Origin of the sequence: Anabaena azotica FACHB-119 (genome assembly GCF_014697625.1) — a bacterium.
In the GTDB taxonomy this organism is placed as follows: domain Bacteria; phylum Cyanobacteriota; class Cyanobacteriia; order Cyanobacteriales; family Nostocaceae; genus Trichormus; species Trichormus azoticus_A.
This window is the reverse complement of sequence record NZ_JACJSG010000001.1, coordinates 1-230686: the sequence shown is the minus strand read 5'-3', so window position 1 is coordinate 230686 and position 230686 is coordinate 1. Positions and strand designations below refer to the sequence as shown.

Here is a 230686-nt window from a genome sequence, read left to right as displayed (position 1 = left end):
AATCTCTCCCAGCAGTTGTCTAGGATGTATAGTCAACAGCAGGAAGGAGAGACGATTGTCGAAGAACTAATCACTCGTCTACGTGGGGAACTAACTAAAGCCATCCAAGAAACATCACAAGCCGCCAAGTTATCCCCACCCACAGTACTGCAACCGTCAGAAATACAACCCCCAAGTCCGCCGAATGTGGTATTTTCACCACCTACGGTTTTGCAACTTGAGCAACAATCCCCAACACCTTTACAAACGCCTGCGCCTGTGGAGGAAGCCAGCGTTACCAAGCAAGCCATTATTATTACTCCTGAAAAATCTCCACCTCCACCAGTAGTTGCACCACCCCCTGTGGCTCCTCCAGAGCCGCAGTCTGTGATCCCCAGAGTCTTTCCTGAAAGCGAGACAAAATTACAACCATCTCCAGAGAAGCCTACGGAACCACTTTCTGTAATTAGTAGGGAATTATCTGCAACTGCGCCTAAATCTCCACCCATCACGGAAAAACCGCCAGAGTCAATTTCTACAGCTAAGACTCAATCTCCACCCACCACAGAAAAACCGCCAGAGTCAGTTTCCACAGCTAAGACTCAATCTCCACCCATCACAGAAAAACCGCCAGAGTCAGTTTCCACAGCCAAGACTCAATCTCCACCCATCACAGAAAAACCACCAGAGTCAATTTCTACAGCCAAGACTCAATCCCCACCCACCACAACAAAACCACCAGAACCAGTTTCCACAGCTAAAACTCAATCCCCACCCACCACAACAAAGCCGCCAGAACCAGTTTCCACAGCCAAGACTCAATCCCCACCCACCACAACAAAACCACCAGAACCAGTTTCCACAGCTAAGACTCAATCTCCACCCATCACAACAAAACCGCCAGAACCAGTTTCTGTAATCAATCGAGATTCATCCGGGGCTAAAACTCCATCTCCTCCACCCGCATCTGTAGTCAGACGGGGATCAACAAATTCCTCACCAAGATCACGTAGATCATCAAATTTATCTCCTGTGCAGGTGGGTTTTCTGTTGGTTGTGATGTCTACGGTGTTGTCATCGTTGTACAACGTAGTCCTGAAGGGAATGTTCTATAAAACTTCTCAACTGTCCTCAGCCTTGGAAGTAGCGGGTTTAATCTCGCCGACGTTGGGAAATATTTTGTACATTCTCACTTTGCGGTTGATGGTGACTGTACCACTGATGATACTGTTGGCTCCGATAATGTATCCGCAAGTGTGGCAAGATTTGCAAAATCTCAAGCAATCTTTAGGTAATAATCAGTCTGCGACTCTTCCTAAGCCACGAAGAGTTGTCCTGTTGATGTTTGCTAGTGGCGGCTTTTTGTTTTTATCGCAGGTGCTGATTTATTTTGCCCTTGGTCAAGTCCCTGCTGGTGTGGCGATCGCTCTTTTCTTCGCCTACCCACTCATTAACGGGCTGTTGTCTTGGTTACTATTTCGCGATCGCCCTGGTGTGTTTCGTGCAAGTGCGATCGGTGCTATTTTCTGCGGTGAATTACTAGTCCTTTCTGGCGTAACCAACACAGGTATTGTTAATAATCCCTTTGGGACAATCACCGCCATTCTTGCTGGTGCAGCTTTTGCTTGTTACCTGATCCTCAGTCGCATCTGTGCTACTAAAGTTCATCCCGTATCTTTGTCTTTGATTAACTTTGTCACTATGCTGGGTTTGAGTTTTATCTTTTTGATGTCACCCCTATCCGGAGATTTGGCAACTAATCTTAATCGATTAGAAATTGTTTTAAGTGCCTTTATTTTGGGTGTTTTAACCCTGTTGAGCTACGTATTCAGTCATATCGGAGTCGGCAAATTAGGGGGATTGCGATCGGCAATCATTAGTGCAGGTGTACCTATTTTGACGGTGATTTTTGCTGGTTTGGTACTTCAAGAAACTTTAAATATTGTGCAAGTATTTGGAGTTTTATTTGTAACTTTTGGTGCAGCAGCTTTCAGCGTCGGCAAAAACCTAAATCCCAATAACTCTTCCAGTACAGAAAGTTAGGGCATAAAACAGGGAACAGGGGAAAGTGAATATGTCAAAAAGCCTTTTGTGACAAGGTTTTATTATTTCATGTCATAAATCCTTGACTTTTCTATTGAAAAAGTCTTGACCATCCATAGATTGTGCAAATGTTTAAGAAAAAAAAGTTAAGAATAGATTAATTCATGGGATTTTACTAATATGACAGATAAATATAGAATATTATGTTATGAGCAAATAAAAGCTATCGCAAAATTGGAATAATCTGCCCAAAGTGCTAGAAAGCGATTTGTTAGTAGCCATTATGCGCCGTATACGCTAAGACAGATGAGAAAAGGAAGAGAAAGGGCTAAGGATCAGGAACTGAGCTTTCAGCACTTTTTCTAGTCATCTCGGTAGTTAAAAGCACTCTATTGCTGCGATAGGCGTGACTAAGGCTGGCGTAGCGGCTATGTGGTCATCTCAACAATCAGTACCTCCTATTTCTGAACAGATTTATCAGCATCTGGGCGAAATTATTCAGAAATAGTATAGTCACTACCAGGAGAGATTTTCCGCTCATGGTTTTCCATAGCTTTTTTTGCGCTGCTAGTTCCTAAATTCGGTCAGCAGCCAAGAGTGCTAAAAATAGCTTTGCTATTGAGGCAATGAAAGCGCAAAGAAGATCCGGATAATGGAGAAAGTCCTTGTAGGTTACTTATTAGAAGCCTAAATTTTGCCAGTAGTTGACTAAATTATAAAAGAGGAAATTCTGGCAGTTATTTTGTGATTTTTCGGTAAGATACAAGCACGTATATTAGCAGTACAGTTACTAATAATACGTTATAAATTACGGAGGAATGAGCATCTTGACTAATAATCAACACTTAGCCCAAACATCATAAACATTCTAGAGCGACAATATCACCCCCCTGTGGGTGTACATCAACTACTTTTTTAGACTAATTAAGTGTGCCATTCAACTATTTTGTAATATGAGCAACGACATCGATCTGATCAAGCGTCTTGGCCCCAGTGCAATGGATCAGATCATGCTATATCTGGCTTTTAGTGCCATGAGGACAAGTGGGCATAGGCATGGAGCATTTCTAGATGCAGCAGCAACGGCGGCTAAGTGTGCAATTTACATGACTTATCTAGAGCAGGGGCAAAATCTCCGGATGACTGGACATTTGCACCACCTAGAGCCAAAGCGGGTCAAAATTATAGTTGAGGAAGTCAGACAAGCCCTAATGGAGGGCAAACTGCTCAAGACTTTGGGTTCTCAAGAACCCCGATACTTGATTCAGTTTCCCTATGTCTGGTTAGAAAAGTACCCTTGGATGCCTGGGCGATCCCGTATTCCTGGTACAAGTCTAACAAGCGAAGAGAAGAAACAAATTGAGCAGAAGCTACCTAGTAATCTTCCCGATGCTCAGTTGGTGACATCCTTTGAGTTTTTAGAGTTAATTGAATTTCTCCATAAGCGATCGCAAGAAGAATTGCCACCAGAACACCGTATGGAGTTAAGTGAAGCCTTAGCAGAACACATCAAGCGTCGTCTGCTCTACTCTGGCACGGTGACAAGAATAGATTCGCCTTGGGGAATGCCCTTTTATGCCTTGACTCGTCCCTTCTATGCCCCAGCAGACGACCAAGAGCGCACTTATATCATGGTAGAAGATACCGCCCGGTATTTCCGCATGATGAAAGATTGGGCAGAAAAAAGACCAAATGCTATGCGTGCCTTGGAAGAATTAGATGTGCCGCCAGAACGTTGGGATGAAGCCATGCAGGAACTAGATGAAATCATTCGTGCTTGGGCTGATAAATATCACCAAGTAGGTGGTATCCCGATGATTTTGCAAATGGTGTTCGGCAGGAAAGAAGATTAATTACCCAGGTAATGAGGATTACTAGTGATTTTTCCCGCCAGAAATTTCTCTAGTGATGACCAACTACTCAGCTAGAAGCAAATATCTACAGAGCAGCTGACACAGCAGCGATGGGCCGTTTTTACTGTTCGCATTCAGGATTTAACACCTGATGTAGCAACGATTCAGCCAAAGCTACAGGCGTATTTTCCGGGAAGTTAAAAGCAGCCTATCGCGTGCAGATGTCTCCTGTCTAGTTTGTTTAATTGTTGAGTATAGTGAAGATTTTTAAATTTAATTTATCATAAAAGTTTTGTGTGATTAAAGAAATTAATCATAGATACTGATAATGGGTAGAGTCTGTTGATCAAACATGAGATGAGATAGGCAACAGGCTAAAAATGATTGCCAACAGATCAGTTTATACAATCTAGCAGCCGATCAATCCGGAAAGATTTCCATGAATTTGGCTAAATTTATAGCAGGGGACAGGGGACAGGTGACAGGTGACAGCTTCAAAAGCTGCTTAATATAAGGGTTTTATAATTTACGCCTGATGTGAATTAGAAAAACCTTTATTATCCAAACAATAGCCTATGCCGGGAGCTAATGAGACTCGGTAGGGGCGGGTTCACCGGGATCATCGTTAATTGTTGATGATATTTGATTAACGTGAGTTCGACAAGCGTTGTTTTGACCTCACCCCCAACCCCTCTCCTCGTAGGAGAGGGGTTGGGGGTGAGGTTTTTCGTTTCTTGAAATTTTTAGCTAATGCACAAGTTTAGCCTTACCACGCCACTAGAGAAAACTGCTAATTCGCTCAACGGCAGTTTCTAATATCCGTGGCTCATGTACTAGGGCAAAGCGGACATATCCTTCACCGGACTTGCCAAAGCCAGCACCAGGGGAAGCCGCTACACCTGTTTGTTTAACTAACTCTGTACAAAATTCTATGGAATTTTGACTCCAAGGCGATGGTAATTTTGCCCAAATATACATCGTGGCTTTGGGAGTGGGAACATACCAGCCGATGCGGTGTAGAGCATCAATAAAGGCATCACGACGTTGACGAAAGGTAGTAACAGCAGCTTTCACGCCTGCTTGGGGGCCAGAAAGAGCTGCGATCGCCCCATTTAAAATTCCCCGATACTGATTAAAATCGACTGCTGCTTTGATTTGGCGTAAAGCTTGAATTAACTGGGCATTACCAATCGCATAACCAATGCGAAAGCCACCCATATTATAAGACTTAGAAAGCGTGAAAAATTCGATAGAAATGCTCTTTTCTGGGTCAGCTTGGAGGATGGAAGGGACTGGGGATCGGGGGCTGGGGATCGGGGACTGGGGAAGATTTTGATCCCAGTTGCCAGGTTCTGCAAATACTAAATCTACGTAAGGGAAATCATGGACGAGAACAATGTTATGTTCTTGACAAAAGGCGACAGCTTCCTTAAAGAAAGATAGGGGTGCGATCGCTGCTGTAGGATTGTGAGGATAGCTTAACACCATCATCCGCGACTGAGCTAAGACAGCAGTCGGGATATCGGTAAACACAGGTAAAAAATCGTTTTCTGCCTTTAATGGCATCGGGTAGATTTGCCCACTAGCTAAGTAGACTCCCCCAGCGTGGGAAGGGTAGCCGGGATCAAGGAGTAGAGCAAAATCCCCAGGATTGAGCAAGGCTAAGGGTAAATGAGCCGTGCCTTCCTGGGAACCAATTAAAGGTAGGACTTCGGTTTCGGGATCGACTTTGATCCCAAATTTTTGTTCGTACCAGTTAGCCGCAGCTTGCCGAAAATCTCGCGTACCATTGAATAACAAATAGCCGTGAGTACTGGGATCATGTAAAGATTTAGCGATCGCTGCAATTACATGAGCCTCGGCTGGCAAATCAGATGATCCCAGTGATAAATCAATCAACTCTTTCCCTGCTGCTATAGCCAAGGCCTTAGCCTTGTCCATGTCCGCAAATACATTAGATTGCAGGGGTTTTAAACGTTGTGAGAATTGCATATTAGTCATTAGTCAACAGTCAACAGTCAACAGTCAACAGTCAACAGCCACAAATTTTTCGACTATGGACTATGGACTATGGACTACTGACTATAAACTAATTATTGTTCAAATGCGTATCTAGAAGATTAAGTAACTTGTCTTTGCTGATTACCCCTTCGGTAGATACTAATAACTCTTCCCCTTTGATTAGTCTCAGGGCTGGTACGCCTTCTACCTGATATTGTTTGACCGTAACGGGGTTGGGATCGACTTCTAGTTTAACGACTTTCAGGCGATCGCTGTAGGTATTAGCAGCTAAATTAATCAGTGGTGACATCAATTGGCAAGGCCCACACCAAGAAGCCCAGAAGTAAACTAACACAGGCTGCTCGGCTTTCAATACTTCGCTCTCAAACTCAGCATCAGTGATGGTGATTACACCGTTACTCATTGCAGTCTCCATTAGTTGGCATCGATACAAAGTTGGCACACAAATTACTGTATCTCAAACTGGTTGACAGTTGACAGTTGACAGTTGACAGTTGACAGTTGAATTAAAAATCCCACAACTAACAGCTGTGGGACTAGTTGAAATTGCGTAGCAAGATAGCGTCGGGTATTGCGAATTAGGAGTTGGGATTACAACTGATCCAATTGCTTGCGTAGGGATTCTAACTCGGAATCGACTGCTTCGTTAGATTTTTGAGATGTGGGTTGTTGTTCTTGTTCTGCGGGAAGTAGAGGTTGGTTGACTGGGGTTGCGGGAGCTAAGGAGGCTTTTAAGGCTGCTAATTCATCATCAACATCACTGCTTGATTCTAAGCGGGCAAATTGGCTTTCTAAATCTGCTCCGGCTAGTTCTGCGGCTGATTGGGCGCGGGCTTCCTGCATCAGGACTTTCTCTTCCATGCGCTCAAAGGCTGCCATTGCACTGTTGGTATTCATCCCACGTACCATCCCTTCGAGTTGCTCTTGGGCTTTGGCTGTGGTAATCCGTGCTTTGAGCATTTCTTTCTTGGTTTTGGCTTCAGAAATTTTGCTTTCTAGCTGGATTAAGTTACGTTTGATGGCTTCAACTTGAGTGCTTTGTTGGTCTAGACTAGCTTTTAGGGCTGTGCTGGTGTCGTTATAGGTTTTTTTACGCTCTAGAGCTTGTCTAGCTAGGTTCTCATCACCTTTTTGTAATGCTAATTGGGCATTGCGTTGCCACTTATTGATTTCATTTTGAGCATCAGTATATTGTTTCTCTGTACGTTTTTGAGCGGCGATCGCTTGTGCTACACCCTGACGTAACTGTACCAAGTCTTCCTGCATTTCCAGAATAGCTTGCTCTAGCATTTTTTCTGGATCTTCGGCTTTATTGACTAAATCGTTGAGGTTGGCACTAACTACTCGCTTAATCCGATCAAATAATCCCATAACTTTTTTTCCTTTTGGAGTTTACGCGCTTTGTTGATTAGTTGACTTTTTTACTATTTAGTAGCTTCCATTTTCAATGTAATCTTTCCGGTTGTATTCAGTGTGTCGTAATAACCGCTAATTGATAAGATATATCCTAGTGTTGATAATTGACTATTGTTTAAAAGTTATCACCTTGGGGTAGTTGTTGCGCTTGGGGATCTGTTGTATTTGGTAATGTTTGAGCTTTCATCGCCTCTAGCTGTTTATCAACATCACTACCAGCTTCTAAAGCGTCAAATTGTTTTTGTAAGTCATCGCTACCGAGTTGATTCATGAGTTCTGATTTTGCTTCTACTTGCAAAACTTTTTCTTCCATGCGTTCAAAAGCATTCAAGCTACTAGTAGCTGAACCACCCTTTAACATTTCTTGCAGTTTATAAGATGCTTCTGCTGAACGAGCGCGAGCGATGTACATATCTTTTTTCATCTTCGCCTCGGCAATTTTTAACTCCAGTGTCCGCATATCCTGTTTTAGTCTACTTATAACCTCAACTTGTTCGCCAATTTGGCTAGAAAAGGTTTCGGCTGCATTAACATAAGACTGTCGTTTTGTCAAGGCTTCTCTGGCTAGAGGTTCATTACCTTGTTGTAGTGCTAATTGGGCGCGACGATACCATTCTGCGGCGGTTGACTGGGCTGAGGCGGCTTGACGTTCAGTGCGTTTTTGGGTGGCGATCGCTTGTGCTATTCCCTGTCGCAATTGCAGTAAATGTTGCTGCATTTCCATCACAGTTTGTTCCAGAATCTTCTCTGGATCTTCCTTACTAGCCAGCGAACTGTTCAAGTTAGCCCTAATCACCCTTTGGATACGCTTAATCAATTCCATCTCAGCCCTCCATTCATTGTCTCGCCAGTCAACCCTTTAGGGAAAATTCAAAAAATTTATTTTGCAGAAAACGTTAGGTAAGGTTAATAGGTAACTTATCTGAAAAATCCGCTACATTTGGTTATTCTTTCTTCCCAATCCCCAATCCCCAATCCCCCTATTCCCTAATCCTATCGCAAATTTCTACTATCTATGGCTGCTGTACCGTTACCTTCAGCCCTTGGGCTTGTAGCTTTTTGAGCCTTTGTTGGGCTTGTTGTTTCGTCTTGACTGTAGCCAGATAGATTAATTTGCTGTTGCGTGACAGGTAAGCGTCTGGAACTACTCGCCTTGCTTCATTCAGGGTGTTAGAGTTTTGATTCTCTATAACGATACTGTACCGTCCATCTGCTGAGGGTTTGATTTCGGCGCTCGGTGGAGTTGGAGTTGCAGTTGCTGTGGGTATGGGTTGTAGACTGGGGCTGGGAGAAGGATTGAGGGTGGCTGTGGGTATGGGTTGTAGACTGGGGCTAGGAGAAGGATTGAGGGTTGGTAAAGGTTGTGTCTCTGGTAAGGTGTTGGTAACTGGAGGCACAACAGGGGTTTGAATAGCGATAGGATTGGCTGGGGTAGTGGGGGTTGGTTGCACCTTGGGTTGTAAGCCAACTACATCAATAGGATCTCTGACTTCTGAAAACTCTTTGGCTGCTAAATTGGGGTACTTGGGTATGGGGGTAAGTTCTGGTTGTAATTGGGTTTGGGGATTACTAGCAACTGGCTGGGGATTTTCGGTGCTGGGAGATGAGTTACCATTGAATAATCTACTGAAATTCAACTGAGGTAGGGTTTTAGGATTGAAGACTACATAACCCAAAGTCAGACTTGCTACTAATAAAAGCAACATGGAGCCGATACCCAAAGGGGATAGTAGACTATCGTTAGCATTTCTGGCTTGATTTTCTTCTGGCTGTTCGTCTGTGAGACTCCGCAACAGTGCTTCACTCGATTCTAAATAGTCATCTGGTTGGGGAGGAGTATCATCAGCTAAAAGTTTGTCGCTTTGATTAGGTTGAGCGATCGCCGGGACGATACTACCATTGTCCTTAGACTTGGCTGGCGGGAGAGGAATTTGTGTATTGGCTTCTGGTTGAGAGTTATCTGGTATTTTGGGGACTGGGGTCTGGGGTCTGGGGTCTGGGGTCTGGGGTCTGGGGTCTGGGGTCTGGGTACTAGGGACTGGGGGAGAAATATTTTCAATTTCTGGTTGTGGTTTTTTGTCTTGAGTAGATGACTTGATAGTGACTGGTGCTGGTTTTTCCTGGGGAGTTGGGGATAAAGGTAGAGGTTTGGAAAGGGGTTTAATTTCTAATAGCGATGGCTGAGTGTTTGCCATTGTGGCATTTTTATCTGCCGATTCTTGTGCATAATTATGAGCGTAACTATGCACACTAGATTGACTGGTAGCCCTTATTCCCATGCGCTTGCGTCGGTAACGGGCTAACTCTTGTTCTAACTGCACTTCTAAACTCGCTAACGCAGCCGCTAATGCTGGTTTCAGTCCATTACCATCCATCAGGGGTTTTTGACTCATCGCCTTTGTGCCTCAAACTTAGACTAGTTGTTTGCGAATGCTGTGAAAAATTGTTTATTACTATAGATCCGGGAACTAAGCTCAATTGTGGCTGTAATTTGGCAAGATGTCTTTTAAATCGGTTAATGATATTTTAGGTGTTATAGAAAAGCAGGCGAAATGGCAAGAACAACCGTTTCAGCAAGTGTGCCAATTTTGGGCAGAAGTTGTAGGTAGTGTTATTGCTGCCCAAACTCAACCTTTATCGATACAGCGTGATGTTTTACGTGTGGCTACTTCTAGTGCTGCTTGGGCGCAAAACTTGACCTTTAGCCGTCAAACCTTAGTTGTCAAGTTAAATCAAAAACTAACCAATCCTTTAGTAGATATACGTTTTTCTACTGCTGGTTGGCAACGTCATCCACAAAAGGAACAACCACAGACAACTATTTTACCTAGCGAACATCCAAGTTATTTGGGTGAAGTTGATGCAGTGCATCAGGTGAGAGTTGTGAGTGAAGACGTGAATCAGGTTTTTAGCAATTGGGCGAAGACAAAACAAGAGCGATCGCAACGTTTACCCCTTTGTCCTCAATGCGAATGTCCCACACCACCCGGTGAACTTCAGCGTTGGGGGGTTTGTGGGTTCTGTAGTGTTAAGCAGTTATAGCGGGGGACAGGCTCTTAAGCGCCTGTATCCTGCCACACCTAAAAATATTTGATATTTTATGTATAAATCAACAGTTTTTTGCCCGTTATCTTGGTTGTTAAATTTACATTTTTAATGATGTATCCGTTAAAAAAGCTCATTTAAACTCAAAAGATATAACTTAATTAAAAATTCATCATATATCAAAAGTATGACTTTTACCTTTGATCCCCAATAAGTTAAAGGCAATAATTTATATGTATCCACTATAAGTAACATTGAAAAATATAACATAAATCTAAAAACATAATAAAGTTAATTTTAGTGTAAAAACGGTTCTAACCTAGCTGTAATCACGGGTTACGGGATCGGTACGTATTTCTATCTAGAAGGAAAATATAAAGACGAAATCAGCCATAAACGGCATAAAAGATGAACCCAAATGAAATCTATTAATTCTTTGACATCTGCCTGTCGATATTGCCGCCACTACAAACCAGAGGGTCGTCGAGGCGGGATGTGCCAACAGTTGGGAGCGCCTGTACAAGCCTGTTGGAAAGCTTGCGCTTTAGCGCTACCACCTTTTGCCCCATCTTGGGAAACTTTAGAAGATGCGTGGAGTTTACCTGATGCTACACCAGTTTTAGTAGAATCGGAGCCTCTGGTGTCTAATGTAGAAAATGCTATTTTTGCTGTAAATCAGGAGAAAACTGCCTCTACTTCTGACCAAGCAAAAGCTGAGACAGTACTTATTTAACCATTTATATATTACCTGACTTTGAGCCACTCCACGAACCAGAAGTTCTGGATTCAGGCAAAGGTTACGCTAACTTTTCGTGACAGCTGACTTTTCACGTCATGTGGAAAAGCTAACGCCAGACCTAACCCCCCAGCCACCTTCCCTACTAGGGAAGGTGGAGAAAATCAAAGCCTCTCCCCTCGTGGGTGAGAGGAATGGAAGTGAGGTTTTTCAAATACCGTGAAAAGTCAGATTGACAGGACGGACAGCGCCATTCTCGCTTCTGAAGATATAGGCTTTCTAGAACTTGTCCAACCAATTACCAATCACCAATTAGCAATTACGAGGCGTGATGCGTAAAGCCCCTGGTTTCTAACCAGGGGATATAAGCGAAGAAGCCGAATTTATTCGGCTATAAAATGGTATAATAATGTGTATGAAAACACTGAGATTTAAGTTATATCAGCACAAGCGGAATAGACACCTTAAACGCATGATCAATGCGAGTGGGGTAATTTACAATCATTGTATTGCTCTGCACAAACGCTACTACCAAATGTGGGGCAAACATTTAAGCTGTGTCAAACTTCAATCTCATATTGCTAAACTGCGAAAACGTAATCCATTTTGGCAATCAGTAGGCTCTCAAGCAGTGCAAGACATCTGCCAACGTATTGAGAAAGCCTACCAATTATTCTTTAAACACAACAAGAAGGGGGTTAGACCACCAGGATTTAAAAAGGTTAAAAAATACAAATCATTTACCCTTAAACAAGCAGGTTATAAGTTTTTGGGTGGCAACAGAGTAAAAATTGGAAGTAAGATTTATCAATTCTGGAAGTCGAGAGAGATTGAGGGAACAATCAAAACCTTAACTATCAAACGTACACCATTAGGTGAGTTGTTTATGGTTGTAGTGGTTGATAGAGATGCGATTAATCGCGTCTGTACAGAAGTTGAAGTCAAGACGGGTAAAATCGCTGGCTTTGACTTCGGGTTAAAGACATTCCTCACTTGCTCAGACGGTACAACAATTGAGTCTCCTCAATTTTTCAAGCTGTCTCTAAACGCAATCAAAAAAGCCAGCATACGGCATTCTAAAAAGCTAAAAGGTTCATCTAATAGGGAACGAGCGAGGAAGAATCTAGTACGCAAGTATGAGGATATTTCCAATTGTCGGTGTGACTGGTTCTGGAAACTAGCCCATGAGTTAACCGACAAGTTTGATGTTCTCTGTTTTGAGACTTTAAACCTTAAAGGAATGCAGCGACTTTGGGGGAGAAAAATATCAGACGCTTGCTTTGGTGAGTTTATACAAATACTAGAATGGGTTGCTAAAAAGAAGAATAAACTGGTTGTCTATATTGACCCGTGGTATCCCAGTAGCAAGACTTGCTCAAGTTGTGGCCATATTTTGGAGAAATTGGATCTCTCGGTCAGAGAGTGGCGTTGTCCTTCATGTCAGTCAATTAATGGCAGAGACGACAACGCCGCACGTAATATTCAAACAGTCGGGGCATCGACTGTTGGGTTAGGTGATGTCAGACTGGCTCTGCCTGCAATCGCTGTTAGCAGCCCAGAATCCCCCGAATTGTATTCGGGGGAGTATGTCAACAATTAACTATATCCATCCCAAGCGTTAGGGAAGCTATAATCAGAGAAGAGGGGAAAATGTTGAGTGTTGACGCGGGTTTCGTCATCAAGAACTTTGACAACTTTGTTATAAATATCTTCTGCTTGTTGAGGTGAATCACCAATGCTAGTTAGCCCCAATTTACCGAACTGGGAAAGACAACCCATCAAATGAAAAACTGTTCCTGTTTCGGTGCAACTATCAAAATGTAATCGATGATGGGCGATGATATCCATTAAATCATTAGGCAATAGTCCCCGATAACGGTCTTTTTGTAAGTTGTCTGTAGCAATGTAGTATTTGGGACGACCTTGTTGACTGTAAAATAACCCGGTAGATAATTCATAACGACCGTTGGTTAATAATTTTAAGGTCATGAAGGGATGGGTTGTCCCACCTTTGCGGAGGTTGATTTCAATTGCTTGAATGTCCCATTCACCATTGCCTTTGTCAACGGTGATAAAGTCTACACCAAATCTTTCCAACGCGCCTTTTTCTGCCAACTTTCTCCCGACTTGTAAGCCTAATTGTTGTAATTGCAGGCGATAGCTTTCATCTGCGGGAAACCGACAACCTAAGTAAATTTGTCCGTCTGGGCCGCCCAGAATTTGGTCATGAGTTGAGAGAATTTCTACTTCGCCTGTGGGTATGATGTGTCCTTGGACACTAGGCGATCGCTTAATTTCTCCTTCGACAAATGCCTCGACAATCGCTCCTAATTCTGTAATTCTACCGGAAAAGTTCTGCCAATTTTCCTGCTTGGCTTGAAAACGCAGTGAAGAAAAGCGATCGCTAATTGCGGCTACCCTCTCGGCTGGAGTAGCTTTTGATGGTGCAACATCCATGATTGGTTGCAAATCTAACAGTGCGTTTCCTTCCCCAGAAATCCCTTCATTTAACTTCACTACCATCTTTTTCAGTGATGGTTGGCGTTCCCACAATTCACTAGCCGCCACTGCTAAGTCTTGGTAAGTCCAAACTAGTCCACTCCCATCGGGATGGGGTACGCCACTTTCTGCAAAGATTTGTCGGCTACCACTTTTTGTCCCCCAAATCTGCAATTCTGGTGCAGCAGCATACAAGGGGATATTTAATTTTACTGATAATTCTGCTTCTAATTCTGTTGAATTATAGCAAACTATAAATGATTTTTCTGCCCTTAAAGCTTGCTTAATTCTTTCCACTAACCGAGGACGTTCTAAGATTTTTTGACTTAGGGGTTTAGGAGAAGAATCATAGGTCGAAAGTAGTAGCAAGCGATTACGCGCATGAGAAAAGGGGATACCGGGTAGCAGTTGTAAATAATAATCAATAATGCTAGGATGTAAGGGAATTGATGTTACATAAATCAATCTAGTCCGGGGATTGCGTAAGCGCATCAAGGTGAACAGTAATCTTTCTTCATAATGTTCACAACCCTCAACTTTTTGAATTTCGCGCTGGTCGATACTTAAGGAAGGAATAACGACAATATCTGCTTCACCAGTGTCAAATTGCTCGATAGTTTTCCAGCGATCGCGCAAGGTACATTGCAGGCTGCGAAACTGATCGACTGATGCCAATTCTGTATGATTTAGAGTTACCATAGTCCCTTCCTCATTTGCTCCCCAATACTGGCTTATTACTCTTATATAACCCAAAGCACTTTATATATTGCTTTTATGCAATAGTTCTTGACTCTATTCACTTCTGTCATAGTATGTATTTTTGTATTTATTGGCTATTCCCCCAAAGTAGGAAAAATTTGTACTATGCGTTAATTTACATAGTTAAAATCTAAATGTCAGGATTGAGAATCCTGTGATGATATGAAGTTATAAATTTTGTTTAACTAAAAACCTTCTAATATCATGTCCGCTTAAATACTTATCATATATTGGGGGCTGGTAATAGGTAATCGGTAATCGGTAATGGCTCACAACAATTACCTATTAGCTATTACCAATTACCGACCAAAACAACCATATTATAAGTAATTAGCCGAACTTGATATAACTTTTGAATTATGAGTGTTGAAGTATGACCATAGGAATATCAACATCTTCTCAGTAATCATTGGTAGATGTTAAATGCTGGGCGTTTACTTTACATATATAGATAAACTCCCTAAATCCTACTGGAATACAGATGTCATTTTTTCACAAATCAAGTAGAGATTATTTCTAAATGTATAGAGATGTTGCACAAAATGTCTTCAATTAAATGACTTGATACAATCCCTTCTAAAATAAGAAAACATTCTCTGCAAAATTTATTACTCACGTTGCTAATATCCGGGAGGGGAGTATGATGAGCCGTCCAATAATTCTTGGTATAGTTGGTGATAGTGCTGCTGGTAAAACGACCTTGACTAAGGGGATTGCACAAATACTAGGGACGGATAACGTCACCCTCATCTGTACAGACGATTACCATCGGTATGACCGTCAGCAACGCGCAGAGATAGGAATCACAGCTCTCCACCCTGATTGTAACCATTTAGATATCATGCAGCAGCATCTATCGCTGCTACGTACAGGACAACCAATTCTCAAACCCGTATATAGTCACAAAACCGGAACTTTTGAACCGCCACAGTATATCAAACCAAATAAATTTGTGATTATCGAGGGATTGCTGGGTTATTCTACCCGTGCAGCCCGTGAATGCTACGATGTGAGGGTTTACCTCGCCCCACCAGAAGACCTGCGTGCTAAATGGAAAGTCAAACGCGACACTCAAAAACGCGGTTACACACCCGAACAAGTGTTAGCAGAATTAGAGAAACGTGAACCAGACTCGGAACAATTTATTCGTCCTCAGAGACAATGGTCTGATATTGTTGTGAGTTTTTATCCGCCTTGTGATGATCATGATGAAGCTAACGGACACCTGAATGTGCGTTTAGTATTGCGTCCCACCATTCCCCACCCAGATTTTACGCCAATTATTAAATTAACTAATGATGACTCTGGTTCAGCAATTCGCCTGGGATTAGATAGGGATATGGGTAAACCAGTGGATGTGTTAGAAGTTGATGGTCATGCGACTTTAGAACAGGTGAATAAATTAGAGCATATTCTTTGTTCTGATATGCCGTACTTGACCAATGTATGCGATCGCGAAAGTAACCCCGAACTAGGTAAGGTAGCAGGTACAACAGGGGAAACACTGCAAAGTTACCCCCTCGCCCTTACTCAGTTAATCATTACTTACCATATGTTGAAGGCGACGCAAATTTATCAGTAATATCAAGTCCGGCTAATTACTGACGATATGCTTGGTTTGGTCGGTAATAGGTAATTATTTTCTACCATTACCAATTACCAATTACCAATAGATGAAGAAAAAAGCAAAAATTAAAGATTTGCTCAAGCTTGGGTGAAACTGAGCGCAAACAAGGGATAACTGAAGATAACTGTATCTATGAGTTTTTCTTTAGTTGTTATATGACCTATTGCCTGAGAATTGCTGATATACCCACCAATGAACGCCCCCGTGAACGGTTAATGACTCACGGGCCGAAAGTTTTAGCCACAGCCGAGTTGATAGCAATTCTTTTAGGTACTGGTCAAGGGCCTGGGAAACTCTCAGCCGTCGGTTTAGGACAATATATATTACAGGAGTTGAGCAAACATCAGCGCGACCCACTCGACGTTTTGCGAGAAGTTACCCCGGCTGAGTTAATGCAAATTCCCGGTATTGGCCCAGCAAAAGCCACAACTATATTAGCAGCGATTGAATTGGGTAAACGCGCTTTTCAATCCCGTCCTTTAGACAGGACACCAATTGATAGTCCAGTGACGGCGGCGGCGGCGCTGAGTCAAGACTTGATGTGGCAAAATCAAGAACGTTTCGCGGTGTTATTACTAGATGTGAAAAATCGCCTACTGGGGACGCAAGTAATTACTATCGGTACAGCTACGGAAACTTTGGCTTCTCCACGGGAAATTTTTCGGGAAGTCATTCGCCAAGGTGCAACACGCACAATTGTTGCCCATAATCACCCTTCCGGTAACGTGGAACCCAGTCAAGAGGATATAGAATTAACACGCCAACTATTAGCAGGAGCGCAACTTTTAGGGATTCCCTTGTTAGATCATTTAATTTTAGGTAATGGGAATCACCAGAGTTTGCGTGAAATCACCACTTTGTGGAATGATTACCCGCAGGGTGATTAATGGGGGGAAAGGGGAAAGGGGAAAGGGAAATACTGCTTCCTCTGCTCATCTGCTTTTTCCCAGTCCCCAGTCCCTAGTCCCCATATTTACTTACCCCAAATGATAACTTTACCGTCATAGCCGCCACTGGCGAGTATTTGTCCATCTGGACTGAAAGCGATCGCACTCACCCAGTCGCTATGACCTACTAGTGTATTTAGTAACTCACCTGTAGATAAATCCCACAGCTTAATGCCATCTCTACCCGCACTAGCTAAAGTTTTACCATCGCGGTTAAGAGCGATCGCATTTACCCAATTATTATGTCCTGTGAGGGTGCGGGTGAGTTGTTCAGTTGGCAGATTCCAAACTTTAATGGTGCGATCGCTACTAGAACTAATTAAATTTTGTCCATCGGTTGTAAAAACTATATCTGTAACTGCACCAGAATGGGCGTTAAATGCGCGAATTAATTTACCTGTACTTAAATCCCACAGTTTAATCACACCTTTTATATCACCACTAGCTAGAGTTTGACCATCAGCACTCATCGCCACGGTGTCAATTCTATTATCAAAGCGTACTAGAGTACCTAATGGGCGTTGCTGGAGCAAATCCCAAACCCGTATTCCATCTAAAGCACCGCTAACGAGAACCTTACCATCAGAAGATATAGCTAAAGACGTAACGCTGGTACTATGTCCCACAAACGAGCGGGTAAATTGATTACTTTTCAGATTCCACAGATTAATCGTATTATCACCACCGGAACTGGCCAGGGTTCGTCCATCTGGGGAAATTACCAAAGACTCCACCGTTGTTTTTTGGGCTTTGTTGATGGTTCCTACTTTTTTACCAGTTGTCGGATTCCACAAACGAATTATACCATCGTTGTAAGCACCACCACTAGCGAGAACTTGACCATTTGGACTAAAAGTTAAAGATTTTACCCTCCCCGGATGAGCATTGAGGCTGTACAAGATGCGAGGGCTAGTAAATTCTCCTGTAGGTTGCGTATTAGGTAGCACTTGAACCTGATCCGCCGCACTTACCTTGAACCCTTGCCCAACATTTACAGACAAAGCCAGCGCCGCCATGAATAGCAATAGAAAATACGGGCGTACCATTAAGTACTCCTTTCCTGTTTCCTCACTCCTCACTGTTTTCCGTTCATAATTTACTAACGTTTGCGCTCCAAACCGAAATTTTCTTGCTTCATCTCGGAGAAGTCGGCTTCACCCGATCCACAAGCTAACACGGTCGAACTGACCGCCATAGACAAATTAATTGCGGCATTCAAATCTCTATTGCATTCAAATGAGCAATGTTCACATTTAAAAACACGCTCTTGAAGTGATAAAGACTTTTTCTTAGTTCCACAATTCGAGCAAGTTTTACTACTGGGGTAAAACCTATTTACAATCACCAATTCACTACCGTAGAGTTCAGTTTTGTACTCTAGCTGGCGACGAAATTCATAAAAGCCCATGTCAGCTATAGATGCGGCTAACTTTCTGTTCGCCAGCATCCCCGACACATTTAGATCCTCAATCACTATCACGCCGTGGTTCTTGGCCAGATAAGTCGTGAGTTTATGCAATGTGTCTTTACGGATGTTGGCTATAAGCTGGTGTAGCCTAGCAATTTTGATTTGCGCTTTCTTCCAATTAGCTGAACCAATTTGTTTATGTCGGTTTAGCCATTGGACTCTAGATAGTTTCGCCTCTAGTTTGCGGTAAGATTTAGCGCCCTCAAACACTTCTCCTGTTGAGAGTGTCGCCAGGGATTTAACGCCGAGGTCAACACCTACAACATCAACCATCTTGGTTGTATTGGTTGGCTCTACCTCAATCCGAAACGAGATATACCAACGGTCAGCAACACGGCTAATAGTGACTGATTTGGGCTGAACTTGCGGCAAGCTCTCATAGGTTTTGAGTAAGCCTAGTCGGGGAAGTTGAATCTTGCGAGTTCCGCAAATTTTGATAGTCCCGTCCAACTCAAATGAGTCAGACTTCCCTTTCTTTTTGAACTTGGGAACGCCTGACACTTTTTTAAAGCACCTATCCCAAGCTGTTCGCAGATTACGCAACGCATATTGCGGAGCGCATTTTGACACTTCAAAATACCAAGGATTCTCAGGCTTCACCAGTGCCACCAACCACTTATGTAAGTCAATTGCTGAGGGGAATTTAATTTTTTCCCCTGGATTGGCTTTATTGTGGCCGAGTATCTGTTTAGTTAAAGCTAATCCCCAGTTCCAAGCATGACGAGCAACACCACAATGTTTTAACAACTGAGTGCGCTGTTTATTGTTAAGTTTGAGTTCTGTCTTAAATGCTAGTAACATATATACATTGTACAGCATAACGCCAGACAATGAAAGCCGAGAGAAAGTTAACAATAAGGATTCCGCAGGAAGAGTTAGACTTGCTAGAGTCATACTGTGAACAGGTGTCAAGGACTAAGACAGATGTAATGCGTGAGTTTATTCGGGGATTGTCACGCGAAAGTCAGCAAAAGTGAGTAATTGTTAGCTTATTGAGTGCTACTGATTAACCCTCACCCAATTAAATAATTGCCTCAACCATCTCCAAAATTACCAGAAAGCTTATTCCTTTAGCTCTTTTAATTTTGCGGAAAGTTCTGTAAGCGGGTTTCCCGCGCCCTGGAAACTTTCCAAGACGAATGCGCGAATTGTTTAGTATGGTGGTTTTTTCTTCTGCACAGTCAACATCGGTAGAGTCGAGCTAGATGAGCGAGGGGGCAAGTAATGCTGTACTACAGGCTCCTCGACCACAGGGGGACGCTGCTGACTCATACGCCATAACTTAAAAGCCAGGCTTACGCCTGCTGTTCCTAAACCAACAGCAAACAGTGACCAGCTATCGTCCAACCCACCAATTAGTGCATCTACCACGCCCATCGTGATCAATACACTAACTACTGGCTCTCTTCTATAGGCTGACTTTAAAAAACGAGGTAATACAACATTCATCACAGCTTGGTTTTTTCCAGATAACCTTTTGTGTAAATTTAACAAAAATACCTCACTTACGAATTACCTATCTGAACAACAGGTATCTTTAAAAAAGATTATAATTTTTTCAGTAGGGTTTAAGTGTAGTAATTGACTCCCTTACATAAAGACTTTGCAAGTTGAGGATATTACTAACACTCTCTTGTGTGCTTTATCTTTATAGAAAGCAAGTTGTGTGAGGTAGTTCACTATATACGAATAAAGTCAAAACCAGCTAGATAATCCAGCTGGTTCCTACTCTGCTAATTACTAGCTTACAACTTTAACACTGGTTTCAGTCAGGCAGGAGCCAGGAGTCAGTGGTTTAACTGCCCTCACCAACCAAAGGCAGCAGGTAGAAGTTGATTTTTTGATTACCTAGCCCCTAGTCCTTTCTACTTCAGCCCAAGCCAAGATAAAACACCTTGATTGGTGGCATATTCGATAACTACCACCAACAGAAAACCAATCATGGCAGCTCGACCATTCAAGCGTTCTGCATATTCGTTAAAACCAAATTTTGGCTCTTCTAGTCTGGGTGTAACTGTTGGCTGTGTTTGGGACATAGTGATAAACCTCTTTTCGGCAAACGGAAGTTGATAATGAGTTTTGAGCTAATTGCAGGCGGACAGGCCAAATTTAAGTCGAAAAATCTAGTAGCTTCTCTATTAGAAGCCATACAAAGACTTTTTAACAAATTGTAATTAATCTTTATATATTTTAAGGGTAGTAGAGGAATAGTCAAGAGCAAGAGTAGGAATGAGCCTGAGATTTTACGATTGGGCAAACTAATGTTGTAGATAGCTATCCATAATACGGAAGTGTTGGTCTAAGACTGGCAGGCTAAATTAAACAAAAAATTTATGAGAGAGGCGTTACATGGAAATTGGTGTTCCTAAAGAAACTAAAGACCAAGAATTTCGAGTAGGCTTAAGTCCTGCTAGCGTGCGTGTACTACGGGAAAATGGTCATAGTATTTTTGTACAGACTCAAGCCGGGAGTGGTGCTGGGTTTACAGATGATGATTATCGCAGCGCCGGGGCGGAAATTGTGCCGACAGTGGAGGCGGCTTGGAACCGAGAGTTAGTAGTTAAAGTTAAAGAGCCACTGACAAGTGAGTATCAATTTTTACAGAAAGAGCAAATATTGTTTACTTATCTGCATTTAGCAGCCGATCGCCAGTTAACAGAACATTTAATTGATAGTGGCATTTGTGCGATCGCTTACGAAACCGTAGAAGTTCCAGGTGCTAACAGGCTACCACTACTCACCCCCATGAGTATTATTGCAGGTCGGTTAGCGGTACAATTTGGCGCACGTTACCTAGAACGTCAACAAGGTGGTAGAGGTGTACTTTTAGGCGGTGTCCCTGGAGTTAAACCTGGGAAAGTAGTAATTCTCGGTGGTGGTGTGGTTGGTACAGAAGCTGCTAGAATTGCCGTAGGTATGGGTGCAAGCGTACAAATTTTAGATGTCAATGTTGAACGTTTATCTTATTTAGAAACTCTGTTTGGTTCTAGAGTGGAGTTACTTTACAGCAGTTCAGCCCACATCGAAGCCGCCGTCAAAGAAGCAGATTTAGTTGTTGGTGCTGTTTTGGTACTGGGACGCAGAGCGCCAATTTTAGTATCTCGTGAATTGGTCAAACAAATGCACCCAGGTTCGGTAATAGTTGATGTGGCTGTTGACCAAGGTGGTTGTGTGGAAACCTTACACCCCACATCTCACACCAACCCAGTATATATTGAAGAGGGCGTAGTGCATTATGGCGTTCCGAATATGCCTGGTGCAGTACCTTGGACAGCAACCCAAGCACTCAACAATAGTACATTGCCTTATGTTGTGCAGTTGGCAAACAAAGGGCTTAAGGCGTTAGAAGTTAACCAAGCACTTGCTAAAGGTGTTAATGTGCAGAATCATCGGTTGGTACATCCGGCTGTGCAAGAGGTATTTCCTGATTTGGTAAGTTAGTTTTAATCAAGGTTTGTAGTAAGGACTTTAGTCCTCAACAAAAGGCTAAAGCCTTTACTACGAACTTTCGAGGCGGCGGCGTAACTGGCTGCTGAAGCCATCAATTACTGTGACAACTACCAATAGTACCAACATCATAGTTGTGGCTTTGTTGTATTCAAACCCATCAATGTAACTCTTCAACTGAAAGCCAATACCACCTGCACCCACCACACCCAACACGGAAGCAGCACGGATGTTATACTCAAACATCCATAAGGTATAACCCAAACTTAGGGGTAAAACTTGAGGCATAATTCCATACTGGGCAATTTGGAATCGAGATGCGCCTATAACTTGCAGAGATTCTAAAGACCGAGGCTCAACTGCTTCAATAGCTTGTTGATAAAATTTGGCAAGGTAGCCGATAGTATATATACTTAAAGCTAAAGTACCTGCGGGTGCGCCTAAGCCTGTGGCGGCGACAAAGATTAGCCCCAGGATAATAGAAGGAACGGAACGCACAGCATTTTGCAGCAAATTAGCCAGCCATTGCAACCAACTAGGCGCAACATTACTGGCGCTAGCAACGGCAATTGGCACTGACATAATAGCACCAATGGTTGTTCCCCACAAAGACATCTGTACAGTTTCAATTAGCGCCTTAATGGCGATATCAATAACTGTGAAATCGGGGGGAAATAAGCGTGAGATGAAATCAGTAATGTAAGGGGCGCTAGATGTCAGCAGGGCAAAATCAAGCTGAAGTCCTTGTAAAGCCCAAGTGTAAACTAGAACAGCAATTAATATGATGGCTAGGGTACTCACCCAAGAGTAGCGATGGAGGAATTTGGAAATCATAGATGAGGGAGTGGGGGGAGATGAGGGAGTGGGGGGAGAACTGTGGACTGTGGACTATGGACTATGGACTATGGACTAATGACTAATGACTAATGACTATTTCTTGCAAATTATCACAAGCGCCTTGGTAGACGATGCGTCCAGCATCTAGAACTATGGCACTCTGGGCATACTTAGCAGCAATTCCCAAGTCGTGCAGAACTGTGACAATTGTTATACCTTGTTGGCTGTGTAATTGGGCTAAGGTATCCATCACTTGTTGGGCGGCGATGACATCTAATCCCGTTGTGGGTTCATCAGCTAGAAGTATTTGCGGTGATTGAATTAAGGCACGAGCGATCGCTACTCTTTGTTGCTGTCCGCCACTGAGTCTGCTAGTCTTTTGATAGGCTAGTTCTCTTAAACCCAATTGTTCTAGTAATTCTAATGCCAATAGGCGATCGCGTTTGGGAAAGCCAAATATGGTCTGCCAAGTTGTTCTTGCGCCGAGTTTACCGCACAATACATTTTCTATTGCTGATAACTGGGGAATTAAACCACCGCCTTGAAACAACATTCCTACATCACGACGGGTTTGGGAGATTGTGCGGGTATTTGTAGCCACGCCATTGATGCGAACTTCTCCCCTAATTAATGGTACTAACCCAACAAGCGATCGCAATAATGTAGACTTACCAGCGCCATTCAATCCTAACAGAACAACAAATTCACCCTGTTTAATCTGACAGTTAATCTTGTTGAGGATAGGACGATTCAAAGAGGCAACATAAGCTGTCTCTAAGTTGTGACATTCGATTATATAATCACTCATCCTCTGCCTCGGTCAATTTCATCAATATTAAAGGTTGTTTGTTGACAGTCAACTGTCAACTGTCAACTGTCAACTGTCTTACATTACGGCTCGATACCTACACGTTGGAGAGCTTGACGCACTGGTGCGAGGTGACGATTGTGGTCAACTCTCACCAATTCGGTAGAGTTATATAAGTTACGTAGCAGTTGGTTATTTTGTGGTTGATTTAACTTAAGTAGAGAGTTAATCAGTTTTTCTCTAAAAGGTGCGGGAACATCATCATCTATAGCGATACCGTGAGCGGGTACGCCAGAGATTTTATACAGTACTCGCAACTGACTTTTTTCCTCTGGTGTAATATAAGGCGGGAGTAGTGCATATTCTGATACTGCTGCTACTTCTGCTTGACCGCGCAATACTGCTTGTAAGGCTTTGCTGTAGTTACCACCATAAGATACTTGACCAAAGAACCCATCCAGGCGATCGCGGTTGGGGACAAATCCCTGTTTGACTAACTCACTCACAGGGAAAATAAACCCTGAGCCTGATGTGGGCGAGGTAAAGGCGATTTTTTTGCCCCGTAGTTGTTCTAGAGTGGCTTTAGCACCATTTCTCGTTTTCAGGGGGCTATTGTTACGGACAACAAATATCGAGTTATATGTAAATCTACCAGAGTAGTTATCGCGTACTTCTGCTAGGTACAAACGAGCATTTGCCAATTGTTCAGCTTTCAACGCCGGACGACTGCTTAAAAAAGCCACATCCGCCCGGTTGGCTCTCAACGCTTCCACCGCAGCTGTATCATCACCTACCACTGCTTTGACAGGAATTCCCAAATCTTTGGACAAAAAAGCTGCTACAGCATCTGCTTTGGCTTGCAAATCTGTCGAATCAGCACGGCTAGGAAACACTACCGTTAAACTCTTTACATTTTGGGCAAGTAAGCGCGGCGCTTGTTGACTAAAAATTGAATTAGCATTTGTCGCCTGCATCCCGCTAACAGTAGTAACTGCTACACCCATCAACGCCATCAATGCCGCGCCAGCACCTAACAAGCCTTTTTGGCTTACACTCATTTGCTCCTCTCCATCAAGAACTATTCGCAGTATTTTTGCAAATTACTTTCAACTATTCCAATCAAATAATCTAGTGCTTTTAGGAACAAAAGTCAATATTGAGATGTATTATGGGGTAACAATTTTTAATCAAGTTATTGACATGGTAGATAAAACTATATCAGCTGGAGGTACAACAATTGCTAGATAGATTCACCCAGAAAACTAATAATAAAAGCCATAAATTAACGCTTTTGAGCCTTTTGTCTGCTATATATTTATTTAGCTACAATAGATGAGTTAGCTAGAAGTTAACTTGTGTATTAATTGTTCAATGACCTTAATAGTATTCTCTAAATGTATAATCAATAACAGGTTGGTAAATTTATTACACTTCTATTTTTGGAATCTCAAGATTAAATATTGCTGCTTTAAGTAGATAAAATACATATTGCGTTAATGTAATTATGACCATAGTCATATAAAAAAACCGTTACAGTTGTCTAAAATAAAGGTAGGTACATCTATGAGACATCTGTAACGGCAATCAGTGCAATTATGCTCTAGTTGTGGATGTTTGGAAGGGAAAAATATGAAACTAACTTTAAAACGCACATTTCTACCCAGCCTTGTGGCTGCAAGTTTAGTCGGTGTCTCCTTCGCTCCTTTACAGCCTGCTGCTGCTGATGACCGAGTGGTAGAAGATGCACTTGTTGGAGCTGGTGCTGGTGTAATTACGGGAGCCATAACCGGATGTCGTTCTGTATTAGGTAATGCCATTAACGGTGCGGTATCTGGTGCGGCTGTCAATGGTGCAAATGGCTTGAGAAGGAATCCCAGAAGACGGAGTATCGGTCAAGACTTGGGTGTAGGTACTGGTGCTGGGGTAGTGACTGGCGCAATTACTGGTAATTGCAGAAACAGAACCCTCAACAATGCTATCAATGGTGCTGGTGCTGGCGCAGCCGTCCATATCTGGCGGAATAATCGAAGAAGATAGAACACAGACCTTGATAGTTAGCAGTTTACTTGTCAAGTTTGATTGTGATTGAGTTAGAAAATTCTCTTGACTTGGCAAGATGATTTAACATTGACGTTAATTCTTGTCGGGACGCACAAATAGCTGTGCGTCCCTAAATTTTTTCATTCTATAGCAGGGGACAGGTGACAGGTGACAGGGCTGAAAGCCTTTGAAATTAAAGGGTTTAAAATTGTATGATGTCCTAACCTATGCTTCAACAGCTATACATACAAAATAAGCGATCGCGCCGGTGATCCCAATTTGAACAGGACTTACGCAAGTGTCACAATTGGTGGTAGGTGTGTGACGCTACAAGTCTCATGACTACGTTCAAATATTATCGCTCCTCACACACCCTACAGAAAAAATCTGCCAGTTGCGTAAGTCCTATTGAAAATAGAATGCGACAGATATATGGGTAGGGACTCACAGATGTGCGTCCCTACAGATCATCGATCTGTTGCAAATATTTTTTGAATTGGTATGAACTAGTAGGGTGCGTTTAAGTAGCAAGTAACCGCCAATTAATCTCTATCCCTTCAAAGCCCGGCGAAAATTCCGACGATAGGAAGGATTAGCAATAAACAAGGCTGGCCAAAGTAAAGATAATCTGATCCGGTTTGGTAAAGACTTGGTAAAATTGGTTCTTGAGAAACCATTCCAGAATTTCCATACACCACCTATATAAATCACAATTAAGCCGAAAATAATTAATTTACTCATTATCATCAACTCCGTTAATGCCTGACTAAATTCGGTATAAATTGGACAAAATGTGCAAAGGATTAATCATCGACATTAGTTTTCAGTATGACTTAAATTTTTGCATCTGTGTTGTGTGAGTTTATCTACCTTACCATTGGGAAAATTGTTGCATAACATGATACCTCTGGAAAAATTCCTCTTACAAAGAAATAGGCATTCAGTAATAGATAGTTTATGAGAGTAGGTATTACCCATTATCTATTCACCTACATTTTTATATTACTTTTTCCTTCTGCCTAGTTGCCTGTGTAGCCTTTGGTAGTTAGCATAAATAAACTGATTCAGTGCAGATCCCCCTAACTGATAAGCATTTTTTGAGTTTGCTGTTCTGGCGTTGGACTGCGCCCCGCCGTAGAAGAAAGCCAAAATAGCGTCATAAGTACTTTTACTTATTTGTCAGATGCTTCTTGCGGGGGTGTTTCCAGTATCGACATCCGTAGGAAACTAAATACAAACCTAATATACTCTTATGGGTTTAAAAGCAGAATCAGCTGCAAAAAGTTTAAGGAGGATATATGCGTGCAGTGCTAATGGCAGGTGGTTCGGGAACGCGACTTCGCCCTTTAACTTGCGATCTCCCCAAACCGATGGTTCCGATTCTTAATCGTCCAATTGCCGAACATATTATTAATCTTCTCAGAAGACATCAAATTACGGAAGTAATTGCGACTTTGCATTATCTACCTGATGTGTTGCGAGACTATTTTCAAGACGGTAGTGATTTTGGTGTGCAAATGACTTACGCCGTCGAAGAAGACCAGCCTCTGGGAACAGCAGGCTGTGTGAAAAATATTGCTGAACTTCTGGATGAAACTTTTTTAGTAATTAGCGGTGATAGCATTACAGATTTTGACCTGACAGAAGCGATCGCTTTTCATAAACAAAAACAATCAAAAGCAACTTTAATTTTAACGAGAGTTCCTAACCCGATAGAGTTTGGTGTCGTTATCACCGATGAAGCAGGGAAAATTAACCGCTTTTTAGAAAAACCTTCAACCAGCGAAATTTTTTCTGATACCGTCAATACCGGGACTTATATTTTAGAACCAGAAGTTTTAGAATATCTCCCACATAATACAGAATGCGACTTTTCTAAAGATTTATTTCCCCTACTCTTAGACAAAGATGAGCCAATGTATGGTTACATCGCTGACGGTTACTGGTGCGATGTGGGACATTTAGATGCTTATCGGGAAGCTCAGTATGATGCTTTAGAACGTAAAGTAAAACTAGACTTTGCTTATAAAGAAAATTCTCCTGGTTTGTGGGTAGGGCAAAATACTTATATTGACTCTTCTGCTAATATCGAACCTCCAGTTGTCATTGGTAACAATTGCCGCATCGGTGCAAGGGTACAAATAGAAGCGGGAACGGTGATTGGTGATAATGTGACTATTGGCGCAGATGCTAATCTCAAGCGTCCAATTGTCTGGAATGGGGCAATTATTGGGGAAGAAGCCCAGTTGAGTGCTTGTGTAATTTCGCGCGGAACCCGTGTTGACCGTCGCGCCCATGTATTAGAAGCTTCGGTTGTCGGTTCTTTGTCTACTGTAGGGGAAGAAGCACAAATTAGCCCAGGGGTCAGGGTTTGGCCGAGTAAGAAGATTGAATCAGGGGCAATTTTAAATATTAACCTGATTTGGGGTAACACCGCCCAGAGAAACTTATTTGGACAACGCGGTGTGCAAGGGTTAGCAAATATCGACATCAGCGCCGAGTTTGCGGTGAAGTTAGGCGCGGCTTATGGTTCAACATTGAAACCTGGGGCGAAAGTAGCGGTGTCCCGTGACCAAAGAAATGTTTCTCGCATGGTGACGCGATCGCTCATTGCTGGTTTAATGTCTGTAGGTGTAGATATTCAAAACCTCGACGCGACAGCCATCCCCATCGCCCGCACAGTTATCCCCACAATGGGCGTATCTGGGGGAATTCATGTGAGGGTACACCCCGACCGCGCCGACTACATCCTCATAGAGTTCATGGATAGTAAGGGGATTAATATTTCCAAAGCCCAGGAAAAGAAAATTGAAGGGGCTTATTACAAGGAAGATATGCGTCGCGCCTTAAGCCATGAAATTGGTGATGTGGCTTACCCCAGCCAAGTAATTGACCTTTACTGCACCGCCTTTGAGAAGCTGTTAAATGTTTCCACCCTGCACAACAGCCGGGCAAAAGTCGTTATTGATTATGTTTATGCTGTATCTGGGGCGGTGCTACCCCAAATGTTAGATAAATTTGGCGCTGATGCAGTGGTACTCAACGCCAGTTTGAATAAAAATGCTGTCACCACCACCGACCGGGAAGCATTGTTGACTCAACTGGGTCATGTGGTGGAAGCGTTGAAAGCTAACTTTGGTGTCCAGGTATCAGCTAACGGCGAACAGCTAATTTTAGTTGATGAGTCAGGCTACCCCATTCGCGGCGAACTGTTAACCGCCCTGATGGTAGATATGATTTTGACTTCCAACCCCAGAGGGACGGTAGTTGTCCCCGTTCATGCTTCTAGTGCAGTGGAACAAGTCGCCCGTCGCCACGATGGGAGAGTAATTCGTACCAAAGCCAATGCGACAGCTTTAATGGAAGCTTGTCAGAAAAATTCTAATGTAGTGCTAGGTGGTAGCGGCGAGACTGGCTTTATCTTCCCCCAACTGCATCCGGGGTTTGACTCCATGTTCTGCATTGCCAAAATCATCGAAATGCTGACCATACAGGAGCGATCGCTAGCTACTGTCAGATCAGAATTACCCCGTGTCATTCACCGCACCCACACCATACGTTGTCCTTGGTCGGCTAAAGGTGCGTTGATGCGCTACCTAGTGGAAACCCACCCCGCCCAAAACCTCGAACTCATCGATGGCGTAAAAATTCGTCAACCCTTTGATGACAGTTGGCTGTTAGTTTTACCAGATGCTAGTGAGCCGTTAGTACATTTGTATGCTAATAGCAACGATCGCGACTGGGTAGATGAGACGATGCGAGATTATCGTTCCCGCGTCCAGAAATTCGTGGAAAGACAGCAAGAGTACCACCCAGCAGAAGTGTAATTCTTTCTGAACGCAGAGGAACGCAAAGTATTCTCCGCGCTTCTGTGCGGTTCACGATTTTGGAGGAGCGATCGCTCTAACATAAGTAGGGGACAAAAAGCGGTGTGGACTTTCCTACCGCTTTATTGCTGTTGTGTGACGGCTGTGCAGGAATTTGGGGGTTTCAGATCATCATTATTACTTACTATGCAATGTATTTTTTTAAACTTTAAGCTGATTATAATGCAGCCGAAAATTTAAGCTTTATTTCATAAATCATTTCTAAGTATTGCAAAAAGTAATTTTTGGGGAATTTTAATAAAAAGAACATCAAAAGCAAAAGTTCTAGCAGCACAGCTTCTGATAGTTCAATTTCGATGTTTTCTTTTAATTCCGTCGCCAATTAATGACTATGTTTCCTGAATCTGAGTATCAACAGTTGCAAGCCTGTTTGCAACAGCGAAATCAGCTGATAGTTGATTTACAGAAGACACAACAAGCACTTCAAGAAATGCAGCATCAATGGCTGTTCTTGATGGAACGTAATCCTTTAGGAGTAATTCATTGGAATACAGCGTTCCAGGTGTCCGACTGGAATCCTGCGGCAGAAGGTATCTTTGGTTACAGGAAACAAGAAACAGTAAATCGTCATGCAGTGGAACTTATAGTACCTAGTAGTGCTAGGGAGGATGTCAAGCAATTAATGGCTGCATTACTCAAGCAAAAAGGCGTAACTCACTGCACCAATGAGAATTTAAGGAAAGATGGCAAAATTATTACTTGTGAATGGTATCACAGTCCTCTGATTGATGTTCAAGGAAATGTTATTGGGATTTTGTCATTTGTTGAAGACATTACAAATCGCCAAAATACCTGTAGTACTGAGAGCAAACAAGTAGAAATAACTCTGAGAAAATCTCTCAAAGAATTAGCAGATATCAAATTTGCGTTAGATCAGTCGTCTATTGTGGCTGTGACAAATCATCTAGGTATCATTGAATATGTTAACGATAAGTTTTGCCAAATATCACAGTATCAAGTAGAAGAACTAATTGGTCAAACTCATAGAATCGTTAATTCTCATTATCACTCCCCAGCATTTTTTCAAGATATGTGGCTGACTATTAAGCAAGGAAAAGTATGGAAAGGAGAAATTAAAAATCTGGCGAAAGATGGTACATATTATTGGGTAGACACAACTATTGTCCCTTTGTTAGATGCTGAAAATAAACCCCAACAATATGTAGCAATTCGTAATGATATTACTGCTCGTAAAAAAGCAGAAGCACAACTGAGTAAGCAAGCAAAAGAACTTGAAGAAGCTCTGCAAGAATTGCAAATTACCCAAATGCAGCTTGTTCAAAGCGAAAAAATGTCTTCTCTCGGTCAACTAGTAGCAGGAGTAGCCCACGAAATAAATAACCCAGTTAACTTTATTTTTGGTAATCTCAAACACGCCTACCAATATACTCAAGACTTGTTAAAAATAATTGAACTTTATCAAACCCATTATCCAGAACCAGCCGCAGAAATTCAAGCAGAAGCAGAAAATATTGACCTAGAATTTTTACTCAAAGACTTGCCAAAACTTTACTCTTCAATGACAGTTGGCGCAAACCGCATCAGCCAGATTGTTGCGTCTCTACGTACCTTTTCCCGTTTGGATGAATCTGATTTAAAAGCTGCTAATATACATGAGGGTATTGATAGCACTTTAATGATTGTAGAACATCGGCTGAAAACCCAAGTAAATCGACCCGAAATTTTAGTCATCAAAGAATATGGTAATTTGCCTTTAGTTGAATGCTATGCTGGGCAACTTAACCAAGTTATTATGAATATTTTGCTTAATGCTATTGATGCTTTGGAAGAGAAATTTTCCCAAAAAAATCATGAGCAGGTAAAGCCCACAATACATATAATTACAGAAGTGTCAACCCCTAAACAAGTAACCATCCGTATTAGAGATAATGGGGTGGGGATGTCAGATGAAGTGCGCCAAAAAATATTTGACCCCTTCTATACAAGTAAACCTGTAGGGAAAGGGACTGGTATGGGTTTATCTATCAGTTACCAAATTATTACTGATATGCACGCTGGGTCTTTAGAATGTATTTCCTCTTTGGGCGTAGGTGCTGAATTTATTATTAAAATTCCCATTCATCTGGAGAACAACACCTAATATCAATTCTTTATTAATCAGGACTTACGCACCAAGGTTATCTGTTGAGACAGGGTGTAGGGGGGTAAGGGTGTAAGGGTGTAAGGGTTTTAAAGATTTACACCCCTATACCCCTCTCTTACAAAGTTCTGATCGCCGGAAACCGGCGCTCAGACTTTGCGCTATACCCCTACACCCTTGCCCAAACCCTTGATTTTTCGTTTTTATGCGTAAGTCCTATTAATGTAGAGACGTTATGTATAACGTCTCTACAGGCGTTGGTAAGGTTAAAATTGTGCCTAATTGATTTTCGGTCAATTAAGCTTGCGTTACCTTCTCCTTCGCTAAGAACTTCTCTAGTTCCGTCAGTGCATCAGCATCAACCTTGGTTTGCATAGGACAGAACTTAGGCCCACACATAGAACAGAACTCAGCAGTTTTGTAAATATCTGCTGGTAAAGTTTCATCGTGATATTCCTTAGCCCTCTCTGGGTCGAGTGATAATTCAAACTGACGGTTCCAGTCAAAGTTATAACGGGCGCGGGAGAGTTCATCGTCTCTATCTCTCGCACCTGGGCGATGTCTAGCAATATCCGCAGCATGGGCGGCTATCTTATAAGCAATTAAGCCGTTGCGGACATCTTCAGCGTTGGGTAAACCCAAGTGTTCTTTTGGTGTGACATAGCACAACATAGCTGTACCGTACCACCCAGCCATCGCCGCACCAATGGCGGAGGTGATATGGTCATAACCGGGAGCGATGTCTGTCACCAATGGCCCCAACACGTAGAAGGGTGCTTCTGAACACTCTTCCATCTGTTTTTTAACGTTGAACTCAATTTGATCCATTGGGACGTGTCCAGGCCCTTCTACCATCACCTGTACATCATGTTCCCAAGCTTTGCGGGTGAGTTGTCCCAAGGTTTTGAGTTCGGCTAATTGGGCTTCATCAGAAGCATCATGAGTACAGCCAGGGCGCAGGGAATCACCTAAACTGAAGGATACATCGTACTTCTTGAAAATCTCGATGATGTCGCGGAAGTGGGTGTAAAGTGGGTTTTGTTTGTGGTGATGCAGCATCCACCGAGCTAAAATACCACCACCACGGGAAACAATACCAGTGATGCGGCTTCTGGTTAGGGGTAAATGTTCCATCAAAATCCCGGCGTGGATAGTTTGATAGTCTACCCCTTGCTGGGCGTGTTTTTCGATGATGTGGAGGAAGTCTTCGGGGGTGAGGTTTTCAATTTTGCCGTGGACGCTTTCTAAAGCTTGGTAAACGGGTACTGTACCAATGGGAACGGGGGAAGCGTTGATGATGGCGGTACGAATTTCGTCTAAGTTACCGCCGCCTGTGGACAAGTCCATCACGGTATCAGCGCCGTATTTTACGGCTAGCTTCAGTTTATCAACTTCTTCTTGCAGGTTGGAAGAGTTGGGGGAAGCACCGATATTAGCATTTACTTTACACTTAGAGGCGATGCCGATCGCCATTGGCTCCAAGTTAGTGTGATTAATATTAGCTGGGATAATCATTCTACCCCGTGCCACTTCTTCACGAATCAGGTCAGCAGGTAGATTTTCCCTTTGGGCGACGTAGTGCATTTCTTCGGTGATGACACCCTGACGGGCGTAGTGCATTTGAGTTACGTTACTTTGCCCAAGTCTTTTAGCAACCCATTCTTTCCGCATATTTAATTCCTCAATAAACAGCTTCCCTTCGCTGGTATTACCCAGACTCAGGTGTTAAGGGTGTGATCTCAGCCTGTCGGTGCAAGCACCCCTAGCATGGATGTAGTTTAGCACCTTGTTTAGGCACGGGGGCAAGGGGGTTAACAATTTATGAGATATCAGGCGGTTGAGGGTTGCTTTTGTGTACTTAAATATTTTTTGCCTCACGCAAAGGCGCAAAGGCGCGAAGAGAAAGCAAGAAATGCGGATATTTACAGCCTTGGGAAAATAAATATATGATTTATGCTGAAGGAGATCGCTTCTACACTTGATCAGGGTCAATACCTAACTGGCGCAGCTTTTGTGCCAAGCGATCGCTTCGTTGTTGTTCTTGTTCTAACTGTAGTGTGAGTAAATGCGTTTGCGTAGCTTGCCGCAGGCATCGCTCTTCACTACTGAGTAATAAATTTCCTTGTGCATCCCACCAGCGTAACCAAGGGGCTGTCATATTTTGATATTGTCCTTGCCAAATGCCTAATTCAACACCCATCGCAGGAATAGCATAATGTCCCTGTTCATTGGCTGGTAATAGTTCGTAGCGACCATCTACTAAGTGATACAATTCTACAGAGGCTTTGTTTACTTCATAGATGCCATAAAACGGGACTCTAATCGCCTGCTCATACACCCAAAATTTTCCAGTTAAAGGGGTTGTGTCTCGTTCCTCTGAGCCATCACCGGAGGCAAATTCTAAGATAATTAATGGTGCAACGTACTCTTGCCATAACACATAAGAACGCCGAAACTTACCGTTTAACATAGGTGCTACATTCGGCACATAAAACCAATCTGGTGCTTCAGCGCCTCTTTCTGGGGGTTCGGTTAAACGCCAATAAATACCGCAATCTTGACCGATAGCATATTGACCATCGGGATGTAGTTGTTGCAATACACTGGTAATGGAGTTAGTTAGCAGGATACTTTGAGGATGTTCTTGAAAATTTTTTACAAAACTGCCATTTGACTCTGGTAACTCAGTGTGGTCGGGAAGATGAGTAATGCCTAGTTCAGAAAGTTTAGCAAGGGTCATAGAACTTGGGCGCACTTAAAGCCTTAGTTATATTTTAGGCTAAGACTGGGGATTGGGGACTGGGGGGAGCAGAGGTGCAGGGGAGCAGGGGAGCAGAGGAGAAAAACTAATGACTATGGACTGTGGACTGTTGACTAATGACTAATGACTAATGACTAATGACTAACGACTAATGACCAATGACTAATGACTATCGATACATTATTTTTCACAAGCCCTATGGTGTCTTGAGTCAGTTTACTCAAGAATCCCCTAAACATATCACTCTCAAAGAGTATATCAATGTCCCGGATGTGTATCCTGTGGGGCGGTTGGATTGGGATAGTGAGGGGTTACTGTTATTAACTAATAATGGCAGATTGCAGCATCGCCTCTCTGACCCGCGTTTTGGACATGAGAGGACTTATTGGGTGCAAGTAGAACGTATTCCCGATGAGGAGGCGATCCACAAGTTACAAACAGGGGTGACAATTCAAGATTATCGCACGAAACCAGCAAAGGTGAGGTTATTATCAGAACAACCGAATGTGAGCGATCGCGATCCGCCAATTAGATTTCGCAAAAATGTTCCCACTGCTTGGTTAGAAATGACTTTGACTGAAGGTAAAAACCGTCAAGTCCGGCGGATGACTGCGGCTGTAGGGTTTCCCACTTTGCGCTTGATTAGGGTGAGTATAGGACATTTACGCTTGGATGGTCTGTCTTTGGGTGAGTGGCGAAATCTTACCGCCCTGGAACTTAAATCGCTGCAAGATGCGTCTGTTAGGTAGGGGACAGTTGACAGTTGTTTTTCCCAGTTCCCCTCCTCTTAGGGGCTAGGGGTGGGTTACTCCCTCATCTTCCCCCACTTACCAATCCCCAAAAACTCCTTGCCGATATCTGCAATCTTTGGCTAATATGCGTCAGAATTAATACTGCCACCAAAATTCACTGGTGAAACCACAATTTTTATATGTCTACTGTAGGCAGAGGCGGCCAATTGTGGCACTTTGGATATTAGTGGCTAGAAGCACCTCGGAACGGGAATTAAGGAACTTCCACTATGCTGATTTGCCCCCAGTGTGAATTTGAAAACCCTCATGCTAACAAGTTTTGTCAAAACTGTGGTGCTTCTTTGTCCCACAAGGTTTGTCCTGAATGCGGTACTGAAGTACCTGTGAATGCTCAACATTGTCACAATTGTGGGGCGGAAACTGGTACAGTATGGCGGGCAATTATTGGAACTCTTGAGGCGCAACCAGAGAAGATGGAACTGTCTACATCTTTTGTCTTGAGTGGTTCTTATCTGGATAAGGAACAGCGCTATCAAGTCTTGGAAGTGCTATCCACCGCCAAGGATGAAGTTAGCGCCAGGGTTTTGGACTGTCAACCTTATCAAGTCTCACCAATTGAAGCAATATTAGCTCATCAGCAAGGGGGGCTGGTGTCTCCCGCAGTGGAAGCGGATAGTATTCCTAGTTTGGCTAAGGCTTACATGGTCTTACAAGCCCAAAAACACCCAGAATTTCCCCAAATTCACGATGCTTGGCAGGATGGCAATGTTCAGGTCATACTGATTGAAGACCGTTCTGGCTGGCAGTCTCTGGTGAGTTTTTGGCGCAAGGAAACGACTAATTCGTTAGAAATTATCCATTGGTTTTATCAAATGACCCAACTTTGGGTGTTACTTGAGCCAGTTAGTTGTCAATACAGTTTGTTAGAACTAGAAAATTTGTGCTTAGATGAAGACCAGACGATCGCCTTACGAAGATTGTATCTGACAAGCCCTAGCTTGGACTCAACACTGGGAGTTAAGGCGACAACAGCATCGGCAGAAGATGTCACTTTACCTTTATCAGGTCAACTCTCAAGTATACAAGCTCTGGGGCAAGTTTGGCAAGAATTATTTAGGGAATCTCAACGCACTCAATTTGGTTCGATAATCGAGATTTTCAGAGATTTAGCACAGGGTAAGATGCAAACGATCGCCGAGTTGCGATCGCGTTTGCAAGCAGTCGCCACAGAACTAGAAGCAACCACAACCCCAAATTCTCAGCCAATGGAAGAACAACAAACAAATGCACCAACTTTCCTGCAAGTAGATGATGTAGATGAGTCATCAAGCAAGGGTGATGATGCACCAACGATAGTGTTATCCGTACAGTTAAGCAGCTTGGAAGATGCTGGACGTACTGATGTTGGTCTTCAACGTAATCACAATGAAGACTACTTTGGTATGGAAACGAAAATTGAAAAGGTAGAATTACCGAGAAACCGCAGTTTACAAGCTCGTGGTTTATATATTCTTTGTGATGGTATGGGGGGACACGCTGGCGGTGAGGTGGCTAGCGAGTTAGCAGTGTCTACTTTGCGCCAATACTTTCAGCAAAAATGGAATAATACACAATTGCCAACGGAAGATACAATTCGTGAGGCAGTCTACTTAGCTAATCAAGCAATTTACGACCAAAACCAACAAGATTCCCGTTCTGGGGTAGGACGGATGGGTACTACCTTGGTGATGTTATTAATTCAAGGTAATCAAGCCGCCGTCGCCCATGTGGGAGATAGCCGCCTCTACCGAGTGACTCGCAAACGGGGATTAGAACAAGTGACAGTAGATCATGAAGTTGGTCAAAGAGAAATCAACCGAGGGGTAGAAGCTAGTATTGCTTATGCCCGTCCAGATGCTTACCAACTCACCCAAGCATTAGGGCCGCGTGATGAAACTGCAATTAATCCAGATGTGGAGTTTTTTGAAATTAACGAAGACAGTTTGCTAGTTCTCGCTTCCGATGGGCTAACTGATAATGATTTATTAGAAACTAACTGGCAGACTCACCTACTACCGTTATTAAGTTCTAGCGCTAACTTAGAGCAGGGCGTAGCAGAATTAATTGATTTAGCTAACCAATATAATGGTCATGACAACATTACTGCTATAGTCGTCCGGGCAAAAGTACGCCCAAATCTTGAGGGGGCTGGGTATTAGGGACTAGGGACTGGGGACTAGGGACTGGGAAAAAGCAGAGAAGTTGAGGAAAACTCATGTCCCAATCCCCAGTACCCAATCCCCAGTACCCAATCCCCAATCCCCAGTACCCAATCCCCAGTCCCCGTTTCCTAACTCTTACACAGGTCGTATTGTGGTCACTCTGACGCTGCTAGAACCGCAACAAAAAACACCCCTGAAGCAGTGGTGCTTTGAAAATTCCCCCGTGATTCGGATTGGTCGCGCGGCGGATAATCATGTAATTTTGACTGATAGTTTGGTGTCTCGCCATCATCTGGAAATTCGGCAAATTAGTTCTGCTGGCGGTGGTTCCTGGCAGGTGATTAGTAAGGGGACAAATGGCACTTTTCTTAATGGCATTTTGGTAATTCAGGATTCGTTGCCAAATAATGCCATCCTGCAACTAGCCCAGGGTGGGCCGATTCTACAATTCCAAACTCAGGAGGAAGTACCATTGGGATGGGAATCAGTTGCGCCGGGAGATAGTCCTGGGGTTGGTGGTTTGGGGGGAAAAAGTTCTTCAGAATTGTCTCACAATGGTAGTAGTTTGACTGTAACTTGTACCCATGAGGGGAATTCGCCACAAAATTTATTTTGTATCCATTGTGGACAACCGCTTACGGTAATTCAAACTATCCGCCATTACCAAGTGTTACGCACTTTGGGACAGGGAGGTATGGGGACTACTTATTTGGCTTGGGATGCGGCTGGTGTGATTGCTGGACAACCAAAATTGTTGGTGTTAAAGCAAATGAATGCGGATATGGCGAGAATTGCCAAGGCGCAAGAGTTATTTGAACGGGAAGCCTACACTCTCAAATCTCTCAATCATCCAGGGATTCCCAAGTATTATGATTTTTTTGTGGAGGGTGGGAAGAAATATTTGGCGATGGAATTGGTGCATGGGCAAGATTTGGAAAAGCGCATCTATACCACTGGCCCAGTAATACCTAGCCAAGCGATCGCCTGGATGATCCAAACCTGTGATATTCTCGATTATCTCCACAGTCAAGAACCGCCACTCATTCACCGTGATATTAAGCCGGCGAACCTGATGGTACGGACGGCGAATAATCAAATAGCTGTGTTAGATTTTGGCGCGGTGAAGGAAATCGGCACTACACCAGGGACACGCATCGGTGCAGAGGGTTATTGCGCCCCAGAACAAGAACGGGGACAGCCTTTAACCCAATCTGATTTATATGCGATCGGCCCAACGCTAATTTTTCTCATCACTGGCGAGAGTCCTTTCAAATTTTACCGCCAGAAAGGACGTGCTTTTCGCTTTGATGTGAGTAATATTCCTACGGTCACACCCAAGTTAAAGGATGTAATTGAGCGGGTGACGGAACCTTTACCGCGCGATCGCTTTCAGTCGGCAAAGGAATTAGCGGTGGCGTTAGCGGCTTGTAAGTGAAAGGATTACAATAGACGGTTAGAAACCGCTTCTACACCTACGAGGAGAGGGGTTGGGGGTGAGGTCAAAACAACGCTGGTCGAACTCAGGTTAATTTATTTAATTTTATTTTGTTTCCACGCACTTAAGCTATTAGCCCACAATTGATTGCAGGGCGGGAAGGCAACGCTAAACCAAGGTTTTAAGGGTGAGGGGTTTAACTCATCATTAATTGACCAACAGTCTCATTACGCCTTGGCTTAAGTTGACACTATTCCCTACGTTCCTCGTAATCTTCAGAAGACTTAGGATCTAATTCCCAGCGCCTATCATCACGCTGTTCTAGAATGTCGTTGGTGCGGAGGAAGGCTTTATCGTTCATTTCCAAGCCTACAGCCGCTTCTATCTCCTCGGTGACATCCTGTTCAGGCATTGCCACAGTACCGCCAACAGCCTCGTCACCTACTGTATCTGCCCAATAATTATCTTCATTCGCATTACCCAAGCTAAACTCCGGGCTATTTTCTGTATACTCATGCCCTGTACCGAGGTTGTATCCGGGTAAATCTTTGACACCAGTACCATAGGATTCGGTAACTTCCTGTGGCAAATCATTTAAGTTAATTTCTTGATTATCAGTTTCTTTTGTCATAATATTTGCCATTTTCTATATTCTCACAATAGCCTTTTATTTTCCTTAAGTTGTCTGACATAAGGTGTACAACTTTAGAAGTAAAAGAATCTATTTCCTGGGAACGAAGTAAAACTAGCTATTCCCGCCTAATCTGAGAAATGTGAAATCAAGGTCAAGCCACTTGTAGTTGAATCTGTTAGTTATGAGTTAGGAGTTTTTCACCCACAATACTTTTATTTAAAGTCTTTTAACTCATAACTATTTTTGCTAGGAATTAAAAATGTATTTATACTTATTTGTTTTTATTGGAAAAATCTATTTTTTTAGTATTGATTTTTATCAGTGGAGGTAGAAAGTGCAATACGACGAATTTATCACCCATGTCCAAAGCCTCGCTCAATCAAACTCCCGTGACGAGGCACAAAGAGCTACCTGTGCCACTTTAGAAACTATTAAAGAACGGATTTCTGGTGAAGAAGCTCAAGAGTTAGCTAGTGAACTGCCCCAAGAACTGAGCAAGTGTTTACAAGGTAGAGAAGGCGAACCAGATCAGAGTTTTAACCTACAAGATTTTATCATGCGGGTGAGTCAGAAGGAAAGTATAGAACCGACAACCACAGCAATTCATGTGCGTGCTGTTTTTGCAGTGTTACAAAATGCAATTAAACCAGAAGCATTTGCTAAACTGCACCAACATTTTTCCCATGATTATGAGGAAATGTTTGGGACATAGCCTAGTAGCGAAATTTCAGCATAATTACAAGTTTTCATATTCAGAAGCATCAACCATTAAACAGGGAAAATATGACTATAAATCATAATCATTCAAGCAAGAAAAAAGTAGCTATTCTAATTGAACAAGCAGTAGAGGATGCAGAGTTTACCGTTCCTTGCAACGGTTTAAAACAAGCAGGGTTTGAGGTGGTTGTTCTCGGTTCGCGGATAAACGAAAAATATAAGGGAAAACGCGGCCGACTTTCGGTTCAAGCTGATGGTACTACGACTGAAGCGATCGCTTCTGAATTTGATGCCGTTGTTATCCCTGGGGGGATGGCTCCCGATAAGATGCGGCGTAATGTGAATACAGTCCGCTTCATCCAAGAAGCAATGCAGCAAGGTAAATTAGTAGCAGCTGTATGTCACGGGCCACAAGTGTTAATCGAAGGCGACTTACTCAAAGGTAAACGTGCTACTGGCTTTATTGCCATCAGCAAAGATATGATTAATGCTGGCGCACATTATCTAGATGAGGCGCTGGTAGTTGATGGGAACTTGATTACATCCCGCGAACCTGGAGATTTAGCCATTTTCACCACAGCTATTTTGAGTCGTCTGGGTTACGGTGGTAAAGACGTTGCACTACCAGATGAACAAGACAATAGCGCCGAATGGTGGAAGTTGGCTGATGCTTGGGGCGGTTCTACCAAAGGTGATATTGTCAGAGGTGTCAATACTGCTTTGGGTGGAGAACGCTACTCTCTAGAAGCGCTACAGAAGTATTTTGATAAAGAGTCAGATACAGAAGCAAAAGCGCTGTTCCAAGAGATGATTACTAATAAACAGCGTCATATCGAGTATCTGGAAAGCTATCTCACTAGACTTGGTGATAAACCTTCTTTAGGTGCAAACATCGCTAACCAATATGCCAAAGTCAAAACCGCTATGACTGGTAGCGATGATATATTCCAAATACGCAGCGCCTTGGGAGACTTACAAACAGGTATTGGTGATATTGGTAATCTCTGCGCCATGTACACTGACCCCGTAGCAACGGCTATTTTCAAAGAGATTTACAAAGATTTGGTCAAATACGAGCAGCGATTAATAGCACTATACCGCACACGCACAAGTGCTACAGTCCAGTCTCCTCAGCCCACAACAGGGTCGGCTGTATCTATGTAGAAGATATGGGGGAGAAACCACCCCTAACCCCTCCCAAGAGGGGAACAGGGAGATGAGGGAGTATTTCTTGAATTTTGAAATTATTCCTTTCTACTGCTCCGAAAAACTTATCTAAACTTATTCAAAAAAAGTTGATGAGTTTAGTGTTTTCTTCTTGCTTCGCTCCGCGACGCTAGCGCGAACAACCAAGGTAGACAACTACTGCTTGTCCACAGACGTTGAGTTAAGGTTAAGCCAACATTATTTTAGTAAGTATAAGATTACTCTGCCAAAAAATCAACAGGTTCTAGAAAACAAAACTTTCTGACATTGATGAACTATGAGTAAGTTTGAATAGGGACTTTACTATTTAGTCAAGCTCCCTACTTCCCACATTTATTAGGAGGTAAAGAGAGTGACTTTGACATCGGGAGATAAACAGGGAAATAGCCAAGCTAGTGAAACTGAACGTTGGGCTTCGCTTATTGGCGGTGGGGCGATGGTGTTGCTGGGTTTAAGACAAGCCTCTTTGCGGGGTGTGCTGACGGCTTTGGCTGGTGGCGGTTTGATTTACCAAGGTGCAACTAAACAAAGCACAATTCAGCAAGCGCAAGATGCAATAGGGATGAATAAACCCCTCAAAGTTGAAAAGACGGTGACAATTAATAAGCCAGCCGATGAACTCTACCGTTATTGGCACAACTTTGAGAATTTGCCGACCTTTATGAAGCATCTCAAGTCTGTGAAGGTGTATGACCAAAAACGTTCTCATTGGATAGCTAATGCACCTTTAGGTAATAACGTAGAGTGGGATGCTGAGATTTTGGAAGACCGAGAAAATGAGTTTATTTCTTGGGTTTCTGTAGAAGGTGCAGATGTGGAGAACTCCGGCTTTGTCCGCTTTCAAAAAGCCCCAGGCGATCGCGGTACGGAAGTGAAGGTAGTTTTAGAATACAATCTCCCAGGCGGTGGCTTAACTGCTGCTATAGCCAAACTCTTCGGCGAAGAACCAGAACAGCAAATAGGTGATGAACTACGCCGCTTCAAAATGCTGATGGAAGCAGGGGAAATTGCTACGACCGAGGGACAGCCTTCGGGGAGGAGATAGGGAGATGAGGGAGATGAGGGAGTGGGGGGAGATGAGGGAGATGAGGGAGTGGGGAGGAGATGAGGGAGATGAGGGAGTGGGGGGAGATGAGGGAGATGAGGGAGTGGGGGGAGATGAGGAAGAAATTATTAACTTTCCCTTTCCCCTTTCCCCTTTCCCCTTCCCCTTCCCCTTCCCCCTTCCTATGGACTATTGACTATTGACTATGGACTAAATAATTATGAAAGCTGTCTGCTGGCAAAGTGCTAATGAGGTGCGGGTGGAGTCGGTTCCAGACCCGACAATTCTTAATCCGCGTGATGCGATTATTAAAATTACTTCCACAGCAATTTGTGGTTCTGATTTACATATTTACGGCGGCTATATTCCCACTGTGCAGAAAGGTGATATAATCGGTCACGAATTTATGGGGGAAGTGGTCGAAGTTGGACGCGGGGTCGATAATTTAAAAATAGGCGATCGCGTCGTTGTTCCTTCTACAATTGGCTGTGGTAGATGCAGCTATTGTCAGCGTGATCTGTGGTCATTGTGCGACAACTCTAACCCCAACACCTATTTAGAAGAAAAACTCTATGGTAATATCACCTCAGCCATTTATGGCTACTCTCATCTATTAGGTGGTTACGCTGGCGCACAAGCTGAATATATCCGCGTTCCCTTTGCTGATGTGGGTGTGGTGAAAGTTCCAGCAGATATCCCCGATGAGAAGCTGCTATTCATCTCCGATGCTATCCCTACCGGATATATGGGTGCTGAAATGTGCGACATTCAGCCAGGTGATACTGTGGCTGTATGGGGTTGCGGCGCTGTGGGACAGTTTGCCATGATTAGTGCTTATATGATGGGTGCAGAAAAAGTCATCGCTATAGACCGTTTTCCCGAACGTTTAGAGATGGCGAGAAAGTACGCCAAAGCCGAAGTTATCAATTACGAAGAAGTGAATGCAGGCGAAGCGTTAAAAGAAATGACTGGCGGACGCGGCCCTGATGCTTGTATTGATGCTGTGGGTTTGGAAGCACATGGTGTGGGTATAGAAGACTTTTACGACCAAACCAAGCAAAAGCTGAGGTTAGAAACCGACCGTCCCCACGTATTGCGGGAGATGATGGTGGCTTGTCGTAAAGGTGGAACACTTTCAATTATGGGTGTCTATGGTGGGTTTGTAGACAAAATACCCTTGGGTGCAGCCTTTAATAAAGGTTTAACCTTCAGGATGGGACAAATGCACGGTCAGAAATACATGAATTTGTTACTGCAACTCATCCTAGAAGGCAAACTTGACCCATCGTTTATAGTGACCCATCAATTACCTCTAGAACAAGCACCCCAAGGTTATCACATTTTTCAACAGAAGCAAGATAACTGTGTGAAAGTTGTACTCAAACCGTGAGGATAAGGACTAGGTACTAGTGGCGTGGCAAAACTAAAATAACGTGAGTTCGACAAGCGTTGTTTTGACCTCTCCCCCAACCCCTCTCCTTTGAGGAGAGGGGAGTAAGAGGGTGATTTTTTCGTTTCTCCTCCCTCTCCTAAAAGGAGAGGGAGGTTGGGAGGGAGAGGTTCATCGAACTCACGTTAAAATAGTGCATTAGCGAAAAATGACTCATCTTAATAGCACTTACGCAACTGGCATATTTTTTCTGTAGGGTGTGTGACTGGCGATAATATTTGAACGTATTAATGAGACTTGTAGCGTCACGCACCAACTACCAATTGTGACACTTGCGTAAGTCCTGCTTAATCATCTGCGTTTATCTGCACGGCAGTTGCTTTAAGTCGGCAAAGCCGCCCAACGCACTGCCTCGTTTATCTGCGTTCAAATTTTTCTAAATCTATTGCCACGCTACTAGATTCTCAGCGCTATTTTCTAACTAGGTAATTAGTAATATACCATCAAAAACTACTACTAATTAGCGATTTTTAAATATGGTTTTATCGCAGTTGGCTGATAGATGATGACATTAGCTAATGCTTAAACCTTTACTTTAAAAGTTTTTCAACCCTATTCCCTGTTACCTGTCACCTGTCCCCTGCTATAGATAGATGCTAAAGCGCATTTATTCAAGCAAAAATATACACATCGTCTCATTTAATTGAGGATTTTTATGAATCGAGTAATTTCCTGGGTACAAAATATTCTGCTTCGTCAAATTTTGGTTGTTTTCTTAGTAGCAGCAACCTTTTTTGTAGGTCAATCTTTCACCTACGGCACTGCTATGATTGCTCAAGCTGATACCGTCAAAACTCCAGAAGGTATTTACTACAAAGGTACTCCTGATAATGAAGGCATCGGCAACGATAATCAAGTAAGAAATGCTCAAAACCGCCTTAAAGGTGCTGCTGATAATGTGCGAGAAAAGCTAAACTTAGACGAACAGACACCCAGAGCTACTAAAGAGTTCGGTAAAAACGTACAAAGAAAAGTTGGCGAAACCATTAACTCAAATACTCAAAATGAAGGTGGCTATTATCAACAGCCTGAGCGTGTAAGAGAAGCTAGAAGCCGCAGTTAATAACTAATATCTAGTTTGAGTATGTTACTCATAAATCACTAGATTTTGCCACTAAGAGAATTAGCAATAGAGGCGCGATAATTGCGCCTCTTAATAACTAATGACTAATGACCAATGACAAATGACTAAGGACTAATAATTATGAAAGCAGTTTGCTGGCATGGAGCAAATGATGTTAGGGTAGAAACTGTACCTGACCCAAAAATTCTGAACCCGCGTGATGCAATTATTAAAATTACTTCAACAGCTATTTGTGGGTCAGATTTACATATATATGATGGCTATATTCCTTCCATGCAAAGTGGCGATATCCTTGGTCATGAGTTCATGGGGGAAGTGGTAGAATTAGGCAGTGCTGTGAAAAATGTGAAAGTAGGCGATCGCGTGGTTGTTCCCTTCACTATCTCATGCGGTTCCTGCTTCTTCTGCCAACGGGACTTATGGTCTTTGTGTGATAATTCTAACCCTAACGCCTGGATGGTAGAACTGCAAATGGGTCACTCTCCAGCAGGTCTATTTGGCTACTCTCACCTCTTCGGCGGTTACGCTGGCGGTCAAGCAGAATACGCCCGTGTGCCTTTTGCCGATGTGGGCTTGCTGAAAATCCCCGATAATCTACCAGATGAAAAAGTATTATTTTTAACTGACATCTTCCCGACTGGCTACATGGCGGCGGAAAACTGCAACATCAAACCCGGCGATATTGTGGCTGTGTGGGGTTGCGGCCCAGTGGGACAATTTGCGATTAAAAGTGCCTATATGTTGGGTGCGGAAAGAGTTATCGCTTTTGACCGTGTTCCTGAACGGTTGCAGATGGCTAAGGAACAATGTCATGCGGAAGTCCTCAATTATGAGGAAGTAAATATTGGGGAAGCCCTGAAAGAGATGACTGGTGGACGCGGCCCCGATGCTTGTATTGATGCAGTGGGAATGGAAGCCCACGGTACAGATGCGATGGCTTTTTACGACAAAGTAAAACAAGCTGTCAGACTAGAAACAGACAGACCAACCGCATTAAGACAAGTGCTGGTGTCTGCTGCTAAAGGTGGTCATGTTTCCATAGCTGGTGTATATGGTGGCTTCCTCGATAAGATTCCGATGGGTGCGGCTATGAATAAGGGTTTAACTTGGAAAATGGGACAAACCCACGTTCATAGATACTTAAGACCCTTATTAGAACGTATTCAAAACGGTGAGATTGACCCATCATTCGTCATCACCCACACCCTACCGTTAGAACAAGCAGCCCACGGTTACGAAATTTTCAAACACAAGAAAGATAACTGCATCAAAGTTGTATTGAAACCGCAAGGTAACTAAATATGAGTGATACCAGCGTTAAAAAAATCGACTCTCACCATTCCCCTAAAGGAAAACTCGGTCAGAAATATCTAGCATCGGGTAAATCTCTTTCCATGCGCCTTTGGGAAGATGAACAACCGGGTGAAGATAAACAACCAACTAGTCGCGAATACGAAACTGTTGGTTATGTAATTAATGGTCGCGCCGAGTTACACATCGAAGGACAAATGATCCTTCTAGAACCGGGAAGTTCTTGGACTGTACCCAAAGGTGCAAGTCATACCTATAAAATTTTAGAACCATTCACGGCTGTGGAAGCAACCAGCCCACCGGCTGAAGTTCATGGGCGGGATGAGAATTGAGATAGGTTATAGGTAACAGGTTATAGGTTACAGATGAGAGGTTACGGGTTGTAGAGACGTTGTATGCAATGTAGAGACGTTGCATGCAACGTCTCTACAGGATTTATATATAGTACGTAGGGTGGGCAGTGCATCGGCATATCATGGTTTTGGTGGGCAGTGCATCGGCCTACAAAGTGGTGATATTTTTTCAAAATTCAAATAGGATTTCTATAACTAGTATTAGTGGGGAGATAAAAGGAAAATTCTTTAATTTTGAATTGATTTGTCCCCAATGCCCAATCCCTTTTAATATAAAGTGTAGATTTTTCCATCAAAGCTTGTGAATTTCTTGATCGGTTGTGCTGTTTGGGCTTACAAGGGCTGGGTAGGTGAATTTTATCCCCAAGGGAGTCGTGCTTCGGAATTTCTCCACCTTTACAGTCGTCGCTTCACTACGGTAGAGGGTAATACTACTTTCTATGCAATACCAAACCTAGAAACTGTCAGCCGTTGGGCGAAGGAAACACCACCGGGTTTTGAGTTTTGTTTGAAATTACCACGAGATATTACTCATCAAGGTTTATTAAAACCCTATATTCCCGCCGCTTTAACTTTTCTAGAAGGGATGCGTCCTTTGGGTAAACGCCTCGGCCCTATATTTGCCCAGCTACCACCGAGTTATGCACCTACATTAATAGATGATTTGACTAGTTTTTTAGCAGCTTGGCCGCGCACAACAGCACCATTAGCACTGGAAGTCAGACATCCTGACTGGTATCAAGAACCTTATAAGAGTAATTTAACACAGCTTTTAGAAACTTTGGGCGTGGGAAGGGTATTACTAGATTCACGCCCTATTTATAGTGGAGAGGATGACCCCCAGTTAGAATCAGAACGACGTAAACCGAAATTACCCGTACAGTTCAGCCTTACTACAAGTTTTAGCCTGATTAGGTTTATTTCCCATCCCAATTTGGCGGTAAATCAACCGTTTATGGAAGAGTGGGTGCAGCAAATTCAACAATGGTTACAAGTTGGGACAAGAATTTACTTCTTTGTTCATTGTCCTACAGAAGAGCGATCGCCTGACAATGCCCGTTACTTCCAACAGCTACTAGAACAAAATGGCGTACCCGTTCCCCCTCTACCTTGGAACCAACTTCAACATCCACCCCAACAACTTAACCTCTGGTAGCAAAAAATCATCTCAATTTCCCCTCAGTTCGTAGTAAGGACTTTACCCGCATTTCTCACAAAACGGTAGGGTGCGTCAGATGTAGAAAATCCTTGAATGTGTACGAAATTATTGCGTCTGACGCACCCTACAGTTAGTTTAATTATGACACTTGCGTAAGTTCTAATAATTGTTTAATTTTTCTCACATATACCGTTTTGAGTCCTTAAAAAAAGAGTAATAATGAATTTTGTAATTCTTTTCTGATAAGACCTAACAAGCCATCATTACCCAAAATGAGGGGTCATGCCCCTCTTGACCAAATTGCCCACAAGATATCAACAACGCCAAGCATTAATTAGCAGAAATGCGTTAATTGTTATTGCGTTTTTGTTGAGGCGCTTTTTGTTTAAGCCGTTATATCAAAGGAGGTTCAGATGAGTCGTCTTCTTTATGAAAATTCGGTTTCATATCAGGGATATCTCATCATTCCATTTGTTTTTGGCAAAGCAGATAGGTATGAAATCTATTCCTATAAACTCTTGTCAGAAATTGGTCGAGAAAGTAAACTACACAAAGCCGAAAATCCAGCTAAAATCTACGGTAATAGCATTAGCAATATCATTGAAATAGCTAAAGAGCATATTGACCAAAACGCAGATTTTGCTAGTCAGAAAGATTGCTTTCAATCACGCTACATTTACCGCAACAATTTAATTGTTGTCTTCCACGAGAATGATAGATACTTTTACGACCATTACCCACCGGATTTATTAAATAATATTGCTGCACCTAAATTATTTAAATCTGAGTACGAATGTCTCAGTTGGATTAAGCAGGGGTTGGATGGGCGATATATGCGACAACAGGCGAGGTAGCTGGGGGAGGTGGGGGAGATGAGGGAGATGAGGGAGATGAGGGAGTAACCCACCCCTAACCCCTCCCAGGAGGGGAAAAGGGAGGGTGGTTTCATACAGAAAAAGAAAAATTTATAAGTCTTGATTTCTCGTTTTGTCGCAGCGATTTTGACCCCTCTCCAAACCTCTCCCCCACGGGGGGAGAGGCTTTGAAACACATTAGTCTTTTTTCTCTGATTGTATGAAACCACCTTGCGGGAGATGAGGGAGATGAGTGAGCAGTATTTTTCCTTTCCCCTTTCCCCCTTCCCCCTTCCCCAGTCCCCAGTCCCTAATTCACTTTTTCAATAGCAGGTAATATATAGAACCAGCAGTCACAGTAATACCAGCGCGATCGCCTGCTAAGTCGCCATAGCCGAGAAAATAATCGACTCTGCCGGGGCCTTTGATGGCGCTACCTGTATCTTGGTCGAGGACAAAACGGCTGACGTGGCGCTGAATCAGTTGGTTACGTCGCCCTGGATAGGGGAATGTAGCGTTAATTACAGCTAATGCGCCTGGTGGCATGAGAGATTTATCGGTGGCAATGGAACGTTCTGGTACGAGTGGTACGCTGATACTGCCTGTGGCTGGTTCGCCTTTGGTTTCTTGGAAGAATATAAATCGTTCCCAGCGTGGGAGATAATTATTCATAGACTGGGGATTTTTGCGAAAATAGCGAATAATCCCAGGCATATTTAATTCTTCTTTGGTTAGTTTGCCATCTTGAAATAGCAGTCGCCCTACAGCTGTCCAAGGGTAGTCTGTTCCAGCTGCAAAACCGACGCTGGTTTGAGTGCCATCTGTTAATTTGAGTTTAGCAGAACCTTGGATATGGATCATGTAGGCTTGAAAGCGATCGCGTAACCAAAACATCTCCAAACCGCTTAGTCGGCTTTTGTTTCCCAATAAACCATCTACCCCTTCTAAATCAACTCGCTTGGGGTGGGGTTTACTCCATTGGTCAAAATCTGGGGGAAGTCGATAAATGGGATATTTATATTGTGCAGTGCGTACACGACTGGCTGAGTAAATCGGTGCATAGTAGGCGGTAAACTTGACTCTACCTTGTCCATCATCACCAACTGACTTGTAAAAAGCAAACTCTCGCCGCACCGCAGCTTGTAACTGTGCTGGTGATTTTGCTGTAGCTACCAACTGACGAAAACGCCGCAAACTCCGCCGCACTCTATCGAGGGTAATTCCTTTGATGGGGTAATTGTTGTAAGCGGCTGCTGCTTTTGGGGTTTCTAGGTAACGTAAACTATTATCTATTGAGCGTAACAGACCGGCGCGATCGCTTTTCAGTTTGCCATGACCTATAAATAGTTGTTCGTCCCAACCCAAGCAAGTACGCGCTGGTGTGCAGTTAGTACCAATATCAACAAGTTTTAAAGGTGGTGCTGTGGGTGATACCTGACTCACAGCAATTTGTGCGGGGTTAAAAAAGGTGATGCCTAAACTGAGGGAAAATAAAGCCAGCTTGTTTCTCATTTCTACATCTCAAGCTTTTCATATATCAGACATTAGGACAGTAACCCACAGCTTTAGTTTCCGCAATATACTGTAGCGATCGCACTTGATTAGGGCATTAAGTAAAAATCAGGAGATATTCATCTCCTAGAGATTTTTTATTAGTGAATATACGCAAATCGTATTTCAGCAAGAAATTTTTTTACCTGGAGTGATAGATCACGATTGTAAGTGGGTAAGTTGTTTGTAGAGAAAAGCGATCGCCTACTACTTACCCCAAACTTCAGGAGAAATCAATGCTCAAGCCAGAATTACAAGCTAAATTCCTCAGCCACCTCAACAACCGTAAGAACAAAAAAGATGAAGGTTTTACCTTAATTGAACTGCTAGTAGTTGTAATCATCATCGGTGTACTTGCTGCGATCGCGTTACCTTCGCTACTAGGTCAGGTAAACAAGGCAAAACAGTCAGAAGCAAGAAACTACGTAGGTACTGTTAACCGTTCTCAGCAAGCCTACTACTTGGAATACCAAAAGTTTGCTACTAACCTTGACGAGTTGCAAGTAGGTATCAGAACTCAGTCTGAGAACTATAACTATTCTATTGCTGGTGGTGGAACAGCTGCTGCTCAGTTTAAAGGTGTAGCTTATAAAACAGCCCTTAAATCATACTACGGTTTAGTAGGTACAACCCAAGGAAATAGTGCAACTTCAGAAGCTTTAACATTAGCAATAGCTTGTGAAACAGCTGGCCCTAGCACAACAGTAGATGACTTTACCACATTTGGTACAACCTGCGCGACTAACTTTGTGTCTTTAGCTAGATAAGAAAGTTAAAACCATTAACTAATCGTTGTTACAAGTAATTTTGCATATTTCTTGTTTTGGGTAATGTCAAAAAAACATTACCCAATTTGTGCAATTTACTAACTAATTCTTTTTCTTTCTCATAAGTTGGTCATAATTACTATGGTTTTAATAACTACTCCAACTCAACATCATCAACTGGCAGAAAAATATTTCGTTTCAGGTAATTACATTCAAGCAGCCAGTCTTTACGAAGAAGCAATTGCTATAGAGCCTGATGTTAAATCATATTATTGGAGTTTGGGCTTAATATTACTATTACAGGGACAAGAAGTAGAAGCTCAAACAACTTGGTTTATGGCTATGATGGATGGAGAGCCAGAACAAGTTGATGCTTGGAATCAAGAATTAGTTACAATTTTAAACACGGAAGCTGAACGCCAGGAAGAACGAGAAGAATATTCTGTTGCTGCAAAAATTCGCTGCAATATCAAGGAAATTGCTCCTCAAGATATTCATAACCTCTTACATCTTGTTTTACTGTCTATTAAATTAGGAAATTATACTGGTAATGAATTAGAAGAACTGAAAGTAATCGATATTCTGAAAGGTGAATCCGGTCTAGAAGTCAGATTAGATTTATTGATGCAGGTTTTAAAAGCTACGTTAGATTATGCTCCTGCACATCCTTCTACCCTAGAATTATTAAACGCTTGTTTACCTTATTGTCATCATCATATCCCAGTTTTATTAACTACTTTACTGCCATCTGCGATAGAAATTGCCTACTCAAAGCAGCTACCAGCAATAGCAGCACAAATATGTGAAAGTTATTTAACTTTGAGTCCCAACAATACAGAAGTTATAGGTCAATTAGCTAGTTTTTATCAAAACGCGAATCAATTTGTTAAAGGTATAGAAACAGCCAAACTATACTATTCCTTAGTCGAAGAATTTGCGGATAAAGTCTTTGCAAATCGTCAAGTGCTACGAGGATTAATGAGTGCAGGCGGGCATTGGGAAGAATCTTTATCTATCAATAGCAAACAAAAATCTTTGATACTATCACTGGTAGAAAATCAACCAAAAAACCTTGATAACGTAAGAACAACAAGACTATTTAATGCTAGTTTTTTCAGCCCTTACATTGAAGATAATCCTATAAAAAATAGAACTCTTCAAAATGGATTGTCGCAAGTTTGTCAAGCGAATATAGCCAATTATGCAAAAGAAAAAGTGGAAAAATATTTTTATGGACATTTAGAAAGGAAAAAAGGGAAACCATCTAACGAAAAAATTAAATTAGGATATTTATCTTATTGCCTTAAAAGTCATTCTGTGGGTTGGTTAGCACGGTGGTTGTTTGAGTATCATGATAGGGATAAATTTGAAGTTTATGCTTATTTTATTAATACTAATCCAGATTTAGATCCTTTACATGAATGGTATCTAAGTAAAGTAGATAAAGCATATAAATCAACAAATACGAACGAACTGGCTGAACAAATTTATCAAGATGAAATTGATGTTCTAATAGATTTAGATAGCATTACTCTTGATATTAGTTGTGAAGTTATGGGAATGAAACCAGCACCAGTTCAAGTGACTTGGTTGGGTTGGGATGCTTCCGGGATTCCGGCTGTTGATTATTTTGTTGCAGACCCTTATGTCTTACCAGAATCAGCTCAGGAATACTACAGCGAAGAAATTTGGCGTTTACCTCACACCTACGTAGCTGTAGATGGCTTTGAAGTTAGTGTACCTACTATAACTCGTGAAGAATTAGATATCCCTAATGATGCAGTTGTGTATCTTTGTGGACAAAGAGGTTTTAAGCGACATCCAGATATTACAAGATTGCAATTGAAAATCATTAAAGAAGTTCCTAATAGCTACTTTCTAATTAAAGGTATCTCTGAGGAAAATTCTATCAAAATATTCTTTGATGGGTTAGCTGATGAAGAAGGCGTAGATACATCTAGGCTGCGTTTTCTTCCGATTGTTATGTCAGAATCAGTTCACCGAGCTAATTTAGGTATTGCCGACATAGTTTTAGATACATACCCCTACAATGGCGCTACTACAACGTTAGAAACCCTGTGGATGTGTATTCCTATGGTCACAAAAGTAGGTGAACAATTTGCCGCACGCAACAGCTATACCATGATGATGAATGCTGGAATTACAGAAGGTATCGCCTGGACTGATGAAGAATATGTAGAGTGGGGTGTACGCTTGGGTAAGGATGAAGCTTTAAGACAACAAATCGCTTGGAAGCTGAGACAATCAAGAAAAACATCACCTCTATGGAACGGTAAGCAATTTACCCGTGAGATGGAGAATGCTTACACCCAAATGTGGCAAAAATATCTAGAAAGTTAAGTTAGTAGTGAGGGCTTCAGCCCTCCCAATATACAACTAAGGGCTGAAGCCCTTACTACAAACTAACTCCAAATAAACTGCAAATTTAAAGTAAAACCAATTAATACATCTTCTCCTGATAAACTTGCGGGAGACACCAATATTTCTTTTCCTTGCCCTTGTCGATAAATTTCCACACGGCGTGTTTTTCTATCTATCAACCAAGCTAGCTTTACTCCCGCATCCATATATTCTTGCATTTTAGCTTGTGCTTCACTCAAATTATCAGATGGGGACATGAGTTCTAACACAAAATCGGGAGCGATAGGAGGAAACTTTTCTCGTTGTTCTGGTGAGAGAGAGTTCCATCTGCTGAGTTCTATCCAAGAAACGTCAGGAGAACGGTCTGGCCCATTGGGAAGTCTAAAACAAGTAGAAGAATCGAAAACCTCGCCTAGTTGTGTTTGTTCATTCCACACAACAAATCTTGTAGTGAGTTTAGCATTAAATTTTCCCGTCTCTCCCCCTGTAGGTGGCATTACTATCAATTCTCCCTTAGAATTGCGCTCAAATTTTATATCAGGATTATCTCGGCATAGCTGATAAAATTGGTCATCACTCAGCCTGACGATATTATTCAAATTAATTGTAATAGCAGTCACGGCAATATTTTACTATCAGGGTATATTCTTGAACTATAGCAGGGAAAGTTCGTAGTGAGGGCTTTAGCCCTCCCAATATACAACTAAGGGCTGAAGCCCTTACTACAAACATTAAGAAGGTTCGTAGAGAGGGCTTCAGCCCTCCCAATATAGATAACTAAGGGCTTCAGCCCTTACTACAAACTTTAAAAATCATCCCAATCTTTGCCATAATCTTTGACTGGATATTTAACCCAACAATCACGTAACCATTCTCGCCCGTAAACTTGTAAATACCAGTTAACACTACTTTCAACCCAGTCATAAGGAGATGTAACTAAACCATGTTTGACAGGGTTGTAGTGAATATAGTTAAGAGTTGTATAATAATGTCTTTGTGAGCGAATAGCGCGATCGCTCCAAGAATACCAAACTTTTCGCTTAGTCACATTATCTTCAAGATTCCATCGACGTGAAGTAAAACCATGTATCTTACGAAATAACTCACCCAAGACCTCAAAATTTTCCACCTGAACCAATAAATGATAATGATTAGGTAAAACAACCCAAGCACTAATCATTATGTTCGTAGTAAGTGCTTTAGCACTCTCTTCCCCATCATCCTCATCACCAAACTTATCAAAAATCATATTTAGCAACTGCTGACGACGAGATTGACAGTGCATATAAGACTTATGTTCATAACAAGCCGCAGTTAACAAATAAAATTTTGCATCTTGTATAGGATGAGGTGGCGCGTGAGGAGGATAACCACGACTCAAACGTTGTTCAACTAATTCAGCTTTTTGTTTTAGCGTAAGTTTGCGATATTCATACATATATTTAAAAAACGCTCGTAGTGAGGACTTCAGTCCTCATCATCCTGAAAAAAGCACTAAAGTGCTTACTACAAACTTAATGACTACAAACGCTCGTAGTGAGGACTTCAGTCCTCATCATCCTGAAAAAAGCACTAAAGTGCTTACTACAAACTTAATGACTACAAACGCTCGTAGTGAGGACTTCAGTCCTCATCCTGAAAAAAGCACTAAAGTGCTTACTACGAACTTAATCCCACAACCTGTTGATAAAAAGCTTCCAAACCCGCCACACAAACCCGATCATCAAATAATCGCTCATGAAGTTGACTCATTCGCTCTGAAATCTCACCCCGCCAATTGGGATCTAATCCTAACCTAACAGCGATTTCAATATATTCCGCTTCATTTTTAGCAATTGTATCTGTCACCCCCAACATTTTCAAAAAACTATCAGAGTGACGACCCCGCATAAATTCACTAGGACAGGTAACAATGGGCAGATTACAAGCGATCGCTTCTAAGGTAGTATTACCACCAGACCAAGTAAATGTATCTAAGTAAACCTCTGACAATAAGTTAATCATCAGATAATCAAGTCGTTCTGGGATATTTAAAAATACACAATAATCTCTATATTCTAGCCCTAAAGCAGCAAAAGCTCGTTGTAGGCGTTCTTGTAGTAAAGTACCCCGCAGAAATATAAATTTAGCTTGCGGTACACGATAGGCTATTTCCGCCAAAATAAAATCATATTGTGGTAAATATTTAAACGGTGCTTGACAGCATAAATAGAGAACATCATCATCAGACAAGCCAAAATCAGCACGAGTTTTACACACTGGAGGAATATACGGTTTCGGGTAAGAAACACCAATATTTGGTAAAAGAATTAATTTTTCCGAATAATGTTCTTGAGCATTTTCTGCTTCCATTAATTCGCTAGATAAAAAGTAATCAATTGTTGGTAAACCAGTTGTTACTGGATGTCCCCAAGCAACACATTGCACTGGTGCAAGTCGTAAAGCAGCCATGCACATAGTTTGCGGGTTCATGCCGATTTCGGGATACACTAAAATGTGTAATTTATCAGCTATTATTTGTTCACAAACAGCAGGTAAATTGTAAGGAATATGATGGAAAACATCACTATATTCCTGAAATTTTTCGGTAACAGCATCTGGGTCGTTACCCGTGTAATAACAGTAGATTTCAAAATTTTGGCGATCGCAGTATTTTAACCAGCCAGTTAACCATAGTGTACCACTGTAAGAATGCAGATAATGGGAAACATAACCAACACGAATTTTTTGGTTAGGTTGTAATTTAGGCATAGATACAGGAACAACCCATTGGGGAAAGTTAGCCGCCATGATTTGATGTACTAAATTTCCGTATTGGCGTTGCAAATCTATATCATTCTGTGCCTGATAAGATAGATAAAAATTAGTCAGCCGATTAATACCAGCTAAAGCACTCTGTTTTTCTTCAACAGTGTTAAGAGAAGTTTCTGCAATTAAAGTTTGCAAACCTTGAGTGTAGCGCTGACGATAAAATGCTATTTCCTCTGGGTTATTGTAAACAGAGGGAACAGTTAAATGTTTGAGAAGTTGAAAAGTGTAATCATCAGGTAGACATTGACAAGCCTTGTCCGCGTACTCAATTGCTTCTTCAGTACGCCCATTACGCCGCAAATCAATAATCAAGGTAAAATGCAGTCTACCATCTTTAGGGTAATGTTCAATGCCTTGTTTAAGAGTCTGGAAATAGTCATCTTGTAAGTTTAAATTTCTATAGCACTGACTTAAGTTCCAGTAAATATCGGCACTGTCTTGTTGTAATTCTATCAATTTTTGATATGAGGCGATCGCATCTTGCCATCGCCCTTGGCTGAATAATCTGTTACTCAAGCAAAAAAAAACTCTTTATCTTGTTCTTGACTAAAGCTGGTTAATTGATATGATGCCAGAGTATCGGCTTTTGCTTGTATGAGTGCTTGTTGATTTTCATTCTCTAAAATAATTCTGCCGTGAACACGAGGTAATAAAACCTTCCACTGAATCTCAGCCAAATCTATTACCAAAGAAATTTCCAACCCATCAGTTAAATCTAAATCTTCTTCCATAAGAAGATTCATTGTCACGCTAGATAGAAATAATTCTGCATCTTCACCAGAAATACCAGTAGTATCAACTAGTAAAGTAGTCTTATAACTATCAGTATGAGTGGCTAGGGTTCTAATTACCTGTGCTAGTTCTAAACTGACTGACTCTTCCGACGCTGACCAATCAGGAAAGATAATTAAATTAATCTCTCTTAGATTTATTGATAAAAGAGTAGCATCAATCAAAACAGAACTAACAATATCTGCCATTTTAGTCCAAGAAAACTTTTGTGCTTGCGCTAAACCCGCAGTAATTAATGATTGGCGCACAGCAGGTTTTTGTACTTCACATAGCGCATTTGCTAGTCCATCTACATCATCATCATTTATATATATTGCAGCTTCTCCCGCCACCTCTGGAATTGAAGCATTAGGACAAGTAATCACAGGACAACCACAAGCCATTGCTTCAGCTACAGGCATTCCAAAACCTTCATATTTGGAAGGATAAACTAACGCAACTGCACCAGAATAAGCTACTGCTAATTCCTCATCACTGAGTTGTAAAGTATGAACAACACTACCAGATGTACAGGATCTAAATTCAGGTGTTAAAGCGTTACCTACTCCCGTACAAACTATATCAAAGCCGTAACTACTAGTAAGTTTTGCAAAAGCCCGGAAGAACAAAATACCATTTTTATAACCGCTACCTGTACCAACTAAAAGAAAATAAGGCTTGCTAATACCGTATTTAGTCTTAAAACTGTTAATTGCTTCAGATTTGGCAGGTGTAAAAGTAGCTGGAACACCACAATGAGCTACAGTAACAGCTTCATTTGATATATCAGGAAAACACCTTATAAGGTCACGCGCTGTATGTTCAGAAATTGTTACATATGCGGACGCTTGCTGAATAGCTTGATGCTTTTCTCTCCACATGGGATTATTCATATCCCACCCCATAACCTCTGGAATCATGTCATAAGCCATGAATACAGAAGGTGTTGTTATAGGTGTGGTGTAGTAAGAGGAGATAAATAAATCTGCTCCTTCAGCATCACAGATTTGTTGGAGCATTTGTTTATCAGCATCAGTGTTCTCGTAGTCATAAGCTGGAATATTTCTATATTCAATCCCAGGAATTGTTGGTGCAGTAGCAGCACGACTAAGAACAATGATATTTTGAGCAAAACCACTTTCTACCCAAGTGGTTAGTAGTGATTCCCACACGCGAGCTATACCAGTTTTAAAAAGTTGAAAAAAGATAGCATCAACAATAATAACTGGTGATTTTTTTACTGATTTGACAGGCGTTTCTTTTAAAATTATAGACAAACTAGCTAGCCCAGCTTTTCCTATGTCATTACCACCATGTTGGTCAACATATTCAGTCATTTTCTCTAAGTAATGCTCTGCATCTACTAAATTTATTAAAGATGCTAGAGATTCAATTACTTGAGAAGAATTACTACATTGTATACATTCCCAACTTTGAGCGATCGCTGCATCAAAATCCCCAACTGCCAACATTTTTTTTGCTATATTCAAAGCAGCAAAAGCATAATTTTCTCTAGCTTTAGCAGATATTTCAGAAGATATGTCACTAGGTAAGTAAGCTTGAGAAACTTCAATTGCTAAACGAATATTAGCAATATTAGCGCCAGTTCTGATTAGTTGAGATGTGTGTGAGCCTGCATGTATACGATAATAGGCTAGAGGTTGCGGCTCATACCAAACTGGATAATATACTGCTATACGCTTCCACATTTCCCAGTCAGCAGCATGAAATAATTCTAAATGAAATCCCCCTAAATGTTCATAAACACTGCGTCTAACTACAATCGCAGGTGTTTCAATCTGTTGCTGTACGCCAATACGTTCTACCCAATTAGAAAGAATACCAGCTGTTTGACTTTGTAGCGATGACAAGGATTGTCTTTTACCATCATCATCTATATAAATAGAACGGCAAAAAGCAGCACCAATTGTTAGCTGTTGTTCTATAGATTGACGTAAGCGACTATAAAACCCTGGTACAACTAAATCATCACCATGTAATATATGTACCCACTTACCTTTAGCTCTTTGAATACAAGTGTTGAAAGTAGATATTGCGCCTCGGTTTTCTGGGTGACGATAGTAAGTAACTCTTCCTTGACCAAGTTCTCTAACTACTGCTTGTGGGTCATCTTTAGTAGAGTAATCATCTATCACCTCAATTTGCATATTTTCTGCACCTGGATCTTGTGCTAAAACGCTGTTGAGCGTTTCTACGAGATAATTAGCACAGTTATAGGCAGGAATCATAACAGACCAAAACGGTCTGTTAACTTCCTGTGGAATAGGCTCTATTAAGGGTATAGCATCATCATTAATCTTTAACATAAAAAATTCTAATTTTCCATCTAATAATATTGTTGATATTTAATATCATCTAAGTTGAACTTATTCTTAATGCTCTATCTCCACAGTAGGATATTTGTGATTATTATCTACATCTTCTTGTATTTGTGTCGTTAATATATTTCTACTTATGATTAATTTGGAATAAAACTTACTTCAGCGATGGCTGAAACTAGCACCAACAAAAAAACCATCTTTGATAGAGTCTGCAATTCCTTGAAATATCCAACGCCCGTATCGACCTATTTGGTAAATATCATGCTTTTCTAACAACTGTAGTGCTTGCTGCTTCCATTGCGAACCAGACCAAGACCAAGTGTAAGCTACGTCAACCCAAGTAGGATCTACTACTTCTGCTTCTTGAATAAAACCCCAAGCTTTTAATTCTTCAACAACTTCTTGGCAGTAATTTTTAATTTCTTCTTCAGAAGGTTTAGCACCATCACGGTAAGCTTTTTCTACGTAAATACTTACACGGTTATTATCTTCTCTGGAAGAAATGGGTAAAAAAGATGAATCTACGTTGCTATAAAAACCTACACGATGAAATCCTGATTTGCTATGGGGTATATAAAGCCAGTGTTCATTAGGACACTTATAACCTTTTGTAGCTCCAATATTCAAAACGAGTACTGATGTATAAGGATCTGGCTCGGCTTCCGTTTGCATACCTGTGATTTCTACCATCTTATTAAGCGGTAAGGTAGATATCAGATTTTCGTATTGGACAACAGTATTATCTTCAAACCAAACTTCTTTGCTTTTTGGCTCAATATATTTAACTTTCTTGCCATATCTTACATCAGATAAAGCAGACATTTTCTGCACTAAAGTATTTAACCCTTCAGTAGGATAAATATAAGTAGTGTTATAGCCTACAGGATGAGTATTATCAAAAGCACCTTGAATTACAGTTAATAAATTTACAGGTGATTTATAAGCATCTTGGGGAATAATAGCTCTCCAAAGTCCTGCTGTATATAGTTCGTGAAATGGTGCAAAAAATAAATCTGTTAATGTTTTGCCAAAATTTTGATATATCCAATCTTCTAGAGTACGAGGATAATTTGCCGCACTAGAAGTAATTTCAGAGATAACTTTAGCTGCTAAATCTTTACCTAAATAACTAAGATGGTTCTGTATTGGGTAAGGAACATATAGTTCTTGTGTTGGAAAATAGACAGCAGAACTGCGTTGATATGACTTGAAAGGAGTTAGCGATCGCATAAATTTTAATACCACTGGATCTCCACCAAAAATCCAATGTCCACCACCATATTCAAATCGGTAAGCTTCTCCATCTGTTGGGGAATTAGTCAGTCGGTTACTATCTAGTGGTTTCATGTAATAAGAACCACAGATACCTCCGGGATGGTGAAGTGCTTCAAATACAGGACATTTAGAAGATAACCCCGCAGCTAGTCCGGTAACTCCTGCACCTAAAATTATGTTTGTGTATTTTTCCACTTGATTTTTACCTGATAAATAAATTAAAAATACAAAATAAGAGAAATAAAATACCTCAGCCTATGTTTTAATTAGAGCGATCGCTTTTTCCTTGCCGCTTCTTCATATCCTCCAAAACAACCTTATACTCCTGTTTATCAGGATACTGCTTTACCAGCTTTTCTAAAATTTCAGCAGCGCCCTTAAAATCTTGCATCTGCACGCGCAACAAAGACAATTTCTCTAACGCCACTTGGTTATTTGGTTCTCGCTGTAAAACTAATTCGTAACCCTTGGCTTGTTCTTGTAACAAAGACTCAGGAGATTTAGTTGCAGTTACTGGCGGCGGACTGTGAGTAGATCGTTGAACTAATTGCACAACTCCAAACACTGTTGAGCCAAAGAAAGATACAACAGAAACTATTGTTAATATTCTTTTTTTTCGTTCAATCTGTCTTTGACGGACAACTAAATAGTCTTCACCTGAACTAGCCATATTTAAATCTAAATTGTGGTAAATACTTAGCTACAGCAATCTCCTAAATAAGAGATTACCCATTACTTCACACAAACTAACATCTCAACTAAAATTTTTTATCCTAGAACTCGGTTGAACATGAAGTTATGTTAACTGCTGACCTTCGTGGCTAAAATAATTCGCTGCTACTAAGTTGGTAGGGATAAAGCAAACTATCCTAACTAATGTAAAAAATATGATGAAGTTTGTAGTGTTCGCGTAGCGTCTCGCAGAGAGGACTTTAGTCCTCAAAAAAGGACTGAAGTCCTTACTACAAACCTGAACCTGGAGTTATTTACGCCGTTATACTTAATTGGTATCAGGACTTACGCACCAAGGTTATCTGTTGAGACAGGGTGTAGGGGGGTAAGGGTGTAAGGGTGTAAGGGTTTTAAAGATTTACACCCCTATACCCCTATACCCCTACACCCTTGCCCAAACCCTTGATTTTTCATTTTTATGCGTAAGTACTAGGTATAAATCAGAGCTAGCAACTATTGCCTAAGTATTTGCGTAAGTATATCTTGACTTGTAGTATTTGATTTAACTTTTGCTGTCTGAAAGATAAACATTCTGTCATATCTGCTTAATCTCTAGTGAAAGATTAAAGCTTTATTAAATTTTTCCGGCAACTGATATAAAGTCCGGCTAATTACTTACGATATGGTTGCTAGGGTCGGTAATAGGTAATAGCGAATAGGTGAGTCCAGTCCTGTAGGAGGGTTTCCCGCGCCCTCTTAACTGGCGTTCGCCGCAGGCGTTCTCGTCAGAGTACCCGGAGGGTAATTGCTTTATCGAAAATTTGGGTTGAAAACCCCGTCCTTATAGGACGGCTTTTGGTAGAATATGGTTGTGGAAGGGTAATCAACCACTGAAAAAACCCTATTGCTGCCTAATACGCAGAAGCTGAACCTTGACAAATGAATCTTGCTGGTTCTACTTCGTAGTTCTAGTATCACCTGGAAGTAGGTAAAAGATTTACAGGTACTAGACGAACAGCATTGTACAGAAGCGATTAATCGCGTCTCTACCAAACAAATATTGCACACTGTGCAACTATGGTCGGGCAGACCAAAAGTTAACGCTTGGGGAGAGAACCACCTCTGGCACAAGATACCGCAAGGAATCGGGCGCTAAGTGGACTCATTGAACCAAGAATCCCCTGCCTTTTTAAGCAAGTGAGCGAAAGCGAAACTTGGTTAGGCAGGGGAGTGTCAAACCATTACCAATTACCAATTACCAATTACCAGCCCCCAAGATATGATAAGTATTTAAGCGGACATGACATGATTTACCATTGGATGTTTGCGTTATACTATATAAAATTTGCAACCAACAACCGAAAAACTATTTAGGTCATGCTGGAAACAACCTGTGTCAGCCAGTATTCTTGAGCTTTTCGCGATCGCACAGATTTTAGCTAATAGAAAAATAACATCCCACAGTTCTGACTTGTTTATGCTGTTTCTGCATTTTCAAGACTGCTAACTTTTCGCCCAGCCACCGCCTATATCTTTAGGCAGAGATTTAGGTAAAGTGGCGTAATTACCGTACAAAGCCGAAGTTTGCCACAACATTATAGAGTTTGTTATGGTATAGTAAGAAAGTTAAGACTAGCTTTGCCAATTACAGAACTCTACGAATTGGTGACCCTTACAAAACGGAAAGCAGTTTTGATTAAGTATTTACCCAATAAAATTTTCAATTGAATCGAGGTTATGACTCAGCAAGTACTTCACCCAATGGTGAAATTGCAGCGTAACGTGCAATCACTCGTGGAATCGAATATCATCAAGCCGACTGATAGCATTTGGAAAATTGCGCTGCTTTATGGGAACGACTGGCCGCACTGGAAACAGGAGCTACTAGATTTTGGTTTTACTATGCAAGATCCCATTGGCGACTTACTCGCCGTGGAAGCTTGGGATGAGGAATAGGGTTTTGTCTTAAGGCGAATATAATGAGACTGTTGGTCAATTAATGACGGGTTAGACCCCTTACCCTAAAACCTTGGTTTAGCGTTGCTTTTCCGCCCTGCAATCAATTGTAGGCTAATAGCTTAAGTGCGTTGGAACGAAATAAAATTAAATAAATCAACAGGGATTGAGGCTGAGGGGTTAGACCCCCTATCAATTCGCCAACAGTCTCATGGAATTCGCGGCTACACAAGCCAAGTCCCTCCGGGTACTCTGACGAGAACGCCTGCGGCGAACGCCAGTTAAGAGGGCGCGGGAAACCCGCCTACAGGACTGGTCTCACCGCCTACGCGGACTCAGACAAAATCAAATGTTTAAAACCCGCGCAGCGTAGGTGGGTTTTGCTTGTGTAGATGCGGTTTCTAACCGCCCATTTGATTGTGCGTCCCCACAGATAAGGGATGTGTTACAAAAATTTTTTGAGTTGGTATTAACAATATTAGGACTTACGCAGAAAAACGAAAAATCAAGGGTTTGGGCAAGGGTGTAGGGGTATAGGGGTATAGGGGTGTAAATCTTTAAAACCCTTACACCCTTACACCCTTACCCCCCTACACCCTGTCTCAACAGATAACCTTGGTGCGTAAGTCCTGAATATAAGCCCCCGCCTTTGGTAAATAGAAGCGGGGGTTATTTTGTCATATTTTTTCCTTTAACTCTTGACTAAGCTGGCTTATCTTGCGAAGCTAATATTTAGATAAGCTAAATAAAGGATTGCGTCTAACTTGTGGCTATACTTACAAGGACAACAGAGCATTCAGAACCGCCTGCTAGCGACCCTAAGCCCGTGATTTTAGAAACACAGGGACTTACCCGCCGTTTTGGTAAGGTAACGGCGGTAAATGATTTAAGTATTTCTGTCAAACAGGGTGAAGTATTTGGTCTGCTTGGGCCTAATGGTGCGGGTAAAAGTACCGTAATTAAAATGCTGACAACCTTACTCCCTGTGAGTGCGGGGAAAGCAATTTTGGCGGGATATGATGTCACTCGTCAAGCAACAGCAGTGAGAAGGGTGCTTGGTTATGTACCTCAAGCTCTCTCGGCTGATGGTAGCTTGACAGGGTACGAAAACTTGTTAATTTTTGCCAAACTATATGAGATTCCCTACAGAGGACGCGATCGCCGCATTCGTGAGATTCTAGAGTTCATGGGTTTATACGATGCCGCCCATCGTTTAGTACGAACATACTCTGGCGGGATGATTCGCAAGCTAGAAATTGCCCAGTCGATTTTACATCAACCCAAAATTTTATTTCTCGATGAGCCAACTGTAGGGCTAGATCCCATTGCACGTACACAAGTCTGGAATCTTGTCAAACAAATCTGTGTGGAACATGACACAACTATCTTTTTAACAACTCACTTTTTAGAAGAAGCCGATAGTCTATGTCACCGGGTAACGATTATGCAGCAGGGTACTGTTGTTACTACCGGAACGCCAAGTGACTTAAAAGCTTCCCTGGGTAAGCCCAACGCCACCTTAGATGATGTGTTTATTCACTACACAGGTAATCAATTAACATCAGGAGTGAACTACCGTGACACAGCCAGAACCAGACGCGCTGCTCAGAGGTTGGGTTGAGCAACCACAACGCCGCCGCAATTTAACCTCTGCAATTAAAGAGTTAATTACTAAATCTTTAATAATTGCTGAGTTAGAAGTGCGTAAACTACGCCACGACCCCACAGATTTAATAGTTAGGTCAGTACAACCCTCATTATGGTTGTTGATTTTTGGACAGGTTTTCGCCCGCATTCGGGAAATTCCTACAGGTAATTTAGCCTATTTAGAATTTATGTCGGCGGGGATTCTGGCGCAAAGCGTTCTATATGTAGCCATTTTTACTGGAGGAATGGCGCTAATTTGGGAACGAGATTTAGGAATTGTGCATAAATTCCTGGCTAGTCCCACACCGCGTATAGCAATGGTTTTGGGCAAGTCTATTGCTTGTGGGGTGAGGTGTTTATCACAGGTGTTTGTGATTTATGTACTGACATTTTTATTAGGTGTGCAACTGAATTTTCACCCTTTAGCGATTTTGGGAGTGTTATTACTTGTTTTTATGGGGGCGGCTTGCTTTTGTACTTTTTCCTTAATTATCGGCTGTCTAGCCAAAACTAGAGAGCGGATGACGGGAATTGGGCAATTGTTAACTATGCCGTTATTTTTCGCTAGTAATGCCATTTACCCAGTATCGATGATGCCTGACTGGTTAAAATTTCTCTCTCATATCAATCCCTTAACCTATCAGGTTGATGCTTTACGCGGCACAATGTTACTGCATGGTTCGAGTGTGTATGGCTTTGGTCTGGATTGTACAATTCTCTTAGTAACATTAATAGTTTTAACGCTGATCTGTGGCAAACTTTATCCACGGGTAGCCATGTAATTAGGAGAATCACGATACTCATGAAGCTCGATAAACCCTCTCAAGATGGTGCAACTTCCGCAGAATGTGCCGCTAAAGTCATGGAAACTGTACCGTTAGTGATGCGGTTTATTCGAGCCGAGATGCGAGCGCACAAAGCCGCTTTTTTATCGATACCACAATTGCGATCGCTAGCATTTCTCAATCGTAAGCCCGGCGCTTCATTATCTGACCTAGCCGACCATTTAGGTGTCACCTCAGCCACCGCATCCGCCACCGTCGAACGGCTAGTGCAAAGGGACTTAGTACAACGTATTCACCATCCACAAGAGCGCAGACGCATCGTGTTAACGCTCACAGAAGAGGGAAAATCTGTGCTGCAACAATCCTTAGACCAAACACGCACGCAAATTGCTGACCTTTTGGAAGGTTTGACAGCCGAGGAAATATCCCACGTTGAAAAAGGATTGGCTTTACTAAAAAATGTCTTTGAACAAAAAGAATCACAACCACCAAAGCGCTAAGGCTACCCAACATGACCCCTTCGCCGCTTTAAGGTTTCGAGATTATCGCCTATTCACTTTAGGGCGTTTACTGCTGTCTGTAGGTTCACAAATGCAGACTGTAGCCATTGGTTGGGAACTTTATGAACGCACTAACTCAGCTTTGGTGTTGGGTGGTGTAGGGTTAGCCCAAGTCGTCCCGATGATCGCCCTCACCCTCATTGCTGGGGATGTAGCCGATCGCCGCTCCCGCAAACTGACTATATTATTGTCAGTGATGCTCTTAACTCTCTGTTCCCTGGCTTTAGCTGTACTTTCCTATACCAGAGGGTCATTATTTTTAATTTATAGCTGCTTGGCCTTAATTGGTATTGGTAGGGCATTTCTCAAACCTGCCAGTGATGCGATTATGTGGCAGTTAATACCCGTGAGTGCCTTTACTAACGCGGCAACTTGGAATAGTAGCAGCTTTCAATTAGCATCTGTGGCTGGCCCCGCCTTGGGTGGCTTGGGTATTGCTGTGTTGGGAAACGCGACAGGGGTGTATGTATTAGCTGCGATCGCTTCCTTGATCTGTTTTATATTTATCGCAGTCATCAAAGAGAAAAAAGTTGAGCGTGTCACAGAACCCATATCCTTACAAGCACTAGCAGCCGGTGCTAAATTCATCTGGGATAATCAGTTAATTTTGGCAGCAATTACCCTAGATATGTTTGCCGTTTTGTTAGGTGGTGCGGTTGCACTGCTACCAGTCTTTGCCAAAGATATCTTGAAAGTGGGGCCTGTGGAATTAGGCTACCTACAAGCAGCGCCTTCCATCGGCGCTTTTATTATGGCAATCACCTTAGCCTATCTCCCACCTCTACGTAAAGCTGGCCCGGCTTTGTTATGGTCTGTCGTTGGCTTTGGTGTAGTGACAATTATCTTTGGTCTTTCGCGTTCGTTTTGGCTATCCCTAGTCATGCTCACCTTGAGTGGCGCACTCGATAGTATTAGCGTTGTTATACGTCATACTTTAGTACAAATTAGAACACCTAACCAATTACGCGGTCGAGTGGCTGCAATTAATAGTGTATTTATTAGTGCTTCTAATGAATTGGGGGGATTTGAATCTGGTTTAGCGGCGGCTTTATTCGGCCCTGTCGTTTCTGTTGTCGGTGGTGGTATCGGCACAATCTTAGTTGTAATTGCTACCGCTACAATTTGGCCGGGAATTGCTAAGTTAGGTTCCCTGCAAGAGTACGAGTAGGGGACAGCAGAGAAGAACGCGGAAGTGTTTCTTAACGAAGGCAGGAGGCAGGAGGCAGGAGGCAGGAGGCCGTTTTTGTAACGAGAATTTATACCCCGTTCCAAAAACTTTTCGCCTTAAAAGGCGTTCGCGCAGCGTGTCGTAGACAGGTTTTAAACCCGATTGTTTTGATAAATAAATGAAAATTGTTGTAATGAGTCTTTTTTACTCGCGGACGAGTCTTTTTTACTCGCGGACGAGTCTTTGATACTCGCGCGAGAGTGTTTGATACTCGCGGACGAGTGTTTGATACTCGCGCGAGAGTTTTTTATACTCGCGGACGAGTGTTTAATACTCGTGGACGAGTCTTTTTTACTCGTGGACGAGTCTTTGATACTCGCGCGAGAGTTTTTTATACTCGTGAATGAGTATCAGAACTTCATGTGAGAGAATCAGGATCTATGCCGAGCGATCGCAACCGTTCTCGTAATAATTGAGCTTCCTGTTTAGCTTGCTGTGCTTCTTGTTGAGCAAGTTTTTTGCCTTCTTCTGGTGTTAAAAAGCGTTGTCCTTGTTGGTTATACCAATACATCCACTCGCGGGGAATACCTAGATAAGTTCCCTGTTCTATACCAATTCCTAAACCAACCTCTGGTAGCCAAACAGGATTACCCTCATGTAATTTATATTAATATCTTCGTACTTTTTTTGAAACAGGTATGATTCAAGAGTAACGAATTTGTAAAATTAATCGTGAGTTCGCTGTTGGTGGCTTAATCCGGTGCCAACATAAAGGATTTTCAATAAATCCATATCCAGTAGAACCAAATACCGATAATTTTGGTTGTTGAGGAAAATATTTCTCTAAAGTTGCTTCGTCAAGCGTACTAGATTTGAAGAGGAGTTGCCAAGGTTTATTTTTATGACTACAAGGGATAAATTGATGACAACCTTCCCGCTCATTATTAACATCAGTGAGATAGAAATTAAAAGTGATTGATTCTTCGCCCACAACATCATAGTGCCATTTAGAAGCAGGATAGTTTTGTTGGATCAGTTGTTCGCTTTCAGGTACAACAAGACTCCAGGTTAGATGTTGGGTAATATTAGTTGGTTCATATCCTAGAAAGTTGGTAGCAATCTCAATTACTTTGTAGTTAAATTTAACTTCGTTTATTGCTTGGCATTTGTGAGTATTCGTTACTAATCCTCGATATATGTAATTTGATTTCGGCAAGTTTTTACACGAGAGAGCATAGAATAATTTGTTAGTATTTGGTTCTATAGATTCGTTAATAATGGCAAAATTCAATATCTCATCTACTAGGTCTTGCTGGAGATAAAAATCTTGATACAAAGCAGTATCATTGATTTGTTCAATGCAAGATTGCACATCAATACTTTTACTGAAAATATTGTTAAATATTACATCGTATGATTTAGTACTTTTTTTGATTTTGCTACGGATGCCACGAAACCAAGAGAATCTACCTAGTTTAGTGATTAGAGTATTAGTTACTCGTTTGGAATAGTCAGTTGAATTGATACTGATCATTATTTGATATTTGCACTAATTAAACCTTTCTGCATAATCTTTCAATCCTCTATCTTATGCAACTGCTAATTATATTGAATTATTATTAATTTTTGATGAATTTTTAGTCAACTTAACCAGGACTTACGCAAGTGTCACAATTGGTGGTTGGTGCGTAACGCTACAAGTCTCATGACTACGTTCAAATATTATCGCTCCTCACACACCCTACAGAAAAAATCTGCCAGTTGCGTAAGTCCTAAAACAATCTTGGTGCGTAAGTCCTGAATAAATTAGGATGAGTTTTTTGCTGTCTTCTGTTACTTATAATATATGTCTTTATACTTATAAGTAAACTGTCGAAAATAAATCAAACTATGTTAAGTAGTGTAAAGTTATCATGATTGAGTTCGTAGTAAGGACTAAAGTCCTTACTACAAACCTTGATTTATTTAGTCCGTTCTACTTAAATGTGAAGTAAATTTTGCTTTTTATAACGGTAATTCTGCAAGACAAATAAGTTATGTATGATATCCTGGGAATTTTAAATTATGCCAATAAATATCAATATTTAAAACGTGATACGCTAAATATAGTTAGATTTTTCGGATATTTATTGAGTTAAAAAAGCATCTCGAAAATAGCAATAATTGCTACAACTAGATTTTTGGTAAATATCGTTTTTATTACAACTTAAAATGGCAATTCGTCGCACAATGGGGGCAGAGAAATAATTACTGTTTATTGCGCTCGGAGACGAATAATGGTAGCGATGTCTACGACCGGCAACGCCAACGCAGAAAATGTCCAGCATCGGCTAACTGTAGAAACTGTAGAAATTGCCCCTAATACTACAGCGATTCGTTGTCTTGATTGGGATCGCGATCGCTTCGATATCGAATTCGGACTGCAAAACGGTACGACTTATAATTCATATCTAATTAGAGGCGAACAAACAGTTTTAATCGATACTTCTCACCAGAAGTTTCGACAACTGTATTTAGAAACACTCAAAAGTCTGATCAACCCGAAGGCTATTGATTACATTATTGTCAGTCATACAGAACCAGACCATAGCGGTTTAGTTGAGGATGTGCTGCAATTAGCACCAAGAGCAACAGTTTTGGCTTCAAAAATTGCCTTGCAATTTTTGGAAGGTTTAGTACATGATCCTTTTTCTAAGAGAATTGTTAAAAGTGGCGATCGCATAGATATTGGTAAAGGTCATGAAATCGAATTTGTCAGTGCGCCTAACCTGCACTGGCCTGATACCATCTTTAGTTACGATCGCCAAACCGAAGTCATCTATACTTGCGATGCTTTTGGGATGCACTTCTGCGACAATCGCACCTTTGATGAAGACTTAGAAGCAATAGAAGCTGACTTTAGATTTTACTACGATTGCCTCATGGGGCCGAATGCGCGATCGCTGTTGAACGCGATGAAGCGCATGGGCGAACTAGGCAAAATTAAGATTATCGCCAACGGTCACGGGCCTCTGTTATACCATCATTTGGATGTGTTGACCGAGTGTTACCAAAGCTGGAGCCAGAGACAAGCCAAAGCAGAAACCACCGTCGGCTTATTTTACGTCGGCGACTATGGCTATAGCAACTTACTTGTGCAAGCGATCGGCGAAGGTATCCAAAAAACTGGTGTTGCGGTAGAAATGATCGACCTCAGCACCGCCGAAATTCAAGAAATTCAAGAATTAGCAGGTAGAGCATCTGGTTTAATTATTGGTATGCCTCCCACAACCTCCGTAGCAGCTCAAGCTGGGATTAGTTCCCTGCTATCAGTAGTCAAAGACAAGCAAGTAGTCGGCTTGTTTGAGTGCTTCGGGGGAGACGACGAACCCATCGACACCATCCGCCGCAAATTTATCGACTTGGGGGTGAAAGAAGCCTTCCCCGCCATTCGCATTAAAGAAGCGCCAAGCGCACCCACCTACCAATTGTGTACAGAAGCGGGTACAGACTTGGGACAAATGCTGACAAGGGAACGCAACATTAAACAAATCAAGTCCCTTGATGTCAACATGGAAAAGGCATTGGGACGCATTAGCAACGGCTTGTATATTGTCACAACCAAAAAAGGTGATGTCAGCAGCGCCATGTTAGCTTCCTGGGTAGCACAAGCCAGTTTGCAACCATTAGGCTTTACCATTGCTGTAGCCAAAGACCGGGCTATTGATACTTTAATGCAAGTGGGCGATCGCTTCGTCCTCAATGTCCTAGAAGAAGGCAATTACCAAGAACTGAAAAAACAGTTCCTCAAGCGCCTACACCCCGGTGCAGACCGCTTTGCAGGAGTGCGAACCCAAACCGCCAAAAACGGCTCACCCATCCTGACAGACGCTCTAGCATACATGGAATGCGAAATTCAAAGCAGCATGGAATGCAGCGACCACTACATTTTATACTGCACCGTCGAAGACGGTCGTGTTTCCAAACCCGACGGACTGACCGCAGTGCGTCACCGGAAGGTAGGGAATTACTACTAATCAGTTATCAGTTATCAGTTATCAGTTATCAGGTTCTGTTCACTGTTCACTGATAACTGTTCACTGACATACCCAATCCCCAATACCTATGGACTTGATCCAATCAATTAAAAACTGGGCAAAATCTACCCGGTTTTTCCAATTTTTTGACAAAATTAAACCAAAATCTATGCCAGATTCCAAGCCCCGTGACGTACAGATTCTTCCTATTGCTACAAATACTAAAGTTCTCAGAGCGCGTAGTTGGTCACGTTTGCGGTTTGAAATTGAATATGCTTTAGAAAGAGGGACTACCTCTAATGGTTATGTAATTGAAGGTGATAAAACGGCAATTATTGACCCGCCTGTAGAAAGCTTCATGGCGATATACCTGGAAGCCTTGCAGCAGACAATCAATTTGAAAAAATTGGATTACGTTATCCTGGGACATTTTAGCCCTAACCGCGTACCCACATTTAAAGCTTTGCTGGAATTAGCTCCGCAAATTACCTTTGTCTGTTCCCTTCCGGGTGCGGCTGATTTACGTGCGGCTTTCCCAGATACCAACTTGAATATTTTGGCGATGCGGGGGAAAGAAACCTTAGATTTAGGTAAGGGTCATGTGTTGAAGTTCCTCCCAATTCCCAGCCCTCGCTGGCCTGCGGGACTTTGTACCTACGATGTGCAAACCCAAATCCTCTACACAGATAAGATATTTGGCGCACATATCTGCGGTGATGATGTCTTTGATGATAACTGGGAATCCTTCAAGGAAGACCAGCGCTACTATTACAACTGTCTCATGGCTCCCCATGCTATCCATGTGGAAGCCGCATTAGAAAAAATCTCTGACTTACAGGTGCGGATGTATGCTGTAGGTCACGGGCCTTTGGTGCGTAGTAGTTTAATGGCGCTAACTCAAGCTTATGCAGATTGGAGCCGCGCCCAAAAAGATAGAGAGATTTCTGTCGCTCTACTCTATGCTTCAGCTTACGGTAATACGGCAACATTAGCGCAGGCGATCGCTCTCGGACTCACCAAAGGCGGTGTCGCAGTTCAATCTATTAACTGTGAGTTTGCTACCCCAGAAGAAATCCAAACTACCATAGCACAAGCTGATGGTTTCCTCATCGGTTCCCCCACCATCGGCGGTCACGCGCCAACCCCCATCCACACCGCATTAGGTATCGTCCTGAAAGTGGGTGATAACAACAAACTAGCCGGGGTGTTTGGTTCCTACGGCTGGAGTGGTGAAGCTGTGGAAATGATTGAAGGTAAACTCCGGGACGCAGGATATCGCTTTGGGATAGAAACCCTGAAGGTGAAGTTTAAACCCGACGATGTTACCCTCAAATATTGCGAAGAAGTTGGTACAGACTTCGCCCAAACCTTGAAGAAAGCTAAGAAAGTCCGCGTACCCCAACAAGCTGCTACTCCTGTGGAACAAGCGGTGGGTCGTATTGTTGGTTCAGTTTGTGTCATTACCGCCAAGCAAGGCGATGTCTCCACAGGAATGCTTGGTTCTTGGGTATCTCAAGCCACCTTCAACCCCCCAGGTTTGACTGTGGCGATCGCTAAAGAACGGGCGATAGAATCGCTCATGTATCCAGGCGGTAAGTTTGCCTTAAATATTCTACCCGAAGGCAATCACCTGGAATACATGAAACACTTCCGCAAAAACTTCGCCCCAGGGGAAGACCGTTTCGCCAACTTCACCACCACAGAAGCAGACAACGGTTGTACCGTCCTCACTGATGCTTTAGCCTATGTCGAATGTTCAGTTGAACAACGGCTAGAATGTGGCGACCATTGGGTAGTGTACGCCACCGTTGATAATGGTAAGTTACTCAAGCCGGATGATGTAACTGCTGTTAATCATCGGAAAACAGGTACTCATTATTAAAAGTTCGTAGTCAGGACTAAAGTCCTTACTACAGACCAAACTCCAGAATTAGACAAACCAAGCCTGCTAAAGCAGGTTTTTTTATCGACAAAATCTGATCCCTATTTTCCCAAACTCGCCAACAAATCTAAAATCAGGAACCCTTGTCAAATCTGGCTTTGTTAATTTTGAATTTTTTAGCTTTAGCTTCTCTTTCAGAGACGCTACCGCGAACCCGTAGAGTATTTTGAACTAGTATCACTAGCCGTTTACTCAATGAATGTGTAAAGTTTATACAGTACATAGCTATAAATATTTTTCATCAGGGCAAAATCTAAGACTGTAGGAACTGTTATTAACACTATGGAGCAAAGCGAAAAACAACAGCGCCTGGAGGCTGAACAAAAGTTTCAAGCCGCCCTCGAACAGTTAGAGGGTATTTTACAGGAAACTGCAACCGAAGATGACCAAACACCAAATACACCTATTGAGGATGAGAGTGAAGCTGTTGACGATGAAGCTGATATTGATTTAGCCGCCTTAGAAGATGCAGTTGCAGATATTGAAAATTACTTAGAACAGAAAAGAAAACCCAAATAATAGCTTGTTCGTATTCCTTGCTAGCCTCTAGTCTCTAGCCCCTTTTCCAGCAATTGTCTTTGGGCTTCATACAACATTAAAGCAGCTGCGATCGCCACATTCAAAGATTCTACACCCGGACTCAGGGGAATTTTTACTTGTTGGTCTGCCATTGCTGCTAAATCTGCCGACAAGCCAGCACCCTCATTACCCAATAAAATTAAACTGGGTTTACGCCAGTCTACTTGCCAATAAGTTAACTTGGCGGTGGGTAAAGTGGCTATAATTTGCATCCCCGCTTGTTGACAAGCCTCCACTGTCGCTTTTAAATCTTCACTAACGGCGGTGGCTAAACGAAACCACTGTCCAGCCGAAGCACGCAAAACTTTGGGATTATCTAAATCTACACTATTTTGACTCAGCCATAAACCCGCCGCCCCAGCCGCCGCCGCCGTGCGTATGATTGTGCCTAAATTACCAGGGTCTTGGATGGTTTCTAAAGCTAGAACTACACCAGTAAAAGGTACTTGGCTTTGCTGTTCGCCACGTTTTGCTGTTGCCACTACCCCATCTGGTTGTACAGTAGTAGCGATCGCCTGTAATACTTCTTCACTGACCACCTCGGCGCGATCGCATCGACTACAAGCATCTTCCCACAATGTTGGATGATTTGCCTGCCACTCTGGAGTACAACACACCACCTCTAGGGGATAATTCACCGCACAAGCTTCTTCTAACAGGTGCGTCCCTTCCAACAAAAACAACCCCTGCTTATGCCGTTCTTTGGTAGAGTGCAACTTGCGAATCTGCTTAACTAAATTATTTTGTAAACTCGTTAACATTTCTCTTGCTGAGTTCTAAATTTTGAAAAACTCAGCACTAAGAACTCACGACTCAGCACTGATATATGCGGAACCCGGGACTTGAACCCGGAAGCCTTGCGGCACTAGAACCTGAATCTAGCGCGTCTGCCAATTCCGCCAGTTCCGCTTGCGGTTTGCATATCGACAATTTCTAATTATTGCTTAACTGTTCAATTTTGTCAACTAGGTGACAGGTGACAGGTGACAGTTGATAGGTGACACTTGTTATTCTTGCCTTTTCCCCTGCTCCCCTGCTCCCCTGCTCCCCCATCTCCCCCCTGACAGGTGTAGGTTTTTTATTGGTGTTCCAAAAACCTTGGTTTGGGGTGTGAGGGTGTGAGGGTGTAGGGGTGTAGGGGTGGATGAAACAATGATTTTCTCGTTAGTTTTATAGTCCTTACTCACTGCTATATTAAAAACCTACACTTGTGAGCCATCTCCCCCCCCTCCCTCATCTCCCCCCACTCCCTCATCTCCCCCATCTCCCCCACTCCCCACTCCCCACTCTCAATTTATTGAGTGATGATGAATTAGCGATCGAAAATTGGGCATTATTCATGAGTGGATAAATTGCTGATGACTGAACCGGAAGAAGTGAGGGAAAATAACATGATTTCTCTTGAGTATTTATTCTTACATCAAAATAATACTTGGCGTTAAGTCATTGCTAATATTAGTTAAACTCTATAAACCTGACTATCATTAGTTTTCAGCCATCATTACCAACCATAAAAACTCCACCCATAAAAGGATGGAGTTTTGTCAGTAGTCATTGGTTAGTGGTCAGTAGCACTCGACACCTAAAAACCACCCACGAGGAGATGAGGTATTAAACCAGTTCCTTTCAACCACTGACAAATAAAGACTGACAACTGACAAGCGCAGCGTCATAAAAATGATCCAGCAGTACAAGATATAACTACAAAAATGTAGACAAATGAAATCTTTACTGTAGAATCAAAACCAACTTCAAACCTAAAAAATTACGTGTTTATTTTGGAGGTAGGCTTATCAATCCTTCTAGCAGCTTACCAGATGTCAAACTGGTATCAGAAGCAGACTCCTCAGTCTTGCAAATTTGGGGTGGGCATTCTTTGCGGGGTCATGTAAAAATTAGCGGGGCAAAAAATTCAGCACTGGTCATCATGGCTGGAGCCTTGCTATGTTCGGGAGATTGTCGCATTCGCAACGTTCCCTTATTGGCGGACGTAGAGCGCATGGCTGAAGTAATTTCCGCATTAGGTGTACGCCTGCAAAGACAAGGCGACATTTTAGATATCAACGCCAGTGAATTTAAGACATCAAAAGCTCCTTACGAATTAGTAACCCAATTACGGGCAAGCTTTTTCGCCATAGGAGCCATTTTAGCCCGTTTAGGCGTGGCACAGATGCCATTACCAGGGGGTTGTGCAATTGGAGCCAGACCTGTTGACTTGCACGTCCGAGGACTGCAAGCAATGGGAGCCGAAGTGCAAATTGAACATGGTATTTGTAATGCCTATGTTCCTGGTAGCAGTGGCAGATTAAAAGGAGCCAAGATATACCTAGATACCCCTAGTGTAGGGGCGACAGAAACTCTCATGATGGCTGCTACCCTCGCAGATGGGGAAACCATCATCGAAAATGCAGCCAGGGAGCCGGAAGTAGTTGATTTAGCTAACTTCTGTAAGGCAATGGGAGCCAACATTCAAGGTGCTGGTACTAGTACCATCACCATTGTCGGTGTTCCCAAATTACACTCGGTTGACTACAGTATTATTCCTGACCGCATTGAGGCGGGAACGTTCTTGGTAGCAGGAGCCGTCACCCGCTCAGAACTGTTGCTATCACCAGTAGTACCAGAGCATCTAATTCCTGTACTGGCCAAACTACGTGATATTGGTGTGCCAATTATTGAGGAAGCGCCAGATTGCTTACGTATACTGCCAGCAGAAACCCTCAGAGCCACAGACATTGATACTTTGCCCCATCCAGGGTTTCCTACGGATATGCAAGCGCCATTCATGGCTTTGCTGACTTTGGCAGAAGGTGACAGTATTATCAACGAATCAGTGTTTGAAAATCGCTTGCGTCACGCCTCTGAGTTAAACCGCTTAGGGGCAGATATTCGCGTCAAAGGCAACACCGCCTTCGTGCGTGGAGTCCCGGTGTTATCCGGTGCGCCAGTCATCGGTACAGACTTACGCGCTTCAGCAGCCTTAGTCATTGCTGGACTAGCAGCTACAGGAAAAACTACCATCAAAGGCTTACATCATCTTGATCGGGGCTACGATCAACTTGATGTAAAACTACAGCAATTGGGAGCCAAAATTTCCCGCGTAGGCGAAGTTTCAGCAGATACCGAAGTAGCCGCAACTAACAATACTGCATCAGCGTCGATATAGAAGGCAGTTGACAGTTGACAGTTGACAGTTGACAGTTGACAGTTGACAGTTGACAGTTGTCAGTTGTCAGTTGTCAGTTATCAGTTCTCATTCTCCTCTGCTCCTCTGCTCCTCTGCTCCCCTGCTCCCCTGCTCCCCTGCTCTTCTGCTTCCCCCAATCCCCAATCGCTATACTAACTGTGGGAGGCTGTTGATATTTGTTTTTCCAGCTGGCTAAATCATGTCCTTGTTCAAATCTCCGCTCATCGGTTTAAAAGCTGACTCGTTTCGTCATCCATTAGACCTGGAAGCTACTACATCTCTGAAGCAGATACCAGGCTTGGATATGTTGGTACGAAATTTACTAGGGCCAATGGCCGAGCAGGTTTTTTATGTAGAAAATATTGCTTCTAGTGTTTTGGTTGGGGAAAAACAACTGCCTGATTTACACAAGTTGTTGTTGGAAGCTTGCACAACTTTAGACATAGAGCCTCCCCAGTTATACGTAAGACAACATCCCGCTCCTAATGCTTACACTTTTGCTATGCGGGGTAAGCAGCCTTTTGTGGTGCTGCATACTTCCCTAATTGATCTGCTCACACCGGAGGAAGTTCAAGCAGTAATTGCACACGAGTTGGGACATCTTAAGTGTGACCATAGTGTTTATTTGACACCTGTAAATTTGCTTGTATTAGCAGCATCAGCCGTGCCAAATATTGGTGCTGTTGTTGCCCAAGCTATCCAGGCACAACTTTTAGAATGGGTACGCTGTGCTGAGTTTACCTGCGATCGCGCCGCTTTGTTAGCTACCCAAAACCCCAGAGTTGTCATGTCAGTTTTGATGAAGTTGGCTGGCGGTTCACCTACCCTAGCACCACAACTCAATCTCGATGCTTTTATTGCCCAGGCTCGCGCCTACGATGATATTAGTAAAACTGAAATAGGGGAAATGGTCAAAGCTGCCCGCACAGCCCAATTAACCCACCCTGTCCCAGTCCTACGCGCCAAGGAAATAGACCTTTGGGCAAGTAGCCAAGAATACCAATTATTGTTACAAAATCCTGGGCAGAAGCACATCAGTGAGGCTACTGCTAAAGGCGGTTGGCGCAATTGGTAATGGAGGGAAGAGGGGTAAAGGTTAAAGGGGAAAGGGTAAAGGTAATAACTTGAATCCTTTCCCCGTTACCCTTGTTCCTTTTCCCTTTCTAGGTTTTGGGGATTGGGTATAAGTTTTACTTACCTGTTCCCTTGGCTGGATTTTTTTGTGAACTGCTTGAGGTTTGATATGGGTAGTTGTAAGCGATCGCGTAACCGCAAGAGCGTAGCTGAACGCACCATGAGATTCTAACCAAGACACTTAGCTAACTGAAAGTGAAGAATTTAACTACATCTACTGACAAAATATCAAATATCCTGCAATGGAGTAGTAGTGTTTGTGCGATCGCTGGAGGAGTTATTTTAGCTTCCAACACACAAATTAGTAGTTATGGATTTATCTTTTTGGCGATGAGTTCTAGTCAAATGCTCATCTCTAGTATCCGCAACAGAAATACAGTGATGATAGTCTATGCCGGTTCTCTATTTATATTTGTAGATTGCTTTGGCATTTATCGATGGATTTTGCAGTAAATTCTTTTTTCAGGGGCTTAAGTGAGAATATTCCCCTAAGATGATTAACAGGAATGTCAAGTATCTTGAGTAATAAATATTATGATAATTGATATTAAAGTAACCAGTAAAAAGTAGCCCAAGCAAGTCACTGTAAACATTTTATTGATTCAGGTTGTTATTGACTCTAAATTAAGCAAGCTGTTCTTTATCTTCTAAGTAACAATAAATATCAGATTTTGAAGGATTGTTGAGAAATATTAACTTTACAGCTTGCTGTCAGTATAAAAGTATTAAGTTTAAATGCTGAAAATGTCTTTAAATATATTGGTTGATTTCCATGTTTTGTTTTTTGTGAGCGTTAAAACTTGATACAATGAGACTGAGTTCAACAAGCGTAGATACTTGAGAAGTGGTGCAAGTCCCGACCTGAGACTGCGGAGAGTCAGAATTAACCTGAACATAGCTTCTGTGTGACAGAAAATCCTAGAAATCAGACAAATAAAAACATTCTCAAGACTAGCTAATCAAATGAGAACTGAAAAGCACCCTGACAAACGTAAAAGTAGTACAGAACTCTATTTGTGATAGAAACCGAATATTGTGGCTTGTAGTGAGCCTCTGTAAGATGCAAACCTTACCAAGCTAGAAATATTTGACGATATTTTTAGTAACTATGTGACCTGAAATAATCCTGAAAAATGAGGTAGTAAACCGATGTATGAGATTGGTTCTGTAATTGGTTCCTATGTAGGCTCTTTAAGTGGAGCAATTGTTGGTTCAATTGTTGGCTCAGTAGTTGGTGTGTTAAGCGGTTCAGCAGGAGCTACTTTTCTACTTTCTCTGGGTGGCTCCCTTATTGGCTCAGTAGTTGGTTCATTGGGTGGTTCATTGATTGGCGCATACTTTGATGACTTCTGGCATCAGGAGTTGTCATATAACTATAATTATGCTTATCCAAACAATGGTCGTCCCATGAAATCAGCTGCTCCTGTCGATTAGTCAGTTTTCAGGATAGCTGATTGTTAATATATGTATTCTCTGGGTTAACTTTTTCACGCCCTTGCTAAGGCATTGCTCTGGTGATACTACTTGTGATCATCTATGAATCTATCTAAAAAAGTGCGATCGCAGCTATGCGTTGTTGGCAATAGATGCGATCGCTTAATCTTTGCAGTCTTATAATCCGACCACGCTCATCTGTTAACTATTAAGTATTGAAGGTTTAGATTGTGTTTACTGCAAACTCCCCATTTATTCAACGTTAGAGTTAGCTGATGGACTAATGACATATTCGGGGTAAGCTGGTATACCATGCTCGTGTAAATCCAAACCTTCCAGTTCGCCTTCCTTCGACACACGTAGGGTTGTGGTCAGATTCACCAAATACATTAATCCCAGTGCCACAACAAATGTAGACAATGTAATAATCAGGTTGCCGATAATTTGTGCGCTTAACACCTGTATTCCTCCACCATAAAATAAACCTCTTAATGGTGCAGAAACATCAGGTGAAATAGGGCCTGTAGTACCAAATTCACCAGTGGCAAACAAGCCTAGCGACCAAGTTCCCCAGATACCGCAAAAACCATGTACAGGAACTGCACCGATGGGGTCGTCAATCCTCAGCCATTCTAAGAGGTCTATGCCCAGAACTACAACTACCCCAGCTACCGCCCCAATCATGATCGAACCTGTCGGATTTACCCAATAGCAGGGGCAAGTAATCGCCACTAAACCCGCCAAGAACCCATTAACTGTGAAACTCAAATCCCACTTTTTGGTTTTTGGATAAGCGAAAAACAGTGCGGACAGACCGCCTGCACAAGCAGCCAAGGTTGTATTAGCAGCAACCCGTCCAGTTCCCTGAAAGTCCATCGCTGAGAGTGTTGAACCAGGGTTGAAACCGTACCAACCAAACCACAGAATCAGACCACCGGAAGCAGCAATTACCAAATCATGGGGCAACATTGGCGCACCACCGTCACGCTTAAACCTCCGACCTAAACGCGGCCCCAGAATAATCGCACCGGCAAAGGCAATGAATCCCCCAATGGTATGAACAACTGTAGAACCGGCAAAGTCATGGAAACCAATTCCTAAATCCCGATAACCGCTTACTACCCGCACAATCACAACATTATCTTCAAAAACTCGATAAAAAATAATGTAGCCATTTAGTGGTATTCCTCTCAGCCTGGGGTCAAACTTGGCGTAACTTCGTCCTAGATTGGGGAATTGAGCTATGTTTTGGCATTTTTTATTAAATTCATGAATAAATCTTTCGCCAGCCTTGACATTGCTTACTAAAAAATAATCCAAAATCTCATCTAAATCTTGGCTTGCTTCTTTGGCAATATAATATTCCATTATCCTTGAGTCTCACGGGCTAGGCGTAATTTCTCCTCTAATCTTGCCATCACCACTTCACCATCTAGTACCTCTCCGCGTTCGATGGAAGCCAACCCAGTAGCTAGTTTTTTCTGAGTTTCTTCTTCCCATTCCTGATAACCTTGCTCCCATTCCTCCAGCAGTTTCAATGCTTTGACGATTACATCTTCAGCATTTTCATATCTACCTGTAGCAATTCGGGTTTGTATAAATTGCTCGTACTCAGCTTTCAGTCTGTATTGACCGTCTCCCTGATAGTATCTATTGGGTTGGCTGCAAAAGACCCTGCCTATATAACCCTAGTGGTAAGCGTTAGTGGAGGTATAGTGGCTATCAGTACGCTTATTAACTGACATCTTGCACCTTCTAAATAAGCAGGTGGTGAGCAATCCCCACCCTACGAAATCATAAAGGTTTCAAGCTCAGGCTTTCGCAATAAGGCAATAGTGCAAGATATAAGCCTCCAACTAGCGGTGATCGCCACTAGCAAAATATGAAAGAAACACATTTGGCGTAATTCTCTCAAAGCCTTTGTGGGTAAGCGTTTTCAAATGTGTTTCTTGAAAGTTAAGGCTGACTACGTTTAATTATCAGAACATAGGGAGGACAGCCAAGAATAACTTTTAAGTTGTGGTTGTAATTTTCTACAACCGCAACTTAAATATAGAGTTTTTTTAGAAAAATGATTTTTTCTAAAAAGTAGAGAGTCCAGTACAAACCTGATATCTTTTTTGCAGTGTCTTTTCTACTAAGTAAAATGGCTAATCATTCTAAGTTAAGTGAAACAGAAAAAGCAGAAGCAATTGAACTTTTGAAAAATGCAGGATGTAATTCTCACCTTAATCCCTCTGTAGGTTATGAAGAGTATATGTATGCTGCTGTTCTACGGTCTGATAGAACAACAGCCGAAATACAAAAAATTTATGATCAGTATCAGAAACAGTCTCAGGAGAAATGGGATGATAACAGGGATGATAGAGAAGTTAGTATACAAGTGCAAAAAGCTTTAGGGCTTTGGGAAGATTAAAACTTTTGTAGCCTTTTGTCTATCCTTGATGCAGATGTAATTGCACCCAACCCGTTATTCCTGACAGGTACGATTATCTACCGTGGGTGGAACGCCATCTCACTTAATCTTTTGGGCTTGCTCCCTCTTTAACAGAGATATCAGGATAGAGCAATATAAAAGTTAAAACATCCTCAAAGCTAAAAATAGCTAATTGCTAGGCTTTAAATCAATCAGCAATTAGCTATTTATTATAGTTAACAATAGAGTTCTAACTCAACGCTTCCGCACCGCCGACAACCTCAAGCAGTTCTTGAATAATAGCGGCTTGGCGGGCTTGTTGTAAAACAAGGAAGGATTTACACATCTGTCCGTCTGATACATAAGAATTGTTAGCCAACTGGTTGCATAGAACTGATTTGCCCTAGCTCAACACTGACAGCATCAAAGCGATCATCCCCTGGACGGTAGGATAAAATTTCTATACCAATTGGCTCGCCACTTACCCCATCTTTAATCAAAATCACCCCGTCTCCAAGCTCAGTGGCAATTTGGTTTTTTCTGGGAAATTGCCAAAATACACTTAATAGCTCCATTTCAGGTTCGTAAAACACCTTTATTTGCGCCACACTATTTCGCCCTCCTTAATAGCATCGGTTTGGTAGGCTGTAATCAAAAATCTATTTAACTTTTCACGTTATGTGGAAAAGTTAACGCCAGACCTAACCCCCCAGCCCCCTTCCCTTGTAGGGAAGGGGGAGCAATTAAAGCCTCTCTCCTTTTAGGGGAGAGGTTTGGAGAGGGGTTTTCCAGATACTGTGAAAAGTCTGGTATCACATTTGTTTGTCGCATATGCCCAAAAGCAAAATAGCTAATTGCTAGGCTTTAAATCAACCAGCAATTAGCTATTTGTTATAGTTAACAATTGAGTTCTAAGTCAAAGCTTCCGCACCGCCGACGACCTCAAGCAGTTCTTGGGTAATGGCGGCTTGACGGGCTTTGTTGTAGGACAGCGATAGAGTCTTGATTAACTCACCGGCGTTATCGCTGGCGTTACTCATTGCTGTCATCCGCGCAGCTAGTTCACTAGCGGCTGACTCTTGCAACGCCCGTAGTAACTGGTTGCTCAAGTACAAGGGCAACAAGGAATCGAGAATTTGTACGGGGTCTTGCTCGAAAATCATGTCGCGGGGCAAAGGACGGACTTGGCTGGTCACGGTTTGCCGTTCAACTTCAAATTGACCACCACGAGTTGTCAGACGGAAGATTTCGTCATCGGCTGCTTCTAAACCTTGGGGGTCAAGAGGTAGCAGAGTTTGAATTACAGGACGAGAACTTACCAAGGAGACGAAGCGGGTGTAAACTAACTCGATGCGGTCTACTTTTTCTGAAAGGAACAAGGACAGCAACTCGTCAGCAATTTTATTAGCTTCATCGGCAGTGGGGATTTGCTCTAAGCCAGTATAAAAAGCGGAAATTGGTTGCTCACGCCGTCTAAAGTATTGTTCAGCTTTCCGCCCAACAATGACAAAAGTATAATCTACACCTTCGGCTTTGAGTTCTTTGGCGCGGTTTTCAGCACGACGGATGACGTTGGTATTGTAACCGCCGCACAAACCACGATCGCCTGAAATTACCAACAACCCTACTGATTTCACATCACGTTTTTTCAGTAGTGGTAAATCTACATCTTCAAACCGCAGACGAGTTTGCAAGCCATACAATACTTGTGCCAAACGGTCAGCAAAGGGACGGGTAGCAATTACCTGTTCTTGGGCGCGACGTACACGCGCCGCCGCTACCAGCCGCATGGCTTCTGTAATTTTTTTGGTGTTTTTGACCGACTGAATGCGATCGCGTATTGCTTTGAGATTAGGCATGATTTGTGTTCAAGAATTTGGGAGGCGACCGATGATGAATTACATCATGACTTTTGTTGATTCACCACTTCGCTAGTTCAGCACTCAGTAGTATCTCTCCTTAGATTCTACCAGCAACGCCACCCAAGCTTATCTTAGTTTCTGATGATTTAGGATTTCACAGGCAATTCTCTCAAATCGATTGACAGTAAAACTAAATCATCGTTATTACTTATAAATTATCTGGGTCTATACCGAGCGATCGCAATCTTTGCGCCAATATTTCCGCCCGTTGACGTTCTTGTTCCGCCCGTTGACGTTCTTGTTCCGCCCGTTGACGTTCTTGTTCTGCCCGTTGACGTTCTTGTTCTGCTCGTTCTTCTGGTGTAGGAATCCAGTTACCTGCTGCATCATACCAACGCAGCCATAAACCTGCTGTTTGTTGATATTCACCTTGCCACACCCCTAAACCTAATTGTAATTCCTCGAACCAAAACCTCTGGTCTTGTAGTGTCACGGCTTGATATTTTGTTGCTGTTAATTGAAACACACGCAACTGATTTTCATAGCGGTCAAAAACGATGTAATAAGGAATACGTAAATATTGTTCATATACTTGCCATTTGGTCGGCGGCTTGTTGGCACTTCTGGAGGTTTGTCCCAAATCTTCTGCTTCTGTGCCTGGTGAAAGTAATTCTACAATTAAAAATGGGGCAATTCCCTCTTGCCAAACAACGTAACTGAGGCGCATTTGTTGTTGTTGTTGAGCGCGAGTTACACCTAAGACCAAAAACCAGTCTGGTCTTTTTTGCCACAGCCGATTCCGCGCATCGTAGTATAAGTTTAAGTCTGTGCCAATGAACATTTCCCCCTGTGGATAATTTGGGGGTTGACAGGTTTCTCTTAATAGTTGGGGTTGGAAGTCGTGAAATTCGTCTGGCAAACCCGGCTCCTCTGGGTCTTCACTAGGAAGATCATACATTGTCGGCATGGTTTCCGACGGTGGCAGGGGATGAATTTGCTCAGGTGTGTCTAGATCCTGCGGATCTTCACTCTTGCAATCATACATTGTCGGCATGACTTCGCTGGGCGGACGCGGTGGGTCAATCTGGTACATGGCAGTTTTTCTTGCCGGGACTATCTATTTTATTTTAGGGTGTAGATTGGCGATCGCGTCTTTCTTTGAAGTTAGCCATGACTTATCCTCTCATGATGGAGGATTTTAGAGGCGATCGATGATGAATTACACCATGAATTTTGTTGATTCACCACTTCGCTAGTTCAGCACTCAGTAGTATCTCTCCTTAGATTCTACCAGCAAGGAACCCCAAGCTCATCTTAGTTTCTGATGATTTAGGATTTAAGATGATTACTAATTCTTATTTTTGCTTTTCTTTTTCTTCACGCAGATATTTTTTGTAACTTTCTGTTCTTTAATAAAGGCTTTTCTGGCAACTTCTGGTAAAAGTGTAGCAGTAACTTCAACTAGATGTGCTAGTCCATGCGCTGGAATCTTGTACTCAGCAGTAATTTGAACTGGCTTTGCCAAAACTGGAATAACATCATTGACTGGTAAATCTCGTTTTTTAATAAATTCCAGTAACTTACTATTTTGAGGATCAAGTGTTTGGGTAAGAACAATAATAACTGGTACTTCTTGTTTAACTATGTCTTTAATCCATTTTTCCTCAGCATCCTCAAATCTTCTTAACTGCTCATTAATACAGAACCAGACAAAATGAATATGATTTTGAATAGGTAGCTTGCGTTGCTCGTTAATTAGTTTAGTAACTTCGTCTTTTAGACGTTGAATTACTCGCCCAGTTAATTCTAGTCCTGGAGAATCATAGACTGTAATAGGACAATTTGGTTGGCTATACTCCTGAATATCTTGAGTTATTGGTTTGCCTATTCCAGTTATTGCTAATTGTTTTGTAAAAACAGCATTTAAGAGAGTACTTTTACCTACCCCAGTTTTACCGAGTAATAAGATATTACATTGACCAATGTCTTTGGCAAAGGATTCGTATTCTTTATTAAAAGTATCACGCAGCTGCTCATTACTATAACTAGTATTGTTATCAGCCATTGATGGAAGTACCTTAATCAAGGTTTTTAACAAATTATAGCACTAATCATAATTGAATTTGCTATTTTTATAAATTTTAATGAAATATAAGCAAATTTTTCCTGAAAATGAACTTCATTTCTAAGGGTAGAAACTTTATTTATAAAGTTTCTACCGAACTCATTTGGTACAATCTCATTGATACTGGGTCTTATCGCAGTACTTCTTATATTCTTCTGTAAAAATCTCTATAAATTGTCTGATTTCTTCCTCAGTTAGTATCTTTTCATCTATTAGTCTTAAAGAATTACGCTTTAGAGTATCAATCCAAGCTAAACAAAGCAATGATGTTGATGTTCCCGCAACCAAAGCATCGTTTATTGAACCTACCACTGGTACTAAACTAGTTAGAATTGTAGATGCACCAGTTGTTAATATAGCTCCAGCAAATGCTTGGAACTCTGGTGATAACAATAATTCCTGTTCTTCTTGCTTCAATCCAAAGATTGAACTTATTTTTTTTAAAATAAGCAGTTGTGTCGGAGGAAGAATAGTTGGACTAACAGGAAGCACAGGATTTAATGCAATAAGACTAGTTACAGAGGTATACACAGCAGTCAATTTCTGTGCTTCTTGTATTTTGAGGTCGATACTAGCAACCTGTTCGCTAATAAACGCTTGTTTTGCTTGTTTTTCCAGAAGACTAGCAGTTTGTCTAACTAAAAGGTCTAGGTTCTTTTCTGGGGATGTGTATTTATCGCTAATTTTCTCTTCTACAGCCAGAACTGGGATAAGTGGAACTCTATTTTTGTCTATAATTATTTCCTCTTCCTCTGTAATGCAATGTATTAGAGATTTAAGTTTTTCTTCTTTTATAGCTGTTCCATTCTTGATTGCTATGAAAAGCTCATGTAATTCCGGTTGCTTTATTGTTCTTGTTAAGACAATAATAATCGGAATCTTATTTTGTTTTTCTCTTAAATCAGTAATCCATTTTTCTTCTATATCCTCAAATCTTTCAGAGTTGGAGTTAATACAGTAGTAAATTACATCAATTGTTACACCTGGAAATTTTGTGTGCCTGCCTTCTATTAATGCCTCAACATCTCTCTTATTGCTTTCAGTATTATCTCTATTTAATTCCCCATCCGCTAACTCTAATCCTCTTGAATCAAAAGCTACGATGAGACATTCTTTTTGCTCATATCTGGTTAGTTCACCAGTTACAGGTTTACCTGCACCAGATGGAGCTAGAGTTGTTCGCAAGATAGAGTTAATTAATGTACTTTTACCAACACCTGTTTTGCCTATTAATAAAATATTACATTTAGGTAACTCATTATAATCTTCAAGGTCTTTAGTCTGACCTTGTAATTTATCAGCAATTTGCTGTTGCCATTTCCGAAAATCAGGCAAAAAATTGTCAATATCCATGATTTTTACTAATATTTTTAGTAAATTATTCTACTATGTTTGACAATCCACACCATACATTAATTCTAAATTTTTATTAAAATCTATACGTTTCTACTTGGAATGGTGAGAAATATTTTTCTTGCATACAAAAAAGAAAACCGAGTTTATTAATAAGCGTTTATCTATAAAATAATAGATTTGCTTTAAAACTCGGTTTATACAAAATATAAAAAATTTACGCTGCTGCTTTGAAGGTCTTTTTGTATTCGTCTAAAGCAGCCTTCAATGCTTTTTCTTCGTCATCACCTAATACTTTCTTGGACTGTACGTCTTGATAGTAGGGGTTAACACCAGACTTCAAGTAATCTCTAAAGCCCTTGGTGAAGGTGGTGACTTTATCAACTGGGATATCATCTAAATATCCGTTGATACCAGCGTAAAGAATCGCTACTTGTTCAGCTACAGACAGAGGTTGGTTTTGGGGCTGCTTGAGGAGTTCGCGCAGACGTTGACCCCGTGCTAACTGGTCTTGGGTAGCTTTATCTAAGTCAGAAGCAAATTGCGCGAAGGCTTGTAAGTCGTCAAACTGTGCGAGTTCCAGTTTAATCTTACCAGCAACTTTTTTCATCGCCTTGGTTTGTGCCGCAGAACCTACACGGGATACCGAGATACCAGGGTTTACCGCCGGACGCACACCAGCGTTGAACAAGTCAGAAGATAGGAAAATCTGACCGTCAGTAATAGAAATTACGTTGGTAGGAATGTAAGCGGAAACGTCACCAGCTTGGGTTTCGATGATGGGTAACGCGGTCATGCTACCTTTACCCAATTCGTCGCTGAGTTTAGCAGCACGTTCCAACAAGCGGGAGTGGATGTAGAATACGTCTCCGGGGTAAGCTTCCCGTCCGGGTGGACGACGCAGTAGCAAGGACATTTGGCGATAAGCTTGTGCTTGCTTGGACAAGTCGTCGTAAACTACGAGGGTAGCTTTGCCTTTGTACATGAAGTACTCAGCAATGGTAGCGCCGGTGTAAGGAGCCAAGAATTGTAGGGTAGCGGGTTCACTGGCACTAGCAGCAACTACTACTGTATAGTCCATTGCACCTTTTTCTTGTAAGGTTTGGACTACGTTAGCGACGGTGGAAGCTTTTTGACCAACGGCTACGTATACACAAACTACGTCTTCGCCTTTTTGGTTGATGATGGTGTCAATAGCGATCGCAGTTTTACCTGTTTGACGGTCGCCAATGATTAATTCCCGTTGACCACGACCGATGGGAATCATCGAGTCGATAGCGGTGATACCGGTTTGCATGGGTTCGTGTACAGAACGACGTGCAATAATACCGGGTGCGGGAGATTCAATCAAACGGCTTTCGGTGGTTTTGATATCACCTTTACCATCGATAGCGCGACCCAAAGCATCGACAACGCGACCAATGAGGGCTTCGCCTACACCAATCTGAGCAATTCTTCCAGTAGCGGTAACGGTGCTACCTTCTTGAATTTCGCGGCCTTCACCCATCAGTACCGCACCCACGTTATCTTCTTCTAAGTTTTGAGCGATACCAACTGTACCGTCTTCAAACTCTAGAAGTTCGCCAGCCATAGCCTTTTCTAGACCATAGATCCGAGCGATACCGTCTCCAACTTGTAATACAGTACCAACGTTAGCAACTTTAACCTCTTGGTCGTATTGCTCGATTTGCTGTTGAATAATACTGCTGATTTCGTCAGGTCTAATTGAAATGCTCATGTGAGTATCTTTTTTTTCTTGCGAGACGGAACATATTTAATAGACGCGATGTTACTTTTCGCGTCTGCATTTAGTTGGAGGTGTTAAAACAGTTATCAGTTATCAGTTATCAGTGCTAACAGCGTATGGTGGGTGATTTAAAACAGTTATCAGTTATTTGATCACTGTTCACTGTTAAACGCCTTCCACCAATTAGTGTGGTGTTTCGTCAAGGATTTAATTGATAACTGTTTACTGTTCACTGTTAACTGTTAAAGCTAATGTGATACTAGCTTAATCCTCTGAACTTTTTAGCTATTGCTGAGGCGCAAGGAAAGGCGACGTAGTTGACCCCGGATACTAGAGTCAATTACTTGAGAGCCTACTTTGATGATCACACCACCAATCAGTTCACTGTCTACCTTAGTTTCCAGTTCTACTTGACGAGCCTTGGTGATTGCCAGTACCTTTTCTTTAACTGCTTGTAGTTGCTCTTCGGTTAATTCCACAGCAGAAGTGACTTCCGCCAATACGGTTTGATTCAATTGCCGTAATAGCGCCAAATACTGCTTGAGAATCTGGTCTAAGAAAAATATGCGTCGCTTGTCTACCAACAACAGCAAGAAGTTACGCAGGTAAGGGTTAGCACCTTCACCCAATATTTGTGTGATGAGACCTTTTTTGTTCTCAGCTGAAATAAAGGGGTTGTCAATAAAGTTTCGTAGCTGTTGATTTTCCGCAAGCAATTTCAGCAAAGTACGCGCATCTTCGCCGAACTCTTCCGTCAAGTTTTTGGATTGGGCGATTGACAGCAGTGCTTGGGCGTAAGGTTGGGCTACCTCAGTGTTTGCTACATTACTTGTCATACTCCGCCTCCCAGTTGTGCGATGCTACGGTCAATTAAAGTTTTTTGTGCATCACCACTAATACCGCCTTGCAGTTCCGCCTCGACCTTTTGCAGAGCCAAAGTAACTACACGCTGACGCAACCCGGCGATCGCTTTATCTAGGTCTGCATTCAAGTCTGCTGCGCCTGCTGCTTTCAAGCGTTCAATATCTACAGCCGCTTGATCAAGGATAGCTTTGCTAGCAGCTTGAGCATTTTCTTGGGCTGCTGCTTTAATTCTTTCAGCTTCCGCTTGTGCTTGCTCTAGCTTTTGTTGCGCCTCTTTCAGTTGCTTGGCTGCATCTGCGGCGCGTTGTTCTGCATTCTTAATTGCTGATTCAATGTTTTCGCGGCGAGTTTTCAGGGTAGTACCCAGCACTTTCCGACCAAAAACAAACAGCACAGTAATAATAATGGCCAGGTTGATCAGGTTGGTTTCTAGAACATTGGTATTAAAACCAAAACCACCTTCAGCCGCACCTTCTGCCAATTCACCCCCAACGGCGCTGGCTTGGGCCATCAACAGTAAAAAAGTCCCCATGATTTTTCATCCACAACTGCGCTGTCGGTTTATGTCATTTATCCTTCGTCATTCTTGCCAATGACTAATGACCAATGACTAATAACTAAATGTATTGAGTTAGCGCTGGTTTACTAGATCGGCTCCTAAAAGCTTTTCTAGGATTTGGCGACTTAGCGCATCCACCTGTTGCTCTAAAGAAGCTAGAGCTTGCTGTTTTTGCTCCTCAATTTCACGAGCAGCCTGTTCTTTTTGTGCTATTGCTTCTTGTTGAACTGCTGCAATTTTTTGAGCAGCGATTTTTTGGGCTTCAGCTTGAGCATCAGCAATAATTGTTTGTGCTTGTCGTCTAGCTCCTGCTAACTCTTGCTCATAAGCCTCTGCTAATTTCTGAGCTTTGGACAAACGCTCTTGGGCTTCTAATTGATTGTTACGGACATACTCATTGCGTCCATCAATCGCATTACCCAGGGGTTTGTAGAGAGTAGCATTTAGTATCAGAGCTAACAATAGAAACTGGATTGCCATCAAAGGTAAGGTAGCATCTAAATCAAATAGCCCGCCTTCCTTGGCAACCTCTTCCACCGCCAATAAGGTGATCCAATGTGTCATGTTTGCTTGTTCCTATCTACTATGTTAGCCCTGAGTCTGAGTTGTAAGTTATGAGTTAGAGTTAAACGCTTAACTCTTAACTCCTAACTACATTTACTCAGCACTCAGCACTCAGCACTCTGTACTGAATTATGCGAAGGGGTTAGCAAACAACAATACTAGAGCAACTACTAGACCGTAGATGGTTAGCGCTTCCATGAACGCCAAGCTGAGTAGTAATGTACCGCGAATTTTACCTTCTGCTTCGGGCTGACGAGCAATACCTTCTACAGCTTGTCCTGCTGCATTACCTTGACCAATACCAGGGCCGATCGCAGCCAAACCAACAGCTAGAGCAGCAGCTAAAACGGAAGCAGCAGAAACTAATGGATCCATGATATTCTTTCCTTACTTTAATGAAACGAATGGTTTTGTCTGTTGTGAGCCAGTGCGGTCTTGAGGGTTTCCCCCATGAGCAACTGGCGAATCAGAAGGGTTAGTTGTCAGTTGTCATTTACTTAATGACTAATGACAAATGCTAATGATGTCCCTCATGCTCTTCGCCATGATGATCTTCCATCGCTTCACCGATGTAAGCAGCAGCCAAAGTAGCAAAAATTAGTGCTTGGATAGCGCTAGTAAATAGTCCCAACGCCATTACTGGCAGAGGTACAAATAAAGGCACTAGTAATACCAGAACGCCGACTACAAGTTCATCAGCTAAAATGTTACCGAATAAACGGAAACTTAGGGACAGGGGCTTGGTGAAATCTTCAATAATTTTGAAGGGCAACATGAACGATACGGGCTGAACGTAGTTGCCAAAATACCCCAATCCTTTCTTGCTGAATCCCGCGTAAAAATACGCCAAAGATGTCAACAATGCTAATGCAACAGTTGTGTTGATGTCGCTTGTTGGTGCTGCTAGTTCTCCCTCTGGCAAATGAATTAGCTTGAAGGGAACTAACGCCCCAGACCAATTTGACACAAAAATGAACAAAAACAAAGTGCCAACGAAAGGCACCCAGGGGCGATATTCTTTTTCGCCAATCTGGTTTTTTGCCAAATCCCGAATAAATTCCAGTGCATACTCCATCAGGTTCTGTATGCCACCAGGAATCCGTTTAACGTTACTGCTTGCAGCCAAAGAAGCTAGCACTAGCACGCCAATAACAAACCAGGACGTGAGGAAAACCTGACCGTGCAATTTTAAGTTTCCTATTTGCCAGTACAGATGTTTTCCCACTTCCAATTCGGCAAGTGGAACAGAGTAAAAGTTCAGAAAATTCAACATTTTCCTTCCATTTCGATTGCTTCTCCTAGTTAATATTAACCGGAGAATAGGAGCCTTTTAAGGTTGCCGGAGCTTTGGCGGGTCAGAAATAAACGCCACCCTAACTACATAAATGATGAGCGTTGCTTTATAAGTGAGAAATCCCAAAAATATGGGCATTATTTGCAGTTGATTCCACCGCGATGCTAGCAAAATCAGCGCTATTAATAACGCCAACCGAGTTTTACTCAGTGACTGTTTTTCTCTACCTAAACGCTCAACATCTTTTGCCAACATCCTCAAGTAAACCACACCTGTACACGCCCCTAATAGATAATTCAGGGCAATGTTCAAGGAGTAAAAAATCCACACAGAGACAAAGATAACCCCTGTTAAGACAAGCGTGATTAACAACAACTCTTGATAGAGTTGATAAAACTCCTGCATAGAAGAGTTTGCTGGTTCTGTATCCTCAAAACCAGGTTGAGTCTCTTGTCGTGTTGTCGGAGTGGGTGCAATTGGTTCTTCTGACAAGCTCACGGGACTTGAAACCAGTACAGCTAACTTATTATGACTGCACATTCAGTCAGCTGAATCATATCACGATCCGGTAACAATACTTTAGAAAAAAACAATTAACTTCTGGTCAAGGTCATATGGACAGCATAAAGCTCACTCTAGGGAAAGGCTAGATTGATACTCTACCCTAGTCTCTATGCTGTAACCCAGGCTGAAAAATTGCGAATTTTAGCTAATTTTGGTGATTGACTATCCTCCAATCTTTCTTTCACGAGGTCTAGCGATCGCTGTTGTGATGGAGTCAGATTTTATCAAATCAGCTAGTGTTTGAGGCGAAATCACACCACTGCTAAATTTTTATAAACTCCGACTTGTAGAGTTTACATCCCCAGTTGGCTATGGCAACTGCTAGACACACTTCTACTTTACATGAGATTTCCGAAAACGGGTTGTGGGCGATCTTTTTGGGAGAGTGTAGGGGTATGGGGATGTAGGGATGTGGGGGTTTTAGTTTCTACACACCTTTTATGCTGCTTGGGTATAGCGCAGTAGACCTCTTGCATAAATACTTTGGCGTTGCTGACAATATTATTTTCAGGCTCACGCAAAGACGCTAAGACGCAAATAAGAACGCAAAATAATAAGTCTTAAAGTTATATATTTTGCGTGTTTAATTATTCGTGCAAGAGGTCTAATTAAGCAGGTGTTAGTATTATGAGTTGCTGTTTAATCAGGTTTCTAACCTCATACAAGCTTATTTGCACAGTTGATAATATATCCGTCACTGTGGAATTACCATCACATTTCTGTAAAAATTCAAATTCTGCTGGTGACAGGTTCACAACTTGGTAATCGTAATTAAATAACACTTGACTGGGAAATCCATCAGTACAAGGATTCAGTTCAGGAATTGCTTGGAGTAAGCTATTATCCTCTGACCAGTCGGTTTTGGTGATGGGTGGACGACCGAGGAAAAATTCGTAGTGGGTAACTTCTGGGTCGAGTAATTCTATTAAACGATAACGTTGGCGATCGCTCAACTCTCCCGCCCGTTCTATCAATTCTGGTGCTTTCCCCAAAAGCCTGTCTAAATTCCAAAAACCGGGATTGGAAAAACCAATAAACTCTAATCCTGAAGCGTTAATTAATTCAAATAAAGTATCAACGTTGTAGTCAATCTCTTGGGGATGAACGTACATATCCGCAAAGCATTCATCCCTTTGGTTTTCCATCGCCCAACGTTCTTTTTCTCGCTTGACAAGACGGTTATTTTCTGGTAGGGAAGCGAATATTTGCCGACCGACTTGTACACCATCGCGGTAGTCGCCTCGCTTCTCATTTTGCAGGAGTGCGATCGCTTTTTGCATCAGTTGAATTTCCCAGCGTCCCAACTCCCCATACACAAAAATGTGCATCAAGCCACCGGGAGCTAATTTTTTCGCCAAAGCCTGAATACCCCGAATTGGGTCAGGTAGGTGATGTAACACACCCACGCAGTTAATTAAATCAAACTCACCCGGTAACTGTTCCACATCGTACAAACTCAGGTGATGAAACTCAACGCGGTTAGCACCGGAACGCTGACACCGTTCTTTGGCGACAGCTAGAGTACCTGCACTTAAATCAATTCCCACTACCTGCGCTTGCGGGTTGAGATGTACTAGATATTCTGTCCCCACACCTGAACCACAACCAGCATCCAAAATGCGGATGTCTTGCTTTGCTGGTTTGCGTCCTGTACAAAAACTATAAGCCGCTAACCAATTCCAGCGCCAGTTGTAACCAGGTGGTGGTTCATCGAGGATGGGTTCTGGGGGAAATGGGTATGTATCGTAGAGTTTGGCTACAGCACTACTTACAGCTTGAGAGTCAGACATGATCAGGCACAACGCAGCATTTCTGAGTTTAGCGGATAGGGGCAATTAGGGCAAAGGTTGATATTCTCAGAAAGTAGGAAATTTAAAGCTACAAAGGGATAGAGACATTACTAAAAATCACTCTCAGCTACTTGTGGGCGAAGGAAGAGTAGGTACTTATGGAGACTTACTCAAACTCGGACGCAGGGGTGACAACCTCACCCCGCATCATATACCCTCTAATGCTTTTATGAAAGCCAAAGTTCCAGGTTATACAACAGACCAAGGGTTTGCCATGATGATGGAACATTTATCACCAGGAAAAGGAGGTCGTCATCGGCAAACTATTTCTTATGGAAAATCGCCTAATTTAAGTTTATCTGCTAGAGAAGTATTAGCAATAGAAATCTGGGATGTCCGTTCTATTTACCTTGGTCAGGGTTTGTACAATAAATATATCCGTGAAAGCTTACAAACATTAATTAGATTGAATAAATTAAAATGGAGAGGTATTTTTGATAAAGGAAATACAAGGTTATGAATCAAACTGAGTTAATAGCAGTTTTAAAAGATAATCGCTTGATGCGAACAGAAGAAGAAACTGCTAGGTTTGAAAATGCTTTAAATGAAATATTGGAAAATGCCGATGAGCAATATTTATCTGAATATCATTTAATTTTAGATGATAAATGCCAACAGCCAGAGGTGATGTTCGGCTTAGTTCACTTTTTGGAATCTTTTGATGTTGAAAAACAAATTACAGCCTTTATCAAGGTTGTCCCTCAATTAATGATTAATGCTTCTGAATGGGCAAGAATCATACATGAGCGAATTTTAAATGATGAATTAGCTTGTCATGTTTATAACCAGCTTTTACATTCAGCTAATTTAGAAACGCCTCATTTTATTTATTGTTTATTAGAAGCAAGTGTGATTAATCGTCAAAAGGAGCAAGATGAGAGTTTAGGTGAATTGCACATTAGCTAGTTTTTTAATATATTTGATTGAGCTATAAAAGCGATCGCAAATGCTATGTTTATATTGCGATGATTAAAGCGATCGCACACTTAGTAAAATTTTAGGTGACTTATTCTTGAATCAAATAAAGTCCAAATACCCTAGCTGGTGGATTATTATATGTGAAATCCCCCCGAAAGTAGCCATCAATTGGTGACGGTGTTGGTTTGGCAATTACTCCCCATGTTTTATTAAGACGTGGTGATGTGACCTTCTGGATATCTGGATTAATTGACATGGGGATATCCATATAAGCATCACAACTGTTGAATGTTTCAGGATAAACCCTCAATAAGTTAGTTCTTATAGTTTGTCTCAAACCAATAGAGTTTTCTACTTCAACCTCTTCTCGCCAGTAATCTTCCTCTTGTGGATGATGATATGATGGCATCTGATAGTCTTCTGCTCGCAATATTTTTATTAAGTCATTTCTATCTTCATTATTGCCTATTTTGCCAAGCATTTCTGCCGTAGTAATAGACTTATTCTCCTTTTCTTTTAGTAATTCTTGTTCAATTTCTTGAATATTTTCTAATACCTTGTTATCAACTTTTGTCTTTAATAGTTCACCAGATTTATAAAGGAACTGGGAAAAAGTATACATCCAAATTTCCATACCAGTAAAATCATACATTTCTCTAATCAAGTCTTCACGAGGTTTTTCAATTCTTTTCTGCTCGTTTTTATAACACCAGTCCTCTTTGATATCATTAATTATTAAAATTATGGGTTTTTTGACTGTCTTAGCATGATCTATAATTTGTTTCCAAAGAATTAAATCTCCATAGATACTTAGCCCTTTTTTATCATCTTCTTTACCTTTTTTATCATCTTCTTTATCTGCATTTCCAGGTTTATCTGCATATCCGGGAGGAATTTTTGAGCGATAACGTAATTCACCCTCTTTAACAATTTCCATAAGTTTGTCAAAACTGTATCCTTCACCTACTTCAAAATATTTATTAAATATTTCAAATACTGGATCATTTTGAGCAATTTCTTCTATCTTTATTTCTTTGTTGGCTATTTCCTTTTTTATTCTTTCCTCGAACTCTGCCAATTCATCTTTAAAAATATTTAAATGATTGTGCAATGATTCCTTTAAATCTTTGATTACACTTTCAAAATCTTCGATGAATGTTTTATCTTCAAAATAGGGATGTTTATCCTCTTTGGCTATTTTTTCTTTTAAACTTTTGAATTGTCCTGATATTTTATTTATTTCTTTGGTACTTAAATTATTTATCTCTTCTACGCCTTGACTTATTTTATTTATATATCCGCTATCATTATTTGATTTTGTTTGTTCTAAATTTTTGTTATTGCCATTATTAATTTTTTCACACTCTATCAAAAATTTGTAAGCTTTAATGGGCTTTCTACTGGTTTTTTCTTTATTTTTTAAATATTCATATTCTACTTGTTGAGGAATCCACAAACGACCAATAAGTTTTGTAAAAATATTTTCAGATATAGAGCGCCACTCGTTATCTGAATAAGAATAAAATTCCAGTAAAGCAGATGAATCAAAAACAAAAATGCAGTCTTGCCATAATCTCTTTTCTCTATCGTCCGATAGGTTATATATTTCTATACTTTTCTTATTTATCATATTGTATTACTTTCTGTTTAATTAGAACTAAATACCTATAAACTATTTTTGAGTTTACCATACACCAATATAAGTTTACAGTAACTTCTTATGAATCCATTGTATAAAAATTTATACAGAACTTAAATATTTTTAATTATAGCAACAATAATTCTTAGCTTATTTAGAAATTAACAAGCCTTTTATGCCTATTTTTTGACGCTAAGTCAACGGTTATCAACGGGTAGGACGTTTATCTACGTTTAAATTTTTCCACATTTATGGCAACATTTTCGCCTTGCCACGCCACTACATTTTAAGGTTTACTATAAAAAATAAATAATAATTAACATTGATAACCACTAATTGAGAATAACATAATTAATAAAGTAAAGTCAGTCGATTTGAAAGTTATGCAAGTAACAATTGATTTACCAGATAAATTAACAGAGAAACTTATCAATAAATGGGGTAATTTACCGCAAACAATTATCAATAATCTTGTGGTAGAAGCATTTCGAGAAGGATTAATCAATTTTGATGAACTAAACGAGTTACTAAATTTTGCTTCTGATACTGAACTTAAGGATTTCTTGAAACAGAAAAATATTCTGCATTCGGCGGGTTTGCTTAATTTGTATGGTACTTGTGCTGATATTGATTTTGCAACGGATGAATTAGGGATTTCTCCTGAAACAGATGGTGATTTAATTGGTGTCTTTGATGAATAGTTCTTTAATCTATTTACTAGATACTAATGTATGTATCATGTATCTCAAGGGAAAGTCTCTTAGTATTAATCATCATCTTGATAATTTAGAACCTGAAAAAGTTGCGGTTTGTTCAGTAGTCAAGGCTGAGTTATTTTATGGTTCTATGCGTAGTAATAATCCTCAAAAAGCTATAACTCTGCAAAAGATGTTTGTAGAACAGTTTGTTTCTTTACCTTTTGATGATGGCTGTGCTGAAATTTATGGCAACATTCGGGATGATTTAGCAAATATCGGAACTCCTATAAGTTCAAATGATATACAAATTGCTTCTATTGCTTTAGTTAACAAGTTAATTTTAGTTACTCACAATGTTAGAGAGTTTAGTCGAGTTAAAGGGTTACAAATTGAAGATTGGGAAGGGGAATAATGAAAATTGTTATCAGTATTTATAGCTCTAGTTAAATTATACCTTGATATTAGTTCGTAGTAAGGGCTTTAGCCCTTGCAGTAACAGTTTACTGCTTACTATAAACTTGAATATTGTTTTGGGCGATCGCACTTATGATTACTTATGATTTACGATCAGTCTGAGTTTGATTTGCGCTGTGAGTGGGGTTCACAAGGTATTACTCAACTTGCGTCTATTAGTGATGTAGTTGTCATAGTTGATGTTCTCTCTTTTTCTACTTGTGTAGAGGTTGCTACTAATAATGGTGCAATCATTTTTCCCTACCCAATGAAAGATGAATCAGTTGTTGATTATGCCAAGTCAATACAAGCAGAATTAGCTAGTCATAGACAACGTTGGAAAACAACTGGTTATTCTTTATCGCCTCAATCTTTACTTAAGATTCCGGCGGAAACTCGGTTAGTTTTACCTTCGCCTAATGGTTCTTTTCTCACTTTACAAACTGGAACTACACCAACTTTCGCTGGCTGTTTACGTAACTGCGAGGCTGTAGCCAGGGTTGCTCAAAGTTATGGTAAAAAAATTACTGTAATTCCGGCTGGGGAAAGGTGGAAAGATGACAACAGCTTACGTCCTGCTTTTGAGGATTTGCTAGGTGCTGGCGCGATTCTTAGTTATTTACAGGGTAGTTTATCACCAGAGGCGGAAGTTGCTGTAACAACATTCCAGGCTTTCCACAAGGATTTACTTGGTTATTTGCGGCGATGCAGTTCTGGTAAGGAGTTGATTGCAAAAGGGTATGAGTCAGACGTAGAAATCGCCGCAGCTTACAATATCAGCGATTGTGTCCCTCTGTTTACTGAGAATGCTTATGTAAGAAAGGGATGAGGGATATAAGGGAGATGAGGTAGTGGAGGGAGACAAGGGAGATTTTTAACTCTGAAGTCTCTACTCCCCACTCCCTGATTTTTTATGCTCAAATAAAAGTTAGAGAACGTCAGCAAATTAAACGGTGGTGGGTTTTTGTTAAGGAATGTAACAGAAATCAGATTTTGTTTTAACCAAGAAAGAGTGTGTACTACTTGAAATACATGGATCTAGGCAACAAAATCTACATAGTTCTTAATAATTCACCAGCGTAAACGCAAAACGTTCTAATCTAAAAGCTGACTGGGTTAAATTTACTGGCAGTTTTGAAGGCGTTACTCATAGAGCATAGGTATACCGATGTGTCAAGCCTCAAAGCGACCCAGACTTAACACATAAATAATTATGATGGGAGTTTTACAAATCCGATGAGTGTTAAGGCGAGTGGTGGAAGCTCGGTTGCGCGCCCGCAACTATATCAAACTCTAGCTGTGGCAACAATTACCCAAGCGGAGCAGCAAGACCGCTTTTTGGGTAGGGGTGAACTAGATGAACTAGCAAGCTATTTTGCATCTGGTGCAAAACGTCTAGAAATTGCCCAAATTCTCACAGAAAATTCAGAAATTATTGTTTCTCGCGCAGCTAACCGCATATTTGTGGGTGGTTCGCCGATGGCTTTCTTAGAAAAGCCCAGAGAACAAGAACTAGCAATGGCTGGTGCTACTGCTGGTGGAAATGTCACAGAAGGGATGAAGTTAGGAACAGTCACCTATGTAGAAACTCGTGGTGGCTTTTTAGAAAACTTACGTTCCATCTTTAATTCATCTCCCAGTGGCCCAACCCCTCCAGGGTTTAGACCAATTAACATTGCGCGTTACGGCCCCAGCAACATGGCTAAGAGCTTGCGGGACTTGTCCTGGTTCTTACGCTATGCTACTTATGCGATCGTCGCTGGCGACCCCAACATCATTGTTGTGAATACTAGGGGTTTGCGGGAAATTATTGAAAATGCTTGCTCTGGTGAAGCTACAATCGTCGCTTTGCAAGAAATCAAAGCAGCCTCACTTTCCTATTTCCGCAAAGACCCCCAAGCAGCAGAGATTGTTAACCAGTACATGGATGTTTTGATCACTGAGTTCAAAGCACCCACACCTTCTAATAAAGTACGTCAACGTCCCTCTGGCGACCAACAAGGGTTACAACTACCCCAAATTTACTTCAATGCGGCTGAAAGAAGACCCAAGTTTGTGATGAAGCCTGGGTTGTCAGCTACAGAAAAGAATGAGGTAGTCAAAGCAGCTTATCGGCAAATATTTGAGCGCGATATTACCCGTGCTTATAGCTTGTCGATTTCTGATTTGGAATCCAAAGTTAAGAACGGCGACATCTCCATGAAAGAGTTCGTCCGTCGTTTGGCTAAATCTCCCCTTTACCAAAAACAGTTTTACCAACCTTTTATTAACAGCCGTGTTATTGAACTTGCTTTCCGTCACATTTTGGGACGGGGGCCAAGTAGCCGGGAAGAAGTACAAAAATATTTCTCGATTATTTCTAACGGTGGTCTACCAGCTTTAGTTGATGCTTTGGTAGATTCAGCAGAATACGGCGATTACTTTGGGGAAGAGACAGTACCTTACTTGCGCGGTTTGGGTCAAGAAGCTCAAGAATGTCGCAACTGGGGGCCACAGCAAGACCTGTTTAACTACAGTGCGCCTTTCCGCAAAGTACCTCAGTTTATTACCACATTTGCGGCTTACGATCGCCCATTACCAGACCAGCACCCCTACGGTTCCGGTAATGACCCATTAGAAATCCAATTTGGGGCGATTTTCCCGAAAGAAACTCGCAACCCCAGCACCAGCCCTGCACCATTTGGTAAAGACACCAGACGGATCTTGATTCACCAAGGCCCCGGTATTAACAACCAAGTGAGTAACCCCGGTGCTAGAGGTGTGGCTCCTGGTACACTTGGGCCGAAAGTGTTCAAACTGGATCAACTACCAGGTACTATCGGCAAAAAAGCAGCTAAGGGTGCAAGTGTCAAGTTCTCTGAAAGCTCAACACAAGCTGTCATTAGAGCGATTTACTTGCAAGTTATCGGTCGGGATGTGTACGAAGGTCAACGGCTGAGAGTACAAGAAATTAAGCTGGAAAACGGCGAAATTTCTGTACGGGAGTTTGTCAGAGCCTTGGCGAAGTCGGATCTATTCCGTAACCTTTACTGGACAAAGTTGTATGTTTGTAAAGCGATTGAATATATCCACCGTCGCTTGTTAGGTCGTCCTACCTACGGTCGTCAAGAAAACAATAAATACTTCGACATCGCTTCCAAGAAGGGCTTTTACGCTGTTGTTGATGCGATTATTGACAGCTTAGAGTACACCGAAGCCTTTGGTGAGGATACAGTTCCTTACGAACGTTATCTGACTCCTGCGGGTGTCGCCCTGAGACAGTTACGGGTTGGTAGTATCCGCGAAGATGTGGGCGCGAAAATTGAAAAAGAAGAAACGCCTCGCTTTGTCGAACTGGGTACTGTTAAGGAAAATCGGACTCAGCCAGATATCGATTTCCGTATTAACCAAGGTGTTACTAAGCAGCGTGAACAAACTAAGGTGTTCAAGCTGGTGGCTGGTAACAACGATAAAGCATCTGTCCAAACTGTAATTAGTGCGGCTTATCGGCAAATTTTCGAGCGCGATATTGCACCATACATTGCTCAGAATGAATTTTCTTCATGGGAGAGCAAACTGGGTAACGGTGAAATTACCGTGAAGGAATTTATCGAAGGTTTGGGTTACTCTAACCTCTACCTGAAGGAGTTCTACACCCCATATCCCAACACCAAGGTAATTGAGTTAGGTACTAAGCACTTCCTGGGACGCGCACCAATTGATCAAGCTGAAATCCGTAAGTATAACCAAATTTTGGCTACTCAAGGGATTCGCGCTTTCATCAATGCTTTGGTAAATAGCCAAGAGTACCGTGAGGTGTTTGGTGAAGATACTGTTCCTTACAGACGCTTCCCAACTCTACCTGCGGCGAACTTCCCCAATACCCAAAAGCTGTATAACCAACTGACTAAGCAAAATAACGATGTGGTTATCCCCAGCTTTAAGCCTGTACAAGCGCGGATACCTTCTGATAAGACACCAATTTTAGCGAAGGCGATCGCAGATTTAGCCGCCCAAGCTAGACAAATCGACAAGTCTAAACCCTTGTTTATTGAATTGGGTCGTTCTTACAACGATGGTCGCGGACAGTCTGTGGAGGTGGGTGTCGGTACAAGTCGCCGTAAACCTGCGCGTATTTACCGACTGACTGATGGGACTAGCCAAGCAGAAAGACAGTTGGTAATCAATGCGATTTACCGTCAAGTTTTGGATGTATTTAGCGGACAAGTACCCGACTACTACCGCCGCACAGAACTAGATAGCAAACTGCGGAATGGGGAAATTTCTGTCCGCGAGTTCGTGCGGGAATTGGCTAGTTCGGAAATCTACCGCAAACGCTTCTACACACCATATCCCAACACCAAGGTAATTGAGTTTCTATTCCGTCACCTGTTGGGACGTGCGCCAGCTACCCAAGGCGAAATTCGTCAATACAACAAGCTGTTAGCTGATAGCGGTTTACGTGCTGCGGTGGAAGCAATTGTTGATAGCGCTGAATACAGCCGCTACTTTGGCGAAGATGTGGTTCCTTACCCCCGCTACCCATCACTACCCGCAGGTAACTACCTGGGTAGTGTGCAAGCCGCAGCCGACTTGGTGAAACAATCTTGGTCTAGCTTGTCGCCATCCACACTCACTGGTAGAAGTGGCGATCGCTAATTCTGGGGACTGGGGACTGGGGACTGGGAAGAATCCCAAAACCAATCGCTAGTACCCAATACCTGAGCATAGGGACTGGGAAATAAGGGGCTAGGGACTAGGGACTGGGGTAGCATTTCCCCAATCCCCAATCCCCAGTACCCAATCCCCAATCCCTGGCTTTGCTGTGTCTATTTTCGCAAAGCGGCAAATCTGAAACAAATATTACAAAGTATTAAGAGCAGTCATAAATGCTCAACATAATGCCGGAGAATATTTTGCGTAAGGTAGCTGAGTTTTAAAGCTTGTGTAGTTGTATTAACTCAAGCAAACTTGTAATCTAATCACTAGAGCAGTCACTTCTTTTACTGCCTTGTGTACAAGACGAGAGCAAATCTCAGTCACCCAAATTTAAAATCGCACCAGTTTAATCAAATTCTGGTTTCATTTCGTACTGGAGGAATCCATTAATGAGTATCGTCACGAAGTCCATCGTGAATGCTGATGCAGAAGCCCGCTACCTCAGCCCTGGCGAATTAGATCGGATCAAGAGCTTTGTTGCTGGTGGTCAACAACGTCTCCGCATCGCGCAAACTTTGACCGACAACCGCGAACGTTTGGTTAAGCAAGCTGGCGATCAATTGTTCCAAAAGCGCCCTGATGTTGTTTCTCCTGGTGGTAACGCTTACGGTCAAGAAATGACAGCTACCTGTCTGCGTGACCTAGACTACTACTTGCGTCTTGTTACCTACGGAATCGTTGCTGGCGACGTAACCCCCATCGAAGAAATCGGTGTAATCGGTGTTCGTGAGATGTACAAGTCCCTCGGTACTCCTATCGAGGCAGTTGGTGAAGGTGTACGTGCATTGAAAAATGCTGCAGCCACCCTTCTTTCTGCTGAAGATGCAGCAGAAGCAAGCTCTTACTTTGACTACGTAGTAGGCGCGTTGTCATAGGCGTTAGTTTCTAGGCAAGAAACTGGAATATTGCAATAAGGTTGGAAATAAGGAATTAACAACAATGGCTCAAGATGCAATCACCGCCGTCATTAACTCTGCTGACGTGCAAGGTAAGTACCTCGATACCGCAGCTTTAGAAAAACTAAAAGCTTACTTCTCTACAGGCGAACTGCGTGTACGTGCTGCTACAACCATCAGCGCTAACGCTGCTGCGATCGTTAAAGAAGCTGTAGCTAAATCTTTGTTGTACTCTGACATCACCCGTCCCGGTGGTAATATGTACACCACCCGTCGTTACGCTGCTTGTATCCGTGACTTGGATTACTACTTGCGTTACGCTACCTACGCTATGCTAGCTGGCGATCCTTCCATCCTCGACGAGCGTGTATTGAACGGTTTGAAAGAAACCTACAACTCCTTGGGTGTACCCGTTGGTGCTACCGTACAAGCTATCCAAGCTATCAAAGAAGTAACCGCTAGCTTGGTTGGTTCTGATGCTGGTAAAGAAATGGGTATTTACCTAGACTACATCTCCTCTGGCTTGAGCTAAGAGCAGTTTGGCACTTAATCCTTTAGGTGCGACTTGTGAGGTCTGGAAATCAATCGTGAGTGCTAGGACGTTCTATTGCTTAGATTGATGAGTATTGGCGGTCTGGTATTGATGCTTGATTTCCAGCCTTGGAATAAATAATTAATAAATAATGCTCAAAAGTTTTGAGATAAAGAATTTTTCCCAAAATACTGATTAGGAGATTTCCCAATGTCCCGTTTGTTTAAAATTACAGCTCTTGTTCCTAGCCAAAGCCGTATTCGTACCCAACGCGAACTACAAAACACCTACTTCACCAAGTTGGTTCCTTATGAAAACTGGTTCCGTGAACAACAGCGCATTCAAAAAGCAGGCGGTAAAATTATCAAGGTGGAATTGGCAACTGGTAAGCAAGGTGCTAATACTGGGTTGGCTTAATTCTTATAGGTCAAAAATTATTATATTTAAGTTATGAGAGGGGTCTATTAGACCTCTTTTTTATGTTTATTGGGGTATAGGGGTATAGGGGTGTAGGGGGAAGATTTTCTCTTGACACCCCTGCACCCCTACACCCTTACACCCCTTTGCATAATGAGGCTTGGTTTATGAATTTCTCCTCAGCAAGACAGTATTTTTATCAAGAGGTTCAGAAATCTGAGGAGGATATTGACCTAGCTAGGGCGGCTTTGTATATTGCACAGGAAGAATATCCTAGATTAGATACGGAGGAGTATCTAAACGCTCTGGATACTATGGCTATGGAGGTTGAGGAGCGTTTACCTTCTTCCCGCTATCCGTTACGGGTGATTCAGGGTATTAATCAATATCTCTACGATGATTTGGGTTTTGCTGGGAATCAAGAAGATTATTATGACCCACGCAACAGTTTTTTGAATGATGTAATTGACCGTAGAGTGGGTATTCCGATTACTTTGGCTTTGGTTTACCTAGAAATTGCCCAGAGGATTGATTTTCCCATGGAGGGGGTAGGTTTACCTGGACATTTCCTCATTCGTCCGGCTATCTCTGATATGGAAATTTTTGTTGATGCGTTCAATCGGGGTGAGGTGTTGTTCGCGCAGGATTGCCAAGATAAGCTAAATCAAATGTTTCAGCAGTCGGTGACTTTACGACCGGAATTTTTGGCTACTGTCAGTAAGCGGCAATTTTTGGCAAGAATGCTGACTAACCTGAAATATATCTACTTGAGAAAGCAAGAAGTAGAAAAAAGCTTAAGTGTAGTTGAGAGAATTTTGCTGCTGTTTCCTGAAGCAACTTCAGAATTGCGCGATCGCGGTTTACTCTACTACCAGCTAGGTCATTACCCACAGGCTACTAATGACCTAGAAACCTATCTAGCAAATGTACCCAACGCTGAAGATGCAGCGACTATCCGGCGGTTGTTGGGGGAAATTAAGTGAGGGGGGAACCCACCCCTAGCCCCCTGAAAGGTGTAGGTTTTTTATTGGTGTTCCAAAAACCTTGGTTTGGGGTGTAAGGGTGTAAGGGTGTAGGGGTGTAGGGGTGGATGAAACAATGATTTTCTCGTTAGTTTTATAGTCCTTACTCACTGCTATATTAAAAACCTGCACCTGTCAGCCCCTAACCCCTCCCTGGAGGGGAACAGGAAGCAGGAAAGGATAACAACTGTCAATTGTCAATAGTCAATTGTCAACTGTCAACTGACTATTGACTTTCTTCTGCAACTCGTTTTAGTCGTCTGAGTTGTGCTTCCATGTCTTGTTTTGTCCAGGTGGCGGCGAAGGTGTTGAAGCCCCAGTTAACTATGGGGTTGGGGATGTCAAATTCAAAGCGGTTGAGTAGACGGGTTCCTTTTTCTAGGGGTTGACATTCCCAGCGATCGCGCCCTTGAAAAAATCCTTGAAATTCCCATACTATTAAACCGGGTTGGCGTTCCACAACCACGCTGTTTAGCGTTGGCTGAATGAAGGGAATTTGGATAATGAAACGGCTTTTACCACCTACATCTGTACTCCATGTTTCACCTACTGGTTCGCAGCGCAATACAGGGTTAAGCCAACGGTGCATTAGCGTTAAATCTGTGAGACAGCGTTCTACGGCGCTGGCTGTGGCGTTAATTTGAATGGATTGTTCTAAAACCTGGGACATGGTAGTAATTCGTAATTATTGAGGTGTAAATTTAACTTCAAAACTCGTAAATCATGACACATTAATTTTTTTATACCTAAACTAATAAATTCTGGCTTTTAAATATTTCTACAGATATATGAATACAAGTTAATATTTCTGGTTATTTATTCAATATTAAATTATTTTTTTGTCTTTTTAATCCAGCGTGCATCACCACCGATAAATTATATTCAGGTAGGTGAATCAAGTGTTTTTAAACCCTAGTTATCAGCCCAATAATTTTAAAAAACTATTTAGCTTTGTACAAACTATTGTAGAAACAGAAAAATGTTTATCAATACCATTATCACTAAAACAATTTTTAGAAGAATATTATCATTCTATCAAAATAGTATTAATTGGTGAATATATTAAACATAGAACATTTAATGGTGCAAATAAAGCTTTACCTGTACTAGCATCTAGTTTAGCCAATGCTGGATTTAGTAGAGTTGTGCAGTTAGACTTAGAACGCGATGATTTGTCCATTGCTGATGTTCTCTATGAAGTGAAAAATGCTGATTTAGTCATTTTTGCAGGTTGTTTAACTACTCAATGGCAAGAAATAGACGAACATAGCCAAAAAATTTTCACCACACTTATGGAATCTGGTAGACAAAATGTGCCAATTTTAGTTGGTGGTTATGCTAGCAAAAGTGTTGAAGATATTGCCCAGATTACCCCTTGGATAACAGCATTTTGTAACGGTGAAGGTGAGAATTCAATTGTAGAAATTGCTTATGCAGTTGCTAAGGGTAATTTTCATCATAATATGAAAAACATACCTGGATTGTGTTTCATCAATAGTTCTCAAGCATTCTATCTTCCAGAGCCTGATACTCACAAGCTTGCTAACTTTCATCGTTCAACTGCGCCGAGAGTTACTAATTTTGATGATATAGACCAGAACTTTGGCATGAAACACATTTCCAAAGTTCATAATATGGATATATTTAAAACTAAAGATGGTAGACAATTAAAAACAGCCCAAATTTTTACCCAAAGAAGTTGTACTTGGGAATGTGGTTGCTGTAATAAAAGTCAGGACAGTAATCACGTTGTCAGATTAAGTGAAGCTTCATTGCGTCGGCAGTTGCGGCAATTGAAACAGCATGGTTATGAAGCAATTTACCTTGATGTTGATACTTTTACCGCCCACCCGACAGCAGCTAAAAGAGAGGCGGAAATGCTCAAGCGAGAGGGTTTTGTTTGGGGGTCAAATACAAGAATAGATAAAATTGATTATGAACAGATGTGCTATTTAGTCCAGCATAACTGTGTCTATATGTTTTTTGACGTTGAACATACCTTACCAGAAGTTTCCTTAGCTAATCATCAATTTAATGGCTCTGTATCCAGCCAAATTAAGCAGGCATTTGATTATCCGGTAAAAGTTAAACAGGTATTCCAAGATATGAATAAAGCTGGATTACTCAGCAGTTATTCTTTGATTTTAGGATTACCGAAAGCTAAATTAAATGCAAACAAAACTGAAATTCTAGGTTTTGAACCGACAACATTAGAAGATGACCTCAGTGCTATTCACTTTGCTTTAGAAGAATGCAATCCTGACTTTTTCAACTGCAATATTCTCCGATTTATGCCTGGGAGTTTGGCGGCGGATACACCCGGTAATTGCAGTTATACTTGTGTGCGTCCTTCAGGAGAAAAACCAATTACGGCTGGATACTTTCTGGAACGTGCTGTCAAACAATACGGTTATCCCCAGTCGCCAACACATGGCGTATATCGGCTGTGTGAGTCTGTAGGTAGGTATCAGCCTATAACCACAGCAATAAATCCTCAACGGATTTATGATACTATTTGCTACGCCATACAATTAATCAACGCCAAAATTGACGCAGGTGGTAAAGCTACTAAGCTGTTTATTGATAGGGATTTACTAGCTTTAGGCTTGGTGAGTAGGGATGAAACAGGGAGATATGCGATCGCACCCCTAGAAGATTTTGCCAAAATTTAATTATTCTTATGCTCAAGTCACGAAATCCTGAATAGATATTTCCTAAATCAAGGTTTTGAGCAGAAATTTGTGGATAACATTCCCTTAGTCGCTTGTCAATGAGTACATATTTCATGTACCCATTAGTATAGTAGACATAAAGTTTTGTGAAGCGAGGGCTAGGAATGTACATTGTACAGATTGCCTCGGAATGCGCTCCTGTAATCAAAGCAGGAGGTTTAGGGGATGTCGTTTACGGGCTAAGTCGAGAATTAGAGATTCGGGGTAACTGCGTAGAGTTAATTCTGCCCAAGTATGATTGTATGCGCTACGACCATATTTGGGGGCTGCATGAGGCTTACTTAAACCTGTGGGTTCCCTGGTATGGTGCAGCAATTCACTGTTCTGTGTACTGTGGCTGGGTACATGGAAGGGTGTGTTTCTTCATCGAACCTCATTCTGAGGACAATTTCTTTAATCGGGGCTGCTATTACGGTTGTGATGATGATGATATGCGCTTTGCCTTCTTCAGCAAAGCCGCTTTAGAATTTCTCCATCAAAGTAATAAGCGCCCTGACATTATCCATTGTCATGATTGGCAAACGGGCTTAGTTCCTGTCATGCTGTATGAGATTTACAAATATCATGGCATGAGTACGCAACGGGTTTGCTACACCATCCACAATTTTAAACATCAAGGAATTGGTGGTGTCAAAACTCTCTGGGCGACAGGCTTAAATCGAGCAGAATACTACTTCCAAGAAGATAAACTCAAGGATAACTTTAACCCCTTTGCCATTAACTACATGAAAGGGGGAATTGTTTATTCTAATGCGGTGACGACAGTTTCACCCAACCACGCCGCAGAAGCACAATATACAGATGTTGGTTGTGGTTTAGGTCATACTTTGTATCTGCATCGGGATAAATTTAAAGGGGTTCTCAACGGTATCGATTACGATTTTTGGAATCCAGAAATTGACCGTTACATCCCCCATAACTACAGCCAAGAAGATTTTGAACAGAAACAATATAACAAAAAAGCTTTACGCGATCGCTTATCACTGCAAGCGACTGACAAACCAATCATTGCTTACATCGGGCGTTTAGATGCTCAAAAAGGCGTGCATCTTGTCCATCACGCCATTTATCATGCTTTGAATAAAGGCGCACAGTTTGTATTACTAGGTTCGGCAACAGAACCAGGAATTAACGCCCATTTCCAACATGAAAAAGGATTTTTACATACCAACCCAGATGTACATTTAGAATTGGGATTTAATGAAGAATTATCTCACCTAATTTATGCCGGGGCAGATATGATTGTTGTTCCTAGCAATTATGAACCCTGTGGTTTAACACAAATGATTGGTTTGAAATACGGTACTGTTCCCATTGTGCGCGGTGTTGGTGGGCTAGTAAACACAGTATTTGATCGAGATTACGACCAAAATTTACCACCAGAAGAACGCAATGGTTACGTATTTTATCAATCTGATAAACCAGCTTTAGAGTCCGCAATGGATCGGGCAATTGATTTGTGGTACAAGTCACCTGAAGAGTTCCAACAATTGGCGCTTCAGGGAATGAACTATGACTACTCATGGAATCATCCAGGGGCGGAATATTTGGAGATTTACGACTGGATTAAATATCAGTGGTAGCATTTTCTCTGTGTCTTCGTGTCTCTGTGTTTTTTCACCACAGAGACACAGTGAACCAGCGCTGTAGGAGGGTTTCCCTCCGTAGGCGACTGGTGAACCCGGAGGGAGACACAGAGTTTATACTAATGCTTTGAGTAGGGCTTGGAGTTTGAGTTGCACTTCGGCAAATTCTCGATCAGGATCGGAACCGGCGACTATACCTGCGCCTGCGTAAAGTCTAGCGCGATCGCCATCTAATAGCGCTGAACGAATCCCGACAATAAATTCACAGTTACCTTGAGAGTCTATCCAACCTAGAGGCGCAGCATATAAACCTCTTTCAAAGGTTTCATGGCGGCGAATTTCCTCATAAGCGATATCTCTGGCTGCACCAGCAACGGCTGGTGTTGGGTGCAGTTGGGCGACAATTTTTAATGGGTGGACATTGGCTGGTACGATCGCATTAATTGGTGTCCACAGATGTTGAATGTTAGACAATTGGCGCAGACGTGGCGGTAATACCTGGGGTAACAAACCTAACTGGGTGAGGCGTTGAGTAATGAAATCCATAACTAATAGATGTTCATGTCTTTCTTTCTCACTTTTGAGTAAGCGATCAGCATTAGCCGCATCTTCAGCAGGTGTTTTTCCTCTTGGTGCAGAACCCGCCAACGCATCAGTAATTAGCTGTTGATTATGAATAGTAATTAACCTTTCTGGACTAGCACCAATAAAGTTTTGTCCCTTGCCGTTGCTGGTGGCGAATATGTAACAGTTAGGATGAGTTTTTCGCAAATTGTTTAATGAATGAAATAAGTTAAAGTGCTGATTTGACCTCACATCTAATATATCTGCCAGCACCACTTTATTTAATTCACTAGACTGGATTTTTTCTAATGCAGATGCTACCGAGCGTTTATATCTTTCTCCATGAGCTACAAATTTTCTACTCAGGTTAGCAGGCAAATAATCAACATTAGAAGAATAAGGCTCTAAAGAACTGATAAATTCTAATTTGTTACGCAGATTTTGTAATAAAATTTCGATGTTAACACTAGAGTTAATGACTGTATTCATCACTAATGTACAGCACTGATTCTTCAGAGATATTTGCCAACGTGGTAAGAAAACAGTAGCTGAAGGAAATGGATAGTCTATTTGGTTATTTTCTGAGAAGAAACTAAAGTAACAAAAAAAATGCGGCCCCGCAAAAGCTTGGTTATTGTTCCCAAAACTAATTATATTTCTTAAATTTGACTTAATAAAATACTCTGCTTGAATAAAACGTTCTTCTCCATTGATTTGTAATTTTGTGACGGCATCAATCCCGGCGATCGCTTCCCCTTTGTCTCTGTTCTCAAAGTAAAAATTTATTGCATTTGCTTGCGCTAATTTATCTAATGCGACTAAAGGATCAACCCAATCAATTTTTAGGGAGATACTCACAATCTGCCTCAAACCATTTTTTAGGCAATTTTTTTGAACATTTAACAAAAATTTATATAGGTCTTTGTCTTCAACAAAGGAATTACGACGACATGGTGAAACTGTCATGGTCTAAGAATAGTAAATTTTTTTTAAGTTATCTTCCAAAGTGTAATTAATCATGGTCGTATTTCTACAGGTAACATATTCAGTCACGATTTCACCAGAGTATACTTTTTGTTGTTGACGGTGTTTTAAAATTCTCACAAGTCGCAGCTAGTTGTGTGCAACCAACAGAAAGTGTAAAAATAGCTAGAAGGGGGTTCGGTATTGAAACAGCAATAAAAACCACATTTGCCTTAAATCTAAATAGTTAAAATCTGATTAAAGTCTTTTATTTAATTGCCATTTTAAATCTTTACCAAGACTAATGACTACAAAGCAAATTTCCCGTCCCAAAAGTAAATTATGGATGGCAGCAATTAAGCCGCCCATGTATAGTGTTGCCATCATGCCCATTTGGGTAGGAAGTGCAGTTGCTTTCACCGAGAAAAGAGTATTTAATTTAACAATATTTGCTACTTTTCTAGCAGCAGCAATTTTAATTTTGGCTTGGGAAAATATCAGTAATGATGTATTCGATGCGGAAACAGGAATTGATATCAATAAACATCATTCTCTGGTGAATTTAACAGGCAAGAAGACCCTGGTATTTTGGCTAGGAAACTTTTGTTTAATTGCTGGGCTGCTGGGAATTTTAGCGATCGCCACTTGGCAAAATGACCCGACAGTTATCATCATCATCTTGCTGTCTTGTGCTTTGGGCTATATGTACCAAGGCCCTCCCTTTCGGCTAGGATATCAAGGTTTGGGGGAAATTATTTGCTTCTTTGCCTTCGGCCCTTTAGCCGTATCAGCAGGATATTACAGCCAGACCCCAACCTGGTCAATATCGAGTTTAGCAGCCTCAGTCATTGTCGGAATCGTCACCAGCCTAATTTTATTTTGCTCACACTTCCACCAAGTTAAAGATGATATTGCAGCCGGGAAGCGATCGCCCATCGTTCGCTTAGGTACAGCCAAAGGAGCAAAACTGCTCACTTGGTTTACAGCCAGCATTTACCCCTTAACCCTACTATTTGTGCTATTGGGATTTTTCCCCATATGGACATTGTTGAGTTGGCTAAGTCTCCCCTACGCCTTCAAACTATGTCGTCACGTCCAGCACAACCACAACCAACCAGAAAAAGTCAGCAACTGTAAATTCATCGCCGTAGCCATACATTTCTGGAGTTGCTTACTGCTAGGTTTGGGGTTTGTCATTGCGGGAGTTTAACAGTTATCAGTTATCAGTTATCAGTTATCAGTGCTGACGGCGGATGGAAGCGCCAAAAAACGTCTTCCACCAATTGGTGTGGTGTTTCACTAACGTATTTAACTGTTCACTGATAACTGACAACTGATTTAAAAGTGTTGAGTTTAGATACAGGGTAAAGGGGAAATTTTATATCTCTTCTTCCCCAGTCCCCAATACCCAGTCCCCAACCCATGCGTTATCAACTTGAATTTCGTCCTATAGCTAGAAAATTCAGGCGATCGCTAGTTACTAGTCATGGTATCTGGGAAGTACGCGAAGCGATTATTCTCCGTCTGACAGATATCAACGGTAAAGTTGGTTGGGGAGAAATTGCGCCTATTAGCTGGTTTGGTTCTGAGACTTTAGAACAAGCCTTAGATTTTTGTCGCCAACTACCAAAAGAAATAACCCAGGAAATCATTTACTCAATTCCCGCTCATCTACCAGCTTGTCAATTTGGTTTTGAGTCGGCGTTGGAGGGGTTGGGGACTGGGGACTGGGGACTGGGGACTGGGGACTGGGAAGTAATGAAAGCTAAAACTTCTCCCTCATCCCCCTCATCTCCCTCATCTCCCCCACCTTCCCCCCTTACCTACAGCGCCTTACTACCAGCAGGGGAAGCAGCATTGCATCAATGGCGCAGCTTGTGGGAAGAGGGATATCGCACGTTTAAATGGAAAATTGGCGTGGGTGAGATAGCCGAAGAACTGAAATTATTTGACTCATTGATCCAAAGCCTACCTGCATCAGCAAAACTGCGCTTAGACGCAAACGGGGGACTTAACTATCAACAAGCTCATACATGGCTACAGGCTTGTGATAATTTAGCCATAGAAATCGAATTTATCGAACAGCCATTGCCCGTGGATCAATTTTCGCAAATGTTGGCATTGAGTCAAGCTTATGGTACAGCGATCGCTTTAGATGAATCTGTCGCTACCCTCAAGCAACTTGCTGATTGTTATGAGAAAGGTTGGCGGGATGTATTTGTCATTAAACCAGCCATTATCGGTTCACCCTCTCGCCTGCGACAATTTTTTCAACAGCATGAAATTGACGCGGTATTTTCCTCTGTATTTGAAACTGCGATCGCCAGACAAACAGCCTTAAAACTAGCAGCAGAATTATCTCTTCACAATAGGGCTGTTGGTTTTGGCGTTAATCACTTTTTTGCACAAGAGCTTTGAAAATGGGGGAGATGAGGGAGAAATTTTCACAACACAGTCAATAGTCAACAGTCAATAGTCAACAGTCAACAGTCAATAGTCAATAGTCAACAGTCAACAGTCAATAGTCCATAGTCAACAGTCAACAGTCAATAGTCCATAGTCAACAGTCAACAGTCAATAGTCCATAGTCAACAGTCAATAGTCCATAGTCAATAGTCAATAGTCAACAATTTTTTCTTCTCCACACTCACAAAACATAGCGCCAATACCAGAAAGCTGGTACTGTGGATTCTCAAGCATACTACTGAGCGTAAAAAAGTAGCTGATGAGTCCATGACAATCACCATCGCCATCAACACCGACACTGTTAATACCCTCGATTTGTCACCCGCCCATAAGGTGATTAACCCACTGCTGGAACAAGGAACCATTGCTACCCACGAACAGCAGTTAAACTTTACTATTGATTACCCTTTAGAACCTGGCGATCCCCGCGAATTGTCAGAAATTCCTGAATTAAGGCTGTGGTTTATCCGTCTAGATGCCAAGTATCCCTGGTTGCCATTTTTACTAGACTGGAAAGCAGGCGAACTAGGGCGTTATGCCGCTATGCTTGTACCGCATCAATTTAGCGCCAAAGAAGGTATTCAGTATAATCCCGAAGCCTTAGAAATCTTTTTGATGCACAAAATTTTTGTTTTAAGCGATTGGTTAAAACAACAAAATATACCCTGGCAATCGCGCCTCAAATCTATGGCGCAAATGCTAGGTTACGAATTAGAAGATGCGTTTTTTGAAATGTTTTGAATTGGGGATTGGGGATTGGGAAGAAGCAGGGGCGCAGAGGAGCAGGGGCGCAGGGGCGCAGAGGAGCAGGGGCGCAGTATTTTTCCTTTCCCCTTTCCCCTTTCCCCTCATCTCCTCATCACCCTCCCCAAACTTTTTCTAGTACAGTTTTGGGTGTAATATCGGCAACCTTACCTGTAGGAGATTTAATTCCTAAAAACTTATCGCTGTTTGGTAATAATCTTGCGGGTTCTGTAGAGCCAAACAGAGCGATAGTATAGGTTTGTACTGCTACACTTAAGTGTAATGGCGCACTATCGGTAGTTAGCATTAAGTTGGCTCCAGCAATCATCGCTGTTAGTTTACCGATGTTATCAGGGGATGTTACCTTGATGTCTAAAGATGAATCTCGCAGCGATCGCACAAATTGCTCATCATCCGGGCCTTGAATCACAACTACAGGTAAATCGGGCTGCTTTTGGCGAAAATCTTCGATGATTTCTTGCCAGTTTTCCACAGGGTAAACTGTATCCAAAGCTTTTGGCTGAGATTTCCAGCTAGAACCGCCATGAATCAAAACGTAACCTGTATCGTTGATTCCCAGGCGCTTTTGCTCATTATTTGCCCAATCAATATCCGGTTTCGGCACATTTACCGCTAACTCTGGAGTAGGGGTATTAATCCCGAATGGTTGAAGCAACTCGTGGTAAACTGTCGCCGCGTATTGAGCAGGTTTCAACGGTACAGTTTTGGTAAGAAATGACGCACCTTTGCCTTGGTAGCCGATACGTGTGGGAATTCCTGTCAGCCACAGCATTAAACCCACCAACCAGCTAGACCCAACAGCGATCGCCACATCATACTCGCGATCGCGAATCGTGCCGACAAGATTTCCCCAATCTGCTAGGCTATTACGGTCTTTGTAATCGAAGGTCAGTATATCATTCACTGACTTGCTCACCCGGTAGGCAGCCTTTGACCGGGGTTCCACAACCACATCCAACTGCGCGTTAGGGTAATAGCGCTTCAGATCGTCTAGAGTCGGAAAAAACAGAATTTGATCGCCAATTCCGCCAGGTACAAGGGCTACTACTCGCATAATATTTATTGACGCTTATCGCTCCTTATTTTAGGGGAATATAGGTATCAGGGATTAGGTATTAAGACTTTATAGAAAGGGAAAAGGGAAAAGGGGAAAGGGAAAAGGGGAAAGGGGAAAGGGAAAAGGGGAAAGGAAAAATACTGCTCCTCTGCTCCGTTCCCCTCCTGGGAGGGGCTAGGGGTGGGTTGCTCCCCTGCTCCCCTGCTCCGTTCCCCTCCTGGGAGGGGTTAGGGGTGGGTTGCTCCCCTGCTCCCCTGCTCCTGTACTTCCCCAGTTCCTAATACCCAATCCCCAATCCCCAGTCCCCTAGTTTGACATTAAAACACAGTGTATTTACTCATCCCCGCCGCCGGAGTTGGTAAACGAATGGGAAGTGACCGCAATAAACTTTTGTTGGAAGTGCGATCGCAAACCATTCTCGCTTGGACTCTCTTAGCTGCACAAGCAGCCGACCAAATCAGTTGGATTGGCATTATCTCCCAACCAATCGACTGGCCAGATTTTAAATCTATTCTTGCTAACTTACCGCTAACTAAACCAGTAGAATTAATTATTGGCGGTTCCACTAGGCAAGAATCGGTTTACAACGGCTTACAGGCGCTACCAACCGCCGCAGAACAAGTTTTAATTCACGATGGCGCTAGATGTCTGGTAACACCGGATTTGCTTAACTCCTGCGCCCAAGCAATTCGTCAATGTTCTGGTTTAATTGCGGCTGTCCCCGTGAAAGACACGATTAAAGTTGTAGACGAAAGTGGCATAATTCAAAGTACACCAGACCGCAGCCATCTTTGGGCAGCCCAAACCCCCCAAGGATTTAACGTTGAATTGCTAAAACAGTGCCATGCTGAAGGTGTTCGCCAAGGTTGGGAAGTGACAGACGATGCGGCTTTATTTGAAAAGTGCGGTATCGAAGTGCGAATTGTGCAAGGTGAGGAAACAAATTTAAAAATTACCACTCCTCAAGATTTAGCGATCGCCGAATTTATCCTTACCAGTCGGAGTAGTAGCAAGTAAGTTATGTCTTTCCCCACTTTGCCGCATAAATACTTGACTTAGTTCAATAAAGTGCGTATAATCCCACACATTTATCGAAGGAGAAATTCAAGAGCGAAATTTAAATTTTGAATTTTGAATTTTGAATTTTGAATTTTGAATTATGACCAAAAGAATGGGTACAAGCCCCGCGCTTCTAGCGCGGCTTTCTCAAAAGCCTATATCCGCATCTAGGAATTTGAATAAACGGATAATCGTTTATTCAGGCAGGTGGTACAATAGTTGTATGCTAAACCTCACCTACGAATACAAGCTCATTCCTACCAAAGCGCAGCGCCGAACCTTCGATCACTGGCTAGAAATTTGCCGGAAGGTCTACAACTATGCGCTGCGGGAACGGAAGGATTGGGTCAATTCTCGTAAGTGCGATATTAATTCGTGCAGCATTAAGCAGGAATACATTATCCCTGCCGACGCACCACGCCCAACTTTTGCTCGTCAATGTAAGACATTGGCAGAGGCGAAAAAGTCAATTCCCGAACTGAAATTACCTCACACTCATGTTTTGCAGCAGACATTACGTCAATTAGAAGCGGCGTTTGTGGCAATGTGGGAACGAGGACAAGGATTTCCTAGATTTAAAAAGCGGATGCGCTCATTCGTGTTTCCTCAATTAAATCTAGAATCAGTTAAACGATTTGATGGCGCTCTTTGGGTTAATCTGCCCAAGATTGGTTTAGCTAAAATACGCCTGTCTCGCCCAATTCCCGAAGGGTTTGAGGTCAAGCAAATTCGTGTGGTAAAACGAGATTCTGGCTATTACGTCATGCTCAGTTTGCAATGCGATGTTGAAATACCATCCCCTTCAATCTCAGGACATGGAATAGGAATTGATTTAGGCTTGCAACACTTTTTAGCAACTTCAGATGGAGAGTTGATAGATAGACCTCGCTTTTTCGTGGATGGACAACGCAAGCTGAAATTGCTGCAACGTCAACTCAAGCGCAAGAAGAAAGGCTCTAGAAAGTCTCGTCAACTACACCAAAGAATTGCTAAAGACCATGAGTACATCTCGAATAGTCGAAAAGATTTTCACTTTAAGACTGCTCATCATTTATGCGACCAAGGACAAAGTATTTTTGCTGAGGATTTGAACCTTAAGGCTATGTCAGCAGGTATGTTGTGTAAACATACGCTAGACGCAGGCTTTGGGCAGTTTCTTAATATCCTGAGTCACGTTTGCTTTAAGCGTGGTGCGTATTTCGCCAAAGTAGACGCAAGCGGAACTAGCCAAATTTGTCCTAGATGTCAGTCCCATACAGGGAAGAAATTGTTATCTGAGCGGGTTCATAAATGCCCTGAGTGCGGATACCAAACCGATCGAGATGTAGCGGCGGCGCAAGTCGTCTTACAACGTGGTTATTCAGTGGTGGGACACATCACGGTGAATTTTGGGGAGGGCAAGTAGCATGAGCTATCCCAATGAACCAAGAATCCCCTCGCCTTCAGGCAGGGGAGTTGTCAATACAGCCACAGCGACTAAGATAGAAGCGATTCTCTATTTGAAGGGTAAGCCCTTGTCCATCGGGGAAATTGCCGAATATGCCGCTTGCGATCGCGCTACCGTAGAAGAAGGCATTATTGAACTCATGGACAGCTACGCCCGTCGAGATAGCGCCTTAGAAGTTGTAGAAACCCCCAATGGTTATAGCCTGCAACTGCGAACAGACTTCCAAGACTTAGTGCAGACGCTAATTCCCGTAGAATTAGGATTAGGAGCATTGCGGACACTAGCTGCGATCGCCCTCAATAGTCCCATCCTGCAAAGCGATTTGATTAACCTGCGCGGTTCCGGCGTATATCAACACGTCCCCGAACTAGTCGAACTCGGTTTTGTCCGCAAGCGCCGAGATAATGAATCTCGTTCCTATTCACTACAAGTAACACCAAAATTTCATCAATATTTCCAAATAGAACAACTTCCCCAACTCTTAGACAGTCAACAACAGGAACAGCAATTAGAGCTAGATTTAGCCGTAGGGACAGTGAACAGTGAACAGTGAACAGTTATCAGTGGACAGTGAACATTAGAAATAACCTGATAACTGATAACTGCCAACTGATTAAAGCACTACCCACGTACTATGGTTTAAAGTAGAATTAGCAACCAAGCTAAAAAAAATTGCCAATGGTGTTTGATCCTGACTTCTTAAATAACAACTCCGAAGAACACCCCAACCAACTTCTTTCTGATCACTTTGGGGAAAATCCAAACCAGTTACTCAAGTATCTGCAACATCAGTCTCCAGAAGTTCTAGCCCGCGTCGCTCAGTCTGTCAGCCCGGAAATTAAACAAATTATTTCCCAGAACGTGCAAGGGTTAGTGGGAATGCTCCCCGCAGAAAATTTCAATGTCCAGATTACCACAGACAAAGAAAATCTAGCAGGGCTATTAGCATCAGCAATGATGACTGGTTACTTCCTCCGTCAAATGGAACAAAGAATGCAGTTAGATCATTTATCCAACGGTTAACAGTTAACAGTTATCAGTTATCAGTCACCAGCCCACTAACTATGGACTAATGACTAATGACCAATGACTAATGACTACCGTTTGGGATAAACCCCTGACTGCACCTTCAAAGTGAGAATTTCGCCACTGCGGTTAACCTCGACGGCGAGAACATCGCCGACTGTGCTGGATTCCACTAATTTTTGTACTTGGGCGGAAGTTTTGACGGTTTTACCATTAATTTTCTGAATTACATCACCAGGGAGCAACCCTGCTTTTTGAGCTGGGGAATCGTCCAAGACACTTTTGATCACAACGCCAGTGTCTTGTTGAATATTCAACTTGTTTTCAGTATTAATCTGCTGCTTTTTGGTGGGAGATAAATCCGTCATCTCTATCCCTAAAAAAGGATGTTCTACACGCCCTTTAGTAAAAAGCTCATTAGCAACACGGGCGGCGGTTTCTATGGGTATGGCGAAACCAAGACCTTGAGCATCAGCACGGATAGCAGTGTTAACTCCAATTACTTCCCCTTGAGCATTTAATAACGGCCCGCCAGAATTACCAGGGTTAATTGCTGCATCGGTTTGAATAAAGCTGACTCGCTTATCAGGAACACCAACTTGGGCGCTGGTGCGGTCTGTGGCGCTGATAATGCCGATAGTGACAGTATTATCTAGACCCAAAGGATTACCAATTGCGATCGCCCACTGTCCCGGAATCAAATTTTGTGAATTTCCCAACTTCACCGTTGGCAAATTGTTCCCAGGGATTTTCACCACAGCCACATCTGTAATCGGATCAACCCCTACAACCCTCCCCTCATAAGTCCGACCATCTTTGAGAGTTACTTGTACAGTATCTGTATCAGCCACCACATGAGCATTGGTGAGTAACTGCCCATTGGCGCTTAAAATAAATCCTGAACCTGTACCTCGTTCAATGCGTTCTTGCGGAAGTGGTTGTTCATCTTCACCGAAAAATCGGCGCAAAAGCGGATTTTTTAACGCATCAGAAATAGGATTGGCGACTTTACGAGTGGCATTAATCCGCACCACAGCCGGCCCAACTTTTTGTACCGCACTAGCAATAAAATTTACATTATCTCCCCCAGGATTTGCCACAGAGCCAGTTACCGGATTAGGCGCAACAGATTCTGAAGGCAAAGCCGTCGTCACATTTCTCAGTTGTAGAAACGAGCGATTCTGGGGAAGTAGATAGCGACTGCCTAATATACCTGCACTACCACCAACCACTAGTAGAGACAGATAAATTGCCAGTTGCTTTAGAGATAAATTCATAATGACTACACTCAAGGACAGCAATGCAGTTGCTAATTTCTAAGTGTAGTCAAGCAACCTGCAACTGGACAGATAAATTTAACATTAGTCATTAGTCAATAGTCATTAGTCAATAGTCATTAGTCAATAGTCATTAGTCAGTTGTTCCTTTTCCCCTTTCCCCTTTCCCCTTTCCCCCTTTCCCAGTCCCCAGTCCCCTTTCCCCTTTTCCCCTTTCCCCTTTCCCCCTTTCCCAGTCCCCAATCCCCAATTCCCAAACTAAAATCTAAAGTTAAGGTTTTCAGAAATTCTTAACATGACTGTTTCCTACCGTCTGCTTTTACTCTGTAGCTTAGTCAGCACTATTGGACTGACAACCATACTGCCCAACTTGAACAGAGTTAATGCGGCTGTGGCGGGTTGTCCAGTTCCGGCTTTATCTCGGTTCAAGCGTCACAAAGTGGTTCCAGGCGATACATTGGTGAATATAGCCCAGCGCTACAACCTCAGCGCTGAAACGTTGATTGGTATGAATCCATCTCTTCGTGTTGGTTCTTCCCCAACTGTCGGCAGTGAATTACAAATTCCTCCCTACAATGGGGTGGTTGTGGAAGTGCCACAGGGTCAAACTTGGCGACAAGTGGCGACAAAATATAAGGTGCGCCCTGATACTCTATTTGAGGTCAATGGCTGTCAAGCAAATCCTAGAATCGTATTTGTTCCTGGGGTGAATTGGTCGCCTGTTAATGGTTCCTTTACTCAGTCTCCTAGACCCTCGATGGCGACTGCTACTGTTCAGTTAGCAGGCTATCCTTTTTCGCAAGTGGTGCAAGTGGGTTTACCTTATGGATGGCAGATTAACCCGAATACAGGTGAAGTATTCTTCCACAGTGGGGTGGATTTGTTGGCTGCTGTGGGAACTCCGGTTGAGGCGATCGCACCCGGTACGGTAGTCTTTGCCAAGGAACAAGGTACTTACGGTAATTTGGTCATTATCAATCACAATGGCGGTCTACAAAGCCGCTACGCCCATCTTGACACCATGAATGTCAAGGTTGGTCAACAAGTTAACAAAGGTCAATTACTGGGGACTGTAGGCACTACTGGACAGCCAATTACGAAGCAACCCCATCTCCATTTTGAAGTGCGTGCTAGTTCATCTTTAGGATGGGTGGCAGAAAATCCTAAAGATTATTTGAAACCGTAACAAAGTTAGGCGATCGCTTTGATAATTAGAGGACAGGGGACAGGTAAAAAGTTTTATGAGTCAAAGCATCAATTCAGCAGTTGAACTTATTTTTAATCAGGGATTACAGCATCATCAAGCTGGGGAATATGAAAAAGCGATCGCCTGCTTTGATCAAGTTCTAGAAATACAACCAAATTCCTCAGCCGCCTGGAATGAAAGAGGCTGGAATTTATTTTTGTTAGACAATGAGTCAGCAACAGCCGCCGCAATTGCTAGCTTTGACAAAGTTATAGAAATTGAACCTGATAATTTCTCAGCTTGGCATCGTCGAGGACAAGTTCATTTAGAACGTCTTAGTGATTATGCTGAGTCTTTGGTAAATTTTCAACAAGCTTTAAAAATCCAACCTGATAATTATGATGTTTGGTGGGATAGAAGTTTTGCTTTATCTCAACTAGGTGATTATGATGAAGCTCTTGCTAGTTACAACAAAACTTTAGAACTTGAGCCTAATAGTTGTGCAGTATGGCACGAACGTAGCGGTATGTTGTTTGAGATGGGTTGTTATGATGAATCTCTGGCAAGTTATGAAAAATTGCTAGAAATTAACCCTGATGATTATCTGGGTTGGCGCGAACGAGGTAAGGTATTAGAAAGTTTAAATCGCTACCCTGAAGCAATTAATAGTTATGAACAAGCTTTAAAAATTAAACCAGATGCTTGGGAAATTTGGTCATATAAAGGAGATGTTTTCGAGAAAATAGGCGATGTTACAGCAGCAATAGCTAGTCATAAAAATGTGCTTCAAGGTAACGAAAAAAGTGAAATTGCTTGGTATGAATGGGCTAGAATATTAATAGATTTTGGGCAAATAGAAGAAGCGATCGCTGCTTGCGACCAAGCCATTCCAGTTTTAGATGACAAATTTGCAGCATGGCAAAATCGCAGCATTATTTTACATGAATTAGGTCGTTATGAAGAAGCGATCGCCAGTTATCACCAAGCTTTAGAATTTAACCCAAATGATGCTGATACTTTTTACAATATAGCCTGCTGCTATGCTTTACAAGGTCATCTAGAGCAGGCTATACAAAGTTTACAACAAGCCATAAATCTGGGTGATAATACATTCCTTGCAGCAGCAGAAAATGACCCTGATTTTGATACCATCCGTCAGACAAATGAGTTTCAAGCCTTGATACAGCAAGCAGTTTCAGGCTAGCCACTTATCTATCGGTTCAGTAGATTTCACAATGTGCATTCCTGCTGCTTTAAACCTAGCAAAAGCCTCATCTGCTTGTTCTGTATAATCCACAATCCCCGGAACTACAACAGGAGAAGTACAATCTTCTAACAAATAAACTTTTTGAGCCAGTTCAGCATCAACTTGTTTGATTTCTGTTAATAAATCGTCAATTGTCCAAGCTACACAATGGCTTTTAGCTTGACCACCAATAATTACAGCATCATATCCTAAAAGTTGCTGAATTAATTTTTGATTTTTATGAGCTAAAGGATGTTCATCAAAACTAATCAAAACTTCTGGACGTAAAACAGAATAGTTTTCAGTAAAAGGATTATCTCCCTTAATTTCAAATTGTGTTTGACTTTGACGCGCAATACAATGGAAAAATATCGCTTCTTCCACTGAAGAAACCAACGCATGACCGATACCACCTAACATTGAGTGGTAAGGCCAAATAATCAGAGGGTATTTACCATCTTGACTCAGTTGTTTGACATAATAGTAAGCGTGTTTTTCTAATAATTCATAATTCCCCTTAGTCAAACTATTCGCCACAACTGGATTAACTTTCCAAACCCCTTTTTCTATATCTGCTAAGGTAATAGTAGTAGCAGAGGGCGTAGGATGTTCACCTAAATCATTCACCCAAAATATTGGATGAAAAATTTGCATAGTGGTGTGAGTATCAAGAGTAGGTATAATTTCAGTAATTCTGTTTAAATTACGATAAATAAACTCACATATTCTGCGATTATCATCTACAGCACCATTCCCTGATTGACCACCCACAAATAATTCAAAACCAGGAATACAAAAGGTATTCTGTACATCTATTAACAATAGACAAATGCGCTTTTCATCAAAAGCTGCTGGGGTAATATTATATTGTTTCGCCCATGTTTCCGCCTCTGCTGCAAGTTCTTGATAAGGTACGCGCCAAACTTCACTAACTTTGGCTGGGTTGAAATGAGGTGGTATAGTAGATGTTGGATTATTCATATCACGTATGTTTAATTAGAATTAGTAGAGGAATCAAGTTATCAAATTCCCGTTCTAATGTAACCAAAAATACTGGCGATCGCCAACCCAGTTACATATAGTATTTTTGTCATATATAAAAATATAACTTAAAATTTAAAAGATACGTAGGGTAGGCATCGCCCACCAAAACCATAATAATTTTTATTAATACAAAGTAAATTAGTATTAGGAATAATCCCTATTCTTTAGCCTCTTATATCAAATTAACATGAAGCTACATAGAATAATATGTCGAGAATAATTGAACGCAGATGGACGTAGATAAACGCGGATAGATTAATGGATTTTATATTATGTGCAACCTTATATAAAATTAGTATAAAATCCTGACTAATTGGATAATCGCCGAGTACAAAATTAATTAAAGCTTTACCTTCAGGAAATGAATTACAGGAATGTGAGGTTGGCACATAAAACCATTGGCTTTGCTGATGGTATTGATAGTGTATACATTGTTGACCTGAAGATTATTTTTGCTGGAGAAAGCAGTATATTACCACTTCCTGTCTTGATTCATCTTCCTTTTTGCTATTTTATTGTTCAAAAATGCCCTGACTGTGGCAATCTGAGAAACAGAGTCTTTTCCATCTGATAACTTAACTACAGAAAATTCACCTATTAAGGTTATGCAAACTCTGCCGAATCCCTCAACATCGAGTAACACAGCAAATCAACCCACCTTTGACACTACAATCAAACGCCGCAAAACCCGTCCGGTAAAAGTAGGAAATGTCACCATTGGCGGTGGTTATCCTGTGGTAGTGCAGTCCATGATTAACGAAGACACCCTCGACATTGATGGCTCTGTAGCTGCTATTCGGCGTTTGCACGAAATTGGCTGTGAAATCGTCCGTGTGACAGTACCTAGTATCGCTCATGCCGTAGCATTGGCAGAAATTAAACAAAAACTCATCAAAACTTACCAAGATGTGCCAATTGTTGCCGACGTACATCACAATGGCATGAAAATCGCCTTGGAAGTAGCCAAGCACATCGAAAAAGTCAGAATTAATCCGGGTTTATACGTATTTGAAAAACCAAACGCCAACAGAACCGAATATACCCAAGCCGAATTTGAGGAAATTGGCGAAAAAATCCGCGAAACTCTAGCACCCTTGGTAATTTCCCTCCGCGACCAAGGTAAAGCCATGCGTATCGGTGTCAATCACGGTTCTCTAGCTGAGAGAATGTTATTTACCTACGGCGATACCCCAGAGGGAATGGTAGAGTCCGCCTTAGAATTTATTCGCATTTGTGAATCTCTAGACTTCCGTAATATCGTCATCTCCATGAAAGCCTCACGAGTTCCTGTGATGGTAGCAGCCTATCGCCTCATGGCCAAACGCATGGATGATTTGGGTATGGACTACCCCTTACATTTAGGCGTTACAGAAGCAGGCGATGGCGAATATGGCAGAATTAAATCCACAGCAGGTATTGCCACATTATTAGCAGATGGTATCGGCGATACAATTCGCGTTTCTTTAACAGAAGCACCAGAAAAAGAAATCCCAGTCTGTTACAGCATTCTGCAAGCATTAGGTTTGCGGAAAACAATGGTGGAATATGTAGCTTGTCCTTCCTGTGGACGCACCTTATTTAACCTAGAGGAAGTATTACACAAAGTCCGAGAAGCCACCAAACACTTAACTGGACTGGATATTGCCGTGATGGGTTGTATTGTCAATGGCCCTGGAGAAATGGCTGATGCTGATTATGGCTATGTAGGTAAAACTCCTGGCTACATATCTTTATACCGTGGCAGAGAAGAAATTAAAAAAATACCAGAAGACAAAGGTGTTGAAGAATTAATTAACTTAATCAAGGCAGATGGCCGTTGGGTAGACCCTTAATTCAGTTGACAGTTGACAGTTGACAGTTGTCAGTTATCAGTTGTCAGTTATCAGTTATCAGTTGTCATTAGTTTTTCTCCCTCATCTCCCCCCACTCCCTCATCTCCCTCATCTCCCTATTCCCCTCCTGGGAGGGGTTAGGGGTGGGTTACTCCCTCATCTCCCTCATCTCCCCCCACTCCCTCATCTCCCTCATCTCCCCAGTCCCCAGTCCCTTAATAAACTTTGTGTAAACTACAATCCTCTACCTGACCGGATTACAAGGTATTTTGATGAAGTTAGTACTACATACTCAGTCTTTACAGTTTACCCTGTGTTAGATTGAGCATACTGACTATAAATTTTTCCCTCTGACGAATTGTCAATATATGGTGATTACAAAAAGTAGGCTTGTTTTGGGTGCTACGGCAGTAACACTCTCTACGATCGCAGTTACTAGCCTTGGCATTCACTCTCGCGGTCAGGCTTTATTTAAAGCAAGTCCCAAGGAATTGGTAGATGAAGTTTGGCAAATCGTTCAGCGCCAATACGTAGACGGCACTTTTAACCAAGTGGATTGGCAGGCTGTTCGTAAGGAATACTTAAATAAGTCCTACAGTAATCAGCAGGAAGCTTATAAGTCCATACGGGAAATGCTGAAGCGCCTCAATGATCCATACACCCGATTTATGGATCCAGAGGAGTTCAAGAATATGCAGGTAGATACCTCTGGTGAACTCACAGGTATAGGTATCACCATCAGCCAGGATGAAAAAACTAAGCAATTAGTGGTAATTGCCCCAATTGAAGATACACCCGCTTTTAAAGCCGGGATCTTAGCTAAAGATGTCATCCTCAGAATTGATGGCAAAAGTACCAAAGGTATGGACACAAACCAAGCTGTATCCTTAATCCGAGGTGCAGCAGGTACACCAGTTACTTTGACAATTCAGCGTAACAATCAACAAAAACAGTTTAAAATCACCAGAGCGCGGATTGAAATTCATCCGGTGCGTTATTCCCAAAAACAAACTCCTGTCGGTAAAGTTGGTTACATCCGTCTGAACCAGTTCAGCGCCAATGCTAGCAAAGAAATGCAGGAAGCCATCAGGAATTTAGAAAAGCAGCAAGTTGCTGGTTATATCCTAGATTTGCGGGGAAATCCTGGCGGTTTACTCTTCTCCAGCGTAGAAATTGCGCGGATGTGGATTGATAAAGGTACTATCGTTTCTACTGTTGATCGTCAAGGAACAAGAGAACGGGAAGTTGCGAATGGACGCGCCTTGACTGACAAACCTTTAGTTATCTTGGTGGATAAGGGTTCAGCCAGTGCTAGTGAAATACTCTCCGGCGCACTACAAGACAACAAGCGTGCTGTTCTGGTGGGTACTCAAACCTTTGGTAAAGGCTTGGTACAATCAGTTCGTCCTCTAGATGATGGTTCAGGTTTGGCAGTGACAATTGCTAAATACCTGACTCCCAACAACAGAGACATTAACAAGCATGGGATTGACCCTGATATCAAACTAGAATTGAGCGATGCCCAGCGTCAAGACCTATGGTTACGTGAACGCGATAAACTCGGTACTCTACAAGACCCCCAATTTGCTAAAGCCGTAGAAATCTTGGGTAAACAGATTGCAGGTAAAGGTACACCAACGGCTGAAAGGTAGTGAGGAAGATTAGGGGATGGGGGAAGTGTGAGGAGAAATACAGGCAAATTATTACCCAGTCCCCCATATCACTGCGGCTGACACTTACCGGATCTAATTAGACCGATGCGACGAGCGATCGCATCTTCTCGTGATTCAAAAGGCCCCCACTGTTCGATAATCTCTGAATTACTTTCCCCAACTTGTTCGCTGGGGATAATTTCGCAATTACCAAGATTGTGCTTGACAATATACCAAGTTTGTGTATTGCTCATAATAGAATAAAAATATAGCCGTCGGCAGATAGATTAGGACAAACCAATCATAAAACATCAAGAATAAAAGACCTTTAAGCCTGTTCCCTGTCACCTGTTACCTAGTATGTAAGACATAGCAGATTGCTAGGATTAGGAGTAAGCACTCTATCATTTTCATCCTATGCCCTCACCGTTTCCAGGGATGAATCCCTACCTCGAAAATCCTGAACTGTGGGCTGAAGTTCACAGTAGACTCATTGTAGCGATCGCAGATAATATCGCTCCCCAACTGCGACCAAAATACCGAGTAGCCGTAGAGAAACGAGTCTATCAAATGACAGATGAAAATTCTGTCTTAGTTGGCATACCTGATGTAACGATAGGGCGTTCTTTAACTAATACACAACCAGATGCTTCCAATATTGCTGTCGCTTCACCACCAGCAAAACCCGTAACAGTTGACATTCCCATTCCAGAGGAAGTGCGCGAGGGATATCTTGAAGTGCGAGAAGTGGGAACTGGGGAAGTTGTCACAGCCATTGAACTGCTTTCACCAAAAAATAAGCGTCCTGGTGAGGGAAGACAAGCTTATGAAAAAAAGCGTCAGCAAGTATTAGGTAGCTTAACTCATTTAGTAGAGATTGACTTGCTACGTGCTGGTGAACCTATGCCCATTTTGGGTAAACAAATTCAGTCTGATTATCGCATTTTAGTCAGTCGTAGTGGTTTGCGCCCCAAAGCAGAATTATATCCTTTTCAATTATCAGAACCGATACCAGCTTTTTCATTACCCTTACGCCGTGGTGATACAGAACCAATTGTAGACTTGCAAACATTGATACATGGAGTCTACGATCGCGCCGGCTTTGATTTAGCCATAGACTATACTCGTGAACCAATCCCACCCCTTGGGGAAAGTGATACTATCTGGGCAAAAGAGTTATTAAAACAGCAAGGTTTGCTTTAATAACAACTGCACAGAGCGTTATTATGTAAGTACTTAATGTACATACGCCTGATATGAGCAATTCTTACAGCATTCGTAGTACTAAAATTGGAAATAGTGCTGGGTTTCGGCTACCAGCAGAGTTTTATCGAGAGCATCCTCAGTTTGCTAACGCAGATGGTTGGATAGAAGTACTTTCACAGGATACGGCAATACTGCGGATTGTGCCGCAACAAAATGATGAAGAATCGGAAGACTCATTATTAATGAGGCTGTTTCTCGATTTTGCTTTGAAAGAAGCCCTGAAAAACAACAATCTGCAACCTTATACAACCGAAATGTCTGAGGTAGCCCATAAACTAATTGCAGGCGTAGAATTAGATGATGAGTTGTAAAAGATGGCGAAATTTGTCAGCAATGGCTGGGAAATTTATTTCCATCCACAACTGTTTGGTACTCAATACCAAGAATTGCTTGAGCGTGTTTCTCGTTTGCGAGGACAATTACCAGAAACTGAATATAAAACCCATGCTACGGTAAAGTTATTTGCAGCAATTAATACTGCAATTGAAAGCAAGATTCCTTTAGACCCGTTTGCTAGTCATTTTGCCTTAACAGGAGCGTTAAAACGCTATGGAAGGGTAAAAAAGATGGGTTTACCAGAACGGTATCGACTGTTTTTTAGAGCGTTGGAGACGGAAAAGTTAAAAGTAATCGTCATTTTATGGTTGGGGTTTCCCCGTAAAGAGGGAGCGAAAGATGACTGCTACCAAGTTTTTACAAAAATGATTGAACGCGGAACATTTCCCGATAGCATGGATGAATTATTGGCAGACGTTCAAGCAGCAGAGAATGAAGCAGATTAAGGTAAAATTCAATATACGAATGCTGAAGCCATATGAATAAACCAAAGATTTTTATTGATGGGGAATCGGGAACCACAGGCTTACAGATTTATTCCCGCCTCAGCCAAAGGGATGATATTGAGTTAGTTAGTATCGAAGCATCGAAGCGTAAGGATGCTGACGAAAGGGCAAAATTATTAAATTCTGTGGATGTAGCTATTCTCTGTCTACCCGATGATGCAGCAAGGGAAGCTGTTAGCCTAGTTAACAGTGATGGGGTAAAAATTCTCGATGCTAGTACAGCTTATCGCACTGCTGAAGGTTGGATATATGGCTTTCCTGAATTGAACCCTGGACAGCGTGAGAAAATAGCTAAGGCTCAATTTGTGAGTAATCCAGGCTGTTATCCTACCGGATTTTTAGCTTGTATCCGTCCGTTAATCGCTCAAGGTGTTATTCCGGGTAACTTTCCTGTAACGATTAATGCGGTGTCTGGTTACTCTGGCGGTGGTAAGAATCTGATTCAGAAGTATGATAGCTTCCACGAACAGCAAAAAGGCGTAACTTCAGATTATCCTTTCGGTATCTATGGTTTACAGTTTGGGCATAAGCACGTTAAAGAGATGCACCAGCATTCGGGATTAGCATCACCACCATTGTTTGTCCCAGCTGTGGGTGATTTTGAGCAGGGAATGTTGGTACAAATACCGTTACCGCTATGGATATTAGATGATCCGCCATCGGGTGAGGAGATTTATCAAGCGATCGCCCAATACTACCAAGCGGAAAAATTCGTCCAGGTAACTCCATTTAAGGATACTACCCTGTTACGTGACGGGACATTTTTAGATGCCACAGCAGTTAATGGCACAAATATACTGCAAATTTTCGTCTTCGCTAACGATAGCACCAAAGAAGCGCTATTAGTTGCCCGCCTGGATAACTTAGGCAAAGGCGCATCAGGCGCAGCAGTCCAGAACCTTAACATTATGCTAGGTTTTCCCGAAGGCTTAGGACTGTAACGTTATCAGTCATTAGTTATGATACTAACCAATGACTAATGACTAATGACTAATGACTAACAAAAGAGTTTGCATCATCTTAGGAACACGCCCGGAAGCAATTAAACTAGCTCCGGTAATACAAGCCTTCCAGAAATCTCCCGATTTTGACCTGGAAGTAATTTTAACTGGACAGCACCGCGAGATGGTTGAGCAGGTGATGCAGTTATTTAACCTCAAAGCAGATTATAACTTAGAGATTATGCAGCCTCAACAGTCTCTTAGCGATATTACCTGTCGCAGCTTACGAGGTTTGGAAGAATTATTTATTAAGAGTAAGCCTGATATAGTTCTGGTACAAGGAGATACAACAACCGCCTTTGCAGCAAGTTTAGCAGCCTTTTACCAAAAAATTCCTGTCGGTCATGTGGAAGCCGGGTTAAGAACCGATGATTTATTTAACCCTTACCCAGAAGAAGCTAATCGAAGGTTAATTTCCCAAATCACCCAGTTACATTTTGCACCAACAACCTTGGCGGTAGAAAACTTGCAGCGTTCCGGTGTGCTGGGGGAAATTCACTTAACTGGGAATACCGTAATTGATGCTTTGTTATACGTAGCAGCAAATGCACCAGCTTGTAATATTGCTGGTTTAAACTGGAATGAATATCGTGTGCTATTAGCTACAGTGCATCGCCGGGAAAATTGGGGTGAACCACTACAAGCGATCGCTCAAGGCTTCCTACAAATATTAGATAAATTCCCTGACACAGCCTTGCTATTACCGCTACACCGTAACCCCACAGTCCGCCAACCACTGCAAGCATTATTAGGTAATCATCCAAGAATATTCTTGACAGAACCGCTAGATTATGCTGAATTAGTGGGAGCAATTGGGCGATCGCACTTTTTACTAACCGACTCCGGCGGCTTGCAAGAAGAAGCCCCCAGCCTGGGTAAACCAGTATTAGTATTAAGAGAAACCACAGAAAGACCAGAAGCCGTCACTGCGGGGACAGCCAAACTAGTTGGTACTGACAGCCAAACCATCACCTCCGCCGCCAGCGAACTACTTAGCAACCCCGCAGCCTATGAAGCAATGGCTAACGCCATCAACCCCTTCGGCGATGGACAAGCAGCCGAACGTATATTAAACATTGTTGACAATTATTTTAGGTGACAGGTGACAGGGGACAGCCTTAAAAGCTGTTCTCTGCGCCCCTTTGCGCTAACCCATCTCACGGCTGAGACAATTGCGATCGCAAAAAACTAGTAAACTCCACCAGTTCCGAATCAGAAAGCTGTTGACGCGATTTCTTACCATATTTCTGCAATAAAAATTCCCTCCCCTGTTCTGGACTCCAATTTAACTGAGACAAATAAGTATCAGTTTGAGCAATAAAAACATCCCTATTTTCAGATACTTGATTGACATGAATCCCGTTAATTTTTAAACTAACCTTCTGTCCCAAACCTTGCCAATCGATTTCCTTATGTCCATCCCAACTAATATCTACAGAACGGTAAGTAACAGGATTATAAATCGTACAAAAAACAATAGTTTTCTCCCCAGGACTCACCGCAATAGTCAAAGGATGACGTAACTGTTCCCAAGTGATGACATCCAGCGCCAACAATAAACTTTTAGAAAAATAAGACTCACTACCTGAACGGATAATATAAGGTTTATCTGCTAATATATGTAAATCAGTTTTTATAGCTTTCCCATAAGAAGTTTCTACTTCCTTATTCACCTCAATGCCAGTAATTACGCCTGTTAAAGCACGGTCATAAATAGGAATTGGTTTGGCATCATCTGAGAGCATATACCAACAGTGGTCACTTTCTCTGCTGACAAAGACATATTGAGGCTTGGGGATAGAACCGAATCCTAATTTTATCGAAAATTTGGGTTGAAAACCCCGTCCTTATAGGACGGCTTTTGGTAGAATATGGTTGTGGAAGGGTAATCAACCACTGAAAAAACCCTATTGCTGCCTAATACGCAGAAGCTGAACCTTGACAAATGAATCTTGCTGGTTCTACTTCGTAGTTCTAGTATCACCTGGAAGTAGGTAAAAGATTTACAGGTACTAGACGAACAGCATTGTACAGAAGCGATTAATCGCGTCTCTACCAAACAAATATTGCACACTGTGCAACTATGGTCGGGCAGACCAAAAGTTAACGCTTGGGGAGAGAACCACCTCTGGCACAAGATACCGCAAGGAATCGGGCGCTAAGTGGACTCATTGAACCAAGAATCCCCTGCCTTTTTAAGCAAGTGAGCGAAAGCGAAACTTGGTTAGGCAGGGGAGTGTCAAATCCATGCTTGATTTGAAGATAGAAAATTTAGAGAACTCACCCTTTTATAGAGAAAACATAATTCTCTGTGCCTCTGTGTTTAAGAGTTTTTCACCACAGAGACACAAAGACACAGAGAATGCACTATGAAAGGGTTAGTTTATTTCTATAATTCCCCCATTATCAAATCAATTAACATTTGCCAGCACATATTGGCAGTTTTCACACCATAGCTTCAGGTTCATAACCCAAAGATTTTAACCTTTCCCTCAAGACTTGCACCTTTGCTTCCGCTTCTAAACGACGTTGTGCTTCCAGCGTGAGACGTTGTTCTGCTTCTAAAATCCTTTCTTCTGGGGTAAGTAACCTTTGCCCCTCCTCGTTATACCAATACAACCACTCCCGCGCTATACCTTGATAAATTCCGCGTTCTCTTCCAATTCCCAAGCCAATTTCTGGTAGCCAAATCGGATTTCCTGACATGAGGATATATTCGCCATCTTCTAAACGATACACTTCCAGAGGCGGTTTCTTGCGTCGAAAAGGATTGTACACAACGTAGTACAAAATCCCTAATTGTTTCGCGTATAATTCTTTTTTGCTGCTATATTCACCTAAATGTTTTGGCGAAGCAACTTCCAGAACTAAAACAGGCGGCTTTTTCTCTTCCCAGAGTACGTAACTCAGGCGTAAATTCCCATCAATAAAGCGGTTAACTTCTACGCTGAGAAACCCATCTGGTACAATAGCTGGCTTATTTGGGTCATAGTAGATGCCCATATCTACACCAAAGTACCAATCCCAACGCTCTGACCAATCCAAAGCCAGCGTAGCTTTCAGCAAACCGGGAATTAAATCTTGTATTTCATTATCCACAGGCGTATCATCAGAATCGGGTAGTTCTTCGGAGGATGGTAAACAGTGTAACGGGTTGTAGTTTAACATAATTTGCATCCCTGGGTATAATTTTCGCTAGTTTTAACTTTAATAAGTGAATTAATTTGCACTACTTTGGTCAGTTGTTGTAAATAAAAGTTTAATAATCTATCCCCTTATTAAGTGGTTTTAAAATGTTGAAAGCTACTGACTACTTAAAAAAGTTTATCTGCTTATGGGTAAAGTTATCATTTTTGTGTCTGCGATCGCGAATTTAGAGTCAATGCACATAATATAAAATCCATTGATTTATCCGCGTTTATCCGCGTGCATCTGCGTTCAATTATTATCGACATATTATTCTATGTATAGAAGTCGAAGCATAGGTTAGGACATCATACAATTTCAAAATCTTTAATTTCAAAGGCTTTCAGCCCTGTCACCTATCACCTGTCCCCTGCTATAGCTTCATATTAATTTAGTATCAGTCAAAAAAAGAGCAGGTACAAAACCCACTCTTACAACAATATAGATAAAAATGATGCTGCACCAGTTAATTGCCGATCGCTGGCGTATTTAACGAAACTTCTGCTGCTGCTGGTTTTTGCTGTGCCAAAGTTGGTACAGAATCACGCAATCTTGCTGTTAGTTGTACTGTTGTAGAGTCATACACCTGAGTCAGCAGTTTGGGATAGAAACCGATACCAATAATGGGTACTAACAGACAAGCGATAATGAAGACTTCGCGGGGTTCGGCATCGATTAGTTTTTGATGAGAAACTAATTCTTCATTTTCTTGTCCGTAGAAAATCTCCCGCAACATTGACAGTAGATAAATGGGAGTTAAAATCACCCCAACTGCCATTAAAAATACCACGATGACCTTGAATGTAGGGGTATAAGCATCGCTGGTAGCAAAGCCGACAAATACCATTAATTCTGCTACGAAACCACTCATTCCAGGCAATGCTAAGGAAGCCATAGAACAAGCGGTGAACATAGCGAATATCTTCTGCATCCGCTTACCGACACCACCCATTTCATCTAACATCAAGGTGTGTGTGCGGTCATAGGTTGCACCGACCAGGAAGAACAAACTCGCCCCGATTAAACCGTGGGATACCATTTGTAATACTGCCCCACTTAAACCTAAATCGGTGAAGGAGGCAAAGCCAACGACCACAAAACCCATGTGGGAAATTGAGGAATAGGCAATCTTCCGCTTCAGGTTACGCTGGGCAAAGGATGTTAAGGCGGCGTAGATGATATTTACTACACCTAAAATCACCAGCACAGGTGCAAAATAAGCATGAGCATCTGGTAAAATTCCGGCATTCATGCGAACTAAGGCATAACCACCCATTTTCAGCAGAATCCCAGCCAGCAACATATGCACGGGGGCTGTGGCTTCACCGTGGGCATCGGGTAGCCAAGTGTGTAGGGGAATGATGGGTAACTTGACGGCGTAGGCAACGAGTAAGCCGGCGTATATTAACAATTGGAAGTTCAGGGCGTAATCTTTGAGTGCGAGCGATCGCATATCAAAGGTGACTGTATCGCCATAAAATGCCATTGTCAAAGCGGCGACTAAAATAAACAGCGAACCGCCAGCCGTGTACAAAATGAATTTGGTGGCTGCATATTGCCGCTTTTTACCGCCCCAAATTGCCAGCAGCAGGTAAACCGGAATCAATTCCAATTCCCACACCAGGAAAAACAGCAGCATATCCTGCACGGCAAACACTGCTATTTGACCGCCATACATAGCCAGCAGTAAAAAGTAAAATAGCCTGGGCTTTAAGGTCACAGGCCAAGCGGCTAAGGTGGCTAGGGTAGTAATGAACCCAGTCAAAATAATTAGGGGCATAGACAAGCCATCTGCCCCCACAGACCAATTCAAATCCAACTGTGGAACCCAAGGGTAACTTTCTACCAGTTGCAAGTTTGGATTGTTGAAGTCGTATTGGGTATAAAATGCGTAAACAATCAGAGCGAAATCAATTAACCCAACGATAAGGGCGTACCAACGGATGGTTTTACCGTCCTTATCGGGAATGATGGGAGTCAGTAGCGACGCGGCTATTGGTAATAAAATAATCGTCGTCAGCCACGGGAAATTAGCTGTATTCATCACAATTCGTCTGCTATTAAATTCATGTTTGCCAAAAAGCCACTAGCTTATTAACTAGCAGCTTTTTGACGATTTGGCATTTATTGTTAGGTTGATTTAATCAAATTGGTATTTTCGAGCGAGGGTTTTCAGCCCCTATTTCTATAAACGGCGGGTTCTGTGGCGAGGTCAAATACCTGTTACAAAATGTAATTTAAAATTGCAAATTAATTTAATATTGGTGTTAAGGAAAGTTAAAAATCTGAACTGAAAAAGCTGTTGCAGGAAAATTGTACTGATGCGATCGCTCACTAAAACCCAAGCATTGAAAAATACACTATGCTATTAGATAGTTGTCAAACAAGCCATTTCGTGCAACAACCATGACACAAATTGAAAGTCAGATTCGTTACGTCACCAACGCACAAGGAGAGACAACAGATGTATTGATACCTATAGAACTTTGGCAACAGCTTGTGAGTTCTGTAAATTCTGATAGCATCAGTGGTTTAGCTTGGATTGATGAACAAGAGCCTAAAGCACAAATATTAGCCGATTTGCAAGAGTCAGTGCGACAAGCAGCAGCAGGAGAAACTTTCCCAGTGTCAGAACTTTGGGATGATATCGCAGGCTAATATTTATGCCACTCTAATTTTTCAAGTAGACGATTTAAGGCTTTAGCTAATTAAGAAATTAAAACTAAGAGTTACTATCACCTGAGTTTGAATCTACATTTTGAGTCAAATTTGTTAAGTCTTCTTCTTCAAGAATTGTCCCCTGAACATCCGCTCCTTGGAGATTTGCTCCTTGAAGATTTGCTCCTTGAAGATTTGCTCCTTGAAGATTTGACCTTTGAAGATACGCCCCTTGAAGATACGCTCCTTGGAGATTTGCTCCTTGAAGATTTGCCCCTTGAAGATTCGCCTCCTTAAGAGTAGCCCCCTCAAGATTGGCTCCCTCAAGGTTAGCTCTCTCAAGATTAGCTGATACAAGCCATGCTTCTTGAAAATTTATGTTTTTCACGTTAGCAAGATGAAAATTTGCAAAAGCAAGACGTGTATGGGAACAATTTGCTTTTTTAAGATTCGCCCCATAAAAGTCTCTATTATGCAAAATACATTCTGACAAATTTAAAAAGCTAAGACAACTCAAGATAAGTGCATTCTCAGCACCAATTCTTTGTCCTTGAATTTTTGAAATCCATGTTCCAAAAGTATCGGTAAAATCCCATTCAATTGTTGACACTTTTTCTGTTACTCTTGCACAAGCATTCAAAACTACTAACAATGCTTCTTCTGCATTTCTAGCCTGTTGGTTTTCTTCCTGAAAATCTGGTCTAGGATTCAACCGTTCCATTGGCATTCCATGACGCAACATAATACCCATCAAGTGAGATAACTTCTCTTGCCAACTCTCCACATCAGATAAATTTTGTAAACGTACTTCATCAACTACAAACTTAAAAACGTACTCATCCATAGGAGACGCGCCACAGAGAATTGCCCAGCGCGTTAAAGCATCTTTCTCATCCCATCCTTCATCGGGATCATTTTTGCGGTCTTCTAGTTTTTTATGAATGAGCTTAACTTCCCTAACAATACGTTTTGCTGTCAAATATTCACCAAAACTCTTGTGAGTAAATTCAAAAGTTTTATCTCCTTGAATATTAGTGCCACTTTGACGGAAATAAAAAGCAGCTAAAAGACGAGTTACACCTAATTTTGCTCCTTCTTGAAAATTTTCTAACAGATTTTTTAAGCCACCATTGTTACAATGAGCTTCAATTTCCCTCACGGTAGTAGTACGTCCATTTCCATGCCAGGAAGCAAGAGCAATTTCTTCCAAAATTCGGATGAAATCTTTCTCTTCAATACCTTGTAGTGTTCTATGCTTATGGCGTTCCCAACCACGCTCATATACTGCTTTCAACAAATCGTCATAAATAAGATTGAGGTTACTATCTTCTTGAGAAAAATCGACTTTCCCTCTTACATAACTCAAAGCCACTAAATAATTTAGCAAAGGTTGTGTAGTAATTTCTGTAAGATTTTCTTTATTTAACTCTTCTGGTAAACCAGAATATTGCCGACCACTAGCCATGCCATATTTTTGCCACCAATCCTGCCTTTGATCTTGCCCTAATAAGTTTTGCTTATCAATATAATTATTTCTCTCTTGCTCATTCAAAAAATAGGGGAGAATATGTAATATTTGTTGCGGTTTACGAAAGTCGCTGCTATTGGTTTGGATGACCAATTCTCTACCACTAATTAATACCTTTAAGCGAGTTTCACCACGATCATTAAATCGCTCTACTTTCCTCTGTACTTCCCGAATAAATTGTTGAGCAGTTTCACTTGCAATTTTACCTTGAATGGCTAGTTCATCTAAACCATCAAAGATAATTAACAACTTTGTTTCTGATTTATCCTTTTCTAAAGGGTTATAGCGAAGAAACCCATCATCACGAACAAATTTACCCACAGCATCAACTAAATCATCAGATAGTTCAAATTGATGTAAGGGTATGAATATTACTGGTTGTCCTTTTTCAGCTTGATTAGCAGCAAAGATTTTAGCAAAGGAAGATTTACCGCTACCAGGCCCACCACTAATCACTCGAATAGCATCATCATAATCAGTTTTTTCTAACCAAGTCGTTAATTCATGTTCTAAATCAATAACTATTCGTTCATAGTGATGTTCATCTCTTCCCCTCGAAGCTAAATCATCATCTCTTTTAGCTTCAACTCGTTGTTGATAGTAGGCGCGTAGGGGAACATAAACTTGTTTTAAACCAAATGCTTCATCAAATATGGGTTCTTCTACCTGCTTTTGTAACCATGCTAAATAAAGCTGCCATGCTTGTTCTTTTTCAGCAGCTTTAGTAAATGGTGTGTTGATTTCCTCTTTTAAACAAGCATATTTGTCTGGATGCTTTGACCATTCTTTATGTAGAGAGAAAACAAAATACGTAGGTAAACGATAACTTATCGTTTTTGCTTGATTTTCGTTAACAATAAAGTATTTTAGCCAATCAATTAAAGCTGTTTGTATATATTGAATGATAGATAAATTTTTCGGATTACTAAAAAATTGTTTATCAATACGTACTTCTTTAGATTCTAAAGTTTCGTTGAGGGTGTTACATAATAATTCAAAGTCACTTGGATTTGGTTGTTCAATTAATAATTCTTTGTTACCTTCTACTAAATCAAATAGCGCCTGTGTTAAAGAACGATAAATCAATAACCAAGCAATTTCTTCAGGTTTATTTGCTAGTCCAAGTGCTGCTGTAGCTTCTAAAAAGCCTTTAGCTACCTCTCCCCAGTTCCCTAAAACGCCATCTATCCCAGCTTTACCTAAAGACTTAAATAATTCTTTAAAATCAGCATTAATACTCTTGTTCCAAAACTTAACAGGCTTACTAACTGAAAATCCAGATTCCTCATTCATATTTTTGATTCTTATAAAATAAATATTTATACCAATTCTATGCGAAAATGCACCCAGTAAATCCAGTAGAGACGTTGTATACAACGTCTCTACAATAATCTATAAGTTGTACCTTATACTACTTATTGATCGATAATTCGTAGAGTGGCTTGAGTTTTTGGGCGATCGCCCACTACAACCCAAGCATTGCTAAAAATGTATGATGCTGCTCAGTTATCCTAAAAAATAAGCATCATATATCCATCAAAGGAAACTGCAAATGCAAATTACCATTGAAATACCCGATGACATTGCTCATCAACTCGCTAATACCCCTGACCAACTTTCTCGCCGCGCTTTAGAATCGTTGGTGGTTGAAGCTTATCGCCATCGGCAAATTTCTACTGCTCAAGTTCAACGTCTGTTAAATCTTTCTTCTCGACTGGCTTCCGATGCTTTTCTTAAAGGCTATGAATCTTACATCCCTTACACCTTAGCTGACTTAGAGCAAGACTTGCAAGCTATTGACCAAGCCATTACTCAGCAATGATATATCTGTTAAAAAAAGAGTCTAATTTAGACCATCAAAAATGAAAAACTTAAGGGTGGACAGTCGCCCACCCCTATAAAAATCAAGTCACACCGAAAAAGATAACTAAGCCCAAAACCGCCCCAAACACTATCAAGGCGTAGAATTGAACCCGACCGTTTTCGAGATATTTCAGACCTTCACCACTGACGAGGGTGAAAAAGCCTGTCAAGTTAACAGCGCCATCGACCACCCGGAAGTCAACTTCCATCACTTGTCTAGCGACACGACGCAAACCAAGCACAAAGACACGGTGGTAAATGTCATCGAAATACCACTTGTTGAGTGATAGTTCGTAGAGTGGCTTGAGTTTTTGGGCTATCGCATCTGGGTCAATCTTCCGCAGGAGATACATCAAGGAAGCCAAGGTAATCCCAATTAAGGAAACACCCACTGAACTACCCGCCATGATGTAAAACTCATGGGGGTCAAATTCAGCCGCCTTTTCTATCACTTCCGCCAGGCTTTCGGTAGGCGAATAGATGAACCTTTCAAAATAATTGTTGTAGGGTGTACCCACCAAACCAATAAAAATTGAAGGTATCGCCAAAACTACCAAGGGCAAAGCCATAGTCCAAGGCGACTCATGGGGAGTGCTGCTGTGATGACCGTGACCATCATGATGATCAGCAGTAGCAGCTAATTCGCCTTTCTTCATTGCCCCAGGGCCAAAAGTAGGCGCTAGTTCTGGCGCATCTAGTTCTAGAAGGGTTGATTTAGCTTTTAGCAGCTTGTCCTTGATTTTCTCGTCTGTACCCCGGAATTTGCCTTCAAATGTTGAGAAATACATTCTAAACATATAAAAAGCAGTGATTCCGGCAGTTACCCAACCAATGAACCACAGAAATGGATTAGAGGCATAGGCTGCACCGAGAATTTCATCCTTTGACCAGAAACCAGCAAAGGGAGGAACCCCGGAAATTGCCAAGCAACCAATCAAGAATGTCAATCCAGTTACAGGCATATACTTCCGTAAGCCGCCCATCAAGCGCATATCCTGCGCCAAAGCTGGGTCGTGACCGACAACGGCTTCCATACCATGAATTACAGAACCGGAACCCAAGAACAGCATCGCCTTGAAATAGGCGTGTGTCATCAGGTGGAATAAACCAGCACTGTAAGCGCCCACTCCCATCGCCATCACCATGTAACCTAATTGGGAGATGGTGGAGTAAGCCAAGCCTTTCTTGATGTCGTTTTGGGTAATCGCAATGGTAGCGCCCAAAAATGCCGTAAATGCCCCGGTAAAGGCAATCACGTTCATGGCGGCGGGAACGTGTTCAAATACTGGGTACATCCGGGCGACGAGGAACACCCCAGCCGCCACCATTGTAGCGGCGTGAATTAAGGCAGAAATGGGGGTAGGGCCTTCCATCGCGTCTGGTAGCCAGACATGGAGGGGGAATTGGGCAGATTTAGCAACTGGGCCGAGGAAGACCAAAATCGCAAACAGCACAGCCAGGAAATTGCTGATAGAACCTGTTTGCACGAGTTCGGCTAGGCGATCGCCCATTAAGTTAAACTCGAAGCTGCCTGTAGCCCAATATAGCCCCAACATCCCCAGCAGCAGACCAAAGTCACCCACGCGGTTAGTAACGAAGGCTTTTTGGGCTGCATCGGCTGCGGATTTGCGATCGTACCAGAAGCCCACCAGCAGGTAGGAACACATCCCCACCAATTCCCAGAAAATATAAATCTGGACTAGGTTAGGGCTGACTACCAAACCCAACATTGAGGAGCCAAACAAGCTCAGATAGGCGTAAAATCTCACGTAGCCTGGATCATGAGCCATGTAGCCATCGGTGTAAACCATGACAAGGAATGCTACCGATGTCACAATCACCAGCATTAAAGCTGTGAGATTGTCGATGGTATAGCCCATACTCAGATGAAAATTCCCTGCTGCGGCCCATTCTAGATTGCGGAGATAAGTAGGGTGTCCTTGGAGTTGACTCCACAGCAAGGCCGACGACAAACCCAAGGCTGCACCCATGAGGGAAATGATCACAGCAGCGTTTAGCTGTCGCAGGCCGTTTGTCGTCTGATTGAACGAAATTAAGCCGACACCAACCAACATTGCCCCTAAGAGTGGCAATACTGGAATTAGCCAGGCATATTCATAGATTACTTCCATCACTGACGGGTACTTTTAGGATTCTTGACTAACTTGTCGGAACTGTTAATAATTGTGACACACACCCTTGAGGATAAAATACCCCACCCGATAACAATTGGGTGGGGTATTAAGCATGGTTTTAGATTTGGGGAATAGGGACTGGGGAATAGGGACTCTTAAGAGGTAGGGGAGCAGGGGAGCAGGGGAGCAGGGGAGTAGGGGAGGAATGAATAAAGTTCAATACCCAATCCCCAATCCCCAATCCCCAATCCCCAGTACCCAATCCCCCATCACACAGTCTGACATTCCAAATCTGCTTTAGAACTGCTGTAAGCTTTAGGACGGTTGGTGTAGCTGAGTTTGATTTCTTCTAAAGCCAATCTTAAGTCGTCTCTGCCACGGAAACCTTCTAAACGATGGCGAACTATGCCATTCTCAATCAAAAGTAGCGTGGGCAGGGACTTTAGGCGATAGGTATTAGAAAGTTTAAAATTATCGTCAGCGTTTACCCTAACTAATTTAATTTGTTCGCCGCATTGAGATTGAAATTGAAATAGTAGAGGGTGGATAATGCGACACAACCCACACCAGGGCGCTTCAAAATTTACTAAAACTGGAACTGGAGATTCTAAAACTTCTTGAGTAAATGTCCGCTCACTAACCGACAACACCATGACGCTTCTAGACCTATAGGGTTTTACTATCAAACTAGCTATCAGCAAAAGAAGTTAGCAGGCTAGTTAAAGGTTTTATAGCCGCTATATTTCAACATTGCTTTTGACTCTGAAAAAAGGTAGCAGACTGTAAAAATTGATTTTAGGCGGTTGTCCAGGCAATTTTATTCTACTGGAGAGAGTATTTTGACTGCTTGGGTGAGTACTCCCCGGTCGATTTTATTGTTTGGTAACGCGCCACTATAAAAATTTGCAAACGGATCAGCGCACCCCCACTAACAGCTGTTTCCATTTATCCTACATTGATTTGTAGCAATTGATAAGTAGAAATTTTCACTGAGTTAGTATTTGCTTTTGATAGTGGGGATCATGTCAAACTACCAGTTTAGCCTACTGGTTGCGACAAGTAACAGAGGGTGCGCCCACCAAAATAAACCCACAAAGATAGCCACACCTAAGTAGGCAGGACGAATAAATTCCTGCCACTTGATGGATTGACGACCATCAAGAATGGCGGCAAAGGGAATGATAGATGTGCGTTGTTTAACAATTTCAAAAGCTGCGCCGTAACGGTTACTTAGACGGCGATCGCCATGCCAAACACCAAATAAATGGTGCAAAATCAACCCTAATGAAGTCACAAGGGTAAAGCTTGTACCTAGCCACAGAGTATGTGCAACACACCAAATTATCTGCCCGACCATTTGGGGGTGACGGGTAATGCGGATAATTCCCGTTTCATACAAGTGTACTTGGGGCTTTTGAATGGCAGCAATTTCTAGTAGATTGAAGGTGGCAGGGTACAAAAACAAAAAGGAAATCGCTGAGAGTAACCAAACTACCTCTTTTACACTTGGTAGTTCCTGTACCTGCCATAGTCGTAAGCCATCATAACGATGATTAAAAAAGTAAACAATCAAGATGACAGCCAACGGTAAACTAACTAATGCAAAAAATATGCGATAAAGCCTTGGCCCAATGTACTTTTCTGCCCAAGGGCGCAGTGCTGCGCCGCCACTATGGGCGATCGCAAAAGTTAATTGTAACCCCAGCATGACAAAATGGCTCGGAGTCAACCAAGGATTCAGCATCATATACACAGGTGAAGTAATTTAAAGAAAAGTTAATTCCATACAACCAATACCACAAAGTATTCAACAGGAGACTTTTAGGGTTGACGCATGACTAATGAAAATTTCAGGGTATGGGGAAGGGTATAGGGGTGAATCAAAACCTTACCCCCTTACACCCTTACCCCCCTATACCCTTACACCATTGCTTGAGTTTAGACTTTCCCCTATGTTGTGGTACTGTCTTTTTCGATTCAAGCCTCCCAGTTTAAGATGCAATAAATCATTCTCAGTGTCAAAGCTATGGCACATGATTTATTGCTAACGTTGCTCCTTTCATTTGTGGGTTGAGCCATTATGTCTGACCTTCCTTTCACTTTAGATCAGTTACGTATTCTCAAAGCGATCGCTGTAGAAGGGAGCTTCAAGCGCGCTGCTGATAGTCTTTACGTCTCCCAACCTGCCGTGAGTTTGCAAGTGCAGAACCTGGAACGGCAGTTAGATGTCCCATTATTTGACCGTGGCGGTCGTCGCGCACAACTAACTGAAGCTGGACATCTACTACTTAGTTACGGTGAAAAAATCCTCAGTTTGTGTCAAGAAACTTGCCGCGCGATCGAGGACTTACAAAATCTCCAAGGAGGTACTTTAATTGTCGGTGCTTCTCAAACTACTGGCACATACTTACTGCCAAGAATGATTGGGATGTTCCGCCAAAAATACCCCGATGTGGCAGTACAACTGCACGTCCATTCCACCCGGCGCACAGCCTGGAGTGTCGCTAACGGACAGGTAGACTTGGCAATTATCGGTGGGGAAATTCCCGGTGAACTCACAGAATCTCTAGAAATTATTCCCTACGCCGAAGATGAACTAGCCTTGATTCTGCCCGTATTTCATCCTTTCGCTAAACAGGAAACAATTCAAAAAGAAGATTTATACAAACTGCAATTCATTGCTTTAGATTCTCAATCCACCATCCGCAAGGTTATCGATCAAGTCTTATCTCGCAGCGAGATTGATACTAGGCGCTTTAAGGTAGAAATGGAATTAAACTCCATTGAAGCGATTAAAAATGCTGTGCAGTCAGGCTTAGGAGCAGCTTTTGTTTCCACAAGTGCGATCGCCAAAGAATTACAAATGGGTGTCCTGCACTGTACTCCCATCGAAGGCGTAATCGTCAAACGGACGCTGTGGCTGATATTCAATCCTAACCGTTACCGTTCCAAAGCAGCAGAAGCTTTTAGTCAAGAAATTCTGCCTCAGTTTGCCACCCCTGAATGGAATGAGGATGTGTTAAAATTGGCACAAAAGAAACTGCTGGTGAACGTACTGGATGCAGCAATACCAGACGCTGCCGACGACATCTAATTTTTGGTCATTAGTCATTAGTGAGCGTAGAAGCTTGCGGCTTGTTGTTAGACATCGCCCTCTTCTGTAGAAAGAAGCTAATAGCAAAGGGTTTTTCCCTAGATTGCCATTAGCCTGACATAGAGTGCAATTGGTGCTAGCGACATGAGGAACATCACCCATAAGGGTCATTAGTTAAAGACCAGGCACTACTGAACTATCGGCTATTGACTAATGACTATGAACTAAAAACTAAAATGGAAGTCTACTGTACTCGTCCACGCTGTGCGCGTCCAAAAAACCATTGTCCTGATTTGGATGATACGACAACGCTGAAGACAACGCCGCAAAAATACTGCACTAACTGCGGTATGCCACTACTGCTGGATGGTCGCTATGTGCCAATCGAGGCACTCAAAAGGGGTGGTTTTGGTGCGACCTTTTTGGCACGCGATCGCCGGATTCCAGGGATGCCTGTTTGCGTGGTTAAACAGTTACAACCAGCTGGCAATTTAACACCGGATCTGCTAAAAACAGCAGAAAGAAAATTTGAAACAGAAGCAGAAGTTCAAGCTGATATAGGCAGAAAACACGAACAAATACCAGAATTGTTCGCTTATTTTCCTATACTAGTTTCTAGCCAGCAATCAGGACAAACAGACCAGTTTTTTTACTTAGTACAAGAATACATTGAGGGGCAAAATTTAGAGGATGAACTAGTCCAAAAGGGTAAATTCTCTGAACAAGAAGCGCTTGAGGTAATGCAGGAAATTCTCAAAATTCTCAAGTTTATCCATGAACAGGGAATTATTCATAGGGACATCAAACCTTCTAATATTATGCGCCGTCGAGATGGCAAACTCTTTCTCCTAGATTTCGGTGCAGTCAAGCAAATTGCCGCCACCTCAGCATCTACTAGTTCTTCTACAGGTATTTACACAGTTGGGTATGCTGCACCTGAACAAATATCAGGAAATCGAGTCTTTCCAGCTACCGATATCTACGCTTTAGCCGCAACTATTCTCAACTTGTTGTCAGGTGAAGATCCCAGCCAACTGTTTGACCCCTACATGAATAAATGGAATTGGTGGAAAAAAGTCAACATTAATCCAGATTTGCGTTACATTTTAGACAAGATGCTGCTACCTGCTGTGAATGATCGTTTTCAGTCAGCTAATCAAGTTTTAGATGCCCTTGGTCAGTATTTAACATCGCCTACAGTTTTCCCAACCTCATTTTCCAGTCCGGGTGCAAGTAATTACAAAACTCAAGCTGCATTTGCCATTGGGGAATTATTGGCTGGTGCTGCGTTTAGTGGTTTTGAGGGAGCATTAATTGCGATCGCTCTCTTGAGGTTAATTCAATCACCAATAGTCGCTTTCATCCTTGCCTCCCTCATTTTAAGTTCATTGATATTCGCGCAAACAAAGCGCTGGATTAGCAAATCAAATTTATTAATTATTGCCGCAGTTAGTGTTGCTGTTATTTTGTTGATTCCCGGAATCGTCAGAACGCAAGATATATTTATATCCGTCATTGCCGCCTTAATAGCGATCGCTGCTACAGCCTTATTTCGTCTGATTTATCAATTCCTGTCTCGGATTATGTAGGAAATTCACGAATTAATAGACAACTATGTCTCAAAAAAACGAAACACTTATCCTTTTTTTCGCAAGTGTTCTGCCGATTGGCCTAATCGTTGCTGGTTTATGGCTTTTTAAAGATATATGGCAACCTAATTTAACTGATCATATTGGTAATAATCCATTAGTAAGCAAATGTAAAATATCATTGGCAGGAACATTTAATTATGGTGGTAGTACCAGTTGGGCCCCTATTCGTAAAGATGTAGACTCTGTATTGCAACAAAATTGCCCTAAGTTTATCTTACGCTATATCCAGCCCCCCACAGAAAACCCAGGAACAGGAACTGGGATTGAGATGTTAATTGCTAATCAGCTAGCTTTTGCCCAATCTTCTCGCTCACTAGAAGGCAAAGAGAATTTAGAAGCTAAAAACAAAGGTTTTAGTTTACAAGAAATTCCTGTGGCAATTGATGCAATTGTAATTGCAGTGAACCCCAAACTTAATATTCCTGGTTTAACTGTTAACCAAATCCAAGATATCTACACAGGTAAAATTACTAATTGGCAAGCAGTTGGCGGCCCCAATTTACCAATCACACCTATCACTCGCCCCAAACAAGCAGGCGGGACTGTAGAGTTTTTTGTGGAAAATGTATTAAAAAAAGCCAGTTTCGGTGAAAATATTAGCTATGTAGGCACAACTACAGAAGCATTAAGAAAAGTAACTAACACTGATGGGGCTATTTACTATGCTTCTGCGCCAGAGGTAGTTCCTCAATGTACTATTAAAACGTTACCCATAGGTCGCAATAGTCAGCAATTTATTGTGCCATATAAGGAACCTTATGTACCTCTATCCCAATGTCCTAATCAACGTAATCAACTAAATACTGCGGTTTTTCGTAATGGCGACTATCCCATTACCCGTAATCTATTTGTGATTGTCAAGAAAAACGGTGAAATAGATGAGCAAGCAGGAACAGCTTATGCTAATTGGCTATTAACCAACCAGGGACAAGAATTGCTAGAAAAAGCAGGATTTATCAGAATTAAGTAATTATAGAGTTTTTCGCTGAGATGCAGTCAAGATTTGCAGATAAAAGAGCTTAACTAAATAGGAAAATTCTCACCTAATCCTTATATCAACCTAACACCAAGATATATAGCAGTCGCCTTATAGATTAGGACATAATTCAATCTTCAAACTTTTACTTTCAAAGGCTTTTAACCCTGTCCCCTGTTCCCTGTCCCCTGCTATAAATTTAATTTCTGATATTTGGGATTAATAAATAACTATGTCTCAAAAAAACGAAACACTTATCCTTTTTTTAGCAAGTGTGATCCCGATTTGCTTAATCTTCAGTGGTTTATGGATTTTTAGAGATATATGGCAAACTAATTCAAATAATAATAACGCTAATATTACTGATAATAAAGTCCTAGCAAGCAGATGTGAAATCACAGTGGAAGGAACATTTAATTATGGTGGTAGTACTACCTGGGCCCCTATTCGTAAAGATGTAGACTCTGTATTGCAACAAAATTGCCCTAAGTTTAACTTACGCTATGTCCAGCCCCCAACGGGAAACCCAGGCTCAGGCACTGGGATTAAAATGTTAATTGATAATCAGCTTACCTTTTCCCAATCTTCTCGCTCAGTTAAAGCCGAAGAAAATGCACAAGCACAAGCAAAAGGTTTTAGTTTACAAGAAATTCCTGCGGCAATTGATGCAATTGTAGTCGCAGTTAACCCTAAACTTAATATTCCTGGTTTAACTGTTAATCAAATCCAAGGTATCTACACAGGTAAAATTACTAATTGGCAAGCAGTTGGTGGCCCCAATTTACCAATTACACCTATCACTCGCCCTAAAGAAGCAGGCGGTACTGTAGAGTTTTTTGTGGAAAATATCCTAGAAAAAGCTAGTTTCGGTGAAAATATTAGCTATATTGGCACAACTACAGAAGCACTGAGAAAAGTAGCTCGGATTGATGGGGCTATTTATTATGCTTCTGCGCCAGAGGTAGTACCTCAATGCACTGTTAAAACGTTACCCATAGGTCGTAATAGCCAGAATTTTATTGTGCCATATAAGGAACCCTACATACCTCTATCCCAATGTCCTAATCAGCGTAATCAACTGAATACTGTGGTTTTTCGTAATGGCGACTATCCCATTACCCGTAATCTGTTTGTGATTGTCAAGAAAAACGGTCAAATAGATGAGCAAGCAGGAACAGCTTATGCTAATTGGATATTAACAAATCAGGGACAACAATTGATAGAGAAGGCAGGATTTATCAGACTTAAATAATTAACAAATAATACTGACATAAAAAGTTACATATTTTTTTTGCTCAGGACTTACGCAACTGGCACTTGGGGTAGGGTGCGTCAGATGTGTAAAATCCACAGAATCTGTACAAAATTATTGTGGCTGACGCAGCCTACAGTTAGTTTAATTATGACTTACATAAAAAGTTACATATTTTTTATATAAAATTACCTAAAAATAATTAAAATTAGTTCATGTCGCAAAAGAATGAAACTACTGTTTTAGTAATATCTCTGCTGCTGACAGTGGGAATAGTAGGCGGTATTGCTTGGTGGTTTTTTGGCCAGGCTGGGAGAATTAAGGATGATATTTTCCCCCCACCATCAGCACCTGCTAATCAGCAGGAAATAAAAGCACGTCTGAGTTTTGGAGAAAAAACCCTAATTCCAGGTGAGATTACACCTGAGAAAAAAGCTGGGATTCAGGCTTTAGCTCAGGGAAATTATCAGCAAGCGATCGCCAACTTAGAAGCATCTCTAAAACGCAATCGGAACGACCCAGAAGCCCTGATATACTTAAATAATGCTCGGATTGCCAGTAGTAAAAGCTATACCATTTTTGTCTCCGTTCCAGCCAGCACTACCCCAAGCATCGCTTTAGAAATTTTACGTGGAGTTGCACAAGCCCAAAATGAGGTGAATCTGGGGAGCAAAATTCAAGGAGTCGCTTTAAAAGTAGGTATTGCTGATGATGAGAACCAACCAGAAACAGCTAAACAAATAGCCACTAGTTTAGTTAATAATTCTGAAGTCTTAGGTGTAGTCGGTCATTATGCTAGTGATGCTACCTTGGCAGCAGGTGATGTGTACAATTCAGGACAACTTGTAGCTATTTCTCCTACTAGCACATCTGTAAGAATTTCTAAACTTAGTCCTTATGTTTTTCGCACTGTTCCCAGTGATTTTGTTGCAGCAAGAACTTTAGCTAACTACATGACGAACAATTTAAAAAAACAAAATGTGGCTGTTTTTTTCAATTCTCAAAGTCAATATAGCCTGTCTTTAAAGAATGAATTTATTTCTTCTGTCGGTTTAGAAGGTGGACAAGTATCTAATGAATTTGATTTAGCTAATCCAGATTTTAGCGCCGCTAGAAGTTTGAACCAAGCGATGCAGCAAGGAGCGGAAGTCATCATGTTAGCGGCTGATGCTCAAACTTTAGATAAAGCTTTACAAGTAGTTCCAGTTAATCAAAAAAAATCTATTCTTTTAGGTGGAGATAGTCTTTACAACTTTAAAACTTTAGAAGTTGGTAGAGAGCAAGCTGTGGGAATGGTAGTAACTGTTCCTTGGCATATTACTAGCGATCGCAACGCCAGTTTTCCCCAAAAGTCGGGGCAGTTATGGGGGGCTGATGTCAACTGGCGGACAGCAATGGCTTATGATGCTACTGAAGCGCTCATTGCTGCTTTAAAACTTAACCCTACACGTGCTGGAGTACAGCAAGCTCTTTCCTCACCTGGCTTTTCTACCCCTGGTGCTGCTGGTGTAGTGCGGTTTTCTAGTTCAGGCGATCGCAATGCTCCAGTGCAATTGGTGAGAATAGTTACTGGTGGTCGCTCTGGTACTGGGTTTGACTTTGAGCAAATAAGCTCATCAGTATTGAAATGATACATTCCTCAGAGATAATTTGCCCGATGGCACAATCTGTTTGTGGTGGTCAAACAGATTGATGGGACTGAGCAGTAAGCGGGTGTTGCTGGCGACGACTTACTGCTGACTGATCGGGGGTAGGAACAAATTTGCGGAGCTTGACCACCAAACTGTACCGAAATCTGCTATTGCTGGTAGACAGAGCGGTAGTTCCTCACCGTAGATGCTCTATAAACAGTCAATTAAGCTTTAGCTAGCTCTGTTGATTGACTCTGCTGGCAAACAAATCAAATTATCCCCTTGAGTGAGGATTAAACCACGTTGACGCAATTTGCCCATCAAGCGGGTAACGGTGACACGAGTTGAACCGATAGCGCTGCCAATTTGGGCATGAGTCAGGGGGAACGGTAGACAGTAACCACGAATCACATCAGGATCAGTTTCGCTCATGGCTGGTTCTCCATATTCCTCAATCAACAAGGTGAGGAATCCTAAGAGTCTGTCAATTGTGCGCCGTTGACCCAAGGCACTGAGCCATAGCAATTTACGCTGATGTTGGTATCTGAAGGCATCCATGACTTCACGACGGAAGTGAGGCCAGTTGTCTAAATCGTGCCAGTACATCCACAGTACGGCGGTTTGATCAACGTGAGCGTAGGCTTGGAGCGTAAATGGAGACTGTGCAACAATTTCAAATGGCTGTCCCGCACCTACAAATCCCAAGAATGCTTCTTCTGGGGTTCTGTTGATCCGTCGAGATGTCAACTGACTGGCAGTAGCGCTGACCTGAGCGGTTCCTACCATGCGAATCGCGCCTCTTTGCACTAAATAGAGCAAACCCGGTCTGGCTGGAATGCGCTCATCTTTGCTAAAGGTGCGGCAGCGATAGTGTTCTTGGGCCCAGTCAAGAATGCGTTGCCAAGTCAAAAAAGGGCGTGATGCCTCAGAAAAGGAGGATGGAGATTGCATAGGTAACAAAGAGCGTTCGGCTGAAGACAAAGACGACATAAAAAGCTGCAAGGAGTGTCTTTGTGTTGTTTGAAGTAGGCATAACGCCTAACAGCGTCAGCCATCCAAAAAGTAGAGAGCTATTTGCGCCCTACTATTTTGTTATACTTCCTACTGTACAATGATGGTAGTAAAGTTTACATATTATTCATCGAATATTTATCAAATTTTATGGTATTCTCATTTTTCTCCGATCAAAATAATATTCTACCGCAAGGCAGATGACAAGCCCTCTGGTGTTTTATGAAACTTATTCTCCCATAAAAAACAAGTGTGTTGCAATCTGGCAGTAAGTAAATATACAGCTATCAAAGAGCTGATATATGGTTATTTACTAACATCCTGGGATAGATTTAACCATCATCAGCAACAGCAAAGCATAATAATAGAAGAATATCCTCTATATAAAGGTAGAGATGCTAAACGAGTTTTATATATTTCTGGGGTAGCTCTGCGGCTGTCAAAATCTCATAATTCAAATCCAATGGAGATAGCCGATATTATTACTTCTCACATAGCAGCTATCTGTCAAGAAAACTTGTTTGTGCGAATTGTTGCACCTGGATGGATTCATTTAGAGTTAACAGATGGTTTGTTAGCAACTTGGTTACAACATTTGACATCTATCGGTTTAGCGGAAATTGGGGAAAGCCAGGGCGTTGAAATTGTTAACCCTGCTCGATTATTTGCTATACAGTATGCTCATGCACGTTGCTGCTCGCTAATATTGTTAGCTCAACGTGAGGGATTAATTCAATTTAACGAACCGTTACCAGAGGATTGGCGATCGCGATCGCTGTTAAGTTTAGTTTCAGCGATGGAAATACCCTGGTTGAACAGTGAAAAACAACTGATTGTCAATCACCCAGCCGAAAGAAATTTAATTTCTCAGTTAATAGGAGCAGTAGATACCTTGATATTTCCCAATGATCATCAGGGGATGAATTGGGAAAAACTAGGGCTAGATATAAGTCAGGCTTTTGAAGAGTTTTGGAGTCAGTGTCAGATTTGGGGTGAAGTCAAAACTAACTTTCCCGAACTAACCCAAGCCAGACTGAGATTATTGCTGGCTACCCAGATAGTCTTAAGGTCTTTATTGGTAACAAAACTGGGGAGCGTTGCGCCTTTTGAGCTTTAGGGAAGGGGGAAGGGGGAAAGGGGAAGGGGGAAAGGGGAAAGGGGAAAGGGGGACTAATGACTGATGACTATTGACTAATGACTAATGACTAATGACTAATGACTAATGACTAATGACTAATGACTAATGACTAATGACTAATGACAATGAAAACTTTTATAACTAGGTATTGACGGATTACCTAATGTCGTATATATTTTCAAGTGTGTGAGGAGCGAACCAGCAAGGACACCGAGACGAAACACGGCCAGTCGTCGGTGTCTTTCTGATTTTTAGGTGTTTTTGTTGGGTAAATTTGTTGACATCCCTTTCTCTACAAAAGAATTTACTCTACAAAAAGTAAAAAATTGGCTCGTAGGAATTATTAATTTTGTAGTTAATAAAAATTAACAAATAAGATTTAGGAAAGTAGGAATTTTTCCATCGCGACAGCTGCGCCATCTTCTTCAACGGTGGGGGCTACCCATTGGGCGATCGCTTGCACGCCATCAGGGGCGTTTCCCATAGCCACACCAATACCAGCATATTCCAACATTTCCACATCGTTGAAGTTGTCCCCAATGGTCATGACATCGGTGTTTTGGATTCCTAATAATTCTTCGGCTAGATAACGCACTGCATTACCTTTGTTGACGAAGGGATTTGTGGCTTCAAAAAAGGTAGCAACGGATGTTGTCAGATACAGTTCAGCAGGTGTGTATTGACTGCGTAATGTGCCTAAGAGGTTGGTGATGGCTTCTGTGTCGTCGCACAAGGCTAAAATTTTTGTGGGTTCGTTATCTAAAGTTTGGCGTAAATCACCGACGGCGATGGGTGTAATACCGGAACGTTGGGCGTAAATTGCTGTTTCTCTGGTGACTTCCCGCACATAGAGTTGATCATTTATATAGAAGTGGATGGAAAGAAGCGATCGCCACTGTGGTTGTTCAAAGTAATCTAATAATTGCTGGGCAGTTTTTCTAGCTAAAGGTAGATGCTGGTAAATCTTTTGGTTAGCTGGGTCTTGAATCCAAGCACCTTGATAAGCGGCTAAGGGTAAGGTAGAGTTAATTTCCTGATGAAAGCGCAGCGCTGAACGATACATTCGCCCAGTGGCGATCGCCACTTGAATACCTTTAGCTTGGACGGCGGCGATCGCTTCTTTGACACGCTGGCTAATTGTGTTAGACTCCCCAGAAATGGTTCCGTCTATATCTAGTACGAGTAATTTAGTCATTAGTCATTGGTAATTGGTAATTGGTAATTGGTAATTGGTGACTAGTTCATAGTCAACAGTCAACAGTCAACAGTCAACAATTTACCAATCTATTGGCAAACCCAACTGGTTTAGTGTGTCTCCATTTTGTAATAGGGGCTGAATATTGCTGTCTATTTGAATGCGTCCACTTGATAACACTAAAGCACGTTGAGTAACTTTTCCCAACCAGTTTAATTCATGGGATGCTATTAACATCACTTCTACTGGTAAATTTAGTAAAACTTGAGCTAAGTGTCGCCGCCATGCTGGATCAAGACCAGTGGTAGGTTCATCTAAAATGAGAATTGTCGGCTCTAATGCCAAGATAGCGGCTAAAGCAGCCAGTCTTCTTTGTCCTCCAGAAAGTTCGTGTGCTGAACGGTTGGCGTAGGCTTCTAGACCGAAATCAGCGAGTAACTGTCTTGCTTTGTCTGTAGCGATCGCGGGTGGTACGCCGTAATTCCTTGGCCCAAAGGTGATATCCTCTAGGATTGTCGGCATAAATAACTGGTCATTGGCATCTTGAAAAGCAAAGCCAATGTAGCGCCGGACTTGAGGAAGGGTTTGAGGCTCTAATGGGATACCATTAACCCAGATTTTTCCTGACTGTGGTTGTTTTAAGCCAATGAGGTTTTCTAATAAAGTACTTTTACCAGAACCAGTTGCACCCATCAACGCCACGCGATCGCCTGAATTTAAAGTAAATGAAAGATGGTGCAGGACTGGTTCTTGGCGAGGATAGGCGAAGACTAAATTTTGTACCTCAATCACACCCGTATGCGGATTACAGTTAGAGGGTTGGGGTTGGGAAGTTAAGGATGTCAAGGTAAATACTCTGTGTTGATAGTTGACAGTTGACTGGGGGAGATGGGGAGATGAATTATGGACTATGGACTGTTGATTAATTACCAATTACCCATTACCAATTACCAATTACTCATAGGTAAGAAGTTAGGGTGAAAGAAGTTGCGATCGCCCAGGCGAATATGAGTAGGAAGCGTTCTTTGAGTCTGAAGGTGGAATCGATGGGTAATGTTCCGTTGTAGCCGCGAATGATCATGGCGGCGTTAACTCGTTCTGCTCTTTCTAGGGTACGGATGTACAAAGCGCCGATCATGGCTGCACTGGCGTAGCGTAGCCAGCCAGCAGCACCGTTGATTCCTCTTAATTGGGCGCTGCGCTGCATCCTTGTGACTTCGGCTAGTAAAATTTCTAAATATTGTCCAGCTAGCAGTAGGTTTTCTTTTAAGGCGGCGGGTACTGGTAAGCTTTTGAGGGCGATGCCGAAACTGTGGGGTGGTAAGGTCAATAAAAAGCTATTCATGACGACTAAACACACCAGAGAACGAACGAGTAAAAAACTCGCTTTTTCCCATCCCAAGGGTAAGGCTACGAGGGAGAGGAAGATTAACTCTGTACCTATCAATCCTCCTAATTTGGGTAAGGATACGCGCAATAATGCTACCCAAATTAAGGCGATCGCACCATACCCAGCCAACCAATACCAAGAGTTGTGCTTTAATAAAGCTGCCCCGACAACAATTACTAGGGATAGATGCAAACGTAAGGGCAAAGCCATTTTAAGCATTCTTTGTTCTCACTACTTGGGCAATTCCAAAGGCGACAGCGAAGCACACCGCCGATCCTACGAGTCCAGCAATACTTGTACCAATTGGCCCTAAACCTGGAATTTCGTAGTCTGCTAAGGGTGTGGGTACAGCTATTCTCACTTGTTCACCAAGTTTGATAAAACCTGCGTTTTCTGCCACTTTTTCTAAGCCGTCTGGCCAGGCTGAGGCGACAAGTGATAGCACACCAGCCACTAACACAATGCTAACTACTGGTACTAACCAACCGCGAAATTTTTGTTGTTCTCCAGGGAGTAAATCTGGTCTTGCTGTGGCTAGGTAAGTCAGGACACCGCCTGTAATTAAGCCTTCACCTACACCAATCAAGATATGAATACCTGTCATAGCTGGTAAAACTATGCCTATGGGTGCAGTTCCTGAAAGGGCTAACTCGATAGCGCAAGCTATGGCTGCGACTACTACACTTACGCCAGCCGCGATCCCCGCAGCCAAGGGTAAGCGTCCTTTGGAACCGCCAAATAAACGTTGCAAGGTTTGGGTTAACATCCAACCTACCCAAACTCCCACAAATGCCATATTGAAAATATTGGCTCCTAACGCGGTGATCCCTCCGTCGGCAAATAATACGGCTTGGATAATTAAAACTGTGGCGATGCACAACATCCCTGCCCAAGGGCTACCTAACATGATCGCGGCTAAGGTTCCGCCTAGCAAGTGTCCACTGGTTCCCCCTGCTACTGGGAAGTTAATCATTTGAGCAGCAAAAATAAATGCAGTGGTTAATCCGAGTATGGGGGCGCGACGTACACCAAATGCTGCTTGCGATCGCGCACTTGCAAATAATAGTCCTGCCAAACTTACCAAACCCGTTGCGCCTGCCACTGGCACAGACACAAATCCATCAGGAATGTGCATGATTTTCCCCGTAACTAACTTTTTATTTTACTCAACTAAAAATAATTTAATTTAGGCATCAAACTACTAAAAAACACTATTTTTCTTTCGTTTTCAATGCCCCTCTAGGGGATTTTAAACCCTGATTTAGAAAGAAAGATAATAAAAAAATATGCAAATATTTTACTTATTTAGCAAGATATTAATTTTTATTTAGTTGATTTTTAAACAGAGCTTCTATGGTGAACAAAACAGTTCTTTGCTGGACACAACAATGTCATCTCTCTCAGGACTTATATCTAATTGAGATTAAGTTTATATCTTTAGGTTATGGGGAATATAAAGGGTCAATAATTTATAATTCGTCTTAACAGAATATATTAAGTATTTTTTGCCGGAACCTTTCTAAACTTGTCCCTTCTGTTGCTAATCCTTCATTTATCAGGATTTCATATATTAGCGGTAAGCCCAACTGTAAATTTTTCAGAATATCTCTTTGCGAAAAGACATCTTGGGGCGTTCCTTCTAAAATGAGTCTTCCTTCATCCATAACAAAAATCCAGTCTGCCCAACAATAAACTAAATCTAGGTCATGACTAGCCATAACTATTGTTGTCCCAGAGTCATGGATTTTTTTCAGAAGTGCCATTAAGTTACGGCTTTGGGGTCTATCTAAATAGGCTGTTGGTTCATCTAATAATAGTAATTCTGGTCTTAAAACCATGACATCAGCTAAAGAAACGCGCTTTTTTTGTCCTAAACTTAAGTGATGTACTGGTCTTTCGGCTAATTCAGTTAGTTCAAACTCTACTAAGGCTTGGGAAACTCGTTGTTGAATCTCTGCTATTGGTAATCCGAAATTACACAACCCATAGGAAATATCTTCTTCAACGGTAGAGGCTACTAACTGCTGTTCTGGATCTTGGAAAACTAAACCAACTTTTTGGCGTAGCTTCATCAAGGATTTCCGGTCATATTGCAGAGGTTTATCTTGCCAAGATACTATCCCTCTTTGGGGTTTATATAACCCATTAGCTAGGGAAAATAAAGTAGTTTTACCACAACCATTTTTCCCGATTAAGGCACATCTTTTATTTTGGGGAATGCGTAGGGTTATTCCATTTAAGGCAGATTTTTTTGCGCCTGGGTATGTATAGTATATTTGTTCAAATGTGAGTAATGATTGCTGCATTTTATATAAAATAGAGGGAAAATAAAATTATTGTTTCTCCTTTTCTGTGTCTCCGTGGTTTATTTTTTACCACAGATTCACAGAGGCACAGAGTTAAAAGGTTATTGATTGATTTTTCACTTTGATATTAGTAAGAAATTTTTATCTTATATCAGTTATCAGTTCTGACTGCGGATGGTGGGTGATAAAGAAGCGCCATCCTAAGCTTTCCAGCAATTGTTATGGTATTTCACTTTCATATTTAACTGATAACTGATAACTGTTAACTGATAACTGTTAACTGTTAAAAATATATATTCCATTCTAATTCTATTAACATGAGACATCCAATAATAGCTTCTACAGCATAGCGTTTGGATACATGATAGCGGGCAGGATGCCAAACTTGAAATTCTCCGTTAAAGCCGCGTGATTCTAAACTTAAGGAAACTTGCCGATATTTTTGTAGAGTGCGTTGGAACAATTGACCTACTAATAATGATAAACTTTTCATGCTGAGGCTAAATGTAGAGTAGCCATTACGAGCTTGTTGGGCAGTCCATAATTCTGAGGCTGTATTTAGCAGGACGAAAATAAACCGATACATCAGCAATAACAAATCTGTGATGAGTGCAGGGAAGCCGAAGCGCCTGAAGGTTTGCAGTAAGTCGGTAAAGGGAATGGTTAACATGACAAAATATAAGCAAGAAATAGAGGCGATCGCTCGCGTAAAAATCTGCCATACTTGCACAATGCCATGATTGCTGATATATAAATAATAAGAGGCAATATTAATACCAAATATCGCATCATTTTGTACTAAACTTACATCAGAAGACGCTACAGCATTAATTACTAAAGCTGGGACGCTAGTTAACCAAAAAAGTCCGGCAATATAGATTAATTGCAGATAAATTTTTGTGGGAATACCTGCGTAAAAAATTGTCCAGATACTCACCCAAACGGCGATGAGGATTTGCACCACGGGATGGGCAAAAGCTGTGATAATTAAAAGAGCGATCGCAAACAACAATTTCTGCTCTGGTGCTAATCGTCGCAATTTATTTGTATAAGCAAGCGTATCAATCTGCATCTTCATGATGATTTCGCCGTTCTGTTCTACCTTTAGATAAACCAATTAAATAACCTAGCACCCCTGCACCTAAAGCCGCCTGGGAAGCAAACAAAAAGGTTTGGACTTCGCAGCTTGGTACTTGCATTAGTGGTTGAAACCAAGGTTTATATCCTGGTTGTACCTCAGTCACAGCTTTGGCTGCTTTGTCATCAGCACCAGCAAATTCAGCATTACGCGCAATTACCAATGGTAAAGCTGAGAGAATTACCACTCCTCCCAGCAACAGCCAGTTACTTATGCCTTTTTTAGATTTATTCATAGTTATCAGTTATCAGTTATCAGTTATCAGTTATCAGTTATCAGTTATCAGTTATCAGTTGACAGTTATCAGTTGACAGTTGACAGTTATCAGTTATCAGTTATCAGTTGACAGTTATCAGTTATCAGTTGACAGTTAACTTTGCACTGTTGCAAGAGTCTACTGTTCACTGTTTACTGATAACTGTTCACTTTTGAGTGGCTTAATTAGTTGTAATATTTCCAATTCTTGAGGAGTATAAGATTGTAACCAGTTCCATACCAGCACTGTCAATAATCCTTCACTGATTGCTAAGGGTATTTGGGTGATGGCGAAAATGCCGGCGAACTTGACAAATGATGCAATAAACCCACCTACAGGTGCAGGAAAAGCTAAAGCGAGTTGCACAGAGGTAATTATGTATGTAAGTAAATCTGCTAAAGCGGCGGCTAGAAAGATGGCGATTTTTTGCTTACCAGTGAGCTGCATTGTGAGATTATATATCCAGTAAGCGGCAATAGGCCCAGCGATCGCCATTGAAAAAGCATTAGCCCCTAGTGTTGTTAAGCCACCATGCGCCAATAGCAAAGCCTGGAATAGTAAGACTAAACTACCCAGCACCGACATTGCCAAAGGCCCAAACAACACAGCCCCTAACCCTGTACCTGTGGGGTGAGCGCAACTTCCTGTTACCGAAGGCATCTTTAAAGCGGATAATACGAAAGTGAAAGCCCCCGCCAATGCTAACAGTAATTTTAATTCGGGGTTGGCTTTGGTGATGCGAGTGAGCGATCGCAATCCTAAAACCATGAACGGTAACGCTACTATCCACCAAAAAATCGCCCAACCTACTGGAAGGTAGCCTTCCATAATGTGCATTCCATAAGCAGGAGCGGATGCGCTCACAACTGCGTAAAAGCTAAGAATTCCGATGAAAATGAGCGATAGGCGTTTAAATTTGAGAAATTTTCTCGACACCTTTGAGACTCCGCAAAATATATTTAACGTATCAGTGTAAATCGGTTAACGCCCTGACAAACAGTTAAAAATTAAAATTTAAAGATTCAGGCTATAGCTTACTAACTTTAGTAATTTTTGGCTACTGTTGCGGTGTCACTAATGGTTGATGTTTTTTTACGCTGAGGTTTTAGGAGAGCGTTTTATATAAAATTTGTCAAGAAGCATAGGGGAGGAGTTAAGATATAATACGCTTTGATAAATAAAAGTACTGAAAGTTACTCATTTTTCACAGCAGTATTCAGGAAATTTTTGCGGCTAAATTCCCTAAATTCAAGCTTCAGAGATATTTGAAAATTATTGACAATAATTATTGATTCCGATAATATACACAACTGTAGTTGCAAATTATTTGCAACTTTGCTTTATTGCTGGTTGAATGTCATGCCCCTGAATTTTTCGCTGGGTAAGAAAGAACTGTTGAGTCGTCGCCAATTGCTGAAACTGGGTGTAGGTGGTGCTGGCGTAGCAGGTGCGGCGGTGCTGTGGAAGACGTTGAACTCACAGAGTAAGTCTATTGTGAAAGTGCCGCAAATGGTGATGGATGCACCTAATGATGTGGCTCAACCCATGCGGATGTTGAGAGAGTTTGATTATGGGACGCTAAAAAGGGAAAATGGGCGAACTATTCGCGAGTTTCAACTAACTGCGGGTACTTCGGTTATTCAGCTGAATACTGCTGTATCTTACAACATCTGGGATCTTAATGGTCGCATACCGGGGCCGACGCTAAGAGCAAAACAAGGCGATCGCATCCGCGTATTGTTTCATAACCAAGCTGGACATTCCCACTCGCTGCATTTTCATGGTGTACATCCAGCTGAAATGGATGGAGTACGTCCTGTAAGTAACAGTAGCGCCACAATTTACGAATTCGACGCGGAACCCTACGGTGTTCATTTGTACCACTGCCATATTGAACCTGTGACTCGTCACATAGCCAAGGGTTTATATGGAATGTTTATCATCGATCCGCCGACACCCCGTCCCCCGGCTGATGAGATCGTGCTGGTGATGGCTGGCTATGATATTAACGATGATAACCGGAATGAGTTTTACGCTTTCAACGGATTACCCCATCACTACATGGATAATCCGATCCAAATTTATCAAAATCAGTTAGTGCGGTTGTATGTGCTTAACATCATCGAATTTGATCCGGCTGTAACATTTCACCTCCACGCCAACTTCTTTGATGTATATAGATATGGCATGAGTATGAAAGCCAGTGAGAAAACCGATGTCTTGACGATGGGAGTTGCGGAAAGACATATCCTAGAGTTTGCGTTTCGCTATCCGGGTAAGTATATGTTCCATCCTCATCAAGATGCGATCGCTGAAAATGGCTGCATGGGTCAATTTGAGGTTGTTGCCAATAATCCTCAAAACTCTTCTACTTGATAGCCTTTAATTATATCAATTAAATAATAAATAATCTCATTTATCTTTGAGAAGAGATTGTCATGAATACATAGTTATGAAATCTGCCGGATTGACAACTCTCAAGAAACACAACTATTCTCTATTTTCTGTCACCTGTCACCTGTAACCTGTCACCTGTGTTTTTTGAGAGACAAGGAGTTAAACCGATTTTAGTGAGAGATTTAGCAAGATAAATATCGTTAAGTTTCACTTAAAAACTTCCGCCATAGTTGATATTAACTGTCATTTATGGTAAAAATTCATATTATCTATTGCCAAAATATATCAAACTTTACTCTCAGCAATAGCTCAAACACCTAGTAATTTCTAACTTTCCCTTCCCTAGAGACAGAAAAATGCTTAAACCTCGATATATATGCTTGGCTGTGGCTGCTTGTTTTATAGTTTCCCTAAGTTCTTGTACCGGAGGAACCCCAACAGCAGACAATTCACAATCTGGTACTACTAACTCCAATACTCAGACGACGGAAACTGTCAGTCATAGTGGACATGGTAATCAAGCAAAAATCAATATCAACAGTGCTATATTGTCTCAATTGGATAAGTTTGAAGCTAAGTTAGGTGTCCCAGCGTTATCAAATAAAATTCAAGCTGGTCGTCCTTACGGTAGTCCAGAGGATTTAGTGACAAAGAAAGTAGTAACTCAGGAACAGTTCGACCAAATTAAAGACATGGTGACTGTGCAAGAGGTGGTGTTAACAGGTGAAGCCAAAGATGTTGATTACATGACAAAACTGGGCTTGATGGAAGGACATCTTTTAGTAGCACAAGAACTACTTGAGCAAAATCAGCCCAAACAAGCAGAACCCCACATCGGACACCCGGTGGAAGAGATTTATGTTGATGTGGAAGATCAGTTAAATGAGCGCAAGGTGAAGGAATTTAAAACAACTTTGGAGAGTTTGCAAGATTTGGTCAAATCTCAACCAAAAGATGCCAAAGTTAAAACTAATTTTACTGCTTCAGTACAATCAGTTGATAGTGCGATCGCCGCTTTACCAGAAGCCCAACGCAACAAACCCGCATTTGTCTTGCAAGTAGTCAACGGCTTGTTAGATGCAGCTAACTCCGAATACGGCGCTGCGATCGCCGATGGTAAAATTACTGCTGCTATTGAATATCAGGACTCTCGCGGCTTTGTTTTCTACGCCGACAAACTCTATCAAGGGATTTCTTCTCAATTAGCACAAACCAACCCCGAAACCCACAAAGCCATACAAACCAGTTTTACTGAACTCAAAAAAGTCTGGCCAGCCGTCATCCCTCCCGCCACACCAGTTAAAACCACCCAAGAAGTGACCAAACTCATCAAAGATATTGAAGCAAACTCTCAAAAAGTGATTGATAAATCAAGTACACAAGCGCAAAAATAGCTTATTCCTCGCTTGGAGACGGAAACTCACAAGTTTAAAATAAATGGGGAGTAAGGTTGTCATAGCAGTTGCCACATAGATGAGGACATAGAGTCATCATAAAACCCTCAAAGAAAAGGGTTTTCATCCTGTTCCCTATACCCTGTTGCCTATCCCCTGCCATAAAAGTTAAAAGTGAACATTATTTACTCATTTAACACCTGTAACCTTTTACGAGGCGTGATGCGTAAAGCAAGCGTACTTCAGTCGGGGGATATAAGCGAACAGGACAAATTTATTTGTCCTTAATACTTATAAAGCGCACATACGATTTATAATAGTAGAGGAGGTGATGACAACTGTTTAATCTGACATACGAATTTAAATTAAAGCCAACCCATGCACAGACTCAGACGTTTGAAGACTGGCTAGAAATTAATCGCCTTGTCTACAACTATGCCTTAGCTGAACGCAAGGATTGGTACTTATCGCGCAGTTGTCAGATTAACACTTGCTCACTCAAGCACGAATACATCATTCCTGCCGACACACCCCGCCCCACCTACGCCAGTCAGTGCAAAGCGTTAACTACCGCCAAAAAAGAGTTTCCCGAACTTAAAAAAGTACAGTCTCAAGTATTGCAGCAAACATTAAAGCGTCTAGAAGTCGCATTTGTGGCTATGTGGGAGAGAAATCACGGTTTCCCCCGATTCAAAAAATCGGGACGGATGCGGTCTTTTGTGTTCCCACAGATGCAAGGTGAAAGGCTGAAGCCAGGAATGGTTAATTTGCCCGTGATTGGATGGGTTAAATTCCGACAATCAAGGGAGATACCTAATGGTGGCGTAGTCAAGCAAGCCCGTGTGGTCAAGCGTGTTTCTGGATGGTACGTGATGCTAACAGTTCAATGGGATGTGTCTGTACCATCATCAACACCACATGGGGAAGGCGTGGGAATTGATGTAGGGTTAACAAGTTTTATTGCCACTTCTAATGGGCTAACCGTCAAGCGTCCAAGGTTTTTTGGAGATGCTGAACGCAAGCTTAAATTGCTGCAACAGCGTGTTTCCAGAAAGCGACTAGGTTCAAAAAATTGGCACAAAGCCCAGAAGAAGGTAGCTTCATTGCATGAGTACGTCGCTAATTGTCGTAAGGACTGGCATAGGAAACTGTCTTACCAAGTCTGCAACAATGCCGGAATGGTATTTGTTGAAGATTTAAACCTAGTCGGGCTATCCCGTGGGATGTTAGGCAAACATTGTTTAGATGCAGGATGGGGTCAATTCTTCAATATCTTAGAGCAAGCCTGCTTTAAGCGTGGTGTCTATTTCCAAAAAGTAGACAGCCGTAAAACCAGCCAGATTTGTCCTAACTGTGGTGTCGAGACAGGTAAAAAAGAGTTATCAGAACGTACTCATGCTTGTTCAAATTGCGGCTATACCACTGATAGAGATGTGGCGGCCGCACAGGTAGTTCTAATTAGGGGACTTGCAGCCGTAGGGCATACGGTCAAGATGCTTGCCGAGGGTAAATTCGTTGGAATCCCTGTGAAGCAAGAATCCCCGAATTTCTAATTCGGGGAGTGTCAATCATGACGCTCCATTCGTAATTGTAATCAACACTAATGCAAGAGCTTGACCACAATAAGACCATCGACATACTCAACGCCATCATGGAATTTGAATTGGCTGGGGTAGTACGCTACACTCATTATTCCTTGATGGTAACTGGACCTAATCGCCTTCCCATCGTCGCTTTCTTCAAAGCACAAGCTAGTGAGTCCCTACTTCACGCCCAACAAGTAGGCGAAATTCTCACAGGACTGGATGGACATCCCACTTTGAGAATTGCTCCAATGGAAGAAACTTACAAGCATTCAGTCAAGGATATCCTAGAAGAAAGCTTGAACCATGAAAGAAAGGCATTAGATATGTATAAATCTTTGTTAGATACTGTAACTAATGCCAGTATTTACTTAGAAGAATTTGCTCGTGGCATGATTGGACAAGAAGAGATGCACAATCTCGAATTGAAAAAAATGCTGAGAGATTTTAGTTAATTATTCAATAGTCCATAGTCAATAGTCCATAGTCTAAAACTGTTGACTGTTGACTATTGACTGTTGACTGTTGACTGTTGACTGTTGACTATTGACTAAACATCATGGACTTTAGTACTGCTCTACCTACTTTTTTTATTACACTCCGAGAAGGAGTAGAAGCCGCCTTAGTTGTTGGTATTGTGTTGGCTTTGCTCAAAAAAGCCAAGCAGTCCCGCCTTAATTCTTGGGTGTATGCTGGTGTCGGCGTTGGTATTGTCGTTAGTGCGCTGGTTGGGGTGCTGTTCAATTGGATAATTAGAGCAGTTACAGCCGCTAATCCTCAATACGCCTCTGTAGTCGAGCCGATGCTAGAAGGACTGTTTAGTGTTTTAGCGATCGCCATGTTGAGTTGGATGCTCATCTGGATGACGAAACAAGCCAAAGTCATGAAATCCCAAGTTGAAGGCGCAATTACAGAGGCGCTAACGCAAAATTCCTATGCAGGCTGGGGCGTTTTTAGTTTGATTTTAGTGGCGGTTGTCCGCGAAGGTTTTGAGACTGTATTGTTTGTTGTAGCCAACTTTCAACAGGGAATAGTACCAGCCTTGGGAGCGATCGCAGGTTTAGCTAGTGCAGCTGCGATCGGTGTACTTTTATTTAAGCTGGGCGTTAAAATTAATATCCGCCAATTCTTCCAAGTAATGGGCATTTTATTAGTTTTAATTGTTGCTGGCTTAGTAGTTTCCGCCCTCAAACATTTTGATGAAGCTACAGCGAATTTAGCTCTTAGCAGCCGCGCCTCAGAAAATCTTTGTTTCTATTACGAACACTTCACTAAAATTCACTCTTGCATTTTAGGGCCGCTTGTTTGGAATGCAGAACAAATATTACCTGATGAAAAATTTCCAGGGGTAGTTCTCAAATCCTTATTTGGTTACAGAGAACATCTTTATCTTGTAGAAGCAGTGGGATATGTCATATTTTTACTCACTGTAGGCGGTTTATATTTCCGCAGTTTAACAGGCAGTTCTGTTAAATCTACCAGAGATGTATCAGTTGCACAAAAATAAAATTCATTAAGTTAGTACTAAGAACTGAAATCCTTAGTACTAACCTTATGACTTTATAGCAGGACTTACGCAGCTGGCACTTGGGGTAGGGTGCGTCAGATGTGGAAAATCCTTGAATCTGTACGAAATTATTGGGGCTGACGCACCCTAAAGTTAGTTTGATTATGACAATTGCGTCAGTCCTATATAGATAATATTAAATATCAAATCCGGTTAATCAATAAAGCTTAAATTGTAGTAGCGTGGCAAGACTAAAATAGTGGATTAGCCTACAATCTAAAATCTTACCCCAATTCAAAAAATCTTAGCAACACATCCATTATCCGTAGGGACGCACATCTGTGCGTCCCTACTACTCATCTGCGTTTATCTGCGTTTATCTGCGTTCAATTTTTTCCCAATCTCATTTTAGCCTTGCCACGCCAATAGTAGGGTGCGTCAGATATAGACAATCCTTGAATATGTAAGAAATTATTGGGGCTGACGCACCCTACAGTAGTCCTAATCAAGAAACTAGGTAAAACGATGTCCAAGTCCTTCTCTATATGCGTTTGAAGCTATTTTCAGGCTACTTCTTGTCTAAGTCTAAGGCTTATGAGTTGAGACAAAGCGAGTAAGGGTGTAAATAACCAAAATGCCTGTACTCCTATATTTGTTCATTTGACCTTTATAAAATTGTTTCCTAGACGCTGTGATATTCGTATCTACATGAAGGGATAAGCCTTAAGCTGTCAATATTTCACTTTTGTGTGTAAGTCTTGACTATTTAGGGGTGTGAATCCACATCTATTTTTGGTAAAAACTACTATAATTAAGTCACCAGACAAAATTTGTAATAAAAAGTAACCTAACTGTGTTTACCACTGCTTTTGCTCAACGCGAACAGACTCAACCGGGTGGACTACCACTAGATTTATTTGCCGCTATTGAAAGTTTGAAAAAAGAACTCAACGCGGTTATTTTGGCGCATTATTATCAAGAACCGGATATTCAAGATATTGCAGACTTTATCGGCGACTCCTTACAGCTAGCTAGAGCCGCCCAGAAGACGAATGCAGATGTGATAGTCTTTGCTGGCGTTCACTTCATGGCGGAGACGGCGAAGATTCTCAATCCTCATAAATTAGTACTATTACCAGATTTAACAGCAGGTTGTTCCCTAGCTGATAGCTGTCCACCAGATGAATTTGCTGCATTTAAAGCCGCACATCCCCATCATTTAGTAGTGTCTTATATTAACTGCTCTGCCGAAATTAAGGCGATGAGCGATATTATCTGCACCAGTTCCAACGCCGTGAAGATTGTGCAGCAAATTCCTAAAGAACAGCCGATTATTTTTGCTCCCGACAGAAATTTGGGACGGTACGTCATGGAACAGACGGGACGGGATTTAGTGCTGTGGCAAGGTAGCTGCATGGTGCATGAAACCTTCTCCGAGAAGAAGATTGTACAACTAAAAGTTGCCCATCCGCAAGCAGAGGCGATCGCACACCCAGAATGTGAAACTAGCGTTCTGCGCCACGCCAGTTTTATCGGCTCCACAGCCGCCTTACTCAATTATTGCCAAACCAGCCCCAGCCAAGAATTTATCGTGGCTACCGAGCCAGGAATTATCCATCAAATGCAGAAACTAGCACCGCATAAGCATTTTATTCCTGCGCCACCGATAAATAACTGTGCTTGTAACGAATGTCCATTTATGCGGTTAAATACTTTAGAAAAACTCTACTGGGCGATGAAAAACCGTACTCCTGAAATTACCATGCCAGAACACATCCGCATCGCCGCTCTGCGACCAATTCAACGGATGTTAGAAATGAGTAATTAGTTGATAGTAGGGGACAAGGAACAGACTAACAATAAAACATCTAATTTGCATATTGAAAATAAATTAAACTCTTGTGGGGTGGGCATCTTGCCCGCCCTAGATATGCAAGTTAAATGAAAAACTGCTTATCTGAACTGTATTACTCAATGTTCTCATCGCTTTATTTTTTACAACTTAAATGGGGAAAGTTTATTTCCCCATTTTTCATATCAACGCTGCTTTCCCAACTGAGAAATTTAAACATTCTCTGCGCCTCTGCATGAGATAGCTTATACATTCTTGAATTACTCATTCATCATTGAGATTTAGCAGCTTCTTTTTGCGCCGCCTCACTATATTTCTTATATAGCTGAGTACGGATTTTAGCTTCCTGATAACGACTGTGATCAGGTGATACTGCATTCATTAAATCAGATGCACGTTGCCACATAGCAGCCAATTCCAACCATTGAGTTGAGTTTTTAGCCACTTTACCTGCGGCTGAGGCTTGATTAGCAAGTCGCACAGCTGCTGCAAAGGAATCATTAGTATCCTTAGCAGCGCCACTATTAAATGAATCGCTCACGACTTTTGGTTCTTTACCGTTGGTGTTAGCTGTAGCTAAAGAATTTTTATTGTCTTGTACTAAGTTTTTCAGTTCGCCAAACTGACTATAAAAAATCCAACCAAGCGATAGCAATAAGCATAAAGCAAATGCCGATCGCAATTTAAACTTAGAGACTTTCTTTTGTTTAACTTTGTTATTCAGTGGCGATAAGTCCGGTAAGTTTGCTTGTGCTATTTCAGCCTTTGCTTCTTGAATATCCTTGATTAGCCGCTTGAGGGCATTGGGTTGAGCCAGGGTAATTTCCTGTGTCCAGAGTAATTGGTCATCACGCTCAAGTTCTGTTAACCAAAGCAACTGCTGTTCTCGGACAATGCGGCTATTAATCTTGATGCGGCGAATATTACGCGGTGCAATTGATTCCAGAATCAAGTGGATTTGCTCCACTAGGCTAGACTGCTCAAGCTGTTCCTCGTTAGCCGCCTCACACAATAGTTGTAAGACACCATCAGCAAAAACTGCCCTGATTCTCACACCGGATTTGGTGAGTTTGTCGTTTAAGACTTGAATAATCGCGGCAACGCTCCCCTGATGGGCTTGCCAAGCGATATCGTTGATCCGATCTACCATTGGAGATTTAGTAATAATAGCTTTAAACCCTGTTTTTTTTAAAAGCATCATAAATAAATATTAGGCTGTTGTTCTACTGAACTTTACCTTGTCTTCGATTTTACGTGTAAAAAGATGTGGTTGCCACATGAAATCTTAAAAATCTAGACTCCTTATACTTATAACTAGGAATCTCTACGATTACCGCATTACAATCATACTTAACAAAAAATAAACAACATCCGGGTCAACACTTAAGGTGTTCAATTTTTCCTTAATTTGTCAGGGATTGGGGATTGGGGATTGGGGAAGAATAATTAATGACTAATGAGAATTCTTTGTATTTATACTTAGAAGTGTGGCGATCGCCCTAGTAACTCCATCATTTTACTTGTGAAGGCGAAACTTGAGATTTAGGCGATCGCTTTTATGGTTCTGCGGATAGGCGATGTCTCAGGCAGGCTTCGCTTAAACGCTTTTAGTTAGATTGCTGGTAGTTAAGAATAACTATCAATTTAATTGACAAGCTAGACATATATTAAAATTAAATAATACACATAAGTAATTTAGTATGGAAGATAATTTAGCTATTAATGAAAAACTAATAGAAGAGGCAATAAATGTAACGGGTCTTCAGAATAAACAAGAAGTAATTGAACTTGGACTGAAGACACTGATTAAATTAAAACAACAAGAAAAAATTAAGGCATATAGAGGTAAACTTCAATGGGACGACAACCTTGAGGAGTTACGAACAAATCCATGATTCTTGTCGATTCAAGTGTATGGATTATCTAAAATAAAATTTAAGTTCAATGGTAGAGCGATCGCGTTCACAAGTACAATGATGGAGTTGTGAACGCGAAACTGCAAGTAAAAAATTCGATCACTCACCTTCATAACTCCATCATTCCACTTTAGAACATGGAACGGCGAGTAAAAATGCCAAGAAATCGTGAAGCGATTTCATAATGCCTGATAACAAAACTTTACGACTTATTCATCTAATACATCCGTTACTCGCTTTAGAGAATTTTTATTGAAAGCCGGAAAAATCAAATAAGGAAATTGTTCTTTATATTGGCGCATTTCTTCAAAAATAGGAGATTCTAAGCCTGTAACTACGCACCATATTCTTGCACGGGTTATGGCTACAAATGCTTCATTTCGTTTATGCAATTCAGTTTCTTCTTTATAACTTAAAGGTTGTATTGCATAATGAACCCTACAAACGTAAACTTTATAAGCCTCATTTCCCTTTGCTCTGTAAATATTAGATATTGTTACGCAACCATCCTTTTGAAAAATGTCCCTACTGTCGTCTACTCCTGCAATGTAAGCATGAACATCATAATTAATCAAAGCTTGTTTCAATTTTTGAAAATATTTTTTTTCATCATTACCGCACAAAGCAGTAATTATAATATCTGATGGTTGCAATCCATGCTGTAAATCATTCGCTACCTTTTGAGCTATCCATTCTTGTTCTTCTTCCTCGTTGTCAAAAGCTTGTAACTCGAAAATATCTCCAATGGCATCTTGATAAGGAAAATCACTATTGTCTATTGGATGAATATTTTTTTCAGGCTGTCTTTCAACTTTAACTAGTTTCTTTTGTTTAACGCTTGAGTCGCTAAAATCTCCATCCAATACTGTATAACCTAAATTTTCCCATTGAGCTTTTTGGGTCACACCTTGTAGAACACCTTCATCTCTTAAAAGCCCCATATTAACAGCATGAGCTATCATTAATAATTGCTTGGGAGTTCGGTAGCATTTATTAAAATTTTTAGATTGACCCCGTATATCAACAATTAAAGAGCCATCATTATTTCTACCAAAAATTACGCTTGGTTCAGGTACTATTAATGAACCGATTCCCTGTGCTTCATCATAAGCCCAATAAAGTCGTTTTGGTTCATTAAGTATATTTCTGGCTAAACGATAAAAAGAAGGAGGTAAATCTTGCCCTTCATCAATTAAAATTATGTCATAAAGCTTAGGATAATCAGTAATCTGTGCTTCTAACTGATCACAAATATATTCAAAAGCAACTGCTGGTGAGACTTTATAACCAAATATATTTTCTACATCTCTAACTGATAGGGGTTTTAGAGAACATTTGTGAGCAAGATTACGATAAAAACCGTCTCTATCTTTTGCTCCCCAAGCGTGAAGTACATTTAGATTATTCCAATTAGGTTCTTGTCCACCGGATAATTCCTGATAATATGTGGAAATTCTCTCATAGATAATTTGATCATAGAGAGAACGAGTAAAGAAAATAAAAGCAATTTTCCAGTCTGGATGATCTTTGTGAATCATCGCCGCCCGTTTAGCAAATGTCACAGTCTTTCCGGTTCCAGCTAATCCTCTAATACGTTGTGGAGCATCGGGATACTGGAACGCAACTTGCTGCTGTTGCTCATCCAAGGAAACAAGCCTAGATTCAAGGTGATGAATAACATGGATTGGGCTATTTAAGGGAGTGCCTTCTGGAATGGTGCGAAGATGAGACATAAAATATTGGCAGTAGTATAATTTTTTGCTTAAAAAAATTATAACTTATACAAAGTCTTATCTTATACTTCGTTAATACCTTTGACGAGATAAACCATCTGAATACTTTTATACTTAAACTTTTATCTGTATTAAAAAACAATACCCCTCTCCGCCGCCGGAAAGGGGTTAAAGATGAGACAATTCAGCACTCAGCCTAATAAGCGTCCTGCAACTCGTAGAAATCAGGTGAGATGTAATCCTTCCGCAAAGGCCAACCTACCCAATCCTCTGGCATTAAAATACGCTTCAAGTTGGGGTGTCCTTCGTAGATGATGCCGAACATATCGTATGATTCACGTTCTTGCCAGTCTGCGGTTTTCCAAATCCAGTAGACTGAAGGGACTACAGGATTCTCCCTTGGTAAGAACACCTTCACCCGCACTTCTTCGGGCTTATCAGCATTATCACCGACTTTAACTAAGTGATACACGCTCACCAAATCCTGTCCGGGGCCGAGGTCGATACCGCCTTGAAACTGGAGATAATTAAACCCGTAAGCATACAAAGCTGTAGCGATGGGAAGCAAGAAATCTGGCTCGACTTTAATTATCTCTATGCCGTTTTTGTCGGCTTCTAAAGAATCATGAGCGAAACCATTTTCTGATAGCCACTGGGAAATAGGCCCAGATGGTACTATAGCCTGTTCTGCGGGGACTGGTTTTACTTCATCAGCCACGGTTCTGTTCCTCCTTCTGAGTTTGTGATGTCAGCAGTGCAGGGGGAACAGGCAGACCGATCGCTTCTGCCAATTCTTTTGGTGGGTTGAAGCGAGTTTCAGACTGCATATACTTGCCAGTTAATATTTCTGCTACTGGCTTCAAGTTATGAGTCGTGCTGTAGAAACGGTGGGTTTGTTTGATTTGGCTGCGTTCCTGCATCGAATCGTTAGCAATCTTCTTCCGCAATTTAATAATTGCGTCAATGATTGCTTCGGGACGGGGAGGACAGCCTGGTAAATATACATCAACAGGAATTAACTTGTCAACACCACGCACGGCTGTAGGTGAATCAACACTGAACATCCCGCCTGTAATTGTACAAGCACCCATCGCAATTACATACTTAGGTTCGGGCATTTGTTCATAAAGACGCACCAACTGAGGAGCCATCTTCATGGTAATAGTGCCGGCTGTGATAATCAAATCGGCTTGACGGGGACTAGAACGCGGGATGAGTCCGAAGCGATCGAAGTCGAAACGAGAACCAATTAGTGCTGCAAATTCAATAAAGCAGCAAGCTGTACCAAATAACAAAGGCCACAGACTCGAAAGCCTAGCCCAGTTGTAGAGGTCATCAACCGTGGTTAAAATGACGTTTTCCGATAGGTCTTGAGTGACTGTAGGACGTTCAACTGGGTTGATGATTCTCTCTTTGTCCTGAGTAGTTAAATCAGAATTCAAGACCATTCCAAAGCTCCTTTACGCCAGGCGTAAACTAGGGCGACTACAAGAATTGCAATAAAAATCAGCGCTTCAATGAATGCCAATAGCCCCAGACGGTGAAAAGCAACTGCCCAAGGATATAAGAACACAGTCTCCACGTCAAAGACGACAAAGACCAAGGCAAACATATAGTAACGGATATTGAACTGAATCCAGGCTCCCCCAATGGGTTCCATACCTGATTCGTAGGTGGTGCGGCGTTCCAGGCTGTTACCCTTTGGTCGTAGGAGCTTGGACGCAGAAAGCGCTAAGGCAGGAACTAGGCTACAGATAATGAGGAAGCCTAGTAGGTACTCGTAACCGCTAAGGACAAACACAATGAATATCTACCGCTTATAGTGTAAATTAGGCTGTTACTTTCTTTTACATTATATCTTCTTAGGTTTTCTGAACTCTGGGCAACAGACGCATTTCGGGTATTTGAATCATTTTTATAAGTGATAGAAAAGTCTAACAGTTATGTCATAATTTTTAACGTATATTTAATAATTCTTTTCTGCGAGACTTTAACCATGAGCGAACAAGCTGTTGAGAATACAGTGTTAGACCGCTTTGAGTGTCGCGCCTGCGGTTATGTTTACGAACCAGAGAAGGGTGACGATAAGCATGACATTGCTGCGGGGACACCCTTTGCTGAACTGCCAGTCAATTGGCGCTGTCCAGTTTGTACGGCGAAAAAGGTGGCTTTTACCAATATCGGCCCGGCGGGTACAGCTTCCGGTTTCAAGGAAAATCTCGGTTATGGTCTAGGTGTCAACAAGCTGACTCCAGGGCAAAAGAATATTCTCATTTTCGGCGCTTTGGCTTTGGCGTTCTTGTTCTTTATTAGTCTTTATGGCTTGCAGTAGGGCTGGGGAAAGGGGAAAGGGGAAAGGGGAAAGGGGAAAGTTAATCACTTCTCCCCCCACTCCCTCATCTCCCTCCACTCCCCAATCTCCCCCCACTCCCCCATCTCCCCCTACTCCTCACTTCCCTATTCTGCTTAAGGTAAACCTTCTAGAGAAACCTTACACAAATTTAGAAACAACTAAAAGTCGGTGGTTATTGTGAAAAGTTGGCAAAAAATATTTGCTTTGTTGATGGTAGTGTTCTTGTGTTTTGGCTGTAGTAAGGTTCCCTCTACCAGCTACAATCCTTGGGCAGTCGTTTCTGTGCCAACAGAAGCCAAATTATTTGATATTGGGTTTACGGAAAATCCTCAGCATGGTTTTTTGGTGGGTAGTAATTCTACTCTCTTGGAAACTAATGATGGCGGAAATACTTGGAAACCTCTAGAATTGGCTTTGGATGATGATAGATACCGTTTTGAATCGGTAAGTTTCGCTCTTCAGGAAGGCTGGATTGCTGGTGAACCTTCTCTACTACTGCATACCACTGATGAGGGTCGTTCTTGGTCACGTATTGCCCTCAGTGAAAAGCTTCCAGGTAATCCCATTGCTGTGCAAGCTTTGGGAGAAAACTCGGCGGAAATTGCAACTGATGTAGGCGCTATTTATAAAACTACTGATGGCGGCAAAAACTGGAAAGCGCAGGTAGAGGCGGCTGTCGGGGTGGTGCGGAATTTGGAACGTTCTGCTGATGGTAAGTATGTGGCTGTTTCCGCTAAGGGTAGTTTCTACTCTACTTGGGAACCTGGACAAAATGCTTGGGTTCCTCACAATCGCAATAGTTCCCGCCGTGTGGAAAATATGGGCTTTTCTCAGGATGGACAGTTGTGGTTACTGGCTAGGGGTGGTCAGGTTCAGTTTAGCGACCCAGCAAAGCCTGAAGAGTGGCTAGAAGCGACAAATCCTGAATTTTCCACTAGTTGGGGTTTGCTAGATATGGCTTACCGCACACCCAATGAGTTATGGGTGAGTGGCGGTAGTGGTAATTTGTTGGTGAGTACCGATGGCGGCAAAACCTGGGAAAAAGACCGAGATGTAGAGCAAGTAGCAGCGAATTTCTACAAGATTGTTTTTCTCAAGCCGGATCAAGGTTTTGTGATTGGCGATCGCGGTGTTCTCTTAAAATACCAACCAGATGTGGCTAAGGCTGCTAAAACCGAGCCAACTGCGTAGGTATTTGTTCTACTTTTATGAGAAGAAAGTTGCAACTTGTAACTCTTTCTTAACTTTGTAGGATAATAAACTCAATAACAATCATTCTGAAGGTAGGGGATCTCAATGTCAGGGACTACAGGAGAACGTCCGTTTTCCGATATCATCACCAGTATCCGTTACTGGGTAATTCACAGCATCACCATTCCAGCACTATTTATTGCTGGTTGGTTATTCGTCAGCACTGGGTTGGCTTATGATGTGTTTGGTACTCCACGTCCTAATGAGTATTTCACACAAACAAGGCAAGAACTGCCCATTGTGGACAATCGCTTTGAAGCTAAACAGAAAGTTGAAGAACTGATTGGAAAGTAGTTTGAAATCATGACTAGCGGCAATAACATCAATCAACCAGTAACCTATCCTATTTTTACAGTCAGATGGCTGGCAGTTCATACTCTAGCTGTACCTACTGTATTCTTCTTGGGCGCGATCGCCTCAATGCAGTTTATTCAACGCTAGTTATACACTAGGAGTAAATCATGGAAAGAACGCCCAATCCTAATAATCAGCCGGTAGAACTTAACCGGACTTCACTTTATCTAGGACTATTACTAGTTTTTGTTCTAGGTATTCTATTCTCCAGTTACTTCTTTAACTAACTGGAACTCTGTTTTGAATTTTTGTTTATTCAACCTGTGTTGATTCGTTGTTAAGGGAGGAAAAGCTGTGTCTGCTGGAAGCGGTGGGAGAATACCTTTGTGGGTCGTCGCTACGATCGCAGGTTTAGGTGTAATTACAGTTGTAGGCATTTTCTTTTACGGAGCCTACGCTGGACTCGGTTCTTCATTATAATTAGTCTGGATTTTCTAGCCCTTGTTTAGAAAACAGCATTAAAAAACCGCCTATCTTTAAAAGATGGGCGGTATTCTAATTTGTAACTTTCAAATCGCTTGTCTGAGGATTTGATAATAGGTAATAAGTAAAAAATTTAGCATTAAATTACATATTACCCGTTACCTTGGGTTGGACTATACAAGGTCTTCGCGCTCAATGTATAAAAACATAAATGCGAAGGCGACAGCAGGAAAAACCAGTCCAGTTAAAGGGACTAAAAGAGATGGTAAGAAGGTGCTATAAGCCAACAGAGAAGGAAAAAGTGTTGAGACCATAGTAAATTTTCCTCTTAAATCACACTACAATTCAAGACGAGCTTACTGCAAATTCAAGCATTTTTTTTAAATTCTCAAGATTTTTAACAGTTGACAGGTGATAGGTGACAGGTGACAGGTGACAGGTGACAGGTGACAGGTGATAGGTGATAGGTGATAGGTGACAGTTATTATTCTCCCCCTACTCCCTCATCTCCCCCATCTCCCCCTACTCCCTCATCTCCCCAGTCCCCAGTCCCCAATCCCCAATCACATCCCAAGTATGTCATTGAGGCTGACGTTAGGTAAATCAGGGGGGATGACGGTTTTGATGATTGTGACTTTGTGGCTTTCTTGTTTTGTCACGGTGTTGAGTGCGATCGCTTCCATGCGAATCTCCAAGCAGCCGAAGGGGATGCTGATTTGAGTCATCACTTCTAGATTACCTGAAGAGTTCGGTAGTAACTCTGTGAGTATATGGGGGCCATCTAGTAGCCAGCGAGTTTGGCAATCTTCCATCCATAATTTGACTACAACTTGCGGCGACACTTTGGGTAACTCTACTCTTACCCTAGTCAGCTTACCCGCAACCAGTTCGCCATCAGGTACATACAGTTGCGGTATCGGTAAGGGTTCGAGGATTTTTGCCGGAGAATCGATCGCCTGTTGTGCTTGTGGTAACTGGTGGTTATTTACCTCTAATTCCGCCTCATCATCACTATCATCTAGGACAATTTCTTCTGCTATCCGGGTTAATGGTGTTGGGATGGGTTCTGCTGGTGGTAATTCAGGTTCTAGCGGCGGTGGTTCTGGTGCTTTTTCCTCAATTTCCACAGATGGCTGATACTCTATTGCTTCTGGCGGTACTAATTCTATTTCTATTGGTTCTATTGCTACATCTGGGACTGGTGGTAAAGTATCCTCAATGTCTGGAGTTTCGGCAATTGGTGGGACGGGAGGCGATTCTTCGGATGTTACCTGGGTCTGGGGAACCTCATCGCTATCCGGGAAAATCTCCGGTAGGGTGTATCCTTGACTTTCCATCCACTTGCGAATTAGCGGCGATGAATAAGGACGCGGTGGGGTAATAGATATTATTTGTGTGACATTCTCATTTAATTGGGTTGGCGTTGTTGGTAATTCTGTGGTTGAGGTATCAACGATTTCCTCCGTTTCTAAGGCGGCAATTGTCTCCGGTGTTGGTTCAGCCTCTAATTGTGTGACAGTTTCATCTGGAATTGGCGTATCATTAAGCACTTCTTCTAGATGAGGTTCAGGCTCAGGAATTGCGACCTCAACCTGTGGTAATTCCTCTGTAACTTCGCTTGTTGTTACTTCGTTAAAACTAGGCGTGGCTGGCAAACGTTTTAAGTAAGGTAAGGTACTGCCAGAAAAACGCAGTCTCGGTTTAATTACTAACTTACCTAAATCGATAGGCGCGGGGGTTTGAGGAATGGTTGTCTCCTCTGGTTCTAAGGGAGGAATGTCTAAGCTTGGTTCTGTTATTAAATCATTTGTAACAGTTGCTTCAATGGGCGTTTCAGGTAATTTGGGTAATTGCGGTAGACGTAAATCAGTTTGTTTATTCAGCGATTCTGGATCAATTACTTCTGGTAAAGGCGTGCTTACAGATGGATAAGTCGGCGGTGATGAAATTGGCGGCGTTTTAACTAAATTGAACAGTTCCAAATCAATGGTAGCGCTGGGTTCAGCAGTGGATGTGGTGTGATTTTGTTCATCTACTAAGCTAGCTTGAACCGCATTTTTAACCGCCAACAAATCAGCGACATCTGCTGTAATTGTGAAGGAATGACTAGCTAATAGCGCCGCTTCTCCCTGATGAGCAACTGCCCCATATAAATTAATATCTGCCAAAATTAGCTTAGATTCGCAGTCAGCAGGAATATCAAATGTAGAACGAATTGTCAAAGGTAGGGACTTGTCGCCTAAAGATTGGCGTATTTGAGTCAATACTTCTGAACTTTGAGGCGATCGCAATTCTATTCGCAGTTCCAAACCGGAGAGATTTTTGAGATCACAGGCTTCATCTGCTGGCTGTAAATTTTTTTGTAACTCTACAATCCCGTGAATAGTTAATAAATGTCCCCAACGAGTAATATATGTTTCCTGATCCAAAGTCAGCAATAAGGGAAGCGATCGCTCCTCTTTTGGTGTATCCTCAACTTGGGGTTCTTCTAACAGCGATTCCGCAGGCAAAGCTAAATCAATCAGATTTTGTAAAATTTGCTCTGCTGTTTCCCCTTTTACCCATACTGGATTTACAGGCTGATCAATTGCTATGTCATCTTGGTCTAGGAAGTAACTCTCTTGAGTAATTACCAGTTCTACTTCCGGATTTGATGGCGGTTTTTCCTCAGATATGGGGTCTGAGATTGTTTCTAAATTATTTTCTGGTTCTAAAACTGGCTCTACCACCTCTGCTAACTGGGGTTTCACTTGCAGATGAACACCATATTGCCAGGATTTACCCAGGATATCTGATATCAAATCCCCAGAACAGCGTAATTCCCAAACACCTGCTTTGAGGTAGGTGAAAGGAATTACCGCCATCAAGCCTTCGGGACTAGTGCGGCGCGATCGCTTTTGAATCCGTCGCTTTGGCGGGACTTCTTGGGTGGAGAAGTAAGTTACGCGCACTTCCACATCTTGATTAGGAAGATTAGAACGAGCCAAAACCCGATATCGACCCTCTAGGATTTCCGTGTTTGGCGATTCCAAGGCGTGCCAAGAGCGATCGCCCTGCTTCTGAATCAGAAATTGCCAGTGTTCCATTTTAAGTGATGCCCAGACTCAAGAGCAGCTGAGTAGTTTTTTGCGTTATTTTTCTAGCAAGTTTACCTCAGCAATTTGTAATTGCATCACTGTAATATAATGTTTTAATTCAGACAATATGAAGAACTCAATGTAAATAATAATTTTTATAGCAGGTAACAGATTATGGGGAAATCTTAACAGATTTGCTGATAAATAGCTGTCTAGTAAGCATATCTTTTAACAATAATTTAAAACACAAAATTGAGAAATCTTAAGATATTCCCCCAGCCATGCACTGAGCTTGTCGTAGTGTCCCCTATCCTGTCAGGTGTAAGTTTTTTATTGCTGTTGCAAAAAGCTTGGTTTTAACGTGAGTTCGACAAGCGTTGTTTTGACCTCACCCCCAACCCCTCTCCTACGAGGAGAGGGGAGTAAGAGGGGGATTTTTTCGTTTCTCCTCCCTCTCCTCGTAGGAGAGGGAGGTTGGGAGGGTGAGGTTTTGGTTTCTCCTCCCTCTCCTCGTAGGAGAGGGAGGTTGGGAGGGTGAGGTTTTGGTTTCTCCTCCCTCTCCTCGTAGGAGAGGGAGGTTGGGAGGGTGAGGTTCATCGAACTCACGTTGGTTTCAGGATGTAGGGAAGTGTCCCCTATCCCCTATCAAAAAACTTCTCCACACAGCGCACAAATATTTCCACACCCATAGGTAAAGCGGTTTCATCAAAATCAAACCGGGGGTGATGATGGGGATAGGCTAAATCTTTTTCTGGGTTAGCGGAACCAAGGAAGAAATAGCAGCCTGGAACTTCTTGTAAGAAGAAAGACATATCTTCGCCGCCCATTGTTTGACATTCGGGGACGATACCAATGGGAGTTTCGATGACTTCCTCAGCTTGCGATCGCACCAACTCAGCGATAGTCGCATCGTTAATCACTGGCGGATACAGTTCTGTATATTTAAAGTCATACTTAGCACCATAACTCTGGCAGATACCTGCAATAATTTGTTCTATTCGTTGTGAAAAAAAGCCTTGATATGCAGGGTTAAAATACCTGATAGTTCCCTTCATAGTTGCTGTATCAGCAATGACATTGTGGGTAGTCCCAGCATGAAGTGCGCCCACTGTCACCACTGCTGAATCAATGGGGTTAACATTACGAGCGACGATAGTTTGTAAAGCGGTGACAATTTGAGCAGCAACCACCACAGAATCGACAGTTTGATGGGGGATAGCCCCATGTCCACCCTTACCCAATATTTTGCAGTCAAATAATTCCACAGCCGCCATTAACGCCCCACTGCGGACACCTACAGTCCCCAAGGGCAAATTATTCCACAGGTGTAAACCGATGATGGCATCAACATCAGGGTTTTTCAGTACCCCAGCCTCAATCATAGGTTTTGCGCCCCCTGGGCCTTCCTCCGCAGGCTGGAAGATGATTTTTACAGTCCCGGCGAAATCTTGACGATGCTGTTGTAAATAATAAGCCGTGCCGAGGGCGATCGCTGTATGTCCATCATGACCGCAAGCGTGCATCACCCCATCATGCTGTGAACAATAAGAGACTTCATTCAGTTCTTGAATTGGCAAAGCATCCATATCAGCCCGAATTGCCAAAACGCGGGGACTGGGGGATTTTTCGCCTGTGATGGTAGCCACTATTCCAGTTTGAGCAATACCTGTTTGATGCTCAATTCCCCATTCTTGCAACTTTTGTGAGACAAACTCAGCCGTGAGTTTTTCTTGAAAACCCAACTCTGGTTTTTGATGGAGTCGCCGCCGCCATTCTACCAACTGGGGTTGTATGGAGCGAATAGCTAATCGCACACGGGATAAATCAGCAGAAGCAGGATTAGGGAAGGTGGAAACCATTACGGCTTAGGTAGATAACATGGGTTATTTCCCCAGTTTATCGCCATCTCAGGGTGAAAGAAAAGATAAGAAGCTAGGATGATAACATAGGCGATCGCCTCTATCTCCAAACAATGACCGGAACAGGCAGGAGGCAGGAGGCAGGAGGAATGTCTCCTGTCCGTTGCGTAAGTCCTACTCAAGAATGAAGCGTAAACTAGATTAACCACACAATACCGAAAATTTGACTTATGCTGATCCAGAAAATTATCCAAGAATTGCAAGATATTCCCGAAGATAAATTAGCAGAAATTTATGAGCTAATTCATAGCTTTCGCATAAATTTAGAGAGAGAGTCATCGGCTGATGAAACACCCACTGAAATAGTAATTGAAGGCATTCATCAAGGCATACGAGAGGCATTAAGTGGACAAACTATACCCCTCTCTGAAATGTGGGAAAGTATTGATGCAGAGTGAACCACCATCAATTCAAATCGCGCTTACTCCTCGGTTTAAAAAAGATTTACGAGAACTTGCTAAACGTTACCGTTCAATTCGTAGTGATCTACAACCATTAATTGAGCAACTTCAAGTAGGGGAACTTCCGGGAGATAGAATTGCTGGAGTTAAATATCAAGTTTTCAAAGTTCGTCTCAAAAATAGCGATATTAAAAAAGGGAAAAGTGGTGGCTATCGAGTAATTTATTATTTGAAAACTGAACAAGGAATCATCCTCACTACAATTTATTCTAAATCAGATATTTCTGATGTTAGTAATGATCTGACTTTTCACGGGATCTGGAAGACCTCTCTCCAAACCTCTCTCCTACAAGGAGAGAGGCTTTGATTTCTCCCCCTTCCCTAGTAGGGAAGGGGGCTGGGGGGTTAGGTCTGTCGTTAGCTTTTCCACATGACGTGAAAAGTCAGATCGCCAAATATGAGGAAGAAATTCAACAAGCAGATAACTCATACTAACGCTACACTGGGCGATCGCTTTTCTCACACCATGATTGCCAATCACATCTTGGATGTTGAGCCTCTGAGGCTGAAAGTTGAGCCTCAAAGGCTGAAAGTTGAGCCTCAAAGGCTGAAAGTTGAGCCTCAAAGGCTGAAAGTTGAGCCTCTGAGGCTGAAAGTTGAGCCTCAAAGGCTGAAAGTTGAGCCTCAAAGGCTGAAAGTTGAGCCTCAAAGGCTGAAAGTTGAGCCTCTGAGGCTGACAGTTGAGCCTCCAAGGCTGACAGTTAAGCCTCCAAGGCTGACAGTTGAGCCTCCAAGGCTCAGTTTTGCAGATCAGAAGTCCATTTTTCCCGTTAATTTCTCCTTATACCGTTTCTTGATAAATATGCTCTTGATTCTGCGCTGTAGAGACGTTGCATGCAACGTCTCTACATTGTTTATTCGGCGCAACTTCATGGAGAATTGGTATTACTTGCTGCTTTTATCTGCTTGTTTACTCCAAACATATTTATTACAGACCTCACAAGCCGCTTTTGCCTCCTCATTGGGTAGATTTGTGAAGATGGGATGATAACGCAACCTGTCGCAACAGACCTGCAACCACCCACGCCAACCACCACGCCACAACCGCACCGTCCCGTCACGACCCCCACTGACAATCGTCTGCCCATTAGGACTAATGGCGACAGACCAGACCGCACCCTCATGACCAAGGATGGGTTCAGCTAATGGTTGACCTTGCAGATTCCACAACCCCACCGTGCCGTCATCACCCCCACTGACAATTGTCTGCCCATCAGCGCTAATGGCAACAGACCTGACCACGCCCTTGTTACCACGGATGGGTGCAGCTAAGGGCTGACCTTGCAGACTCCACAACCCCACCGTGCCGTCAAAATCTCCACTGACAATCGTCTGCCCATCAGCGCTAATGGCGATAGACAAGACCTCATCCTCATGACCAAGGATGGGTTCAGCTAATGGTTGACCTTGCAGATTCCACAACCCCACCGTGCCGTCACTACCCCCACTGACAATCGTCTGCCCATCAGCACTAATGGCGACAGACAGAACCTCATGCTCATGACCAAGGATAGGTTCAGCTAAAGGCTGACCTTGGTGATTCCACAACCGCACCGTACCGTCACCACTCCCACTGACAATCGTCTGCCCATCAGCGCTAATGGCGACAGAGTAGACCTCACGCTCATGACCAAGGATGGGTGCAGCTAAGGGCTGACCTTGCAGATTCCACAACCGCACCGTGCGGTCACGACCTCCACTGACAATCGTCTGCCCATCAGCGCTAATGGCGACAGACATAACCTCATCCTCATGACCAAGGATGGGCGCAGCTAAGGGCTGACCTTGCAGATTCCACAACCGCACCGTGCGGTCATAACCCCCACTGGCAATCGTCTGCCCATCCTGGCTGATGGCGACAGACATAACCCCACCCTTATGACTAGGGATGGGTTCAAATAAAAGCTGACCTCGGTGATTCCACAACCGCACCTTACCGTCACCACTCCCACTGACAATCGTCTGCCCATCAGCGCTAATAGCGACAGAGTAGACCGCATCCTCATGACCAAGGATGGGTTCAAATAAAAGCTGACCTCGGTGATTCCACAACCGCACCGTACCGTCACCACTCCCACTGACAATCGTCTGCCCATCAGCGCTAATGGCGACAGAGTAGATCGTCTCCTCATGACCAAGGATGGGTTCAGCTAAAAGTTGACCTTGGTGATTCCACAATCGCACCGTGCCATCACTACTCCCACTGACAATCGTTTGCTCATCTTGGCTGATGGCGACAGACATAACCTCATCCTCATGACCAAGGATGGGTTCAGCTAAGGGCTGACCTTGGTGATTCCACAACCGCACCCTGCCGTCAGCACCCCCACTGACAATCGTCTGCCCATCAGCGCTAATGGCGACAGACCAGACCCAAACCTCATGACCAAGGAGGGGTGCAGCTAAGGGCTGACCTTGGCGATTCCACAACCGCACCGTACCGTCACGACCCCCACTGACAATCGTCTGCCCATCAGCGCTAATGGCGACAGAGTAGACCGCACGCTTATGACCAAGGATGGGTTCAGCTAAGGGCTGACCTTGGTGATTCCACAACCGCACCGTGCCGTCACTACCCCCACTGATAATCGTCTGCCCATCCTGGCTGATGGCGACAGACATAACCTCATCCTCATGACCAGAAAAGGGTAAGGAAACTCTTGCTTTATTAGTTACTAAACTCAAACTGTGCTGAACTGGCGCAAGAATTTTGTGAGGTAATTTCTCTTGATTCTCACCCATAGCTTGAATCGCCAACACTAGACTATCTAAGGGTTGCACTGAGACTAAATTCTCTACCCTGGCCGCTTTCTCTCGCAATCTAGATTCGGTCAGTGCCATTTCCAGTTCAGCAATGCGGTCTTTTTCGTGGGTGTCGCTGCGTTGATAAAAATCCTCATCTTCTTGGGGCGACTGTAAATAAAGCTGCAATCCTTGCCAGCTATCCCTCACTTCTGCCAGCAGTCCGCCCTGCATTAAATATTGTTCACTCTTGCCTTTATTCCCCCATTCCCGCCGACTATCTGCTAACCTGTCACTCAACCGCCGCAAGTCGCGGTCTTGTTGTCGCCACTTCCTAAAAGTTTGCCAACCTTCAATTAAAGCTTCATGGGCTAAATCAATCCAAGCTTCCCCCTGTTCATCTTTGCCAGTAACTAACAACCGTCCTTTAACTAGCCCTGTTTCCCCATCTAGTAACTCACTCAATTGTTGCTGTTGGTTGGGGTCATTACCTGCAATATTTAACAGTGTGGCTTTTGCTTGGCGTTGTCTGGTGTCTTTTTCCCCATCTCCCGTCCGCAGCAACCGCAAAAAAATCAGTCTAATCCAATCTTTCTCTTCCTGGCTGCGTTCCTGGGTTGGCGACTCCTGCTCATAATCCCGATAGTGATAGACTTTTTCTGCATGGAGATTCAACGCCCCAGTTAGTCTGCCTAACTTCTGATATTGTTCCAGGGTTAATAAATGTTTGTCTTGGTCGCGTTTCTCCCAGATTTTGGTTAAGGCAAACTCTAACAAAGGTAAAAACCCTGGTTCTTTGCCTACATCTGCCAAAATCTCTATTAGTAAATCATCTTCCACCGTATGACCTTGCAGCTTGGCAGGTTCTACTATTGTCTCCTTTAAATCATTGCCAGATAAAGACCCCAATAAAACAGCCTGGGTTTGAATGAGCGTAGTTAAGGAGGGATATTGCAAACAGGGTTCGAGAAAATCTGCCCGCATGGTAATCACCACCGCTAACCGAGAATCAGGAATTTCTACCACCTGAGTCAGTAGGTCAATAAATCTCTCTTGTTCTTCGTTTCTGGCACAAAGTGTAAATACTTCCTCAAACTGATCTACCACCAGCAAAAATTTTGTGTCACCTGGGAGATGAGCGATAATGTTAGGTAAATTATCAGGATAATCCTGACTCAATGTTTGAAACTGGCTTTCTTGTTTAGCCTGCTTAAAACATTGTTTAAAAGCTGTTCTTAATTCATTTAAAGGTTCAAATCCCGGCTTGATTGGTTCTATCACTCGCCAGCGTTGATCAGCTAATAATTCCGGTATCAAACCCGCCCGGACTACAGAAGATTTCCCACTCCCCGAAGCACCGATGACAGGAACAAAGGGTTGTTTGTTGAGTTTTGCCAGAATATCTCTAACAACCTGCTTGCGTCCAAAGAAAAACTCTTTTTGTTCGGCTTCAAAAGCTTTTAATCCTTGGTAGGGACATTCATCTTTGACCTCAAACAGATACGCCGCAATTTTCTGTTGATGGGTGACTATGGTAATGGAACGTCCCCAGCCCATGCGGATAGGTTCTTGTCCACTACCTTTGAGTTTTGTGTAAATTTTATCGAAAAGGCGATCGCCACTTACCTGTCCATTATCATTTGTATTATCTGCTGATAATCCAGCCAGCATTGCAGTTGTAAAAATACTATGTTGTTCGCTTTTTAAGGCATAGGCTTGTTGAAAGCCTCGACAAGCAGCAATAAAGTAGTAGTCAGGCTGTGAATTAAAGGCAGTAAGAGTTCTTTCAATGAGATTACGTTCTAAAAAATTACCGCTATGACAACAATCTAACAAAACTACTAAACTACTCAGTCGTGAATCTCTAATTAAGTTATTCAAATTGAGCAGGCTAATACCACCCGTTTGTTCTACAATTTGCTTGCCTTGAGTGACAATGGTTAAATCAGAAGTTGCTAGATAAGCCTGTTGTGTCTCTAGCTCCAAATCCGCAACAGTAATTCCATGTCCTGTAAAGTAAATTAGGGCTTCATTTTTCTCTGCTTGTTCTCGCAGCAGTATTCTTAAAGCTTCACCCAGTGTTTGCTTACTAACTTTTCCTTTTAGTAGCTTGATATCCTGAAAATCACCATGCGCTTTGAGTAACTTCGCTACCGCCTCCGCATCTGTAGCTGGTTTACTGAGGATAGAAAGTGGTTGTTTATAATCTGTAATGCCAACAACAAGGGCGTAACGAGCCATTTATACAAGTTTGCTTGGTTGAATAGAAAATAATATAACGTATATATACTGAAAATTTGAGGTTTTTGTGTCCAATATAGAACGTTTGGTTTTTGAAGAAGACGGGGAACTCTACACCATCTTGTTTGAGTCCAAGGAGACACCGAACATCCCAGAAATTATTACCCCGGAAGTTGACAACGAAAGAGAATCTTATGGTTTTCGGGAAGAAGCCGTTATCAAAATGCAGGAAGTACACCAACAAATTCGGGCTTATACTAAGTATGCTATTGGTGCTTTTAAAAATTTAGGTGCTGCTGAGGTGGAAGAAGTTACACTCAAGTTTGGTTTAAAAATTGGGGGAAAAACTGGTATTCCTCTACTAACTGAAGGTTCGGCTGAGAGTAATTTTGAGATTGAGGTGAAATGTAAATTTCCTAACATCAAACAAAATCCCAGCACTTAACTGTTATTTGGAAAAGTTAACGCTAGACCTAACCCCCCAGCCCCCTTCCCTACTAGGGAAGGGGGAGAAATCAAAGCCTCATACCAAGTTGTGTTTAAAGATGTTTGTTTTCGCAGGTAAGGGAGCAACCCACCCCTAGCCCCCTTTCAAGGGCAGGTTTTTTACACTTCGACCCAAAAACACTGATTTTAGGGTGTAAGGGTATAAGGGTGTAGGGGTGTAGGGGTAGATGAAAGTCTGATAATTTCCTGAATCTTATAGTCCTCACTGATTACTTTATGAAAAACCTGCCCTTAAGAGCCCCTAGCCCCTCCCTGGAGGGGAACGGGAAGTAGCACAGAGTAAGATACTATCTTTGACTGCAACATAGTATCAACTATACATCTTGTGGGGTGGGCATCTTGCCCGCCCTGAAGCTGGGACAGGCAGAATGTTTTGCTACTTCTTCATTGTCTCTAAATCCAAATTAGAGGCAATTTGCGCCAACTTCTCAAAATCAGAAAAGTCATCGACATAAGGTAAACAACCCAACACCGGAATATTAGTCAGAGATTGAATTAACTCTTTCGGTGTTAAATCAGCGATTTCCTCATCAGAACGGGGTTGTGTGCAGTTCAACACGATACCTTTGAGATCCACCCGCGCTTGTCTAGCCAAGGCAACATTTGCTACCGCATGACCAAGGGAACCCAATTTTACAGGTACAACTAACACCGTAGGTAAACGCCATTCCCCGGCTAAATCTGCCACAGTTAACTCGTCCGTGATGGGGGAACCCAAGCCGCCGACACCTTCAACTAATACCAAATCAAGGCGCGATCGCAACTGCGTTAAAGTCTGCCAAACTATTCCTAAATCCACTGTGCGATTTTCCCTAGCGGCGGCGATAGGTGGCGCTAGAGGCGCGTTAAAGTACAGAGGTGTCATCTCTGCTGTGGATTGCTCTAGTGTAAAGTGGTTTTGATACCATTCGCGATCGCCAATTCCCGATTGAATTGGTTTCATAATTCCCCAACTACCTTTACGGTAGTATTTTTGACAGTAAGCCGCCAAAACTGTAGTTAAAGCAGTTTTGCCAGCTTCTGTATCAGTCCCTGTAATCAATAGTGATTTCAACAATTTGGTTTAAAAATCTCAATAAGAACGTAGTTAATGAAGTAAATAAAATTACTTCAAATTTTTAGAGCTAAAAACTCACAGATATTTTAGTACACAGTCTACGCTGATATTTACGATGGTGTACTTTCTGGTTCAGGAACGGAAGTAGGCGTTTCTGTAGGTGTAGGCGTTTCTGTAGGTGTAGGTGTTTCTGTAGGTGTAGGTGTGGGTGTAGGTGTAGGTGTAGGAGTTGGGGTTGGTGTCGGTGTGGGTGTAGGCGTGGCTGTTGGTGTCGGTGTTTCTTGAATGGGTTTTTCTAGAGTGACAGCCAAATTATAGTCACTTGCAGCAACACCTGGATTAAGAGTCAACCTAATTGTATATCTGCCAGTATTAGGTAATGTGCCTACATAGTTCGTCACTTGCTGGGCGCTAACATCAATTGGCTGTTGATTGCTACCTACAACAGTTAATAATACACCGTCGCCTTGGTCAACAAAGGTTGTTACTTTATCTCCTGCTTCCCCAAAGAAACTATATTGAATAATCTGATTTGCTTGGATGGTGTCGGGAACCGTAGCTGTATTAGTGTTTCCCAAATTCAGCCGCTTGTTGATAATTACTGGTTCTGGTGTGGGGGTGGCGAATGTAGTACCACCAGTAACTACTGGTGAAGGGAAAGTTTGCGGTGGTATTGTTTGGTCTGGACGTGATGACGACTGACTGCGAATAGAACTTACCAAAGCCCAAGAACCAACGCCAGCGAGAATGACCACAGCACTACCAATAGCCCCCAAAGCCAAAGGGTTATCTAAAATTGAACTACTGCGACTAGGGGGAATTACGGGGTCTGGTTGGTTAGGTGCAGGTGGTGGTGGTTGTACAGGTTCGGGAGGACGACCAACAGCAATTGTTTGCACAAGAGAAATATCAGGGAGAGTGGGGACAGGGACATTAGGTCGGTCTATAGATTGTAATGCTTGGGATACCTCCGCCGCCGATGGGAAGCGATCGCCTGGTGCATGGCTCAACATCCGATTGATAATCTGGGCAAAGACAGGATTTACCCTCACCCACCTTTGCCAAGTCCAACTCAGTTGGTTTTCATCAAATAATTCTGATGGTTTCTTCCCTGTCAATAAAACTATACCTGTCACAGCCAAAGCATACAAATCGCTACTAGCATAAGCCCGTCCCGTTTGCATTTGTTCAGTGGGGGAGTAACCCAACTTCCCCACAGTGGTGACTGGTGTTGTCATCTGTGGAGATTGTAAACGAGTCGCCAGTTCCTTAACCACACCAAAATCAATCAACACTGGCTGAGAATCACTATCACGCAAAATGATATTGTCTGGAGAAATATCTCGATGAATAATCCCGCGATCGTGGATATGTTCCAACACAGGTAATAACGAGCGGATCAATTGTAATACTTCTGTCTCCGTGAAAGTTTGACCGACAGCTTGCCGTTGGCTGAGTAGTTCCTGATAAGTCCTCCCAGCTACATAGTCCTGTACCAAAAATAAGCGCTGGTCTTGCTCAAATTTTTCGCGGAATTTCGGTATTTGCGGATTTTCTATCTGATATAAAATAGCAGCTTCCCGGTGGAAAAGCTCTTGTGCCTTTTCCCAAGCCGCCGCCCCTGTTGGTGTAGGAGGAATCAGTTCCTTAATCGCACACAGTTCGTTAAAGCGTCTCTGGTCTTCCGCCAAGTAGGTTCTACCAAATCCTCCTTGTCCGAGAATTTGCACAATGCGGTAACGATTTTGCAGGACAGTGCCAATTAAAATTGGTGGTTGCATGGTCATCAGTAGAGTATAAAAGCAACTCAGGAGGAAGTAAGTCACCCACCAGGATAAATCAAAGCGGCGACCGACACTACCTGCGGCGATATTTTACCCTACACCGCAGGTAGAAACACAAGCAATGTGTTCTATGCTTATTGTGCTACGCTCGGCAACTTTTGGCTCTGAAAATTGCCAGCAGGGAACAGCAGACGGGTAACAGCATTGCCCAGCCTACTGAGATTTTGTAGCCACGACACTAGAAAAATTCATTTTTTTGGTCAACTACTTACGAGCAAAACCCACTCTCCACTAACCTTTTCAACCTAGATGAATGATCGATAAAAAAATCATGTGATGATTAAAAACTAGATCTTGTGGTATTCAACTAAAATTTTTATCTAGTATAAGCCAGAAGACTCCCGCTACACCGTGCAAGCGGTTAGCGGGAGATGAATGGTGATTAAAAACGAGACACCCCTGAAACAAAATCGAGCGTAGCGAGATAAGTATCAGGGGTAGTTGAGTTTTTAATAGTAAATATGGTAGTCTACTTGATAGTAATTCGGTTAACAAATGATAGTCTACGAAGCAAAAGCAGAGGCAACAAAAAAGCAGTTAATCAAAGTGAATGAAGCTTTGAGAACTGCTCTTTTTGTTAGGAACTCTTGCTTGCGCTATTGGATGGATGGTCATGCAAAAACTGGTTACGACTTAAATAAATATACGAAAGTTCTGTCAGACAATCCTGAGTTTCCTTGGGTGTCAAAGCTCAATTCATCGGCAAGACAAGCAATGGCAGAACGTGCCTGGGCAGCAATTAGTAGGTTTTTTGATAACTGCAAAAAAAGTAGAGACGCGATTAATCGCGTCTCTACAGGCAAGAAGGGATTTCCTCGTTTTCGTAAACTCCAAACCAGAGCATCTGTTGAATACAAACAAAGTGGTTGGACAGTATCCGAGTGCCGCAACTACATAACATTCACAGACAGGTTTGGAATTGGGACGATGAAATTAAGGGGAACTCGTGACTTGAATTACTATCAAGTAAAACAGATAAAGCGAGTCAGAATTGTGCGTCGTTCAGATGGAATATACGTCCAGTTCTGTATCGACCACGAACGAAAAGAGCAATTAGAACCCACAGGTAAATCTCTTGCTCTTGACCTTGGACTCACTCATTTCTACACAGATAGTGATGGTAATAAAGTTGAGAATCCCAGATTTCTACGCAAATCCGAGAAAGCACTAAAAAAGGCACAACGCAGATTGTCTCGTTGTGCCAAAGGGTCTAAAAATCGTGCTAAAGCACGAAATAGATTAGGTAGAAAACACCTAAAATTACAACGCCAGCGTAAAGATTGGTGCGTCAAGAAAGCACTCTCGCTAATCAAGTCGGCAGACTTTGTGGCGTATGAAAATTTGCAGGTGCGGAATATGGTGAAAAACCACAAACTGGCGAAAAGTATCTCTGATGCCAGTTGGAGTATTTTCACTCAATGGCTGGAGTATTTCGGCAAGGTGTATGGACGAGTTGTTGTTGCTGTGTCACCTGCGTACACGAGTATTGATTGCTCGAATTGTGGACATCAAGTTGACAAAACCCTCAGTACTAGGACACACATTTGCCCTAACTGCTCATACACTGCTTGCCGTGACTTAAATGCCAGTATCAATATCCTCAACAAAGGATTAAAACTATTCAAAAATACCGATGGGCAGTCGGGAATTCAACACGCCTCTGGAGAGTCTGACCTCTGCTTGGAGAAGGTAACTTCTTTTAGTAAGTCATCTCAACGAAAGAGGAAAATCTCGCAGTGATGTGGGAATCTCCCGCTACACCGCTTTGCGGTTAGCGGGAGTGGATGTCAAAAGAAAAATTTGTCAACTCATAGAAATACGGTGTTGATAGTTTTAATTGCCGTGGTAGAATTTAAACTATTTTATGCGATACGCCTAAAATTGTATGTCACAGCATGAACTAGACTCAAAAAAACTATTTTTGAGAATAGCAATTAATCTTTTAAACATACTTCAGCAATCAAAATCAGCTGGTGAAATATAGCTAGAAATTTTGCAGTTAAACTCCGCTTCGTTCTCGACTGGACGGCGGGGTACAGCCCATCACCCTTTCTCTGCCTCTAACCAAGAACTTTGATAGGTACAAGTCTACCGCATCCTTACCCACCCAAAGGTCAAGGATATCTGATATCTGCTTGATTCATGGTTCATGGATTCCTAACTCACAAAAGTATTCATTTCACTTTTTGAGTCGGCGATTCATCAACTATAATCTAAGCAGGTGATAATAAAGCTGAATTTCTCAACTAAAAACTTTTTGGTGATCACCAATCAAAGATTTAGTTTGTCAGTTTATATTATAATTTTGAGGGCAATATCTTAGAATAGTGCATGAGCATTCGGATATCTTTAGATATTTGTTTGTTAATGATTCTAATTCTTGATTGCTATCGGGCGAAATCAACTAGCCCCTGAATAATCACTCCTGAGTTAGCAGCAATATAATTAATAGAAGATGCTGATGAGTTAATCAGAGTCCGAAAATTTTGTGATGCTGCTAATCAACTAAACTCACGCTAGCTTCTGGCATAGGCTGATCTGTATGAGATTTTTTTTGTCACTAGGAACGAGAAATAGGCAGATGATTATATTGAGAAATATTTAAAGTACTTATGAAAGCTTCAAAAAAACACACAGATGTTTTTTTTACCGTCTTCCAGTTAAACCTACTAAATATCTAATGCTAAGATTGCCATGAATGCACATCGAGGATCTGCTGTGCTCAGTTCTGCAACTTTTAAACTGCAGCCAACTGCATCAGGACTGACTGAAAATCATCGCCTGCGGCTGTTTTCTGGCTCTTCTAACGTACCACTTTCTCAAGAAGTCGCTCGTTACCTGGGGATGGACTTAGGCCCCATGATTCGCAAAAGATTTGCGGATGGGGAACTATATGTTCAAATTCAGGAATCGATCAGGGGTTGTGATGTTTACCTCATCCAACCATGCTGTCAACCAGTTAACGATCACTTGATGGAATTACTAATCATGGTTGATGCCTGTAGACGTGCTTCAGCGCGACAGGTAACAGCAGTAATTCCTTATTATGGTTATGCTCGTGCTGACCGCAAAACCGCAGGGAGAGAATCAATTACTGCCAAGTTGGTTGCTAACCTGATTACTCAATCAGGTGCTAACCGTGTCTTAGCAATGGATTTACACGCTGCTCAAATTCAGGGGTATTTCGATATTCCTTTTGATCATGTTTACGGTTCACCAGTGATCATAGACTATTTAGTTAGCAAACAACTGCATGATATTGTAGTTGTTTCTCCTGACGTTGGTGGTGTAGCTAGGGCGAGAGCATTTGCCAAAAAGCTCAATGATGCCCCACTAGCGATTATTGACAAACGCCGTCAGGCGCATAACGTCGCCGAAGTTTTAAATGTAATTGGTGATGTCAAAGGCAAAACCGCAGTTTTGGTTGATGACATGATTGATACTGGTGGTACAATTGCCGCCGGCGCTAAATTATTACGTGAAGAAGGGGCGCGACAAGTATATGCTTGTGCTACCCATGCAGTCTTCTCGCCTCCAGCCGTTGAACGTTTGTCCAGTGGCGTGTTTGAGGAAGTCATTGTCACCAATACAATACCCATACCAGAAAGCGATCGCTTTCCCCAACTAGTAGTGTTATCAGTAGCTAACTTACTAGGTGAAACCATCTGGCGGATTCATGAAGATACATCTGTAAGTAGTATGTTCCGCTAGTCAAAAAAAGACTGTCTTTTCTGCTACAGTCTGACATAAAAAAATATGAAGTATGAGGTGGGTGATTTTCCGCACTTCATGCTTCTTATTTTTAATGGCTAAAATGTGTCCATAGATTTAGGAAAAATTGAACGCAGATAAACGCAGATAAACGCAGATGAATAGGATGTGAGATTATTGGCTAATAATTTCATCTTGATAAGCTACTAATGGCTTGGTTGACTGTCAACAGTCAACAAAAAAACTAATTTGACGAAGAAATATCTATTTTTTGCTGAACATCTGGATATTTCTGCTCAAAACCCCTAACTTCCGATAATGTATAAAGTGGTCTTTGTTTAACCTCTTCATAAATTCGCCCGATATACTCACCCAAAATACCAATACTAACTAATTGCACTGCGCCTAAGAAGAATATAGCTATCAGAATAATGGTGATTCCCGTTAGGGGAGAATGGGGAGTAAAAATCCGCCAATACAAAACTAGCAAACACATCAGTAGTGAAACTACAGCCGCTAACAAACCTAAATAAGTTGACATTCTTAATGGCACTTTTGAGAAGGAAACTATGCCATTAATTGCTAAGGCGAAAGATTTACGGAAGGTATATTTAACATCACCTGCAAAACGCGGATCACGCTCAAATTTGACGGCTGTTTGATTAAAGCCAACCCAAGAACGTAATCCCCGAATGTAACGATTTCGTTCTGGCATGGCGTTGAGTACGTCTACAACTTGCCGATCTAATAAGCAAAAATCCCCGGTGTCTGTGGGAATATCTACGTCTGCCAGTCGTTTAAGAATCCGATAAAAGGCGTAAGCTGTGAAGCGTTTAAACCAGCCTTCTTGGCGGCGTTTGATTCGTTGGGCATAAACTATATGGTATCCTTGTTGCCACAGTTCCACCATTTCGATGATTAACTCTGGTGGGTCTTGTAAATCGGCATCGAGAATGACTACTACTTGTCCCCGGACATGATTTAAACCTGCGGTGACGGCGATTTGATGACCAAAATTTCTGGCGAGACTGAGGTAGACTACACGAGGATCTTGTTGATGTAATTCTCGCATCATTTTGAGAGAGCGATCGCGGCTACCATCATTTACCAAACACAACTCGACTGAACCATCCATTTGATTCATCACTTGGGAAATGCGGCGATACATTTCTTCAATGTTTTCTTCTTCGTTGTAAATCGGGACGATAAAAGAATATTTAGGTGGCATAGTTGAGTAATGTTAAGATTTTTTACGAGATGGAAAAGAGCGACGACGACGATACCAAGTAGAACCACCAACGAGGATGCCAATCAATGCCAAAGCACCTACTACTGGTAAAATTTCTCCAGAACGGATGGCTTTGAAGCCAGAACTCCCCAACATGACAAATGGCAAGATTCCCGGTACTGTGCCTAAAGCTGTGCCAATTAGGTAATCTTTAAAGCTGATTGATGTCAAACCTGCGGCAAAATTAACTAAGCCGTAGGGGAGGATGGGCATCAGGCGGATAGCAAACATATAAAATATTGCTCCCTGTCTGACTTCTGCATCTATGGCTTGCCAACGTCCCGCTAGTTTTTGGGCAACAATTTCCCGCCCTACTGTGCGTGCAAATATAAAGGCGGCGATCGCAGCTATAATTGCCGCTACACTTGTCCAAAATGTTCCCATCCAAACACCAAAAATGGCTCCACCTGTTAAATTCAGGGCTGTTGATGGCAAAATCAAGATGGTTGCTATCACATAAATAGCTACATAAGTGATAGGGGCCCAAATCCCCGCAGCTTTTAACCAGGACTGGATGAGTGCGGGATTAATTCCTCCCAGTAAATATCCCGTCACTGCGGTAGCTATTAGGCAGACAGTCATCAGTATGGCAAAACTAGTTTTAGCTTTCAGCATCAGTTAAAGCTCCCTGATGGGCGTTTTTGCAGAAAAGATGCCATCATCGACCGTAGGCGGTACGCGATCGCTAACACCATTTTCAATTTTTCACTAGCAACAACGTAAAATTTACTACTTTTTTATTAATAAACTGGGTAATTATAGATGATACTTATGTATAATCAATGCCTATATACTTATCGCTAAAATATTAACCTATTTTGGTAACTAAAAGTTGCTAGGTTATAGAAGAAACACTGGATCTTTATTTTTTGCTAAGATAAAACAGATGAAGTAATTTTTCTGTAAAACGGGAAGACTATGGTTATTCCCTCATGGGTGAATTTCCATGAAAGTCCCGAATAGGAAAATGCTTAAAAAATCTCGGCTTAACCTTTTAATTTTGCCTATTTCTTTTGTTTCCTGGCTGTGTGTGGGAATTTTGACTAACTCCCAGGCTGATGCGTTACCTGGACAAAGTACAGAGGAAGTCGGTACTTGGATTAAAGCACATCCCACTCTGCGCCCCAGGGCTGGGGAGAAATTGTTTGTCCAAAAAAGTGATACAGCCGCCCAGCGATTCACTTTTCAAGCCTCGGTGTTACCGCCTGGTAAAGTGGCTTTCACTAAAGACCGGAGTGTAATTCGTAGTGAACGCCTGACCATGTATGATGCAGTTAATGGCATGACCTTAGAGCGTCTACAAGAATCCTTGCGGGTAATTTACGGTTTAGATATTTATCAAGACTTTAAACGCGCCCAAGTGCTTTATGAATATCCTAATGAAAGTGCTATTAACTCAGCGCGGATGGCTAGAACTCCCATTAGAGAAGCATTGAAGGGAGAATTACGAGTAGGCGATCGCTACGCTTATTGGTTGGAAGTCGCCCAACCAAGAGACGGTAAAGCTTTTACAGGACAAATGACGGTTTTGCTCAAAAGTGACTTAGACAAGTTAGAAACAGAACTGCGAAATCGTTAGTGATTAGTCATTAGTCATTGGTCATTAGTCATTAGTTATTAGTTATAGCAGTTGCTGGATAGATGAGGACATAAGCCCTGTTCTCTGTCCCCTGCTATAACTGTTTTTTCGGCAAAAATTCAGCGATCGCCTGCTTATAATTCCAGTAGCGATCGCCTAAAGAGGGTTAATTAAAGTCACAATTCAATTTTGGTGCAACTTAAAAACGGGGAACATCCACCGTCAAGTTAGAATTTAAAGCCAGACGCAAATCTTGCTGTGGTCGAACCACAAATACTTCAACTTCTTTTTTACGCAGTAAAATGCTAGTTACAGCACCAGCTGCTGCACCACCAACAGGTTCTAAAATTTCAATTCTCCGATTACCTGTGAGCAAAGAAATCACAGTAGCAGCACCAGCACCAATTGCCGAGTCAGTTAATATTTTACCAGTGTCATTTTTTCTGATTTTTTCTGTTCTGGTGATGGTTTGAGAACTGGCATTAATTGATTGTCTTTCACCGGAAGGATAGACTAACTCTCTGGCAACAAACCTGACACCTCTAACATTATTTTGGTCGTTTCTGTCTTGAGGGAAATTACCGTTGTAATATACGGGTTCTAGTTGTCCAATAACTTCGCTACCAGCAGGAATCAAAACTCTCCTGTTGCTATCAACAATATTGTTAGCTATTCTCAAAGTTAAAGCTACAGTTTCGCCACGACTAACTACTACTTGCTCTTTCTCGTAGCTGACAGGAAAAGTCACTCCAGCAGGAATAGAAACTCTCCGATTTTGATTATTAAATTGGGCGTTAGCAGCCGGTGCAAAAGCAATCATCGGGGCAACAGTTCCTGTAGTAACTGTTAATGCCATGAGTGCGGCAGCACCAAATCTCCAGCGATTCAAGCGAGTCATAATCTTTTTTTGAGTTCTCTGCAATTATATATTTCTTGACGATGTTTTACGGGGATTGTTTCTTACATGATTGGGGACAGTTGACAGTTGACAGTTGACAGTTGACAGTTGATAGGTGACAGGTGACAGGTGACAGTTGACAGTTGACAGTTGACAGAAGTTAAAGGCTTCTTCCTTTCCCCTTTTCCCCTTTCCCCTTTCCCCCTTCTTTCAAGGGCAGGTTTTTTACACTTCGACCCAAAAACACTGATTTTAGGGTGTAGGGGTATAAGGGTGTAGGGGTGTAGGGGTAGATGAAAGTCTGATAATTTACTGAATCTTATAGTCCTCACTGATTACTTTATGAAAAACCTGCCCTTAAGAGACTCCCCCTACTCCCCCTCTCACAAGTTTAGGTTTTTAATCTAGAAGTGAGTAAGGACTCTAAAACTAACGAGAAAATCATTGTTTTATTCACCCCTACACCCCTACACCCTTACACCCTTACACCCCAAACCAAGGTTTTTGGAACACCAATAAAAAACCTACACCTGTCAGCTTTCCCCCTTCCCCCTTCCCCTTTCCCCCACTCCTCAAGAGATTCTCCCCGCCAGACTAGCAACAACCTTGAGTAACTGAATTGGCTCAATTGGTTTGGGGATGTGAATTTGGAAGCCGGCGGTGAGGGCTTGTTGGCGATCGCTTTGTCTGGCGTAAGCGGTGAGGGCGGCGGCGGGGACGTTTCCCCCTTGTTCTGATGGTAGCGCTCGAATTTTGCGAATGAGGGAGTAACCATCTTCTTCTGGCATCCCAATATCACTGAGTATCACGTCAGGTTTGACAACTGGCACTAATTGTAAGGCTTCACGGGCGGAGGAGGCTGTGGTGACAGTTGCGCCGTATTGTTCTAAGGCTGTTTGCAGAAATTCTCTGGTATCTGGCTCATCATCAACTATTAAAATTTTCAGTCCCGTGATTTGGATGTTGGTATCCCAAGCTGTTTGCCTTTGAATTAACAGTTGTTCTGCGGTGATGCTGAGGGGAGTTGGTAAAATTGGCAACTCAACTGTAAATGTGGCTCCTGTTCCTTCTCCAAGGCTAGTTACGGCTACTTGACCACTGTGGAGTTGCACTAAGTTCCGCACGATCGCTAAACCTAAACCCAGTCCTCCTTGGTTTCTGGTTGTGGTAGAGTCGGCTTGGCGGAAACGGTCAAATACATAAGGCAGAAACTCAAGGCTAATGCCTTTGCCTGTATCAATTACCTGAATCTGCACATTCGTCTCTACTTGTGCTAGGCGAATTTCTACCCTGCCACCTTCAGGTGTAAATTTGACAGCATTAGACAGTAGATTCCACACTACTTGTTGTAACCTTTCTGGGTCGCCGGCGACTACGACATCAGCATCAAGTCGGGAGTCAATTTGAATTGATTTGCTATTAGCAACAGGTCTGACTGTATCTAAGGCGGCGAGGATGACGGGAATCAAATTGGTGGGACGCAGATTTAGGCGGATGTTACCGCGAATAATCCGCGAAATATCGAGTAAGTCTTCAATTAATTGCGTCTGGGCTTGAGCATTGCGCTCAATTGATTCTAGGGCTTGTTGAATCTTATCTGGGGACAGTTTGCGGGTGCGGAGTAGGCGCGACCAACCTAAAATCCCGTTGAGGGGCGATCGCAATTCGTGGGAAACTATCGCCAAAAACTCGTCTTTCATGCGGCTGGCTTTCTCTAGTTCGATGCGTGCAGCCCGTTCTCTTTCCAAAGCTTGCGCCCGTTCTTCAATCAGCAATTTCTGGTCGTGAATATCGGTGCAGGAACCAAACCACTTGACAATTTGTCCGTTTTGCTCTTTCAACGGTAGAGCTTTGCCTAAATGCCAACGGTATTCGCCATCGCTCCCACGGCGTAAGCGGTACTCAATGTTATAGCTATTCCCTGTTTGCAGGCTATTTTGCCAGACGGCAAAGGTGGGTTCTACATCATCAGGATGTAAAATATATTGCCATCCTTCGCCTTGGGTTTGTTCTAGTGTCTTGCCTGTGTAGTCATACCAGCGTTGATTAAAGTATTCGTGATAGCCGTCTGGTTTGGTGATCCAGACCATTTGCGGCATAGTGTCGGCAAGGGTGCGGAATTTTAATTCGCTTTGGCGTATAGCCTTCTCTGCCTTGGTGCGTTCAGTTACATCTAAGACTAGTGAAAGTATGGAACTTACCCGACCAGTTTCATCAGTGGTGGTGGAGTTGTACCACTCACAATGAATTACTTTGCCATCTTTGGTATAGTTGCGATTGTAATTGATAATTTGCGATTCTTGACCACTCAGGAGGCGATCGCCTACTTGGGCGACTGCTGTCACATCCTCCTCATAAACCATGTGCAGGTCTTGAATATATCTTCCTAATACTTCCTCAGCCCGCCAACCAAAGATTTTTTCTGCCGCAGATGACCAACGGGTAACGCATAGGTGGTCATCCCACTGTACCAGTGCCAAGGGCGTAGTATCTATGTGTAAATTTAACAGTTGCAAGGCATTTTGTAGGGCTAGTTCAGATTGCTTACGCTTGGTAATATCTGTATGTGTACCCAGCATTCGCAGAGGATTACCTTGTTCATCCCAAGCAACTATTTTACCAATGGAGAGAATCCATAACCAATCGCCTGACTTGGTGCGTTGTCTGAACTCGACGCGATATTCGTCAGTCTTCCCGGCGATATATTCTTGGTAAACGCGATATACTAATTTTCTGTCATCGGGATGCAGGCGATCGCGCCAAGCCTGATTTGTTTCCTTGAACCCATCAGGGTCATATCCTAGCATTTGGGCGTATTCTGGAGTTACAACCGCTTCCCCAGTTTGAATATTCAGGTCATAAAGCCCTTGATTTGCGGCTTTCAGGGCTAAACGTAAGCGTTCTTCACTCTCAGCTAAAGCAGCTTGGGCGGCGCTTTGTTCTTGCAATGCTGCTTGCAGAACTGCTTCCCATTGGGGGGCTTGTGGTTCATTTGCCCAAACTTCCGAGAGGTTTTTACCAATTAAAGCCGCAGACTTTAAGCCAGTAATTTGTTCATGTATGGAGTTAGCATAGATGTAGCGTAACTGCGAATCAAAGCGCGTCACTATACCGGGAATATTTTCTACTAATGTGGCTAATTCTTGCTGCTGGCGAAGAACTGCTTGTTCTGCCCGATGGCGTTCAGTTATATCCTGCCAGTTTACCACAAAGCCGTCTTGGAATTTAGCAGCGCGAATATTAAACACTCGCGTCAAAGGTTGACCTTGGTCATTATCCTCGTAAATCAGTTCATCTTTTACCAGTGTTTGCCCAGTCTCCACCACTTGACAGTATTGTGCAAATAGCCCAGATTCTTTATGCTGGGGGAGAATTTCACCCAGTCTTCTACTAGTCTGTTCTTCACAGCCATTACTCACACAGGCGGCAGTATTAACATATTCAATGTGAAAGTCTACAATTTGCCCAGAGCGATCGCGGATGGCAGAGTAAATACCAAAGCCATCTAAAATATTCCCAATGGCGGCGCGAAGATTTGCCTCATTGTTATATACTTGCTGCTTAGTTGCTTGTATAGTTTTGATCAGTAAAACTATACCCGCGACAATGATAGCGATTAGTTCTAGCCCAAGGGTGAGAGCGATCGCCCCTCTAACGACTGGGAACCAAAAATTACAAGCTTTACCCTGGTATAATGCCATGACTTGAATCACAGCCAGCATTAGCCAAGCCAAAATAAACACAATCAGTTTTTTGTCAGGCAGCATAGACTTGCCAGGGTAGTAGTAAAAATCTAAGTTGGTAACAAGCTCAATTCATAATGTATCAGTCTCATAACAGTTCGGGATAGGGAATATGAAAAAATTGGGCTGTAGAGGTGTAGGGTAAAGATTTTTTGATGCTCGGTTGTAGGTTTTCTCATAAACCGGAGAATTTTTGTTTTTGTCTACAGGTAGTTTAAATGTTTTAGCTAATCCGAGAAAACTGATTTCTCATACTGTTAATTTTTGTAAATTTACTAACTTTTAGACTAGAAACCTGATTACTACATAGTTACACTAACAAGAGTGCATCTGTACTGCTAGTTAATAAAATCAAGATTTACCCATGAAAACGAAAAATCTATTGCTTTGGCAAAGATAAGGTATAGGAGTAGAGGTGTTCCAAACCCTTACACCCTTACACCCTCCCATAGCAGAGAGTCTCGTGGCGTAAGTCCTCTTAAAATGTAGATGCGGCGCTATAGCCTCAATGATTCCAGTACAACTTGTTCTCAAAAACTTTCTTAGTTACCGTGATGCAACTTTAGATTTTCGGGGTTTGCATACGGCTTGTATTTGTGGTTCCAATGGAGCTGGTAAGTCATCTCTCCTCGAAGCCATTACATGGGCGCTGTGGGGTGAAAGTCGCGCGGCGGCTGAAGATGATGTGATTAATGCTGGTGAAAAAGAGGTAAGAGTTGATTTTACTTTTCAAAATAATCAGCAAAAATATCGCGTAATTCGCTCTAGGGTGCGGGGTGCGGCTGGGGTTCTGGAATTTCAAATCGAAACACCTTCTGGGTTTCGAGCAATTACGGGTAAAGGTGTGCGGGCGACTCAGGACTTGATATTAGAACATATCAAGCTTGATTACGATACTTTTATTAACTCGGCTTACCTGCGTCAAGGGCGGGCGGATGAATTTATGCTCAAACGCCCCAGCGAACGCAAGGAAATTTTGGCGGAGTTGTTGAAGCTTAATCAGTATGATGAATTAGAGGAACGAGCTAAGGAATCATCACGCCAATTTAAGATTCGCTCGGAAGAACTAGAGCGTTCTTTGGAGTCGATGAAAACGCAACTCAAACAACAGGAAAATACTCAAGCCCAACGGCAAGAATTAGAGTCGCAAATTAATCAACTGCAACAGGTACAAGCTTTTGAGACGATTAAGTTGCAGAGTTTGCAGGTGATTCAACATCAAAGGCAAACTACAGAACAACAACTCAACTTTGTTAGACAACAATACCAAAATCTCAGCCAAGATGGCGATCGCCTCCAACAAGAACAGTCAACTGTGAAAACGCAGTTGGCTGAGTTAGCAGCTATCTTACAACGAGAAGCAGAGATTACCGATGGCTACAACCAATACCAAAGTCTGCAAGCGCAAGAAGAAGCTTATACCGTCAAATTTGAGGAATATACCCGCGCTACAGCCCTCCGCCAACAAAAGCAACAACAGTTAACTCAGCAAATTCACGAACTAGAAAGACAACTCCAACAAGTCCAAGGACAACTAGAAGCCTTACAGCAGCAAGAAGAAGAAATTCAACATACCTTGAGTAAGTCAGGGGAAATAGAAGCCGCCCTATCCCAACTCGCCGCCGCCCGTCGCCATTTAGCGCATCTAGATGAGTTGCAAATGCAGGTGTCACCCTTGTTACAACAGCGCCAAAGTTTGCAAAGCCATTTAGATCGGGTTCATGCGGGGTTAGTCGCTAGGCTAGAACAACTGCAAGCCACAGAAAATCAACTGCAAAGGGCTTCCCAACGCCAACCCCAACTGCAACAAGCGGTGATGGAAGTGGCGATGCAGATAGATAAGATGGAGAAGGATAAGGTTTATTTGCAACGTGTGCAGGAAAAAGGGCATGAGAGAAGGCACTTTATGGAGCGTTTGCAAGCCCAGCAACGAGAATATGAGCGATTATTGGGAGAATTAGAGCAGAAATTGCAGATGCTCCGCAACCCTGATGCTATCTGTCCCTTGTGCGAACGTCCTTTAGATGAGCATCACTGGAACCGGGTGGTAGATAAAACTAAGGATGAGTATAAGGAAACTGAGGGGCAATTATGGGTATTTCGGGAGCAAATGGCGGTTTCTGATCGGGAAATTCAGTTATTACGGCAGGAATACCGGGAAATACACCAGAAATTAAACGCCTACGATGCTTTACGGGAGCAAAGAGGACAACTCGCTGCACAATTACAATCAACTAGCGATGCTGAACAACAGTTACAACAGTTGGCAGCAGAAAAGGAACATTTGGAGCGATCGCTACAAGCTGGTGATTATGCCCTGGATCAACAAGCCGAACTGCGACAATTGGAACAGTATCTGCAAAAATTAAATTATAATGAGCAAGACCATGCCCTGGCGCGGAGTGAGGTGGAACGGTGGCGCTGGGCAGAAATTAAGCAAGGGCAAATCAAGGATGCTACAAAACGCCTAGCTGCACTCACAGCCCGTAAACCAGAACTACAAGCCCAAATTGCCGAATTACAAACCAGAGGTCAGCAAGAACAAACCCATTCAGAATCTGCTCAACAAATCGCAGCTCTAGAGCAGCAAATTACTGAAATTGGCTATAGTTCAGAACAGCATAATAACCTGCGCGTAGCCCTTCGTCAAGCTCAATCTTGGCAGTTGCGTTACCAGCAGCTATTATCAGCCCAACAACAGTATCCCCAACTCCAGGGAAGGCTGCAAGAATTAGAAGCGGCGAAACTGGCGAGATTACAAGAACGGCAACAACTCGCCACCCAAATCGACAGCCTTGTGGAACAATTAGCCCAAGCCGCTAACCCCATTGAGCAAATTCAAGCGTTAGAACAGCAGTTAGTCAGCAGACGACGACAGCTAGACGAACAAATCGCCCAGTTAGGACGTTTGGAACAGTTGACACATCAACTAGAAACGATGCAAATTCAGTATGAGGAGCAACAAAAACAATACCAAACTTGCAAACAGCAATATCGTGTATATCAGGAATTAGCACAGGCGTTTGGTAAAAATGGTATCCAAGCACTGATGATTGAGAATGTGTTACCGCAACTGGAAGCCGAGACAAATCAACTCTTGGCAAGGTTGACTGCAAATCAGTTGCACGTACAATTTATTACACAAAGAGCGGGGAAAGGCAGTAAATCTACTAAGAAGAACGCCAAACTCATCGATACCTTAGATATTCTCATCGCCGATGCCAGAGGTACAAGAGCATACGAAACTTATTCTGGTGGGGAAGCCTTTAGAATTAACTTTGCGATTCGTTTAGCCTTGGCGAAACTCCTAGCCCAAAGAGCCGGAGCCGCATTACAATTGTTAATTGTCGATGAAGGTTTTGGTACACAGGATGCCGAAGGATGCGATCGCCTGATTGCCGCTATAAATGCGATCGCCAACGATTTCGCCTGCATCCTCACCGTCACCCATATGCCCCACCTCAAAGAAGCCTTCCAAGCCAGAATTGAAGTAAATAAGACTCAACAAGGGTCACATATCAGGTTGTTAACTTGATTGGGGACTTACAGTTACCATTGTTGTTTAGTTTAGAGGAGCTTCATTGGATGAATTTACAAGAAATTATTAATTCCATTAACAATTTGCCCACAGAAGAACAGGACTATTTATTTGAGTTTCTGCGTCAAAAAAAGGAGGAATTTAGAGGGGATAATTTTTGGCAAGGATTACAAAAATTTAGGCAGGTAATCCAAAGCGAGGGGATTATTTTTACTGATGAAGATTTTGCTGATTTACGAGACCCGAGCGTGGGCAGAGAAGTAGAGTTATAGCAGGTGACAGGTGATAGGGGACAGGTGACAGAGTTAAAAGACTTTTGCTGTCTTAGTTTTTTCATTTCCTCATGTTCTAGCTATAAGTATCAAGAGTTTATATAGCTGTGGTCATACCAATTCTCCATGAAGTTGCGCCGAATAAACAATGTAGAGACGTTGCATGCAACGTCTCTACAGCGCAGAATAAAGTGCATCTTCATCAAGAAACGGTATCACACCCTTTATGACATTTTCAAAGCTTGAATGGTAGAAATAGTAAGACTTTACCTCCTGCCTCCTGCCTCCTGCCTCCTGCCTCCTGCTATAACTCCTGCCTCCTCCAACATCGTTAAATGCTGAGTGACAGGAGCGAGGGTATTAGCAACAATCATGCCACTGGCGGCGACGGCTGGTAAACCGATGCCGGGGAAGGTGGAGTCACCGCAGCACAGCAACCCGCTTAAGGGTGTGGTGTGGCTAGGGAATAAACCAGAGGCGGCGGAAATTGCTGGGCCGTAGGAACCACGATGACGGCGTAAATAACGTTCGTGGGTGAGGGGTGTACCGACTAGGGTGATTTCGCAACGCTTGCGGATATCGGGGATGATTCTTTCTAAAGCTTGCCACATGACTTCCGCACGCGATCGCTTTTGTTGCTCATATTCCTGACTTCTCCTATCCAGTCCTTGCCAAAGTGCGTAAGGTTCATTTCCAGGGGTATATACATGAATTGTGTGCTTACTTGGGGGTGCAAGGGAAGGGTCGAGAATTGAAGGAATGGATACCAGCACAACATTCTGCGGTGCAGTAATACCCAATTGCCAGTCATTCACCACAATATAATGACAAGCTAAATCTGCGGGTAAACCTTGGGCATCAATACCTAAGTGCAGGTGCATGAAACTATCACATTCTGGTGTTGCTTGGCGTTGGTTACGGAATTTTTTGGATATAGTCCCATCTGGCAGTAACTTCAGTGTATCCCACACCGAAGCATTAGAAACAACCGCCCGCCGCGCCCGAATTTCTCGACCACCACGCAATTTGACACCAACCGCCCTATTACCTTCTACCAATATTTGCTCAACATGACTACCTAAAAGCAATTGTCCGCCATGTTTTTCTAACCCTTTGACAAGAGCATCGACTAAAGCACCGCTACCACCGACAGGGTAATCTAGAACTACCCCTGGTTTGTACCAGTCAGCAAACATAAAAGCGACTTCTGCGGCGTTAGTACCAGATGCGGGGAGTCCAGAGAGGAGAAAACACAACAAATTCAGCCAATTATTAATAAACGGGTCACGGACAACATCATCCATGATGCGAGAGAAAGGCCCTGTTAACTTAATAAAATTGGTAGCGTGTTTAGCTAGAGATGGGGCAAATTTGCCGACTGTGAAAGCTGCGCCTAAATCCCAGCGTAACGCAGCTGGAGGAAGTGCGATCGCCGCTTCGGCTAATGGTGTCATCACTCTTTGCAACTGTCGCCATTGTAACACCGCATCGTCGCCCCGCAGCCTCGCCAACAAGTCGCAAAACTGTTCTGCACCGACCGAGGCATCAAAATCACCTTCTGGCAGACGACAGCCCCAAGTATCATAAGTGACCAAAGGCAAATCAACACCAATCACATCTAGCACTTGTCGCAGAGGGTTAACGGAAGGACTGTAAGACAACCCAGAGTAGAGAGAAGGCCCTGAGTCAAACTTAAATCCTTGATGTGTGAAACTGTGCGCTGCGCCACCTGCAATGGTATGACTTTCACAAACAATCACATCAAAGCCATAGCGTGCTAACACAGCAGCACAACTCAAACCCCCAATACCACTACCAATTACAATTACATCAGTCATTAGTCATTAGTCATTAGTCAATTTCTTTCCATTACCCATTACCGATGACCCATTACCCATTACCCATTACCCATTACCCTAAAAATACTGCACTCTTGCATCTAACCCATTAGAGCGTAACATTTTAGAGGTTCTTTCGGCGGAGGCGCGATCGCTAAAACTGCCGGCGTTGATGTAAGTTCCTAAATTGGAGTTGGCTGTGAACGCATTGGGTACATAACGGCGTACTTGATTGAGGGTACTACCATTGCGAACTGGTACTACAACTACATAACGATTATTTCCAAAATTCCCAGGATTGTTAAAATCCTCTGATGTGGAAGTACCATTGTTGATGTTGAGTGCATTCCAAGTTTGCCAATCTACGTTACCTGTGGGATTAAGTTGATTGTATTGTTGGAATGCGACTACGGAGGCTCTGGTGTAGTCATCATAGTAGCCATCGAAACTACCGTTAAAAAAGCCTAGTTCTGATAAACGCTGTTGCACGGCTCTGACATTGTTACCGCGATCGCCTACAGTGAGAAAATCTCTAGTTGGCTGCTGATTAGCATATCTATCTTCCCAAGCTTGGTTGACTGCCTGTAAGATTTGTACATCAGCAATACCATCGGCACTCAATCCATATTCCCGTTGAAATCGGATAATGGCATCCCTAGTCATCGCCCCGACAGTGCCTGTCGGATTGGTGTTAAAATAACCCAAGTCCCGTAGCCTTTGCTGCAAATCTCTCACCTGTTGAGTTGATAAATTCGGTCTACCTGGAAGACCAACATTATCTAAAGCATTCCAAGTCTGGGCGTTAACAACTCCAGTAATGGGTAAACCTGCGTTGCGTTGAAAGGCCATGACCGCCTCTCTAGTGATACCTCGAAAACTTCCTGTGGGATTAGCATTGAAATAACCCAACTCGCGTAAACGCTGCTGTAGTCTAGTAACAGCCGGGCCTGTGCTACCTTCCGAAAGTACAGGATATTCCCCACCAACACCAACAGCATTTCTGATAGCTTGTGCAGTTTGGCTACCGACAATACCAGTAGTAGATATACTATTAGCACGTTGAAATCTAATGACTGCTTGCTGAGTTTCTGAGCCAAAATAGCCAGTGTTGGGGCCGTTAAAGTAGCCTAACCGCCGCAAATTCTGTTGTAATTGGGTAACTGCTGCGCCTCTACTACCTAAGCGCAATTCACCGCCAATATTACCCCCAGGTGTTGCAGTACGGCAAGCTCTTTGTAAAGCTCTTTGTGTACCAGCACCAACAACACCATCCGCAGTAAGTCTGTTATTTCTCTGAAAATTAATGACGGCGCTACGGGTGATGCTAGCAAACCTACCGTTAACAGGGCCGTTAAAAAAGCCTAATTGTTTGAGACATCTCTGAATATTGGCTACTTCTGGGCTATTGCTGCCTACTTGCTGCACGGCTAAGGCTTGTCCAGCTACGCCCAAGATGCTGATAGTTAGTGCTACAGATAACAGCCTGATTGCTGCATTACTAGATAGTTTCTGTGATAGCCAAAATTTCAGATTAATTTTTATTGGGATAAAATTCACTTCTTCAGTTGATTCATAAACTGAAGCTAGATGAGAATAACTAATCGTGTCCATGTCTGTTCTGCTTTTTCGAGGTAGAGAAATCCCCTGATCGGGGTTGTCGTCAAGATTAAAATCACAACGGCTAGATTATTTTCCGGTAATTGCGTAAAAATACTTAATAAACTGCTATTGCTGGAAATCTAAATATATTTACTATATATTCAGGTATTGTTTAAAACAAAAATGCCACTTCCTCCTTATATAGGACTTACGCAACTGGCATATTTTTTCTGTAGGGTGTGTGACGCTCTGAAAATATTTGAACGTAGTAATCAGACTTGTAGCGTCACGCACCAACCACCAATTGTGACACTTGCGTAAGTCCTGTTATATTTAATTAAGTGTCTCTACTTATAAGTTGGAGGAGTTGAAGTTTGAGTCTCCTATTTACACTAAGTCACGATAATTAAGAATTTTTATTCATCGACGCGCTCAATATTCCCTACTTTTGTCCAACCTTCTATTTTGCTGCTTTCAACACGCACCTTTTTCCAAACTTTATCGGAGTTCTCTTCCAAGACAATAATTTTTTCGTTAAAAGCAGCACCGCCGACACGTTCTGATTCTGAAGTAGGTTCAGCCCGCAAGCTTACGCCTTGAGGCCAAGTAATCTTTCCTTTATAAGCACCTTTGGGTAATGCTTCTTCTGTTTCTGTGGGAGTTGGGGAGGGAGTAGGAGAAGTTTCAGGTGTGGCTTCAGATTTAGGAGTTGGTTGTGTCTTGTTTTTCTTATCTGGGTCTTTGAGGGCGGGACTATCATTAGCGTAAATCGGCTTGCTAGGGGGTATGGAGGTTCTGTTGAGAAAATACAGTCCGACTGCAACGCCGCTACCTAATAAAACTGCGATCGCCAACAATATCCCTAGTATAAATTTAAGTAAAGCAGAAAACATAATCTAAAACCTCATTAGTCATTAGTCATTAGTTAACAGTTAACCGTCAACCGTCAACCGTCAACTGTCAACTATCAACTGTCAACTGTCAACTGTTAACGTAATTTACCGAAGGTGTCACTTAAAGGACTTTGTTTTGATGCTAGACGCGCTCTCCCTGCTGCGGCCCATTCCTGTAGTTCTTGAATCTGTTCTACAGCTGTGCGTGCTAGGGGTATAATCTGACTAGCCGCTTCTAAAATATCATCGGTGGTGAAATCACGGTTTTGACTGAAGCCGATGTGCATCGCCTCAATTAATGTTTGCTCAATTTCTGCGCCAGAAAAATCTGGTGTTTCGTATGCTAACCGATCAATGTCATAATTTTTCAAATTGTGGGGGCGTAGTCGGGATAAATGGACGTTAAAAATGGCTTTTCTTTCTTCTTGGCTGGGTAAACCAACAAAGAAGATTTCATCAAATCGCCCTTTACGGAGCATTTCTGGTGGTAAGGCTTGGATGTTGTTGGCGGTGGCGACAACAAACACTGGGGAAGTTTTTTCTGCTAACCAAGTGATAAATGTACCGAAGACGCGACTGGTAGTACCTGCATCACCTTTACTTCCCAGTCCTGAAAACGCTTTGTCGATTTCATCAATCCACAGAACGCAGGGAGCGAGGGCTTCGGCGACTTGAATCATTTGTCGGGTGCGGGATTCTGATTCACCCACTAAACCGCCAAATAATCGTCCCACATCTAGGCGCAGTAAGGGTAAATGCCAATGATGGGCGATCGCTTTTGCTGTTAAGGATTTACCAGTACCTTGAATACCTACTAATAATAAACCCCTGGGATGGGGTAGTCCATACTGGCGGGCGCGTTCGCTGAAAGAACCACCCCGGCGCAATAGCCAATCTTTGAGGTTATCGAGTCCGCCGATGTCAGAAATCTGCTCGGTGGCTGGGTAAAAGTCGAGGATTTGGGTTTGGCGGATGGTTTGGCGCTTTTCCTGTAATACTAAATCTACATCTTCTGGTTGCAATTCGCCATGAGATGCGATCGCTCTGGCTAAAACCCGCCTGATCCTTTCCATAGATAGCCCTTGACAAGAACGCACTAAGTCATCTGTGAGCTTGTTAGAGAGAGTATTACCGGTGGCTTGTAGTAAACGTTCAACTTCGGTTTTAATTTCTGGGGCGTTGGGTAAGGGAAACTCAACCACGGTTAAAATTTCGGTTAAATCGTCAGGAATGGCGATGCGTGGGGATAATAGGACGATATTTTTGGGTTGGGACTTGAGGAGTCTGGCTAAGTTGCGGAGTTTGCGGGCGATCGCCACATCATCTAAAAAGCGATGATAATCGCGTAAAATTAAGACGACTGGCGCTGAGGCTGGTAATTTTTCCAAAAATTCCAAAGCTTGCAGGGGATTACGCCGCCCAAATCCCGCATCATTGGGATTACCTTGGTAGCCATCGACAAAATCCCAAGTATAAACCGGGCGATTACCTTGATTAGCTGCTTCTTCGCGGATAGCAGTTTCCACCCGTTCCTCCTCGTAGGTAGGAATGTAAATTAAAGGGTAACGCGCCCTCAACAGCAGTTTAAACTCTTCACGAAAATTCATATATAGGGGTTAGTTGTTAATTGCTCTTGATGGCAATGTACAACTTTCTTTCACCAAAATCCCATTTGAATTACGTGGGATTGGGGATTGGGGACTAGTGAGTGGCGATGCACTACCCACCCTACGAAATCATAAGGGTTTTGAAGCTCAGATTTTCGAGTGGAAGATAATGGTGCAAGATATAAGCTCAACTACCGCGCAGTCGTACCACTCCGTGGAAGCGGTAGCTAGCGGAGCGTCTGTCTACGACACGCTATCGCGTTCGCGTAGCGTCCCGTAGGGAACGCAGAGAACCACATCTCCCCCATCTCCCCCCGCTCCCCTAACACCTACCAGAAGTTACTTTTTCGTTTGACGTTGTAATTGTCTGAACGTTTGATAGATGTCTGGTAAGCGGCTATAAATAGCAGAGATTCTCAGATAGAGTTTGTGAGGTATGGCTGGAGAACCGGAAACAATTTCTCCGGGCGCAACATCACTAGCGATACCAGTTTGTGCTGATGCGATCGCTCCATCACCGATTTTTACTTTGTTGGCGATTCCTACTTGTCCTGCTAAGATGACGCGATTACCTATGTTTACACCTCCCGCTATACCTGCTTGACCAGCGATCGCGCAACCAGAACCAATGTGACAGCCGTGACCGATTTGTACTAAGTTATCAATGATAGTATTGCGTCCGATGCGGGTTTCTCCCACTGCTGGGCGGTCAATAGCTGTGTTACACCCGACTTCTACACCATCCTCTAATACTGTGTAGCCGGATTGTTCTACTTTGTACCAACCACTGCGGGTAGGGACAAAACCAAAACCTTCCGCACCAATGACAGCACCACTATGAATGACGCAATCTGCACCGATTTGGCTGCGTTCGTGGATGGTGCTGTTTGCGTGTAAGGTGGTGCGATCGCCTATTTTTACATCAGGATAAATGACGACATTGGGATGGATAACTGCATTATTGCCAATTTCTACCCCTTGCTGAATTACTGCATGGGGGCCGATGTAAACATCATTGCCGATTTTGGCTGTGGGGTGAATAACGGCTGTGGGATGAATTTCTGGGTTGGGGCGGTAGGGTTGGTAGAATAAGGCGATCGCTTGAGCAAATAGTAATTTTGGATCTGGTGATGTCATCCAAGCCAGCCCTCTTGCTTGGGCTTGAGCTTGAATTGCATCATTTATCGGCAAAATCACAGCAGTAGCATTTGTTTCTCTGATCAGAGAGGCAAATTTCTCATTTTCCACATAGCACAGAGTACCACTTATAGCTTCATCAATAGCTGCCATCCCCATGATTTCCGGGTCTTGGTTGGGATTTTGAGTTAGGCTATGGTCAGCGATGTTAGCATTTAATCGATTGAGTATTTCGCTAAACTTCATCAGAAAAATGGGTGGGAAACCCCGTCCTTCTTGGACGGCTTGACAAATTAATTAGTTACAGTTTAAGTGTATTCCGATATTGAGTAGATTAGGGCTTACGCAAGTGTCATAATCACAATAACTGTACGGTGCGTCAGCCCCAATAATTTCGTACACAATCAAGGATTTTCCACATCTGACGCACCCTACCCCAAGTGCCAGTTGTGTAACTTCTGATTTAAATATTATCCTCATATAAATAAAATTTTAAATAAGAGTAATTGTTAGTCTTGCAAATATAACCTTAATTCTGATAAATATGTGTAATAGAAATTTGTTTATTAATTGAAAAAAATTGACTAATTATAGTTATTCAAGGAGAGATTGGTTTTTCTTGGACATGAATTCACTAATGTTTTAGGTAAATTCATCTTGTCAGGCTGATTGAATCAGCAAAAATTATTTCCACCAAACTTTATAAGCCAGACTACAGCTTTCTCAGGCAAGTATATGGTAAGTGTAAATAGTTAAAATAATACCAGTATTTAGCTTGATGAGGTTAATGCTGTGATTGTTTGTTAGCATCATAGCATATCACATTTTTTTTAATAATTAATAATGTCTTTACCCGACCGTGAAAGCCAACGTTTAGAGGCACTTTATCAATACTACATTTTAGATACACCTCCAGATGAAGTGTTTGATGATCTGGTTAATTTAACTGCTGACATCTGTAATACACCGATCGCCCTAATAAGTCTGTTAGATGCCGAAAGGGAGTGGTTGAAAGCCAAAGTAGGAATTAGTGCCACAGAAATACCACGTCATCTTGGTTTTGGTAACTATACAACCCAGCAAAATGACATCTTAATTATTCCTGATACTTGGCAAGATGAACGATTTGCAGAAAATCCCCTGGTGCGGCCAATAGCAGGCGGAACGCCATCTGTAAGTTCCCTACCGGAAACTGCGGAAATTTATAGCGTTTCACAGACAGAATCTGCGCCAGAGATAGCTAAATCACAACCATATTATCGTTTCTACGCCGGAGTTCCCTTAATTAACGCCGATGGTTTTGCCTTGGGTTGTTTATCTGTCATAGATTTTGCGCCCCGTAACTTAAGTACAAAGGAGCAAGAAATACTAAAACGTCTAGCAGGTCAAGTAGTTAGACAATTGGAGTTACACCGACAGCAAAATAGCAATGAAAGCCGCTTAAATGCTCATCTTTTGTTTACGAGAAATTCTCGTCCCATGTGGATATGCGAGCGGGAAGTTTTACAGATTTTAGACGTAAATCAAGCTGCTGTTGAGCAATACGGCTACTCACATCAAGAGTTCTTACAAATGCAACTGACTCAAGTTTTTATGCCTGAGTTTTTGTTAATCGAAGAGATACAGCAAAAAAGCTGGGATTTGCCATTACTTTTAGAATGTCAACATCGCCTGAAAAATGGCACATTTATAGATGTAGAAGTGGCGATAAATGAAATAGAATATGCTGGTAACACAGCTTATTTAGTTGATGCTGTAAATATTACAGAACATATTCACATAGAAAGAAATCTGCAAAAAAGCGAAACTAGATTTAGAACAATTCTCGAATCAATTCCTGTCCCCTTGATAATTTCTCGCGTTGATGATGGATTAATTTTATATACTAATTCAGATTTTTGGCAAACATTCCAGGTATCTGCACAGGATTTAGTGAATCGCAATGTTGTGGAGTTGTACCAAAATCCAGAAGATCAACAGCGAGTATTAGCCGCCCTTAGTCAGAATGGGTCGCTGCAAAATTATGATATTCAATTTAAAAAAAATGATGGGACTTCATTTTGGGCGATCGCTTCAATTCAATACTTAAATTTTAACAATGAATTTGCCATCTTAACCCTCCTCTATGACATTACAGAACGCAAGAATGCCGAAACTAGGCTACAAGAACAGAATGCTCTGTTAGAGAGTATTTTCACTGGCATACCCTTGATGATGGCTTTGATTAGTCCTAAAGGTCAGATGCAATGGATAAATCAAGAATTAGAGCGTGTTTTAGGTTGGAGTTTGAGAGATTATCAAACTCTTGATATTTTTGCTCAGTTATATCCTCAGCCTGAATCTCGTCAACTTGTCCTCAATTTTATTCAAAATGCAGCAGGTGTTTGGGGCGATTTTAGAACTCACACCAGAGATGGGCGGGTATTAGATACTGCTTGGACGAACACCAAACTTCCCAATGGGCAAATAATTAGTATTGGGAAAGAAATCACACCGCGTAAGCAAACTGAGCGCATTTTGAAGGGACAGTTGGAGCGAGAACAGTTAATGCGTGCTGTTGCTCAAAGAATTCGGCAGTCGCTGAATCTGCAAGATATTCTTGATGCCACAGTTATAGAAGTCAAAGACTTGCTCAGGGTTGATCGGGTTTTAGTTTATCAGTTTGCTCCAGATATGAGCGGTAAAATTGTCGCCGAATCAGTAAATCCAGGGTGGAGAGTTGCTCTTGGTGCAGAAGTCGAGGATACTTGTTTTCAACAAGGATATGGAGCTGATTATCGTCAAGGGCGTAAAAGGGCAATTCCTAATATTTACACAGCCGGACTGAGTGAGTGTCATCAGATTTTATTAGAACAGTTTCAAGTTAAAGCTAACTTGATTGTCCCCATTCTCTTAGAAGTTATTGAAGGCAAAACTGTACCTCAGCTTTGGGGGTTGTTAGTAGCGCATCAATGTTCTGCGCCCAGGGAATGGGAAGACCACGAATTAGACTTGCTCGATCAACTATCCGTTCCCATTGCGATCGCCATTCAACAATCGAGCATCCTTCAACAAGCCCAGAGTGATTTAGCCCAACGACAAAAAGCAGAAGTGAAGTTAAGGAGTGCGTTGGCGGAGAAAGAAGTTTTACTCAAGGAAGTACATCATCGCGTGAAAAATAACTTGCAGATTGTTTCTGGACTATTACTTCTCCACTCGCAAACGCTCAAAGACCCAGAACTAATTAGAACTCTGCGAGAAAGCCAAAATCGCGTTGAGTCAATCTCTTTGATTCACAAAAATTTATATACTTCGCCTAATATTGGACAACTTGATGTTGTTGAGTATATCAATAATCTAGCCACTAACATTTTGATGTCTTATCAAGTGGAACCGGGCAAAATCAAGTTGGAAACTAATATTAGTCAAATTACTTTGAATGTTGACCAAGCCATTGCCTGTGGCTTAATTATCAATGAACTACTTACCAATTCTCTTAAGCACGCTTTTCCTCAGCAAACAGGCGAGATCAAGATTGACTTACAGCAGGTAGGTACAAATATTGATCTGACGATTCACGATAATGGTATCGGTTTACCAGATAATTTAGATTGGCGTTACACAGATTCTTTAGGTCTTTCGCTAGTTTACGACCTAGTAACAGAACAACTAGAAGGCACTGTTAGCGTCGCCAGTCAACCAGGAACTACATTTAAAATTCAATTTTCGCATTAATTGGGCAATCGTAAATTAACAATGGAGCAAGTCAAAATTTTAGTTGTTGAAGATGAAGTGATTGTAGCTAGAACTATTGCTAGTCAACTGAATCAATTGGGATACAGTGTTATAGGTACAGCTTCCTCTGGGAGAGTGGCGATCGCTAAAGCATTAGAGGCTAAACCAGAATTAGTCTTTATGGATATTATCCTCAAAGGTGAAATGGATGGGATCACAACTGCCAGTTATATCCGGGAGCATTTAGATATTCCTGTCATCTTTTTAACAGCTTATGGTGATGACAATACCCTACAACGGGCGAAATTAACGCAACCTTTTGGGTATATTATTAAACCGTTTACTTCCAAAGATTTACGTATTGCCGTAGAAATGGGTTTGCTCAAGCATCGCCTAGAACGTGATATCAAAGAAAATCGCGATCGCCTAGCAACGCTATTAAATTCGATTAGTGATGCAGTTATTGCTACTGATGATACTGGCAATGTGACATTTATGAATCCCGCCGCCGAGACGCTGACAGGCTGGCATCAAGCAGATGCTTTAGGACGTGACATATCCCAAATTTTTTATCTAGTCGATGAAGTCACAGAAACCACTATAGAAAACCCAGTCATCAAAGTTCTGAGAGAACAGAAAGTTGTCTATTTACAAGAATACACATCTTTAATTACTAGAGATGGTAGAAGAGTACCAATTGGGGATAGTGCTTCTCCTATTATGGCAGTACCTAACCAAATAAACGGGGTAGTAATCGTTTTTTGGGATCTGAGCGAACGGCGACAAACAGAACTATTAGAACAAGCACTGCAAAAAGAACGTGAACTAAACAATTTAAAATCTTTATTTATCTCCACTGTTTCCCACGAATTTCGTAATCCCCTAAGTGTAATTCAAACAGCCATAGAACTGATAGAACTGCACGGGGGAAATTTAACAGAAGCTAAGAGAAATACATATATTAAAAGAATTAAAGGTGCTGTGCAATCCATGAAGTTACTCATGGAAGACGTGCTGTTTATAGGTAAATCAGAAGCAGGAAAAGTTGAATGCCATCCAGCACCCTTAAATTTGCAAGAATTTTGTCAAGAGTTAATAGAAGGCTTCACCATTGGAGAAATTAGCGGACATGAAATCATTTTTACTTGTCACAGCGAGAACACAGATGCCTTGATGGATGAGCGACTATTACATTACATACTTGTAAATTTACTTTCTAACTCTATCAAGTATTCTCCCTGCAAAGAAACTATTAGGTTTGAATTAACTTGTGATCAAATTCAAGGCGTAGCAATTTTTCAGATTCAAGATGAAGGCATTGGTATTCCTGAAGCAGACCAATCCCATTTATTTAAGTCATTTTATCGAGCTTCCAATTCCCAATCGATTCAAGGTACAGGCTTAGGTTTGGTAATAGTCAAAAGATGCGTTGAAGCCCACAATGGACAAATTTCTTTTACCTCTCAAGAAGGCGTTGGGACTACATTTACTATCACTTTACCTTTAAATTTTTAGGGACTGGGGATTGGGGATTGGGGATTGGGGATTGGGGATTGGGGACTGGGGACTGGGGATTGGGGATTGGGGACTGGGGGGATGAGGGAGATGAGGGAGTAAAAACTGTCACCTGTCACCTGTCACCTGTCAACTGAGTAATGACTAAATTGATAGAATTAAGTTACTAGGAAATTTGCACAATCTAGCCGTCTAAAGTCATGCCTTCTGAAATTGCTGTTGAGAAAAAAAAGTTAAAAAATCCGCCTTTGCAACTCCACTATTTAGGCGATCGCGCGTTGCGTCAACCAGCAAAGCGGATCACGAAAGTAGACGATGAGATTCGGCAATTAATCCGCGATATGCTGCAAACCATGTACAGCAGTGATGGTATTGGTTTGGCTGCACCCCAAGTAGGCGTTAATAAACAACTAATTGTGATTGATTGCGAACCGGATAACCCAGCGAAGCCGCCACTGGTATTAATCAACCCCACCATTAAACAGGTAAGCAGGGAAATATGTACGGAGCAAGAAGGCTGTTTGAGCATTCCAGGGGTTTATATGGATGTCAAACGCCCCGAATTTGTAGAAATTGCCTATAAAGATGAAAATGGTCGTCCTCAAACATTAAAAGCTGGCGACTTGCTGGGACGCTGTATTCAACACGAGATGGATCACCTCAACGGTGTAGTCTTTGTAGACCGTGTAGATAATTCCTTGACTTTGGCACAGGAGTTATCTAAAAATGGCTTCTCGTATCAAGCTGTGAAACCAGTAGCATAGGTGGACTAGTAGTGTATTTAACTCCAAAAAGCGGATTATTTCTAGCTGGCTCTTGTATAACAGCGATCGCAGCTGTTGGTTCAGTTTTTGAACTCAGTTACGGAGACCCAAATTTAGGCTTCCAAACAACGGCGATTATCCTTGGTTTGAGTATTCCTCTGACTGGATTATTTTTTCTTGCCGCAGTGAGGGACGCAAAGGCTAACATAAAATAAGCATCAGGTACATAAAAAGGTGAAAGAGTGGATCACAAGGCAAGATTCATTCCTTTCACCTTTTATTTGTCAACAGTCAATAGTCAATAGTCAATAGTCAACAGTCAATAGTCAACAGTCAACAGTTATTATTTACTCCTTACACCCCTATACCCTTAAACCCCTATACCCAATCTCAACAGATAATCTTGGTGCGTGAGTCCTATAGGCGATCGCTCGTAAAATAAAAGAATGCTGACAACTCACACTCAATTATTGCGACTGTCCCAAGGACATTTGAATTTACTCGAAACCTGTCCGCGTAAATTTCAACAAGCCTACCTAGAACAACTCAACTCCCCTGCAAATCCTGAACATGAGGAACGACAAACTTTAGGTAGTCGTTTCCACCTGCTGATGCAGCAAAGGGAAATGGGTTTGCCAATTAATAGTTTTTTACAGACTGATCCGCAACTGCAAAGTTGGATGTCTGCTTTTGCGAATGCAGCACCAGAAATTCTCACACTTGCAACTGATAGGGAAACTTTCCGTGAAAGTGAACACTATCGCACCCTGCAAGTTCAAGACTATTTGCTCACAGTTATCTATGATTTATTAATTGCCGATAACCACAAAGCCCAAATTTTAGACTGGAAAACATATCCCAAGCCACCAGACAAACGCCAGCTATCGAAAAACTGGCAAACACGCTTATATATGTATGTGTTAGCTGAAACTAGCGAATACTTACCGGAAAATATTTCTATGAATTATTGGTTTGTTCAATCCCAAGGCAAACCACAAAATATTCAGTTTACTTATAGCGATAGCTTACACAAGCAAACAGAAAAAAAACTTAATGAACTCTTAAATCAATTAACAATTTGGCTAAATAACTATCAACTTGGAGAGTTATTCCCCCAAGTACCAGAAAATAGTAAAGCCTGTGATTATTGCCAATTTGCTCAAAAGTGCGATCGCACCCCAACAACAGAAGAATCAACTAGCAACACCCTCCCCAGCCTTGAAGCAATTCAAGAAATATCATTGTAACAATTGAGGAATATAAATTAAATGCTCAACTCATGGTTTCGTTTCTGGTGGTACTGGCTAATTATTGTCACCTGTGCCGGAATTCTCTTCAGCCTCAGCTTAATTATCACACCAGATTTCATGCAGCAGTATTTTGATGCAATGTTTGCTTCAACCATTCCCACACATAATACCTTTGGTGAAGCGGAATATTCATATATTAAATTTTTGTATGGACTTCTTGGCGCTATCATGGTTGGTTGGACTGTGGCTTTACTTTACATCCTTTTAAAACCATTTCGTCGTGGAGAAATTGAAGGATGGTTCGCCATGACAGCATCAATACTTGTTTGGTTCACCATAGATAGTTCTTTTTCTGTATCATCTGGCTTTTGGCAAAATGCCGTCTTCAATGTAGCATTTTTGGTATTTTATGCAATTCCTTTAGCAGCTACATACCAAAACTTTCAAAAATAAATGTATAAAAAATTAAAAATTTAACTTTTAAAATATATGACAGACTTTGATGAAATTAACCCTATCTATGTGCGAGAATTAAGAATAGATGATATTGCCCCTGTGTATCATTTAGGAGAAGAATTATTTACCAGTGATTTATATCCTTATCTTTACCGTACTTGGGATGAATGGGAAGTAATTGGACTCTATAACACAGACCCCGAATACTGTTTAGTTGCTGAGACAGATGGAGAACTAGCAGGATTCATTTTAGGGACTATTATTACTAAAGCATCTTGGACTTATGGCTATATTTTATGGCTGGGAGTTAATCCTAAATTCCAACGTCAGGGAGTTGCTGATAAATTGGTTGATAAAGTAGTCGCCCGCATGATTGAAGATGGGGCGCGATTTATGCTAGTAGATACTGACCCCACCAACATACCAGCAGTTAAATTTTTTAACCGCAAAGGTTTTGGCAATATCCGCCAGCATATTTTCTTATCGATGAATTTAAGTAAACATCCATATTATGGCAGACTAATTGACTACGAACATCAAAAGGCAGAAAGAGCAGGATATAAACGTTCTCGCCCAGCTATTCGGGCGCGTAAAGCTGATGGAGGTGCTAACGAGATAGTGATTAATCCTTTAATTAATGATGAATCAAGTCCAATTTAGCCAAGTTAATCAGTAGAAGGACTAAATTAAAGCTAAATCGTATAATGTAAAGGCGTTAGCTACTTCTTTTTGTATGGGCAGTGAGACGGGAGCAAAACTCAGTGGCGATCGCAGTTTTATATCATGACGTTGGTTCCTGTAGCGTATTAAGAATTATTTTCCGATACTAACATCTGAACAAAAGCCCCATGTTCAGGAGACTGCAAACCTGTTTGTAAAACATTAACCACAGCCTGCTTATTTCCTGCTAATAACTCGTCAACTGCTAACCACAAGCCAGGAAAAACGCGACTTCGCATAATTCCATCAACGTCAGGCTCTAACTTTAAATACTCACCTTGTTCAAGATAAAACCAAGTGAATTTCTGATCAAGAACCTGCCAAACGATATATTCTTTAACTCCATTACGGCGGTAAGCTTGTTTTTTAGCGTGAAGGTCAATCGCTACACTACTAGCAGCAATTTCTACAACTAACTCCGGCGCACCTTCGATGTAATCATCGTCACTTACTCTTGCTTGTCCGCCTGCTACTTGGTCAATGAGTAAAATAACATCTGGTTGAAGTTCGTTATCCAAGTCTAGGCGTACAGTTGTTTTCACTCCTGAAGATACAGAAGGTGTAGCTGCGGCGTAAGTACCTACCCAGCCAGCCATCCAACCATGTGGTTGACTATGACTTTTAAAACGCACAGTAGCAGATGCGACATAAACAATTCCTTCGATTAATTCAGCTTTTCTGACATTAGGCGTAGCATTGTAGCGACGCTCAAATTCATAGCGGGTGAGTTTGTCGCCGTTTTCCAGTTGAGGAATTGTGGGATTTTGTGGGGGTGTTTTCACCATAGCGATCGCCTGAAGCTCTAACCTAAGCATATCTTCAGGACTTACGCACTGAAGTTATCTGTCGAGACAGGGTGTAAGGGTGTAAGGGTATAGGGGTATAGGTTTAGCGCTTTTACACCCCTACACCCCTATACCCCTGTACCCTTGCCAAAACCCTTGATTTTTCGTTTTCATGCGTAAGTCCTAATCTTACCGAATTAAGGCATTGGCTTATTTTCATAATGTCCCTCAAAGGTAGGACGGAATATCTAACAAATCGGCTCATTATATAAAGTGAAAGCTTTTGTACTGTTGTCAAGCACAGGCAGATTTATTTGCCTATAAAACGACAATGTTTTTACTACTTTGAGATTTGATATTAAAACACCGCAAGCAGGAGATTGATTATGGTAGATAACTTTTTCCGCAAAGCTAAAGATTTTATTGGTGGTTCCAGAAACGAAGAACGTGAGGAAGACTCTCGTTACCGGGAACGTCAGGGACGCGATCGCCGTTCTCGTGATAATGATGAAGAAGATGAGGAATATTCTGACAATTACCGCAGTTCCCGCGATGATGACGAGGACGAGGAAGAAGATGACGAAGAATATTCTCGTAATGTCCGCCGTTCCCGCAGAGACCGTGATGATGACGAGGATGAGGACGAGGACGAAGACTAATAAAATTATTTTAGGTAATAGGTAATTGTTTTTAGGTGTTGTATAATTCACCAATTACCCATTACCAATTACCCATTACCAATCCCCATAGTTAGCTATTTTAATTCACCCGTTTCTAGTAATGTACCGACGCAACAAGCTTTATCCAAGTTAATACCTTGCAAATTTGCACCTTCTAACTCTGCACAAAGTAGGTTAGCCCCTGTCAAATTTGCCCCGGCTAAATTCGCCCCCCGAAAGTCGGCTTCTTCCAAATTCGCCTCACTTAACAACGCGCCTTGTAAATCAGCACGGCTTAAGTCTGCACCTTTCAAGTTAGCCCCAGTCAGGTTAACGCCTCGCAAGTCAGCACCGCGTAAGTCAACGCCTTGGAGATTGACGTTCATCAAATTAGCGCCACTCAAAAAAGCACCAGCCAAGGAAACATCGCTCAGTCTAGCTCCCATTAAGTTAGCACCACGCAGATTACTACCGCGTAAATCTGCACCTGTTAAATCTGCCTGCATCAAATTGGCTCCCATCAGGTTCGCCCTCAAGTCGGTTTGTTGCAGGGTTGCACCCATCAAATTCGCCCCTTCTAAATGCCCGCCTTCGAGCTTAGAACGAGAGAAATTAGTACCGACAAGGTTAGCGCCAGCCAAATTGATGCGGCTTAAATCTAGTTGGGAGAGTTCTTCATCTTCTAGATTAGCTCCAGGCAGTTGTTTGAGTTTTCCTAGTTTAATTGCGTCAATATTCATTGTGGGTAACTACTCATCTGCTCACTAGTCTGACTATGGCTGTCCCATCGGGAATCAAGTAACCACATACCTGTACTAAATTTTGGTGTCATTAGGGGTAAGTCGAGTCCCTGCTGTAAACCCATGACTAATAAAGATAGGGCATCTATCAGTTTAGGGTCAAAGCGGTTTGATTGCTGACGACATTCTTCTAAGGCTTGGACAAATATTTCTTGGCGATTTTGATTTGTGGCTTTTTTTTGATTAACTTGCCATTGAAAGTCTGCCACTAAAGCCAAAATTCTCGATTCTAGGGGAATTTCATCACCAGCTAAACCCGCAGGTTCACCTGTACCATCCCACCACTCGGTTTGATGAGTAATAATTTGCGCCACAGCCCGCAATCTTGACATCTTGCGTAATACTTGCGCTCCTGGTACTAAAGCACAAGTCAAGGGACAACTAGGGGCTGATTCTTGATATTGTGGGTAACTTCCAGCTGTGAAAATACTTTCGGCTTTTTGTAGTGGATCTATGCGGTGTAACAATCCTGCGAGTTTTAATCTTTTAATTTGCCATGCAGGTAAATCTAAAAGTTGTCCCAAAGTTTCAGCTAAAGTTGCTACTTCGGCGGCTGCACTGGGATTTTTGATATCGGCTAAATCCATCAGTTGCGCCATCCGCAAAAATGCTTGAATTTCGTTAGAAACCAAGTTGCTATCCAAGGCTTGGTGACGGGCTGCGGGGATTGATAATTGTTCTTGTCCTGTTTGCAGGTAATCTATTACACGAGAGACAACTGCACTCAAATCTGCTGATGCGATCGCTCCCTTAGCAATTCCCCTGTCATGAGTCAGTAGTTTGTCGGCTAACTCTGGATTGTACTTTTGAATATGTGCGATCGCTAACTCTGCCGTCTCCCTCACCAACTCCGGCTCAAAAGTCCACAACCCGTAAAACTTCCGCTCTAAATCAGAAGCCGGTCGTCCACCTACGCCATAATCAGTATCAGACAGCTCTTGACAAAGTACCATCGCTGTGTATTTTGATGACAAGATAATCAAATGCCATTCTTGTGCTACTGGGTCAGATGGCTTTAGCGCCAATAAATCCACATTTGGTAGTTGGCTGGTAGGATGTTCTGCAAAACCTGCATCTGGCGCTGCCATAATCGCAATTTGGCGGCTACACTTGGCAATATCTGCATATCTTTGGGCTTCCTGTAAATACCACTTACCCCGTTGGAAGGCAGTAATAACCAAGGGTTGACTGTCATCCGCCAATATATGGTCTTCTAAAGCATGACAAAGAGCAACCAGAGTATTTTTGTAATACACCCCGAATCTAATCGGTCTGGTGCTGTGACGATGAGACACTTCTAGCTGTTGTAGAATGGAACCTTCTAACATGGGGTTTGGTTATATAAGCCGCAGAGGCACAGAGGACAATGGAACTTGAGCTAAAGGCATTATGCTTCTGAATCTTTAGTTTACAAGTATTAGAGCAGAAAGCCCACCAACAACATCCTGAAAATCCCAAAAATTTTCAGGATTTTGTGTCCTTTAGGGGTGGGATGAATGCGTAGCACCTTTAGGTGCAGTCTTTCTTTTCTAGCGAACGTATCCATTCACGAACTAAGTCAGTCTTGGTTCGTTTTGTTTTTTCTGCATATTTTTCCAAAATTCTCATTTCATGTTCAGGAACTCTAATACTTAATCTAATATCCCTCATACCTGTGTTGCTTATATGAACACAACTATGATATCCTATATTTATCGTCAATAGGTCGAAACGATGCTAGTTTTAGAAGCTAAGTTGAAGGGTAAACAAAATCAGTATAATTCAATAGATGAAGCTATTAGAACTGCTTTGTTTATCCGTAACAAAGCTTTAAGACATTGGATAGACCATAAAGACGTTGGTAAAAACGACCTGCAAAAGCTTTGTGCTGTTTTAGCCAAAGAGTTTGATTTTGCAGATAAGCTTAACTCTATGGCTCGTCAAGCTTCTGCTGATAGGGCATGGCTGGCAATCAAACGTTTCTACGATAATTGTAAAGCCAAGAAACCTCTTAAGAAAGGATTTCCACGATTTAAAAAACGTGGTCATTCTGTAGAGTACAAAACCAGTGGTTGGCAGCTTTCTAATGATAGAAAATACATCTCATTTAGTGATGGTTTTAATATTGGTAGGCTGAAATTAGTTGGTACTCGTAACTTAAGTTTCTACTCTATCCAACAGATTAAGCGAGTAAGAATACTTAAACGTGCTGACGGTTATTATTGCCAATTTTGTGTTGATGTAGAACGCACGCTTACTCATCAACATAATGGTAAGCAAGTAGGAATTGATTTAGGGCTTGAATTTTTCTACACTGATTCTGATGGTAAAATAGTCGAAAACCCTAGACTTCTGCGTAAATCCGAGAAGTCTTTGAAACGTAAACAACGCCTGGCTTCTAAATGTAAAAAAAGTTCTTCTAATCGCGCCCATGCTGTTAAAAAACTAGCTAAAAAGCACCTCAAGGTAAGTAGACAGAGGAAAGATTTTGCTGTGAAGACAGCAAGAACTCTAGTCCAGTCAAACGACTTGGTAGTTTATGAGGACTTGCAGGTAAAAAATCTGGTTAAAAACCATCATTTAGCTAAATCTATTAGCGATGCCTCGTGGTCATTGTTCACTGATTGGGTGGACTACTACGCCAAAGTTTTTGACACTTGGGTAATAGCAGTTGCACCACACTACACATCTCAAGATTGTTCTGTTTGTGGGACACGAGTTAAAAAATCTTTGTCCACTCGCACCCATAAATGTCATTCTTGTGGGACAGTTATGCACCGTGACCACAATGCAGCAATTATGATTTTGAATAAAGGACTAAAAAGTACCGTCGGGCGGACGGAATCTAAAGCTTGTGGACAGAACGACCTCTGCTTAAGTGGGGAAACTCCTTTAAGTAAGTCGGCTGAATGAAGCAAGAATCCCACGACTTCAAGTTGTGGGAGCGTCAATGCGCTTTGTGTGTCAGTTTTTATTTGTCAGTGGTCAGTTGTCAGTGGTTTTCCAATCTAGGTTACAGTCTTATATGCTTATAACGAGTTAAAACTAAGGTAATGGGTGGGGTGGACTGTGGACTGTACAGACGCGATTAATCGCGTCTCTACTTACTAATAACTAATGACCAATGACCAACGACTATTTACAATTTGCTAAACAAGGCGATATAAATGCGATCGCCTGGTTGATGAATCTCTATTTTCAACCACAGGGCATTATTGCCAAAGCTAGTCTTGAGGATGGTTGTTTACAATTAATCTTAGAATCTGAGCAGATTCCTGATCAAGCCTCATCTATGGCATTTATTCGTCAGGAACTTTCGACTTGGCAACCAAGATTAATTAATACTGTACGGGTTTATGGCCGTAGACCTAATGAACCCTTCCCCGACTGGGAAGAAATGTTCATTCTGGTAAAGCAGCAGGCGAAAACAGCCACCTTTATAGCCACCCTACGGACGTTTAAACTTGCTTCACTCATTCCTTATCAAGATGTGTTTAGTGCCGAACTGTATAGCAGTAATACGGTAAAACTATTGTTATTTTTTGGACTATTTCCGCTAGTTATCGGCTTAATTGCCAACCCCGCCAATTTAGAACAAACAGCTTGGATATTAGGGATCTACTACGCCAGTATTTGGGGCGTAGTTTTATACAACTTAATCAAACCCACTTGGTTTTCTTGGCGCGAGACGCTAAAGTGTGTTTTCTTCACAGCAATTATTGGTATTCCTTTACTCCTGTCAATTCAGCAATTTCCCTTATTCCAGCTACTTTACGCGGCGACAGAATCGAATTTGGGGATTATTCCCCAGTTAATCGGCTTTGTTCTCGGCGTGGGAGTATTAGAAGAAACTTGTAAAGCCTTACCAGTGTATTTATTTTTGCTGCGTCCTAGAAAATTAACTGAACCATTGACAGGCGCATTTTATGGTGCTATGTCAGGATTAGGATTTGCGATCGCCGAAGGTGGTTCATACTCCATACTATATGCTTTCAACTTAGCCAGAGGTCAATCTGGTTTCGGTTCATATATTTTGGCAAACACCATTCGCTTCGTCTCACTCCCCTTGTTCCATGCCATCTTAGCCGGAATCGTCGGCTACTTTCTCGGACTAGCAGCAATTAACCCTTCTCGACAACGACAAATTATCTTTATTGGCGTGTCCTTAGCTGCGGTGTTACACGGTTCATACAACACCTTTAGCGATGGTGTCCTTGGTCTTGCCATCATCGGTTTTACAATTTTATTATTTGTCGCATATTTACGTCGTAGCCAACAGATGGTAGCCGAAATGCAGCAGGCGGAAGCAGAAAGATTAATATTACCACCAGATAATTCATCAAACACCCACTAATGATTATTATAAATTTGCAAAAAGCGGAAACAACAAAATGGATAAACTAAACTTTTACCGTCAAATAGTTAAGGAAGTAGTCACTCAATACTCAAAATTAAGACCATCTCATGGCAACATCAGGTTAGATACTATTTTTGATGAGTCTCAAGATAGGTATGCCCTGATGCAGACAGGATGGGACAGAGGTAAACGAGTTAGAGGTAATCTAATTTACCTAATTTTATCAGGAGAAAAAGTAATTATTGAATATGATGGAATAGAATCAGGAATTACTCAAGATTTAATTGCACAAGGTATTGCAGAAGAAGATATTATTTTAGCTTTTGTATCTCCACAAGAGAATAAAATAATAGCTTAAATAAAAACTATAGTAACCTGAGTTCGGTATAAATAAAGGAACAGGTAGCTATTAATTATATGGTGGTGAGTTAGGCTCTTAAATTATCTTTTTATGAGACATCATCTGTAATATTGCAACTGATAAAATTATTTTCGCTTTACACCCAAAATCATCAGCCGTAGCCACAGCCATCCTAAACCAACGTGAGTTCGACGGAGCTAAAAAATGGCAGGAGGTAGAGCAGGCAAGTCTTTTGGATAAATATCAATAGATGGTTTTTTAGGCAAATAAGTATAAGCAGCCAAGCCTGCCATCAAATTAACCAAAAAATTAGAAACAGCAATTCATTGTTTAGAAAATCTAACTTTGCATTCTATTGAATTATTATCCCCTGCCTGTGATGCGGTTTTTACCTTTGAACAGCAGGTGGTACTAAGAGTGTTTGCAATTTACTCTCAAGATTACGAGCATTGGTTACTCTATACCCCAGATGGTAATGTCCTTTCGATGGGGCTTGGGAATCATTACTCCTATGAGAGTAGTAGAGCAATTTCTGCTTGAGATTAATATTGCTAGAACAAACTTAGACTTTAGTCGATAGCGATCACTGTCTAACATATTATAAAATCATCTAAACAAAGATAAGCTCCGTCTGGGCTGTGAATGGAGGAAGAAATGAACGATCGTACCTTTGCCCGTAAGAAAGCAACCGCATCAGATTTTTCTCAGCCGTCGCTTGTCTCGCCGACAACTCCGACTCTGGCAAACCCAACACGGGGCTTTGGTTTATCAACAAATAATGTTGTTCAAACCGCAACCGAAAAGCAAGAAGTACAATCTGTTGATGAGGGTTCCTTAGAACAACTTACCATTCAAAAAAAACCTCTCCCCCATGACATCAGCCGCATATCTTTTCGTCGTCCCCAAGCAAAGCTAACGGTAGGAGAGCCAGGGGATAAGTATGAGCAGGAAGCCAATGAATTGACGGCGCATGAATTAACTCATGTGGTACAGCAAACAGGTAATATTCAGCGTCAAAATACACCCCTGCAATTGGCCAAAAGTAATCACTCTGAAAATATTGGTAATAAAGTAGCATTTGTTCGGGAAGAAGGTCTAAATTTACGCGAAAAACCTGAGCAACAATCAGCATCTCTAGCTCAATTAAAATTTGGTCAAAGAGTTTACACCTTAGATGATTCTACTCCTCAATCAGGTTGGCTGAAGATTGCTGTTTTGGGAAAAACTGGTTATGTTTTTGCGCCAAAAATACATCTGCCACCATCTAATCTTATTCAACAAGATCCGGCGCTGAGTCTGATCAAAGTAAAATCCGGTGAAAACTTTTGGCATCTAGTCAAAAGAATATATGGGATTCAAGGAAACGAAAGCACACCAGATCAAAATATTAATCATTTTATCAATGCAATTCGAGCTTTTAATAAACCAGAAGCGTTTAAAGTAAAGCCTGGTGGATTAGCTAATGCTGTTATTCCTGGGAGAGATGCCGCAAATACTGAACTAATTGCAGATGTAGATTTATGGATTCCTAGTTTTGGTGTAGCAGCAAGAATGGATGTGGGGAGTGGAACAGTTACAGGTGAAGTATCCCGAACCCTAAAGAAAATAGACCAAAAAATTGAAGATTTTAAGTTAGCTTGTCAACTTTCGAGTCAGTATATTCCTGATGCTATTGCCAGACACGTTGCTAACAGTGCAAAAGGACTGCTAGAGGGATTAATAAAGTTTGCGAAAGAGGCGGCAATCATCTTAGCAGGAAGCACTGCTGTTGGAGCTTTAATTGGTGCGTTTGCTGGTGGTGTAGGTGCAATACCTGGAGCAGAAATAGGATTTGAAGTTGGGCTTCTAATTCTGGAAATTTATGGTTTAAAGATGCTTGTAGAAGCCGTTTTTGGCATTGCTAGTAATCTATTATCACAGTTGGGTCAATTTATTACACTTGCCTGGACTGCTAATGGTGATCGGAAAAAACTTGAGGAGGCAGCTAAGAGTTTAGCAGAAGCTTTAGGAAGCTTAGTAGATGCAATTTTGCTGGCATTGGTAGCATATCTTGCTAAGAAAGGAGCAGATGCTTTTAGTAAAACTAAATTTGCTCAAACTGTTGGCGAAAAACCTTTAATGCAGTGGTTGAAAGAACGTCAACAGTTGAAGACAACGAGGCAGAAAATCAATAGTGGGAAAGCTAAATCTGCGGCTGAAACAAAAGCGTCTGAACTTCGTAGTTCGTTACCAAAGAAAAAAATACCTACTGCTACTTCTGCGGTAGTAGATGTATCAACTGGTAAGGTTTATTATGCCACGAGTGGAAGACCATATCCTCAAACAATCCATCCTTTACTTCAAGCTCGTATGCCAAACCCCAGTCTTGAAACTTGGCCAGTAAACAATTGTGCTGAATTTAAGGCAGTTAATCAGGCTTTACTTGACGGTGCTAAAATAACGAACCTGGAAGTTCATACTGTTAGAACTCAAACGGGTGAAGCCTTTTCTCGATGTGCAAATTGTCAAATCACAACTGAGGGGGCAACGATTACCAGTGACATACCCCAATCTAGCAAATAAGGATTGAAGTTAAATATGGCAGTTTTTTCTGAAGAAACAACGAGATTACTTGAGCAAGCCGAATGGCATGAATCACGAAACATAGATACAAGTGAATACAAGGAGATTTTAGAATCAGAAGGTTATTCAATCTATCCTAATGTTATGAAATTTTTGAGTTGTTTTGGAGGTCTTCATGTCAAATATCCTCATAAACGAGTTCCTCAATTAGAAGATGATTTTCACTTTAATGTTCCACAAGCAGTAGGAAATATTTATCCTGAGAGGGTACAAGATTATAGTGACCGTATTGGTGTTCCACTCTGTGTTATTGGTGAATCTAATCGAGGCTACATGATTTTGATGATGACTCCTGAAGGTCAAGTTTATGCAGGTTATGATGATTTTCTGGTCTTTGTTGGGGATTCAGGTATTGATGCAATTGAGGCTTTGTGTAGTGGAAGAGAATTAGCAGAAATCCCATTTCTTGAAAGTGATGAATAAAATGGCATGGGTGGTATATCTTGCTAAGAAAGGAGGAGATGCTCTAAATAAAACTAAATTTGCTGATAATGCTTCAGGACATTTTCAGCCTTTTAAGTCATCTCTTAACGGGACTTAAACAAAAATTAAGCCCAAATAAAGCCCAAACTAGCTTTGTAAGCAGCAAACACGTCACGGTTGAGAGTCAACCAATCAAAAAATCGATAAGACATAGCTGTTCT

At 42.1% G+C, this 230686-nt stretch carries 203 protein-coding genes, 1 tRNA gene, 2 pseudogenes and 1 riboswitch (1 of these 207 cut by a window edge); of the genes and pseudogenes, 112 read left to right on the top strand and 94 right to left on the bottom strand.

Features of this window, described 5'->3' with window-relative positions; genetic code table 11:
- Together H6G83_RS01020 and hetR are read left to right on the top strand one after the other, a co-directional pair.
- Positions 1–2022, top strand: partial view of an EamA family transporter gene (locus H6G83_RS01020; protein ID WP_190465727.1) — the 3' portion only. It extends 480 nt beyond the left edge of the window; 2022 of the gene's 2502 nt are visible here — the last part of the coding sequence; the start codon falls outside the window, past its left edge; its stop codon occupies positions 2020–2022.
- Positions 2023–2975: 953 nt separating this feature from the next.
- Positions 2976–3875 carry a heterocyst differentiation master regulator HetR gene (gene hetR / locus H6G83_RS01015; protein WP_190465724.1) on the top strand — a complete coding sequence of 300 codons (900 nt, stop codon included), beginning with the start codon at positions 2976–2978 and terminating at the stop codon, positions 3873–3875.
- 777 nt (positions 3876–4652) lie between these two features.
- On the opposite strand, the gene H6G83_RS01010 is transcribed toward hetR, so the two are convergent.
- From H6G83_RS01010 to H6G83_RS00990, 5 genes are all read right to left on the bottom strand, one after another.
- A complete protein-coding gene (locus H6G83_RS01010; protein WP_190465722.1) occupies positions 4653–5876 on the bottom strand; it encodes an LL-diaminopimelate aminotransferase in 1224 nt (407 codons plus the stop codon).
- Between the two features lie 88 nt (positions 5877–5964).
- Positions 5965–6300 (bottom strand): thioredoxin family protein, encoded by a 336-nt coding sequence (locus tag H6G83_RS01005; RefSeq protein ID WP_190465720.1) that lies wholly within the window; start codon positions 6298–6300, stop codon positions 5965–5967.
- A 188-nt stretch (positions 6301–6488) separates the two neighbouring features.
- Positions 6489–7268: a PspA/IM30 family protein gene (locus tag H6G83_RS01000; RefSeq protein ID WP_190465718.1), complete on the bottom strand. Its 780-nt coding sequence runs from the start codon at positions 7266–7268 to the stop codon at positions 6489–6491.
- A 160-nt stretch (positions 7269–7428) separates the two neighbouring features.
- Entirely contained in the window at positions 7429–8136 is a 708-nt protein-coding gene (locus H6G83_RS00995) for a PspA/IM30 family protein (protein ID WP_190465715.1), read from the bottom strand.
- 190 nt (positions 8137–8326) lie between these two features.
- Positions 8327–9706 carry a hypothetical protein gene (locus tag H6G83_RS00990; protein ID WP_190465713.1) on the bottom strand — a complete coding sequence of 460 codons (1380 nt, stop codon included), beginning with the start codon at positions 9704–9706 and terminating at the stop codon, positions 8327–8329.
- A gap of 106 nt (positions 9707–9812) precedes the next feature.
- Between H6G83_RS00990 and H6G83_RS00985 the strand changes: the two genes are divergently transcribed.
- From H6G83_RS00985 to H6G83_RS00975, 3 genes are all read left to right on the top strand, one after another.
- Complete coding sequence (locus tag H6G83_RS00985; protein ID WP_190465711.1) at positions 9813–10355, top strand: DUF721 domain-containing protein; 543 nt, start codon at positions 9813–9815, stop codon at positions 10353–10355.
- Between the two features lie 421 nt (positions 10356–10776).
- Positions 10777–11091, top strand: coding sequence for a hypothetical protein (locus H6G83_RS00980; RefSeq protein ID WP_190465709.1), 315 nt, complete (start codon positions 10777–10779; stop codon positions 11089–11091).
- Positions 11092–11509: 418 nt separating this feature from the next.
- Complete coding sequence (locus tag H6G83_RS00975; protein ID WP_190465707.1) at positions 11510–12694, top strand: RNA-guided endonuclease InsQ/TnpB family protein; 1185 nt, start codon at positions 11510–11512, stop codon at positions 12692–12694.
- On the opposite strand, the gene H6G83_RS00970 is transcribed toward H6G83_RS00975, so the two are convergent.
- Complete coding sequence (locus tag H6G83_RS00970) at positions 12691–14292, bottom strand: peptide ligase PGM1-related protein (RefSeq protein ID WP_190465705.1); 1602 nt, start codon at positions 14290–14292, stop codon at positions 12691–12693. The two genes, H6G83_RS00975 and H6G83_RS00970, sit on opposite strands and share 4 nt — an antisense overlap.
- Positions 14293–14995: 703 nt before the next feature.
- Here H6G83_RS00970 and H6G83_RS00965 point away from each other — a divergent pair.
- Together H6G83_RS00965 and radC are read left to right on the top strand one after the other, a co-directional pair.
- Positions 14996–15934, top strand: coding sequence for a phosphoribulokinase (locus H6G83_RS00965; protein ID WP_190465704.1), 939 nt, complete (start codon positions 14996–14998; stop codon positions 15932–15934).
- A gap of 200 nt (positions 15935–16134) precedes the next feature.
- Positions 16135–16866: a RadC family protein gene (radC, locus tag H6G83_RS00960; protein WP_190465701.1), complete on the top strand. Its 732-nt coding sequence runs from the start codon at positions 16135–16137 to the stop codon at positions 16864–16866.
- A gap of 86 nt (positions 16867–16952) precedes the next feature.
- Here radC and H6G83_RS00955 read toward each other — a convergent pair whose 3' ends face one another.
- The 4 genes from H6G83_RS00955 to H6G83_RS00940 form a co-directional block, all read right to left on the bottom strand.
- Complete coding sequence (locus tag H6G83_RS00955) at positions 16953–17972, bottom strand: WD40 repeat domain-containing protein (protein WP_190465698.1); 1020 nt, start codon at positions 17970–17972, stop codon at positions 16953–16955.
- A 53-nt stretch (positions 17973–18025) separates the two neighbouring features.
- Complete coding sequence (locus H6G83_RS00950) at positions 18026–19195, bottom strand: RNA-guided endonuclease InsQ/TnpB family protein (RefSeq protein WP_190465876.1); 1170 nt, start codon at positions 19193–19195, stop codon at positions 18026–18028.
- Positions 19196–19546: 351 nt separating this feature from the next.
- Entirely contained in the window at positions 19547–19843 is a 297-nt protein-coding gene (locus tag H6G83_RS00945; protein ID WP_190465696.1) for a hypothetical protein, read from the bottom strand.
- A gap of 416 nt (positions 19844–20259) precedes the next feature.
- Complete coding sequence (locus H6G83_RS00940; protein ID WP_190465694.1) at positions 20260–20430, bottom strand: chlorophyll a/b-binding protein; 171 nt, start codon at positions 20428–20430, stop codon at positions 20260–20262.
- A 313-nt stretch (positions 20431–20743) separates the two neighbouring features.
- Between H6G83_RS00940 and ald the strand changes: the two genes are divergently transcribed.
- Entirely contained in the window at positions 20744–21835 is a 1092-nt protein-coding gene (ald, locus tag H6G83_RS00935; protein ID WP_190465692.1) for an alanine dehydrogenase, read from the top strand.
- A 57-nt stretch (positions 21836–21892) separates the two neighbouring features.
- Here the strand turns inward: ald and phnE are convergent, their stop codons facing one another.
- The 3 genes from phnE to H6G83_RS00920 form a co-directional block, all read right to left on the bottom strand.
- Entirely contained in the window at positions 21893–22675 is a 783-nt protein-coding gene (gene phnE, locus H6G83_RS00930; RefSeq protein WP_190465690.1) for a phosphonate ABC transporter, permease protein PhnE, read from the bottom strand.
- 82 nt (positions 22676–22757) lie between these two features.
- Positions 22758–23486, bottom strand: coding sequence for a phosphonate ABC transporter ATP-binding protein (locus H6G83_RS00925; protein ID WP_190465688.1), 729 nt, complete (start codon positions 23484–23486; stop codon positions 22758–22760).
- Positions 23487–23569: 83 nt separating this feature from the next.
- Positions 23570–24544: a phosphate/phosphite/phosphonate ABC transporter substrate-binding protein gene (locus H6G83_RS00920; protein WP_190465686.1), complete on the bottom strand. Its 975-nt coding sequence runs from the start codon at positions 24542–24544 to the stop codon at positions 23570–23572.
- Between the two features lie 571 nt (positions 24545–25115).
- Between H6G83_RS00920 and H6G83_RS00915 the strand changes: the two genes are divergently transcribed.
- Entirely contained in the window at positions 25116–25523 is a 408-nt protein-coding gene (locus tag H6G83_RS00915) for a hypothetical protein (protein WP_190465684.1), read from the top strand.
- Between the two features lie 552 nt (positions 25524–26075).
- Here H6G83_RS00915 and H6G83_RS00910 read toward each other — a convergent pair.
- Positions 26076–26267: a hypothetical protein gene (locus H6G83_RS00910; protein WP_190465682.1), complete on the bottom strand. Its 192-nt coding sequence runs from the start codon at positions 26265–26267 to the stop codon at positions 26076–26078.
- A 557-nt stretch (positions 26268–26824) separates the two neighbouring features.
- On the opposite strand from H6G83_RS00910, the gene H6G83_RS00905 reads away from it, so the two are divergent.
- Positions 26825–29353 (top strand): mannose-1-phosphate guanyltransferase, encoded by a 2529-nt coding sequence (locus tag H6G83_RS00905; protein ID WP_190465680.1) that lies wholly within the window; start codon positions 26825–26827, stop codon positions 29351–29353.
- 217 nt (positions 29354–29570) lie between these two features.
- Here H6G83_RS00905 and H6G83_RS34930 read toward each other — a convergent pair whose 3' ends face one another.
- Positions 29571–29735 carry a hypothetical protein gene (locus H6G83_RS34930; RefSeq protein WP_206758974.1) on the bottom strand — a complete coding sequence of 55 codons (165 nt, stop codon included), beginning with the start codon at positions 29733–29735 and terminating at the stop codon, positions 29571–29573.
- Positions 29736–29744: 9 nt separating this feature from the next.
- Between H6G83_RS34930 and H6G83_RS00900 the strand changes: the two genes are divergently transcribed.
- Entirely contained in the window at positions 29745–31514 is a 1770-nt protein-coding gene (locus H6G83_RS00900; RefSeq protein ID WP_190465675.1) for a PAS domain-containing sensor histidine kinase, read from the top strand.
- Between the two features lie 297 nt (positions 31515–31811).
- Here the strand turns inward: H6G83_RS00900 and thiC are convergent, their stop codons facing one another.
- Positions 31812–33185 carry a phosphomethylpyrimidine synthase gene (thiC, locus tag H6G83_RS00895; protein WP_190465674.1) on the bottom strand — a complete coding sequence of 458 codons (1374 nt, stop codon included), beginning with the start codon at positions 33183–33185 and terminating at the stop codon, positions 31812–31814.
- Positions 33186–33191: 6 nt separating this feature from the next.
- Positions 33192–33288: riboswitch (TPP riboswitch) on the bottom strand.
- Between the two features lie 198 nt (positions 33289–33486).
- Positions 33487–34254, bottom strand: coding sequence for a Uma2 family endonuclease (locus H6G83_RS00890; protein WP_190465672.1), 768 nt, complete (start codon positions 34252–34254; stop codon positions 33487–33489).
- Positions 34255–34433: 179 nt separating this feature from the next.
- Here H6G83_RS00890 and H6G83_RS00885 point away from each other — a divergent pair, with 179 nt between their 5' ends.
- From H6G83_RS00885 to H6G83_RS00875, 3 genes are all read left to right on the top strand, one after another.
- A complete protein-coding gene (locus tag H6G83_RS00885) occupies positions 34434–35024 on the top strand; it encodes an rRNA large subunit pseudouridine synthase E (protein ID WP_190465671.1) in 591 nt (196 codons plus the stop codon).
- Between the two features lie 272 nt (positions 35025–35296).
- On the top strand, positions 35297–37225 hold the full coding sequence (locus H6G83_RS00880; protein ID WP_190465668.1) for a serine/threonine phosphatase: 1929 nt from the start codon (positions 35297–35299) through the stop codon (positions 37223–37225).
- A 154-nt stretch (positions 37226–37379) separates the two neighbouring features.
- Positions 37380–38663: a protein kinase domain-containing protein gene (locus tag H6G83_RS00875; protein ID WP_190465874.1), complete on the top strand. Its 1284-nt coding sequence runs from the start codon at positions 37380–37382 to the stop codon at positions 38661–38663.
- A gap of 250 nt (positions 38664–38913) precedes the next feature.
- On the opposite strand, the gene H6G83_RS00870 is transcribed toward H6G83_RS00875, so the two are convergent.
- Positions 38914–39294, bottom strand: a complete 381-nt coding sequence (locus H6G83_RS00870; protein WP_190465666.1) for a DUF6335 family protein — start codon at positions 39292–39294, stop codon at positions 38914–38916.
- Positions 39295–39631: 337 nt separating this feature from the next.
- Between H6G83_RS00870 and H6G83_RS00865 the strand changes: the two genes are divergently transcribed.
- The 10 genes from H6G83_RS00865 (at position 39632) to H6G83_RS00820 (ending at position 48476) form a co-directional block, all read left to right on the top strand.
- Positions 39632–40009, top strand: a complete 378-nt coding sequence (locus H6G83_RS00865) for a DUF2267 domain-containing protein (RefSeq protein WP_190465664.1) — start codon at positions 39632–39634, stop codon at positions 40007–40009.
- A gap of 71 nt (positions 40010–40080) precedes the next feature.
- Entirely contained in the window at positions 40081–41178 is a 1098-nt protein-coding gene (locus H6G83_RS00860; protein WP_190465662.1) for a DJ-1/PfpI/YhbO family deglycase/protease, read from the top strand.
- Positions 41179–41572: 394 nt separating this feature from the next.
- Complete coding sequence (locus H6G83_RS00855) at positions 41573–42265, top strand: SRPBCC family protein (protein ID WP_190465660.1); 693 nt, start codon at positions 41573–41575, stop codon at positions 42263–42265.
- A gap of 40 nt (positions 42266–42305) precedes the next feature.
- Complete coding sequence (locus H6G83_RS00850; RefSeq protein ID WP_206758973.1) at positions 42306–42461, top strand: hypothetical protein; 156 nt, start codon at positions 42306–42308, stop codon at positions 42459–42461.
- A 24-nt stretch (positions 42462–42485) separates the two neighbouring features.
- The gene (locus tag H6G83_RS00845; protein ID WP_190465656.1) at positions 42486–43655 is read left to right on the top strand and encodes a zinc-dependent alcohol dehydrogenase; all 1170 of its coding nucleotides are present in this window, start codon (positions 42486–42488) and stop codon (positions 43653–43655) included.
- 715 nt (positions 43656–44370) lie between these two features.
- Positions 44371–44778 (top strand): hypothetical protein, encoded by a 408-nt coding sequence (locus H6G83_RS00840; RefSeq protein ID WP_190465654.1) that lies wholly within the window; start codon positions 44371–44373, stop codon positions 44776–44778.
- 141 nt (positions 44779–44919) lie between these two features.
- Positions 44920–46098, top strand: coding sequence for a zinc-dependent alcohol dehydrogenase (locus H6G83_RS00835; protein ID WP_190465652.1), 1179 nt, complete (start codon positions 44920–44922; stop codon positions 46096–46098).
- A 2-nt stretch (positions 46099–46100) separates the two neighbouring features.
- Complete coding sequence (locus H6G83_RS00830; RefSeq protein WP_190465650.1) at positions 46101–46442, top strand: cupin domain-containing protein; 342 nt, start codon at positions 46101–46103, stop codon at positions 46440–46442.
- Positions 46443–46764: 322 nt separating this feature from the next.
- Complete coding sequence (locus H6G83_RS00825) at positions 46765–47619, top strand: DUF72 domain-containing protein (RefSeq protein WP_190465648.1); 855 nt, start codon at positions 46765–46767, stop codon at positions 47617–47619.
- A gap of 416 nt (positions 47620–48035) precedes the next feature.
- The gene (locus H6G83_RS00820) at positions 48036–48476 is read left to right on the top strand and encodes a hypothetical protein (RefSeq protein WP_190465646.1); all 441 of its coding nucleotides are present in this window, start codon (positions 48036–48038) and stop codon (positions 48474–48476) included.
- 315 nt (positions 48477–48791) lie between these two features.
- Here the strand turns inward: H6G83_RS00820 and mltA are convergent, their stop codons facing one another.
- Entirely contained in the window at positions 48792–49988 is a 1197-nt protein-coding gene (mltA, locus tag H6G83_RS00815) for a murein transglycosylase A (RefSeq protein ID WP_190465642.1), read from the bottom strand.
- A 275-nt stretch (positions 49989–50263) separates the two neighbouring features.
- On the opposite strand from mltA, the gene H6G83_RS00810 reads away from it, so the two are divergent.
- Together H6G83_RS00810 and H6G83_RS00805 are read left to right on the top strand one after the other, a co-directional pair.
- The gene (locus tag H6G83_RS00810; RefSeq protein WP_190465640.1) at positions 50264–50794 is read left to right on the top strand and encodes a type IV pilin-like G/H family protein; all 531 of its coding nucleotides are present in this window, start codon (positions 50264–50266) and stop codon (positions 50792–50794) included.
- 141 nt (positions 50795–50935) lie between these two features.
- Positions 50936–53155: an O-linked N-acetylglucosamine transferase, SPINDLY family protein gene (locus H6G83_RS00805; protein ID WP_190465638.1), complete on the top strand. Its 2220-nt coding sequence runs from the start codon at positions 50936–50938 to the stop codon at positions 53153–53155.
- A gap of 62 nt (positions 53156–53217) precedes the next feature.
- On the opposite strand, the gene H6G83_RS00800 is transcribed toward H6G83_RS00805, so the two are convergent.
- The 6 genes from H6G83_RS00800 to H6G83_RS00775 form a co-directional block, all read right to left on the bottom strand.
- Complete coding sequence (locus tag H6G83_RS00800) at positions 53218–53796, bottom strand: Uma2 family endonuclease (protein WP_190465635.1); 579 nt, start codon at positions 53794–53796, stop codon at positions 53218–53220.
- Positions 53797–53981: 185 nt separating this feature from the next.
- Positions 53982–54614, bottom strand: a complete 633-nt coding sequence (locus H6G83_RS00795; RefSeq protein WP_190465633.1) for a transposase — start codon at positions 54612–54614, stop codon at positions 53982–53984.
- A 221-nt stretch (positions 54615–54835) separates the two neighbouring features.
- Entirely contained in the window at positions 54836–56503 is a 1668-nt protein-coding gene (locus tag H6G83_RS36195; RefSeq protein WP_190465631.1) for an O-linked N-acetylglucosamine transferase, SPINDLY family protein, read from the bottom strand.
- Positions 56500–59085 carry a glycosyltransferase gene (locus H6G83_RS36190; protein WP_313934946.1) on the bottom strand — a complete coding sequence of 862 codons (2586 nt, stop codon included), beginning with the start codon at positions 59083–59085 and terminating at the stop codon, positions 56500–56502. Before H6G83_RS36190 ends, H6G83_RS36195 begins: the two co-directional genes overlap by 4 nt.
- A gap of 174 nt (positions 59086–59259) precedes the next feature.
- Positions 59260–60570, bottom strand: a complete 1311-nt coding sequence (locus H6G83_RS00780) for a protoporphyrinogen/coproporphyrinogen oxidase (protein ID WP_190465629.1) — start codon at positions 60568–60570, stop codon at positions 59260–59262.
- A 67-nt stretch (positions 60571–60637) separates the two neighbouring features.
- Positions 60638–61045: a tetratricopeptide repeat protein gene (locus tag H6G83_RS00775; protein ID WP_190465627.1), complete on the bottom strand. Its 408-nt coding sequence runs from the start codon at positions 61043–61045 to the stop codon at positions 60638–60640.
- Positions 61046–62784: 1739 nt separating this feature from the next.
- On the opposite strand from H6G83_RS00775, the gene H6G83_RS00770 reads away from it, so the two are divergent.
- The 6 genes from H6G83_RS00770 (at position 62785) to H6G83_RS00745 (ending at position 67163) form a co-directional block, all read left to right on the top strand.
- Positions 62785–63003 carry a DUF4327 family protein gene (locus H6G83_RS00770; protein ID WP_190465624.1) on the top strand — a complete coding sequence of 73 codons (219 nt, stop codon included), beginning with the start codon at positions 62785–62787 and terminating at the stop codon, positions 63001–63003.
- A gap of 126 nt (positions 63004–63129) precedes the next feature.
- Entirely contained in the window at positions 63130–63288 is a 159-nt protein-coding gene (locus H6G83_RS00765) for a hypothetical protein (protein ID WP_190465622.1), read from the top strand.
- A 487-nt stretch (positions 63289–63775) separates the two neighbouring features.
- Positions 63776–64624 carry an ABC transporter ATP-binding protein gene (locus H6G83_RS00760; RefSeq protein ID WP_390821106.1) on the top strand — a complete coding sequence of 283 codons (849 nt, stop codon included), beginning with the start codon at positions 63776–63778 and terminating at the stop codon, positions 64622–64624.
- A complete protein-coding gene (locus tag H6G83_RS00755; RefSeq protein WP_190465618.1) occupies positions 64581–65432 on the top strand; it encodes an ABC transporter permease in 852 nt (283 codons plus the stop codon). The genes H6G83_RS00760 and H6G83_RS00755 overlap by 44 nt, the downstream gene beginning before the upstream one ends.
- A 20-nt stretch (positions 65433–65452) precedes the next feature.
- Positions 65453–65935, top strand: coding sequence for a MarR family winged helix-turn-helix transcriptional regulator (locus tag H6G83_RS00750; protein WP_190465615.1), 483 nt, complete (start codon positions 65453–65455; stop codon positions 65933–65935).
- A complete protein-coding gene (locus tag H6G83_RS00745) occupies positions 65895–67163 on the top strand; it encodes an MFS transporter (RefSeq protein WP_190465612.1) in 1269 nt (422 codons plus the stop codon). The genes H6G83_RS00750 and H6G83_RS00745 overlap by 41 nt, the downstream gene beginning before the upstream one ends.
- 418 nt (positions 67164–67581) lie before the next feature.
- Here H6G83_RS00745 and H6G83_RS00740 read toward each other — a convergent pair.
- Positions 67582–67830, bottom strand: a pseudogene (locus tag H6G83_RS00740) (hypothetical protein); the annotation flags it as partial.
- 36 nt (positions 67831–67866) lie between these two features.
- Complete coding sequence (locus tag H6G83_RS00735; protein WP_190465610.1) at positions 67867–68535, bottom strand: 2OG-Fe(II) oxygenase family protein; 669 nt, start codon at positions 68533–68535, stop codon at positions 67867–67869.
- Positions 68536–69439: 904 nt separating this feature from the next.
- Here H6G83_RS00735 and H6G83_RS00730 point away from each other — a divergent pair.
- From H6G83_RS00730 to H6G83_RS00720, 3 genes are all read left to right on the top strand, one after another.
- Positions 69440–71179: a diflavin flavoprotein gene (locus H6G83_RS00730; RefSeq protein ID WP_190465608.1), complete on the top strand. Its 1740-nt coding sequence runs from the start codon at positions 69440–69442 to the stop codon at positions 71177–71179.
- A 169-nt stretch (positions 71180–71348) separates the two neighbouring features.
- Positions 71349–73061: a diflavin flavoprotein gene (locus tag H6G83_RS00725; protein WP_190465606.1), complete on the top strand. Its 1713-nt coding sequence runs from the start codon at positions 71349–71351 to the stop codon at positions 73059–73061.
- 342 nt (positions 73062–73403) lie between these two features.
- Positions 73404–73640: a hypothetical protein gene (locus H6G83_RS00720; RefSeq protein WP_190465604.1), complete on the top strand. Its 237-nt coding sequence runs from the start codon at positions 73404–73406 to the stop codon at positions 73638–73640.
- Positions 73641–73660: 20 nt separating this feature from the next.
- On the opposite strand, the gene H6G83_RS00715 is transcribed toward H6G83_RS00720, so the two are convergent.
- Positions 73661–74461 carry a TrmH family RNA methyltransferase gene (locus H6G83_RS00715; protein WP_190465602.1) on the bottom strand — a complete coding sequence of 267 codons (801 nt, stop codon included), beginning with the start codon at positions 74459–74461 and terminating at the stop codon, positions 73661–73663.
- Between the two features lie 66 nt (positions 74462–74527).
- A tRNA-Leu gene (locus tag H6G83_RS00710) sits at positions 74528–74609 on the bottom strand.
- A gap of 883 nt (positions 74610–75492) precedes the next feature.
- Here H6G83_RS00710 and murA point away from each other — a divergent pair.
- Together murA and H6G83_RS00700 are read left to right on the top strand one after the other, a co-directional pair.
- Positions 75493–76866: a UDP-N-acetylglucosamine 1-carboxyvinyltransferase gene (murA, locus tag H6G83_RS00705; RefSeq protein ID WP_190465870.1), complete on the top strand. Its 1374-nt coding sequence runs from the start codon at positions 75493–75495 to the stop codon at positions 76864–76866.
- A gap of 220 nt (positions 76867–77086) precedes the next feature.
- A complete protein-coding gene (locus H6G83_RS00700; RefSeq protein ID WP_190465601.1) occupies positions 77087–77962 on the top strand; it encodes a M48 family metallopeptidase in 876 nt (291 codons plus the stop codon).
- 21 nt (positions 77963–77983) lie between these two features.
- Here H6G83_RS00700 and H6G83_RS00695 read toward each other — a convergent pair whose 3' ends face one another.
- A complete protein-coding gene (locus H6G83_RS00695) occupies positions 77984–78202 on the bottom strand; it encodes a hypothetical protein (RefSeq protein WP_190465599.1) in 219 nt (72 codons plus the stop codon).
- A gap of 14 nt (positions 78203–78216) precedes the next feature.
- Here H6G83_RS00695 and H6G83_RS00690 point away from each other — a divergent pair, with 14 nt between their 5' ends.
- Entirely contained in the window at positions 78217–78474 is a 258-nt protein-coding gene (locus tag H6G83_RS00690) for a hypothetical protein (protein WP_190465597.1), read from the top strand.
- Positions 78475–79170: 696 nt separating this feature from the next.
- Positions 79171–79455 (top strand): hypothetical protein, encoded by a 285-nt coding sequence (locus H6G83_RS00685; RefSeq protein ID WP_190465595.1) that lies wholly within the window; start codon positions 79171–79173, stop codon positions 79453–79455.
- Between the two features lie 252 nt (positions 79456–79707).
- Here the strand turns inward: H6G83_RS00685 and H6G83_RS00680 are convergent, their stop codons facing one another.
- On the bottom strand, positions 79708–80823 hold the full coding sequence (locus H6G83_RS00680; protein WP_190465593.1) for a type II toxin-antitoxin system RelE/ParE family toxin: 1116 nt from the start codon (positions 80821–80823) through the stop codon (positions 79708–79710).
- A complete protein-coding gene (locus tag H6G83_RS00675) occupies positions 80823–81077 on the bottom strand; it encodes a ribbon-helix-helix domain-containing protein (protein ID WP_199328270.1) in 255 nt (84 codons plus the stop codon). The genes H6G83_RS00680 and H6G83_RS00675 overlap by 1 nt, the downstream gene beginning before the upstream one ends.
- Before the next feature lie 524 nt (positions 81078–81601).
- Here H6G83_RS00675 and H6G83_RS00670 point away from each other — a divergent pair.
- A complete protein-coding gene (locus tag H6G83_RS00670) occupies positions 81602–81871 on the top strand; it encodes a hypothetical protein (protein ID WP_190465591.1) in 270 nt (89 codons plus the stop codon).
- Positions 81872–82121: 250 nt separating this feature from the next.
- Here H6G83_RS00670 and H6G83_RS00665 read toward each other — a convergent pair whose 3' ends face one another.
- From H6G83_RS00665 to H6G83_RS00600, 14 genes are all read right to left on the bottom strand, one after another.
- Positions 82122–82250 carry a F0F1 ATP synthase subunit gamma gene (locus H6G83_RS00665; protein WP_242044363.1) on the bottom strand — a complete coding sequence of 43 codons (129 nt, stop codon included), beginning with the start codon at positions 82248–82250 and terminating at the stop codon, positions 82122–82124.
- On the bottom strand, positions 82243–82479 hold the full coding sequence (locus tag H6G83_RS00660; protein ID WP_190465589.1) for a hypothetical protein: 237 nt from the start codon (positions 82477–82479) through the stop codon (positions 82243–82245). Before H6G83_RS00660 ends, H6G83_RS00665 begins: the two co-directional genes overlap by 8 nt.
- A gap of 303 nt (positions 82480–82782) precedes the next feature.
- Positions 82783–83730, bottom strand: a complete 948-nt coding sequence (locus tag H6G83_RS00655) for a F0F1 ATP synthase subunit gamma (RefSeq protein ID WP_190465587.1) — start codon at positions 83728–83730, stop codon at positions 82783–82785.
- A 211-nt stretch (positions 83731–83941) separates the two neighbouring features.
- Positions 83942–84826, bottom strand: a complete 885-nt coding sequence (locus H6G83_RS00650) for a Uma2 family endonuclease (protein ID WP_190465584.1) — start codon at positions 84824–84826, stop codon at positions 83942–83944.
- A 255-nt stretch (positions 84827–85081) separates the two neighbouring features.
- Positions 85082–85798: a GTPase gene (locus H6G83_RS00645; protein WP_190465581.1), complete on the bottom strand. Its 717-nt coding sequence runs from the start codon at positions 85796–85798 to the stop codon at positions 85082–85084.
- Positions 85799–85972: 174 nt separating this feature from the next.
- Complete coding sequence (locus H6G83_RS00640; protein ID WP_190465580.1) at positions 85973–87211, bottom strand: GTPase; 1239 nt, start codon at positions 87209–87211, stop codon at positions 85973–85975.
- A gap of 217 nt (positions 87212–87428) precedes the next feature.
- Entirely contained in the window at positions 87429–88949 is a 1521-nt protein-coding gene (gene atpA, locus H6G83_RS00635) for a F0F1 ATP synthase subunit alpha (protein WP_190465577.1), read from the bottom strand.
- 290 nt (positions 88950–89239) lie between these two features.
- Entirely contained in the window at positions 89240–89794 is a 555-nt protein-coding gene (gene atpH, locus H6G83_RS00630; protein ID WP_190465575.1) for an ATP synthase F1 subunit delta, read from the bottom strand.
- Positions 89791–90354 carry a F0F1 ATP synthase subunit B gene (locus tag H6G83_RS00625; RefSeq protein ID WP_190465572.1) on the bottom strand — a complete coding sequence of 188 codons (564 nt, stop codon included), beginning with the start codon at positions 90352–90354 and terminating at the stop codon, positions 89791–89793. Before H6G83_RS00625 ends, atpH begins: the two co-directional genes overlap by 4 nt.
- A 99-nt stretch (positions 90355–90453) precedes the next feature.
- Positions 90454–90945: a F0F1 ATP synthase subunit B' gene (locus tag H6G83_RS00620; RefSeq protein WP_190465570.1), complete on the bottom strand. Its 492-nt coding sequence runs from the start codon at positions 90943–90945 to the stop codon at positions 90454–90456.
- 129 nt (positions 90946–91074) lie between these two features.
- Positions 91075–91320 (bottom strand): ATP synthase F0 subunit C, encoded by a 246-nt coding sequence (gene atpE, locus H6G83_RS00615; protein WP_010994186.1) that lies wholly within the window; start codon positions 91318–91320, stop codon positions 91075–91077.
- A 142-nt stretch (positions 91321–91462) separates the two neighbouring features.
- Positions 91463–92218 (bottom strand): F0F1 ATP synthase subunit A, encoded by a 756-nt coding sequence (gene atpB / locus H6G83_RS00610; protein WP_190465568.1) that lies wholly within the window; start codon positions 92216–92218, stop codon positions 91463–91465.
- Between the two features lie 57 nt (positions 92219–92275).
- Entirely contained in the window at positions 92276–92737 is a 462-nt protein-coding gene (locus H6G83_RS00605) for an ATP synthase subunit I (RefSeq protein ID WP_190465566.1), read from the bottom strand.
- 674 nt (positions 92738–93411) lie between these two features.
- Complete coding sequence (locus H6G83_RS00600; protein ID WP_190465563.1) at positions 93412–94593, bottom strand: class I SAM-dependent methyltransferase; 1182 nt, start codon at positions 94591–94593, stop codon at positions 93412–93414.
- 133 nt (positions 94594–94726) lie between these two features.
- On the opposite strand from H6G83_RS00600, the gene H6G83_RS00595 reads away from it, so the two are divergent.
- Positions 94727–95113, top strand: coding sequence for a hypothetical protein (locus H6G83_RS00595; RefSeq protein ID WP_242044361.1), 387 nt, complete (start codon positions 94727–94729; stop codon positions 95111–95113).
- Complete coding sequence (locus tag H6G83_RS00590) at positions 95110–95559, top strand: Imm30 family immunity protein (RefSeq protein WP_190465561.1); 450 nt, start codon at positions 95110–95112, stop codon at positions 95557–95559. Before H6G83_RS00595 ends, H6G83_RS00590 begins: the two co-directional genes overlap by 4 nt.
- A gap of 100 nt (positions 95560–95659) precedes the next feature.
- On the opposite strand, the gene H6G83_RS00585 is transcribed toward H6G83_RS00590, so the two are convergent.
- Positions 95660–97201, bottom strand: coding sequence for a PIN-like domain-containing protein (locus H6G83_RS00585; protein ID WP_190465559.1), 1542 nt, complete (start codon positions 97199–97201; stop codon positions 95660–95662).
- Positions 97202–97593: 392 nt separating this feature from the next.
- Here H6G83_RS00585 and H6G83_RS00580 point away from each other — a divergent pair, with 392 nt between their 5' ends.
- The 8 genes from H6G83_RS00580 (at position 97594) to H6G83_RS00545 (ending at position 105887) form a co-directional block, all read left to right on the top strand.
- Entirely contained in the window at positions 97594–97911 is a 318-nt protein-coding gene (locus tag H6G83_RS00580; RefSeq protein ID WP_190465557.1) for a hypothetical protein, read from the top strand.
- Positions 97901–98320, top strand: coding sequence for a type II toxin-antitoxin system VapC family toxin (locus H6G83_RS00575; RefSeq protein WP_190465555.1), 420 nt, complete (start codon positions 97901–97903; stop codon positions 98318–98320). The genes H6G83_RS00580 and H6G83_RS00575 overlap by 11 nt, the downstream gene beginning before the upstream one ends.
- A 144-nt stretch (positions 98321–98464) precedes the next feature.
- The gene (locus tag H6G83_RS00570; protein ID WP_190465553.1) at positions 98465–99190 is read left to right on the top strand and encodes a 2-phosphosulfolactate phosphatase; all 726 of its coding nucleotides are present in this window, start codon (positions 98465–98467) and stop codon (positions 99188–99190) included.
- A 407-nt stretch (positions 99191–99597) separates the two neighbouring features.
- On the top strand, positions 99598–102999 hold the full coding sequence (locus H6G83_RS00565) for a phycobilisome rod-core linker polypeptide (RefSeq protein ID WP_190465550.1): 3402 nt from the start codon (positions 99598–99600) through the stop codon (positions 102997–102999).
- Between the two features lie 449 nt (positions 103000–103448).
- Positions 103449–103934 carry an allophycocyanin subunit alpha gene (gene apcA / locus H6G83_RS00560; protein ID WP_190465548.1) on the top strand — a complete coding sequence of 162 codons (486 nt, stop codon included), beginning with the start codon at positions 103449–103451 and terminating at the stop codon, positions 103932–103934.
- Between the two features lie 64 nt (positions 103935–103998).
- The gene (apcB, locus tag H6G83_RS00555; RefSeq protein ID WP_190465546.1) at positions 103999–104487 is read left to right on the top strand and encodes an allophycocyanin subunit beta; all 489 of its coding nucleotides are present in this window, start codon (positions 103999–104001) and stop codon (positions 104485–104487) included.
- 210 nt (positions 104488–104697) lie between these two features.
- Entirely contained in the window at positions 104698–104904 is a 207-nt protein-coding gene (locus tag H6G83_RS00550; protein WP_190465544.1) for a phycobilisome linker polypeptide, read from the top strand.
- Positions 104905–105071: 167 nt separating this feature from the next.
- Complete coding sequence (locus H6G83_RS00545) at positions 105072–105887, top strand: SirB1 family protein (RefSeq protein ID WP_190465542.1); 816 nt, start codon at positions 105072–105074, stop codon at positions 105885–105887.
- Between the two features lie 265 nt (positions 105888–106152).
- Here the strand turns inward: H6G83_RS00545 and H6G83_RS00540 are convergent, their stop codons facing one another.
- The gene (locus H6G83_RS00540; RefSeq protein ID WP_190465540.1) at positions 106153–106596 is read right to left on the bottom strand and encodes an SRPBCC family protein; all 444 of its coding nucleotides are present in this window, start codon (positions 106594–106596) and stop codon (positions 106153–106155) included.
- Between the two features lie 229 nt (positions 106597–106825).
- Between H6G83_RS00540 and H6G83_RS00535 the strand changes: the two genes are divergently transcribed.
- Complete coding sequence (locus H6G83_RS00535; protein WP_190465538.1) at positions 106826–108598, top strand: B12-binding domain-containing radical SAM protein; 1773 nt, start codon at positions 106826–106828, stop codon at positions 108596–108598.
- 164 nt (positions 108599–108762) lie between these two features.
- Positions 108763–110241, top strand: coding sequence for a glycogen synthase GlgA (gene glgA, locus H6G83_RS00530; RefSeq protein WP_190465536.1), 1479 nt, complete (start codon positions 108763–108765; stop codon positions 110239–110241).
- Positions 110242–110358: 117 nt separating this feature from the next.
- On the opposite strand, the gene H6G83_RS00525 is transcribed toward glgA, so the two are convergent.
- Positions 110359–111774, bottom strand: a complete 1416-nt coding sequence (locus H6G83_RS00525; protein ID WP_190465534.1) for an isochorismate synthase — start codon at positions 111772–111774, stop codon at positions 110359–110361.
- A 301-nt stretch (positions 111775–112075) separates the two neighbouring features.
- Here H6G83_RS00525 and menA point away from each other — a divergent pair, with 301 nt between their 5' ends.
- From menA to H6G83_RS00510, 3 genes are all read left to right on the top strand, one after another.
- Positions 112076–112981, top strand: coding sequence for a 2-carboxy-1,4-naphthoquinone phytyltransferase (gene menA, locus H6G83_RS00520; RefSeq protein WP_190465532.1), 906 nt, complete (start codon positions 112076–112078; stop codon positions 112979–112981).
- A gap of 212 nt (positions 112982–113193) precedes the next feature.
- Positions 113194–114189 (top strand): o-succinylbenzoate synthase, encoded by a 996-nt coding sequence (locus H6G83_RS00515; RefSeq protein WP_190465531.1) that lies wholly within the window; start codon positions 113194–113196, stop codon positions 114187–114189.
- Between the two features lie 315 nt (positions 114190–114504).
- Positions 114505–114978 (top strand): CRR6 family NdhI maturation factor, encoded by a 474-nt coding sequence (locus tag H6G83_RS00510; RefSeq protein WP_190465529.1) that lies wholly within the window; start codon positions 114505–114507, stop codon positions 114976–114978.
- A gap of 118 nt (positions 114979–115096) precedes the next feature.
- Here H6G83_RS00510 and H6G83_RS00505 read toward each other — a convergent pair whose 3' ends face one another.
- Complete coding sequence (locus tag H6G83_RS00505) at positions 115097–116056, bottom strand: glycosyltransferase family 9 protein (RefSeq protein WP_190465527.1); 960 nt, start codon at positions 116054–116056, stop codon at positions 115097–115099.
- A gap of 330 nt (positions 116057–116386) precedes the next feature.
- On the opposite strand from H6G83_RS00505, the gene ispD reads away from it, so the two are divergent.
- The 4 genes from ispD to H6G83_RS00485 all read left to right on the top strand — a co-directional run bounded on the left by ispD (position 116387) and on the right by H6G83_RS00485 (position 119588).
- A complete protein-coding gene (ispD, locus tag H6G83_RS00500) occupies positions 116387–117076 on the top strand; it encodes a 2-C-methyl-D-erythritol 4-phosphate cytidylyltransferase (protein WP_190465525.1) in 690 nt (229 codons plus the stop codon).
- A gap of 142 nt (positions 117077–117218) precedes the next feature.
- On the top strand, positions 117219–118523 hold the full coding sequence (locus H6G83_RS00495; protein ID WP_242044359.1) for an RNA-guided endonuclease InsQ/TnpB family protein: 1305 nt from the start codon (positions 117219–117221) through the stop codon (positions 118521–118523).
- Position 118524: 1 nt separating this feature from the next.
- Positions 118525–119118, top strand: a complete 594-nt coding sequence (gene scpB, locus H6G83_RS00490) for an SMC-Scp complex subunit ScpB (protein ID WP_190465524.1) — start codon at positions 118525–118527, stop codon at positions 119116–119118.
- Between the two features lie 125 nt (positions 119119–119243).
- Entirely contained in the window at positions 119244–119588 is a 345-nt protein-coding gene (locus H6G83_RS00485) for a DUF760 domain-containing protein (RefSeq protein ID WP_190465521.1), read from the top strand.
- Between the two features lie 74 nt (positions 119589–119662).
- On the opposite strand, the gene H6G83_RS00480 is transcribed toward H6G83_RS00485, so the two are convergent.
- Positions 119663–120868, bottom strand: a complete 1206-nt coding sequence (locus H6G83_RS00480; RefSeq protein WP_190465520.1) for an HhoA/HhoB/HtrA family serine endopeptidase — start codon at positions 120866–120868, stop codon at positions 119663–119665.
- A gap of 295 nt (positions 120869–121163) precedes the next feature.
- On the opposite strand from H6G83_RS00480, the gene H6G83_RS00475 reads away from it, so the two are divergent.
- Both H6G83_RS00475 and H6G83_RS00470 read left to right on the top strand, forming a co-directional pair.
- Positions 121164–122054, top strand: coding sequence for a peptidoglycan DD-metalloendopeptidase family protein (locus H6G83_RS00475; RefSeq protein WP_190465518.1), 891 nt, complete (start codon positions 121164–121166; stop codon positions 122052–122054).
- A gap of 55 nt (positions 122055–122109) precedes the next feature.
- Positions 122110–123258: a tetratricopeptide repeat protein gene (locus H6G83_RS00470; RefSeq protein ID WP_190465516.1), complete on the top strand. Its 1149-nt coding sequence runs from the start codon at positions 122110–122112 to the stop codon at positions 123256–123258.
- On the opposite strand, the gene H6G83_RS00465 is transcribed toward H6G83_RS00470, so the two are convergent.
- Positions 123250–124281: a cysteine hydrolase family protein gene (locus H6G83_RS00465; protein WP_190465514.1), complete on the bottom strand. Its 1032-nt coding sequence runs from the start codon at positions 124279–124281 to the stop codon at positions 123250–123252. The genes H6G83_RS00470 and H6G83_RS00465 overlap by 9 nt on opposite strands.
- A gap of 668 nt (positions 124282–124949) precedes the next feature.
- Between H6G83_RS00465 and ispG the strand changes: the two genes are divergently transcribed.
- Both ispG and ctpC read left to right on the top strand, forming a co-directional pair.
- Positions 124950–126176 (top strand): (E)-4-hydroxy-3-methylbut-2-enyl-diphosphate synthase, encoded by a 1227-nt coding sequence (gene ispG, locus H6G83_RS00460; RefSeq protein ID WP_190465512.1) that lies wholly within the window; start codon positions 124950–124952, stop codon positions 126174–126176.
- 368 nt (positions 126177–126544) lie between these two features.
- Entirely contained in the window at positions 126545–127828 is a 1284-nt protein-coding gene (gene ctpC / locus H6G83_RS00455; RefSeq protein ID WP_190465510.1) for a carboxyl-terminal processing protease CtpC, read from the top strand.
- Between the two features lie 68 nt (positions 127829–127896).
- Here ctpC and H6G83_RS00450 read toward each other — a convergent pair whose 3' ends face one another.
- Positions 127897–128082 (bottom strand): transposase, encoded by a 186-nt coding sequence (locus H6G83_RS00450; RefSeq protein WP_190465509.1) that lies wholly within the window; start codon positions 128080–128082, stop codon positions 127897–127899.
- Positions 128083–128245: 163 nt separating this feature from the next.
- Between H6G83_RS00450 and H6G83_RS00445 the strand changes: the two genes are divergently transcribed.
- From H6G83_RS00445 to wecB, 5 genes are read left to right on the top strand one after another with little or no spacing between them, the layout of a single operon-like run.
- Positions 128246–129031, top strand: coding sequence for a DUF4058 family protein (locus H6G83_RS00445; protein ID WP_190465506.1), 786 nt, complete (start codon positions 128246–128248; stop codon positions 129029–129031).
- A gap of 53 nt (positions 129032–129084) precedes the next feature.
- Complete coding sequence (locus H6G83_RS00440) at positions 129085–129405, top strand: hypothetical protein (RefSeq protein WP_190465504.1); 321 nt, start codon at positions 129085–129087, stop codon at positions 129403–129405.
- 3 nt (positions 129406–129408) lie between these two features.
- Positions 129409–129876, top strand: a complete 468-nt coding sequence (locus H6G83_RS00435) for a type II toxin-antitoxin system YhaV family toxin (RefSeq protein WP_190465501.1) — start codon at positions 129409–129411, stop codon at positions 129874–129876.
- Between the two features lie 32 nt (positions 129877–129908).
- Complete coding sequence (argC, locus tag H6G83_RS00430) at positions 129909–130877, top strand: N-acetyl-gamma-glutamyl-phosphate reductase (RefSeq protein ID WP_190465500.1); 969 nt, start codon at positions 129909–129911, stop codon at positions 130875–130877.
- Between the two features lie 52 nt (positions 130878–130929).
- Entirely contained in the window at positions 130930–132036 is a 1107-nt protein-coding gene (gene wecB / locus H6G83_RS00425; protein WP_190465498.1) for a non-hydrolyzing UDP-N-acetylglucosamine 2-epimerase, read from the top strand.
- Between the two features lie 58 nt (positions 132037–132094).
- Here the strand turns inward: wecB and H6G83_RS00420 are convergent, their stop codons facing one another.
- The 3 genes from H6G83_RS00420 to ndhD1 form a co-directional block, all read right to left on the bottom strand.
- Positions 132095–132682, bottom strand: coding sequence for a hypothetical protein (locus tag H6G83_RS00420; protein WP_242044356.1), 588 nt, complete (start codon positions 132680–132682; stop codon positions 132095–132097).
- 700 nt (positions 132683–133382) lie between these two features.
- Entirely contained in the window at positions 133383–134105 is a 723-nt protein-coding gene (locus H6G83_RS00415) for a Uma2 family endonuclease (RefSeq protein WP_190465495.1), read from the bottom strand.
- 484 nt (positions 134106–134589) lie between these two features.
- A complete protein-coding gene (gene ndhD1, locus H6G83_RS00410; protein ID WP_190465493.1) occupies positions 134590–136167 on the bottom strand; it encodes a photosynthetic/respiratory NAD(P)H-quinone oxidoreductase subunit D1 in 1578 nt (525 codons plus the stop codon).
- 362 nt (positions 136168–136529) lie between these two features.
- On the opposite strand from ndhD1, the gene H6G83_RS00405 reads away from it, so the two are divergent.
- Entirely contained in the window at positions 136530–136781 is a 252-nt protein-coding gene (locus H6G83_RS00405) for a hypothetical protein (RefSeq protein ID WP_190465490.1), read from the top strand.
- Between the two features lie 64 nt (positions 136782–136845).
- Here H6G83_RS00405 and H6G83_RS00400 read toward each other — a convergent pair whose 3' ends face one another.
- On the bottom strand, positions 136846–139602 hold the full coding sequence (locus H6G83_RS00400) for a pentapeptide repeat-containing protein (RefSeq protein WP_190465487.1): 2757 nt from the start codon (positions 139600–139602) through the stop codon (positions 136846–136848).
- 259 nt (positions 139603–139861) lie between these two features.
- Here H6G83_RS00400 and H6G83_RS00395 point away from each other — a divergent pair, with 259 nt between their 5' ends.
- Positions 139862–140131, top strand: coding sequence for a UPF0175 family protein (locus tag H6G83_RS00395; protein WP_190465485.1), 270 nt, complete (start codon positions 139862–139864; stop codon positions 140129–140131).
- A gap of 82 nt (positions 140132–140213) precedes the next feature.
- Here H6G83_RS00395 and H6G83_RS00390 read toward each other — a convergent pair whose 3' ends face one another.
- The 3 genes from H6G83_RS00390 to H6G83_RS00380 form a co-directional block, all read right to left on the bottom strand.
- Positions 140214–142304, bottom strand: a complete 2091-nt coding sequence (locus H6G83_RS00390; protein WP_190465863.1) for an NAD(P)H-quinone oxidoreductase subunit 5 — start codon at positions 142302–142304, stop codon at positions 140214–140216.
- 272 nt (positions 142305–142576) lie between these two features.
- Positions 142577–142960, bottom strand: coding sequence for a thioredoxin family protein (locus H6G83_RS00385; RefSeq protein WP_190465483.1), 384 nt, complete (start codon positions 142958–142960; stop codon positions 142577–142579).
- A gap of 377 nt (positions 142961–143337) precedes the next feature.
- Positions 143338–144054 (bottom strand): NnrU family protein, encoded by a 717-nt coding sequence (locus H6G83_RS00380; RefSeq protein WP_190465481.1) that lies wholly within the window; start codon positions 144052–144054, stop codon positions 143338–143340.
- A gap of 333 nt (positions 144055–144387) precedes the next feature.
- On the opposite strand from H6G83_RS00380, the gene H6G83_RS00375 reads away from it, so the two are divergent.
- The 5 genes from H6G83_RS00375 (at position 144388) to H6G83_RS00355 (ending at position 150912) form a co-directional block, all read left to right on the top strand.
- On the top strand, positions 144388–145401 hold the full coding sequence (locus H6G83_RS00375; protein WP_190465479.1) for a LysR family transcriptional regulator: 1014 nt from the start codon (positions 144388–144390) through the stop codon (positions 145399–145401).
- Between the two features lie 236 nt (positions 145402–145637).
- Positions 145638–146990 (top strand): serine/threonine-protein kinase, encoded by a 1353-nt coding sequence (locus H6G83_RS00370; RefSeq protein ID WP_190465861.1) that lies wholly within the window; start codon positions 145638–145640, stop codon positions 146988–146990.
- A 25-nt stretch (positions 146991–147015) separates the two neighbouring features.
- Positions 147016–148023: a PstS family phosphate ABC transporter substrate-binding protein gene (locus H6G83_RS00365; protein WP_190465477.1), complete on the top strand. Its 1008-nt coding sequence runs from the start codon at positions 147016–147018 to the stop codon at positions 148021–148023.
- A gap of 238 nt (positions 148024–148261) precedes the next feature.
- The gene (locus tag H6G83_RS00360) at positions 148262–149281 is read left to right on the top strand and encodes a PstS family phosphate ABC transporter substrate-binding protein (RefSeq protein WP_190465475.1); all 1020 of its coding nucleotides are present in this window, start codon (positions 148262–148264) and stop codon (positions 149279–149281) included.
- Positions 149282–149496: 215 nt separating this feature from the next.
- Entirely contained in the window at positions 149497–150912 is a 1416-nt protein-coding gene (locus tag H6G83_RS00355) for an ABC transporter substrate-binding protein (RefSeq protein ID WP_190465473.1), read from the top strand.
- Between the two features lie 231 nt (positions 150913–151143).
- Here the strand turns inward: H6G83_RS00355 and H6G83_RS00350 are convergent, their stop codons facing one another.
- Positions 151144–151902, bottom strand: coding sequence for a Crp/Fnr family transcriptional regulator (locus tag H6G83_RS00350; protein ID WP_015137174.1), 759 nt, complete (start codon positions 151900–151902; stop codon positions 151144–151146).
- A gap of 271 nt (positions 151903–152173) precedes the next feature.
- Between H6G83_RS00350 and H6G83_RS00345 the strand changes: the two genes are divergently transcribed.
- Positions 152174–153040: a DALR anticodon-binding domain-containing protein gene (locus H6G83_RS00345; RefSeq protein WP_190465470.1), complete on the top strand. Its 867-nt coding sequence runs from the start codon at positions 152174–152176 to the stop codon at positions 153038–153040.
- Between the two features lie 400 nt (positions 153041–153440).
- On the opposite strand, the gene H6G83_RS00340 is transcribed toward H6G83_RS00345, so the two are convergent.
- From H6G83_RS00340 to H6G83_RS00305, 8 genes are all read right to left on the bottom strand, one after another.
- Positions 153441–154256 carry a Cof-type HAD-IIB family hydrolase gene (locus H6G83_RS00340; RefSeq protein WP_190465468.1) on the bottom strand — a complete coding sequence of 272 codons (816 nt, stop codon included), beginning with the start codon at positions 154254–154256 and terminating at the stop codon, positions 153441–153443.
- 81 nt (positions 154257–154337) lie between these two features.
- Positions 154338–155102: an energy-coupling factor ABC transporter ATP-binding protein gene (locus H6G83_RS00335; protein WP_190465466.1), complete on the bottom strand. Its 765-nt coding sequence runs from the start codon at positions 155100–155102 to the stop codon at positions 154338–154340.
- A 112-nt stretch (positions 155103–155214) separates the two neighbouring features.
- Positions 155215–155865, bottom strand: a complete 651-nt coding sequence (locus tag H6G83_RS00330) for an energy-coupling factor transporter transmembrane component T family protein (RefSeq protein ID WP_190465465.1) — start codon at positions 155863–155865, stop codon at positions 155215–155217.
- Complete coding sequence (locus H6G83_RS00325; RefSeq protein WP_190465464.1) at positions 155858–156781, bottom strand: energy-coupling factor ABC transporter permease; 924 nt, start codon at positions 156779–156781, stop codon at positions 155858–155860. Before H6G83_RS00325 ends, H6G83_RS00330 begins: the two co-directional genes overlap by 8 nt.
- 346 nt (positions 156782–157127) lie before the next feature.
- Positions 157128–157952: an energy-coupling factor ABC transporter ATP-binding protein gene (locus H6G83_RS00320; protein ID WP_190465463.1), complete on the bottom strand. Its 825-nt coding sequence runs from the start codon at positions 157950–157952 to the stop codon at positions 157128–157130.
- A 283-nt stretch (positions 157953–158235) separates the two neighbouring features.
- Positions 158236–159030, bottom strand: a complete 795-nt coding sequence (cbiQ, locus tag H6G83_RS00315) for a cobalt ECF transporter T component CbiQ (protein ID WP_190465462.1) — start codon at positions 159028–159030, stop codon at positions 158236–158238.
- Positions 159014–159325, bottom strand: coding sequence for an energy-coupling factor ABC transporter substrate-binding protein (locus H6G83_RS00310; protein WP_190465460.1), 312 nt, complete (start codon positions 159323–159325; stop codon positions 159014–159016). Before H6G83_RS00310 ends, cbiQ begins: the two co-directional genes overlap by 17 nt.
- Positions 159326–159484: 159 nt before the next feature.
- A complete protein-coding gene (locus tag H6G83_RS00305; RefSeq protein ID WP_190465859.1) occupies positions 159485–160183 on the bottom strand; it encodes an energy-coupling factor ABC transporter permease in 699 nt (232 codons plus the stop codon).
- Between the two features lie 522 nt (positions 160184–160705).
- Here H6G83_RS00305 and H6G83_RS00300 point away from each other — a divergent pair.
- The 6 genes from H6G83_RS00300 (at position 160706) to nadA (ending at position 168055) form a co-directional block, all read left to right on the top strand.
- Positions 160706–161722, top strand: a complete 1017-nt coding sequence (locus H6G83_RS00300) for a multicopper oxidase domain-containing protein (protein ID WP_190465458.1) — start codon at positions 160706–160708, stop codon at positions 161720–161722.
- Between the two features lie 377 nt (positions 161723–162099).
- A complete protein-coding gene (locus H6G83_RS00295; protein ID WP_190465456.1) occupies positions 162100–163137 on the top strand; it encodes a helix-hairpin-helix domain-containing protein in 1038 nt (345 codons plus the stop codon).
- A 338-nt stretch (positions 163138–163475) separates the two neighbouring features.
- A complete protein-coding gene (locus H6G83_RS00290; protein ID WP_190465856.1) occupies positions 163476–164690 on the top strand; it encodes an RNA-guided endonuclease InsQ/TnpB family protein in 1215 nt (404 codons plus the stop codon).
- Positions 164691–164740: 50 nt separating this feature from the next.
- On the top strand, positions 164741–165175 hold the full coding sequence (locus H6G83_RS00285) for a ferritin-like domain-containing protein (RefSeq protein ID WP_190465454.1): 435 nt from the start codon (positions 164741–164743) through the stop codon (positions 165173–165175).
- Between the two features lie 104 nt (positions 165176–165279).
- A complete protein-coding gene (locus tag H6G83_RS00280; protein WP_190465453.1) occupies positions 165280–166227 on the top strand; it encodes an FTR1 family iron permease in 948 nt (315 codons plus the stop codon).
- An 853-nt stretch (positions 166228–167080) separates the two neighbouring features.
- Complete coding sequence (gene nadA / locus H6G83_RS00275; RefSeq protein WP_190465451.1) at positions 167081–168055, top strand: quinolinate synthase NadA; 975 nt, start codon at positions 167081–167083, stop codon at positions 168053–168055.
- 295 nt (positions 168056–168350) lie between these two features.
- Here nadA and H6G83_RS00270 read toward each other — a convergent pair whose 3' ends face one another.
- On the bottom strand, positions 168351–169229 hold the full coding sequence (locus H6G83_RS00270) for a hypothetical protein (RefSeq protein ID WP_242044355.1): 879 nt from the start codon (positions 169227–169229) through the stop codon (positions 168351–168353).
- A gap of 550 nt (positions 169230–169779) precedes the next feature.
- On the opposite strand from H6G83_RS00270, the gene H6G83_RS00265 reads away from it, so the two are divergent.
- Positions 169780–169974 (top strand): type II toxin-antitoxin system VapB family antitoxin, encoded by a 195-nt coding sequence (locus H6G83_RS00265; protein WP_190465446.1) that lies wholly within the window; start codon positions 169780–169782, stop codon positions 169972–169974.
- Between the two features lie 230 nt (positions 169975–170204).
- Here the strand turns inward: H6G83_RS00265 and H6G83_RS00260 are convergent, their stop codons facing one another.
- The 4 genes from H6G83_RS00260 to ndhC all read right to left on the bottom strand — a co-directional run bounded on the left by H6G83_RS00260 (position 170205) and on the right by ndhC (position 173529).
- Positions 170205–171728 (bottom strand): DEAD/DEAH box helicase, encoded by a 1524-nt coding sequence (locus H6G83_RS00260; protein ID WP_190465444.1) that lies wholly within the window; start codon positions 171726–171728, stop codon positions 170205–170207.
- 196 nt (positions 171729–171924) lie between these two features.
- Positions 171925–172446 (bottom strand): NAD(P)H-quinone oxidoreductase subunit J, encoded by a 522-nt coding sequence (locus tag H6G83_RS00255; protein ID WP_190465441.1) that lies wholly within the window; start codon positions 172444–172446, stop codon positions 171925–171927.
- Complete coding sequence (locus tag H6G83_RS00250; protein WP_190465439.1) at positions 172439–173176, bottom strand: NADH dehydrogenase subunit K; 738 nt, start codon at positions 173174–173176, stop codon at positions 172439–172441. The genes H6G83_RS00255 and H6G83_RS00250 overlap by 8 nt, the downstream gene beginning before the upstream one ends.
- On the bottom strand, positions 173167–173529 hold the full coding sequence (gene ndhC, locus H6G83_RS00245) for a photosynthetic/respiratory NAD(P)H-quinone oxidoreductase subunit C (protein ID WP_190465437.1): 363 nt from the start codon (positions 173527–173529) through the stop codon (positions 173167–173169). Before ndhC ends, H6G83_RS00250 begins: the two co-directional genes overlap by 10 nt.
- A 195-nt stretch (positions 173530–173724) precedes the next feature.
- Here ndhC and H6G83_RS00240 point away from each other — a divergent pair, with 195 nt between their 5' ends.
- The 6 genes from H6G83_RS00240 to H6G83_RS00215 all read left to right on the top strand — a co-directional run bounded on the left by H6G83_RS00240 (position 173725) and on the right by H6G83_RS00215 (position 176106).
- Positions 173725–174060 (top strand): rubredoxin, encoded by a 336-nt coding sequence (locus tag H6G83_RS00240; RefSeq protein ID WP_190465435.1) that lies wholly within the window; start codon positions 173725–173727, stop codon positions 174058–174060.
- Positions 174061–174249: 189 nt separating this feature from the next.
- Positions 174250–175272: a photosynthesis system II assembly factor Ycf48 gene (locus H6G83_RS00235; protein ID WP_190465434.1), complete on the top strand. Its 1023-nt coding sequence runs from the start codon at positions 174250–174252 to the stop codon at positions 175270–175272.
- Between the two features lie 105 nt (positions 175273–175377).
- Positions 175378–175626, top strand: a complete 249-nt coding sequence (gene psbE / locus H6G83_RS00230; RefSeq protein ID WP_190465432.1) for a cytochrome b559 subunit alpha — start codon at positions 175378–175380, stop codon at positions 175624–175626.
- 9 nt (positions 175627–175635) lie between these two features.
- Positions 175636–175773 (top strand): cytochrome b559 subunit beta, encoded by a 138-nt coding sequence (gene psbF / locus H6G83_RS00225; protein ID WP_011318656.1) that lies wholly within the window; start codon positions 175636–175638, stop codon positions 175771–175773.
- Between the two features lie 20 nt (positions 175774–175793).
- The gene (locus H6G83_RS00220; protein WP_010997988.1) at positions 175794–175913 is read left to right on the top strand and encodes a photosystem II reaction center protein L; all 120 of its coding nucleotides are present in this window, start codon (positions 175794–175796) and stop codon (positions 175911–175913) included.
- A gap of 67 nt (positions 175914–175980) precedes the next feature.
- Positions 175981–176106 (top strand): photosystem II reaction center protein J, encoded by a 126-nt coding sequence (locus H6G83_RS00215; RefSeq protein WP_082727147.1) that lies wholly within the window; start codon positions 175981–175983, stop codon positions 176104–176106.
- A gap of 176 nt (positions 176107–176282) precedes the next feature.
- Here H6G83_RS00215 and psaI read toward each other — a convergent pair whose 3' ends face one another.
- From psaI to H6G83_RS00200, 3 genes are all read right to left on the bottom strand, one after another.
- Complete coding sequence (gene psaI / locus H6G83_RS00210) at positions 176283–176423, bottom strand: photosystem I reaction center subunit VIII (protein WP_190465430.1); 141 nt, start codon at positions 176421–176423, stop codon at positions 176283–176285.
- A 249-nt stretch (positions 176424–176672) separates the two neighbouring features.
- A complete protein-coding gene (locus H6G83_RS00205; protein ID WP_190465428.1) occupies positions 176673–179195 on the bottom strand; it encodes a hypothetical protein in 2523 nt (840 codons plus the stop codon).
- A gap of 626 nt (positions 179196–179821) precedes the next feature.
- The gene (locus H6G83_RS00200) at positions 179822–181045 is read right to left on the bottom strand and encodes a M20 family metallopeptidase (protein ID WP_190465426.1); all 1224 of its coding nucleotides are present in this window, start codon (positions 181043–181045) and stop codon (positions 179822–179824) included.
- Positions 181046–181275: 230 nt separating this feature from the next.
- On the opposite strand from H6G83_RS00200, the gene H6G83_RS00195 reads away from it, so the two are divergent.
- The 3 genes from H6G83_RS00195 to H6G83_RS00185 all read left to right on the top strand — a co-directional run bounded on the left by H6G83_RS00195 (position 181276) and on the right by H6G83_RS00185 (position 182554).
- Complete coding sequence (locus H6G83_RS00195; RefSeq protein WP_190465424.1) at positions 181276–181503, top strand: hypothetical protein; 228 nt, start codon at positions 181276–181278, stop codon at positions 181501–181503.
- The gene (locus H6G83_RS00190; protein WP_190465422.1) at positions 181493–181873 is read left to right on the top strand and encodes a type II toxin-antitoxin system RelE family toxin; all 381 of its coding nucleotides are present in this window, start codon (positions 181493–181495) and stop codon (positions 181871–181873) included. The genes H6G83_RS00195 and H6G83_RS00190 overlap by 11 nt, the downstream gene beginning before the upstream one ends.
- Before the next feature lie 90 nt (positions 181874–181963).
- Positions 181964–182554, top strand: coding sequence for a hypothetical protein (locus H6G83_RS00185; protein ID WP_190465421.1), 591 nt, complete (start codon positions 181964–181966; stop codon positions 182552–182554).
- On the opposite strand, the gene H6G83_RS00180 is transcribed toward H6G83_RS00185, so the two are convergent.
- Positions 182452–186549 (bottom strand): nSTAND1 domain-containing NTPase, encoded by a 4098-nt coding sequence (locus tag H6G83_RS00180; RefSeq protein WP_190465419.1) that lies wholly within the window; start codon positions 186547–186549, stop codon positions 182452–182454. The two genes, H6G83_RS00185 and H6G83_RS00180, sit on opposite strands and share 103 nt — an antisense overlap.
- A gap of 67 nt (positions 186550–186616) precedes the next feature.
- Between H6G83_RS00180 and H6G83_RS00175 the strand changes: the two genes are divergently transcribed.
- A complete protein-coding gene (locus H6G83_RS00175) occupies positions 186617–186994 on the top strand; it encodes a CU044_2847 family protein (RefSeq protein WP_190465416.1) in 378 nt (125 codons plus the stop codon).
- 438 nt (positions 186995–187432) lie between these two features.
- Here the strand turns inward: H6G83_RS00175 and bioD are convergent, their stop codons facing one another.
- Together bioD and H6G83_RS00165 are read right to left on the bottom strand one after the other, a co-directional pair.
- The gene (bioD, locus tag H6G83_RS00170) at positions 187433–188110 is read right to left on the bottom strand and encodes a dethiobiotin synthase (protein ID WP_190465414.1); all 678 of its coding nucleotides are present in this window, start codon (positions 188108–188110) and stop codon (positions 187433–187435) included.
- 113 nt (positions 188111–188223) lie between these two features.
- Complete coding sequence (locus tag H6G83_RS00165) at positions 188224–189894, bottom strand: serine/threonine-protein kinase (protein ID WP_190465413.1); 1671 nt, start codon at positions 189892–189894, stop codon at positions 188224–188226.
- Positions 189895–190452: 558 nt separating this feature from the next.
- On the opposite strand from H6G83_RS00165, the gene H6G83_RS00160 reads away from it, so the two are divergent.
- Complete coding sequence (locus tag H6G83_RS00160) at positions 190453–191697, top strand: RNA-guided endonuclease InsQ/TnpB family protein (protein ID WP_190465410.1); 1245 nt, start codon at positions 190453–190455, stop codon at positions 191695–191697.
- 954 nt (positions 191698–192651) lie between these two features.
- Positions 192652–193668 carry a ribose-phosphate pyrophosphokinase gene (locus tag H6G83_RS00155; RefSeq protein ID WP_190465408.1) on the top strand — a complete coding sequence of 339 codons (1017 nt, stop codon included), beginning with the start codon at positions 192652–192654 and terminating at the stop codon, positions 193666–193668.
- Positions 193669–193912: 244 nt separating this feature from the next.
- On the opposite strand, the gene H6G83_RS00150 is transcribed toward H6G83_RS00155, so the two are convergent.
- A complete protein-coding gene (locus H6G83_RS00150) occupies positions 193913–194896 on the bottom strand; it encodes a glycosyltransferase family 2 protein (protein WP_190465406.1) in 984 nt (327 codons plus the stop codon).
- A gap of 12 nt (positions 194897–194908) precedes the next feature.
- A complete protein-coding gene (locus H6G83_RS00145; protein ID WP_190465404.1) occupies positions 194909–195571 on the bottom strand; it encodes a TVP38/TMEM64 family protein in 663 nt (220 codons plus the stop codon).
- Positions 195572–195923: 352 nt separating this feature from the next.
- Between H6G83_RS00145 and H6G83_RS00140 the strand changes: the two genes are divergently transcribed.
- On the top strand, positions 195924–196535 hold the full coding sequence (locus H6G83_RS00140; RefSeq protein WP_190465403.1) for a hypothetical protein: 612 nt from the start codon (positions 195924–195926) through the stop codon (positions 196533–196535).
- A 199-nt stretch (positions 196536–196734) separates the two neighbouring features.
- Here H6G83_RS00140 and H6G83_RS00135 read toward each other — a convergent pair whose 3' ends face one another.
- A complete protein-coding gene (locus tag H6G83_RS00135) occupies positions 196735–197433 on the bottom strand; it encodes a conjugal transfer protein TrbI (protein ID WP_190465401.1) in 699 nt (232 codons plus the stop codon).
- A 572-nt stretch (positions 197434–198005) separates the two neighbouring features.
- On the bottom strand, positions 198006–201200 hold the full coding sequence (locus H6G83_RS00130) for a PAS domain S-box protein (RefSeq protein WP_190465399.1): 3195 nt from the start codon (positions 201198–201200) through the stop codon (positions 198006–198008).
- Positions 201201–201684: 484 nt separating this feature from the next.
- Between H6G83_RS00130 and sbcC the strand changes: the two genes are divergently transcribed.
- Positions 201685–204711 (top strand): exonuclease subunit SbcC, encoded by a 3027-nt coding sequence (gene sbcC / locus H6G83_RS00125; protein WP_190465397.1) that lies wholly within the window; start codon positions 201685–201687, stop codon positions 204709–204711.
- 50 nt (positions 204712–204761) lie between these two features.
- Positions 204762–204986 (top strand): hypothetical protein, encoded by a 225-nt coding sequence (locus H6G83_RS00120; protein ID WP_190465395.1) that lies wholly within the window; start codon positions 204762–204764, stop codon positions 204984–204986.
- A 266-nt stretch (positions 204987–205252) separates the two neighbouring features.
- Here the strand turns inward: H6G83_RS00120 and H6G83_RS00115 are convergent, their stop codons facing one another.
- The 4 genes from H6G83_RS00115 to H6G83_RS00100 all read right to left on the bottom strand — a co-directional run bounded on the left by H6G83_RS00115 (position 205253) and on the right by H6G83_RS00100 (position 210923).
- On the bottom strand, positions 205253–206824 hold the full coding sequence (locus tag H6G83_RS00115) for a phytoene desaturase family protein (protein ID WP_190465393.1): 1572 nt from the start codon (positions 206822–206824) through the stop codon (positions 205253–205255).
- Between the two features lie 78 nt (positions 206825–206902).
- Positions 206903–208435 (bottom strand): peptidoglycan-binding domain-containing protein, encoded by a 1533-nt coding sequence (locus tag H6G83_RS00110; RefSeq protein WP_190465391.1) that lies wholly within the window; start codon positions 208433–208435, stop codon positions 206903–206905.
- A gap of 404 nt (positions 208436–208839) precedes the next feature.
- Positions 208840–209316, bottom strand: a complete 477-nt coding sequence (locus H6G83_RS00105; RefSeq protein WP_190465389.1) for an SH3 domain-containing protein — start codon at positions 209314–209316, stop codon at positions 208840–208842.
- 95 nt (positions 209317–209411) lie between these two features.
- Positions 209412–210923, bottom strand: a complete 1512-nt coding sequence (locus H6G83_RS00100; RefSeq protein ID WP_190465387.1) for an AAA family ATPase — start codon at positions 210921–210923, stop codon at positions 209412–209414.
- Between the two features lie 13 nt (positions 210924–210936).
- Between H6G83_RS00100 and H6G83_RS00095 the strand changes: the two genes are divergently transcribed.
- Positions 210937–211203, top strand: a complete 267-nt coding sequence (locus H6G83_RS00095) for a hypothetical protein (RefSeq protein ID WP_190465385.1) — start codon at positions 210937–210939, stop codon at positions 211201–211203.
- A 59-nt stretch (positions 211204–211262) separates the two neighbouring features.
- Here the strand turns inward: H6G83_RS00095 and lpxD are convergent, their stop codons facing one another.
- On the bottom strand, positions 211263–212306 hold the full coding sequence (lpxD, locus tag H6G83_RS00090; RefSeq protein WP_190465383.1) for a UDP-3-O-(3-hydroxymyristoyl)glucosamine N-acyltransferase: 1044 nt from the start codon (positions 212304–212306) through the stop codon (positions 211263–211265).
- Positions 212307–212903: 597 nt separating this feature from the next.
- Between lpxD and H6G83_RS00085 the strand changes: the two genes are divergently transcribed.
- The 7 genes from H6G83_RS00085 to H6G83_RS00055 all read left to right on the top strand — a co-directional run bounded on the left by H6G83_RS00085 (position 212904) and on the right by H6G83_RS00055 (position 220419).
- On the top strand, positions 212904–215774 hold the full coding sequence (locus H6G83_RS00085; RefSeq protein WP_190465381.1) for a PAS domain S-box protein: 2871 nt from the start codon (positions 212904–212906) through the stop codon (positions 215772–215774).
- A gap of 21 nt (positions 215775–215795) precedes the next feature.
- A complete protein-coding gene (locus tag H6G83_RS00080; protein ID WP_190465379.1) occupies positions 215796–217289 on the top strand; it encodes a hybrid sensor histidine kinase/response regulator in 1494 nt (497 codons plus the stop codon).
- A gap of 200 nt (positions 217290–217489) precedes the next feature.
- Positions 217490–218053, top strand: coding sequence for a peptide deformylase (def, locus tag H6G83_RS00075; protein ID WP_190465377.1), 564 nt, complete (start codon positions 217490–217492; stop codon positions 218051–218053).
- A gap of 11 nt (positions 218054–218064) precedes the next feature.
- Positions 218065–218268: a hypothetical protein gene (locus H6G83_RS00070; RefSeq protein ID WP_190465375.1), complete on the top strand. Its 204-nt coding sequence runs from the start codon at positions 218065–218067 to the stop codon at positions 218266–218268.
- Between the two features lie 231 nt (positions 218269–218499).
- Complete coding sequence (locus H6G83_RS00065; RefSeq protein ID WP_190465373.1) at positions 218500–219300, top strand: PD-(D/E)XK nuclease family protein; 801 nt, start codon at positions 218500–218502, stop codon at positions 219298–219300.
- A gap of 21 nt (positions 219301–219321) precedes the next feature.
- Positions 219322–219756, top strand: coding sequence for a hypothetical protein (locus H6G83_RS00060; protein WP_190465371.1), 435 nt, complete (start codon positions 219322–219324; stop codon positions 219754–219756).
- Positions 219757–219792: 36 nt separating this feature from the next.
- On the top strand, positions 219793–220419 hold the full coding sequence (locus tag H6G83_RS00055) for a GNAT family N-acetyltransferase (RefSeq protein ID WP_190465370.1): 627 nt from the start codon (positions 219793–219795) through the stop codon (positions 220417–220419).
- A 146-nt stretch (positions 220420–220565) separates the two neighbouring features.
- Here the strand turns inward: H6G83_RS00055 and H6G83_RS00050 are convergent, their stop codons facing one another.
- Complete coding sequence (locus H6G83_RS00050) at positions 220566–221264, bottom strand: Uma2 family endonuclease (RefSeq protein ID WP_190465855.1); 699 nt, start codon at positions 221262–221264, stop codon at positions 220566–220568.
- A 386-nt stretch (positions 221265–221650) separates the two neighbouring features.
- Here H6G83_RS00050 and H6G83_RS00045 point away from each other — a divergent pair, with 386 nt between their 5' ends.
- Positions 221651–221923: a hypothetical protein gene (locus H6G83_RS00045; RefSeq protein WP_190465368.1), complete on the top strand. Its 273-nt coding sequence runs from the start codon at positions 221651–221653 to the stop codon at positions 221921–221923.
- Between the two features lie 95 nt (positions 221924–222018).
- Here the strand turns inward: H6G83_RS00045 and H6G83_RS00040 are convergent, their stop codons facing one another.
- The 3 genes from H6G83_RS00040 to H6G83_RS00030 form a co-directional block, all read right to left on the bottom strand.
- On the bottom strand, positions 222019–222663 hold the full coding sequence (locus H6G83_RS00040; protein ID WP_190465365.1) for a pentapeptide repeat-containing protein: 645 nt from the start codon (positions 222661–222663) through the stop codon (positions 222019–222021).
- On the bottom strand, positions 222660–224051 hold the full coding sequence (locus H6G83_RS00035) for a DICT sensory domain-containing protein (protein ID WP_190465363.1): 1392 nt from the start codon (positions 224049–224051) through the stop codon (positions 222660–222662). The genes H6G83_RS00040 and H6G83_RS00035 overlap by 4 nt, the downstream gene beginning before the upstream one ends.
- A gap of 181 nt (positions 224052–224232) precedes the next feature.
- Complete coding sequence (locus H6G83_RS00030; RefSeq protein ID WP_190465361.1) at positions 224233–224373, bottom strand: ribbon-helix-helix protein, CopG family; 141 nt, start codon at positions 224371–224373, stop codon at positions 224233–224235.
- A gap of 63 nt (positions 224374–224436) precedes the next feature.
- Here H6G83_RS00030 and H6G83_RS00025 point away from each other — a divergent pair, with 63 nt between their 5' ends.
- From H6G83_RS00025 to H6G83_RS00015, 3 genes are all read left to right on the top strand, one after another.
- Positions 224437–225615, top strand: a complete 1179-nt coding sequence (locus H6G83_RS00025) for an RNA-guided endonuclease InsQ/TnpB family protein (RefSeq protein WP_190465359.1) — start codon at positions 224437–224439, stop codon at positions 225613–225615.
- Between the two features lie 211 nt (positions 225616–225826).
- Entirely contained in the window at positions 225827–227056 is a 1230-nt protein-coding gene (locus H6G83_RS00020) for a PrsW family intramembrane metalloprotease (protein WP_190465357.1), read from the top strand.
- Between the two features lie 37 nt (positions 227057–227093).
- Positions 227094–227417, top strand: coding sequence for a XisI protein (locus H6G83_RS00015; protein ID WP_190465355.1), 324 nt, complete (start codon positions 227094–227096; stop codon positions 227415–227417).
- Positions 227418–227617: 200 nt separating this feature from the next.
- Here the strand turns inward: H6G83_RS00015 and H6G83_RS36490 are convergent.
- Positions 227618–227740 (bottom strand): annotated as a pseudogene (locus H6G83_RS36490) (IS982 family transposase); the annotation flags it as partial.
- Between the two features lie 334 nt (positions 227741–228074).
- On the opposite strand from H6G83_RS36490, the gene H6G83_RS34770 reads away from it, so the two are divergent.
- Together H6G83_RS34770 and H6G83_RS00005 are read left to right on the top strand one after the other, a co-directional pair.
- Entirely contained in the window at positions 228075–229982 is a 1908-nt protein-coding gene (locus H6G83_RS34770; protein ID WP_199328262.1) for a DUF6861 domain-containing protein, read from the top strand.
- Positions 229983–229997: 15 nt separating this feature from the next.
- Positions 229998–230465 carry an SUKH-3 domain-containing protein gene (locus H6G83_RS00005; RefSeq protein ID WP_190465354.1) on the top strand — a complete coding sequence of 156 codons (468 nt, stop codon included), beginning with the start codon at positions 229998–230000 and terminating at the stop codon, positions 230463–230465.
- Positions 230466–230686 lie beyond the last annotated feature (221 nt).

Excerpts from the sequence above, each read along its gene's own strand:
- H6G83_RS00060 (WP_190465371.1), top strand. The coding sequence starts at position 219,322 with ATGCTCAACTCATGGTTTCGTTTCTGGTGGTACTGGCTAATTATTGTC.
- H6G83_RS00475 (WP_190465518.1), top strand. The coding sequence starts at position 121,164 with ATGACTGTTTCCTACCGTCTGCTTTTACTCTGTAGCTTAGTCAGCACT.
- apcB (WP_190465546.1), top strand. The coding sequence starts at position 103,999 with ATGGCTCAAGATGCAATCACCGCCGTCATTAACTCTGCTGACGTGCAA.
- H6G83_RS00370 (WP_190465861.1), top strand. The coding sequence starts at position 145,638 with ATGGAAGTCTACTGTACTCGTCCACGCTGTGCGCGTCCAAAAAACCAT.
- ndhD1 (WP_190465493.1), bottom strand. The coding sequence starts at position 136,167 with ATGAATACAGCTAATTTCCCGTGGCTGACGACGATTATTTTATTACCA.
- H6G83_RS00940 (WP_190465694.1), bottom strand. The coding sequence starts at position 20,430 with ATGTCCCAAACACAGCCAACAGTTACACCCAGACTAGAAGAGCCAAAA.
- H6G83_RS00585 (WP_190465559.1), bottom strand. The coding sequence starts at position 97,201 with ATGATAAATAAGAAAAGTATAGAAATATATAACCTATCGGACGATAGA.
- H6G83_RS00375 (WP_190465479.1), top strand. The coding sequence starts at position 144,388 with ATGTCTGACCTTCCTTTCACTTTAGATCAGTTACGTATTCTCAAAGCG.
- H6G83_RS00320 (WP_190465463.1), bottom strand. The coding sequence starts at position 157,952 with ATGCAGCAATCATTACTCACATTTGAACAAATATACTATACATACCCA.
- H6G83_RS00505 (WP_190465527.1), bottom strand. The coding sequence starts at position 116,056 with ATGCGAGTAGTAGCCCTTGTACCTGGCGGAATTGGCGATCAAATTCTG.
- H6G83_RS00655 (WP_190465587.1), bottom strand. The coding sequence starts at position 83,730 with ATGCCTAATCTCAAAGCAATACGCGATCGCATTCAGTCGGTCAAAAAC.
- H6G83_RS00270 (WP_242044355.1), bottom strand. The coding sequence starts at position 169,229 with ATGGTAGATCGGATCAACGATATCGCTTGGCAAGCCCATCAGGGGAGC.
- psbE (WP_190465432.1), top strand. The coding sequence starts at position 175,378 with ATGTCAGGGACTACAGGAGAACGTCCGTTTTCCGATATCATCACCAGT.
- H6G83_RS00140 (WP_190465403.1), top strand. The coding sequence starts at position 195,924 with ATGCTTAAAAAATCTCGGCTTAACCTTTTAATTTTGCCTATTTCTTTT.
- ald (WP_190465692.1), top strand. The coding sequence starts at position 20,744 with ATGGAAATTGGTGTTCCTAAAGAAACTAAAGACCAAGAATTTCGAGTA.
- H6G83_RS00015 (WP_190465355.1), top strand. The coding sequence starts at position 227,094 with ATGGATAAACTAAACTTTTACCGTCAAATAGTTAAGGAAGTAGTCACT.
- H6G83_RS00405 (WP_190465490.1), top strand. The coding sequence starts at position 136,530 with ATGACACAAATTGAAAGTCAGATTCGTTACGTCACCAACGCACAAGGA.
- H6G83_RS00720 (WP_190465604.1), top strand. The coding sequence starts at position 73,404 with ATGGAGCAAAGCGAAAAACAACAGCGCCTGGAGGCTGAACAAAAGTTT.
- H6G83_RS00365 (WP_190465477.1), top strand. The coding sequence starts at position 147,016 with ATGTCTCAAAAAAACGAAACACTTATCCTTTTTTTCGCAAGTGTTCTG.
- H6G83_RS00810 (WP_190465640.1), top strand. The coding sequence starts at position 50,264 with ATGCTCAAGCCAGAATTACAAGCTAAATTCCTCAGCCACCTCAACAAC.
- psbF (WP_011318656.1), top strand. The coding sequence starts at position 175,636 with ATGACTAGCGGCAATAACATCAATCAACCAGTAACCTATCCTATTTTT.
- H6G83_RS00005 (WP_190465354.1), top strand. The coding sequence starts at position 229,998 with ATGGCAGTTTTTTCTGAAGAAACAACGAGATTACTTGAGCAAGCCGAA.
- H6G83_RS00550 (WP_190465544.1), top strand. The coding sequence starts at position 104,698 with ATGTCCCGTTTGTTTAAAATTACAGCTCTTGTTCCTAGCCAAAGCCGT.
- H6G83_RS00160 (WP_190465410.1), top strand. The coding sequence starts at position 190,453 with ATGATAGTCTACGAAGCAAAAGCAGAGGCAACAAAAAAGCAGTTAATC.
- H6G83_RS00915 (WP_190465684.1), top strand. The coding sequence starts at position 25,116 with ATGAAACTAACTTTAAAACGCACATTTCTACCCAGCCTTGTGGCTGCA.
- H6G83_RS00715 (WP_190465602.1), bottom strand. The coding sequence starts at position 74,461 with ATGTTAACGAGTTTACAAAATAATTTAGTTAAGCAGATTCGCAAGTTG.
- H6G83_RS00925 (WP_190465688.1), bottom strand. The coding sequence starts at position 23,486 with ATGAGTGATTATATAATCGAATGTCACAACTTAGAGACAGCTTATGTT.
- H6G83_RS00795 (WP_190465633.1), bottom strand. The coding sequence starts at position 54,614 with ATGTATGAATATCGCAAACTTACGCTAAAACAAAAAGCTGAATTAGTT.
- H6G83_RS00025 (WP_190465359.1), top strand. The coding sequence starts at position 224,437 with ATGCTAGTTTTAGAAGCTAAGTTGAAGGGTAAACAAAATCAGTATAAT.
- H6G83_RS00150 (WP_190465406.1), bottom strand. The coding sequence starts at position 194,896 with ATGCCACCTAAATATTCTTTTATCGTCCCGATTTACAACGAAGAAGAA.
- H6G83_RS00145 (WP_190465404.1), bottom strand. The coding sequence starts at position 195,571 with ATGCTGAAAGCTAAAACTAGTTTTGCCATACTGATGACTGTCTGCCTA.
- H6G83_RS00330 (WP_190465465.1), bottom strand. The coding sequence starts at position 155,865 with ATGCTTAAAATGGCTTTGCCCTTACGTTTGCATCTATCCCTAGTAATT.
- glgA (WP_190465536.1), top strand. The coding sequence starts at position 108,763 with ATGTACATTGTACAGATTGCCTCGGAATGCGCTCCTGTAATCAAAGCA.
- thiC (WP_190465674.1), bottom strand. The coding sequence starts at position 33,185 with ATGCGGAAAGAATGGGTTGCTAAAAGACTTGGGCAAAGTAACGTAACT.
- H6G83_RS00040 (WP_190465365.1), bottom strand. The coding sequence starts at position 222,663 with ATGAATATTGACGCAATTAAACTAGGAAAACTCAAACAACTGCCTGGA.
- H6G83_RS00890 (WP_190465672.1), bottom strand. The coding sequence starts at position 34,254 with ATGACCCTTGCTAAACTTTCTGAACTAGGCATTACTCATCTTCCCGAC.
- H6G83_RS00220 (WP_010997988.1), top strand. The coding sequence starts at position 175,794 with ATGGAAAGAACGCCCAATCCTAATAATCAGCCGGTAGAACTTAACCGG.
- H6G83_RS00745 (WP_190465612.1), top strand. The coding sequence starts at position 65,895 with ATGTCTTTGAACAAAAAGAATCACAACCACCAAAGCGCTAAGGCTACC.
- H6G83_RS00640 (WP_190465580.1), bottom strand. The coding sequence starts at position 87,211 with ATGGATATTGACAATTTTTTGCCTGATTTTCGGAAATGGCAACAGCAA.
- H6G83_RS00955 (WP_190465698.1), bottom strand. The coding sequence starts at position 17,972 with ATGGTACGCCCGTATTTTCTATTGCTATTCATGGCGGCGCTGGCTTTG.
- H6G83_RS00485 (WP_190465521.1), top strand. The coding sequence starts at position 119,244 with ATGGTGTTTGATCCTGACTTCTTAAATAACAACTCCGAAGAACACCCC.
- H6G83_RS00165 (WP_190465413.1), bottom strand. The coding sequence starts at position 189,894 with ATGCAACCACCAATTTTAATTGGCACTGTCCTGCAAAATCGTTACCGC.
- H6G83_RS00280 (WP_190465453.1), top strand. The coding sequence starts at position 165,280 with ATGGACTTTAGTACTGCTCTACCTACTTTTTTTATTACACTCCGAGAA.
- H6G83_RS00975 (WP_190465707.1), top strand. The coding sequence starts at position 11,510 with ATGAAAACACTGAGATTTAAGTTATATCAGCACAAGCGGAATAGACAC.
- menA (WP_190465532.1), top strand. The coding sequence starts at position 112,076 with ATGACTACAAAGCAAATTTCCCGTCCCAAAAGTAAATTATGGATGGCA.
- H6G83_RS00650 (WP_190465584.1), bottom strand. The coding sequence starts at position 84,826 with ATGTACCAGATTGACCCACCGCGTCCGCCCAGCGAAGTCATGCCGACA.
- H6G83_RS00110 (WP_190465391.1), bottom strand. The coding sequence starts at position 208,435 with ATGGACACGATTAGTTATTCTCATCTAGCTTCAGTTTATGAATCAACT.
- H6G83_RS00870 (WP_190465666.1), bottom strand. The coding sequence starts at position 39,294 with ATGACAAAAGAAACTGATAATCAAGAAATTAACTTAAATGATTTGCCA.
- sbcC (WP_190465397.1), top strand. The coding sequence starts at position 201,685 with ATGATTCCAGTACAACTTGTTCTCAAAAACTTTCTTAGTTACCGTGAT.
- atpE (WP_010994186.1), bottom strand. The coding sequence starts at position 91,320 with ATGGATCCATTAGTTTCTGCTGCTTCCGTTTTAGCTGCTGCTCTAGCT.
- H6G83_RS00465 (WP_190465514.1), bottom strand. The coding sequence starts at position 124,281 with ATGAATAATCCAACATCTACTATACCACCTCATTTCAACCCAGCCAAA.
- H6G83_RS00065 (WP_190465373.1), top strand. The coding sequence starts at position 218,500 with ATGCTGACAACTCACACTCAATTATTGCGACTGTCCCAAGGACATTTG.
- H6G83_RS00155 (WP_190465408.1), top strand. The coding sequence starts at position 192,652 with ATGAATGCACATCGAGGATCTGCTGTGCTCAGTTCTGCAACTTTTAAA.
- H6G83_RS01010 (WP_190465722.1), bottom strand. The coding sequence starts at position 5,876 with ATGACTAATATGCAATTCTCACAACGTTTAAAACCCCTGCAATCTAAT.
- H6G83_RS00400 (WP_190465487.1), bottom strand. The coding sequence starts at position 139,602 with ATGAATGAGGAATCTGGATTTTCAGTTAGTAAGCCTGTTAAGTTTTGG.
- H6G83_RS00045 (WP_190465368.1), top strand. The coding sequence starts at position 221,651 with ATGGTAGATAACTTTTTCCGCAAAGCTAAAGATTTTATTGGTGGTTCC.
- H6G83_RS00945 (WP_190465696.1), bottom strand. The coding sequence starts at position 19,843 with ATGAATGTTGTATTACCTCGTTTTTTAAAGTCAGCCTATAGAAGAGAG.
- H6G83_RS00115 (WP_190465393.1), bottom strand. The coding sequence starts at position 206,824 with ATGACTGATGTAATTGTAATTGGTAGTGGTATTGGGGGTTTGAGTTGT.
- H6G83_RS00770 (WP_190465624.1), top strand. The coding sequence starts at position 62,785 with ATGACTCAGCAAGTACTTCACCCAATGGTGAAATTGCAGCGTAACGTG.
- H6G83_RS00525 (WP_190465534.1), bottom strand. The coding sequence starts at position 111,774 with ATGACAGTTTCACCATGTCGTCGTAATTCCTTTGTTGAAGACAAAGAC.
- H6G83_RS36190 (WP_313934946.1), bottom strand. The coding sequence starts at position 59,085 with ATGTTAAAGATTAATGATGATGCTATACCCTTAATAGAGCCTATTCCA.
- H6G83_RS00205 (WP_190465428.1), bottom strand. The coding sequence starts at position 179,195 with ATGGAACACTGGCAATTTCTGATTCAGAAGCAGGGCGATCGCTCTTGG.
- H6G83_RS00620 (WP_190465570.1), bottom strand. The coding sequence starts at position 90,945 with ATGACACATTGGATCACCTTATTGGCGGTGGAAGAGGTTGCCAAGGAA.
- H6G83_RS00860 (WP_190465662.1), top strand. The coding sequence starts at position 40,081 with ATGACTATAAATCATAATCATTCAAGCAAGAAAAAAGTAGCTATTCTA.
- H6G83_RS00100 (WP_190465387.1), bottom strand. The coding sequence starts at position 210,923 with ATGAATTTTCGTGAAGAGTTTAAACTGCTGTTGAGGGCGCGTTACCCT.
- H6G83_RS00830 (WP_190465650.1), top strand. The coding sequence starts at position 46,101 with ATGAGTGATACCAGCGTTAAAAAAATCGACTCTCACCATTCCCCTAAA.
- H6G83_RS00265 (WP_190465446.1), top strand. The coding sequence starts at position 169,780 with ATGGAAGATAATTTAGCTATTAATGAAAAACTAATAGAAGAGGCAATA.
- H6G83_RS00470 (WP_190465516.1), top strand. The coding sequence starts at position 122,110 with ATGAGTCAAAGCATCAATTCAGCAGTTGAACTTATTTTTAATCAGGGA.
- psaI (WP_190465430.1), bottom strand. The coding sequence starts at position 176,423 with ATGGTCTCAACACTTTTTCCTTCTCTGTTGGCTTATAGCACCTTCTTA.
- H6G83_RS00440 (WP_190465504.1), top strand. The coding sequence starts at position 129,085 with ATGAGCAATTCTTACAGCATTCGTAGTACTAAAATTGGAAATAGTGCT.
- H6G83_RS00445 (WP_190465506.1), top strand. The coding sequence starts at position 128,246 with ATGCCCTCACCGTTTCCAGGGATGAATCCCTACCTCGAAAATCCTGAA.
- H6G83_RS00980 (WP_190465709.1), top strand. The coding sequence starts at position 10,777 with ATGAAATCTATTAATTCTTTGACATCTGCCTGTCGATATTGCCGCCAC.
- H6G83_RS34770 (WP_199328262.1), top strand. The coding sequence starts at position 228,075 with ATGAACGATCGTACCTTTGCCCGTAAGAAAGCAACCGCATCAGATTTT.
- H6G83_RS00295 (WP_190465456.1), top strand. The coding sequence starts at position 162,100 with ATGCTTAAACCTCGATATATATGCTTGGCTGTGGCTGCTTGTTTTATA.
- H6G83_RS00300 (WP_190465458.1), top strand. The coding sequence starts at position 160,706 with ATGCCCCTGAATTTTTCGCTGGGTAAGAAAGAACTGTTGAGTCGTCGC.
- H6G83_RS00835 (WP_190465652.1), top strand. The coding sequence starts at position 44,920 with ATGAAAGCAGTTTGCTGGCATGGAGCAAATGATGTTAGGGTAGAAACT.
- H6G83_RS00805 (WP_190465638.1), top strand. The coding sequence starts at position 50,936 with ATGGTTTTAATAACTACTCCAACTCAACATCATCAACTGGCAGAAAAA.
- ispG (WP_190465512.1), top strand. The coding sequence starts at position 124,950 with ATGCAAACTCTGCCGAATCCCTCAACATCGAGTAACACAGCAAATCAA.
- H6G83_RS00435 (WP_190465501.1), top strand. The coding sequence starts at position 129,409 with ATGGCGAAATTTGTCAGCAATGGCTGGGAAATTTATTTCCATCCACAA.
- H6G83_RS00200 (WP_190465426.1), bottom strand. The coding sequence starts at position 181,045 with ATGGTTTCCACCTTCCCTAATCCTGCTTCTGCTGATTTATCCCGTGTG.
- H6G83_RS00845 (WP_190465656.1), top strand. The coding sequence starts at position 42,486 with ATGAAAGCTGTCTGCTGGCAAAGTGCTAATGAGGTGCGGGTGGAGTCG.
- H6G83_RS01005 (WP_190465720.1), bottom strand. The coding sequence starts at position 6,300 with ATGAGTAACGGTGTAATCACCATCACTGATGCTGAGTTTGAGAGCGAA.
- H6G83_RS00390 (WP_190465863.1), bottom strand. The coding sequence starts at position 142,304 with ATGGAAGTAATCTATGAATATGCCTGGCTAATTCCAGTATTGCCACTC.
- lpxD (WP_190465383.1), bottom strand. The coding sequence starts at position 212,306 with ATGAAGTTTAGCGAAATACTCAATCGATTAAATGCTAACATCGCTGAC.
- H6G83_RS00495 (WP_242044359.1), top strand. The coding sequence starts at position 117,219 with ATGACCAAAAGAATGGGTACAAGCCCCGCGCTTCTAGCGCGGCTTTCT.
- hetR (WP_190465724.1), top strand. The coding sequence starts at position 2,976 with ATGAGCAACGACATCGATCTGATCAAGCGTCTTGGCCCCAGTGCAATG.
- H6G83_RS00725 (WP_190465606.1), top strand. The coding sequence starts at position 71,349 with ATGCCAGATTCCAAGCCCCGTGACGTACAGATTCTTCCTATTGCTACA.
- H6G83_RS00105 (WP_190465389.1), bottom strand. The coding sequence starts at position 209,316 with ATGTTTTCTGCTTTACTTAAATTTATACTAGGGATATTGTTGGCGATC.
- H6G83_RS00850 (WP_206758973.1), top strand. The coding sequence starts at position 42,306 with ATGAGGGAGTGGGGAGGAGATGAGGGAGATGAGGGAGTGGGGGGAGAT.
- argC (WP_190465500.1), top strand. The coding sequence starts at position 129,909 with ATGAATAAACCAAAGATTTTTATTGATGGGGAATCGGGAACCACAGGC.
- H6G83_RS00340 (WP_190465468.1), bottom strand. The coding sequence starts at position 154,256 with ATGACTAAATTACTCGTACTAGATATAGACGGAACCATTTCTGGGGAG.
- H6G83_RS00380 (WP_190465481.1), bottom strand. The coding sequence starts at position 144,054 with ATGATGCTGAATCCTTGGTTGACTCCGAGCCATTTTGTCATGCTGGGG.
- H6G83_RS00185 (WP_190465421.1), top strand. The coding sequence starts at position 181,964 with ATGAGGAAGAAATTCAACAAGCAGATAACTCATACTAACGCTACACTG.
- H6G83_RS00385 (WP_190465483.1), bottom strand. The coding sequence starts at position 142,960 with ATGGTGTTGTCGGTTAGTGAGCGGACATTTACTCAAGAAGTTTTAGAA.
- H6G83_RS00670 (WP_190465591.1), top strand. The coding sequence starts at position 81,602 with ATGGCTAATCATTCTAAGTTAAGTGAAACAGAAAAAGCAGAAGCAATT.
- H6G83_RS00905 (WP_190465680.1), top strand. The coding sequence starts at position 26,825 with ATGCGTGCAGTGCTAATGGCAGGTGGTTCGGGAACGCGACTTCGCCCT.
- H6G83_RS00680 (WP_190465593.1), bottom strand. The coding sequence starts at position 80,823 with ATGGAATATTATATTGCCAAAGAAGCAAGCCAAGATTTAGATGAGATT.
- atpH (WP_190465575.1), bottom strand. The coding sequence starts at position 89,794 with ATGACAAGTAATGTAGCAAACACTGAGGTAGCCCAACCTTACGCCCAA.
- H6G83_RS00135 (WP_190465401.1), bottom strand. The coding sequence starts at position 197,433 with ATGACTCGCTTGAATCGCTGGAGATTTGGTGCTGCCGCACTCATGGCA.
- H6G83_RS00395 (WP_190465485.1), top strand. The coding sequence starts at position 139,862 with ATGCAAATTACCATTGAAATACCCGATGACATTGCTCATCAACTCGCT.
- phnE (WP_190465690.1), bottom strand. The coding sequence starts at position 22,675 with ATGATTTCCAAATTCCTCCATCGCTACTCTTGGGTGAGTACCCTAGCC.
- H6G83_RS00510 (WP_190465529.1), top strand. The coding sequence starts at position 114,505 with ATGACAATCACCATCGCCATCAACACCGACACTGTTAATACCCTCGAT.
- H6G83_RS00325 (WP_190465464.1), bottom strand. The coding sequence starts at position 156,781 with ATGCACATTCCTGATGGATTTGTGTCTGTGCCAGTGGCAGGCGCAACG.
- H6G83_RS00990 (WP_190465713.1), bottom strand. The coding sequence starts at position 9,706 with ATGAGTCAAAAACCCCTGATGGATGGTAATGGACTGAAACCAGCATTA.
- H6G83_RS00645 (WP_190465581.1), bottom strand. The coding sequence starts at position 85,798 with ATGGCTGATAACAATACTAGTTATAGTAATGAGCAGCTGCGTGATACT.
- H6G83_RS00950 (WP_190465876.1), bottom strand. The coding sequence starts at position 19,195 with ATGTTACTAGCATTTAAGACAGAACTCAAACTTAACAATAAACAGCGC.
- cbiQ (WP_190465462.1), bottom strand. The coding sequence starts at position 159,030 with ATGAAGATGCAGATTGATACGCTTGCTTATACAAATAAATTGCGACGA.
- H6G83_RS00515 (WP_190465531.1), top strand. The coding sequence starts at position 113,194 with ATGCGTTATCAACTTGAATTTCGTCCTATAGCTAGAAAATTCAGGCGA.
- H6G83_RS00310 (WP_190465460.1), bottom strand. The coding sequence starts at position 159,325 with ATGAATAAATCTAAAAAAGGCATAAGTAACTGGCTGTTGCTGGGAGGA.
- H6G83_RS01000 (WP_190465718.1), bottom strand. The coding sequence starts at position 7,268 with ATGGGATTATTTGATCGGATTAAGCGAGTAGTTAGTGCCAACCTCAAC.
- H6G83_RS00085 (WP_190465381.1), top strand. The coding sequence starts at position 212,904 with ATGTCTTTACCCGACCGTGAAAGCCAACGTTTAGAGGCACTTTATCAA.
- H6G83_RS00195 (WP_190465424.1), top strand. The coding sequence starts at position 181,276 with ATGCTGATCCAGAAAATTATCCAAGAATTGCAAGATATTCCCGAAGAT.
- H6G83_RS00035 (WP_190465363.1), bottom strand. The coding sequence starts at position 224,051 with ATGTTAGAAGGTTCCATTCTACAACAGCTAGAAGTGTCTCATCGTCAC.
- radC (WP_190465701.1), top strand. The coding sequence starts at position 16,135 with ATGACCTATTGCCTGAGAATTGCTGATATACCCACCAATGAACGCCCC.
- H6G83_RS00820 (WP_190465646.1), top strand. The coding sequence starts at position 48,036 with ATGAGTCGTCTTCTTTATGAAAATTCGGTTTCATATCAGGGATATCTC.
- H6G83_RS00995 (WP_190465715.1), bottom strand. The coding sequence starts at position 8,136 with ATGGAATTGATTAAGCGTATCCAAAGGGTGATTAGGGCTAACTTGAAC.
- H6G83_RS00480 (WP_190465520.1), bottom strand. The coding sequence starts at position 120,868 with ATGAATTTATCTCTAAAGCAACTGGCAATTTATCTGTCTCTACTAGTG.
- H6G83_RS00590 (WP_190465561.1), top strand. The coding sequence starts at position 95,110 with ATGAATCAAACTGAGTTAATAGCAGTTTTAAAAGATAATCGCTTGATG.
- H6G83_RS00600 (WP_190465563.1), bottom strand. The coding sequence starts at position 94,593 with ATGTCTGACTCTCAAGCTGTAAGTAGTGCTGTAGCCAAACTCTACGAT.
- H6G83_RS00625 (WP_190465572.1), bottom strand. The coding sequence starts at position 90,354 with ATGGGGACTTTTTTACTGTTGATGGCCCAAGCCAGCGCCGTTGGGGGT.
- H6G83_RS00190 (WP_190465422.1), top strand. The coding sequence starts at position 181,493 with ATGCAGAGTGAACCACCATCAATTCAAATCGCGCTTACTCCTCGGTTT.
- H6G83_RS00080 (WP_190465379.1), top strand. The coding sequence starts at position 215,796 with ATGGAGCAAGTCAAAATTTTAGTTGTTGAAGATGAAGTGATTGTAGCT.
- atpA (WP_190465577.1), bottom strand. The coding sequence starts at position 88,949 with ATGAGCATTTCAATTAGACCTGACGAAATCAGCAGTATTATTCAACAG.
- H6G83_RS00120 (WP_190465395.1), top strand. The coding sequence starts at position 204,762 with ATGAATTTACAAGAAATTATTAATTCCATTAACAATTTGCCCACAGAA.
- H6G83_RS00355 (WP_190465473.1), top strand. The coding sequence starts at position 149,497 with ATGTCGCAAAAGAATGAAACTACTGTTTTAGTAATATCTCTGCTGCTG.
- H6G83_RS00030 (WP_190465361.1), bottom strand. The coding sequence starts at position 224,373 with ATGAGGGATATTAGATTAAGTATTAGAGTTCCTGAACATGAAATGAGA.
- ctpC (WP_190465510.1), top strand. The coding sequence starts at position 126,545 with ATGGTGATTACAAAAAGTAGGCTTGTTTTGGGTGCTACGGCAGTAACA.
- H6G83_RS00350 (WP_015137174.1), bottom strand. The coding sequence starts at position 151,902 with ATGTCGTCTTTGTCTTCAGCCGAACGCTCTTTGTTACCTATGCAATCT.
- H6G83_RS00880 (WP_190465668.1), top strand. The coding sequence starts at position 35,297 with ATGCTGATTTGCCCCCAGTGTGAATTTGAAAACCCTCATGCTAACAAG.
- H6G83_RS00970 (WP_190465705.1), bottom strand. The coding sequence starts at position 14,292 with ATGGTAACTCTAAATCATACAGAATTGGCATCAGTCGATCAGTTTCGC.
- H6G83_RS00450 (WP_190465509.1), bottom strand. The coding sequence starts at position 128,082 with ATGAGCAATACACAAACTTGGTATATTGTCAAGCACAATCTTGGTAAT.
- H6G83_RS00020 (WP_190465357.1), top strand. The coding sequence starts at position 225,827 with ATGACCAACGACTATTTACAATTTGCTAAACAAGGCGATATAAATGCG.
- H6G83_RS00545 (WP_190465542.1), top strand. The coding sequence starts at position 105,072 with ATGAATTTCTCCTCAGCAAGACAGTATTTTTATCAAGAGGTTCAGAAA.
- H6G83_RS00180 (WP_190465419.1), bottom strand. The coding sequence starts at position 186,549 with ATGGCTCGTTACGCCCTTGTTGTTGGCATTACAGATTATAAACAACCA.
- H6G83_RS00685 (WP_190465595.1), top strand. The coding sequence starts at position 79,171 with ATGTATGAGATTGGTTCTGTAATTGGTTCCTATGTAGGCTCTTTAAGT.
- H6G83_RS00420 (WP_242044356.1), bottom strand. The coding sequence starts at position 132,682 with ATGCTCTCAGATGATGCCAAACCAATTCCTATTTATGACCGTGCTTTA.
- H6G83_RS00580 (WP_190465557.1), top strand. The coding sequence starts at position 97,594 with ATGCAAGTAACAATTGATTTACCAGATAAATTAACAGAGAAACTTATC.
- scpB (WP_190465524.1), top strand. The coding sequence starts at position 118,525 with ATGAGCTATCCCAATGAACCAAGAATCCCCTCGCCTTCAGGCAGGGGA.
- H6G83_RS00750 (WP_190465615.1), top strand. The coding sequence starts at position 65,453 with ATGAAGCTCGATAAACCCTCTCAAGATGGTGCAACTTCCGCAGAATGT.
- H6G83_RS00885 (WP_190465671.1), top strand. The coding sequence starts at position 34,434 with ATGACTAATGACTATCGATACATTATTTTTCACAAGCCCTATGGTGTC.
- H6G83_RS00305 (WP_190465859.1), bottom strand. The coding sequence starts at position 160,183 with ATGCACATTATGGAAGGCTACCTTCCAGTAGGTTGGGCGATTTTTTGG.
- H6G83_RS00570 (WP_190465553.1), top strand. The coding sequence starts at position 98,465 with ATGATTTACGATCAGTCTGAGTTTGATTTGCGCTGTGAGTGGGGTTCA.
- H6G83_RS00730 (WP_190465608.1), top strand. The coding sequence starts at position 69,440 with ATGGTAGCGATGTCTACGACCGGCAACGCCAACGCAGAAAATGTCCAG.
- H6G83_RS00700 (WP_190465601.1), top strand. The coding sequence starts at position 77,087 with ATGTCCTTGTTCAAATCTCCGCTCATCGGTTTAAAAGCTGACTCGTTT.
- H6G83_RS00250 (WP_190465439.1), bottom strand. The coding sequence starts at position 173,176 with ATGGTCTTGAATTCTGATTTAACTACTCAGGACAAAGAGAGAATCATC.
- H6G83_RS00910 (WP_190465682.1), bottom strand. The coding sequence starts at position 26,267 with ATGAGTAAATTAATTATTTTCGGCTTAATTGTGATTTATATAGGTGGT.
- mltA (WP_190465642.1), bottom strand. The coding sequence starts at position 49,988 with ATGAGAAACAAGCTGGCTTTATTTTCCCTCAGTTTAGGCATCACCTTT.
- wecB (WP_190465498.1), top strand. The coding sequence starts at position 130,930 with ATGACTAACAAAAGAGTTTGCATCATCTTAGGAACACGCCCGGAAGCA.
- H6G83_RS00920 (WP_190465686.1), bottom strand. The coding sequence starts at position 24,544 with ATGAGTGTAAGCCAAAAAGGCTTGTTAGGTGCTGGCGCGGCATTGATG.
- H6G83_RS00240 (WP_190465435.1), top strand. The coding sequence starts at position 173,725 with ATGAGCGAACAAGCTGTTGAGAATACAGTGTTAGACCGCTTTGAGTGT.
- H6G83_RS00055 (WP_190465370.1), top strand. The coding sequence starts at position 219,793 with ATGACAGACTTTGATGAAATTAACCCTATCTATGTGCGAGAATTAAGA.
- H6G83_RS00565 (WP_190465550.1), top strand. The coding sequence starts at position 99,598 with ATGAGTGTTAAGGCGAGTGGTGGAAGCTCGGTTGCGCGCCCGCAACTA.
- H6G83_RS00415 (WP_190465495.1), bottom strand. The coding sequence starts at position 134,105 with ATGTTAAACTACAACCCGTTACACTGTTTACCATCCTCCGAAGAACTA.
- apcA (WP_190465548.1), top strand. The coding sequence starts at position 103,449 with ATGAGTATCGTCACGAAGTCCATCGTGAATGCTGATGCAGAAGCCCGC.
- H6G83_RS00130 (WP_190465399.1), bottom strand. The coding sequence starts at position 201,200 with ATGCTGCCTGACAAAAAACTGATTGTGTTTATTTTGGCTTGGCTAATG.
- H6G83_RS00050 (WP_190465855.1), bottom strand. The coding sequence starts at position 221,264 with ATGGTGAAAACACCCCCACAAAATCCCACAATTCCTCAACTGGAAAAC.
- H6G83_RS00965 (WP_190465704.1), top strand. The coding sequence starts at position 14,996 with ATGAGCCGTCCAATAATTCTTGGTATAGTTGGTGATAGTGCTGCTGGT.
- H6G83_RS00360 (WP_190465475.1), top strand. The coding sequence starts at position 148,262 with ATGTCTCAAAAAAACGAAACACTTATCCTTTTTTTAGCAAGTGTGATC.
- H6G83_RS00540 (WP_190465540.1), bottom strand. The coding sequence starts at position 106,596 with ATGTCCCAGGTTTTAGAACAATCCATTCAAATTAACGCCACAGCCAGC.
- H6G83_RS00285 (WP_190465454.1), top strand. The coding sequence starts at position 164,741 with ATGCAAGAGCTTGACCACAATAAGACCATCGACATACTCAACGCCATC.
- atpB (WP_190465568.1), bottom strand. The coding sequence starts at position 92,218 with ATGTTGAATTTTCTGAACTTTTACTCTGTTCCACTTGCCGAATTGGAA.
- H6G83_RS00900 (WP_190465675.1), top strand. The coding sequence starts at position 29,745 with ATGTTTCCTGAATCTGAGTATCAACAGTTGCAAGCCTGTTTGCAACAG.
- def (WP_190465377.1), top strand. The coding sequence starts at position 217,490 with ATGCCTTCTGAAATTGCTGTTGAGAAAAAAAAGTTAAAAAATCCGCCT.
- H6G83_RS00260 (WP_190465444.1), bottom strand. The coding sequence starts at position 171,728 with ATGTCTCATCTTCGCACCATTCCAGAAGGCACTCCCTTAAATAGCCCA.
- H6G83_RS00840 (WP_190465654.1), top strand. The coding sequence starts at position 44,371 with ATGAATCGAGTAATTTCCTGGGTACAAAATATTCTGCTTCGTCAAATT.
- H6G83_RS00775 (WP_190465627.1), bottom strand. The coding sequence starts at position 61,045 with ATGGCTAGTTCAGGTGAAGACTATTTAGTTGTCCGTCAAAGACAGATT.
- H6G83_RS00985 (WP_190465711.1), top strand. The coding sequence starts at position 9,813 with ATGTCTTTTAAATCGGTTAATGATATTTTAGGTGTTATAGAAAAGCAG.